Here is a 224,562-nt window from a genome sequence, read left to right on the forward strand (position 1 = left end):
TCGTCGCCAGCACCGAGTCCCAGGTGCCGTCGGCGGCGTAGCGGCGGTGGCGCTTCCACACGGTCTTCCAGGACCCGAAGTGCTCGGGCAGGTCGCGCCACGGGATGCCGGCGCGGTAGCGGTAGATGATGCCCTCGACCACGAGCCGGTGCTCCTTGAACGGGCGCCCCGCCCTGCCCGTGGAATCGGGCATGAACGGGGCAATCAGCTCCCACTGGGGATCGGTGAGGACGGTGTAACGGGAATTCACCCGTTAATCCTGCYAAACCGAACCGTCAGCGATTAGGAGACACGCCCTAGCGCCGCAGCACAGGGATCCGGCGGGCGAGCGGGCCGAGGAAATTATCCAGCTCCTCGGAGCGGATCAGCCGCAGCAAGACGATGTAGACCACGGCCATGACGGAACCGACGACGGCAATCGAGATGATGGCCGAACCAATGGAACTCCATGCGAATCCCCAGCTGTAGCCTCCCAGCAGCCACAGCACCCCGGCGCCCGCCATGCCCGAMAGGGCGGCCATCACACCGATCCTCACGTAGCTGTCGATCACCTGGGCGACTCCGTAGTCGCCGTAGCGGCGGACGACCAGGACGTGCGCAATCACCGCGGAGAGCACGTTGGTGCCACCGTAGATCAGGGCCACGGCCCGGGCGATCTCCGTCGCGGGCAGGACCTGCACCGCACCGAAGACCAGCACGACGCACAGCACGGCGATGACCGTCTGGATCAACATGGGCGTCTTGGTGTCCTCCTCGGCGAAGAAGACCCGGATCATGAAGAAGTGGATCGACTTGAACGGCAGCCCCAGCGTGGTGAGCAGCAGCAGCTGGCCGATGGCGGCGCCCTGCAGCATCGCGGTGGAGGAACTTCCGGCAAATAGCCGGCCCAGCGGCCCGGCCAGCACGATGAAGGCCACCGTGGCGAAGACGATCGGCACGGCGGTGGTGCGCAAACCGCGGGAGAGCAACGGTGCGATGTCCCCGCGGCGCTTCTCGTGGAAGGCCTTGGTGAACTCGTTGAAGAGCATCGTGGCCAGGGTGAGGGCAAAGATCGAGTGCGGCAGCACGGTGATCAGCTGGGAGGTGTTCAGCGCGTACTCGCCGGGAATGTCGGCGCCGCCGAAGGGCATGCCCTCACGGGCATTGGTGGCGGCCGAGACGAACTTGGAGTTCACCAGCGAGGCGATGTTGCCGACCATCATCGAGCCCAGGGTCCAGGCGGCAAGCTTGCCCACATGGCGCAGGCCCATGCCGCGCCAGGAAAAGTCCGGGCGCAGGTTCAGCCCGATGCGGCGCAACGGCATGAACAGGGCCAGGGCCTGGACGACGATGCCCAGGGTGGCTCCACCGGCCAGCAGGGCCGTCCGGGAGGTCGTCCAGCTGTCCAGCTGGTCATTCCCGCCGCCGTAGGCGCCAAAAAGGACAATGAACGTGCCGATGGTGAGGATCTGCACCAGGTTGTTGGCCACCGGGGACCACATGTAGGCGGTGAAGCGGTTGTGGGCGTTGAGCACCTGGCCGATGACCGCGTAGACACCGTAGAAGAAGATCTGCGGCAGGCACCAGTATGCGAACGTGGTTCCCATGGCAATCATGGGTTCGGTCCAGTTGAGGGTCAGGACCTTGATCAGCGGCCCGGCCATGGAAACGAGCAGCACCGTGGCCAGGCCCATCACCACGATGGTGAGGGTCACCAGCTTGGAGGTGTACGCCGATCCGCGGTCGGAGGCCTTCGAAGCCTTGATGAGCTGGGGGACCAGCACCACGTTGAAGATGCCGCCGGCCAGCAGCATGAAGATGATCGTCGGGATGACGTTCGCCTTCTCGAAGATGTCGGCCATCGTGGTGCTCGAGCCGATGGCAACGGCCAGCAGCGCGGTGCGGATGAATCCGAGAATGCGGGAAACCAAGGTGCCAGAGGCCATCAGGGCATAGGCCTTGGATTGGCGTTGGGCCTGGTTTCCGGCCGGTGCTTGCGGGATCTTGGGTGGCGTGCCGGGGCGCGCGGGGTGCTTAGATACCTGGGACATAGTTGGGGAGTACTTCACGCGCAAGATCGGCGATGCGCCGCTCATTGGGGAAGGACAGGCGTTTGCCGAGATCCAGCAGGGGAACCCAGGCCACGTCCACGGCCTCGTGGTCGGGGTCGTTTTCAATGGTCAGTTCGCCGCCCGTGGCACGCAACAGGAAATGGTGCACGGTCTTGTGGACGCGGTAGTTGGTGACGGTGAACCAGTAGTCGACCGAGCCCAGCGGTGCCAGGATGTCACCGGCGATTCCGGTTTCTTCCTCGATCTCGCGCACGGCGGCTTCCTCGTTGGTTTCCACGCCTTCGGGGTGTCCCTTGGGCAGGCACCATTCGAGCCGACCGCCGCGGTTGTACCGGGCAATGATGGCCACCGGCAGGCTGGGAAGTGACGTATCGATGACAACGCCGCCGGCCGAAACTTCCTCCACGGTGGGGAGCGGGTGGTGCCCGGGGCTCACCTGTGCCTGCGCATGCGCCATTGACGCAGTCAACGGCGTGCGCTTCGGGGCGCTGGGAACTGGATGGGCCATGGCAACCACTCTATCGGTTCCGCGGCGCTTCGTGGCTTGCCCCGCCCGGCCTCCGCGTGTTATTCGTGTCTTCGTTACGGGGCGGTGATGTCGGCGGCGTGTGGAAGCTAACGCCGAATTGAAGTGGCCGGGATCATGGCACTATCCAGAAAGTCTGGCACCCTTAAAGAACTATGCAGCAACTACCGTCCCCCCAGGTTCTCACCGAACTATTGCCCCCCGTCATCTTTGAACTGGGACAGCGATTCGTCGACTCCGGTTTTGAACTCTCCCTGGTGGGAGGCCCGGTGCGGGACCTCTTTCTCGGCAGGGTGTCCCCGGACCTGGACTTCACCACCAGCGCCTCTCCTGACGAAACCCTGGCCGTGGTGGCCGGGTGGGCGGATGCCACCTGGGAAGTGGGACGCGCCTTCGGCACCATCGCCTTGCGCAAGGACCAGCACACCATCGAGGTGACGACCTACCGGGCCGATGCGTACGACCCGTCCTCGCGCAAGCCCATCGTCGCCTTCGGGGACAAGCTCGAAGACGACTTGTACCGCCGCGACTTCACCATGAACGCCATGGCCCTGCGCCTGCCGAACCTGGAACTGGTGGACCCCTACAACGGGGCCGTCGACCTGGCCGCCGGCGAGGTGCGCACGCCCGGGGCACCCTCGATGTCCTTCTCCGACGACCCGCTGCGCATGATGCGTGCGGCACGTTTCGCCTCCCAGCTGGGAATCGACGTGGCCGCCGACGTCCGGGCTGCCATGGCGGAAATGGCCGAACGCATCAAGATCATCTCGGCCGAGCGGGTCAGGGATGAACTGGTCAAGCTCATCAACGGCGCCAACCCGCGCGCGGGCATCGACCTGCTGGTGGACACCGGCCTGGCCGACATCGTGCTCCCGGAGGTCTCCGCCCTGCGCCTTGAGATCGACGAGCACCACCGCCACAAGGACGTCTACCAGCACTCCCTGACGGTGCTCGAACAGGCCATGGAACTGGAAAGCGATGCCGACGGACCGGTTCCCGGACCCGACTTCGTGCTGCGCTTCGCGGCCCTCATGCATGACATCGGCAAGCCGGCCACCCGCAAGTTCGAGCCCAACGGGGCTGTCAGCTTCCGCCACCACGACGTGGTCGGCGCCAAGCAGGTCAAGGCGCGCATGCGCGCCCTGCGCTTCGACAACGACTCCATCAAGGCCGTCGCCCGGTTGGTCGAGCTGCACATGCGCTTCTACGGATACGGCGATGCCGGATGGAGCGATTCGGCGGTGCGCCGCTACGTCCACGACGCCGGGGACTTGCTGGAGCGCCTGCACCGGTTGACCCGTTCCGATGTCACCACCCGCAACCGCAAGAAGGCCGACCGGCTCAGCTTCGCCTACGACGATCTCGAGGCCCGCATCGTCGAGATCAGCGAGCAGGAGGAAATGGCGGCCGTGCGCCCGGACCTCAACGGGCAGCAGATCATGGAGCTGCTGGAAATCAAGCCCGGCCCGGTGGTGGGACGCGCCTACAACTTCCTGCTGGAACGCCGCCTGGACAACGGCCCGATCGACCGGGACGAAGCGGTAACCGTGCTTCGCGAGTGGTGGGCGCAGCAGCCGGAGTCAACCGAGCAGTAGTCCGAGCAGGATTTCGGGGCCTTGTTCCGGCGTGTCGTCAGCAACACGCCGAAACGGGGTCCTTTCTTTAAAGTTTTCCCAAATTGATGTGGCGTAATGGCGCATTGTTGTGTATCGTGGAACCTGTGATTGAGAAGTCTCAATGAGACATCGAGATCGAATAGACAATATTGGCGCCAGGATTTTCTGGCATGTTCTTCCAGAAAAGGAGGTGGGAATGATGATTAATTCAATGAATTTCGGCGGCTTCTATGTGCCCCGTCATGGCTTCGGCGGCTCTACCGCCCGAGCAACTTCCCCCGCCTCCGGAACGGCGCCCTGCTAGTACTTCCCTAGCTTTTCAAAGTTCCCGAGGCTGATGAGTCATTAATCGACCAAATCCTTGAGGAACTTTCGTCATGTCTACCCAGATCTCTTCGATCACCACCCAGGCTGCTCGCTCCGCCGAACTCATATTCGCCGGACCGGAAGCGTTGCACGCCCGCACCACTCGGCCGGCCGAACAAGCCGCCTTCCGCACCTCCAACAAGGTTGAGGGGAGGTAACCACCGTGGCTGCAAAAAACCGAAAGCCAAAGAACAAGGCTTGGCTTCAGACGCAGTTCAACCCGGACAACCGGGATCGTGAACTACGTAACCACCTTCCGATGGACATGGTCTTCCGCGTGCGGTGAGTGGATTAGGATCGGGCATCCACAGCCGATCCGGAATTCGACTCATTCACCGAACAGGAGCAAGACCCATGGAAACAACTGAAACCCACAGTGCAAAGCCCGCCGGCTTCACCGGCGGGCTTTGCCTCTTAAACGAACGTTTCGCTTGGCTCTGCCGAGTCTATGTCCGTGCCCGGGTCCAGCTGCGCGCGCCAGTGGCGCAGAAACGCCAGCCCCGCATGGTCGTGGATGACCTCGTTGCCCAGGCCAAGGTCTCCGGCCGTGAGCACAGGGTACGGTTTTCCTGACGGAATTCCGTCGCCCGGGCGTACATCCACGTGGCTGACCTCATGCCCGTGCGCGGCCAGCCAATCGGCCATGGCGTAGTCCGTGCGCGAATCGCCGACGGTGAACCACGCTGTGGGCACAATCCCGTCGGAGGCCAAGAGTTCCACGGTGCGCCTGGCACCGAGATCCTTGCCCAGTGCCACCGATTCGATGTCCGTGGAAATGATGGTTGGATCCACTCGGTATTCGATCCCGCTGTTGGCGCCCGGCAGGCGGAGCTCGAGGCGCTCAACACCAAGCCCCAGACGAGTCATCGCTTTGATGGCGGCCGCGTCAAAATCAGCCTGGACGCGTCGGTAGTCGGTGTTGTCGGCGTGGATGTGCTGCTCGACGGAGACCATGGCGCGCTTGGTCTCGTCAAAAAACATGTGCGAGCTGAAGGATGAAGCCACCAGCTCGCGAATCTCTTCCGAGTAATACCCCGGAACCGCCAGTTCGTGGTCAACATGAACCTCGTCCGCGCCTGTCGAGTCGAAGGTGAACCATGTGGCACCCTTCTCGCATATCGCGTGGATCTTCAACGTCGAGGGCATTCCCGCCGCGATCATGGGCTCCATCACCTGCTGCTTGATGAAATCATCTGATCGCCCCGTGTTGAAGACCACGGGAATTCCGGAGACTGCAAGATCCAGGAGCAGCGCAATGATTTCCGGGGCGACGTCGCGGGTCACTGGCGAGGCGATCGGGCCGTCGACATCGAGAAGCAAGGCAAATGGCGGTGTTGTGGGCATGTTGTTCATTCTCCCATCGCACCGTTGCGGAACGGAATCGCCGCAAGTCCACCGTCGGATGGCTGCCGGCACGGTCGAAAAAATAGTTATCCACAGATTCGGAAAACCTGTACGACGGGGCCAATGGAATTTCTAGGATGGGTCCATGATGACGGGAAAACGGACATATGCCGTGGCAATCGGGTTGTGTTGTGTTGGATTGGCGCTCGGTTCCTGCACCCAGGGACCGGACGCCGTGGATGCGGGAGCCGCCGAATCCGGCGTTGCTGCACCGCCGGCTCCTGGGCAGGATGCTGCGGTCGAACAGGCCGAACGCCGGATCATGATGGTCAAGCCCTCGTGGAGCGTGAAGATGAAGGTGCTGGACCGCCCTCGGGTGGTCAAGGGGGTAGCGGTAGTGCTCTCTGAAGGCACGAAGGGGCTCGAACTGACCGGGTTGAAGGGTGCCACCGGGAAGAAACTCTGGAGGGTGCCGGTGGATCCGGGGTGGGTGCCCAGTGGCGTGAACATGGGAGTGGAACTCAGCAAGACCGAAAAGGGCAGGAACGTGGCATTGTTCCTGCAAAAGTCGAAACCACGCGATGGCTGGGGCGGCGATGTCTGGACCAAGCCGGTTGCCGTGGATGTCGTTTCCGGAAAGGTGCTCTACCAGGGCCCCGCACAGCTGGTCAGGTCCAGGCCGGAGGCCTGTCCGGACGGCAAAGACATGTGCTATCTCTCCCTCAAGCCGGAGATCGATGACGAGCAGCGGATGCGTGTGGACCTCGACCGCGGAATCCAGCGGACGTTGACGCCCCAGCACAAGCTGGGGGATTCCATCTTCCCGATCTCCGGAGGGGAACTCTACGTCCACTACAGCGGGAACAAGAGCAACCTCATGCGGCTCAACGGAGACAAAAAACTGTGGGGCCTGTCGTTGGCCAAGGTGATGGGACCGGCCCACACACCTGGCCAGGGGTGGACTATGGACTATTCGGAAAAGCTCGGGGTCTTCGCAGGCTGGATCGGTCGCAATTACAAGGAAACCAAGGACAAAAAGGGCAACGTTGTTGCCCGGGAGTCGGACTTCAGGCAGGAAATGATGATCGGCCTCGACGCCAAGAGCGGCAAGACCTTGTGGAAGGCCAAGGGCGCCACTACCTTCTGTCTGCCTCCCATGGGCACAACACACACGGTGCTTGATGGCGGAAAATCCTTTCCCGTCAGGTGCGTATTCGATTCGGGCATATTGAAGGAGTCCAAAAAGACCACGAGCAGGCTGGAGAACGGAAAACTGCACCTTGAGGGCTACGACCCGAGCACCGGGAAAGTCATCTGGAAGACCAAAAGCTATGTGGTGGTCACCGACGTCGATGTTGCCCATGCCCCGGACGACGGCGGGGCGAGCCTGCTCCTGGCCAAGGAAAAGAAGCCCACACTGCTCGACACCCAGACGGGAGAGACCCGGATCGTCGCCCCGGGGGAACGCTTCCTCTGCACCGATGGGGCAAATTACTCCAAGCCACGGGACGGAACCGGAGGGACGCTGCTCTTCCCGTGCGGAGCGGACGGGAAGAAGGCCAAAGGCGTCAGTGCCGGCGCCATTGACGCCCAGGGTGGCGAAGGAAGCCATGTTGTTCTTGGTTTCGCCGACACGGTCTCCGGATATCGTGTGGAGGCACGCTCCGATTAGCCCCCCACGGCCCGCATTCGGGACGTTTGCAGCATTGCGGTGATAGCTTGAAGGGGAATCAAGGAAAACCAAAAACCTTGGTCTTCCTCATCCCCCGAATACCGGGAATCCAGATAGGGGACACACGATGACAGCGACGCCTGAAACCGACATGAGTGATCTAGCGATTGCCTCACGGGCCGTGCTCAAGCCCATTTCCGAAATCGCAGCGACGGCGGGTATCCCGGAGGACGCCCTCGAGGCCTACGGCCGGTACAAGGCCAAGGTTGACCCGGCACTCTTGACGGCACGCGGCGTGAAGCCAGGAAAAGTGGTCTTGGTCAGCGGCATTTCCCCAACCCCTGCCGGTGAAGGGAAGTCCACCATGGTGGTGGGCCTGGGGGATGCACTGGCCGCCACCGGGACCAAGACCATGATTGCCCTGCGCGAACCGTCCCTGGGACCGATCTTCGGTATGAAGGGCGGAGCCACAGGCGGAGGATATTCGCAGGTCCTGCCCATGGATGAAATCAACATGCATTTCACCGGGGACTTCCACGCGATCACCAGCGCGAACAACCTGTTGATGGCGCTGATCGACAACCACCTGCACCAAGGCAATGCACTGGGCATTGATCCTCGCCGCATCACGTTCAAGCGCGTCCTGGACATGAACGACCGCGCGTTGCGCAACATCGTCATCGGCCTTGGCGGCCCGACCGAAGGCGTCCCGCGGGAAACGGGTTTCGAGATCACCGTGGCCTCGGAGGTCATGGCGGTCTTCTGTCTGGCCAACGGCCTCGAGGACCTGCGCGCCCGGCTCGGCCGCATGACCATCGGGTACACCTACGGCAAGACCCCGGTCACGGTCGATGACTTGGGCGCCGCCGGCGCCATGGCCATGCTGCTCAAGGAAGCGATCAAACCCAACCTTGTCCAGACCATGGCCGGCACGCCCGCCTTCATCCACGGAGGCCCGTTCGCCAACATCGCCCACGGCTGCAACTCGGCCATAGCCACCAACACCGCCCGCTCGCTGGCCGACGTGGTGGTGACCGAGGCCGGCTTCGGCGCGGACCTCGGTGCCGAGAAGTTCATGGACATCAAGGCCCGCTATGCGGGCTGCAACCCCGACGCCGTCGTCTTGGTCGCCACCATCCGGGCACTGAAGATGCACGGGGGAGTGGCAAGGGACGGTCTCAAGGAGGAAAACGCCGAGGCCGTGCGCCTGGGCATGGCAAACCTCGCCCGGCATGCCTCGAACATCAAGAAATTCGGGATCCAACCGGTCATCGGCCTGAACAAGTTCACCGCCGACACCGACGGCGAACTCGCGGTTGTCACCGACTGGGCCGCCGCAAACGGCATCGAATGCGCCGTGGCCGATGTCTGGGGCCAAGGCGGTGCCGGGGCCGAGGAATTGGCCGCCGCGGTCCTGCGGGCCATTGAAGCACCGAGCAACTTCGCCCCGCTCTACGAATTGGATCAGCCTGTCGAAGACAAGATCCTGACCGTGGTCCGCGAGATCTACGGAGGAGACGGTGTCGAGTACTCGGCCGGGGCCAAGCGGATGCTTGAGCAAATCCATGCCAACGGTTGGGACAACCTTCCGGTGTGCATGGCCAAGACCCAATACTCGTTCTCCGACGACCCCACGCTCCTGGGGGCCCCCGAGGGGTTCACGCTGCAAGTCCGGGACCTCATCCCCAAGACCGGTGCCGGTTTCATCGTGGCGATCACCGGGGCGATCATGACCATGCCTGGCCTTCCCAAGATCCCGGCCGCCATGCACATGGATGTCGACGAAAACGGAAATGCAGTGGGCCTGTCATAGGGCACCTGCAGCGCAGCAACGGCGAGGTGCCCTGAAACCCGCAAGAGCAAGCTTAAATGCCGAAGCCACCACAGAGGTGGCGGCTTCGGCATGTGGCCCCCGGGATGCGGGGCGCGAAGTGCTTAGCGTTCGATGTCGCCGCGGATGAAGGCCTCGACCTTTTCCTTGGCGATGTCGTCGTTGAACTGCTCCGGCGGGGACTTCATGAAGTAGGACGACGCCGAGAGGATCGGTCCGCCGATGCCGCGGTCAAGGGCGATCTTGGCGGCGCGCACGGCATCGATGATGACGCCGGCGGAGTTCGGGGAATCCCACACCTCGAGCTTGTACTCCAGGGACACCGGGGCGTCGCCGAAGTTGCGGCCCTCAAGGCGCACGAACGCCCACTTGCGGTCATCGAGCCAGGCGACGTAGTCGGACGGGCCGATGTGCACGTCGTCCGCTTCCAGCTTGGCCGAGGTGTTGGAGGTGACGGCCTGGGTCTTGGAGATCTTCTTGGATTCCAGGCGGTCGCGCTCAAGCATGTTCTTGAAGTCCATGTTGCCGCCGACGTTCAGCTGGTAGGTGCGGTCCAGGACCACGCCGCGGTCCTCGAACAGCTTGGCCATCACGCGGTGGGTGATGGTGGCGCCGATCTGGGACTTGATGTCGTCGCCCACGATCGGGACACCCGCAGCGGTGAACTTGTCGGCCCAATCCTTGGTTCCGGCAATGAACACCGGCAGGGCGTTGACGAAGCCCACGCCGGCGTCGATGCATGCCTGGGCGTAGAACTTGGCCGCCGCGTCGGAACCGACAGGCAGGTAGCAAACCAGCACGTCGACCTTGGCGTCCTTCAGTGCCGCAACCATGTCCACCGGATCGGCGGAGGATTCGGTGATGGTCTCGCGGTAGTACTTGCCCAGGCCGTCAAGGGTGTGGCCGCGCTGCACGGTGATGCCCGTGGTGGCAACATCGGCGATCTTGATGGTGTTGTTCTCGGAAGCAAGGATGGCGTCGGCCAAATCCAGTCCGACCTTCTTCTCATCCACATCGAAGGCCGCAACGAACTGCACGTCGTTGACGTGGTACTTGCCGAACTGGACGTGCATCAGTCCGGGAACGGTGGCCTGCGGGTCCGCGTCACGGTAGTACTGGACACCCTGGACCAACGACGTGGCGCAGTTGCCCACGCCTACGATTGCAACCCGAATCGGATTTTCCGACAACTTGTCTCCTCAAAATCAAAAACTTCCAGGCAGGGGAAGACCCGCCGCCCGGCACACTTTCAATGCTAAGTGAGAAGCCGTGCCGGTTATTCCCCAACGGGTGCCGCGAGGGTGCGGGCGGGCCCCCGATCAGGTCCGGGAACCCCGTTCGCTCAGCCACCAACGCCGGATCCGCAACAGCACTGCCAGCGCCGGACGCGGCAAGGTGGTGCGGACCCGCTGCCGGAAAGCGACCTCCTTCACCATTGCCAATTGCGCATCTGACGTGGTCAATGTCTGGTTCGCGGCGCGCTGCGCGTAATGCGCCAGGGCCGAGGCGAACTCCGGGCCGCGACGGTGGAAGTAGTTCTCGCGCAACCACGCACGATTCGGGAAAGAAAAGTGCAACGAAGCCGCGTCATCTAGGGTTCCGAGCAGGCCCGAACCACGGAAAACCGAGTTGAGCATCGCATCATTGAGCCCGAAGTCGGTCAGCACCAACACCGGCAGCCCGCGGTCCACCGCCTCCAGGGCCGCGGTGGAAGAGACCGTCAGCAATGCCGACCCGGGAGCCAGCGAGTTCTCCATGGGACCGGTCACGAACTCCACATGCCCGTTCCCGACCTTCCCCGCGGCGACCAGCTCCTCCCACAGGCTGTCGTAGGGGTGGGCCTCGAGGTGGGTCTGGGGTTCGCCGGCCCGGGCACGGAGCTTGGCCACGACCCGCACCGCCGGGTTCAGCCTGGCCACCTGTTCCAGGGCCAACAGGATCTCCTCGCGCTCGGCCCGCTGCACCGGGACCTTGGCCTGGGCCGCGAACACCACGGTGTCGATGGGGATTGGCGCCGGCTGCGGGAACCCCGCGGTCTTCAGGAACGGCAGCTTGGAGACCAGCACGTCGGGGCGGTGTCCGGTTTCCGCCTCGGCCAGCTGCAGGAATTCGCGGGCCTCGGCATGGGAATGCACGATGAACGCATCTCCGCTGCGCCGGTAGGCCCAGCCCTTGGTGGTTGCCGGGTAGGCGACGCCGGGCAACGCCGAGATCAGTGCGGAGGGACGCACCGTGGTGGCCCTCGAGCGCAGGAGCTTGGTGAAGAGCTCGCTGACCACCGGTCCGGTGGCCGCGGCAAAGATGATGTGCGCATCCAGCGAGCGGTAGTCCAGGGCGGCGCGCGGCAGCACCGGGATATGCACGTCCTGGAAGCAGGTGCCCGCCGTGGCCGCGGCGACCTGCTCGGGCGTGGGGGCGATGGGGGTGCGCACCAGCACCACGCGGCGGTCCCAGTCCGGCCCCAGTGCATCCAGCGTGGTGCAGGCGAGCTTGAGGTAGGAATCCGAGTCGGCCACCGCAACGATGCTGGGCCTGGAAGCGGGTGTGTTCATGTGGGCAGCAGCTCCAGGGACGAGGATAGGTGGGAACGAAGTTCTTCCGTGGCGGCGGGCTTCCACCAGGCTCCGGGAACCTGCTTGCCGATGATCCGCACGCCCGATCCGCCCAGCAACAGCCGCAACGAGGGCAGTGCGGTGGAGGGCAGGGCACGGACCACCTGGCCGCGGCGCAGGGCGCGCAGCCGCATCTCGATGGGGATGGTGTGCTCGCGCACCGCGATCTTCTGGTGCGCGGCCAGCAGCTCGAGGAATTCCGGGGACTCGCGGCGATGGGGGAAATAGGCGACCGGCCCGTCCAAGGTCAGCGAATGCAGCCAGCGGAAGTACGGGTCCGGGTGGATCAGCCCGTCGGCGGCCATCGCGGAGCCGACCACCACGGTGGGTTCGGCGATCCGCTCGGCCACCGGCTGGGTGTTCAGCCACTCGAAGCGGTGCGATTCCAGGTGTCCGCCCAGGTCGCGGAACCTGCGCGCCACCTCCGGATCCACCGGCAGGGCGGTGAAGACCAGCAGCCGGCCGGCCCGCGCCAGGGCGCGCAGCCGGTACCAGCTGGCAACCCCCAGCGCGCGGCGCGCAGGGTTGGGATTGGAGCGCGGGCGCACCAGCGCCGTCGGTTCGCTCGCCACCAGCGCCCGGATCAGCCCGAGCGTGGCCAGCCCGTCGTCGATGACCACGATTTCCTGCACCGCGATGTGGCCCAGCAGGGCGCGCTGGACCCGGCCCGAGTACGCGTCCCCGGTCACCCAGCGCCGCGCGCCGGCCGATCCCGGGGCCGGGGGCACCTGCGTGGAGGGCGCGAACTCCACGCCCGCCGGGGCTTGGGCGATCAGCGTGGACAGCGTGGCATCCAGCGTCGTGGTGCCCCCGCGCGGGTGGATGCGGCTGGAAGTGCCCAGCAGCCCGGCCCCGTGCGCCTCGATGGCGGAGAGCAGCTGCAGCGGGGATTCGACCCAGACCTCGGCGTGGCCGAAGCGGGGCCGGGCCACGGCGGAATCCGCCCGGTACTCAACGTGAGGCACGGGAGGCTCCCTCCTGCAGCGTGCGTGCCAGGCGCTGCAGCGAGCGGGTCCCGACGCGCAGCGCGCGGCGCTGCAGCCGGCGGCCCCAGTGGCGGCGCCGCCGCGGGTGCGCCCAGTGCGGGGGAAGATCCAGTGCGGCCAGCCGGCGGCGCTTGAAGTGGGCGCCGAAACGCGAATAGTTCGCCTCCAGGAACGCCGCAGCCTCCTCGCGCAGCCCGGGCAGGTTCTCGTATTGCATGCAGTAGGCGACCGCGCGCAACAGGGGCGTGAGCTCGTCGTTCGGCCCCGCTTCGGCGGGCGTTCGGAGCTTCTGGACGAGCAGGGCATCGACGATCGAGACGGGGATGCGGTTGGAATTCTGGTAGGGGCTCAGTTCCTGCAGCAGCTCCCCGGTGCCCACGGCGATGACGGGGGTGCCGAGCATGTACTTGGCGCTCATCAGTGCCGTGGAGAAGCAGGAGATGACCACCAGCGGCTTCATGAGCGTGATGACGGTTTCGGCCAGCAGGTCGGTCTGAAGGATCCGGAACCTCAGGCCCAGGGATTCGGCGCGGGCCCGCAGCTGCAGCGCGGCCGTGGGCCCCGAGCTCGGGTGCGGCTTGAAAACCACTTCCGACGCCCCGGCCTCGCGGGCGGCCAGCAGCATGCCGTGGTGCAGCTCGAGTTCCGCGGCCGCGTCGAGGATGCCCAGCGAACCCAGGTACTGGCCCACCACCAGGGCGGCGCCGGGGGGCAGATCCAGCTCGGCGGGATCCAGGCCCGCTGCCAGTTCGGCAAAGACGGCGGCCAGCGACTCGAGGCCCAGGACCTTGCGTTGCACCGGGGCCTCGAGCAGCAGCATGGGCTCCAGGCCCGGGACCAGGTCGATGTGGATGGTCTCGCGCAGGCGCTGGAGCATCTGCATCGACTGCTTGTTGCGGGTGGGGCCGTAGGACATCAGTCCGTCCGAGTGCACCGAGATCGGGGCGTCGAAGAAGATCCGGGCCATTGCCTGGGCCGGGTTCACCTGGATGGATTCGAGCACCAGGGAAACCTGCTCCTCGCCGAGGTCCCAGCGGTGGCGCAACAGCTTCTCGAAGAGCGGAAGCTCCTCGTTCCGGGGGTTGAATTGCCCGGGGCGGCGCGGCCACAGCAGCTCGCCGAGGTCCACCACGTCGTCGAAGCGCGCGGCCAGGGCATCGAACCCCGGGTTCTCCCGCAGCGGGGTGGTGATTTCGGGCATCTGGCTGCCGTTGGCCAGCACCAGGACGCGGCGGTCGGCGTCCGGGAGCAGGCCCGCATCGACCATCGCTGCCAGCGAGACGACCTGGAAGTAGGCGGAAGCCTGGACAAGTTGGATCATTTGCTTTTCCCCTTGGCCGCGGCGGAGGCCAGCAGGCCGGTCAATGTCTTGCGGCGCTTGGCGTCGATTTGGGCCAACCCGTCATCCAGCAGCGGCGCGGGTATGGCTGCGAGCCGCTGCGCAATGCCCTCGCGCAGGGACTGGCGCAGGGCGGGAGGGAACTGGGCAGAGCGGCCCAGGTGGTGGCAGGAAATGGCGAGGAACTGGCGCAACGCCTTGGGCCCGTGGGCCTCGTGCGCCGGGTCGCCCAGCACCATGTCCAGGATCCCGGCGAAGGCGTCAAGGAAGTCCAGCTGGCGGTCGTCGAAGACCTGGGTGAGCGAGCCGGGCAGCCCGCGCCGGTAGAAGATCCCGTGGGCGTTGAGCACCGCGTAGCTTTTCGCCTTCAGGGCAAGCTCCCAGAGCCAGGGCCGGTCCTCACAGGTGCGCAGCTCCTCGTTGAAGCGCGGCGCGGCGGAGCTCAGCACCTCGGCGCGGTACATGCCCGCCCAGACCAGCGGGTAGTCGATCATGGTCGCGGTGTGGATGGGCGAGATGTCCTCGGCCGGGTCCAACACGACGTTTCGGTTCGCCTGCGGCGCCCGGTACAGGGTCCGGTTCCCGCCGGTCACCCGCACGTGGTCGCAGCGCACGTAGTCCACGTCCAGTTCCTCAAGCCCTTCGGCCAGCTGCGCCAGGTGTCTGGGGGCAAACCAGTCGTCGGGATCCAGGAACACCACGAATTCGCCGCTGGCGTTTTCCAGCCCGGTGTTGCGGGCGGCGGACACCCCGCGGTTGGCCGCGTGGGTGATGATCTTCAGGCCCGGGACACGTGCGCCGAACTCCGCGGCGATCGCCGCGGTGGCATCGGTGGAGGCGTCATCGACCACCAGGACTTCCAGGTCCCGTCCCTTCAGTTGTTGACGGGCCAGGGACGCCAGGGTGTCGCCAATGAAATCCTGCTGGTTCATCGCGGGGATGATGACGCTGATGCGCCCGGGGATGCGGGACACGGCGGGGGGAATCTCGGTGGTGGAAGGCATGGGGATCTCGGGATGGTCCTTAAGTCTGGGAAAGCCGGTCGGCGGCGCTTGGCCGCCCAATGCCGTTGGGGTGCCCGCCGGAAGGCGGACACCCCAACGGTCCTGATGCTATGCGGAAAGGCTGAGGATCAGGCGTCGACGCGGCGCAGGCGGGACAGCGGTGCCAGCTCGCCCGGGAAGACCTTCTTGACGCCGTCGCCCATGGCCTGCTCGAGGATGCGGATGTCGCGGATCAGTGCCTCGAAGCCCTTCGGCTCCAGCGAGGAGGCCTGGTCGGAGCCCCACATGGTGCGGTCAAGGGTGATGTGGCGCTCGACGGTGACGGCGCCCAGGGCGACGGCAGCCAGCGAGATCTGCAGGCCGCGCTCGTGGCCCGAGTAGCCGACCGGCACCTGGTAGCGCTCCTGCAGCGTGGTGATCATGCGCAGGTTGGCCTCTTCGGGAGGCAGCGGGTAGGTGGAGGTTGCGTGCATCATGACCAGCTTGTCGGTGCCGAGGGTTTCCACGGCCTTGTCGATCTGCTCGATCGTGGACATGCCGGTGGAGAGGATGATCGGCTTGCCGGTCTCGGCCAGGGCCTTGAGCAGCTCGAGGTCGGTGACCGAGGCGGAGGCGACCTTGTGGGTCACGGCGCCCTGCTCTTCCATGAATTCGACCGAGGGCACGTCCCACGGGGAGGCGAAGGCGTGCAGGCCCTGTGCGGCGGCGTAGCGGATCAGTTCCTTGTACTGGGCGGCATCGAACTCGACGCGGTAGCGGTAGTCCAGGTAGGTCATGTCGCCCCACGGGGTGGAGCGGATCTTGTCGCGCATGTCCATCGGCGTGGAGATGTCCGGGGTGCGCTTCTGGAACTTCACGGCGTTGGCGCCGGCCTTGGCGGAGACGTCGATGAGCTGCTTGGCGATCTCCATGTCGCCGTTGTGGTTGATGCCGATCTCGCCAATGACGTAGACCTGCTGGCCGGTTCCCAGGATCTGCTCGCCGATGGCGACGGGTGCGGTTTCGGTGGTGGTGATAGTCATGGGGGACTTGCCTTTCATCGTTTGCCGGACCGTTCGGGGATTGAATGGGTGAAGGTCTCGGTGAGGATTGGTGGAAAACTGTGGGGCCTAGTGGGCCAGGGATGGTTCCAGGGGCCCGGATGCCGGGGCGGAGGCCGCCACGGTGCTTGGGGTGGTGATGCCGGCCAGGATGAGGTCGGCCGCCTCGCGGACCGCGCCGTGGCCGCCGTTGGTGGAAAGCCGGTGCCGGGCCGCGGCGTGGACCGAATCGCGGGCGTCGGCCACGGTCAGCGGCCAGCCGACCTGGCTCATGGCGTCCAGGTCGTTCACGTCGTTGCCCAGGTAGGCGACGCGTGCCGGGTCCAGGCCGCGCTCGGCGATCCATTGGTTCAGCACGGTGGCCTTGTCCGTCACGGATTGGGCGACGTCCACGCCAAGCTTGGCGGCCCGGGCGGTGACCACGGGGTTGGTTTCGGTGGAAAGGATCAGCAGGTGGATTCCGGCCTTCTTCAGCAGGGAGATGCCCATGCCGTCGGAACGGGAGACGCGCACCGCTTCGGTGCCGTCCTGGCTGAGGTAGGCGGTGTCTTCGGTGTGGACGCCGTCGAAGTCGGTGACCAGTGCGTCCACGTCGATCCCTGCGGCGGGCGTGTTGCCTGACAGCCGCCAGCGGGCCAACTCCAGGTCCGCCTCGGTGTCGATGTCGATGCCGTGCTCCTCGGGAACCCGGGCCAGGGCCAGGGACCCGAAGAAGCGATGCTCCGCCTCCAGGAACCCGGCGGTGTCCATGACGTAGAACGCCCCGGTTTCGCGGAAGCGCGGCTCGCGGTCCTGCCGGCGCGGACGCCGGGCGGCGTCGTGGCCGCTGGCATGGGCAACACCGGTCTCGTCGCAGCTCCAGTGGAACCCGTGGTCCGGGACCACCGCGAAGCTCACGTCCGCCGCTCCGCTGGCGACCGTGGTGATGGCCCCCTGCAGGTCCGCCGGGTCGATGACCGGCGAGGTGCATTGGATGAAGACGGTGATTTGGGGGAGTACGTCCAGGGTGCCCAGGGCGTGCAACAACACCGATTCGCTGCTTGCGGTATCACCGGCGATATCTGCCGGGCGGTCGATGACTGTCGCACCGTGGGCCAGGGCCTCGGCCTTGATCTCCGGGTGGTCCGTGCTGACCACGACGTCGAGAACTGACGGCGTGGCAAACGCGGATTCAATGGCCCGTGCCAACAAGGTTTGGCCGCCGATCCTGCGCAGGTTTTTTAGCTTGATCCCTTTCGATCCTCCACGTGCCGGGATGATGACCAGGGTTTTTGCTTCACTGTTCGTGCTCACAACCAAAGACGCTATCGGCGCGAATCAACCAGTTGGCCGCATTCAGGTTAACGGCAGGCGACAACTGCAAGACCAATGGGTGCGGGGCTGTTGGGGCATGGACGTAGAGTGGCTCCATGGGTGGATGCGAGGACCGAATATCGCTGCGTGGCTTGGTGCTTTCCGATGCCGCCACCATGGCGCAATGGGCAGCGGACCCGGAGTTTTGCCGCGCCGCGGGATGGTCGACGGACCTGGAGCCGCGGGCCCACCTGGAATTCCAGCGCGGCATCGTGCTCGATCCCCCGGCCGACCTGGTGCGGCTCGGAGTCGAGTTTTCCGGAGGCCTGGTCGGCTACGTGGACCTGCACGGCATCGAGCCGCGGCGTCGCGAACTGGGGTTCTTGATCGGTGAACGCCGGCTGTGGTGCAGGGGACTGGGGCGCAGGGCCGCCGCCGCGGCCCTGGAGCACGGTTTTGTCCGGTTGGGCCTGGATGAAATCTGGGCCGAGGCACTGGAAGCGAATGCTGGTTCGCTGCGCATATTGCGCGGACTCGGCTTCAGGTCCACCGGCACGGGGTGCACGGAGGACTACCTGGGCGTTCCCGGCGTGTACCGACGTTTCGCGCTTTCCGCCGGGGACTGGGCCGCTGGGGACCGGGATCCCGCACTGTATCTATGATGGAAGGGCCCAAGTATCGTCGACAGCAAGGAACAACGTGAGCGACAAAGTGCTGGCAGACCCGCTGGCCTTGGAGAACCAGGTCTGTTTCGCCCTGTCGCTGGCCTCGCGCAGCGTGATTGCGGCCTACCGGCCGGTCCTTGAACCGTTGGGCCTGACCCACCCGCAGTACCTGGTCATGCTGACCCTGTGGGAACACGAGCCGCTGTCGATCAAGGAACTGAGCGCGCTGCTTCACCTGGACCCGGGAACGCTCTCGCCGCTGGTCAAGCGGATCGAGGCGCTGGGCTATGTGCAACGCAGCCGGAGCGCCACCGACGAGCGGATCCTGCAGGTCGTCCTGACCGAGAAGGGCAGGGCCGCGCGCGAGGTGGCCCTCGAGATCCCCAAGGAAATGATGCGGCGCCTGGACGTTGACGCCGAGGAGCTCAATGCGCTGCACGGAACCATGAAGAAGCTCATTGCTGCCGCCACGAGGTCCCAGCACTAGGTCGCTCGTTCGGTCGGGAGGAGCGCCTGGCCAATTAGTTGGTGCACCAATCGTTCGAATACAATTGAAGGTGACAGCCGCGCGTCCGCGGAGAATCCGCCACGCAGCAGCAGCGCGGATCCCCACAGAAAGAGACCGAACACCATGAGCGACAAGAGACTGCCCATCGTCAAGGACACCACCGGGCTGAGCCTCGTCTACCGCGCCCTGTGGCGCCTGCAGTTCGTGGGGTTCTTCTTCTTCGGCCCTGCCGAGCTTCCCCCGCACCGCGACCCGAAGGAAAAGCTGAAGCGCGAGCGCGCCCGGAAGGTACTTGCCGCGCACGAAGCTGCCGGAACCCAGGCACCCGACGAGGTCATCGCAACCGCCAACCGCTGATCCGCGGATTTCGCGCAACCCACAGCTCGACGCAGGGGAAACGCAACTTTGTGCATGCTTTGTTGAGCCTGCGCTGCACCGGCGGCAAAACCTCAAGAGTGGCCCGAAGGCCCTTGAGCCGCCTGCGGAAAGCTTGGCGCAAGTTTGCAAAAAAGATGCTCCCTTCCTTGCAGTTCAACCCGGAGAGTTGATCCTGCACCGGCCGCTGGGGCCGGCGCAGGACTCTTCGAGGATTGCACCATGAACAAGATGACCAAAGGCGCACTCGCAACCGGCCTCGGCGTGGCCCTGCTGCTTGGCGGAGGCGGAACACTCGCCGTCTGGAACACCACGGTTGAAGCCAACGCCGGGAAGATCGTCACCGGCGACCTGCAGCTGACAGCGGGCCAGGGGACTTGGAGCAACGCTTCCGGCCAGGCAATCGACCCTGCCACCTACAAGGTGGTCCCGGGAGACGAGCTGCGCTTCTCCCAGCCCGTCACCGTGAAGCTCACGGGTGACCAAATGCGTGCCTCCCTCACCGTTTCCGACAAGCTCGGTTCCACGGCCTCCTACCTGAGCGTGGCGAACCCGGTCCTCACCGATGGACACGGTGCCACCGTTCCCGCTGAACTGCTCCCGGCATCCAGCGGCGTCTACACCGCCTCGGTGCTCGTGACGTTCCCGGCATCGACCACCGGCACCACGGGCGCCGAGGCCACCAACGACCTGGGCAAGATCGGCTTCAAGCTGGAGCAGAAGGCCCCGACGAGCCCCACTCCCTAGGCAACGAGGCAGATCCGGAACGACGGGGCACCGCAAKGGGGACAAGAACCGTACTGAAAGCCGGGGCGCTTCTGGCCATCGCCGCCATCCTGGGCCTTGGCGCAGTGCAGGGCACGCTGGCCGCCTGGAATGCGGCGACCGCTTCGAAAGCCCAGACCGTCACCACCGCCCGGTTCTCCCTGTCCATCAAGGCGGCGGACGCCGCGGCGCAACAGCTGTCCGTCTCCGGGCAGGAAGTGTCGCTCCCCGGAGCCACCGGCCTGCTGCCCGGAACTTCCCGCACCACGGCCCTGACGCTGACCAACACGTCAGACGCGGGCAGCGGGTTGCTGGCGGCCACGGTGGAGGTCGGGAGCCCCAGGGCTTCCGGGGCCCTGGCGGCCTACCTCGGCACCGAGATCTACCGCGCCCAGGGCACCGATTGCTCGGTGGCCGCCGCACCAAGCCAGCTGAAGCTGGCCCAGGGCAAAAGTGCCGTGCTGTGCCTGCGCACCACGCTGGCCGGCAACGCGCCCGCAACGCTCGGGGGAGCGGGCGCGAAAATCACCTTTGTCCTGGGTTCCACCCAAGACCCCTGATCCACCCGGCCACGAATTCAATGAGGTTCCCCGCCATGACCCGGCATCCTTCGTCACCCCGATCTTCTTCCGCTTCCACGCCCCTGCGCCGGGCGGGAACCGCGGCCAGCTTCGTGCTGCTGGTGGCCGCGGCCCTGGCCGCGCTGGTGCTCGTCGTGGTTCCGCTGCTGACCGGATCCCAGACCTACTCCGTGCTGACCAGCTCCATGAAGCCGAACTACGGTCCCGGGACCCTGCTGGTCGTCAAGCCCGCACCCCATGAATCCCTGAAGGTGGGCGACGTGGTGACCTACCAGGTGGAATCCGGGCGCCCGGATGTCATCACCCACCGCATCGAGGCCATCGCCGCCGACCAGGACGGCCACCGGACGCTGGTGACCAAGGGAGACAACAACGACGTCGCCGACGAGTTGCCCGTCACCGAGGTGCAGGTCCGCGGAAAGCTGTCCTATGCCGTCCCCTATGCCGGGTTCGCGGCCAATTGGCTGGGCACCCAGGACCGCGGCGCGGCCGGCCGGATTGCCGCGGCGGGACTCATCGGGTACGGGGTGCTCACCATGATCCTCGGTCTGCGTGCCCGCCGGCGCGCGGCAACAAACAACGCCGCATCCCGCGGCCCAGACAAGGTTCCGGCATGAGGGCCGGGCGCGTGCCGGGCCTGCGCCCGGCGGCCATCGCCTTTGCGGCGGCGGTGGTCCTGGGGCTTGGTGCCACCGGTGCCCAGGCGTTGTGGTCGCTGGGGGGCACCGTCTCCACCGACGTCACGGCCGGCGCCTGGGCACCGCAGGGTGTCGTTGCCGCGACGGTGTCCTGCTCCCGCACGGACGGCAGCTCCCATTCGGACCTGACCCTTACCTGGGCCGCGGTGGATGCCTCCGGGTATTCGGTGAAAGCGGTCCGCAACGCGGTGGCCGTGGTCGAGACCACCTCGGCAACCACCGCCACGCTGCGCCTGCCACGCACCTCGCTTTCGGCCCGGGATGTGTTTGCCGTGAGCATCACGCCCAGCGCGTCCAGGCTTGAGGGCCCCGCGGCGCACATCGACGCCGTATTGACCCCTGCGGCACAGGGTGCAAGGGTCGAGTGCACGCCGGCCAAGTAGCCGGCCGCCAGCACCGGGCTACGCGCCGATGTAGGCGGCCAGGTGCTTTCCGGTCAGCGTGGAGCGATCCGCCACCAAATCCGCCGGGGTTCCCTCAAAGACGATGCTGCCGCCGTCGTGGCCGGCCCCCGGGCCCAGGTCGATGATCCAGTCCGCGTGGGCCATGACCGCCTGGTGGTGCTCGATCACGATGACCGACTTGCCCGCTTCGACCAAGCGGTCCAGCAGGCCCAGCAGCTGCTGGACGTCGGCCAGGTGCAGGCCCGTGGTCGGCTCGTCCAGGACGTAGGTCCCGCCCTTCTCGCCCATGTGCGTGGCCAGCTTCAGGCGCTGGCGCTCGCCGCCGGAGAGCGTGGTAAGTGGCTGCCCCAGGCTCAGGTAGCCCAGGCCCACCTCGACCAGCCGGGTGATGATCTTGTGCGCGGCCGGTAGCTTTGCCTCTCCTTGCGCGAAGAACTCCTGCGCCTGTGACGCCGACATCGCCAGCACCTCGGAGATGTCCTTGCCGCCCAGGTGGTACTCCAGCACCATCGAATCGAAGCGCTTGCCCTCGCACTCCTCGCAGGTGCTCGAGACCCCGGCCATCATGCCCAGGTCGGTGTAGATGACCCCGGCGCCGTTGCAGGTGGGGCAGGCGCCCTCGGAGTTCGCGCTGAACAGCGCCGGCTTCACGCCGTTGGCCTTCGCGAAGGCCTTGCGGATCGGCTCCAGCAACCCGGTGTAGGTGGCCGGGTTGGACCGCCGCGAGCCCTTGATCGCGCCCTGGTCCACCGTGATGACTCCCTCGCGGCCGGACACCGAGCCGCGGATCAGCGAGCTTTTGCCCGACCCGGCGACCCCGGTCAGCACCGTGAGCACGCCCAGCGGGATATCCACGTCCACGTTCTTGAGGTTGTTGGTGTTGGCCCCGCGGACCTCGAGCGCTTCGGACCAGGTGCGGACCGTTTCCTTCAGCGTCGCGCGGTCATCGAGGTGGCGCCCGGTGATGGTGTCCGAATCGCGCAGGCCGGCCACGGTGCCCTCGTACATCAGCTGTCCGCCGGCGGACCCGGCCTTCGGGCCCAGGTCCACCACGTGGTCGGCGATGGCGATGGCCTCGGGCTTGTGCTCGACGACCAGCACCGTGTTGCCCTTGTCGCGCAGGGCCAGAAGCAGCTCGTTCATCTTGTCGATGTCGTGCGGGTGCAGCCCGATGGTCGGCTCGTCAAAGACGTAGGTGACATCGGTCAGCGAGGAGCCCAGGTGGCGGATCATCTTGGTGCGCTGCGCCTCGCCGCCCGAGAGCGTGCCCGAGGGACGTTCCAGGGAGAGGTAGCCCAGCCCGATGTCCACGAAGGAATCCAGGGTGTCGCCGAGCGCCTCCAGCAGCGGGGCCACCGAGGGTTCGTTGAGCCCGCGCACCCACCCGGCCAGGTCGCTGATCTGCATGGCGCAGGCGTCCGCGATGGACTTGCCCTCGATCTTCGAGTTGCGGGCGTGCTCGGCCAGGCGCGTGCCGCCGCAGGCGGGGCAGGCGGTGAAGGTCACGGCGCGTTCCACGAAGGCGCGGATGTGCGGCTGCATGGCCTCGAGGTCCTTGGCCAAGTGCGACTTCTGCAGTTTCGGGATCACGCCCTCGTAGGTGAGGTTGATGCCCTCGACCTTGATCTTGGTCGGCTCCTTGTACAGCAGGTCGTGCAGCTCGTCCTTGGTGTACTTGGCCAGCTTCTTGTCCATGTCGAAGAACCCGGAACCGGAGAAGATGCGCCCGTACCAGCCGTCCATGGAGTATCCCGGGACGGTCAGGGCGCCCTCGGCCAGAGACTTGGTCTCGTCGAAGAGTGCGGCGAGGTTGAAGCCGTTGACCTGGCCGCGGCCCTCGCACTCGGGGCACATGCCGCCGGTGATGGAGAAGGAACGCCGTTCCTTGATCTTCTTCCCGCCCTTTTCGACGGTGACCGCGCCGGCCCCGGAGACCGAGGGGACGTTGAAGGAGTAGGCCTGCGGGGAACCGATGTGCGGTTGCGCCAGTCGGGAAAAGACGATGCGCAGCATCGCGTTGGCGTCGGTGACGGTGCCGACCGTGGAGCGCGGGTTGGCGCCCAGGCGTTCCTGGTCCACCAGGATCGCGGTGGTCAGCCCCTCGAGGGTGTCGACCTCGGGGCGGGCCAGGGTGGGCATGAAGCCCTGCACGAACGCGGAGTAGGTCTCGTTGATCATGCGCTGGGACTCGGCGGCGATGGTGCCGAAGACCAGCGAGGACTTCCCGGAGCCGGAGACCCCGGTGAACACCGTGAGGCGGCGCTTGGGGATCTCGACGCTGATGTCCTTGAGGTTGTTCACCCGTGCCCCGCGCACGCGGATCACCTCGTGGCTGTCCGCGGCGTGCACCGCTGCTGGCTTGTTGGCGGTCATCTCGCTGGTCATCGCTTTTCCCCTTAGTGCCGATTCCGCGTCGGCGGAACTCCCGTGCCTACACTATCGCCCCGGTGCCGGCTTGGGCTTCTTGAAAACTGCTGCACCGTACCGAATCCTGCCTGCAGCCGCTCAGCCGAGTTCCGGCAACCTGGAAAGCAATGCCCGGGCCGCCTCGGTCGGATCGTCGGCATCGGTGATCGCGCGCACCACCACGATGCGCGAGGCACCGGCGGCAACGACCTGCTCCACGTTGGGGAGGTCGATCCCGCCGATGGCGAACCACGGCTTGGCCGTGCCCAGGGACGCGGCGTGCTCGACCATTTCCAGGCCGACCGCGGCGCGCCCGGGCTTGGTCGGGGTGGCCCACAACGGGCCGACGCAGAAGTAGTCGGTGTTCGCATCGGCGGCCGCCGCGGTGATCTGCGCGGCATCGTGGCTCGAGAGCCCAACGATGGCCGAAGGGCCCACCAGGGACCTGGCGGCGCGCAGCGGCAGGTCCTTCTGCCCCACGTGGAACACCGGTGCACCGGAGAGCAGAGCCAAGTCCGCGCGGTCGTTCACCGACCACAGCTTGCCGGACTGCTCGGCCACCTCGCGCAGCACGCCGAGCAATTCCAGCTCTTGCGCGGCGTCCAGGGCCTTGTCGCGCAGCTGGATGACGTCCACCCCGCCGGCATAGGCTGCGCGCAGGAAATCGGCGAAATCCCCGCGTTCCGTGCGCGCATCGGTGCACAAATACAGGCGGGCGGAGGCGATGCCCGGAGCGGTCAAGACGGCTGCGGTGTCATCTGTGGCGGTGATGTGGCTCATATCCCCTACACTAGCTTCTGTACCGCGGGAGCCAGGAAAGCTGGCTGAGAGGGCGCCGATTGCGCCGACCGACAGACGCCGCCCGAACTCCGGGGGCGTGGAACCTGATCCGGCTCATACCGGCGTAGGGAAGGAGACCTCGATGTCGTGCACCGTGCCCGACCCCCTAAATGCACACGACTTGTCCACCGACGTGGCCGTCATCGGCGGTGGAATCATCGGCCTGGGCATCGCCCTTCAAGCCCAGCGTGCCGGGCATAGTGTCACGCTCATCGACCCGGCCCCCGGAACCGGGGCGACCTTCGCCGCGGCGGGCATGCTGGCGCCGGTCAGCGAGCTGCACTACCAGGAAGAAAACCTGCTCCCGCTGACCCTGGCCTCCGCGGCGCTCTGGCCCGGCTTCATCCAGGCACTGGCCGAAGACGGGTACCCGGAGACCGGGTTCCGCTCCACGCCCACGCTGGCCCTGGGCGCGGATGCCGCGGACCGCACGGCGCTTGCCGACCTGCGCGAGGCCCAAACTCGCCAGGGGCTCGACGTGGCGCCGCTGACCATCCGCGAGGCCCGGAAACGCGAACCGCTGCTCTCCCCGAACCTTGGCGCCGCCCACCTGATCGCCCATGACCACCAGGTCGACCCCCGGGCCGTGGCCGCCGCCATCGAGGCCCGGCTGGTCGCCGCCGGGGCGGAGGGCCAGGACCACACCGTGGTGCGTGCCCGGGCCACCGCCCTGCTGCACGAGGACCCGTTCGACACCCGGTCCCGGACCTGCGGGGTGCTGCTGGATGACGGGCGGGTTGTCCGCGCCCGTGAGGTCGTCGTCGCCAACGGAATGGGTGCCGCGGGCCTCGGCGGCCTGCCCGAGGGGCTGGTTCTGCAGCTGCGCCCGGTGCACGGGGACATCCTGCGGCTGCGCGTCCCCGCGCACCTGCAACCGCTGTGCACCGCCACGCTGCGCGGGATGGTCCGCGGGTTGCCGGTCTATGTGGTTCCGCGCAACGACGGCACCGTGGTCATCGGCGCCAGCTCCCGCGAGGACGGCTCGGCCGGCGTCAATGCCGGATCGGTGCACCAGCTGCTGCGCGACGCCCAGGTGCTGCTGCCCGCTGTCGCGGAACTCGAACTCATCGAAACCACCGCCCGCGCCCGCCCCGGAACCCCGGACAACGCGCCGCTGTTGGGCCGCGTCGCGGCAAGCGACGGAACAGAGGTGCCCGGGCTGGTCATCGCCACCGGGTTCTTCCGGCACGGCGTGCTGCTGACCCCCATAGCCGCCCTCATCACCACCCAATTGCTGGCAGGGGTGCGCGATCCCGCCTGGGACCGCTTCCGCCCCGACCGCTTCTCGCCCGCACTGCAACCCCAGGAGATTCCATGAGCACCATCCAACTCAACGGCGCCACCCACCCGCTGGCCGCCGGCACCACGCTGTCCCAGCTGGTCGCGACGGTCACCGGCCGCGAGCTGCTTCCCACCGGCAAGCCCGCTGACGGCGGCCGGCTCGGCGTTGCGGTCGCCCGCAACTCCGGGATCGTCCCGCGCAGCCAGTGGTCGGCCACGGCACTCGAACTCAATGACGACATCGAGATCGTCACCGCCGTCCAGGGCGGCTGAAACACCCCCGTATTTGACCCCGACGTTTGAGAAGGAATCGAAGCACCATGACCCAAACACTCACGCAAACCGACCCGCTGGTCATCGACGGCATCCCCCTGGGCTCCCGGCTCATCATGGGCACCGGAGGGGCACCGAGCCTGGACGGGCTGGGTGCCGCACTCGTGGCCTCCGGCACCGAGCTGACCACCGTCGCCATGCGCCGCTACAGCGCACCGGCCGCCGGCTCCACCGGAGGAACCAACCTCTTTGACCTGCTGATTGAAAACAACATCCGCGTGCTGCCCAACACCGCCGGCTGCTTCACCGCCCGCGAGGCGCTGATGACCGCCGAGCTGGGGCGCGAAGCCCTGGAAACCGACTGGGTCAAGCTCGAGGTGATCGCCGACGAGCACACGCTGCTGCCCGACGCAGTGGAACTCGTCGAGGCCACCGAGGCCCTTGTGGCACGCGGCTTTAAGGTCTTCGCCTACACCAACGACGACCCGGTGCTCGCGCTGCGCCTCGAGCAGCTCGGGGCCGCGGCCGTGATGCCGCTGGGAGCCCCGATCGGCACCGGGCTGGGGATCCTGAACCCGCACAACATCGAATTGATCGTCTCGCGGGCCTCGGTGCCGGTCATCCTGGACGCCGGGATCGGCACGGCCTCCGATGCCGCACTGGCCATGGAGCTGGGGTGCGACGCGGTGCTGCTTGCCTCGGCGGTGACCCGCGCCCAGGACCCGGTAGCCATGGCACAGGCCTTTAGACATGCGGTCATTGGTGGAAGACTGGCGGCACAAGCAGGGCGCATCCCGAGGCGCACCCACGCCTTGGCATCCTCCGCCATGGAGGGACGCCCGGATCTGTAAGAACCGGAACTCGAAGGAGCACATCATGCCCGCAAAAGACGTTCTGACCACGGAACAAGTCCATGCCAACCTCACCGCGCTGCCGCAGTGGCGCTACGGCCAAGGCGCGCTGCGCACCGCGCTGAAGTGCGAGTCCTCGGCCTCGGCGCTGGCATTGTTCGCCACCATCGGGGCCCTGGCGCAGGAAGCCAACCACCACCCGGACATCGACTGGCGCTACAACACGTTGTTCATCACGCTGACCTCGCACGACGCCGGCAGCAAGGTGACCGCACGCGACGCTGCGCTGGCCCGGTCGATTTCCGCCGAGGCGACCAGCGCGGGGGCCGACGCGAAGCCCGAGCTCCTGCACACCGTGGAAATCGCCATCGACACCGACGACGTGGATGCCATTTCGGAGTCCTGGCGCCTGGCCCTGGGCTACAAGCGGCAGGAAGACGGCAGCATCACCGATCCCTTCGGGCGCGGGCCGGGCCTCTGGTTCCAGAAAACCACCACGCCCAACGCCAACCGCTTGCACCTGGACATCACCGTGCCCTTCAGCGAAAGCGCGTCGATCCTCGACGGACTGGAAGCCACCGGGGCGAGCCTCGAGACCGGGGCGGCACCCAGGTTCGTGGTGGCCACCGATGCCCAGGGAAACCGCTTCTGCATCTGCACGGAAGAGGGCCGCGAGGTCGAATGATGGCTGCATAGCCGTTTCGGGCCAAGCTGGATATCCATTGATGCTCGCCAAATTGGTCATTGGCAACGATGGTCGATACTTTTCCGTGCCCAAATGAAAAATCATTTCACATCGTTAACAATGTCGAGCAAGGTAGGTCCCATTGACACAAGCTCTTGTCAAAAACAGCATTCTTCCGTTGCCGCCGTTGGTGGAACCGGGACCGGCGCTTTCCAGCGAGGAGCTTGAACGCTACTCCCGCCACGCCCTCATGCCCCAGATCGGGCTGGAGGGACAGCGCCGGTTGCGCAACTCCAAGGTGCTGGTCATCGGTGCCGGCGGCTTGGGATCGCCCGCATTGCTGTATCTGGCGGCCGCCGGCGTGGGAACGCTGGGCATCATCGACGACGACACGGTGGAACTGAGCAACCTCCAGCGGCAGGTGATCCACGGGGTGGCCGATATCGGCCGCACCAAGCTGGACTCGGCCCGCGACTCGATTGCCGAGCTCAACCCGGGTGTGGAGGTGGTTCTGCATCCGGTGCGCCTGGATTCCACCAACGCCCTGGAGATCTTCGCCGGCTATGACATGATCCTGGACGGTGCGGACAACTTCGCCACGCGCTACCTTGTCAACGACGCCGCGGCGCTGATGGGCAAACCCTATGTGTGGGGTTCGATCCTGCGCTTCGACGGACAGGTGAGCGTCTTTTGGGCCAAGCACGGGCCGAACTACCGCGACCTTTACCCGGAGCCGCCGGCCGCGGGCACGGTTCCGTCTTGCGCCGAGGGCGGGGTCTTCGGGATGCTATGCGCCTCGATCGGGGCGATGATGGTCACCGAGGCCGTCAAGCTGATCACCGGGGTCGGTGAAACATTGCTGGGCAGGCTTCTGGTTTTTGACGCGCTTTCTTCGCGCTGGCGCGAGCTGGGCATCGCCAAGGACCCGGAGGCGGAGCCGATCACCGAACTGGTCGACTACGAGATGTTCTGCGGGCTCGGCGCAAGTGAAGAAGAAGCTGTCGCGGACGATGCCCTGGTCTCCGTTGACGGCCTGGCCGAACGGCTGGGCAGACGGGAAGCGGGGGAGGAGGACTTCGTGCTGCTCGATGTGCGCGAGCCGGTCGAGTTCGAGATTGCGCGCATCGAAGGAGCCGTGTTGGTTCCGCTGGCCGGCATCAAGGACGGGACCGCGCTGGAGCTGATTCCGCGCGGCGTACCGCTGGTGGTGCACTGCAAGTCAGGCGTGCGTTCGGGACAGGCGCTCAAAGCCCTGGTCGCGGCCGGCTACACCGATGTGGCCCACCTGGATGGCGGGATCGATGCCTGGCTGAGGGCGGAAAGCCGGGTGCGGACCTAGGTTGGTTCAACCTCGGATCGCAGCATCGTAATGTGGTCGGTGATAATGCGCTGTTCGCCCTGCGTCCACCGCCTGGCCTGCATATCAAGCACGGCGCGTGCCTGGAGCTCGTCCATGCTCAGCAGCTTGGCCACCGCGGTGCGGGCCTCGTCCTGGGTTTGGGCTATTTCGATGGCGGAGAACACTTCTTCGCGCCGCTCGAAGGCCTGCACCATGGCTTCAAGTATGTGCAGCTCGGCGCGGGTCTTGTCGTGCGGGTCCGGTTCCATGTCGCCATCATGCCATGGACGTGGCGCACCCACTGGCCCCCTGGTGCCGCGCTGCGGGTGGCACCAAGGGAGCGTGGGGAAGGTCGGCTATCCGCGCGCGGCGCGGTTTAGGCCAGGGTGGCCGTGTCGATCACGAAGCGGTAGTGCACATCCGAGGCGAGCACCCGCTCGTAGGCCTTGTTGATGTCCTGGGCCGCGATGACCTCCACCTCGGCGGCGATCCGGTGCTCGGCGCAGAAGTCCAGCATCTCCTGGGTCTCGCGAATGCCGCCGATCATGGAGCCGGCAAACGAACGCCGGCCGGTGATCAGCGAAAACACGTTGACCGGCAGCGGCTCGGCCGGGGCACCGACGTTGACCAGGGTGCCGTCGAGACTCAGCAGCTGCAGGAAGGCACTGATGTCGATGCCTGCGCTGACGGTGTTGATGATCAGGTCGAAGGATCCGGCGAGCACCTCGAAGGTTTCGGGGTTTTCCGTGGCGAAGTAGTTCTGGGCACCGAGCTTCACGCCGTCTTCCTGCTTCTTGAGCGTCCGCGACAGCACGGTGACCTCGGCTCCCATGGCGTGGGCGATCTTCACCGCCATGTGCCCGAGCCCGCCGAGCCCGATGACCGCGACCTTCTTGCCCGGGCCCGCGCCCCAGTGGCGCAACGGCGAGTAGGTGGTGATGCCGGCGCACAGCAGTGGAGCGGCGACGTCGAGCTCGAGGGCCGCGGGGATGTTCACCACGAAGTCCTCGTTCACCACCACGGCCGTGGCGTAGCCGCCCTGGGTGATGGTGCCGTCGACGTCCGTGGCACCATAGGTGCCGGTGTTGCCCAACAGGCAGTACTGCTCCTCGCCGGCGCGGCAGTGGACGCACTCGCGGCAGGAGTTGACCATGCAGCCAACACCCACACGGTCGCCCACGGCGTGCCGGGTGACCGCGGCTCCGACCTCGGTGACGATCCCGGCGATCTCGTGGCCCGGAACCAGCGGGTACTGCTGCGGGCCCCATTCCCCGCGCACGGTATGGATGTCCGAGTGGCAGATCCCGGAGTACTTGACACCGATCAGCACATCGTGCTCCCCGACCTCGCGGCGGTCGATGCGGGTGGGGACGAGGTCTTCCGTCGCGGACGGTGCGGCGTAGGCGTTGACTTGAAGCATGGTTCTCCGTAGTGCGATAGGAAGTTTTTCACTGCGGGACGGATCCGGTGCGGGCCCGTGCGTACCTGCCGCGTGACGGCGATGGCGGCACGGTCCCATGTGGGCACCGCGTGGTGCGTCGAAACGTCCCAGTCAATCAAACCACCACGGGGACGGCCGAGGGAGGCCCTGTTGGTACACCTATCGGCGGGGCATCCCCGGATGCTCCCGTGATGCTGTCGTCGGGGCCGTCCGGAACAACGGCGCGGGGGAATCCACGCGATGCCGGCCCGGTTGGCGGGGCAGGGAATGGGGTGGTGAGACCCGAGGCAAGGTGATTGGACGCGCCCGGTCCGATGGTCTAGCGTCAAATTCATGTCGAAGGCCGAAGCTCCAACGAAAAACCAGAACCCGCTGCTCGTGCTGGGCAAGATCAGCGCAATCCTTGATTCATTCTCGCTTCGCCAGCCGGTCCTGACTCTCTCGGACATCCGGGAAAGCACCGGAATGCCCACCTCCACGGTGCAACGCCTGGTGGCGAACCTGGTCGGCCAGGGATTCCTGGATCGGGACGGCGACGCCTTCCGCATCGGCATGAAGATGGCCTACTGGGCCGCCCCGGCCACGCGCGGCAAGGAAATCCTTGACGTGATCAACCCGCTGCTGGCGGACCTTCGGGACACCACGGGAGAAACTGCCTGCCTCTTCCGCGCCGAGCAGCAGTACCGGGTGTGCGTGGGAATGGCCGAAACCAGGCATGCGCTGCGCCGCGAAATGCACCTCGGGAAGCTGGCGCCGCTTCATGCCGGATCCGCCGGGCGAGTGCTCCTGGCCTGGAACCCCGACCTGCTGGGCACGGTGCTGGATGCCCCGCTGGAGCACTTCACCGACGCGACCATCACCAGCACCGAGGATCTTCGCGACGCGATTTCCCGCACGCGCGCGGACGGCTTTGCGATCACCACCGGGGAACGGGAAAGCGGCGCCTCGGGCCTCTCGGCTCCGGTGTTCGATGCGGCGGCGGGGCTCGTCGCTGCGGTGACCATCAGCGGCCCGACGATGCGCATGCCCCGCTCCGTGTGCGAGGGGTGGATCGAGCCGCTGCTGGAGACCGCCGAGCGCATGACCCGGCTCATTGGCGGACGGTTCCCCGGGGAAACCGTGGCCTCGCGCAGCTAGCTGGCCGGCTGCCGCAGCGCGGCCTGGACCTGGACACCGGCCCTGTCCATGTCCGCCGGAGCCGAGGCCACCATCAAGTCGGCAAAGAAGTCCCGGGCCGCACCCAGGTCCTCGCCGAGCGATCCCACCACGGCAAAGACCGGCACGCGGGGTGCACGCGCAGCCACGCGCTGCAGGATCACCGAGATGATCTTTCCGCCCATGGTCTGTCCGTCGAGCCGGCCCTCGCCGACCACCACGGCGGTGGCCCGGGCCAGGTGCCGGTCGAAATCCACCGCGTCGAGCACGAACTCCGCTCCGGAGACGAGCTTGGCACCGTAATGCGACCACATGCCGCCGGAAAAACCGCCCGCGGCTCCGGTTCCGGGTGTCCCGGACGGGTCGCGGGGGAAGGAGCTCACCTGCTGCCTCAGTCTTTCGGCCAGCAGCTCCACGGTGGCCGGGTCCGCGCCCTTTTGCGGGCCGAAGATCCGTGCCGCATCCAGGAATAGCGTGGTGACATCCGAGAGCACGGTGATTTCCGCGCCGCGCAGGCCCCCGGACTCCTCGATGGCGCGCACCGCGCCGGTCCCGCCGTCGGTCGTGGCCGATCCACCGGCCGCCACCAGGATCTGCCGGGCGCCGCGGGCCACGGCCTCGGCGATCAGCTGGCCGGTGCCGTAGGTGTCGGCGGCGAAGGGATCGCGGTCCCCGGAATGGGGGACATGCAGCCCGGAGGCCTGCGCCAGCTCGACCACGGCGGTGGAACCTGCCAGGCCGAGGGTTGCGGTGACCGGTTCTCCCCAGGGGTTGCGAACCCGAACCCGGACCGGCACCGCGCCGAGTGCCGCGCACAGCGCGTTGAAGGTTCCCTCGCCGCCGTCGGCGACCGGGAGTTCCAGCGCCGTCCCGCCGGCACGCCGCACGCCGGCGGCGATGTGCCCGGCGACCTCGGCCGCGCTGAAGGTCCCCTTGAAGCTGTCCGGGACGATGAGCACGCTCATGCGTAGACCTCCGGGTTCACCGGGTGCGCGGGGACTTGCCCGGTGGCCATGGCGATGGCGTTCAGAGCGCTCAGCCGCGCCATTTCGGCGCGCACCGGCACCGTCGCGCTGCCCACGTGCGGCAGCAGCACGGTGTTGGGCAGCTGTGCCAGCCCTTCTGCCAGCTGCGGCTCGTTCTCGAACACGTCCAGCCCGGCGCCGGTGATCTGCCCCGTGGACAGAGCATGCACCAGCGCCTCCTCATCGACGATGGGACCGCGGGCAGTGTTGATGAGGATGGCCGTCCTCTTCATCCGTTCCAGCACGTCCGCGTCCACCAGGTGGTGCGTGCCGGCGTTCAGCGGAACATGCAGGGACAGGTAGTCGCTGGAGGCCACCAGCTGGGACCAGGGAACCTGGCGCACCTTGCCGGCGAACTCGCCCAGCTCTTCCTGGCTGACAACCCGGTCCCCGGGTGGGCGCGGGGCAAAGAGGATTTCCATGCCGAATCCCAGTGCCCGCCTGGCCGTGGCCCGGGCGATGCGCCCGAACCCGGCAAGGCCCAGCGTCTTGCCGGAGACGTCGGAGCCGAGCATCAACTCCGGTTCCCAGCCGGTGAAGCGTCCCTCGCGGACGAGCCTGTCCGCCTCGACGACGCGCCGCGCGGTGCCCAGGACCAGCAGCATGGCGATGTCGGCGGTGGCGTCGGTGAGCACCCCGGGGGTGTTGGCCACCGCGATCCCGTGCTTGGTGGCCGCGGCAACGTCGATGTTGTTGTAGCCGACCGCGTAGTTGGAGATGCCCTTGAGCCGGGCCCGGGCCAACAGCGGCGCATCGATCCTGTCGCGCAGCTGGGTGAGCACCACGTCATAGTCCCCGCTCGCGCACAGCGCATCGAGTTCGGAGTAGGTGGGCGGTGCATCCAGGACGGTCAGTTCCCCGGCCGAGGCCAGCATTGACGGCGCGGGCTCCGGCAGGGGCGTGGTGAGCAGGATCCGTGCCCCCACTACAGCGCACCCTCGCAGGCTGGGGCCCGGTCCGAGACGATGACCCACTCGAAGGCCGCGGCATTGGACCGCGCCCCCTGGGCCGACTTTGAGCGGTTGGGCTCGCCGAGCTCCTCCAGCAGGTCCTCGGAGAGTTCCACCAGCCCGGCGAAGGCCTGTGGATCTAGCCATTCGGGCCGGGTGGCGAAGAGGATGTCCTCGCTGGAGGTGTTGCCGCTGGCGCCGGGGGCAAATGGGCAGCCGCCCAGCCCGCCCAGGGCCCCATCCACCCCACCGGCTCCGGCGCCGATGGCGGCAAGGGTGTTGGCAACGCCCAGGCCCCAGGTGTCGTGGCCGTGGTAGACGATGCGCCGTGCCGGGGTCTCGTCGCGGACCCGTGAGATCAGGCTTGCCACCTGCGCGGGGACCGCCTGGCCCAGGGTGTCGCAGATGACGATGTCGCAGGTTCCCTCCGCGCGCGGGTCGTTGGCGATGTCCAGGACCCGCTGCTCGGGCACCTGTCCGTCGAAGGGGCAGGTGAAGGACGTGGCGATGCACAGCTGGATGCGGCCGTCCACGGCCCGCGCGTACTCGATGGCCTGCGGCAGGGCGGCGAGGCTGGCCTCGGTGCTGCGTCCGATGTTCGCCTGGTTGTGGGCGTCGGAGGCCGAGAGGCAGTACTGGAAGTTGCGGATGCCGGCCGCCGCTGCCTTGGCGACGTGTCCGGGGGTGGCGACCCAGATCCAGCACTTCTCCAGTTCCTCGGCGGTCAGCGCCGCGGCGACCTCAAGGGTGTTGGCCATGGGCGGAACCAGGTCCGCCCGTGCCATGGAGCCCAGCTCGATTTCCGGCACGCCCAGGCGGATCATTTCGCGCACGGTTTCCACTTTGCGTTCTGTGGACAGCAACTTGCCGGTCAGCTGCAGGCCGTCGCGCAGGGTCACGTCGCGCAGCACGGCGCGGGGTTCAAGGGTGTGGTTCATGCCGGGGTCCTCTCGGGGTTTGATGCGTTGGCGATTTCGTCTGCGTCCATGCCCAGGAGGCCGCCGAGCACCTCCTGGGTGTGTTCGCCGAGGTCCGGGCCTAGGGTGCGGATCGGCAGCGAGGTGCCGCCGATGACCGGGACGATGCCGGGGAACCCGACGCCCTCGATGATCTCCTCGCCCGTGGAGACGTCGAAGGACTGGATCATGTTGCGGGCGGTGTATTGCGGTTCGTTGACGATGTCCGCGGCGGTGTAGATGGGACCTGCCGGGACTCCGGCGGCGTCGAGCATCCGAAGCGCCTCGGCCGAGGGCAGCATCGCGGTCCACACTCCGATGGCCGCGTCGAGTTCGATGCGCCGTTCCCAGCGTTCGGCGTTGGACTGCAGGGTCGGGTCGTTGCCCAGGTCGGGGCGCCCGATGGTTTCCATGTAGCGGCGGAAGATCGCATCCCCGTTGCCGGCCACCACGATGCTGGCGCCGTCCTTGCAGACGTAGGCGTTGGACGGGGCGATGCCCTCCATCCGGCCGCCCACCCGGGTGCGCTTGTCGCCGTAGGCCCCGAGGTCGGGGATGAGGGATTCCATCATGGAAAACATGGCTTCGTGCAGGGCCACGTCGATGACGCGTTCGCCCAGCGGCACCGTCACCGCAGTGCCGCGGCGGGTCTCGCGCTGGAAGAGGGACATGACTGAGCCGAAGGCCGCATAGAGTCCCGCGATCGAGTCGCCGATCGAGACTCCGACGCGCACCGGGGCGCGGTCGGGATCCCCCACCAGGTTGCGGAATCCGCTGAAGGCCTCGGCGACCGCGGCGAATCCGGGGCGTTCGGAGAGCGGGCCGGTCTGGCCGAAGGCGGAGATCCGGGTGATCACCAGGTCGGGGTTCGCTTCGTTGAGGACCTCGGGGCCCAGGCCCCACTTCTCCAGGGTGCCGGGGCGGAAGTTCTCCAGCAGGATGTCGCACTGCTTGACCAGTTCCAGGACCGCCGCGCGCCCGGCGTCGCTGCGCAAATCCAGCACCACGGACTTCTTGTTGCGGTTGATCGTGCGGTACAGCATGGACACGCTGCCCTTTTTCAGCCGCCAGTTGCGCAGCTCGTCTCCGGTTCCGGGGCGCTCGACCTTGATGACCTCGGCGCCGAAGTCGGCCAGCAGGCGGCCGGCGGTCGGGGCTGCAATGTAGTTGCCGAGTTCCAGGACCCGGACTCCGGCCAGGGGGGCAATATCTTTTTCAGGCAATGGGTGGACTTCCTTGGGTGTTCGAAGGGGGAGTGCTAGATGAAGATGGACAGGACCAGGACCACGAGCATGGCCACGACCGAGGCAACGGAGACCCCGAAGGTGACGGTCTTCAGTGCGCCCCTGACCGATTGGCCCAGCAGCGACTGCAGCAGCCAGAAGGTGTTCGAGGTGACGTGGACCATGAACAGCGAGCCGGCGCCGGCGGCCAGGGCGATGAGCACCGGGTCGATTCCCAGGACCGGTGCGATCGGTGCGAGCAGGCCAGCGGCAGTGATGGCGGAGAGGGTCACGGATCCCACGGCGATGTGCAGGATGGCGGCGATTCCCCAGACCACCAGCAGCGGGGCCACGGCGCTCGCCGAAAAGAAACCACCCAGGATGTCGCCGAGCCCCGCGGCTGCGACGGTGGCAGCCAGCGAACCGCCCACACCGGTGAGCAGCAGGATCTGGCCGCTTTCCTTGAAGCCCGAGGCAATGGCGTTCTCGACGCTCTTTTGGCCGACGGTGTAGCGGCCAACCAGGGTGGTGCCGATCAGGCCGATTAGCAGCGCGACCACCGGGTTGCCCATCAATTGCAGCGCGGCGATTTCCGCACCGAGGATCTCCACCAGTGCGCCGCCGGCAATGAGGGCCAGCGAGAGAAGCAGGGGGGTGAAGAGCAGGAGCAGGGGGGCTTCGCGTTGCGTGTCTTCGGCCACGGCCACGGTGCCCGGGGTCTGCCGCGGCTCCGTGGCTTCGGGCCCGGAGCCGGCAGTCGTGGACGAAATCCCGTAGGCGCCGGGACCGTGGGGCTCGCTTGGCTGGGCCTGCGGGAAGTCCTCTTCCTCGAAGATGTGTTGCTCATCGCGGTCCGCTTTCCAGAATCCGCGCTTGAACAGGAACGTCATGATGGCAATGGAAATAATGATCGTAGGCACGACGACAAGGAACCCGAAGATCAGCATTTTTCCCAGGGGGACGCCGAGCAGGCCGGCCAGGGCCAGCGAGGCAACACCGGGAACCATGAAGACAATGCCGCACTCCAGCGCGATGGCCATGGCCGCAGCCATGCGGGCCGTGCCGAGCTTGCCGATTTTCGGCGCCATGCGCCGGGCCAACGGCGCGGAGATGACCAGCAGCACATCAAGGAAGATCGACTGCAGCGCGGTGCCGATGGCCAGGGCCATCGTGTAGGGAAGGGCCTTGGGGCCGAATACGCGAAGAAGGTGCTCGACCAGGCGTCTGATGGCACCCGTCTCATTCAGGATCGAGCCCATCAGCACACCGAAGGCGATCAGCAATCCGACCTCGACCATGATCTCGCCGAAGCCGCCGGTGATGGTCTCGATGGTCTTGGTGATGCCCAGTCCGGTCGACAGGCCCAGGTACAGGGAACCGAGAACCAGGGCGATGACTGGATTGACCTTGAATCTAACGATCAGCAGCACGGTGGCCAGGACGGCCACCGCAGTGTTGATCAGAATCGCAGTTTCTGACATGAGTTGTTCCGATCGTGAAGGAGGGAGGAATTTGCCTTGATGGTGAGCTGCACCACTTCGCTCAACTCATAGTATGGGTTGATGCTCACTATGTAAACAATCGACGTTGAATTGATCGCAGGACCTGACAAGGCGGCGACCGTCCTTGGGGGACACGCCGCCGCTGGGACCGGTGCCTCCAGCTGTTCGCGGACCCGGGCCCGTGCGTTGGCGTGCGCCGCGGGCCGCCGGCGGCAGACCAGGCTTCCTGGCCGCACCGGCACCCCAAATGCGTCACAGACAACCGTGGGGGGTGCCGTCTAGAATGTCTTAGGCGCCGGAACACCCACTGCACCAAGCCGGCGTCCCGGGGCAGGCATCCAAGGATGAATGCCGGCCCTTGCACAACCCCCTCCAGGAGATCCCCCTATGCAGCGCACCATGTTCAAGTCCAAGATCCACCGCGCCACGGTTACCCATGCGGACCTGCACTACGTCGGATCCATCACCATCGACGCGGACCTGCTCGACGCTGCGGACATCCTGCCCGGGGAACTGGTCTCGATCGTCGATGTCACCAACGGCGCCCGGCTGGAGACCTACACGATCGCCGGGGAACGCGGCTCGGGCGTCATCGGCATCAACGGCGCCGCCGCCCACCTGGTCAATGTCGGCGACCTGGTCATCATCATCACCTACGCCTCCATGACCAACGCCGAGGCCCGCGCATTCAAGCCCTCCGTGGTGCACGTGGATGAAAGCAACGCCATCCGCGCGCTGGGAACCGACCCCGCCGAGGCGCTCGCCGACGGCCTCCACACCCCGCCGTTCGCCATCTTCGCCGACGCCTAAAGGGCCCGGGTAGTTCCCCTGCCGTGAAAAGCGGCATGATGGAACCATGGAGAACAGCGCCACGCACCCCTGGACCAAGAACTACCAGCCGGGCGTCCCGGCCGAGATCGAGCTGCCCACCGAATCGCTGAGCGCGATGTTCGAGCGCTCCGTCGCCGAGGCCGGCGACAGTCCCGCCACCGAGTTCTTCGGCCGGCGCACCAGCTACCGGGAGCTCGGCGAGCAGGTGGAACGCGCCGCCGAGGGCCTGCGCCTGCTCGGGGTCCGCGCCGGGGACCGGGTCGCGCTGATCCTGCCCAACTGCCCGCAGCACGTCATCGCGTTCTACGCGGTGCTGCGCCTGGGCGCGGTGGTCGTGGAGCACAACCCGCTGTACACCTCCCGCGAACTGCGCCACCAATTCGAGGACCACCAGGCCCGCATCGTCATCGCCTGGGACAAGGCCGCCGATTCCGTGCGCCAGTTCCCGCAGGACATGCGCATCGACACCGTCATCTCGGTCAACCTGCTCGAGGCGTTCCCCGCCGTGAAGCGCCTGGCCCTGAACCTGCCGCTGAAGAAACTGCGCGCATCCAAGGCCGCACTGACCGCGGCGGCACCGGGGACCATGCCCTGGAAGGACCTGCTCAAGGCCGAGCGGCTCGATGCCGCGCATCCGCGCCCGGGCGTGGAAGACCTGGCGGTTATCCAGTACACCTCCGGAACCACGGGCAACCCCAAGGGCGCCATGCTCACCCACTTCAACCTGTATGCCAACGCCCTGCAGGGCGAGGCGTGGATGGCCGGGGCCCAGGAACGCAAGGAAATCCTCTACGCGATCCTGCCGATGTTCCACGCCTTCGGCATGACCCTCTACCTGACCTTCGGCGTGAAGAAGCAGGGCCTGCTGGTGCTTTTCCCGAAGTTCGACCCGGACCTGGTCCTGGCCGCGATGAAGAAGTCCCCGGCCACCGTGTACTGCGCCGTGCCGCCGATCTATGAGCGCACCGCCATGGCCGCGAAGGAAAAGGGCGTTTCGCTGCGCTCGGCCAAGTACTGCATCTCCGGGGCCATGAACCTGCCCGGTTCCGTGGTCGAGCTGTGGGAATCGGTCTCCGGCGGCCTGCTGGTCGAGGGCTACGGCATGACCGAATCCTCCCCGGTGGCCCTGGGCAACCCGTTCCACCCGACCCGGCGCACCGGCACCATCGGGGTGCCGTTCCCCTCCACCGACATGAAGGTCGTGGACCTGGATGACCCGGCGCTCGAGGTGGCCCAGGGGGAACCGGGCGAGCTGCTGCTCAAGGGCCCGCAGGTGTTCTCCGGGTACTGGAACAACCCGGAGGAAACCGCCAAGTCGCTCACCGCCGACGGCTGGCTGCGCACCGGGGACGTGGTGACTGTCGATGCCGACGGGTTCGCCACGATCGTGGACCGCGCCAAGGAACTGATCATCACCGGCGGCTTCAACGTCTCGCCCACCGAGGTCGAATCCGTGCTGCGCGCCCACCCGGATGTGAAGGATGCCGCGGTGTTCGGCAAGCCGCTGGATCGCGGCGGGGAAATGGTGGTGGGTGCCGTGGAGCTGGAGCCCGGCACGGAGCTGGACGAGGAGGTGCTGCGGGATCACTGCCGCACCCAGCTGGCCGGCTACAAGGTGCCCAAGCGGATCGTGGTCATCGACCAGATGCCGCGCTCGATGCTCGGCAAGATCCTGCGCAAGCAGGTCCGGGAGCAGGTCAATCCGGGCCTGTAGGACCCTGCGCGAAAGCCCCGGGACGGATGCGGTCGATGCCGCATCCGTCCCGGGGCTTCGTTTGTTTGAAGGCCTACCTGGTCGCGGTGCCGTCGGCGCCGATGGAGATTTCCACGACGTCGTCGTAGACGCGGCGTTCGGTCTTCACCAGGTTGTAGTCCGCATCCAGCACCGGGAAGAGATAGACCGGGCTGAGCTTGATCTGGGCACCCGAGCCCTGCCGCGCGATGTCGATCTGCAGGTGCCCGTAGTGCAGGCCGCCGTCAACCAGCTGCGGGGTTCCACTCTCGTCGGTGGCCCAGGTCTCGGGCTGGTTGGCCGCGGCGGACCACTTCGAATGGGTGTTGAAGCGCAGCGGCTCGTAGACGCCCTCGGCGTTCTTCACCTGCAGCTCGCCGCGCAGCCCGTCGGAGGCGACGCCCACGTCGTAGGAGTGGAAGCCCCGTCCGTCGCCGTCCTCGTCGACCCAGGAGCGCTCGAACATCTCGTCGTGGCCGGAGAGCACGGCGGCCACCCCGTGCTTCTCGAAGAGCGGGGAGTACGCGCGCATGGCCGTGCCGGACTGGTTGTCGGCGTGTTCGTGGTTCGGCGGGGTGCCGTGTACGCCCGAGGAGTACGCAGCGTGGTGGAACTGGACGATGACGATCTGTCCCTGCTCGCGGGCCTCGGCCAGCTGCGCCTCGGCCCACTTCCACTGCGCTCCGCCGACGGTCATATTCGGCAGGTCCGAATCCTTGGCGGTGGTTCCGGCAAAGACCTCGGTGTACGCCTTGTCGTAGTCGGCGTCGGTGAACTCTCCCTGGGTGTCGGTGGAGAGGTTCTGGGCTGTGAGGTTGGAATCGTCGCCGGAGAAGGGTTCCCCGGAGAGCGTCCCGGTCCTGGTGTTCTCGTCCGGTTCGCCGTTGGTCGAATCCAGGGTCAGCACCGTCACCGGCCCGTGGTCGGTGCGGTAGTAGGAGCCCTTGGCCGCCGGGTTGGCGGGGTCCCCGTCGTTGTCGAAGTAGGAGAGGTACTTGTTCCGCGAGATCACCGCGGGGGACTGGTCCTCCGGCGTGCCGTAGCCGCCGTTGAYCCCCGCATAGGTCTCCCAGTTCCCCAGCGCCGTCACCAGCGGGACGTTGGAGGCCAGGTCGCCGTGCTCGCCGGCGAAGTAGCCGAAGAACTCGTCCCAGGCCGGCTGGTATCCGGCGCCCTGGACCAGGTCGCCGGAGATGAGCATCAAATCCGGGTCGGCGGCCTCGATGGCCGCCATGTTTTCGCGCATCGCGGTGTCCTGGCTGAGCGGGTAGCGCAGCGTGAAGTCGCCGTAGCGGGTGGTGGAACCGAACTTCTGGGCCCAGGCCGAACCGGCTCCGGGGCGCTGCTCGGGATCTTCCGTGTACCCGTTGGCCGGGTTCAGTTCCCATTCGCGGTGCTCGACGCGGCCCATCGGTTCGGTCTCGGAGTCGGAGAACGCGATCAGCCGCAGGTCCTCCCAGGAATCGGCATCCGGCGCGGTGGTGAACGTGGCTTCGTGGAGTTTTCCGCCCTGGTTGACCGTGTAGTTGTAGTCCTTGCCGGCCTTCAGGTCCTTGACCGTGAGCGTGTGCTTGTAGTTGCTGTTGGCCTTGAGCCAGGAGCCTTTCACCAATCCGGCGATGGACTGGTCAAGTTCCTTCTGCGTGTATTCCATCAAGGGCAGGTACTCGGGAACGGAAACTAACTTGAGCTGGTTTCCGGATCCGCGGCCCTTGCCGTTTCCGATGCCCGGACCGGTGACGGTCAGCGTGCCCGGATCGGCGGTTTCACTGATCCAGCTGATGGTCATGGCGTCCGCCTTGGGATTCTGCAGGTAGGGCAGGATGCGGAAACCTGGTTGGGCGTCACGGGCGCCGATCATGGTGCTCGCCGGGGCGGGAGCGGCGCCGGCCGGTGCGGCCAACACCGGACCGGCCAAAACGGCAAGGGCCAAGGCGGCGGACAGGGACTTCTTCATGGCGTGCCTCACGGTGCGGTGGTTGGATGGCGCGGCCGGGGGAGAGCGGTGCGCGCATTTATCTTCCACGACCCGGGCCAACCTCCGGTGGCGTCCAGGTGTACGGAAGGCGACCGGGCATTGACCCTCGCGAAGTGCGCGATGGTTGCCCGCGGCGTCGCATACCCCCTTGCGGCCCGACACGCGCGGACATAGGTTTGGAGGAGTCATGGCCATTTTCTTGGGGGAGAAGCTTTGGATCACTATGAGTTCTTGGGGGTGGGGCGCTCCGCATCGCCCAATCAGATCAACGCGGCCGCAAGGTTGGCGATCTGGCGCAATCGAAGCGATGCCCGACTGACCGAGCGGATCATGGGCGCCTGGTACATCGTGGGGGACCCGGACAGGCGCTTCGATTACGACTTCTGGTTGCTGACCGGGCCGTCGCCGGGCGAGTCGTACCCGCCGGTCGAACGAGGTGTCGCCGCGTCGGACGTTGCCGAACCCCCTGTGCCTCCCGCGGCACCTGTGGCTGCTCCGCCGCGCCGGGTGACGGGTCCGTTGCCGCCCGAACGGGTGGCTGGCATTCCGGACCGGCAACTGCGCGAGGCCGAACCCGAGCCGCCGGCAACGCCCGGGCCCACGGGCACCGGGCCGGTCCCGCCGGGCGACGCACCGGCCGCAACGGCGCCGCGATTCGACCCGGAACGGCTGTCCTGGTGGGAAGAATCCTTGGGAGGGGAGGAGAAGATCGGGCCGGGCCACAACCTGCTGCGCGTGCTGGTCGTCCTGGGGCTCGTGGCCGGGGTGCTGGGATCGATGCTCATCCTGGTTGCGGCACCGGCTCCCATCGCGCTGGTGCCCATTGGGCTGTGCGCGGCCGGCCTGGTGCTGGTCAGCCGTTTCTGGCCATATGCAGCGACGCGGCGGTCGGTGGACCAACGCGTGTTTGGCGTGGGTGGCGGGGCGCTGTCCAACGGCCGGAGCCGGTTCAGGAAGGAAAACATCGCCAAGGGCGTGATTGGGGAGCGCCGCACCGCGCTGGCCCTTGAATCGCTGTTGCGCATCCCGGGAACCCGGATCTTCCACGGGCTCCGCTTTCCGGGCAGCAGCGTCGCCGACATCGACCATGCGGTGGTCAACGGGGACCGGGTGCTCTTCATCGATTCAAAGTTCTGGAAGCCGGGGGAGTACCGGTGGCTGGATGCCGACAAGCTTGGATACGTCCGTGGACGGCGCGTCGACCGGCGGGATATCCACATGGACCATGTGCAGCGCCATCCGCTGACGTCCAGCGCCGCGACAGAGGTCGGTTGCCACGTGCTGATCCACCCCAACGACGAGGGCGCGATAACGTTCACCGCCGGGGCACACATTTCCCCGACGGGAATACCGGCAACCGGAATCCAGGACGGGATCGAGATGATCGGACGCTGGCTGATGCAGGGACAAAAATGCGGGTTGGTCGACCGCTACGTGATGGCCCGGATGATCGCGCTGCTGAAGTAGTGGTTAAAGCGGTCAGGGGTGGATGCCGCAGTGCGGCATCCACCCCTGACCTGGCGGTTATTCGGCCGCAGAGTGCGTCAGGACCTGGACCTGGTCGGCAAAGGTGACGGACAGTTCCGACTCCCCGCCGGTGACGGTGGTGTCCTGGCTGCCCTCCACGTACGCCCACGGTCCGGAGGGGCACGAGCCCAGCTTCGGACCGTCGGACTCGGTCACGGAACTCGAGCCGTCCGCCAAACCGGTGAGCAGGAATCCGGTGACCTTGTCCTGCGGGTTGGTGCGGGCCTCGTAAAGCAACTCTCCGGTGGTGCCGGCCAGGACGACATGTTCGCGGTCCTGGAATTTCCCGTTCTTCGAGTTGAAGCACGACCACGTCGTGGTCGACGTGGTTTTCGCGTTCAGGGCGAATGACACGCCCTCGTGGTTGGCCTGCAGGTCGTGGTCGTTCCAGCCGAACGCGTCCTGCACGTCGCCCTTGCCGACGAATCCGACGCCGGTGGAAGGATCCACCGTCCAGACGGCCGATGCCGGGGCGGCGACAAACAAGGCCGCTGCTGCGAATCCGGACATGGCAAATAGAGCCATGGATTTCTTCATGGTATCCCCCAAGATTAAGTTATTTCCCCAATGATGCGGCCAAAATGGTCGCTGACGTGGACATTAGCAGATGGGTATGCGCCATGTAAATGGCACGGGCAATCCGCGGGGAAATCGCCCGGTTTGGAGGGCCTTGCCGGTGCAGACAGTGGTCCGGATCGCGGCTAGGCTGGGCCTCAAATACCGGAAATCCGGAGCACGGCACGCCGCACGAGTAGCAGGAGAACGGCCATGGCCTACACGCACAGCATCACCGTTTCGCTGGAGTGGGAGGAAGCAGTGGCCCGCACCAAGGAGGCCTTGGGACGACAGGGCTTCGGGGTGCTCACGGAGATTGACATGAGAGCCGTCCTGGCAACGGAGATCAGTCCGGAATCGGCCAACCGAATCGGCGACTACCTGATACTGGGTGCCTTCAACCCCCACCTGGCCAATCGCGGGCTGCTCACCGAACCCGAAATCGGGGTGTTGCTGCCGTGCAACGTGGTGGTTCGCCGGGCCGCGGACGCCACCGAAACAACGATAGAAACCATCGATGCGCAGGTCTTGGCGCGAGTCAGTGGAAACCCGGCAATACGGGAGGTCGCCTCCGACGCAGACACGCGGTTGAAGGCGGCGCTGGACCAGTTGCGCGACGCCTGAAAGCCCGCGACGGTGCCGATTGCGGCGGACCATTGAACGACGTCACGACAGCCGCCGCACCGAACATCTAGAGTTGCGGCACACAGGCCCCGGTGCCCAGAAGGGCAAGTCCCGCCCGGTCTCCATCGGCCAACGCCGTGGTTCCCACGTTGTCATCATGCATCAATTGGCCGGGGTCATCGATGTGGCCCAGCCCCACCACGTGCCCGAGCTCGTGGATGATGACCGCACGAAGAAGCGCGGGGCCCTGACGGTGCGCCAGCAACGGAGCCAGCGCGGGTGCATCGAGTTTCACCTGGCCGGCAACGTAGACATAGGGTTGCCCGGGGACGTGGGCGTAGGCGCTGCCTCCCAGTCCCGCCACGTCTCCGGCCAGGTCGGGGGTTTCCTCCGGGGTCGACCAGGCGATCAGGACTGGTGCCCAGCGCTTGCCGTAGCGCTCGGGCTGGTACTTTTTGCGTTGCTCGGTGGGGGCCTCGGTGGTGGAACCGTCGTAGATGAACCGCAACCCCGTGGCGGCGGAAATCTCGGCGACAGCCTGGTGGATGAGCGTCTCGCCGCCGACGGGGGAGCCTTCCGTGCGAATGACGTAGCGGACGGGCCGGCAGGGATCGTATGCGACGAAGTCCTGGCCGGGATCAGGGGAATCCTGCAGCCGGAACGACCCGGAGCCCGTGGCGGCCGGCGGTGTGCCCAACGGCTCGGTGGCCGCATCGACGCCGCGCGGGGGGACGTTGGAGCCGGGAACCGACGGTGCGAGTGCCGGCATGATGTGGCGCTCGAGGAGCACGGGGCTGTAGTAGAGCCCCACGAGCAGTGCGATGACCACGCCAAGGTTCCAGCTGCGCCGTGGACGTCGCAGGCGAGGACGCCTGAACGAGCTGCGGGCGGGTCTTTTCAGCGGAACGACGCTGGCATAGGGTTCCTGGCCGGCCGCCTCGTCAAGTGCCCATTGCGGAACCCGCCCGCTGGGCGAGCGCAGCGGCTGCCCGGCCCGGCTCCCGAATCCTGGTTCCTGTTTCCACGGTTTCTGCTGCGGCATTTTCCCCCCAAGGTTGGCGCCCGTGCGGGGCTCCCCAGCCCCTGCAACACCAAGCATAGGCGGAAGACGCAAACGGGGTGGGTGGGACCCATGGTCCCACCCACCCCGTTCCCCGAGGGCTACGCCGCGAGCGCTGCTTCCTGCCGTGCCGAAACCCGTAGGCCCGACCCGTCGGCGGTGACCGCAACGGTCCCGCCTTCGGCCAGCTCGTCGCTGACCAGCAGGTCCGCGATCCTGTCGTCAAGCTCGCGGGCGATCACCCGGCGCAGCGGCCTGGCGCCGAGCTCCGGCTCGTGGCCGGCCTCGGCGATCCAGCCGACTGCAGCCTCGTCGACTTCCAACCCGATGCCGTGTGCGGCGAGCCGGGCCTCGGTGCGGCGCAGCTGCAGCCGCACGATTTCCCGCAGCTGCTCGGCCTCCAGCTTGCGGAAGAGCACCGTCTCGTCGATCCGGTTCAGGAACTCCGGGCGCATGGTCTCGCGCAGCCGGCCCATCACCTTGGCACGCAGCTCGCGCTCGGACCCGGCCCCGGAATCGGAACCGAAGCCCAGCGGGGCGCCGCGGCTGGCCAGGAACTCCGAACCCAGGTTGGAGGTCATGACTATGACCGTGTTGCGGAAGTCCACGGTGCGGCCCTGCCCGTCGGTGAGCCGGCCGTCGTCGAGCACCTGCAGCAGCAGGTTGAACACGTCCGGGTGTGCCTTCTCCACCTCGTCCAGCAGCACCACCGAGTAGGGACGCCGGCGCACGCGCTCGGTCAGCTGCCCGGCCTCGTCGTAGCCGACGTACCCCGGAGGGGCGCCGACCAGGCGGGAGACCGTGTGGCGCTCGCCGAACTCGCTCATGTCGAACCTGACCATCGCCGACTCGTCGCCGAAGAGCGAGGCCGCCAGTGCCTTGGCCAGCTCGGTCTTGCCCACGCCGGTGGGGCCCAGGAACAGGAAGCTGCCCACCGGCTTGCCCTCGTCGCCCAGCCCGGTGCGGGAACGCCGCACCGCCTTGGCGACGGCCGCCACGGCATCATCCTGCCCGACGACCCGCTCGTGCAGCTCCTCCTCGAGCCGGGCCAGGCGTCCCTTCTCGTCCTCGGTGAGCCGTGCGGCGGGGATGCCTGTGGCGCGGGCGATGACCTCGGCGATCTGCGCCTCGTCGACCACCGCCGACGGGGCCTCCGCGGTGCCCTCCTGCGCCTCGGCCAGGCGGGTGCCCAGTTCCTCGGCCTCGTCGCGCAGCTTCGAGGCGTCCTCGTAGCGTTCCTCGGCGACCGCGCGGTCCTTGGCGGCGCCGAGTTCGGCGATCCGCGATGCCAGCGCCTCGGTGTCCACGCCGGCGGGGCGCTTCAGGCCCAGCCGGGCACCGGCCGTGTCGATCAGGTCGATGGCCTTGTCCGGCAGGAACCTGTCGGTCACGTAGCGGGCCGACATTTCCACCGCGGCGCGGATCGCCGCGTCGGTGTAGGTCACCTGGTGGTGTTGCGCGTAGCGGTCCTTGAGCCCGTGCAGGATCGCGACGGCGTCCTCGATCGAGGGCTCGCCGACGGTCACCGGCTGGAAGCGGCGCTCGAGGGCAGGGTCCTTCTCGACCTTGCGGTATTCGGCCAGCGTGGTGGCGCCGATCAGGTGCAGCTCGCCGCGGGCCAGCCGCGGCTTGAGGATGTTCCCGGCGTCCATGGAGCCCTCGCCGCCGCCACCTCCGGCGCCGACCACGGTGTGCAGTTCGTCGATGAAGACGATCACCTCGCCCTCCTGCGCCGCAATTTCGTCCAGGGTCTGGGTCAGGCGTTCCTCGAAGTCGCCGCGGTAGCGGGTGCCCGCGACCATGGCCGGAAGGTCGAGGGAGACCACGCGCTTGCCGGCCAGCTGGTCCGGGACCTCGCCGGCGACGATGGCGCGAGCCAGGCCCTCGACGACGGCGGTCTTGCCGACGCCGGCCTCGCCGATCAGCACCGGGTTGTTCTTGGTGCGGCGGGCCAGGATCTCAATGGCCTGCTCGATCTCCTTTTCGCGGCCAATCACCGGGTCCAGCCCGTCCTCGGCCGCCCGGGCGGTCAGGTCCATGCCGAACTTCTCCAGCATCGGGGTCTGGCCCTTGGCGGGAGCACCGGCCTCGGAGGGCTTGCCCGGTGTCGTGCCGGAGGGCTGCTGCTCGGTGCCCTCGGCAGCTGCCTGCAAGGACTGCGGGGTGACCCCGGCGGCGCCCAGCACCTGGCCGGCGGGGGACTCGGTGTTCAGCACGAAGGCCAGGAAGAGGTGTTCGGGATCGATGTAGGTGGAGCCGAAGGCGCGGGCCACCTGGTAGGCATCCAGCAGCGCACGCTGGGCGGATGGGGTCAGCGCGGGAGTGGAATCGGAGCGCTGCGGCCCGGATTCGGGCAGGCGCTGTTCGGCGTCTCGGGCAATCGCCGCAGCGTCCGCGCCCGAGCGGCGCAGGGCCTCACCAACGGGCTCGGTCTCGAGCATCACGCGCAGCAGGTGAAGCGCGTCGATGTCGCTGTGGCCGTGTTCGACGGCGAATTGCGCGGCACGGGTCAGCACCTCGTGCGTGTGGCGGCTGAGCAGCCGGGTGATGTCGACGGGGCGCCCGAAGCGGCTGGTGCGCTGGCCTTGCAGGTAGCGCGCCAGGAAGTCCTCGAAAGAGCCGTTTCCGGCGTCGGCCGGGCCAAAGAATGCTGGCATGTTTCCTCCTATGGATACTTGAGTGCCATTGACTCAAGTTAACGCGGATGCAAACAGGATATTCCCGGCTACCCTCCCCGGAGGGTTATGTTCGCCGAGGGCGAGATGTGCACCGGGGGCTCGCTGGACGCTTGCGATTTACAGCCTTGCCTTGGCGATAGGCTCAGAATATGAACTTCGCATTCCGTCAGGTTGATGTGTTCGGTGGGGACCCGTGTCTCGGTAACCCGGTTGCCGTGCTCCTGGACGAGGAGGGGCTCGACGATGAGATGCTACGCAGGTTCTCGGTTTGGTCGAATCTGTCGGAATGCACGTTCGTGTTGCCGCCCACGGTCCCCGGAGCGGACTATCGTGTGCGCATTTTTAGCCTGAATACCGAGTTGCCCTTTGCGGGGCATCCGACGCTTGGAACGGCGCGGGCCTGGCTGGATGCAGGCGGGATCCCGGCGACTCCGGATGTTGTTGTGCAGGAGTGCGGTGCAGGCCTGGTGCCCGTGCGCATCGATGGAGATCGGCTCGCTTTCGCCGCGCCGGAACGGCTGCGCTCCGGACCCGTTGCTCCAGGCATGCTCGCTGATTTGATCGGGATCCTCGGGATCGAACCCGAGCAGGTTGTGGATGCCGAGTGGCTCGACAACGGGCCTGGCTGGGTGGGGCTACTGCTCGATAGTGCACGCACCGTGCTCGATCTGCGCCCCGACGCGTCCGGGTATCCGGGCAGGTGGGACATCGGTGTGATCGGCCCCCACCGACCGGACTCGGAAGCGGTGTTCGAGGTGCGTGCGTTCTTCACCGAGGGGGAGGAACCGCTGCGCGAGGACCCGGTGACTGGAAGCCTCAACGCCTCGGTGGCCGAATGGCTCATCGCCACCGAGCGCGCCACCGCACCGTATCTTGCCGCGCAGGGAACGGCGATGGGGCGACAGGGGCGAATTTACATCAGTGGAGAGAATGGCAAGCTGTGGGTCGGGGGACGGGCCAAGGTCGTCCTGTCCGGGTCCGCGGACCTCGAGTAGGTCGCCACCGCTCCCCACGTGCGTCTAGGGCAGAGGGAATTCTTCGGCGGCTAGTGCGAGGTGGGTTGAGGCCCAGCACCGAACGACGGGGCGGGCTTCGCTGCGGACCCTTGGCAACAGACCGGCTGGAGGAGGGTGTTTTGGGGAAGGCCATGCTCCGCCCGTATGGGGGAGTGTTGCACGTCACGGAAGGTTCGGGAATCGCGGGGGCCGCCACGCGGTTGGCTCTCATTGACGTATCAAGCACAGCCCCCGAAACAGGAGACTCCCCATATGGCAACCACAGTCCTTACCCTCGTCGGTTCGTTGCGCAACGGCTCGACCAACCGCCAGCTCGCCGAAGCCACGGCCCTGAACGCCCCCGCCGGCGTCGAGGTCAACGTCTTCGCCGGCCTGGAGAACATCCCGTTCTACAACGAGGACCAGGACATCGAGGGCCAGGTTCCCGCCGCGGCACTTGAGTTGCGCGCCGCCGCAGGTGCGGCAGACGCCCTGCTGCTGGTCTCCCCGGAATACAACGGCACCATGCCCGCCGTCCTGAAGAACGCCATCGACTGGCTGTCGCGTCCCTTCGGCAACAGCGTCGCCAAGGACATGCCCGCAGCTGTCATCGGCACCGCCTTCGGCCAGTACGGCGGGGTCTGGGCCCAGGACGAGGCCCGCAAGGCACTGAACATCGCCGGCGCCAACGTCCTGGAGGACGTCAAGCTGTCGATCCCGAACTCGGTGGTCCGCTTCGCCGAACTGCACCCGAAGGACGACGCAGAGGTCGCCGGCCAGGTCGCAGCGGTGCTCGAGGGCATCCGCGCAGTGGCCGAAAGCAACTGATTTCCGATTTCCCGCGTTGACCCGCCAAGGGTCGATGCACCACCTGTGGCGGGCACCATTTCCCAAGGTGCCCGCCATGGCTGTCTTCGGCGCCGCTATTGCCCAAGACCAAGGCAAGTAACCGTGGGGCCGGTGCCCGGGCCGCTGGTTAGGATGAACCCCATGAACGATGTGATGATGCTGCGCTTCCTGGCCGCCCCGACGGACGTGTCCGAGGACGGCACCACCGTCCAGGCCGGGCGGGTGCTCGAATGGATCGACAAGGCCGGGTACGCCTGCGCCGTGGGCTACTCCGGCGGGTACTGCGTCACCGCCTACGTCGGGAACGTGCACTTCACCAGGCCCATCGAGAACGGCGACCTGATCGAGGTCACCGCCCGGATCGTGCACACCAGGCGCAGCAGCATGCAGGTGGTCGTCACGGTCGACGCCGCCGACGTGCGCGAACGGATCTTCAAGCCGGCCATGGACTGCATCCTGGTCTTCGTGGCGATGGACGAGAACCGCCGCGCCAAGGCCGTCCCGCCGTGGGAGCCGGCAGACGCCGAAGCCGCCCAGCTGGCCCAGGGGGCCACGGCCCGCGTTGCCGCGCGTGCCGAGATCCGCGACGCCATGCGGGCCCAGGAATACACGGAGGCGGGCACCGCGCCGCGGGAGCGGTTCCGCTTCCTGGCCTCGCCCGGCGACGTGAACTGGGGCGGGAACGCGCACGGCGGGATCGTCATGCGCTGGATCGACGAGGTCGCACGGGCCTGTGCCATGGGCTGGTGCGGCGCGGACGCGGTGGCCGTCTACTCCGGGGGCATCCACTTCACCAATCCCATCCACATCGGCGACATCGTCGAGCTCGAGGCCAGGCTGATCCACACCGGCCCGCACTCCATGCACATCGCCGTGCACGTGCGGGCGCGGGACCCGCGCGACGCCCAGTGGCGCGACACGACGCAGTGCATGACCATCTTCGTCACCCGCGATGGGTCCGGGCGGGCCTCCGAGGTGCGGCAGCTGGTGCCCGCCAACGAGGAGGACAGGCGCCTGGACGCCCATGCCGTGGACCTCATCCGGCGGCGCGCGGAGCTGAGCCCGCTGCGGTTCGCCACGGCGCGCGTCTACTGAAGGCACGGTTGCGGGACCGGTGCCCTGTCACTTGCGAACAGGCGGTTCCTCTTCCCGCGAACCGTTCCGGCGCGCGCCGAGGGTTGCGGCGGCGACGGTGTCCAGCCCGGGGAGTTCCGGGGCCCCGTCCCGGGCCACCCCGGTGAGCCAGCTGAACGCCAGCCCGTCGCCGGTGACCTCCAGGATGGCCAGGTTGTTGTCGAACCAGGGACCCTTGATGAGATTCCAGCCAAACGGCGGGCTTGGCACGTTCGCCCTGCGCGCCATCCAGGCCCCGAACGGAACCGCCGGCCCAAAGGCCAGGGCCGCGGCAAAGTAGCGCAGGAAACGGGGAAGCGGGTTGCGGATCGGCGAACAGACCGCCTGCAGGATCCTGCTGCCGCCCTCGCGTTCGACCTCGGAGACGTAGGAGAAGTGAACGTCTCCGGAGAGGAACGTGACCGTCTGCGGGGCCGGTCCGCGCTTGCCGTCGGCGACCTCGGTGGCGAGCCGGGCCACCTCCTGGAAACTGCGCTGGAACGCGGCCCAATGCTCAAGATCAAATGTCCGGCGCAACCGCTCGCCCAGCCATGCCCTGAGTCGCCGGTGGCTCCCGCTGGAGATTGCCTCGTCCCACGATTCCACGTGGTGCAGGCCCATGGGCAGCTGGAAGGGCAGCGAGGTGCCGATGAGCAGGTGGCGGAATCCGCCGCGCATGTGCTCGTCGAGCCAGTCAAGTTCCGCCGCATCGAGCAGGGCGCGCCGTTCGGGCTCGAGCTTGCGGGCTGCCCGGGAGTCCACCACGATTAGGCGCACCGCATCCCAGTCGCGGCAGTAGCTCCAGCGGTAGCTTTCCGGCACGGCATCGACGCGCTCGGCGAACTCGTCCAGGTCCGCGGTCAGGTCCAGCTCGCCGGGACCGGTGTGGGCCGCGATGCGCCGCCACAGCGGATCGGCCGCACGCAGGTCGGGGGAGAGGTTTCCGAGGTGCTGGTAGATCCAGTACGAGCCGAGCCCGGAAACGATGCGCTCGTGCCACCAGCTGGTCTTCTGCATCTTGTGTTTCCAGCTCAGCGAGGAGTTCCAGTCGTCGCGGATGTCGTGGTCGTCGAAGATCATGGCGCTGGGCAGGGTCGAGAGCAGCCACCGGTTGGCCKGGTCSGACCMGGCCAACCGGTACAGGTGGGCGTATTCCTCGAAGTCCTTCAGTTCGGCCCCGGGTGCCTCCTTGATGTTGCGGCGGCTGCGGATGAATTCCTGCATCTCGTCGCTGGTGGAGTCCGCATAGACCTGGTCGCCGAGGAAGAGCGCCACATCGGGCCAGCGGTCGTGCCCGGGTGCGGCCATGGCCAGGGCGTAGGCGCGCATGGCGTCGATCCCGTGGGTGCGATTGCCGGCTTCGTCGTGGGAAACACKGGTGCGGCAGGAGCCAAAGGCCAGCCGTGGTTCCTTGGCCGGGTCCAGGGTGGCGATCACCGGGTCGGGAAACCCGTCCGCAACGGGCCAGGCAAGGGTCCCGTCCAGGTGCACCGTGTAGGGGCGTACGCTGCCCGATTCCAGTCCCGAGACCTCGACCAGGGCGTAGTGGTGGCCATGCGCGGCAAAGGTTGTGGCCTGCCAGGCGTCCGCGCCGGAACGGACCTCGACGGTGCAGGCCGCGGCGGTCTCCACCCAAATGCTGGCGGAGGCTGCGTCAACGTGGCGGAGCATCGGGCCGAGCACCAGGCCCCGATCGGGCCGGGGGCCGGAGCCGGCCGGCGTGCTTCCAATGCTCATCATTCTCTCCTGATGGTGCCAGTCACCCCAGAATGGCACAACTGAATCGTTGGGGATAGACCAGATGGCGCGCCAACGCCGTTCGCCAAGTCGCGCGCAAAAGCAGTCCGGGCACCGGTACCGGGGCGGACGGCGCATAGCATGGGCTGATGATCCCCTCCGCATACCTGCAGTCCCGCCAGCGATTCATCGCCGCCGCCCCGCACGAGGTCTTCGAGCTGCTGGCGAATCCGGCGATGCACCCGGTCATCGACGGATCCGGAACGGTGCGGGCAACAAGCGGGCAGGCGCAAAGGCTCGCCCTCGGGAGTGAGTTCGGCATGCAGATGCGTCTGGGTGTGCCCTACCGGATCAGCAACACCGTGGTCGAATTCGAGCAGGACCGGCTGATTGCGTGGCGGCACTTCAGCGGGCACCGCTGGCGCTACGAACTGGAACCCGACGGGTCCGGGACAACGGTGCGCGAAACCTGGGATGCCAGCCGATTGCGGCACAAGTGGATGCTGCGGCTGCTGGGCTTCACCCGGACCACCGGGCCGAACATGGAAAGGACCCTGGAGCGGCTGGCCGCCCAGTTCCCCGAAGGCGAACGATAGGGCAGAGGCGGGTTCGTCCTCCCTGTCGCCATCGCGCCGCGGGTCCGGAGCCGGGGCTTTGGCCGCTTGACCTACTAGGCTGAAAACCATGAGCCAGCCACCGAACCAAGGTCCGCCGAAGCCGCGGCTTGCCCCGATGCGCATCACGGTTCCGAGCCGCAGCGACGCGTTCCTGCGCAAGTTCACCGAGGTCATTGGCGGCCCGCTGGGCAGGCACAGCAGCCCGGGGCGGATCAGTCCCGGCTTTTTCACCGTCGAACGCGTGCTGGTCATCCTTACAGTCATCGCCGCGCTGCTCGCGGTGGCCTCGAAGAACGCCTGCCGGCTCAACGGCTGGGGCGGAACCAACTCCTATGCCTGGGCCTGCTATTCGGACTGGACCGCGCTCTTCTACGCCCGCGGCTTCGCCGACAACGCCTTCTCGCCCTTCGCCTCCGGTGCCCAGTTCGAGTACCCGGTGCTGATGTCGGTCGTCGCCTCGCTGACCGCCGCGCTGATCCCGCAAGGCGAATTCAACCGGGCCCTGGCCTTCTTCGACCTGAACTTCTTCCTGGTGGCCGGGCTGTGGCTGCTGGTGGTCATAGCCACCGCGCGCACCGCCGGGCGCCGGCCCTGGGACGCGGCAATGGTGGCCCTGGCCCCGGGCCTCATCCTGGCCTCCACCATCAACTGGGACATGTGGGCCGTGGCCTTCCTGGCCCTGGCCATGCTGGCCTGGTCGCGGCAGGCAGTCTTCCTGGCCGGGGTGCTGATCGGCCTGGGCACCGCGATGAAGGTCTTCCCGCTGCTCTTCTTCGGGGCCGTGATCGTGCTGGCCATCCGCACCGGGCGCTACAAGCCGCTGGGGGTGTCCCTGGCCGGGGCCGCGATGTCCTGGCTGGCGGTGAACCTGCCGCTGGCGGTGGTGAACTTCGAGGCGTGGAGCCACTTCTTCTCCTTCACCGAGGACCGCGGGGCCGGACTGTCATCCTTCTGGCACATCTGGAACGTCACCGCCGGCGTGGTGCCGGGGATGCCGGCACTGGGCGCCGGAGCCATCAACGCCCTGGCCCTGGGGCTCTTTGTGGCCAGCTGCGCGGGGATCGCCTACCTGGGGCTGCGCGCGCCGGTGGCCCCGCGGCTGGGCCAGCTGGTGTTCCTGATCGTCGCCTCCTTCATCCTGTTCAACAAGGTCTACTCCCCGCAATTCGTGGTGTGGCTGATCCCGCTGGCGGCGCTGGCCTGGCCCAAGTGGAAGGACTTCCTCATCTGGCAGCTCTTCGAGGTGCTGCACTTCTGGGCCATCTGGATGTACCTGTACGCCACCACCGCCGACATCAAGGCCTCCAACACGTTCCCCACCTCCTTCTACGTCTTCGCCGTGCTGGGGCACATGATCGCCACCGGGTATCTGATGTACCGGGTGAGCCAGTCGATGTTCGACCCCGAGCTGGACCCGGTGCGCCGGGGGGGCCAGGAAGACCCGCAGGCCGGCGCATTCGCCGGGGCGGAAGACAGATTCGTGTTGGGAGCAAGACATGGCGCATGACGCCGCAGTGATCGGGGCCGGACCCAACGGGCTGGCCGCAGCCCTCACGTTGGCCCGCGCCGGGCTCTCGGTGCGGCTCATCGAACGCAACGCAACCGTCGGAGGGGCCGCGCGCACCCGGGAACTCGGCTACCCGGGAGCGATCCACGACCTGGGCTCGGCGGTGCACCCGATGGCGCTGCTCTCCCCGTTCTTCAGGCAGATCGGGCTGCGCGAGCACGTCGACTTCGTGGTCCCGGAAATCTCCTTTGCGCACCCGCTTCCCGACGGCCGGGCCGGCATCGCCTGGCGGGAGCTGGAGCGGACCGTTGCGGCACTGGGCATCGACGGGCCGGGCTACCGGCGGATCCTGGGGCCCGTTGTCGATCGCATGGAGGGGACCGCGGAGCTGTTGCTCAACCCGCTGCTGCGCATCCCGCGGCAGCTTGGTCCGCTGGCCGTCTTCGGGCTGCGCGCCGCGCAGCTCATGGTCCCCGGGCTGGGCACCGGCCAGATGGCCGCGGCGATGATCGCCGGCTGTGGTGCCCACACCGCCGGCGGCGGGCGCGGACCGGCGGCCACCGGAGCCGGGCTCTTCCTGGCCGCTGCGGCGCACTCCGGGGGGTGGCCGATCCCCGTGGGCGGATCGCAGGCGATCTCCGACGCGCTGGCGGGCATGCTCGTTGCGGCAGGGGGCAGCATCGAGCTGGACACCGAGGTCACCGACCTGGCCCAGATACCCGAAAAGACCGTCCTGTTCGACACCTCGCCGGAGGCCATGGCCTCCATCGCGGTCAATGCCCTGCCGCAGAAGTACAGGGACATCCTCACCGGCACGCGCCGGCCCCCGGGATCCTGCCTCGTCCACTACGTGCTCAACGCCCCGGTGCCGTGGCGCAATCCGGAGCTGGCCGATGCCGGCACCATCCACCTGGGCGGCACCGCCGCGCAGATCGGGCGGGAGGAGCGCCGGGTCCGCACCGACGTCTCGGCCGCGCCCTACGCGATCGTGTCCCAACCCAGCCGCTTCGATCCAAGCCGAGCCCCGGAAGGCAGGCACGTCCTCTGGGCCTATTGCCATGTGCCCAACGGAAGCCCGGCGGACCTGACCACCGTGATGAACCGCCAGCTGGAGGCCGTGGCCCCGGGGTTTACCGACACCATCGAATACAGCGAGGCGGTCACCGCGCCGGGGTTGGCCGCGCAGAACCCCAATCTGGTCGGCGGGGACCTCTCGGGTGGGGCAACCGACATGCGCGGCATGCTGGTTCGTCCCACGCTGTCCACCGATCCGTGGCGGACTCCGGCCAAAGGGATCTACCTGGCCTCCAGCTCGTCGCCGCCGGGGCCCTCGGTACACGGAATGTCCGGCCACTTGGCCGCGCAAAGCGCGCTGCGCCACGAGTTCGGGATTCGTTTCTAGTCGTCTAGATTCGCCGGGCGAAAGTATAGGAAAATTCCTATACGCACCTATACGTTGGCATACCTCTTTACAAGTAGCTGCCCGTCTGGGTCGATATGAGCCTTCCGGAGAACCCTGTCGCGGGCCTGACCTGAGCCAGCGGAACCTCAGGGCAGGGAGCCGCCCGCCCGGCTGCGGGATGCCTGGCGCAACGCGACCAGGGTTGCGGCCGTGGCCAAGACCGGGACCAGCAGGAAGGCCGCGGATCCGGCGCTGCGGGTGTTCACGATCCCGACGATGGCTACCCACCAACAAAGGATCGCGGTGAATCCGATGGTGAGGGTCAACGTCTCCCACAGACCGCGGCGCTCGACGGGAAAGAATCCTGAACTGTGCTTGTTCGACATTGCGGTCCTCCCGAGACTCAAATTGCTTCCTTCCCCAACCACACCACGGACCAACGCCTTTGGCCAGAGGTTCTGAATCCGTCAGTTTCCGTCTTTGTCCGGTACTTTGGCGCTCTGCTGACCGGGGTCAATTCTTTGACGATTCGGGGTTGAAACGTTGAGTGGGGTCGCCGACTCTAATCGGCATAATGCTGGCGCTCGATATAGGCGCTCATGCCTGGCACGGTAAATGCGACGCGTCCATGGTCCGGTGCAAATATGAGGCCCTTTCCAATTAGTTGAGCACGCGTTGGGCCCAAGTTTTGAACGGCCGTGCCAAGTCTCGTTGCCACGGATGAGCTGGAAGAACCGTCTTCACCATCTTGTGCCATGGCGGTCAGATATTGGCGTTCCCTCGGCGTCGCACGATCCCAACGGGATGGAAAGAAGCCAGAATCAAGCCGCTGTAGTCCAATTCGCGATGCAATTTCGGCATCAACGTCAGTGAAAGGAGAATCTTGGGCGGCCTCCCACATTGCGCTTCCGAATTCCTGGATGAAGTAGGGATACCGTCCAGAAACGTTGAGCAGTATTTCCAATGCCTCCGGGGAGTACTCCTGCCCAGCTCTTGCTGCCGGAATCTGGAAAGAGTCGATCGCCTCATTCTCTTCAAGCGTTCCAATGACCCGATAATCGAAGAGGCGCTCCGCGTAGCTTCGTGCTTCGGCCAACCGTGAAGGGAGATTGGGGAGCCCGGCACCAACGACATAGAAGGGCAATTCCTCCTGCCCGGCATGATGCTGCGCCGTAACCAAAGCTGACAACAGCTCATTGTCGAGGTCTTGCATCTCGTCAATAAAAATGACGAACCCCTTGCGTAGGGAACGCATCGCCCTTGCCAAGTCCTCGGTCAAGTCCCGCAAATCGATTTCGATTTGTCCGGTAGCAGCACGGGTAGGGTCGGCTTCCACTCCAAGTGAGATTCCCTGTGCTCCCATGCTGAGACTAAATGATGTCAAGGTGCCCAGCATCTGCTTGAACTTTTCCCCGACGTATGAAGATGTGGTGTATCTCCTGGCAGCAACTTGCAGTTCCCGCGCAAGGGTTTTGCGGGTGTCGATGGAACCAGCGACGCCGGGGCGGGCTTCAAGCTTTACCTCGAGCCATTCGTGATGCCGAGCCATCCCGCGGAGCTTGTTCAGGAGCACGGTTTTCCCCACGCCGCGGAGTCCGCCGAGTATCATCCCTCGTCCTTGGTATTGCAGCTTCGTCCGAGCAAGCAATAGGTCGAAGGCCTCGATTTCACCTTCCCTGCCAGCAAGGAATGGGGGTTGCAAGCCAGAGCCGGGACTGTATGGGTTGAGGGCAGGTTCCATGTTTAGGAGTGTATAGGTAAGTGTATGGAAATTCCTACACTTACCTACACATGTTTATATACCGTTAGATGCTCGACCGTACCCGCTTCCGAGTCACGGGATCAGGGAAGTCTGGACTCAACCATTTGGTGGAGTCGGCTCGCCGGTGCGCGGCGCTACGCTGGGTGATGTGACCATTCCCGCAGCACAGCCAGGCCGAGACGCCCCGCCTCCTCCACTCGARCCCCAAACGGGCTCGGCCGGCGAAATGGTGCTGCGCGTCTTGCGCGTGGGACTGCACGTTGGCTTCGCCGCACTGCTGGGCGTCGGACTCATCCGAGTGCTGCTCTCAGAATCGAGCCCGGCCCCGCGGATCACGGCAATCGCACTGACCGCTCTGCTTGCCGCCCTTTACCTGGCAGGGACCATCCAGGAGAAACGGCATTCCGCCGCCCGGGCGCAGAGCACCGTGCGCTGGGCCAAATGGTGGCTGGCCGGGGTCGTGGTGTTGTGGCTCGTACTGCTCTACCTGCACGCCGACTACTCCTGGCTGGCCTTCCCGCTCTTCTTCCTGCACCTGCACATCCTGGGCCAGCGCCACGCCCTAGTTGCTGTCGCGCTGCTTACCGCCGCGGTCGTCACCGCCGGCTGGTACCACTCCGGATCCCTGGCCCTTCCCCAGATCCTGGGACCGGTGGTCGGCGCGATCTTCGCCGTCATCATGGGCATGGCCTACCGTGCGCTGTACACCGAGGGCGTGAACCAGCGCCTGGCCCTGGACGAACTGCGCGCCACCCGTGCGGCGCTCGCCGAGGAACAGCACCGCGCCGGGACCTTGGCCGAGCGCACCCGCCTGGCCCGCGAAATCCACGACACCCTGGCCCAGGGGCTCTCGAGCATCGTGCTGGTCTCCCGCTCCGCCTCCGCGGCCCTGGCGGCAGGGGACTCCACGGCCGCGGCCGAACGGCTCGAGACAATCGGGGCGACGGCCTCCGAGAACCTGGCCGAGGCGCGCGACTTCGTCGCAGATTTGTCCTCGGCCGGCGACGGGGCCCGTTCCCTGTCCGGGCGGCTGCGCCGGCTCTGTGCCTCCGCCGAACGCACCGCCGTGGCCGCCGGCCATGGCTTCGACGTGGTTTTCCGGCAGGACGGCACCGCGACCTCGCTGCCGGCGGAGGTTTCGGCGGCGCTCTGGCGGGCGGCCCAGTCCGGGCTGGCCAACGTCGCCGCCCACGCCCACGCGTCCCGGGCCGTCATCAGCCTGGGCTACCTGCCCGACGCCGTCACCCTGGACATCTTTGACGACGGGGACGGCATGGACACCGGAGACATCCCGGCCAAGCCCCGCGCCGACGGCACCGGGTACGGTCTGGCAGGCCTGCGCGAGCGCCTGGGGCTGCTCGGTGGATCCCTGGAGATCGAATCCGCACCAGGGGAGGGGACGGTACTGGCCGTCCGCATCCCGCTCACCACCGCAGAAAGCAGTTTGTGATGCCCAACCTGAAAATCATGCTCGTCGATGACCACCCGGTGGTGCGAGCGGGCCTGCGCGCGGTGCTCACCGAACAGGGCGGGCTGTCGGTGCTGGCGGAGGCCGGCGACGGGGCAGCCGCCCTGGCCCAGCTCGAACGGCTCAAGACCCTGGGCCAGCACGTGGACGTGGTGCTGATGGACCTGCAGATGGACGGCATGGACGGGGTCACCGCCACCGCGAAGATCCGCGCCCAGGGCGGGCCGCCGGTGTTGATCCTGACCACCTACGACTCGGACGCGGACATCCGTGCGGCGCTGGATGCCGGGGCGGCCGGCTACCTGCTCAAGGATGCCCCGCTGCCCGACGTGCTGGCGGCGGTCGAGGCCGCGGCAGCCGGGGAACAGGTCCTCTCGGCGGACATTGCCGCGCGCATCACCCCCGAGGCACGTGCCAACTCCACCGACCTGAGCCCGCGCGAACTCGAGCTGCTGCAGCTGCTGGCTCGCGGGCAGAGCAACAAGGAGATCGCGGGCGAACTGTTCATCTCCCAGTCCACGGTCAAGACGCACCTGATCCACATCTACGACAAGCTCGGGGTGGACAACCGCACCGCGGCCATCGACAGGGCCCGGGGCAGCCGGCTGATCCGCTAACTAGCCGCGGCGGTCCTCGCGCGCAGCGCCTCCAGCATGAGCGGTTCCATCTTGTCCCGCAGATGGTGGTTTCCCGCCACCGAGGGATGCAGCCCGTCCGGTCCCACGAACCGGCCTAGGTCCTCGACGAGCCAGCCCTCGGCGATGGGATCAACGAATCGGGCCCCGGCTGCCTGTGCCGCCTGCTCGATCACGTCCCGCAGGGCCAGGCGCCGGGCCTCGGGGCGGGTGCTGTAGGCCGGCGGCCCGATCACCAGGAAGGTCGCGTTCGGGGCCTGCTGCCGGGCGGAGGCGTAGATTTCGGCGATGACCGGAGCCAGGTCCGCCGGGTCGTGTCGCAGGTCGTTGACCGAACCGAAGAACATCACGAGGTCGGCCTTCGGCGTCACCGCCTGTTCCACCTGCCACGCGAAGGTGGTGCCGGTGAGGCCGACGTTCAGGTAGCCGCTTCCGTTCTGTGCGATGTTGAGGATCTCCAGCGGAGGGGTGTCGTCCCGGTGCGAGGTGGCGATGAGTTGTGGCCAGGCGTTCGCGGGGCTGGTGCCGAATCCGGTGCTCAGCGAATCGCCAATGACCACCACGTTGCGCACGGCGTCCGGAACTCCCATGGTGCTGGTGGGGGACGGTTCGGCGGAACCGACCGCTTGGCAGCCGGTGAGGACCAACGCCGCAAACAGGGCCAGCAGGCCAAGGACCGCTGGCCCTTGCCTGTTCTTTCGGCGGGCCATGATCTTGTCCTTTTCCAGGCCGATGGGTTCCCAGGAACTTCCGCCCACGATGAACCACCTCAGCCCTATAGACAATATTCTTCCCGAGTCAAGGCCGCCGGGGAACCGACCGGCTCTTCGGGAGCCAGGGCGCAGTCGAGGATGCCGGACTCGGTGTTGTTCCAGGTGTGGAGCGTTCCGCGGGCTTCTTCGTTCCCGCAGGCCAAGGTGAACGGCAGTCTCGCCTCCTCGACGGCACGGTAGGTGACGATCCTGCCCTCTCCTTCGACGTCCTGGAAGGTCGTTTCCAGCGATTCAACGCCGGACAGGACTCCATCCACGGGAAAACCAATGTCCTCGCTGACCGTCCCGGTGAAACGTCCCAGGTCTTGGGAGCCTTCGTCTTCGAAGAAAATGAGCGGGCTGTAGGCTCCGTCCAGGAGTGTGGTGCCGGAGATCCCTCCCGGCCCCGTATCCACAGCCTTGACTGCGAAGACCTTCCAGCCTTCGACGAGTGCCTCTCCTGCCGTGACGACGGGATCCTGGCAGTCCTCCCAACCGGTGGGAATCGCGGAGGCCGACTGGATTGGCGCGGGGACCGAGGGGCTCGGGATCGGCACGGGTTCGGGTGCATCCAGCGGGACGCACCCGACAAGCAGCAGGGTTGCTGCCCCGAGCCAGGGGACGGCAAGGGCAGGCCTTGCCGCGCCGCGATCAGTTGCCTTCATCGATATCCCCCTGATGTTGCTCGTTGGCCCCAACCTATACCGCGGATGCGGTCGAACCCCGCAAGGTGCCTCAGTGCGCCGGCGGTGCGTTCCACGGACCGGGCTGCACCCACGGTCCGGGTACGGGGGGTGCCGGTGTGGCCACCGGCGGAACGGACCGGCGCTGGATGTTGCGCTTGTTCGCCAGCTTCACGATGACCAGGACGAACACCGAGGTGGTGATGATCGAGGCGATCAGGCTTGGCAGGTCGCTTTCGGTGGCGCTGACATCGACCAGCCCGATGGCGCCCAGGCCGAAGATGACGGAGTTGTTCACCACGTGCAGCGCGATGGCCGCTTCCAGCCCGCCGGTGCGCCAGGCCAGCCAGCCGGCTGCCAGGGCAAAGAAGCCCACATCCAGCTGCCCGTAGATGTCGTACATGTGTCCGGCCATGAACAGCGGGATGGGCAGGAGGATCGCGAAGGCGGGGTGGCGCAGCCAGCCGCCGATCAGCTGCATCAGGTATCCGCGGAACACGTACTCCTCGGCCGTGGCCTGGAACGGAACCAGGAGCAAGGTCAGGATCAGCATCATCCACATGTCCGGTGCGTTGAAGTCCGGTGCGATGCCGTGCCCGGCCATGGCATCCAGCGCAAAGGAGAGCCCGAAGCTCAATGCCAGGACCGCAAGGGCCACGGCCATGCACTGGCCCAGCCAACCCCAGCGCATGCGCCCGGTGACCGAGGTCAGCGAGCCGACCTTCTGCACGTTCATCATCCGGGTGGCCAACAGGATCACCGGAAGCATCACGACCAAGGTGGCCATGGAGAGTATGAAGACGGCCGGGTCGGACATGTCGAGGTTGGTCGTGCCCATGACGACCGCATCCATCGAGGCCTCCAGCTCCGGGTTGCCGAGCGCGACGAAAACGAAAACGATCCCCACCAGCAGCATGAGGCCCACGTACAGGCCCAGGGCGATGAGCCCCACCATGAGCAGCTTCCACCAGCGATAGGCGCCATAGGTGCGGGCCAGCCGGTGGTATTCCAGCGGTTCGGCCGGGACGGGTGCCGGGGCGGGGACCACCGGACCCCAGTAGGCGGGCTGGGCTCCGGGCTGCGGGCCGTGGGTCGGTGGCGGGTACGGCGGTGGAATCGTGTTCATGCCACCATTCTGTATCAGGCGGTGCCTTGTTTGCCTCGGCAATTCGGACGATCTTTGCGCTTCCGCCGGGGCAGGGCAACGTGGTCCTTTCGGCCGATGCCGGCACGTTGGTCCCGCCGGTAACGTTAAGCCAATGACCACAGTGAATGCAGCAACCGCCAAGGCATCGATGCCGCGCCGCATCCTTGCCCACTCGTGGCGGCTGGCCCTGGGGCTGCTGCTGGGGATCCTGGGGTTCGGGATGGTTTACGAGGGGTATTCCCCCGACAACCCCGCGGACCTGGACGCGGTGGGGCTCGTTGTCGGATTGGACATCCTCTGCGGGCTGGCGGCATTCGTGCTGTACCCGTTCCGGCACCGATTCCCCGTGCCTGTGGTGGCTGCCCTCGTGTTGCTTTCCATCCCCTCCGCAGTCGCCGCAGGCATCACCCTGATGGGAGTGGCGTCCCTGGCCACCCGGCGCAAGCCGTGGGAAATTGCCGGGATCTCGGTGCTGTTTATCGGGTCGATGCTGATCAGCGAACGCCTGGCCTCCACGGTGCTGATTCCCGTTGGCGAGGCCCTGGCCTGGTGGGAAACCACCATCACGGCCCTGGTCCTGCTCGCCGTCATGGTGCTCAGCGGCATGTACATCGGGGGACGGCGGCAATTGGCGGCCGCGCAGCGGGAGCAGCTGCACAGCGCCCAGCGGGAACGCGAAGCCCAGATCCACGCGGCCAAGGCGGACGAGCGCACCCGCATTGCCCGGGAGATGCATGACGTCTTGGCGCACCGGCTCTCGCTGGTTGCCCTGCATTCCGGTGCCCTCGAATACCGCAGCGACCTCACGCCGGAGGAAACCCGGCAAACGGCCGGCATCATCCGGGAGAATTCGCATCTGGCCCTGGGCGAGCTGCGCGAGGTGCTGGGCATGCTGCGCGACCCCAACACGCTGCGCGAGGACGAATCGGCCAGGCCGCAACCGACGCTGGAGCAGCTGGAGCAGATCCTGGCGGACAGCCGGGCCGCCGGCACCGCGGTCAACCTCGAGCTGGAGCCCGGAGCCCGGGAACGGCTGGATGCCCTGCCGCAGAGCACCGGACGCCACCTGTACCGGATCATCCAGGAAGTGCTGACCAACGCCCGCCGCCACGCGCCCCGGCAAGAGGTCAGGCTTCTGGTCGGCGGTGGCGGCGAGAGGCTGTTCCTGCGGGCAGCCAACAGGCTGGACGTCGGGCCGCGGGAAGCACCCGAGCCGGGGAGCCCTCCCAGTTCCGGCCTGGGCTTGACCGGCCTGGCCGAGCGGGTCCGGCTGGCCGGCGGGGAATTGCAGATCGAGCCGGAAGAACAAGGCGAATTCGTGTTGAAGGTGTGGCTGCCGTGGGGAACCTAGACGAAATGATCCGGATCGTGCTGGTCGATGACGAGAACCTGGTGCGCGCCGGGCTGCGCATGATCATCGAATCGGACCCGCGCATCGAGGTCGTGGGCGAATGCGCAGACGGCCGGGCGGCGGTGTCCATGGTGGCCTCGATGGCACCGGACCTGGTGCTGATGGACATCCGGATGCCGGTCATGGACGGGCTCTTGGCCAGCGAGGAGATCCTGCGGGCCGACCCGGGCCAAAAGATCCTGGTCCTGACCACGTTCAACACCGACGAGATGGTCCTGACCGCGCTGAAGATGGGTGCCAGCGGATTCCTGCTCAAGGACACCCCGCCGGCCGACCTCATGAACGCCATCAACCAGGTGGCCGCCGGGCGAACCATGCTCTCTGAATCGGTCACCAAGCAGCTGATCTCGGTGGCCGGTTCGCGCCCGGAGAGCTCGCGGCGCAACCTGGCCCTGGAGAAACTGGGCGTGCTCACCGGGCGGGAACGGGAGATTGCGGTGGCGATGGCCCGCGGCTACTCCAACCAGGAGATCGCGCAGCAGCTGTTCATCTCGCTGGCGACCGTGAAAACCCACATCGGCCGGGTGTTGGAGAAGCTGGGCATGGACAACCGCGTCCAGGTGGCGCTGTGCGTCTTCGAATCCGAGGTCCGCTAACGGCCTGCGGGCTGCGGGCCGGCCGCAGGCGTGCTCCCGGGGAGGCCTTCCTGAATCGAGGGGAGTCCGTAGTGGTCGGCGATCAGCTCCACGGTCCGGGACTGGGCGCGGCGTGAATGGCCGCCGACCACGAGCATCACCTCGTTGACGCCCGTCTGCCGGTGAAGCAGCTCCAGGCCCTGGGCCACGTCCGTGGCGGTGCCGTGCAGCGTGCGGTCGGTCCATTCGTCGAGGATTGCGCGCTCGTGCGTGTCTGCCGGGTAGGCCTCGACCTCGTCAGGGGGCAGCAGGGCAAAGGGCTTGCGCTGGAACATGCGCATCATTGCCATTGCCGAGGACGCCGACTGGCGGCGTGCCTCGGCCGGGTCGTTGTCGGCGATCGCGCCCACGCTGACCAGGCTGTACGGCTCGTCCAGCAGCTCCGAGGGCCTGAAGTTCTCTCGGTACAGCCGCATGGCCGTGGTGACGTCGGCGCTGCCGAACTGCAGGGCGAAGGCATAGGGGCGGCCGAGCTGGCCCGCCAGCTGCGCCGAGTACGGGGATGAACCCAGGATCCAGACCTCGGGATTCGTCTCGGGCCGGGGCACCCGGTTCTGCTCCGCGAGCCAGGGACCGGGCACGGCGTGGACGTCGTGGTACGGGTGCCCCTGCCCGAAGTCGTCGTTGATGAACCCGAGCAGTTCCAGCACCTGCTGGGGAAAGTCGTCGTTCGCGTTGTGGCGGCGGCGCAACGCCGCCGCGGTCTGCCCGTCGGTTCCCGGAGCGCGACCCAGGCCGAGGTCGATGCGTCCCGGGGCGAGCGACTCGAGCATGCCGAACTGTTCGGCGATCACCAGCGGTGCGTGGTTGGGCAACATCACGCCGCCGGCGCCGAGGCGGATGCGCTGCGTCTCGCCGGTCAGGCGCGCGACCATCAGCTGGGGAGAGGAGGTCACGGCACCGGGCATGGCGTGGTGTTCGGACATCCAGAAGCGCTCGAAGCCGCGCTTCTCGGCCAACTGCGCCAGCGTGATGATCTCCCCGAAGGTCTCCTGTGCCGTATGCCCCACTCCGGTGATGGCATTGTCGAGCACCGATAGGACGAAGGGCGCGTTGCCCAGGGGTCGTGACTGGATCATGGGTTCTCTCTCAATTCTCATGGAAAATATGTAACTTAAGCGTGACTCTCAGGTTAGCGTCTTATCACGGAAAAATACAACTGATACCATGAGATCTATGTCAAGGATCCCACTTCCCCCTGCCCCCGGCGCCGACGACCACCCGAGCCTCGCCCTGGTCAATAGCGCCGTGAGCCTTCCCGGCGGACACGTGGCGGACGATCTGGGCAGCCCGGCCGAAGCGACCGCGTGGCTCGTTGGGCAACGCCTGGTTCCGGCCGAAACCGCCCTGCTCGCCTATTGCCAGGACCAGCTCACGACGTTGCGCGGAAATTTGCGCACCCTCTTCACTGCCCGGGTGGTGGGCGACGCTCCCGCGCCGGAGGCAGTGGAGGCCGTGAACCGGGCGTTGGTGAAGGTGCCCAGCGCACTGCTGCTGCAGTTTGACGCCGGCAGCGGACTCCGCCGGGTCCCACGGCACCCGGTGACCCAGCTGGTCGAACACGCCATGGCCCAGATCGCGGAGGATGCGGCCGCCTTGCTGACCGGCGGCCAGGCCGAGCTGGTCGCGCAATGCGAGGCCGCGTCCTGCGACAGGTTCCTCCTGCGGACGCACGCCCGTCGATGCTGGTGCTCCACCCGCTGCGGCGACCGCGTGCGCGCGGCCCGGGCCTACGCCCGCAAGCTGGAACGGGCCCAGGCCGGCTGATTCCGGGCCCGCGGCATGCGGCGGTTTTACCGGAACTCCGGCACCCCCTAGGGGGAAACCCGTACGCCGAAAGAGTGACGGCCTCACCCCTGAAGATCATCCACTTGGGCGGCGACGCAACGAGAGATACTCCGTACCGTTGGAGACATGATCACAGCAGAGGCACTGACCAAGAACTACGGCACCAAGCGTGCGGTGGACGGCGTGAGCTTCACCGTCCAGCCGGGCAAAGTCACCGGCTTCCTTGGCCCGAACGGGGCCGGAAAATCCACCACCATGCGCATGGTCGTCGGGCTCGACCGGCCGTCTTTTGGCAACGTGACGGTCAATGGCCGCAGGTACGCCGAGCACGCAGCGCCGCTGCGCGAGGTCGGGGCCCTGCTGGAAGCCAAGTCCGTGCACAAGTCGCGCAGCGCCCGCACCCACCTTCGGGCCCTGGCGGCAACCCACTCGATCCCCAACACCCGCGTCGACGAGGTCATCGAACTCACCGGCCTGGGGGCTGTCGCTTCCAAGAAGGTCGGCGGCTTCTCGCTGGGCATGGGCCAGCGGTTGGGCATCGCGGTCGCCCTGCTGGGTGACCCGCAGACGCTGATCCTCGACGAGCCGGTCAACGGGCTGGATCCCGAGGGCGTCCTGTGGGTGCGCAACCTCGCCCGCCACCAGGCATCCCAGGGCAAGACGGTATTCATCTCCTCGCACCTGATGAGCGAGATGGCCCTGACCGCCGACCACCTGATCGTGATCGGACGCGGGCGCATCATTGCCGACGCCCCGATCGAGCAGATCATTGGCGGCAGCAACGTGCCGACCTGCAGGGTCAAGACGGACTCGGCCGAAGACCTGATGAACGCGCTGGCCGCCGAAAACGTGCACTTGACCCGGGTCGATGGCCAGACCATCCAGGTTGCCGGGCTTGATGGCCGGGCGATCGCGGCCCGCGCCCTCGACAGGCGGATCCTGCTCTACGAGTTGACGCCCGTGAAGCAGTCCCTCGAAGAGGCCTACATGGCGCTGACCCAGGACGAGGTCGAGTACCACTCCCACCTTGGCAACGAGCTTGCCGCCACGACCACCGGAAAGCAGGGCTAGCCATGAGTACCGCAACCATGAAACGACCACGTTCCGCCGCGCCCGGTGCCGCCGGAAGCGGAAAGCTCAGCTTCCCCGGAGTGCTGCGCGGCGAATTCATCAAGTTCTTCTCGCTTCCCTCCACCATGATCCTGATCCTGGCCACCGTCGTGGTGATGGTGGCATTCGCCGCACTGGGCGCATGGCTTATCGGCTGGTCCATGGGCATGGCCGCGGAGTCCCCGGAAATGGCCGCATCCATGGGGGACATGGGAGAGGTCACCGCGGCACTGCCTACCAGCGGACTGGCCTTCGCCCAGCTGATCATCGGGGCGCTGGCCGTGATGGTCATGAGCTCCGAGTTTGCCACGGGCGCAGCACGTTCAACCTTTGTCGCCGTCCCCACGCGCCAGCCCGTGTTCTGGGCCAAGACGCTGATGATCGGCATCGTTTCCGCGGTGGTGGCGACCGTGTCGATTCTGCTGTCCTTCGCCGTTGCCAAGCCCATCGCCGGGGCTTACGACCTGGAGTTGGTGTTCTCTTCCGAGGCGTTGCAGCGGGCCATGTGGGTCGGCGTGCTCTACGTGGTGATGGTGTCGCTGATCGGGATGGCGCTGGGGGCCCTGCTGCGCAACTCGGCCGGAGGCATCGTCGTGCTTGCGGCGCTGTTCTTCGTCCTCCCGCTGGCCATGGGCGGATTCAGTGCACTTGCCGATTGGCTGGCCAAGGCCATGCGCTTCCTGCCGGACCAGGCAGGTGCCGCACTGATGCAGCTCCAACTGGCTCCAGGTGGCCTGGAGCAATGGCAGAACGGGCTGGTGGTCGCCGCGTGGATCGTCATCCCGCTGGTCGCCGCGGCCGTGGTGCTGCAGCGCCGCGACATCTAGAATCCGCCGATTGGTCGCTAGGCTCAAGACATGAGTGAAAACACGGCGCCGGCCTCCGGGACCCCGGAGGCCAGCTTCGCCGAGATCTCGGCGCAGCGCATCGGGCCCCTGCGTGCCTACATGCGCCGGAACCCGGTGCTGGTCAATGCCTCCGTGGTGCTCCTCTACTTCCTGTTGACCATGACGAGCCTGGTCGAATCGGTGCTTTCGGAGCACTGGGCCACCGCCGGCCTGTTGACGATCACCGGGGCCTGGTTGTACTTCCGCCGCCGCTGGCCGATGTTCGTGCTGATCATGGTGGTGCTCTTCGACTCGGCCGCAACACTGCAGGATTCCTCGTACTTCGGCGGCAGCGCCGGGTTGTGGATCGCGCTGTATGCCGCCTCCACCAAATATGCCGCCAGGCGCATGTTCGCGCTGACCGCCCTGATCACCGCCCTGCAGGGACTGATCTTCGTGATCATCGGCCTGCCGGCGATGTTCACTGATTCCGCAGAGGACCAGGCCGCGCTGGCGGAAATCGGCGGACGGAACCTGATCATCACGCTCTCCCTGGCCTTCCTGCTGGGCACCAACGCCGCGGCCGTGGCGATCGGTGCGGCGGTGCGCAACCACCGCCTGCACGAGGCCGAGCTGGACAACTGGGCCAAGCGCGTCCAGACCCTGGCACGGGTGCGCGAACGCACCCGCATCGCCCGCGAGATGCACGACGTGGTCGCGCACTCGCTCTCGGTGATGATCGCTCTGTCCGACGGGGCGGCGGTGGTGCTCAAGCGCGATCCCGTCCGTGCCGGGGAGGTGCTGGCAGAGCTTTCCGGCACCGGGCGGCGCGCGCTGGGGGACATGCGCCGGGTCATCGGGGTCCTGCGCACCGGGGACGGGGCGCCGTTGGAGCCGCAACCGGCCCGGGGGTCGCTGGCGGAAATGCTCGCCGGGTTCAAGGTGGCGGGGCTGCCGCTGCGCTATTCCACCTCCGGACCGGCGCTGCCGGATGACGCCACCTTCCAACTGACCGTCCACCGCATCATCCAGGAATCGCTGACCAACGTGCTGCGCTACGGCCGCAACGTCACCGCGGTCGAGGTGTCCGTGGCCCGGGTGAACCGGGATGTCACGGTGCGCATCCACGACGACGGCACGCACCAGGAGGCACGCCGCGAACTGGTCGGATCGGCCCAGGGCATCCGCGGCATGAAGGAACGCGCCGCGCTCTTCGAGGGCACGCTGTACGCCGGGCCGGCCTCCGCCGGCGGCTGGAGCGTGCTGGCCAAGCTCAAGTTGCCGCACCCGACCCGCTGCCCCGAGGAAACGCCCGGGGGCCCGGGCACCCAAACCGCACCCAAGACCCAACACCAAGGATCGTGAGCAAAACCATGCCCGAAACCACCGACCAAACCACCGCGCGCATCGGGGTGCTGCTGGTCGACGACCAGCCGCTGCTGCGCATGGGATTCCGGCTCATCCTCGAGGGCGAGGATGACCTGGCGATCCTCGGTGAAGCCTCCGACGGGGCCGAGGGCGTGGCGCTTGCCGCCACGCTGAAGCCCGACGTGGTGCTCATGGACGTGCGCATGCCGGTCATGGATGGCATCGAGGCCACCGGACGCATCGTGCGCGAACACCCGGAGGCGAAGGTCATCATCCTGACCACCTTCGACCTGGACGAGTATGCCTTCGCCGGGCTGCAGGCCGGGGCCAGCGCCTTCCTGCTCAAGGACGTCGCTCCCGAGGAACTGGTCAACGCGGTGCGCCTGGTCGCCTCCGGCGATGCGGTGGTCGCCCCCCGGGTCACCGCCCGGTTGCTGGAAACCTACGTGCGCGCCGGCGGGGCCAACCGTCCCGCACCGGCCCCGGAACGCGACCCGCTGCTGGGGGACCTGACCCCGCGCGAGCTCGAGGTGCTCGGGGCCATGGCCGAGGGCCTGTCCAACGCGGAGATCGCGCACCGCTTCTTCCTCTCCGAGGCCACCGTGAAGACCCACGTGCGCCGGATCCTGACCAAGCTGCACCTGCGCGACCGCGTGCAGGCCGTGGTCTACGCGTACGAAACCGGGTTGGTCATCCCCAGCCAGGGGCTGGACTACTAAAGGACGCATGCCCATGAACTCCGAATTCCTGCGCAGCCCCTGGCTGCTGCTGGCCGTGGTGCTGGGGGTGCTCGGCGCCTTCCTGATCACGCTCTTCGCGCTGCCTGTCCCCGGTTGGGCTAGCATCGTGCTGGGGGTCGGCGCCCTCGTGGTGGCCCTGGTCCGCACCCGCTACTAGGGCCCGGAGCCGCGGCTCCACGTACGTTTTCCGGCACCGCACCGCCGGCGCCCCCGCCCGCAACCTACGTCAAGGGAACTCAATGTCCAGCGCAGCCATCGAGCACATCAACGACCTCTCCGCCTTTGTCGCGGCCTCGCCCTCGTCCTTCCACGCCGCCGCCGAGGCCGCCCGCCGGCTGGACTCGGCCGGGTTCACCGCCTTGAACGAGGCCGACGCCTGGGAGCCGGCCCCCGGGGGGCACTACGTCATCCGCGACGGGGCGATCATCGCCTGGGTGCAGCCCGCATCCGCCGGCGCGACCACCGGTTTCCACGTGCTGGGCTCGCACACCGATTCGCCCTCCTTCAAGCTCAAGCCCAAGCCCACCACCGGCGCCCACGGCTGGCTGCAGGCCGGGGTCGAGGTCTACGGCGGCCCGCTGCTGAACTCCTGGCTGGACCGCGAGCTGCTGCTCGCCGGGCGCCTGGTGCTGCGCGACGGCACGCAGGTGCTGGCGCGCACCGTCCCGATGCTGCGCTTCCCGCAGCTGGCCATCCACCTGGACCGCGCGGTGAACGAGGGGCTGGCCCTGGACAAGCAGCAGCACATGAACCCGGTGTGGGGGATCGGGGACCCCGCCGAATCCGACGTGCTGGCCGTGCTGGCCGCATCCGCCGGCGTGGACGCGGCCGACATCGGCGGCTACGACGTGGTGGTGGCCGACGCGCAGGAAGGGCAGGTGTTCGGCGGCGCGGGCGAGTTCTTCGCCTGCGGCCGGCTGGACAACCTCTCCTCGATGCACGCCTCGCTGGCCGCGCTGATCGAACACGCCGAAACCGGCGGCGGGGAGCACATCGCGGTGCTGGCCGCCTTCGACCACGAGGAAATCGGCTCGGCCTCCCGCTCCGGGGCCTGCGGCCCGCTGCTGCAGGACGTGCTCGAGCGCATCGGGCACACTCTGGGCGCCACGGGCGAGGACCGCAACCGCGCCTATGCCGACTCGTTCTGCCTCTCCGCGGACGCCGGGCACTCGGTGCACCCCAACTACCCCGGCCGCCACGACCCGGCCAACCGCCCGATGCTGGGTGCCGGGCCGCTGCTGAAGATCAATGCGAACCAGCGCTACGCCACCGACGCGGTGGGCGCGGCGCTCTTTGCCCGGCTTTGCGCACAGGCGGATGTCCCGTACCAGGAGTTCGTCTCCAACAACCAGATGCCGTGCGGTTCCACGATCGGCCCGCTGACCGCCACCCGCCTGGGCATCCGCACCGTGGACGTGGGCATCCCGCTGCTGTCGATGCACTCGGCCCGCGAGCTGTGCGGCGTGGAGGACCCGCTGCGCCTGGCCAAGATCTCCGCCGCGTTCTTCGCCGCCTGATCGGCGGCCGACGATGGGCGGGCAGATGGAGAACGGCGGGGCCGTGGCGGGACTGGGAACCAAGCCCGTCCTGGCGGGGGAAAAGGTCATCCTGCGCCCCTTCACCGAGGCGGACATCGCGGCCATGGGCCCGATCCTTGCCGATCCCGAGGTCTTGCGGCTGACCGGGTCGGTGCATTCGACCCGGGACGCCGAATCGGCGGACCCGGGCCTCGACGCCGCCACCAGAACCTGGTACGAGGGGCTCGCGGCGCGGCCCGACCGGCTTGACCTGGCGGTGGTGGATGCGGCCGGCGGGCACTGCGTGGGCGAGGTGGTGCTCAACGACCTGGATGCGGAAAACCGCTCGTGCGGCTTCCGGATCCTGCTGGGCCCCGCCGGCCGGAACAGGGGACTGGGCTCGGAGGCGACGGCGCTGCTGCTGGAGCACGCCTTCACCAATACGACCCTGCACCGCATTGCCCTGGAGGTCTACGACTTCAACCCGCGGGCCCGGCACGTCTACGAGCGCGCCGGGTTCACCTTCGAGGGCACGGCGCGGGCCGCGCTGCTCTTTGACGGGCGGTGGATCGACGCCCACGTGTTCTCCATCCTGGCCACCGACCCCCGCCCGGGCCCCGCCGCCCGTTCCTGAGCTCCGTGGCCTGCCGGCCACCGGCGCGTCACCCGATGTTCACCCGCCCGTGCTTTGCTCGCGGACATGATCGCCGAGCAAAGCACGCCACGCCGTTTCCTACCCGAGGTCCAATCCCTGCGCGCCGTCGCGGTGCTGCTGGTCCTCGCCTACCACCTGGAGCCCCGGCTGGTGCCCGGCGGGTTCATCGGGGTCGACGTGTTCTTCGCGATCTCCGGCTTCCTGATCACCGGGCACTTGCTGCGCGAGGTGCGCCGCACCGGACGCATTGACCTGCCCGGGTTCTGGGCGGCGCGGGTGCGGCGGATCCTGCCCGCCGCGTTCGCGGTGATCCTGGCGGTGCTGGCCGCCACGCTGGTGCTGCTGCCGGCAACGCAATGGAAATCCGTGGGCGCCGCGGCGCTGGCTTCCGCGTTCTCCGTGGAGAATTGGCTGCTTGCAGCAAGCTCGGTGGACTACCTGGCCGCCGAGGAGGCGCCCACCGCCCTGCAGCACTTCTGGTCCCTCGGCGTCGAGGAGCAGTTCTACCTCTTCTGGCCGCTGCTGGTGCTGCTGGCCGTGTGGCTCGCAAACAAGTGGGTGGCCGGCCGGGCGCACGGCACGGCGGGCCGGCGGGAAGCGGCCGCCGGGTTGCCGCGCACCGGTCTGCTGCTGGTCTTCGGTGCAGTCGTCGCGGCATCCCTGGCCTATTCGATGGTGCTGGTTGCCGCGGGGAACCAGGCGGCCTACTTCGACACCGGCGCCCGGGTCTGGGAACTCGCCGCAGGCGGGCTGCTGGCGCTTTTCCTCGCCCCGCCCGAGCCCGGGACCCAGCCACTGCGCGCCCGCTGGTTCGAGGGCCGCCGGGCCCGCACCGCGTTGGCCTGGGCCGGGTTCGGGACCATCGCGGTCGCGGCCTTCGGGTACGGGCCGGGCACCGCGTTCCCGGGGCTTTCCGCGGCCATGCCGGTGGCTGGAGCGCTTGCGGTGATCCTGGCGGGGGAGACCCGCGGCGCCCTGGCCCCGCAAAAACTCCTTGAGGCCCGGCCCGTGCAATGGGTCGGGGACATTTCCTATTCGTTGTACCTGTGGCATTGGCCGGTGCTCACCTTCTTCCTGTTCCTGGCCGGACGGGAGCCGGGCCCGGCCCAGAGCCTGGGGCTGCTGGTGCTCTCGTTGCTGCTCGCTGCGGCCTCCCACCGCTGGATCGAAACCCCGGTGCGAACCCTGGCCCCGCTTGCCGCCTCGAAATGGCGGGCGCTGGGTGCCGGCGCGGTCGCGGTCGCGGTGGTCGCCGCGCTGGCCCTGGCGCCCGGAACCCTGGCGCAGCGGGAGACCATCGCCGCCGAACGTGCCGCCGCCACGTTGCTGGCCGCCCCGCCTCCCGGCTTCGGCGCCGCGTCGATTGCCTCCGGCGCGCCGGCCTACCTCCAGGGCGTGAACCAGATCGTCCCGGTGCCAGCGGAAGCCGAGCGCGACCTGCCCGACCTGGGCGATTGCGTCCAGAAACCGCAGTCGCCCAGCACCCGCGAATGCACCAAGGGAGCGAAGGACGGCTCCCTGACCATTGCCCTGGTCGGCGACTCGCATGCCACGCACTGGTACCGGGCGCTGGAGGCCTCCGCCAAGCGCCACGGGTGGACGCTGTTGACCTACCTGAAGAACTCCTGCCCGTTCTCCGGCACCAAACGCGTCGCCGAGGCCAACGGCAGCATCTCCTGCAGCGGGGCAAACCAGGACACGCTGGAGCGCATCCTGGCACGCGGGGACGTGGACGCGGTGGTGACCAGCCACTGGGCCGGGTCCACGTTCGAAAGCGGTGCGGCCGAGGGCTTCGCCGACTACTGGGGGCAGCTCGAGGACGCCGGCATCAAGGTCTACCCGATCATCGACACCCCGCGCCCCGGGACCAGGACCTACGCGCGGGACTGCGTGGCGGAACACCCCACGGACCTGGTGTCCTGCGGGGCCCCGGAGACCAAGGCCTTCGAGGCCAACGACACCACCCGTGCCGCTGCAGCACGCGAACCACGCGTCGACGTGCTGGATTTCTCCGACCAGTTCTGCGCGGACGGATTCTGCCCGGCGGTGATCGGCAACGTGCTGGTGTATCGGGACAAGCACCATGTCTCGGACACCTACATCCGCACCCTTGCCCCGGTCTTTGACGCCCGACTGGGCGCGTTGCTGCGTGTTGATGGATTGGGCTGAGGGCCCGCGCGAAGGGCGTGATGCACCGCACCGGACACGGTCGGGAGAATCCCTGGTTTTCCGCTAGAATGGTTGAGGCTGTTTCTGCCGCGCCCGGCAATCGGGTTGCGGCGACAGCAAATGCAAAGAACCTCCTGTTGCGGAAATGCCGTGACCGTTTAGCCCAAAGGAGGTGGGTTCACATGCGTGCTTATGAATTGATGGTGCTGATCGACCCCGAGGTCGACGAGCGAACCGTTGAACCAACCCTCGGTAAGTTCCTGGACGTTGTCCGTAACGATGGTGGAACCATCGAGAACGTTGACATCTGGGGCCGTCGCCGCCTGGCCTACGACATTCAGAAGAAGAATGAGGCCATTTACGCGGTAGTTAACTTCACCGCCACCCCCGCTACTTCCGCAGAGCTTGACCGCCAGCTGGGCCTCAATGAGACCATCATGCGCACCAAGATCACCCGCCCGGAAGAGGCAAAGGTCGTTGCAGAGTAATTCTGCTCTTCGATCTTCGTAGAACAACACTTTAGGAGGCTCCAATGGCAGGCGAGACAGTCATTACGGTTATTGGTAATTTGACCGCTGACCCGGAACTGCGTTTCACCCCGTCAGGATCGGCCGTGGCGAACTTCACCATTGCATCGACCCCGCGAACCTTCGACCGCCAGACCAATGAATGGAAGGACGGCGACACGCTGTTCCTCCGTGCGTCGGTGTGGCGTGAGGCTGCCGAAAACGTCGCTGAGACGTTGACCAAGGGCATGCGCGTCATCGCCCAGGGCCGCCTCAAGTCGCGTTCCTACGAAACCAAGGAAGGCGAAAAGCGTAACGTCACCGAGCTCGAGGTCGATGAAATCGGCCCGTCGCTGCGTTACGCCTCCGCAAAGGTCACCCGTACCCAGCGCTCCGGCGGTGGCGGTGGTGGCTTTGGTGGTCAACAGCAGAACGCCGGCGCTAACGCCGGTGGATTCGGCGGCGGCAACCAAGGCGGCGGCGGTGGATTCGGCGGCGGCAACGCAGGCGGAAACACCGGTGGCGGCTGGAATGCACCCGCGGCCGATCCATGGGGAGCTCCTGCCGGAGGAAACAACGGCGGATGGGGCAACCCGGGTTCCGACGAACCACCTTTCTAAACAAATTTATTCACCATCCCGCAGAAAATTCTGCGGGCTCCACCTGATAAAGGAGCTCCACGATGGCTAAGGCTGAACTCCGTAAGCCCAAACCAAAGTCCAACCCCTTGAAGGCCGCTGACATCACTGTCATCGACTACAAGGACGTAGCATTGCTGCGCAAGTTCATTTCGGATCGCGGAAAGATCCGTGCCCGTCGCGTTACCGGCGTTTCCGTACAGGAACAGCGCAAGATCGCACAGGCCATCAAGAACGCGCGCGAAGTGGCATTGCTGCCTTACTCCGGCGCTGGCCGCGGCTAAGGAAGGTATACCAACATGGCAAAGCTCATTCTGACCCACGAAGTTACCGGCCTTGGTGCCGCAGGCGACGTCGTCGAGGTGAAGACCGGTTACGCACGTAACTACCTTCTCCCGCGCGCCTTCGCCATCACCTGGAGCAAGGGCGGTGAGAAGCAGGTTGAGTCGATCAAGGCCGCCCGTGCTGCTCGCGCCGTTGCTTCCCTGGAAGAAGCACAGGCACTTGCCGCTTCGATCTCGGCCAAGCCGGTCAAGCTGACCGTCAAGGCCGGCGCTACCGGTCGCCTCTTCGGCACCGTGAAGACCGAGGACATTGCCAAGGCTGTTGCAGCCGCTGGCTTGGGCTCGATCGACAAGCGCAACATCGAGATCAACGATCACATCAAGTCGACGGGTAACTACTCGGCGACCGTGCGTCTGCACACCGATGTCTCCGCGACCGTTGCACTGCAGGTTGTTGCCGCCAAGAAGTAATTTCTTGCGCATCCGCCGTCTTGGCTGACGGCAAACCACTGTGGACCCCGCCGTTGGCGGGGTCCACAGTGCTTTAAGGTCAGCCCCGGGCCCCAGTCCCCGCGGACCGGGCTGGCCGGGGTCTGGCGCATGGCCCCGGCGTCCCGTAGCTTTGCGGCAGGAAACCGCTGCCGACCGGTTCCGCAGTCCGACCCGGGCCACGGACCCTGCAGGCCGCTCCAACAGGAAGGCACGAGCATGAAACTGACACTGACCGAATTCGTGAGCTTGGACGGGGTCTGCCAGGGCCCCGGGGCTCCCGACGAAGACACCACCGACGGATTCACGCAGGGCGGATGGTTCGTCCCGCACATGGATGCGGGGTTCGTCGACCAGGCCGCGCAATGGCTGGCGCAGGCCGACGGGCTGCTGCTGGGCCGCCGCACCTACGAGGCCTTCGCACGGGACTGGCCGCAAATCACCGACCCGGACGACCCTTTCACCGCCCTGATGAATTCGCTGCCCAAGTACGTCGCTTCGCAGACGCTGGCCGAGGGAACCTGGAACCCGACGACGGTCCTCTCCGGCGACGTTGCCGCCCGGGTTGCGGAGCTCAAGGCACGGCCCGGCAGGGAACTGCAGATCCACGGCAGTGGCAGGCTCGCGGGATCGCTGCTCGCCGCGGGGCTGATCGACGAACTCCGGCTCGTGGTGGCTCCCGTCGTCCTGGGGCACGGCCGGAGGCTCTTCCCCGACGGCGGAGCGCCGGCGGGACTGCGGTTGGCCGACAGCAAGGCGACGGGAGGCGGTCTGGCCATCCTGGTCTATGAGAACTCCGGAATCCCGGACTATGCGACCTACACGGGTGCCTCGGACGTGGGCTGAACGGCCACCTGCCCCCAAGATCGCCCTCGGATGTCCGCATCGCGCCAGATGATCGCAGGATCTTCGATTCTTACGCTTCATGACCTCGTGTGTCGAAACAAACTTTGACGGAGTCGCAATATTTCTCCTAACGTTAGTGGTGAATCAAGAGCGTCAACGTTCAAGCCCTGGCTTGTTGGCCGGCAACCCTCTCACGGTGGTGGGGTGCTCCAGGTGATGATTCGGCCTACCGGAACCCCGGGGGCAAGTACCGCACACCTCGCTGTTCCATGCGTGCATTTCACGCAGCAGCGAAGGTGGGCCGAAGCCGAAGGATTGAGCACCATGACACTCACCTCTGACCTCACACCAGATACCCTGCGCAACGTCTTTGCCCAGCATCCATCCGGCATTGCCGCACTCTGCGCCATCGTCGACGGGCAGCCGCAGGGAATCGTGGCCTCGTCGTTCACGGTCGGCGTATCCATGGATCCGCCGCTGGTGATGTTCGCGGTCCAGAACACTTCGAAGACCTGGCCGCTGGTGCGCACCAGCGGGCGCATCGGCGTTTCGGTGCTCAGTGAAAAGAACGAGGGCGTCTGCCGACAGATCGCCTCCAAGTCCGGGGACCGCTTTGCCGGGCTTCGCCTGGATTCGACCGACGAGGGCGCACTGTTCCTGCATGACGCCACCCTGTGGCTCGACTGCTCGATCGAGCAGGAGATCCCGGCCGGCGATCATCACGTGGTGCTCCTGCGCGTGCACGGCCACCAGACGCACGACGAGACCAATCCTCCGTTGGTGTTCCACGGTTCGGCCTTCCGCCGCCTGGAGGCCCAGCAGCTGGTCTCCTGAAGGCCACCGAAACGCGAGGGCTCCCCGCCCGCCACCCCGAACCCATGATTCGGAGCGGTAGGCGGGGAGCCTTCTTCGTTGATGCGGTGTTCAGCCCTGCGGCTGGACATGGACCACGTCCATCATGTGCCGGTACCCGTCGCGGGCCAGCCGGGCCAGGACCTCGACATCGACATCGGCAAGCTTGTTTACGTACAGGCAGCCCGCTCCTCGCTTGTGCTTGCCGAGCTGAGCCAGGAGAGCCGGTGCCGTCGGTGCGTTGGTCAGCCCGTAGAGGGCCAAATTGGAGGAACGCGGTGAAAAGCCGATGGCGGCCGCATCTCCCTCTCGGCCGGACTCGTATTTGTAGTGATAGGTGCCGAAACCGACGATCGTCGGTCCCCACATGGTGGCGGTCCGGCCGCTGGCCTCTTCCATCATCTCCAGCAGGAGCTCGGCGTCAGCGCGCCGCGTCGGGTGTGGCACCGCCGCAATGAACTCGTGGGGATCAATGAGTGTCGGTGCGGTCTTGTTGGCGGCCATGCGGCCCAGTATGTCAGGGCTTGGTGATGTGCATCAATGCCCGTAATCCCCAGATCCGTGGCGAGCTCCGGCGTGTCTGTGGATAGCTTGTGGGTAACTCTGGAAACGGGGGTGGATTAACCGCGGAATCTCGGGGTTTTTGTATGTATAACCCACTTTTACGCCTGTGGAGGATGTGGATAACTAGTTTGTATCCACAGGTGTGGAATTGCATAAGCCCTAGTCAGAAGCCTGTAGTAATCAAATATCTTGTGTAATCCACAACGTTCTCCCCAGACTGTGCACACAACACGCCGCGAGGTTCACAGGTTATCCACACGCCTTGTGGATAACCGTGTTGGGTTTGGGGGAAAACAGGTCTATGGTGACAGTGTTCCCCACCTATTTCCACAGGTTCGTGGTGCCTTGCGGCACGTGTGAGCTTGGACCTAACGAATCGTCCGTGCTCCTTGAGACACTGGAAAGGTAATGAAGCGGAAAACCTGGGAACCCGCGCAGCTTGAAGGGAAAAGCCCGTGTCGCTAGCCAGCACCGAAACCAGCTCCGATTCACAAGGGTCGGACTATGGACGCACTCCACCACAGGACCTTGTAGCAGAGCAAAGCGTCTTGGGTGGCATGATGCTTTCCAAGGACGCCATCGCTGACTGCGTCGAGGTGTTGCGAGGCCTCGATTTCTATCGCCCGGCACACGAGGCAATCTACGAAGCCATCATCGACCTTTACGGCCGCGGGGAGCCCGCCGACGCCGTCACCGTCTCGGACCTGCTGACCAAGCGCGGCGAGATCACCCGCATTGGCGGCCCGGCCTACCTGCACACGCTCATCCAGTCGGTGCCCACCGCCGCCAACGCCGGCTTCTATGCCGAGATTGTCCGCGAACGCGCGGTCCTGCGCCGCCTGGTCGATGCCGGCACCAAGATCGTGCAGCTTGGCTACTCGCAGGACGGCGAGGTTGACGCCATCGTCAACGAGGCCCAGGCCGAGGTCTACAAGGTCGCCGAACGCCGCACCGCCGAAGACTACGTGCCGCTGCGCGACATCATCGAGGGCACCGTCGACGAGATCGAATCGGCCGGCAGCCGAGGCGAGGGCGTGATCGGTGTTCCCACCGGGATCTTTGAGCTCGACGAGCTGACCCAGGGCCTGCACGGCGGCCAGATGATCGTTATTGCTGCGCGCCCGGCCGTTGGCAAAAGTACGTTTGCATTGGATTTTGCCAGGTCAGCGTCCATTAAGAACAACATGACCTCCGTTTTCTTCTCCCTGGAAATGGGACGCAACGAAATCGCCATGCGCCTGCTGTCGGCCGAAGCGAGCATCGCGCTGCAGAACCTGCGCAAGGGCACGATCCAGGACGAAGAATGGTCGAAAATCGCCACCACGATGGGCAGGCTCAACGACGCCCCGCTGTTCATCGACGATTCGCCGAACATGTCGCTGATGGAAATCCGCGCCAAATGCCGCCGGCTCAAGCAGAAGCACGACCTCAAGCTCGTGGTGCTGGACTACCTGCAGCTGATGAGCTCCGGCAAGAAGGTGGAGTCGCGTCAGCAGGAAGTCTCCGAGTTCTCGCGTGCGCTGAAGCTGCTGGCCAAGGAACTCGACGTTCCGGTCATCGCCCTGTCGCAGCTGAACCGTGGTTCGGAGCAACGTACCGACAAGAAGCCGATGATCTCCGACCTTCGCGAGTCCGGATCGATTGAGCAGGATGCGGATATGGTCATCCTCTTGCACCGTGAAGACATCTACGACAAGGAATCGGCACGTGCCGGCGAGGCCGACGTGATCGTGGCCAAGCACCGTAACGGTCCGACCAAGACCATCGTTGTCGCGTTCCAGGGCCACTACTCGCGCTTCAACAACATGGCCCAGGACGGCATGGGCTAGTTCCCTTCGGGTCGTCGTGTTCGGGCGGTTGTGCTCCCCTCGCAGGGGGCACAACCGCCCAAACCATTTCCGGCACTTTCCGGGCAGGCGACAGGCGCGGGCCTCGGCGAACTCCTTGGGGGCCCTCAGCACCGGGAGACTCTGCTTCGTGACCATGGGGCCGAAGCGCAGCGCGCCGATCCGCAGGGTGTCGGTGGTCACCGCCGGTTCGCCCCGTGTGGTGGAGCCGCGCGCCAGCCCTTACGCTCGAGGTATGTCGAGCCAGCCGAGCGCATCCAGCAGCGGGTCCCCGGCGGGCCTGCTTGCCCCGGAATACCGTTGGGTCACCGCCGGGATGTTCGCGCTGGTCTTCCTGGTGGCGTTCGAGTCGCTGGCCGTCACCACCGTGATGCCGCTGGTCAGCAAGGAACTGGATGGTGCCGCGCTCTATGCCCTGGCCTTTGCCGCGCCCATGGCCAGCGGGGTGATCGGCATGGTGGCCGCGGGGAGCTACTCCGATCGCCACGGGCCCTCCGTCCCGCTGTACGCGTCCTCGGCGCTCTTCGTGCTCGGTCTGCTCGTGTGCGGCCTGGCCCCGGGCATGGAGGTACTGGTGGCCGGACGGCTGGTGCAGGGGCTCGGGGGTGGGGGCATCACCGTGGCCCTCTATGTGGTGGTGGCCCGGGTCTTTGTCCCGCGCCTGCACCCGCAGATCTTTGCGGCCTTCGCCGCCGCCTGGGTCGTTCCCTCGCTGATTGGTCCGTTCGCCGCCGGGCTCGTGGCGCAAACCATCGGTTGGCGCTGGGTGTTTCTCGGGGTCGTGGGCCTGGTGGTCCTGGCGATGGCCGGGGTCATGCCCTCGGTGCACGCGATGGGCGGTGGTGAGAATCCCGCGGCGGCCTTTAGCTGGAGGGCGCTGGGCTGGGCCGGGTTGGCGGCCGCAGCCGTGCTGGGCATGAACCTGCTGGCCCGGGTTCCGGCGCTGGGCCTGGTGCTCATGGGCATCTCGGTGCTGGTGGTGCTGGTTGCGGTGCGGCCGCTGCTGCCTCGTCGGACGCTGCTGGCCGGGCGCGGGCTGCCGGCCACGATCCTGGTGCGCGGCCTGGCCGCCGCAGCGTTCTTCGGCACCGAGGTCTATCTGCCCTATCTCCTGATGGACCGCTTCGGCTTGTCCCCGGCGGTAGCCGGCCTCTCCCTGACCGGCGGGGCCATCTGCTGGTCCATCGGCTCGGCCATCCAGGGCCGCATGGGGGAGTCGCTGGACAACGCCCGGGCCATGTCCATCGGCTCGGCCCTCGGCGTGGGCGCGATCTTGCTGGTGCTGGGAACCGCGGCGTTCCACCTGCCGGCGATCGTCGCGATCCTCGCGTGGGCCATGGGCGGGGGAGGCATGGGGCTGGTGTACCCGCGGCAGAACGTGCACATGATCGCGCTGTCCACCACCTCGAACCAGGGCTTCAACTCCTCGGCGCTGGCCGTGTCCGACTCGCTGGGCTCCGCGATGGCGTTGGCCGCCGGCGGGCTGGTCTTCGGCGCCTTTGGCGGCAACGACTCCTTCGTGGCGGTCTTCGTGTTCACCGCCGCCATCGGCGTGGCGCTGCTGGTGCTCACCCCGCGGGTGCGCAGCGGCACCGGGACTTCCGCCCGCTTGGAATCCATCGCTACGCTGGAGCCATGAGCACACACCCCCTGCCGAAGATCTCCGCGCCCGCCTCCCGCGCTCTGGCCGGCGCCGGGATCACGACCCTGGAACAGGCCGCCGCGTACGGCCAGGCCGCGCTGCTCCAACTCCATGGCTTCGGGCCCAGGGGCATCGGGATCCTGCGCGAGGCCCTGGCCGGGCTGGGGATGGAACTGGCGGACTGATCCGCGCTGCGGGCTATTCCTGCGGCAGGATCCGCAGGTGCGCGCTGGTGGGCTTCACCAGGTCGGCGTCGAACTCGTGGTGCTTGAGCAGCCAGGCCTTGATGTAGGGGCAGACGGCCACGATCTTGTGCCCCTGGGCCACGGTGTCCTGCAGCGCCTGGGCGGCCAGCTTGGAGGCCAGGCCCTGTCCGGCGTAGGACTCGTCGACGACGGTGTGGAAGAAGACCCGATCGATGCCGTCGGTGGTTTCCAGCTCGCGGTAGTGGGCCGCCCCGATGGTTTTCTCGTCGTCCAGCAGCGCGTAGCGCCGGCGTTCGGGACGGTGTTCGATGCGGATCTCGCTCATGTGTTGCTTCCTTGCTGGTTGGTGGTTTTCAGGGGGTTCCGAAGAGACGGCCGAAGAAGCCCTTGGGCTCGCTGCCTTCGGCGTCGATGAACACGGCACCGAACCCGTCATAGGTTCCTCCGTGTTTTTCGGTGACGGCGTGCACGCCGCGCAACGCCTGTTCCGCGCTCCAGACGTCCAGCGGCTGTTCCCGGTAGACGCGCAACAGGTACCGGGAATTGGCGTCCTGGCCACCGGAGCGGTCGACGTCCCAGCCGGAGCGCTCGAAGTGGTCCGCGGCCTCGGTGACCTCCCGCAGCGAGCGGAAGGAAACGAAGTGTTCCATCTCGCGCTTGGCATCGAGCTGGTCGCCCAGCGCGGCGCGTTCGGCCAGCGCCCGACGCAACTTGGCCAGTTCCTCCACCAATGACATGTGGGCCTCGCTCCTTACGTTGTCCTCTTTGGGCTGCCGGCGTGCTCCGGTGATCCGCTGCGTGGCCGGTTGCTTGTTCAGTCGCGGGGCCGCAGCCTGACCATGGGCAACACCGGTGCCGGCAGGGGAGCGGGCTCGCCCGCCGGGAAGTCCCCGAAGCGCTTGGAGGTGGTGTCCCCGGGTTCCGCGCCGATCTCCGCCTGCCACTGCCTGCGGTATTCGACGACTTCCTCGTGGGTGCGACCGACGAAGTTCCACCACATCAGGATCTGCTCGTTCAGCGGTTCCCCGCCAATGAGCAGGGCGCGCACGGGTTGGGCGCCGGCGCTCAACGTAATTTCCTGGGTGCCTGGCGGCAGGTAGGCCAGGTGGTCCACGGGCAGCTCGTCGACCCCGACGCTCAGCGTCCCGGAGTCCAGCAGCACCCCGTGCTCGTGGTGGGCCTTCACCCCCAGTCGGATGGAGGCGCCGGGTTGCAGCAGGATCTCGGCGCCCACCAGCTCGGTGTGCGTGGACACCGGGGAAAGGGAGTGCAGGTCCGTGCCGCGCGGATTCGGCACCGTCAGCGAGCCGAGGAACACGCTGACGCTGAACCCGTCACCGGACATCGGCTCGGGCCGGTAGTGGGCGAAGGTCGGCGGCATGTGCCGCGCGGAATCGGGCAGCGCGACCCACAGCTGGGCGCCGTGCAGCACCGTGGTGTCGGGGGTGGAGAACTCGGAGTGGCTGATCCCGCGGCCGGCGGTCATCAGGTTCAACTCGCCGGGACGCACCATGGCATGGAACCCGGCCGAATCCCGGTGCTCGATCTCCCCGGTGAACAGCCAGGACACGGTTTGCAGCCCGGTGTGCGGGTGGCGCGGGACGTTCATCCCTCCGGTGTCGCCCACCGGGTCGGGACCGTAGTGGTCAAGGAAGCACCACGCGCCGATGAGGCTGCGCTGTTTTTGCGGCAGCGTGCGGCGCACGTCCATGGCGCGCGGCCCGCCGAGCGGGACGTTGCGCGGAACCAACAGCTCGATCCCGGCATGGGTTTTGTCTGCTCCGCAAACCATCTCGTCAGGGGCGGTCTCGAGGTTACTCATATCCCCAGCGTAGTGCCGGGGCCGGTTTTAGGCATCCCCCGCACCGCGGTGGCGGGCGGGTACGGCGGGCGGGTAATCGGTGACGGGCACCGGGTGCCCCGGCGGCGCTACTCCACGGGCGAAGGATCCCGCCCGGCACGCAGCCAGCGCAGCAGGCAGGCGAGCATCAGCACCGTGGTGCCGGCCCAGGCCGCAGCGGCGACCCACGCCCCGACCTCGCCGACGCCCACCATCACCGCGACGGACTCGCCCCGGCCAAAGGCGATGGACGCGGCCGACATCATGCCCAGCGGGAAGACGATGGCCCACAGCCCGGTCTCATAGCGCATCGGGTAGCGGCGCATCCCGTGGCGCCAGATCCCGAAGACCACCAGCAGCGGGATCCACCACATGCCAAGCGCCCACAGCATGTAGCTGGCGCCGGCGACGAACACCGCGGTGCGCACCATCACCGGGAAGTCGGCGGGCATGGCCAGCACCTTCGCGCCGGCCAGCACCGTGATCGCGGTGGCTCCCATGAAGATCCAGTAGGTGGGGCTCAGGTTTTCCGGGCGGTTGGGCCGGGTCAGCAGCCGCAGGGTCACCAAGGTGCCCACCAGCAGGTAGAGCACCAGCCCGATGCCCCAGGCGGCGACGGCAGCGGCCCCGGCCAGCTCGTTGTTGCTGCTGCGGGCGATCACCGCCAGGGCGTTGGCCATGGACTGGGTGGCGACCACCCAGAGGAACCAGCTGCCGTTGGCGTCCTGCAGGATCGGGGTGGAGCGTTCGCGCAGCAGCATCGAAGACGGTATCCCGTAGTTCAACCCCACCCAGAACACCCCGGCCACGATGGCCAGGGCCACCGCCGCGGCGGGGGTCCCCGCCATGTCGAAACCCAGGCCCAGCACGTTGGCGCCGGCCACGATGGTGAAGAACCCGAAGGTCTTGGCCGGGTCGTTGAGGTCCTTGAGCAGGGAACCCGGGTGGGAGATTGCGCGCCAGGCCAGTCCCGCGCAGAGCAGTGCCCCGGCTGCCACCGCAATCCACAGCAGCACCGAGGCCAAGGCCTCGCGGCCCACCAGGGCCAGAGCGATGGACAGGATGCCGGTGGCCATGACGAAGGAGAACGCTGCCGGCGGGAAGTCCTTGATGGCCGCATCCAGCCGCCGGTGCGCGCGCCGCAGGTGCCCGTCCGGTGCGGCGGCGGGAGGTGGCGGGATCATCGGCGGCACGCGGGCTCCTTCAGGCAAGACACCCTGCCAGAGTATCGCGGGAGCCTGCCCCGAAGCGGCTATCCGCCGGCTACCGACTGCATGATCAACACGTCCTGCCCCTCGGAGACGGTCGAATCCAGGCCTTGGAGCCTGCGGATGTTGTCCGGACCGACGAAGATGTTCACGTAGCGGCGCACCTGGCCGCGTTCGTCGCGCACCCTCCGGGCAAAGAGCGGGTAGCGCTCGCCGAGCGCATCCAGGATCGAACCCACGGTCCCGTCCTCGGGCAGCGGGACCTGCAGGCTGCGCTGGCCCTCCAGCGTGGAGGCGAGCACCGAGGGCACCTCAACGGTAATGTCCGTCATTGCCCCGCACCGTTGACCTGGGCTGCCCGGACGCTGAGCACATCGGGCAGGCGCTGGGCCACCGTGACGAAGTGCGCGCCCTCGTCGTTGCTGGCGAAGACCTCTCCGCCACGGGTGCCGAAGTACACGCCCACGGTTTCGGGGTGCTCGTCCACCGCCGCGGCGTCGCGCAACACCGCGTTCCAGTCCGCATCCGGCAATCCGGCGTGTTGTTCGCTCCAGGTGTCCCCGGCATTCGTGGAGTGGTAGACCGAGAGCCGTCCGCCCACCGGATTGCGTTCCTCGGCTGCCTTCAGCGGGATGGTCCACACGGTGCCGCCCGTGCGGGGGTGTGACAGGAACACGAATCCGAAGTCGGCCGGCAGTCCATCGGCGATGCTGTTCCACTGGTCCCCGGCGTCGTCGGTGCGGTAGACCCCGCCGTGGTTTTGCGCATAGAGCCGGTCCGGGTCTTCGGCATCGGCGGTGATGTGGTGGACGCATTGGCCGAACTCCGGGAACGGCTCGGGGAAGAAATCTGCCTTGATGCCGTGGTTCCGTGGCTCCCAGGAGGTGCCGCCGTCGGTGCTGCGGTACACCCCGCCGGTGCTCATGGCCGCGTGGATGACGTTCTCGTCCGCCACGTTGGGCACGATGCTGTGCACCGCGGCCCCGCCGAAGCCGGCGCCCCATTCGCTGCGGTGCGGGTGGTCCCAGAGCCCTCGGTTGAGCTCGAAGTTCTCCCCGGAGTCGGTGGACTTGAAGACCGAGATCGGTTCGCATCCGGCCCACACCACCCCGGGGCGTTCGGCGGTGTCGGGGCGCAGGTGCCAGATCCGGGCCAGTGCGGTGTCGGTGTCGGCGGGGAACTTGATGGCGCCCTGCTCGGGTTCGGACCAGGTTGCGCCCTCGTCATCGCTATAGACGACGGTCGGTCCCCAGTGCCAGTCGTTGACCCCGGCCAGGATGCGGGTCCGGCCTTCCCGGGTGTCGATGGCGACGGAGGGGACCTCGAGGTTGGCGAAGTGGGGTCCGGTCAGATTCCAGTTTTCGCGGTCGGTGCTTTCGGCCAGCCAGAGGCCCTTCTTGGTGCCGATGGCCATGATGGTTCGTTGGTCGTTGTCCATGGCAAACAGTGCAACACCGCAGCGGGCTTGATTCAAGGGTTGTGGCGCACGGCTTTGCGCGAAATGACGCACTGTTGGTTTCACGGTGATTCGGTTCGGCCCGTCACGCAAGTGACACATTCGGTTCTATTTGACGGGCCCGAGCGTCATGGGCGGGCATCGGACTATGGAGGGGGCCGTCGATCGACGCCGGGAGAAAGGGCATTAGCGGGCGTGGGATCGCTGCGGTGGGTGAGGAAAATCGGCCATGTCGCATGTGCACTGGATTTCGGCTGATGTAAATTCCATCAATATTCCGCTGTGTGAAAACTAAATACTCCCTTGTGAAAGAATGTGATCCGGGTTACGTTGCTTGGAAGCTTCCCGCCGTGGGGATTCTTGAGGAATGGATGAAACCGTGAAAACAACGCCAGGTGCCACTGTGGCACGATCGGATGTTCGGCCCAAAAGGGCGCCGATCTACAAGTCGCTCTTTTTCCAGCTTGCACTTGCCGTTGTAGCAGGGGTGCTCATCGGGCACTTCTGGCCCACATTGGGTTCGGCCTTGCGGCCGCTTGGCGACGGCTTCATCATGCTGATCAAGATGATCATTGCCCCGCTGATCTTCCTGGTGATCGTCACCGGCATCGCCGCCGTCGGCGACGTCAAGGCCGTGGGCCGCGTCGGGGTCAAGGCGCTGATCTACTTCACCGGCGCAACGCTCTTCGCCCTGGTGTTCGGTCTGATCATCGGCAACATCGTCCAGCCGGGTGTCGGGCTCAACATCGACCCCGCCACCCTCGACGGCGGAGCCCTGGCGGAAAAGACCGGCGAGGCCAAGGACGCCGCCAGCTTCATCCTCGGCATCATCCCGGTCAGCGTCATCGGCGCCTTCGCCGACAACATCCTGCTCCAGGTCCTCTTCTTCTCCGTGTTCTTTGGCGCCGCCATCGTGGTCGTCGGCCAGGAACGCTGCGCACCGGTATTGAGCCTGTTCGAGATCATCCTCGAACTCATCTTCAAGATCATGAGCTGGATCATGCGGGTTGCCCCGTTGGGCGCACTGGGAGCCATGGGCTTCATCATCGGCCAGTACGGCATCGAAACCCTGGGCACCTACGCCAAGCTCATCGTCGCCTGCTACGTCGCCGCCCTGCTGTTCATCGGCATTCTGTTCATCATTGCCTGGGCCGTGGCACGAGTGCCGCTTTGGCAGTTCATCCGCTACACCCGCGAGGAATTCCTGCTGGCACTGGGCACGGCCTCGACCGAGGCGGTCATGCCCCGCATCATGACGAAGCTGACCAACGCCGGTTGCTCGCGTGCAACCACCGGCCTGGTTGTTCCCACCGGCTACTCCTTCAACCTCGACGGCGCGGCAATCTACCTCTCCATTTCGCTGCTCTTCCTGGCCCAGGCCTTCGGGCATGACCTGACCTTCGGCCAGCAGCTCGGCGCGCTCGGTGTCCTGCTGCTGACCTCCAAGGGCATGGCCGGGGTTCCCGGTTCGTCCTTCCTTGCCCTCTCGGCCACGGCCGCCGCGCTCGGGATCTTCCCGGTTGCCGGTGTCGCCCTGCTGCTTGGTGCCGACCGCATCATGGACTCCATGCGCGTGGCAGTGAACCTGCTGGGCAACTGCGTGGCAACTTTCGTGGTCGCCAAGTGGGAAGGCCAGTTCGACCGCGAGGCCATGGTCCGTGCCTTCGCCGGGGAAATCACAAACGAGGACAGCGCCATCATGCTTGGCGAAGAAGACGGATTCCGCGTCGAAGAAGAGCTGCGCCTGTCCGAGGGCGGGGAGCCGTCGCCGAAGTTCGCCGGCGGACCAACCCGTGGCTCGACCCCCAACATCCAGATGTCCCACGCGGAACGGCTGCTGGCGGCCAACGGGGCACCGGAACGCACGGAGTAACACCGACTCCTTGTGGCAAAAAGCTATCCATGCAGTGGACCGAGGCATTAGTGTCCGCTGCATGGATAGCTTTCTTAACGACGGCCCCGGCCTGGTTCTTGGCGCCTACTCCGCCACGGTGGATGGCAAGAACCTCACGGACTACACGGGCCTTTATGCCCCAGATGTCCATGTCTACGATGCGTGGGGAAAATTCGAATACGTGGGTGCCGAGGCCTGGCAGGCGATGGCGGCCGACTGGTACGGTTCCCTGGGCACCGAAACGGTCCGGTTGGACTTCGCCGATGTCCGGGTCCTTGCCGGCGAAAAGGTGGCGATGATTTCGACCGCGGCAACGTCTACCGCGTTCTCTGCCGACCGCGGCAAGCTGCGTTCGCTGACGAACAGGATGACCATGGGACTGGAGCTGCGGGGGTCGAGGTGGCTGATTGTCCACGAGCATTCGTCCCTGCCGATCGACATGGAAACCGGCCAGGGGGTCTTCAGGTCATAGACCCCCTGTCGCACGAGGCGACCTGTTGCGCGGGACAAGCACTGCCCGGCCCCCGGGGAGCCTTTTCCGGGGCCCTTGTCTTCGGGGTCTTGCGTTGTTTCCCCTGCAGCGTGGGTGCGGTGCGGTGGATGGGGGCGCCGGTATGGAAAGCTGGATCAATGATGCCGCAGAACCCGGACAATGCCCGACGGCGGTTTGCCACCGCAGCCATGGCCGGCGTCGCCGTCTACGTCCTGGTCGACGTGGTGCTCCAGTTCCTGCCCCCGCACTACAACGTGGTCAGTGAAGCCGAAAGCAACCTGGCGGTGGGTCCGTTCGGGTGGATCATGAACCTGAATTTCCTCGGCCGAGCCGTCACCACCCTGTGTGCCATCGTTGCCATCAACCGGATCGACCAAGTCTCCGGGCTTCGACGGGCCGGGGTGCTCCTGATGGCCGCCGGGGGCCTGTGCTCGGCGGCACTGGCCTTTTTCCCGACCGACGTAGATGCCGGGTCCGGCCTGCATGCGGTGACGACGGCGGGCACCGTGCATCTCTACGTGGCCGGCGCCGGATTCCTGGCCGCGCTGGCCGGCATTTTCGTGCTGACCCGCTGGATGCGCTCCGCCCCGGAGCTGGAGAAGGCCTACCCTGCGGCGTTGATTCTTGCGGCAGTTGCTGCCGTCGGGCTCGCATCCCTGGGACTGGCAGCAGCCGTTGGGCAGGATCTGCTGGGGCTTGCCGAGCGGGTCTGTCTCGCCGGAGTGCTCGGCTGGGTGCTGGTGGTGTGCGGGGCCATCAGGAGGTTGCCCCTTAGGACCTGGCCGGCACCCACGGTTCTTCCCGGAGGGGATCCCCTGTCTGCGGGGACGGTCGATCCCGGCCGGGGGATCTTCGGTTCCTAGGCCCCGCGCGGGCCGTACATGATCAACCCGACCCCGGCCAGGGCGATCGCAGCCCCTGCGATGTCCCAGCGGTCCGGTCGGAAACCGTCCAGGAGCACCGCCCAGAGCAGGGACCCGGCAATGAAGACCCCGCCGTAGGCCGCCAGGATGCGGCCGAAGTTGGCGTCGGGCTGCAGCGTGGCGACGATTCCATACAGCCCCAGGGCAATGGCCCCGCCGCCGATCCAGAGCCAGCCGCGGTGTTCGCGGATGCCTTGCCACACCAGCCAGGCGCCGCCGATTTCCAGCAAGGCGGCAACGCCGAAGAGCACAATTGATTTCAACACGGTCATGCCCGCAATCTTTTCATCTTCTTCCAAGGGGTGTTTGCCCCCCGGAAGGAGCACGCCATTCGGCTCGCGGCTCGAATCGGGGTAACCTCGTGCGCATGGATATGGGCGAACTGGTTATTGAACGTGAATTTTCCGCACCCCGGGGTGCGGTGTGGGCGGCATTTACCGAGCCGGAAATCCTGGCCGAATGGTTCGGCCCCGAAGGCTGGGGCGTGCACGTGGATACCGTGACCATCGAGCCGCGCGTGGGTGGCGTCCAGAAGTTCGTGATGCACCTGCTGGAGGACCCGACCAAGACCTCGCCGGTGCACGCGACGTTCACCGAGGTCCGTGAGCACGAGCTGCTGGTCGGGGAGGACGGGCCGCATGAGATGACCCTGAACCTGGTCATTGAAATGCGCGTCGAGTTCGCCGACTGCCCCACGGGGACCGCGCTGCGGATCACCCAGGGGCCGCTTCCGGCCGAGGTCCTGGAACTGGCACGTGCCGGCTGGGAATCCTCGTTCACCAAGCTGGACCGGCTGTTCGCCATGCACCTTTAGCAGGCACCGCTCCTAGCCGCGGCCGATGAACGGCATCCCGGCGGCGGTGATGGTGACCTGGTTGACGGAGACCTCGGCGGGTGCGGAGGCCATGAACTCGATGGCCGCAGCGGCCTGGTCCATGTCGAAGGTGGGCTCCACCTTCCGGCTGCCGTCGGCCTGCAGCGCGCCCGAAGCTGCACCGACATCCTTCATCATTTCCGATGCGGCGTTGCCGATGTCGATCTGCGAGCAGTTGATGCCGTAAGGGCGGCCATCCAGCTCAATGGACTTGGTCAGGCCGGAGATTGCATGTTTGGTCACCGCATATGCGACGGACGCCGGGCGGGGCACCTGGGCGCTGATTGATCCGTTGTTGATGATGCGCCCGCCGCCGGTTTCCTGCATGTGCCTGAACGCGGCCCCGGCGCAGTAGATGGCGCCGCTGAGGTTGACGGCACAGACCTCTTGCCACTGCTGCGCGGTGAGCTCGCCGATGGTTGCGGTCGGCCCAAAGACCCCGGCATTGTTGAAGAGCACACCGATCTTGCCAAAGCGTTCGATTCCCGCGTTGAAAAGCTGCTCGATGGCGGTCGGGTCAGTGATGTCGGTGGGCACCACGAGGGCATGGGGGTGCCCGGCTGCACTCTGCTCAAGCTGGAGCCCGCGGCGGCCGGCCAGGACGACATTCCATCCCGCATTGAGCATCCGCCCGGTGACGGCCTTGCCGATGCCGGAGCCGGCCCCGGTGACCAGGATGGTTCGAGGTGCGGGCGCGGCATGTTCCTGGGGTGCGGTCAAGGGGATCATCCTTTGGAAATAAAACTGTCATTTTGGGCGGTTGCGGGTAGGGATCTGCCCGGGGGAGGCCTTCGGTTCCCAGACTACCGAAGCCGTTGGTGACGTGGCTGGATCTTGGAACCCTGCCGCATTGGTGGCGGCTCTTCGATGAATCCCGGTGACATGCCAACGGTGGGATCCCGTGGCCGTGCCTGGAATCCCACCGTGGTGGTCATGGTGCCTGAAAGTCGTGTGTCGGCGCCCGAACGGATAGCTTCGGCGGGGTGGCCGGCGCTAACTGCGTGCGGCGCGGAAGCGGGACCAGAAACCGATGCGAGCCTTGGAACCGCGCGGACCGCGGCTCATATCGGGGTCGAGGCCGCCGATGGGGTGGAAAATTCCTGTGCCTAGTGCCGTAGAGGGCTCCGGAACGACGCGTGGGGTTTTCTCGCTGGTTGCTTCAACGATGGGCTGGGTGATTTTCATGCGTTCCTCCTCTGAATGGCGAGATTCCAAGATATGAAATCTTAATATTGCTTAGTGAAATTAAGTATGTAGGTGAATCGGCGGAAAGGCAAGGGTTCGACGTAACTTATTTCACACCGGATCGGCGCCGGTGCTGCAGGACGAGCCGAAAGTTTTTCGGCAGAGCCCTTGACGGACCGGCTGTGATGCGGGTTACATGGTGTGAGCACGAAGTTCCACCATCCAGAAACATCGAGTCGAATCCGGTTTCCAAAACCGGTTGTAAGGGTGTTCAGCCCTGGATGGTGCAAGCAACTCAAGCAGGATGAAAGAGCTGACCACCCCATGAACATTTCCCGTTTCAATGCACTCGACTCGAATGCCGCAACAGCAGTCCTTCAACCATGTGCCGACATCGTTCGCTGGGTTGAAGCCATTCTTGCTGCCCGTCCGTTTGCTTCGGTCAACGAACTCCTGGAAACCGCCGCAACTGCTGCATCCCCTTTCACCGAAGCGGAAATCGACGCGGCACTGGCCCACCACCCCCGCATCGGGGAACGTGCCGCCGGTTCCTCCGCGGAAGCGGCACTAAGCCGCGGCGAACAATCCGGGCTCGACATCGACGAGCAGGTTGCAGCAGACCTCCTGGCTGGAAACCGCGCCTACGAAGAACGGTTCTCCCGCGTCTTCCTCATCCGGGCCGCCGGACGCACCAGCGAAGGCATCCTTGCCGAACTGCACCGGCGACTCGGCAACGACCCCGCCGCCGAGGTGGCGGAAGTCGGCGAACAGCTGCGTGCCATCGCGCTGTTGCGTCTCACCTCGGCCTTCGACCCCGTCCCAGCGCGCTAGAAAGCGCCACTGGATCTTCTTCACTTCCACTCATCGAACCCCAAAGGAGTCTTTTGATGAGCGCCACCCAGACTGAACGCAGTCACATCACCACCCATGTACTGGACACCGGGACCGGGAGGCCTTCCTCCGGTGTCAAGGCCACGCTGGAAGCCAAGGCGGCATCCGGCTGGCAAGAAATCGGAACCGGGGTGACCGACCGCGACGGGCGGATCGCGAACCTCGGCCCGACACAGGTTGAAGCGGGACACTACCGGATCACTTTCGACACGGGTTCCTACTTTGGAAAGACGGGCACGGAAACCTTCTTTCCCGAGGTGGTGATCGGCTTCAGTATCACGGACACGGCCGATCACTACCACGTACCTCTTCTTATCAGCCCGTTTGCATTTTCCACGTACCGAGGGAGCTAAACACCATGACTACATTTGCATCCGACCCGGCGACCGGCACCACGACCGGCAACAAGATCGTCTTGGGCTCGAACCAATACGGCAAGGCCGAGGTCCGACTGGTCAAGATCACCCGCGACACCAAGCGCCACGAGATCGAGGACCTCAACGTCACCTCCCAGCTGCATGGGGACTTCCTTGCGGCCCACATCGACGGGGACAACGGCCACGTCGTGGCCACCGACACCCAGAAGAACACCGTCTACGCATTCGCCCGCGACGGCGTGGGCTCGCCCGAGGAATTCCTGGCCCGCCTGGGCAAGCACTTCACCAGCGAGTTCGACTGGGTCACCGGCGGCCGCTGGGCGGCCGAGCAGTACTTCTGGGACCGCATCCAGGACCACGACCATGCCTTCTCGCGCAACAAGTCCGAGATCCGCACCGCGGTGCTGGAAATCCGCGACGGCGAGACCTCGGTGCTGGCCGGCATCCGGGACCTCACGGTGCTGAAGTCCACGGCCAGCGAGTTCCGCGGCTTCCCGCGCGACAAGTACACGACGCTGCAGGAAACCGGCGACCGGATCCTGGCCACCGACGTGACCGCACGCTGGCGCTACAACAGCCAGGCCGCCGCCTCCGGCGGCGTCGACTTCAACGCTGTCTATGCCTCGGTGCGCGAGCTGCTGCTTGCGGGATTTGCCGCCACGCACTCCTACGCGTTGCAGCAGACGATGTTCGAGATGGGCAAGGCCGCGCTCGAAGCGCACCCGGAAATAGAGGAGATCAGGTTCTCGCTGCCCAACAAGCACCACTTCCTGGTTGACCTGTCTCCGTTCGGCCAGGACAACCCCAATGAGGTCTTCTTCGCGGCGGACCGCCCGTACGGCCTGATCGAGGCGACGATCACCCGCGAGGGTGTTCCCGCCAACCACACCATCTGGGAAAACACGCCCGGATTCTGCTAGCCGATGAGGTTTCGGGGGTGCCGGCGCTGCCACGCGGGCACCCCCGATTCATCGCAACCATCAAGGAGTTCAGACATGAAGGCTGCGCACGTCAAAAGTACTACACTCCGTCCCGAGGACGAGCGGTTGCCCCTGGGCAAAACCATCGCCTACGGGCTCCAACACGTACTGACCATGTACGGCGGAATCATCGCGCCGCCGTTGATCATCGGCGGGGCCGCCGGGCTCACCCCCGAGCAGATCGGCGTGCTGGTGGCCAGCTGCCTCTTTGTTGGCGGGCTGGCCACGATCCTGCAAACCGTCGGCATCCCGTTCTTCGGGGCCCAGCTCCCGCTGGTCCAGGGAACGTCCTTCGCCTCGGTCTCCACCATGGTGGCCATCGTCAACGGCGACGGCGGCCTGCAATCGGTCTTCGGCGCCGTGCTTGCCGCCTCGCTGATCGGCTTCCTTGTCGCTCCCTTCTTCGCCAAGATCGTGCGGTTCTTCCCGCCGGTGGTCACCGGCGTGGTGATCACGATGATCGGGCTTTCGCTGACTCCCGTGGCGGCAAACTGGGCCATGGGCGGCAACGCCAAGGCCGACGACTACGGTTCGCTGGCCAACATCGGTCTTGCCGGAATGACGATGCTCATCGTGCTGCTGCTCTCCAAGGTCGGCAAGGCCGCGATCTCGCGCCTGTCGATCCTGCTGGCCATGGTCATCGGCACCATCGTCGCCGTGTTCCTGGGCATGGCCGACTTCTCCGCGGTGCCCCACGGGTCGATCTTCGCCTTCCCGCAGCCCTTCGCCTTCGGCTGGCCGGTGTTCGAGGTCGGCGCGATCGTCTCGATGACCATCGTTGTCATCGTGATCCTCACCGAAACCACCGCCGACATCCTCGCGGTGGGCGAGATCGCCAAGACCCGCGTCGATTCCAAGCGCATTGCCGACGGCCTGCGCGCCGACATGGCCTCCAGCGTCCTGGCTCCGGTCTTCAACACCTTCACCCAGAGCGCGTTCGCACAAAACGTCGGACTGGTGGCCATCACCGGGGTCAAGTCCCGCTTCGTGGTCACCGCCGGCGGCGGCATCCTGGTGGTGCTGGGCCTGCTGCCGATCCTCGGCCGCGTGGTCGCGGCAATCCCCACCCCGGTGCTGGGCGGGGCGGGCATCGTGCTCTTCGGCACCGTTGCAGCCTCGGGCATCCGCACCCTGGCCAGCGTCAAGTACGAGAACAACCTGAACATGATCATCGTGGCAACCTCCATCGCCTTCGGAGCGCTGCCGATCGTGAAGACGGATTTCTACGACCAGTTCCCGACCTGGTTCGCCACCATCTTCCACTCGGGCATCAGCTCGGCGGCGGTCATGGCCGTGGCGCTGAACCTGTTGTTCAACGAGTTGAAGATCGGCACCCCGAAGCGGGACGGTTCGGCCTATGCCGCCGCGCCCCCGCGGATGCTCATTGCCGAGCAGATCCCGCGCATCGTCAAGGCCGAGGAAGTCCGCGGGCTGCTCGAGGGCGACCACTTCAAGTCCGGGCGGCTCATTGACGCGGCCGGCGAGGAAATCCCGGTCGTGGACGACGAAGAATTCAGGGGCATCGTGTCGGACTACCGCAAGAGGTGCGAGGAAGCCGGCGTGCCCTGTCCGGACGAGTCCGAGTTCGTTCGTTCGGGCCCGGCTTCGCCGCCGCACCACTGAGACGCGGGCACTGCCATCGCATTGAACTCCAAGGCGGTCCGGCCGGAGGCAGGGAACCAGGTTCCCCGCCTCCGGCCGGACCGCCTTGCCGTGCCGTTGCCGGCGCTAGCCCGTGGTGACGGCCAGGGCCGCGGAAAGCTGGGCCGTGGCCGCGCGCAGGTGCGGTATGGCCCGGGAGGTGAACTCGTCGGTGACGCGGGTGACGGGCCCGGAGACGGAGATGGCCATCGGCGTCGGCGCGCCCGGGACCGACATGCCCAGGCAGCGCACGCCCAGTTCCTGCTCTTCCTCGTCGATGGCGTATCCGCGGGCGCGGACCGCCTCGAGCTCGTCGAAGAGCTGGTGCATGGTTGTGATGGTCTTGGGCGTGTGGGCGGGCATGCCGGCCTGGTTGACCAGCCGCTGGACCCGGTCGTTGTCCAGCACCGCCAGGATGGCCTTGCCCACGCTCGTGCCGTGCAGCGAGGAGCGGCGTCCGACCTCGGTGATCATGCGCATTGCGTGCGGCGACTGGGCCTGGGAGATGTAGGTGACCATGTCGCCGTCGAGCACCGCGATGCTGGCCGATTCGCCCAGTTCGTTCACCAGGGTCTGGAGGATGGGCGTGGACAGGGCGCCCAGTTGGCGGTTGGCGACCTCGCCGAGGCGGATCAGCCGCGGGCCAAGGGCGTAGCGGCGGTTGTTCAGCTGGCGGACGTAGCCGATCCCGACCAGGGTGCGCAGCAGCCTGTGGATGGTGGGCAGCGGAAGCGGGGTGTCCACGGCAAGTTCGCTCAGTGCGGCCTCTCCGCCGGCCCGGCCAATGAGTTCGAGCAGCTCGAAGGCGCGCTCGACGGACTGGACGCCCGGTGTCGTCTTTGCTTCGGCCATGGAGGGGCTCCTGATGTCGGTGGTGCGCGGAAGGGGATTCCCGGTCCGGCGATCCCCCAAACGGGTGGGTTGTTAGGCCTTACGTTACCGGAGCCGGGGCCCACTTTTCCGCAATCCGGAAGTTTTCGCGGAAAATCTAGTGACGCAGTCCACAAGTAGGCTTGTAATTTCACTGCGTAGATAATAGTATCCACTATACGGAAACATTTACAGGAGGACGAAATGGCTGTTCCAAGCCCAGGCTACTCAGTGACGTTGCGTGTTGAAACGCCCGTCTCCATTACGGCGACCACCGAATTGGCTGCCGCGGTCGGCCGCGCGGGCGGCTCCATCACGGCACTGGACGTGGCCGAGTCCGGCCACGACACCATGGTCGTCGACGTCAGCTGCAACACCACCGACGCCGACCACGGGCAGATCGTCCGCGACTCGCTGAACGATCTAGAGGGCGTCACCGTCCGAAACATTTCCGACCGCACCTTCCTCATGCACCTGGGCGGCAAGCTCGAGGTCGTCCCGAAGGTCGCCCTGCGCAACCGCGACGACCTTTCCCGGGCGTACACCCCGGGTGTGGCCCGCGTGTGCATGGCCATCGCAGAGAACCCCGAGGATGCCCGCAACCTCACCATCAAGCGCAACACCATCGCCGTGGTCACCGACGGCTCGGCCGTCCTGGGCCTGGGCAACATCGGCCCGGCCGCTGCCCTTCCGGTCATGGAGGGCAAGGCAGCGCTGTTCAAGCAGTTCGCCAACGTCGACGCCTGGCCGGTCTGCCTGGACACCCAGGACACCGAAGAGATCATCATGATCGTCAAGGCCCTCGCCCCGGTCTACGGAGGGGTGAACCTCGAGGACATCGCGGCCCCGCGCTGCTTCGAGATCGAGGCCCGCCTGCGCGAGGAACTGGACATCCCGGTCTTCCACGACGACCAGCACGGCACCGCCATCGTCACCCTGGCCGCACTGACCAACGCGCTGCTGGTGGTCGGCAAGCAGATCGACAAGGTCCGCATCGTCGTCTCCGGCGTCGGCGCCGCCGGCAACGCCATCATCCAGCTGCTGGCCGCACGCGGCGCAAAGAACATCATTGCCGCAGGCCGCAACGGAGCGATCAGTGCCGCGGATGTCTCCGCCGACCCGCACCGCCAATGGCTCGCCGAGAACACCAACCCGGAGCAGTTCACCGGAACGCTCAAGGAAGCGGTTGTCGGAGCCGATGTCTTCATCGGGGTTTCGGCCCCGAACGTCCTGGACGAGGCCGACATCGCTGCCATGAAAAAGGACGCCATCGTCTTTGCCATGGCCAACCCTGACCCGGAAGTGGACCCCATCGCCGCCGGCCGCCACGCAGCAGTGGTTGCCACGGGCCGTTCCGACTTCCCGAACCAGATCAACAACGTGCTGGCATTCCCGGGCTTCTTCCGCGGCCTGCTCGATGCACGCGTCGCGGACATCACCGACGAAATGTTGTTGGCCGCAGCCGATGCCATTTCCGCCCGCGTAAGCCAAGATGAACTTAACCCGGGCTTCATCATTCCGTCCGTCTTCGACCCGCATGTGGCCGCAGACGTCGCCGAGGCCGTCGCCACCGCGGCCGCGAAAAACAAGTAGCAAGAAAGTCTGGTCCACCACCATGAGCATCACCCTGACCCACACCCCGGCCGTTGCCAAGGCCGATGAGATCCTTTCCCCCGAGGCCCTGGCGTTCGTGGAGAAGCTGCACGAAAAGTTCGCCTCCACCCGCGAGACGCTCCTCGAGGCGCGCACCGCCGCGCGCGCCGAGGTGGCAAAGACCGGAACCCTGGACTTCGACCCCGCCACCGCCGAAATCCGCAACGGCGACTGGAAGGTCGCGCCGGCACCGGCGGCCCTGCAGGACCGCCGCGTGGAAATCACCGGCCCGGCCACCCCGGCCAAGATGGCCATCAACGCGCTGAACTCCGGCGCCAAGGTCTGGCTCGCGGATCTCGAGGACGCCTCGACCCCGACCTGGCACAACGTCATCGATGCACTGGTGAACCTCACCGACGCCGCCGCCGGCACGCTGTCCTTCGAGGATGCGGGCAACGGCAAGTCCTACGCGCTGCGCACCGACGCGCCGCTGGCCACCGTCGTGGTCCGCCCGCGCGGCTGGCACCTGCCCGAGGCCAACGTGCTCATCAACGGCGCACCGGCCGTGGGCGCACTGGTCGACTTCGGCCTGCACTTCTTCCACAACGCGCGTGTGCTTGCGGAAAAGGGCCAGGGACCGTTCTACTACCTGCCGAAGATGGAGTCCCACCTCGAGTCCCGCCTGTGGAACGACGTGTTCTCCTTCGCCGAGGCCGAGCTGGGCATCGAACACGGCACGGTGCGCGCCACCATGCTCATCGAGACCATCACCGCCGCCTTCCAGATGGACGAGATGCTCTACGAGCTGCGCGACTACGCCTCGGGCCTGAACGCCGGGCGCTGGGACTACCTCTTCTCCATCATCAAGTACTTCCGCGAGGCCGGCGACGCATTCATCATGCCCGACCGCGCCGACGTGGCGATGACCGCCCCGATGATGCGCGCCTACACCGAACTGCTGGTCGCCACTTGCCACAAGCGCGGCGCCTTCGCGATGGGCGGCATGGCCGCGGTCATCCCGAACCGCCGCGAACCCGAGGTCACCGCCGCCGCCTTCGAGAAGGTCCGCGCGGACAAGACCCGCGAGGCCAACGACGGCTTCGACGGCTCCTGGGTCGCACACCCGGACCTGGTGGAAATCTGCGTCGAGGTCTTCGACTCCGTGCTGGGAGACAAGCCGAACCAGCTCGACCGCCAGCGTCCGGAGGTCAACGTGACCGCCGCACAGCTGCTCGACGTCGCCTCCGCACCGGGCTCGGTCACCGAGGCCGGGGTCAACACCAACCTCTACGTGGCCGTGGCCTACACCGCCGTGTGGCTCTCGGGCACCGGCGCGGTGGCCATCCACAACCTCATGGAGGATGCGGCAACCGCCGAGATCTCGCGTTCGCAGATCTGGCAGCAGATCCACAACAAGGTCGTCGCCGCGGACACCGGCAACACCATCACCGCCGAGCTGGTCGCCAAGGCCCTGGAGACCCAGGTCGCCAAGCTGCGTGCCGAGGTCAACGACGAGGAGGCCTTCAAGGCCTACTACGCACCGGCAGCCGATTTGATCGGCCGCCTGGTCTCCGGCCGCGACGAGGACTTCGAGGACTTCCTCACCCTGCCGGCCTACCGCCTGCTGAGCACCGAATTGGTGTCCAAGTGAGCATCCGGGGCGTGCTGAACGCCGCGGCCCTTGCCAAGGTCGAAAGCGACCTGGCGGCCACCGACGAGCTGCTCGAAAAGGGCTACCCGGGCGACTCCGGCGCGCGCCAGCCGATCCACACCGCCTACGTCCCGGCCGACCGCTTCACCCCCGAGCTGCCAGCAGCCTGGGGAGCGGCGGCGCTGGCCGCGGCCGGCGGCGTGTCCGGACTGGAAACCCTTGCCGGCAAGCTGGGGCTGTCGCAGCCCGGCGAGCTGGCAGCGCTGGTTGCCGCGAAGCTGGGCAGCGAACCCATCGAGGATTTGCGCCTGGACTTCGAGGACGGCTACGGGGACCGCGGCGACGAAGCCGAGGACGCCGCGGCGGTTGCCGCCGCCGAGCAGGTCGCCAAGGCCGTTGCCGCGGGCGTCGCCCCGCCGTTCATCGGGATCCGCTTCAAGTGCTTCGAGGCACCCACCCGGGGCCGCGGACTGCGCACCCTGGACCTCTTCGTTTCCACGCTGGCCCGCGCCGGCGACCTGCCGCAGGGCCTGGTGCTGACCCTTCCGAAGGTCACCACCATCGCCCAGGTGAAGGCCATGGTCTTTATCTGCGAGCAACTGGAGGCCGCCCACGGGCTGCCCGCTGGCCGCCTGCGCTTCGAGGTCCAGATGGAAACCCCGCAGCTGATCCTCGCGGCCGACGGCACCGTGCCCTCGGCCGCGCTGATCCACGCCGGGGCGGGTCGCGTTTCCTCGCTGCACTACGGCACCTACGACTACTCGGCCTCCCTGGGCATCGCCGCGGCCTACCAGTCCATGGAACACCCGGCAGCCGACTACGCCAAGAACGTCATGCAGGTGGCCATCGCCGGCACCGGCGTGCACATGTCCGACGGCTCGACCAACATCCTGCCCCTCGGCGACCCGGAACAGGTCCAGGCGGCCTGGGCGCTCCATGCCCGGCTGGTGCGCCGCCACCTGGAACGCGGGATCTACCAGGGCTGGGACCTGCACGAAAACCAGCTGGCCACCCGCTACCTGGCGACCTACGCCTTCTACCGCGAGGGCTTCGCCGCCGCCGCGGTCCGCCTGCGCAACTACGTGCACCGGATCGAATCGGCAATCATGGATGAACCGGCAACCGCCAAGGCGCTGGCCAACTTCATCCGCCGCGGGCTGGTCTGCGGCGCGCTGACCGCCGAGGAGATCACCTCGCAGGCCGAAATTTCACTGACCACCCTTGAAGCCATCGCGCTCGCGCGAGCAACACAGACGGAGGACTCGAATGCCTAAGACCCAGACTCGTGCGGATGCAAGCTACTACACGAACTACGGAGGGCACCCGCCGCAGACCGACCTGCTCAGTGACCGCGCCATCGTCACCGAGGCCTACACGGTCATCCCGCGCGGCGTGCTGCGCGACATCGTCACCTCGGTCTTCCCGGAGTGGACCGGAACCCGGGCCTGGGTCCTGAACCGCCCGGTCGCCGGCGGCGCCACGACCTTCGCCCAGTCCATCGTCGAGGTCAACCCCGGCGGCGGCTCGGAGAACCCGGAGCCGCAGGCCGAGGTCCAGTCCTTCATCTTCGTGGTCGCAGGTTCCCTGACCGTGACCATCAACGGCCAGACCCAGACCCTGGGGGAGGGCGGCTTCGCCTTCGCCCCGGCAGGTGCCAAGTGGTCGGCGCACAACAACGGCGTCGAGGTGGCCACCTTCCACTGGATCCGCAAGCGCTACGAGGTCCTGGCCGGAGTCGCCGCCCCGGGCCCGGTCTTCGGCAACGAGCGCGACATCGAGCCAGGAGCCATGCCGGAAACCGACGGCAAGTGGCGCACCACCCGGATGCTCGATCCCGAGGACGTGGCCTTCGACTTCGGCGTCAACATCGTCACCTTCGAGCCGGGCGCATCGATCCCGTTCGCCGAAACCCACGTCATGGAGCACGGCCTGTACGTGCTTGAGGGCAAGGCCGTCTACCGCCTGAACGCCGACTGGGTCGAGGTGGAGGCGGGCGACTACATGTCGCTGCGCGCCTTCTGCCCGCAGGCTTGCTACGCCGGCGGGCCGTCGAACTTCCGCTACCTGCTCTACAAGGACCAGAACCGCCAGATCGCCTTGTAAAATCGCAAAACGAAAGCCGGGTTCGGCGGATCCAATCTTCCTGGATCCGCCGAACCCGGCTTTTGCGTGCCTTGGCGCGGTCCGCGGCCTACCAGGCGGGCAGCACCGGCAGCGGGCCGTCGGCCTCGATGTAGCGCGCCTGGCCGCGCGCCAGCCATTCGATCAGGCCCTCGCGGTCGGACTTCACATGCAGGGCGCCGTCGCCGATCACCCATTCGTCGCCTTCCTCGGTCACCAAGGTCATGCCCGGGGCGTCCTTGGCCCGCATGGTGCGCACCGCCGCCTCGACTGCGTTGAGCTGCGAGTCCGGGTCGGCTTCCTCGATGGTCCATGCGGTGTCCAGGTCGTGGTGGTGGACGACGACCTCGGCGATGCGCAGCGCCACGATGGAGGTGGCGGGGATGACCTTGCCGTGCAGGTCCACTTCCTCGACGGCGAGTTCGCCGGTCAGCCGTTCGGACTGCTCGGCGAAGAATTCCGCGGCCGTGCGGACCTTCTCGACGAGCTCCGCGCGGGGCAGGGCCGCGAGCGCCGCGATTTCCTCGGCGCGGGCCTCGGGCGATGCGTAGAGCTGCTGCTCGTCCCCGGTGGTGGCCCAGTCGATGAGCTTGACCAGCGAGCGGCCGTTGGAGGCGAGGTGGGCGATGACATCTGCACGGCTCCAGCCTTCGCACAGCGAGGGGGCGGCCAATTCTTCGGCGGACAGGGTCTCGATGGTGGCCAGCAGCATGTTTGTTTCGCGGCCGAGGCGGGAGAGGTCCGAGTGCAGGCGGGCGGAGTTGATCATGTGGCCACCCTACCAACGGGCAGCCCGGCGCGGTTGCCGAAAACCAATACATATCGAACCGGTATCGACTCATATGCAGGGGGCTCCCGGAGGCAGCCGTCCTCCCGGGGCCCCGGGCGCGGGGCCCTTCGCCCCCTGTTTGTGTCGGCGGCGCGCGATAGGTTGGGGACATGACGGAGACGAACCCCGGGACACCAAGGCTGCAGCTCGATCCACCCGTGCCCGCCGACCGGGACGCGGTCTTCGCGATCGCCAGCGACCCGCGCACCTGGGCGCACATCCCGGGAGCGCGGAGCACCGATCCGGCACGGGTCGAGGCAACGCTGGAGATGTTTGGCACCGGCTGGCGGGAGCACGGTCTCTCGCATTGGGTCGTGCGCTTGGGGGAGGGCTGCGCCATACCGGGCCTGGAACCGGGCCGGGTGCTGGGCACCGGGGGAGTGCACCTCTTCGAGACGGAGGCCGGGGGAAGGGTCTGGAATCTCGGCTACCGGCTGGATCCGGCCTGCTGGGGCCACGGATTTGCCACCGAGCTTGCCCGCACGGCCGTGGCTTGCGCGGGGGAGAAGCTGGCTGAAGTGCCGGTCATCGCCCGGGTGCTCTCCACCAATCCCGCCTCCGCCCGGGTGGCGGCGAAAGCCGGGCTGGAACTTCAGTGGAGGGGGGAAGCCTCGGAGAAGACGCGGGCCGCGGTGGGGCGTGAGTCGGTGCAGCGACTCATTTTCGCCGACCGGGAGCTGGAACCCGGTGTTCTTGGATGGCTGGTCTCCCGCGGCTGCTTGCGTCGCTTCGCGGGAGACCGGCCGGGGGAGCTATTCGCCGTCGCGCACGCGCTTGGCGAAGTTCAACACGTGCTCCTGCAGCACGGCGATGCGCCGGTGCATTTCGGCCTCGCGATCAAAGCCGATGTACGGCAACGACTTCATCATGCGGACATTGGCGGAGCATTCGAAGTTGGCGCACACGAGCATGCCGATGGTGTTGCCGTCGCGACCGGCCTGACCGCCGGCCTTGGCGTTGAAGAACACCACGTCGTTGGGCAGGTCAACATCTTCGCACCACGAGCACTGGGCCCGGTTGCGGATCTTGCCCTCGGCCTTGCGGAACATGATGCCCACGGTTGCATCGCCCAGGGAGGCCACGACGTAGCCGACCAGCGGCAGTTTCGGATCCCGCCAACCCAGGAATTCCAGGTTGGCCCAGTCCAGGGAGCCGAAGTTTTCCGGGAGGGTGATGGCCTTGCGCTCGCGCAGCGAGGCGTTGATGAAGGAGGCGCGGATTTGTTGTTCGATGAGGGGGAGCATGGAGAAAAGGTCCTGACTGTCTTGCCGCCTCGTCGCCGCAGCGCGGGCGAGGGGGCACGTTCGGGGTGGGTTTACGTGATCCGCAGGTGCAGGGGCGCAGGAAGGCGCGCAAAACCTGCAGCGGATGCGGGCGCGCCACGGGGGCGCAAAAAATCACCGAAAGCGGACAGCCCTATCTCGAGCCGGCGAAAAAGACGCCGGCTACCCCCGAACGCCCGCGGGGCAGCTGGGTCGAGATCGTGATGGACATGGGAAAAAGTATACGCCCGCGCAACGGGTGCCCGTCGGCACGCGCTCAGTCGCGCAGCAGGCTCCGCAGCGGGGTCCAGCCGAGGGGAAACAGGCCGCGGATATCGGCGCGTTGCCGATCGGCCTCGGCGGACCAGCCCTGGGCGGCCCTCGCGCCGCGCTCGCCGACCGCTCCGCGGGCCACCCGGAAGCCGACGTCCTCCAGCACGGCGTCCGGTGCGCTGCCGCGGCGCACCGATGCCCGGCAGCTCCAGGCCTTGTCGTCCCACCCGCCGCCGCGCAGGCTTCGGTAGCCGCCGTAGCGGGCGGTATCCGCGTAGTCCCAGCACCATTCCCAGGCATTGCCGATCATGTCGAACAGGCCGAAATCGTTGGGCTGCTTGAGCCCGACCGCTTGCGGGCCATCGAGGCCGTCGGCCGAGGTCCAGGCGATGTCAGCCAGCGGCCCGTGCGTCGGGGTGCTCGTTCCGGCGCGGGCGCCAAACTCCCATTCGGCTTCCGTGGGGAGCCGGTAGCCCTCGGCCGCCACGTTCCAGGTGACGGTATCGGTGCCGAAGGCGTAGGCGGGCTCGAGCCCCGCCAGGCGGGAAGCGGCGTTGCACCAGCGCACCGCAGCAAACCAGGTCACCGGATGCACCGGAACGTTCGATCCCGGCCGGCCAATCGGGTCCGTCCCCTGGACTTGCGCCCATTGGTCGCCGGTGACATGGGTGTTGCCGAGTTCGAAGGGGCGCAAATGCACTTCGCGAACCGCCTCGGAACGCGCGTCGCGCATGCGAATGCTTCCGGACGGGATCGACGCCAGGGGAATCTCCACGATTCGATCATGCCCCGGGATACGGGGAAAGGGGTAGCGGTCGGTCGCAGATGACCTCACAGGGCGGGGGCGGGATGGTTCGAGCCCGCACGCCATCCAAGGGACGCCCCGCCGGGGGAAGTGGCGCGGCGGGACGCGATGCTGTAGACCGGAGGCATGTTCATCCGGCAACTCGAGTACATGGTCGCCCTCGCGCGCGAGCGACACTTCGTGCGTGCCGCCCAATCCTGCTCGGTCTCCCAGCCCGCCCTCTCGGAGGGGATCCGGAAGCTGGAAAAGGAACTGGATGTTCCCCTGATCCGCCGGGGCAACAAGTTCGAGGGTCTGACCGCCGAGGGCCAAGAGCTCGTCAGCTGGGCGCGCAGGATCCTCGCGGACCGGGACGCCATGAACGACGAGATCGCCGCCATGCGCACCGGGGTTTCCGGCCAGCTGCGCTTCGGCTCGATCCCGACCGCCTCGATCGCGGTGTCGCTGTTGAATGCGCCATTCTGCGATCTCCATCCCCGGGCCCGCGTCCAGGTGGTCTCCGACCTGACCTCCGGGGACGTCCTGGGCAGGCTGCGGTCCTTCGAGATCGATGCGGGCATCACCTACATCCAGGATCCGGTGCCGGAGGAATTCCGCGTGCTCCCGCTGTACCTGGAACGCCATGTGCTGCTGACCTCCAGGGGTGCCGTGACGACGTCCTCCGCGACCTGGGCCCAGGCGGCGACGCTGCCGCTGTGCCTGCTGGCCCCAAGCATGCAGGGCCGGCGACGCATCGACGAGGTCTTTGCGGAGGTGGGGGCCGTTCCAGCGCCCCGGCTCGAAACCGACTCCGTGGCCTCGCTCTTCGCGCACGTGCAGACGGGCTCGTGGTCGACGATCGTGCCCGCGGCCTGGCTGCATGTCTTCGGGATCCCGGCCAACCTGCAGGCCGTGCCGTTGGTTGAACCCCGGCGCCCGGTGCCTGTCGGGTTGGTGACCCTGGCCCGCGACCCCGCTCCGGTGTTGGTCCGCGCCTTGCTGTCCGTGGCGGAATCGACCGATCTCACGTTCCTGGAGCACCTCCCGGCCGAAAAACCACGATAGGCAGTGCCTATAGGGGCATCGTCATTGTCTCTTTGACGCTTATGACCGGTATCGCGCACAGTTGACCCCGGGGCACGGTGCCCCAAGGTGCGGGAGGCGCAATGGCAAGGATGGCGGGGCCACGGGCCACCGAACCAGGTGGCGGTGGTGGAGCCCTCGGCGCGCTGGGTTCCCGAGTGTTCTTCGCCATGGGCCCGGCACAGGGCGACCGGCTGGCCGCCTGGCGCGTGGCGCTGGGTGTTGCCGTCCCCTCGCTGGCCCTGCTGGCAACCGGCCGCCCGGACCTGGTCATCTACGCGGTATTCGGGGCCTTCGTCGGCATGTACGGCAGGAACGAGCCGCACCAGCTGCGCGTCATCCACCAGGGGCAGGCCGCGGTGCTGCTCGTGGGCGGGACCGTGATCGGCATCGGCCTGGCAGCGGCGCATATCGGGCCGTGGACTCTGGTGGCGCTCGAGGCGCTGGTCGCGGGCGTCGTCTCGATCGTTGCCGACAAATACAGGCTCAAGCCCGGCGGCCCCTTCTTCTGCATCTTCGCCCTGGGGGCCTGCGCCTCGGTTCCGCTCGCGGTCCCGTGGTGGTGCGCCACACTCATTTGCCTTGGTTCGGCACTGTTCGCCGTGCTCGTCGGGTTCGCCGGGTGGATGGGGTCGCGGAGCTGGGTGCCCGGCACCGTCCGCCCGGTCGAAGCGGCCATCTCGCCGGCGATCCTCGTCCACGCCCTGCGCTACGTCCTGGCCGTGGGCGGCGCCGGGGCCGCGGGGATACTCCTGGGCATAGGGCACCCCTACTGGGCGATGGCCGCCGGCGCGGTTCCGCTGGCCGCAGAGACCCTCGGGGCGCGCATCGTCCGCGGCATCCACCGCGTCGTGGGAACGTTGGCCGGGGTCGGGGTGACCGCACTGATCCTGCTGCCGCAGCCTCCCAACATGCTCCTGGGGCTGGCGGTGGTCGTGCTGCAGTTTCCCTCCGAGCTGTTCATGGCCCGACACTACGGGCTGGCGCTGGTCTTCTTTACGCCGCTGATCCTGGTGATGACGCACCTGGCCTCCCCGACGGATCCCGCCGTTCTGATGGCCGACCGGGCCGTGGAGACGGTGATCGGGGCCGCGGCCGGGGTGTTGGTGGCCCTGTGCATCCGCGAGCCGCGGGCGCTGCGCGCGGGCTGAGGCCGAGGGCTCGGGTACGGCAGAGCCGCAACAAAGGCAATGGCGTCCATTCCCGGGCGGGAATGAACGCCAATGCCTGGACTATTGGGCTGCTGGAGCTAGGAGAGCTCTACCTCGACGTTGGCCTTGGTGATCGGCCAGCCGGTGACGACCTTCGGCCGCGGGGTCGCGTAGGTGCGCACCTTGGAGGTGCTCAGGCCCAGGCGCACCAGCGACTCGGCGATGGTCACCGCGGCGCGCACGCCGTCGACGATCGGCACCCCGGTCGCCTCGGCGACCTTGGCCTCAAGCTCCGCCATGCCGCCGCAGCCGAGCACGATGACCTCGGCCTTGTCGATCTGAACCGCCTGGCGCGACTGCTCCACGATGGCGGCGACAGCGCGCTCGGGGTCGGATTCGAGCTCGAGCACGCCCAGCCCGCTGGCGCGGACCGAGGCGCAGCGGTCGGTGAGCCCGGCCAGCTTCAGCCGGTCCTCGATCAGCGGCACCGTGCGGTCCAGCGTGGTGACCACGGAGTACTTGTGGCCCAGGAACTGCGCGGTGGAGGCCGCGGCCTCGGTGATGTCCACGACCGGGACGTCGAGCAGTTCCTGCAGGCCCTCGCGGCCGTGTTCGCCGTAGCCGGCCTGGATGACCGCGTCGTACGGTTCGGTGTAGTTCACGACCTTGTCCATCACCGCGATCGCCGCAAGGTAGCTCTCGAAGTTTCCCTCGCAGGAATCCGCGCCGAAGTTGGGCGTCAGCTCGATGATTTCGGTGCCCGGGGAGGCCGCCGAGCGGGCCGAGTCGCCGATAGACCGGGTCATGGACGCGGTGGTGTTGACGTTGAGGACCAGAATGCGCATGGGGGAATGCTCCTGTGTAGCGGTGGATCTGAGGAAGGGGTTAGGTGCCCTAGTGGGTGGGGGCGACGGCGATGTGCTCGCCGCTGACATCCTCGTGTGCCTGGCCGCGCTTGGCAATGGCCAGGTAGACGACGGCACCGAGGCCGGAGCCGATGAACCAGGCGAAGGCCGAAACGGAATGCAGCGCCGGGTTGAAGGCCAGGACCAGGGCAGCGACGGCCGAGACGCCCAGGGCGAGGATGGCGCGGAAGTTCACGCCTCGGGTGAAGTAATACGCGCCCTCGGGATTGGCCCGGTACAGGTCCGGGATGTTGATCCGGGAGCGGCGCAGGATCCAGTAGTCGGCCATGATGATGCCGAACAGCGGGCCGAGCAGCGCGCCCAGGCCGCCGAGGAAGTAGGTGATGACCGCGGGGGAGTTGTACAGGTTCCACGGCAGGATCAGCAGTCCGATGACACCGGAGATGATGCCGGCGCGGCGGAAGTTCAGGTGCTTCGGGAAGAGGTTCGTCAGCGCGTAGATCGGGGCGACGAAGTTGGCCATCAGGTTCACGGCGATGGTCAGGATCAGCAGTGCGGCAGAGGCCGCCAGCAGCAGGAAGGTGTTCGGGATGGCCTCGACGACGTCCGAGGGGCTGTCGATGATGGTGCCGTCGATCTTGAACTGCGCACCGGTCAGGACCACGACGATCAGGCCGAAAAGGAGCATGTTCAGCGGGATTCCGAAGAAGTTGCCTCGCACGATCGAACCCTTGGACTTGGCGCTGCGGGTGAAGTCGCAGAAGTTCAGCACGAAGGTGGCGTAGATGGAGACCCAGAGGGCGCCGCCGCCGAGGATCCCGATCCACATGTCGGCACCGGTCTTGGTGTCGCCGGTGGACCAGGCGATCGAGCCGCCTGCCTGGATGAACATCCACACGGCCAGTGCGCCCATGGTGACAAGGATGACCGGCCCTGCGAAGGCCTCGTACTTGCGGATCATTTCCATGCCGTAGCTGACGATGACCAACTGCAGCGCCCACAGGGCCACGAAGCAGATCCATCCGAGGGTGGACAGCCCCAGGAAGAGGTTGTCGTTCAGGGTTGACGCCCCGGGGGCCACGGCGAGGACCATGACGACCAGGACGACGGAGGCCAGGTAGGTCTGGATGCCGAACCAGGCGATGGCGACGCCGCCACGGAGCAGTGCCGGAATCTGTGCCCCGCGGATGCCGAAGGCAATGCGGCTCATGACAGGGAACGGTACGCCGGTCTTCTCGCCCATGAATCCGGAGAAGTTCAGCAGGCCGAAGAGCAGCAGTGCGCCAAAGCCCAGGGCCAGCAGGATCTGCCAGCCACCCAGTCCGAGGGCGAAGAGCCCGATCGCAAACGCATAGTTGCCAAGCGAGTGGACGTCGTTGGCCCACAGCGTGAAGATGCTGTAGCTGGACCAGGTCCGGCCTGCCTTCGTGGTGGGAGCGAGGTCGCTGTTGTAGAGCGAGGCGCTAAGCCCATGGGGGTTCAGTTCGTGCAGTTCTGTCGACGGCACGCTTGGCACGGACGACGCTGTGCGCACATCTGGATGGGTCATGACTGGTCGTACCTTTCACCACAGGGGGTGTGACGGGGATTACTGCGTTGAACGATAATGGCACGGTTCCACGTAAAAGAAAAGAGTTTTCGTCTGGTGGAAACGCTCTGTAAGTGCCCGCGGCGGGGCAGTTGGGCGCTCCCGCCCATGTCGCATGCCGAAAGCTGTCGACAGTGCGGCGCCCGGAGGGGATTTCAGTGCGACGCACTTCTTGACAGTGACTCAGACCACTCGGTAGAGTTCTCGTCAAGCAATAAACATATTTCACAATATGGAAGTTGGAACCATGAAGGAGTCGAAGATGGCCTACACCGTCAACTGTTCAATCCTGCTCACCGAGCTGCCCCTCCTGGAGCGCGCCGCTGCGGCGAAGGCCGCCGGCTTTGACAGCGTTGAATTCTGGTGGCCCTTTGCCTCCGCGGTTCCCTCCGACTCCGAGGTCGATGCCTTCATCGCCTCGATCAAGGACGCGGGCGTCACGCTCGAAGGCCTGAACTTCTTCGCCGGCGACATGCCGGCCGGGGACCGCGGCCTGGTTTCCTGGGTGGGACGCGAATCCGAGTTCCTGGCCAACATCGATGTCGTCGCCGGCATCGGCGAAGCGACCGGCTGCAAGGGCTTCAACGCCCTGTATGGCAACCGCCAGCCGGGCCTCGACGGCCAGGCACAGGACAAGCTGGCCATCGAAAACCTTCTCGCAGCCGCCCAGGGCGTCGAGCGCATCGGCGGCACGGTGTTGCTTGAACCGATCTCCGGATCCGAGGCCTACCCGCTGAAGACCTCGGCCGACGCGTTCTTTGTCCTGGACAAGGTCCACGCCGCCGGCGCCTCCAACGTGAAGCTGCTCGCCGACTTCTACCACCTGGCCGTCAACGGCGACGACGTCGCTGCACTGATCGAGGGCCACGCCCACGAATTCGGCCACATCCAGATCGCCGACGATCCGGGACGCGGCGCGCCGGGCACCGGCACCCTCCCGCTGGGCGAATGGGTCACCCGTTCCCGCGACCTCGGCTACGCCGGCGGCGTCGCCCTGGAATACAAGGCCGCCCACGCGCAAGCTTTCAACTGGCTCATCCGCCAGTCCGCCTAACCCGCACCCCCTCCTTCCGGGCCTCCAGCGCCCAAGCCACCAGCACACAAGTTTTCAGGAGCACGGCATGTCGAACACGCAAAAAATCGCATTCATCGGCCTGGGCATCATGGGCCTGCCCATGGCCATCAACCTGGCCAAGGCAGGCTTCGAGGTCACCGGCTACAACCGCAGCCCGGAAAAGACCGCGGAACTGGTGGCCGCCGGCGGCAAGGGCGCGGGCTCCATCCCGGAGGCAGTGGCCGACGCCGACGTCGTCATCACCATGGTTCCGGATTCCGCGGACGTCGAAGCAGTGGTCACCGGCGAGGCTGGCGTCTTCGTGAACGCCAAGGCCGGCGCCCTGTGGATCGACAACTCCTCCATCCGCCCCGACGTCGCCGCCCGCCTGGCCGACGAGGCCCGCGCCGCCGGCATCCGCCCGCTGGACGCCCCGGTCTCAGGCGGCGAGGCCGGCGCGATCGGCGGTGTCCTGTCGATCATGGTCGGCGGCGAGCCGGCGGACTTCGCCGCCGCCGAGGCCGTCTTCAACGCCGTGGGCAAGACCATCGTGCTGGTCGGCCCGGCCGGATCCGGCCAGACCGTCAAGGCGGCCAACCAGCTGATCGTGGCGGCCAACATCCAGGCACTCTCCGAGGCCGTGGTCTTCCTCGAGGCCTACGGTGTCGACACCGACGCCGCCCTGGAGGTCCTCGGCGGCGGGCTTGCCGGCTCCAAGGTCCTGGACCAGAAGGGCCAGAAGATCCTTGACCGCTCCTTCGAGCCCGGCTTCCGCCTGGCCCTGCACCACAAGGACATGGGGATCGTGACCTCCGCGGCCCGCGAGGCCGGGGTCGTGCTTCCGCTCGGCGCACTCGTCGCCCAGCTCGTGGCCTCCACAGTGGCCAGCGGCGACGGCGCGCTTGACCACTCCGGGCTCTTCCGCGGCGTACAACGCCTCAGCGGGTCCGCAGACGTGCCGGCCGAACCAGTGGCCGCCAACTAGCCCCACGCACCGACGGCGCCGGACCGCTTCCCTGCAGGAAACGCGCCGCCCACACCACCCGGACCGCCGCGCGGCATCCGCCGCGCGCACAGGGGTCCACCCGAACTTCACACCCTTCCTGCCGCCAGGCCCTGCCGGCGACCGGAATTGATACAAGGAGCAGTACAACATGGCAACAATGCGCGTCGTTGATGCAATTGTCTTGATTTTGGAAAAGGAAGGCGCCACCGAGGCCTTCGGCCTGCCGGGAGCGGCAATCAACCCGCTGTACTCGGCCATGCAGCGCCGCGGCACCATCCGCCACACCCTGGCCCGCCACGTCGAGGGCGCCAGCCACATGGCCGACGGCTACTCCCGGGCCACCGGCAAGATCGGGTTGTGCCTGGGCACCTCCGGCCCGGCCGGCACCGACATGATCACCGGCCTCTACGCCGCGATCGCCGACTCGATCCCGATGCTCTGCATCACCGGACAGGCGCCGACCGACAAGCTGCACAAGGAAGACTTCCAGGCCGTGGACATCGAGTCCATCGCCAAGCCGGTCACCAAGTTCGCCGCCACCGTCCTGGAGCCGGGCCTGGTCCCGGGCTACTTCGCCAAGGCCTTCCAGATCATGCGCTCGGCACGCCCGGGCCCGGTCCTGCTGGATTTGCCGATCAACGTGCAGATGGCGAGCATCGAATTCGACATCGACGCCTACGAACCGCTGGTCCCGGACAAGCCGGCGGCCACCCGCGGCCAGGCCGAGAAGGTCCTGGACCTGCTGGTCGCCGCCAAGCACCCGATGATCATTGCCGGCGGCGGAGTCATCAACGCCAACGCCTCGGCAAAGCTCGTCGAGCTGGCCGAACTGCTGAACATCCCGGTCTCCCCGACCCTGATGGGCTGGGGCGCCATTCCCGATGACCACCGCCTGCAGTCGGGCATGGTCGGCATCCAGACCCACACCCGCTACGGCAACGTCTCCTTCCTGGCCTCCGACTTCGTGCTGGGCCTGGGCAACCGCTGGGCCAACCGCCACACCGGCGGGCTGGACACGTACCGCAAGGGCCGAACGTTCGTGCACATCGACATCGAGGGCACCCAGATCGGCCGGGTCTTCTCCCCGGACTTGGGGATCATCTCCGACGCCGGCGCCGCGATCGACCAGCTGCTGGCCGCCGCCCGCGACCGCAAGGCCGCCGGCACCCTGCCGGACTACTCGGCGTGGGCCGACGAATGCACCGAGCGCAAGGGCACGCTGCACCGCAAGACCAACTTCGAGAACGTGCCGATCAAACCGCAGCGCGTCTACCAGGAAATGAACGCAGCCTTCGGCAAGGACACCACCTACGTCTCGACCATCGGCCTGTCCCAGATCGCCGGTGCGCAGATGCTGCACGTCTACGGCCCGCGCCAGTGGATCAACGCCGGCCAGGCCGGCCCGCTGGGCTGGACCGGACCCGCGGCCCTGGGCGTGGTGCGCGGCAAGCCGAACTCCACCGTCGTCGCCCTCTCCGGCGACTACGACTTCCAGTTCATGATCGAGGAACTGGCCGTCGGCGCGCAGTTCAAGCTGCCCTACATCCACGTGGTGGTCAACAACTCCTACCTGGGCCTGATTCGCCAGTCCCAGCGCCCCTTCGAGATGGATTACCACGTCTCGCTGGGCTTCGAGAACATCAACTCCCCGGAAACCAACGGCTACGGCGTCGACCACGTCAAGGTCGCCGAGGGACTGGGCTGCAAGGCGGTTCGCGTGGAGGATCCCTCCAAGCTGGCCGAGGGCTTCGCCGAGGCCGGCCGCCTGGCCGCCGAGTTCCAGGTGCCCGTCGTCGTGGAGGTCATCCTGGAGCGTGTGACAAACATTGCCATGGGTGCTGAACTGGATGCAGTGAACGAGTTCGAGGACCTGGCCGACGCGGCAGCGGACGCGCCGACGGCATTAACTCCGTTGGCGGCATTCGAAGGCGCCCACGCCGGCGCATCCGCCTAGGCAAGCAGACAAAGGGAAGAAGCACGTAATGCTGATCGTTGTGGCACCGGACAAGTTCAAGGGAACTCTCACGGGCGCGGAAGTTGCCGCCTCGATCAGTGCCGGGGTGCGCCAGGCGCTGCCGCAGGCGCGCACCCTCACGGTGCCCGTCGCGGACGGCGGCGAGGGAACCCTCGCCGCCGCCCTGGAATGCGGCTTCGTGCAGCACCACGCGCAGGTCTCCGGCCCCACCGGGGAACCGGTCAGTGCGGCCTTCGGGCTGAAGGGGCACATCGCCATCGTGGAGATGGCCGAGGCCTCGGGCCTCGACCGCCTGCCCGGCGGGGTGAAGGATGCGATGGGCGCCAGCAGCCTGGGCACCGGCCAGCTGATCGCCGCGGCGCTGGACGCCGGGGCCACCGAGATCATCCTGGGCGTCGGCGGCAGCGCCTGCACGGACGGCGGGGCCGGCATGCTCCAGGGGCTGGGTGCGAGGCTGCTCGATGCCGCGGGCCACGAGGTGGCCCGCGGCGGCGGACCGCTGGGAACCGTGCACCGGGTCGATCTGTCAGGGCTCGATCCGCGGATCGCCGCCACCTCCTTCACGCTGGCGGCCGACGTGGAAAACCCGCTGACCGGGTCCAACGGCGCGGCCTTCGTATTCGCCCCGCAAAAGGGCGCAAGCGACGCCCATGTCATCGAGCTGGACGCGGCGCTGGGCCGCTTCGCGCAGGGCCTGGGTGCCGAACTCGGTGTGCAGCGCATCGCCGGCATCGCGGCGTCCCCGGGTGCCGGTGCCGCAGGAGGCGTCGGCTTCGCCGCGCTGGCGGTGCTGGATGCCACCCGACGCCGCGGCATCGACGTGGTGCTGGAACTGACCGGGCTGGAGACCGCGCTGGAGGGCGCGGCCGCCGTGTTCACCGGCGAGGGCAGCCTGGACACCCAGTCGCTGGAGGGCAAGACGCCGGTGGGAGTGGCCCAGCTGGCCGCCGCCCGCGGCATTCCCGTCTACGCCATATGTGGACGCAACCAACTTTCCACCGAGCAGGCAACATCCGCGGGCTTCACCGCGGTACGATCGCTGCTCGAGCTGGAACCAGATGTTGCCCGTTGCATGAGTGAGGGTGGATCTCTTGTGCAACGGGCGGCAACCCTCTTGGCCGAGGAATTCCTGGCCGCCCACGCGGCCAACACCTAGGGCCGGGCTACTCTTTCCCCAACCACCATTTTCCAATGCACGAGATGTAAGGATGCGATCATGGGCAACACCGAGCTCACCGAGGCAGGCACGCCGTCACCGGAAGCAAACACAGGCACCGACTTCGATCTGGTGATCCGCGGCGAGCAGATCGTCACCGGCGCCGGCACGGTCGCGCGCGAAATCGGGGTCCGCGACGGCAAGATCGTCGCCATCGAGCCCCTGGGCAACAACCTCGCCGGCGCCACGGTCATCGAGCTGTCCGCCGAGCAGGTCCTGATCCCGGGACTGGTCGACACCCACGTGCACATCAACGAGCCCGGCCGCACCGAGTGGGAGGGCTTCGAGTCCGCCACCAAGGCAGCCGCCGCCGGAGGCGTGACCACCGTGGTGGACATGCCGCTGAACTCCATCCCGCCGACCGTCAACGTCGAGGCACTGGAACTCAAGCAGGCAGCCGCACGGCCCAAGGCGTTCGTCGACGTCGGATTCTGGGGCGGTGCCATCCCGGGCAACAAGACCGATTTGCGCGAGCTGCACGACGCCGGCGTCTTCGGCTTCAAGTGCTTCCTGCTGCACTCGGGCGTCGAGGAATTCCCCTACCTCGAACCCGACGAGATGGAAGAGGACATGACCGAGATCGTGTCCTTCGACTCGATGATGCTGGTCCACGCCGAGGATTCGCGGGCCATCGACCGCGCCCCGAACGCCGAGGGCGACCACTACGACCGTTTCCTGGCCTCCCGCCCGCGCGGCGCCGAGAACGTCGCGGTGGCCGAGGTCATCGAGCGCGCCCGCTGGACCGGGGCCCGCGCCCACATCCTGCACCTGTCCTCCTCCGACGCCCTGCCGATGATCGAATCGGCCAAGCGCGACGGCGTGAAGCTGACCGTGGAGACCTGCCCGCACTACCTCACGCTGCTGGCCGAGGAAATCCCCAACGGCGCCACCGCCTTCAAGTGCTGCCCGCCGATCCGCGAGGCCTCCAACCGGGAACTGCTCTGGAAGGGCTTGGAAGACGGGATCATCGACTGCATCGTCTCGGACCACTCGCCCTCGACCATCGACCTGAAGGACGTCGAGAACGGCGACTTCGGCGTGGCCTGGGGCGGGGTTGCCTCGCTGCAGCTGGGCCTGGCACTGATCTGGACCGAGGCCAAGCGCCGCGGCATCAAGCTCGAGACCGTGCTGAACTGGATGTCCAAGCGCCCGGCGGAAATCGCCGGCCTGCACCACAAGGGCGCCATCGCGCTGGGCAACGACGCCGACTTCGCGTTCTTCGGGCCGGAGGACAGCTTCGTGGTCGACGTGGACAAGCTGCACCACAAGAACCCGATTTCCCCGTACCAGGGCAAGGTCCTGGCCGGCAAGGTCAGCCGCACCTTCGTGCGCGGCGTCGAGGTCGACTTCAAGACCCCGCACGGCAAGCTGATCCGCCGCGGCGAGGTCTAAACACCCGCCGCCACACCCTTCCGGGCCGCCCCGGCTTCCCCCGGTTTTTCCAACGCTCTCTTTGGTCAGTGAACATGTTGGAGGAACACGGTGGTGCCGAGGCGGCCCGGTCTTTTAACCCTGGACCGGTTTGTCGGTCGCTTTATCCAAGCGCTTTACTATATGCTTGTACGGCGCGGGCTCGTCCCGCGCATCGCACCACAACGAGGTGGTGCGCGACAATCTTGATCCCGCCGAAGTCGGGCTGCGGGCAGGAAGGGACGGCAATGAACTGGAAGCAGGCGAACTTCCTGGGCATGGGGCTCTCGGGGGTGTTGACGGCCCTCATCCTGGCCGTCCTGGTCTCCAACGGCGCCGGGGGACTGCACGAGTTCCGCCTGGTCAACACCCTGCTTCTGGTGGTGTTCAGCTTCGTGGTGCTCGCCGCGGTGTTCAGCGCGCTGGGGGCAAGGTTCCTCGGGTTTTCCTCCTGCCGCAATTGCATGCTTGCCGTGGGACTGGCCTGGGCGCTCTCGGTCCCCTTGTCGGCCTGGATCAACATGGGCGGGGCCACGGCGGAGGCCTTCGAGGTGTTCCCCGGCGACTGGGGCTGGGCACTGCTGCCCGCGCTGCTTTACGCCGGGTCCATCGCCGGACTGCAACTGGCCAACCGGCGCCGCGAAGCGGATGCCGCCTCGGCCCGGTGAGCCACGGTTCGATGTGCCTTCGGCCGCGAGTTTCTGCGGCTCAGCGGCTGGTGAAGCGGGTCCGGTAGGAGGTCGGCGTCGTGGCGTAGGCCGCGATGAAGTTCTGGCGGAACGTCACGGCGCTGCCGAAGCCACACGACTCGGCAATGCGGGCGATGCTCCAATTGGTGGTTTCGAGTAATTGGCGGGCGTCGTCGAGCCGGCGGCCCAGCACCCAGCGCGCCGGAGAAAGCCCGGTGACCTCCTTGAACCTGCGGGTGAAGTTGCGCTTGCTCATGGTGGCGTGCGCCGCAAGACTCTCCACCTCGAGGTCCTGGTCCAGGTTTGCCAGCGCCCATTGGATGGTCCTGCCCAGCGGCCCGTCCAAGTCGGGATCCGGCAGCGGGCGGGCAATGTATTGCGCCTGGTCCCCGTCCCGGTGGGGCGCAACGACGATTTGGCGCGCCACCGCCGCGGCGGCCGCCGAGCCCAGGTGCGTGCGCACGATGTGCAGGCAGGCGTCAAGGGCGGAAGCGGTGCCGGCCGAGGTGAGCACGTCGCCGTGGTCTATGTAGAGGGCGGAGTCGTTGAATTCCACGGCATGTGGCTTGGCAGCCACCGCCTTGGCGCCACCCCAATGTGTGACCGCCGTGCGGCCGTCGAGCACGCCGCTGCGCGCGACCGGGTAGGCGCCCAGGCACAGCCCCGCGATCGCGGCGCCGCGTCCGTGGGACTCGCGGACCAGTCTGATCAGGTCCCCGGACGGATCGGGTAGCTCCGAGAGCCAGGACGGAAACACCAAGAGGTCCGCATCGGCGGCAATCTCCGGACCGGAGACCTCGCCAATCAGGTAGCCCTCGGCGCTGCGCACCGGATGCCCCGATTCGCTAAAGACCTCGGTGGTCCAGTCATCGGCCAGGCCCAGCCGGGAGACCTCGCCAAAGACCAACAGCGGGGTCGCGAGGTGGAACATGGTGATTCCGTCAAAGGCATGGATGGCGATCTTCAGTTTGGCCCGTTTCCATCGAAGATGTGCAGATACGCCACTCACTGTACCCGAGGGCGCGATGCCATGCTGGGATGACCAACCAAACACCACGAATGGGAGCCCACCATGGCTGAACTGCGCCGCGCACTGGTCATCATCGACGTGCAGAACGACTACTTTGCCGAGGAAGGACCGCTCGCGATCCAGTACCCGGACCGCAACGAATCCCTGGCCAACATCACCCGGGCCATCGACCTGGCCGACGCGCAGGGCATGCCCATAGCCGTCGTCCAGCACCAGTACCCGGCCGGGGCACCGGTGTTCGCCGAGGGCTCCGAGGGCTGGAAGCTGCACCCGGAGATCGCCTCCCGCCGCAAGGACTCGTGGAAGCACCTGGTCAAGAGCTATGCCAGCGTCTTTGCCGGCACCGACTTCGAGGCTTGGCTGCGGGAAAACGACGTCGAGACCATCACCGTGGTCGGATACATGACCAACAACTGCGACCTGGCCACCGCGGCGGCCGCCGAGCCGCTGGGCTTCGGCGTGGAAATGCTCTCCGACGCCAGCGGCGCCATCCACCTGGCGAACGAGTCAGGCCAGGTCGGTGCGCAGCAGCTGCACGAGACGTTGATGGTGCTGCTGCACTCCAACTTCGCCACCGTCGCCACCACCGACGCCTGGGCGCAGTCCGTCGAGGGCGGAGCCGAACTGCCCAAGGGCGACCTGGGCTCCTCCGCGATGCAGGGACGAGCGGCATTCCAGCCCGTCGGCTGATGACGGCCGCTTCGTCGCACTGCGGCGAGTTGCCAAGAAAACCGTGGTGCGCAACGGGAACCAGGGCCGCAACCCGCGGTTTGCCGCGATAGGTCCTGACCCCGTTCCGCCGTCGGCGGTGCCCCTTACCGCCTGTGGCCAGGGGCACCACTGCTCCGGGGTGCGTTTACTCCGTCGGCGAGCCGGGGTTGCCGATCGGAAGCGTGCGCCACGCCCGCTTGGCCTTCCTCGGCGTCCAGTAATTGGAGGTCGTGATCCGGCGCTGGTCCAGGTCCCAGTGGGAAAGCAGGCGACGGATCTCCTGCGTGGCGGAACGCTCTCCCAACGCCAGGATCTCCACCTGGCCGTGGGCGGCCGGCAGGTCGCGCAGGGCATTGGCCAGCATGGCGCTGGTGGCGGAGGGCTCGCCCGAGCGGTGGACCCAATGCAGTGCCATGCCCGCGGGCCGGTCGATCTCGAACTCGTCCTGCGCGGAATCGACCTCCAAGATCACCTGGCCCACGGCGTTGCGCGGCAACATTTCCAGGGCCGCGGCGATGGCCGGGATGGCGGACTCGTCCCCGACATACAGGTGCTGCTCCGCCCCGGCATCCGGGCGGAACTTGCCCTTGGACTTCGAAAGCACCAGCAGGTCGCCCGATTTGGCCCCGGCCGCCCAGGAGCCACCGACGCCGTCGGTCCCGTGGACGAAGAAGTCGATTGCTATTTCACGGGCCGCCGGATCATGGCTGCGGATCGTGTATGAGCGGGAGACCGGCAGGTCCTCGCGGGCCAGGCGCCCGCGCAGTGAACGCATCTCATAGGGCGGGACCAATCCCAGGGCGGGGTTGGCGAAATGCACCTTGACGTGCTGGTCGGCCGCGCCGTTGGACTCGAAGTCGGCAAAACCCTCGCCGCCGGCAACAATGCGCACCATGCTTTGGCTCAGCCATTGGGTGCGCAGCACCTCGAGCACGATCTGCGAACCGCGCACCCGGGTGCGGACCGGCGCCGCGGTATCGGCAGGGGCTGGCCCGGCAACCGCAACCGCGTGCTGCGGTTCGGCGCCCGGCGCCGGCGGCAGCGGAGGCAGTGCACGGGGCCGTGCCTTGCGCAGCGCCTTGGTGGCCGCGGCGTAGGCGGCCCTGCCTCCGGCCTTCTCGGCGTCGCGCAATGTCGCGTCACGCAACGCCTTGGACAGCGTGATGCCGCCGTGCCGTGCCGCGCGCTTCAGCTTCTTCTTGGCTGCCTTCCGCCCGGCCCGCCGGCCAGCCTCAACTGCGGCCTCGAAGACCCGGGCGTGTTCGCGGGCCAGCGCCGGGGGCAGCTCGCCGGGATACACCGGGCGCTTGGGGTGTTTGTGGTGCGACATCTCGAGGGCTCCTCTCGACCGTGCGGGCATCTTGCGTATCCTCGAGTCTGGCCCGAGTGGCGCCCGGTTACAAGCGGACCGGCCCCGCAGTGCGGCCTCGGGTGACCGACCTGACCGGCTACCGGCGCTGGTTCATCCGCCCGAGCACCAGCGCGAGGGCCGGCCAGGCGCTGCGCCCGGCGCGGGTCCGGGCGAAAGCCCGCAGCCGCAGGTCCGGCTTGCGCAGCGGCAGGATGGCGATCCCTTCCTTCCGCGGGCGGTTTTCCGGAAGCAGCCCCACGCCGAGCCCGGCCAGGATCAGGTCCTCGACCAAGTCCAGGCTGTCGGCCTGGTGGCGCATGGCCGGGGCAAACCCGGCCATCGAGGACAGCAGTCGCAGCACCGTCTCGTCGGCGATGTTGCGCGAGTTCCCGATCCAGTCCCGGTCGCGGAAGGCGGAAAACACATCCGGCGCATCGGGCGCACCCGTGAAGCCTTCCGCATCGCTGCTGGGCACACCCAGGCCCCACGGCGTGCTCCACAAGTCCAGCGTTTCCACGCCGGGACCGGCCGAATCCGGGGCCAGGTTGTAGTCGTAGGTCAGGGCCAGGTCTACGTCGTCGGCGGCCAACAGCTTCAGCGCCTCGGCCGGTTCGTGCTCCAACACCACGATCCGCACCCGAGGATGATGCTCGGCCAGCTCCTTGATGATGGGCATCAGCGTGGTGCGGATCGCAGTCGCGAACCCCGCCACCCGCAGTGTGCCCGAGGGCTCGGCGGCGGGATCCAGGTCCAGCCTCGCCGCATCGATGGCGCCGAGGATGGTGTGCGCGTGCTCGGCCAGCCGTCGGCCGGCCGGGGTGAGCCGGACCCCGCGCCCGTCGGGTTCCAGCAACCGGGCTCCGGTTTCCCTCGAGAGCTGCGCGATCTGCTGGGAGACGGTCGAGGTGGTGGTTCCCAGAACGTCTGCGACGGCCCGCATCGAGCCCATGCGGGCAAGCTCGTAGAGGTATTGCAGGCGCCGGGTATCCATAATCTCCATTGTGCAGGAAACCTGGACGATATGTTGATGATTCTCGCGTGGACATGGATGACTTGCCTCGGCTCTACTGGGTCAATGACTTCAACACACGCATCCGCAGGCAAGACCGCCGGCGTTGGCTCCATGATGGCGTTTGCCGCGATGGGCTGCGTCCAGCTGGGCCTGGCGGCGTCGATCGGCCTGGCCGGGACCCTGGGCTCCGAGGGAGTCGCCTGGCTGCGCCTGGCTTGGGCCGCGGTGATCCTGGTGGCCATCGCCCGGCCCTGGAGGATGAAATTCACCCGTGCCACGCTGGGGATCTGTGCGCTGCTGGGCCTGGCCACCGCCGGCATGACGCTGGGCTTCATGAAGGCGGTGGAAACCATCGACCTGGGCACAGCGAGTGCCCTGGAATTCATGGGTCCGCTGGCCGTGGCCATCATCCAGGGCCGCGGCGCCGGGCGCTGGTGGGCGCTGGTCGCCGCCGCCGGAGTGCTCGGGCTGACCGAGCCCTGGCACGGTGCCGCGGATCCCGCCGGCGTGCTTTTTGCACTCGGCGGCGCGGTCTGCTGGGCCGTCTATGTCCTGCTCACCCAGCGCGCCGGGGACGCGGTAGACGGCCTCGGCGCCCTGGCCATTTCCATGCCCGTCGCGGCGGTGGCCGCAACGTTGGTGGTGGGCCCGGAGGTGATCGGGCGCATGGACGTGCAGGTGCTGGCCATAGGATTCGCGCTCGCGCTGCTGCTGCCGGTGATCCCGTTCAGCCTCGAACTGCTGGCGCTGCGCCGGCTGACCACCGCGGCGTTCGGCACGTTGATGTGCCTGGAGCCGGCCATCGCGATGGTCGTCGGGTTGCTGATCCTCCACCAGGTCCCGCGACCGGCCGCGATTCTTGGCATCCTGCTGGTCATCGTCGCGGGGATCGGTGCCACGCGCACCGGCCGTCGCGACCCGGCAAAGATCGCGCAACCGGCGGTTGCCGCGCAGTCCGTCCCGTAGACCACCCACGTCCGGAGTCGTGTGATGATCAACGCTTGAACGAGAGCCAACCTTGCGATGCGGGGAATTGCACGCGGCTCAACTTTCCATCAGTCGCGTTGAACCCCGTAATCCGTCAGTCAATGCCGCAGTTCGTGGAGTGACGGTTCGCATTTCTGTCGGACTGGCAAATCTGCCAGCGGCACTCTGTCTGGCACGCTCCCTGCATTTATTCGCAGTGGCCGGCCTGGCCCGGTTCAGTAGGCCGGTTCGGAGCCGTGGAGCGCCGCGGTGAGCAGTGCCGCCAGATCTTCCGCGGTGACGGTCCGGGGGTTGTTGGCCGGAATGGCCGGAAGAATGAGCGAAACAGCCTCGGGGATGTTTCCCGCCGCGAATCCGTAGTCCTTCAGCGCACGCGGCGCATCCAGCCGGGAGCGTAGTGCGTTGAGCCCACCAAGGGCGGTCGGGCTTCCAAATGCCGCTGCCATGCGGGCCTCTGCCCCGGGAGCCGCAGGCGCGTTGAAGGCCAGCACGTAGGGCAGCACCGTGGCATGGGTCTGGGCGTGGGGCATGTCGTAGGTTCCGCCGAGCACGTGGCAGATCTTGTGGTGCATCCCGGATCCGGCAGAGGCGAACGCCACCGCCGACAGGTACGCGCCGTAGAGGGCCTGTTCGCGTCCCTCGATGCCTGCGGGATCCGCCACAATTTCCGGCAGCCCGGCGGCAAGGGCCCGGATCCCCTCGGCGGCCAGCACCGCATTGATCGGGTCGGCGCGCGGCCCCCACATTGAGTCGATGCAGTGGGCCATGGCGTTCAAGCCCGAGGCCACCGACAAGCCGACCGGCAACGACGTAGTCAGCGCGGAGTCGTAGATGACGGTGGCCGGCAGCACGCGGGCATCGACACCCGTGGTCTTGCGTCCCGCCTCGGTCAGGCCCCAGACGTTGGTGGCCTCGGATCCGGCATAGGTGGTGGGTACGGCGACGATGGGCAGCGCGGTGTCCAGGGCGATGGCCTTGGCCAGGCCGACGGCCGACCCGCCACCGAGGCACACCAGCAGATCGATGCCGTTCTCCCGGGCGGCGGCGCGGGCCGTCTTCGCGCTGGCGATCGGCACGTGCTGGACGATGTCGGAATAGCGCAGCGCCACGGGGAGCCGTCGGGTCAGTTCGTCAACGGTGCCGGAATCGCGCCGCCCGGCGATCACCATCACCCGGGTGGCGTCGAACCTGGCAACCTCCGCCGCAAGGTGCTCGGCCGCCTTGCCGGTGCCGAAGAGGACCCGTTGGGGCAGGGTGTCGTGGCTGAAGATCATTCCCATGTTGGCAGTCCTTGGATTGTGGTCCCGTGCGGGGGACCGGAGACGTTGCCTGAAACGCTACCCGATAGGCAGGTGGTCCCTGTCGGCGGAACGAATTGTTCCGCCGACAGGGGCCACCTGTGAACCCCGGGGTTCTAGAGCGGGGAGTTGTTCAGCCGCGCCAGCAGGTCGGTGAAGCGGCGGACCTCGCCCGGTTCCCACTCCGCGAGCCGGTCATGGAGCACCCGGCGGGCGTCGGCCAGGTTCGCGTCGAAGCGTGCCCGTGCCTCAACGGTCATGGAGACCAGCAGGGCCCGCCCGTCGCTGGGATCCATGCTCCGGTCGACCAGCCCCAGGTGGTCGAGCTGCTTGATGGTCCGGCTCATCATGGCCTTGTCCACCTCCATCTCCTCGGCCAGGCACCCCTGCTGCCGGGGCCCCGAGCGGGAGAGGATGGTGAGCACCTTGAACCCCATGGGGGGCAGCTCCGGGTCGATGGCCGCGGCCCGGGCCCGGATGCTGTTGCGCGCGTTGACGAACATGGTCGCGAATTGCTTCTCGACCTCGTCGATCAGCGGAGCCATGACGGCGTCATCGGCCCTGGAGGGTTCCGCGACGGCGAAGGGATCGGCCACGGCGTCCATCTCAGCGGCGCGCCGAGGTGTTCTCGTCGTCCAGGCGCGGGGTCGCCGCGATGGCAGCCTCGCTGACCTCAACCAGGTTTGCCTCGGCGGCCTCGGCCTCCGCGCGCTGGTGGCGGGTCTGGGTGCCCAGCTCCAGGTTGGGCATGAAGGCCACGGCCAGGATGGTCAGGATGCTCAGCGGGGCCGCCACCATGAAGACGTAGGCCACGGCGTCGCCGTAGGAGGACTCGATGATGGAACGGACCGAATCGGGCAGGGCATGGACCGCGGGGATGTTCCCGGAGGCCAGCGAGGCCGCCAGGTCCTTGCCCTTGTCCCCGAGTGCGGCAATTGCGGCGCCCAGCTCGGCGCTCTTGGCGCCCATGAGGTCGGCGACCTTCGTGGCCATCAGTGCCCCAAGGACCGAGACGCCGATGGTGCCGCCCAGCGAGCGGAAGAACGCGATCCCGGAGGAAGCCACGCCGATCTCCGCCGGGGTGACGGCGTTCTGCACGATCAGCACCAGGTTCTGCATGACCATGCCCAGGCCGGCGCCGAGGACGAACATGTAGGTGGAGACCAGTACGAAGTTGGTGTCGTAGTGGATGGTGCCCAGCAGGTAGAGCCCTGCCAGCTGCAGCACCGAGCCGGTGACCATGATGGCCTTCCACTTGCCGTGCTTGGAGATCAGGGCTCCGGCGATGGTGGAGATGACCAGCAATCCGGCCATCATCGGGATGGTCATCAGCCCGGATTGGGTGGCGTTGGCGCCGCGGGCCAGCTGCATGTACTGGGCCAGGAAGACCGAGGTGCCGAACATCGACACGCCCACGGAGATCGAGGCGACCACCGAAAGGGTGAAGGTGTTGTTCTTGAACATGGTCAGCGGGATGATCGGCTCGGCGGCCTTGAATTCCACGATCACGAACGCGGCCAGCGCGGCAACGGCGCCGCCGACCATCCATGCGGTCGTGGCCGAGGCCCACTCGAAGTTCTTGCCGGCCATCGAAACCCAGATCAGCAGCGCCGAGACGCCGGCCGAAAGCAGCACGATGCCCGCGTAGTCGATGGACACCTTGCGCTTGGCCACCGCGGGCAGGTGAAGGGTCTTTTGGATCAGGATGATCGCGATGGCCGCGAAGGGCAGGGCGATGAAGAAGTTCCAGCGCCAGTTGATGGCGTCGGTGATGAATCCGCCGATCAGCGGTCCGCCCACGGTGCCAAGCGCCATGACGGCGCCGAAGAGGCCCATGTACTTGCCGCGCTCGCGCGGGGAGATGATGTCGGCCATGACGATTTGGGTCAGGGCTGTCAGTCCGCCTGCGCCCAGGCCCTGGAAGACGCGCATGGTGATGAGCATCGTGGTGTCCTGCGAGAACCCGGCGATGGCCGAGGCGACCACGAAGATCAGCAGCGAGAGCTGCAGCAGGAGCTTGCGGTTGGACAGGTCGGCCAGTTTGCCCCAGATCGGGGTGGAGATGGTGGTGGCCAGCAGGGTTGCGGTGACCACCCAGGTGTAGGAGGTCTGGTCGCCGGCCAGGTCGGAAATGATGACCGGGAGCGAGGTGGAGACGACGGTGCCGGCGAGGATCGAGACGAACATGCCCATGAGCAGGCCGGTCAGTGATTGCATCACCTGGCGGTGGGTCATGCCCGATTCGGACAACTGGGGCGCCGCCTTCGTGGCGCTGGGTGTCTGGGACAAAAGGGGACTCCAAAACAAGGGGGAAGATGGTTGATTGGTATCAACTATATTGAACTAGTTGCTGTTGCGCAACTAATTCCCCTGTGATCCGGGGCTCCTTGTCGGCGCTCGCCGGGCGCCGCGGGACGCGGAAGGAGCCGGGACGCCACTTGAACTGGTCCCGGCTCCTTCCGCCCGCAAGTGGCGGGCGCCGTGCTAGTTGCCGAACGCCGGGGGAGCGACGTCATGCGGTTCGAACGGCTCGGCCTCCGGCACGCGGTCCTTCGGCTCGGCCGGGACCGTGACGATGATCGCGGCGATCGCAATGACCACCATCAGCACGTTGAACAGCAGGCCGATGGCCCCGCCGAAGCGCAGCGCGACATTGTCCTGCCGGCCGATGAACAGGCCCCAGGACTGGATGAGTTCCGGGTTGACGGCCTGGCCGGCCACGTACAGGGCCGCGGAGATCGCCACCCCGATCGCGTTGCCCAGCGAGGAGGCCATCTTGTAGATGCCCGAGGCCGCGCCCACCTGGGCGTCCGGGACGTTGGAGAGCGCCGCGTCGGTGGACGGTGTCGCGTAGAAGCCCAGGCCCACCCCGAAGAGCGTGAAACCGATGACGGACAGCACGATGTACTGGTCGATGTACAAAAATGTCATCGAGCACATCAGGATGCCGACGCCGGTGATCATCGAGCCCCAGAGCATCGGCTTCTTCGGGCCGAAGCGCTGCAGCAGCTTCTCGCCCACCCGGATGGTGGCCAGGATCGCCACCAGGTAGCCCAGGGTGAGCAGGCCCGATTGCAGCGAGGACATCCCGGCCGCGACCTGCACCAGGCCCAGGGACACGATCAGCGTTCCGGCCGCGCCGTTGAGCAGGAAGTTGGACAGGGTGGCGCCGGTGAAGGTGCCGTTGGAGAACAGCTTCAGGTTCACGAACGCGCCGGCCCGGTGCGTCTCGATGTACAGGAAGACCAGCCCCGAGACCGCGGCCAGTGCGATCAGCCCCAGCCCGGCGAGGCTCAGCCAGCCCAAGGCCGGGCCCTGGGAGATGTAGATGTTGATCGAGACCAGCAGCACGATGAACGCGACCAGTCCGCCCCAGTCGAAGCCCTGCTCCACGGCGGCAGGATCACGCTCGGCCCGCGACTCGGGGGTGCCGCGCAGCAGCCACAGGGCGAGGATCGAAAGCACCACGGAGATCCAGAAGATCGAGCGCCAGCCCAGGAAGGTGGAAGCCATCAGCCCGCCGAAGAGCGAGCAGAAGCCGGAGCCGCCCCAGGAGCCGATCGACCAGAAGGACAGCGCGCGCTGCCGGGCCTTGCCCTCGTAGAAGGTCTTCACCAGCGCCATCGAGGAGGGCATGATGCAGGCCGCGGACAGGCCCTGGACCACGCGTCCGCCCAGCAGCATGGTGCTGGTCAGCCCGCCGAGGTTTTCCGGGGTCAGGGCGATCAGCAGCGAGCCGGCGATGGACAGCCAGATGCCGGCGTAGAGAATCTTGACCCGGCCGATCCGGTCGGCCAACCCGCCGGCGACAACGATGAAGATGCCGGAGAACAGCGAGGTGACCGACACCGCCAGGTTCGCCAGGGTCTCCTCCACGCCGAGCTGGCCGCGGATGCCGGGAATGACGTTGAGCAGGGTCTGGGCAAAGAGCCAGAAGTTGATGACCGCCAGGACGATGCCCAACAGCCACTTGTCGGTGGGCTTCCAGGCGGTGGTCGCCGGGGAGTGGGTTTCAGCGCTCATGGTGTTCCACGTTCCTTCTCTCAGTTCTTCTTGCCCAGGTAGGCCAGTGCGGCGATGACTTGGGTGCGGGTGGCGGTTTCGAGCGTGGGGTCGATGGCGGGGGCGAAGAAGGGGGAGTGGTTCGCGGGGATGTCGGAGGACACCGTCCCGCTTGCCACCGCCTTGCGGTAGGCCTCGGCCGGGACGCAGCCAACCGTCCAGTACGTGTAGGGGATGCCGAACGCGTCGGGGATGGTGCTGAAGTCCTCCGAGGCGGTGGCCGGGTCGGCGCGATGGACCTGACCGTCGGGGAAGTGTTCGGTGAAGGCCCGGGTGACGGTTTCGTTCACCTCGGCATCGTTGCTGGTGAGCGGGAACTGGTCGTAGTACTCGAACTCCGGCTCCTTCGGGGAACCGGCCGCGGCGCATTCCCCGCGCACGATCCGCTCGATGGAGGCCATCACGTGCTTGCGCAGCTCCGTGTCATAGGTGCGGATGTTCAGCCTCAGTTCGGCCCGGTCGGGGATGATGTTGGCGGTGGTCCCGGCGTTGGACGCACCGACCGTCACCACCGCGAACTGACCCGGCCGGGTCTCCCGGGACACGATGGTCTGCAGCTTCAACACGATCGAGGCGGCCAGCACCACCGGGTCCACCGAGTTGTGCGGCATGGAGCCGTGGGCGCCGCGGCCGTGGACGGTGATCTTCAGGCTGTCGCCGGCGGAGAGGATCGGCCCGGCGGTGGTGCCGATCATCCCGGCCTCCATGGGCATCACGTGCTGGGCCAGGGCGACGTCGGGACGCGGCAGCTTGTCGACAAGCCCGTCGGCGACCATGGCCCTGGCCCCCGCGGCGGTTTCCTCGGCCGGCTGGAAGAGCGCGATGTGCGTCCCGGACCAGGCGTCCCGGTGGTCGGCCAGCACCTTCGCGGCGCCCAGCAGGGTGGCCATGTGCATGTCGTGCCCGCAGGCATGCATGACGCCCGCGACGGTGGAGGAATACTCCAGCCCGGTGTCTTCCGTGACCGGAAGCGCGTCCATGTCGGCGCGGGCAAGGACCACAGGTCCGTCGCCGTTGGCCAGCACCCCGACCACGCCGGTGCCGCCGATCCGCTGGATCTCGTATCCCAGGGTGCCGAGTTCGGCCGCGATGCGTTCGGAGGTCTCGTGTTCCTGCAGGCCGAGCTCCGGATGGCGGTGGAAATGCCTGTACAGCTCGCGTTGCCACTCCAACTGCTTTTCCAGCGAGCTGAAAACAGCTTGATAGCTCATGCTTCGGCCTTCCGTCCCGGCCGCGAACGGACGTTGCCGGATGCTGGGTGCCTCGTCCGCGGATCCACAAGGCCAAATGTATTCCCGCCGGGAGCACGCTGTCCATGTCAGCGTGGTCTTTTCGCGAGACATTCACGGCAGCGAACGGCGTGCTCCGAGGGCGGCCAAGGTCTGGCCTGCCGGTTCCGGCGCGAAAATACCGCGGGCGGCATGTGGGGGCTCGCGCGCCTTGACAGTGTTTTGTGAGACGTGACATAGTCGGAACATGAACCTGTCAGACAGCCGGGCAGCCGGACCGCAGCCGATCGTGAGAGTCAGCGCGGCCGAGGCCGTCTTTACCTCCATCCGCGACGCCATCGAGTCCGGCGAACTGCCCGTCGGCAGCAAGTTGAGCGCCGAATCGGTGCTTGCCGCCCAATACGCGGTCAGCCGCTCGGTCATCCGCGAGGCCCTGCGCTCCTGCGCTGCACTCGGGCTCACCCAGACCCAAACCGGCAAGGGCACCTTCGTCATTGCCCCGCGCGCCGGCGGCGACCTGGTGCTCGGGGCCTTCTCCGCGCGCAGCCTCATGGAGGCACGCCCGCACATCGAGATCCCCGCGGCGCAATTCGCCGCCACCCGCGCCACCGCCGACCAGCTTCTCCAGCTGCGCGGCATCATCGAGGCCATGGAAGACGAGGACGACCCGGAAATGTGGGTCACGCTCGATGCCAGCTTCCATGCCACCATCGCCGCGGCCAGCGGCAACGGCGTCTTCGCCCGCGTGGTCAACGACATCCGCGACGCGATGGTCAACCAGTCCGAGACCATCAACCTCATCACCGGCCGCCAGCACCCCTCGCACGCCGAACACCGCGAGATCCTCGCGGCCATCGAAGCCGGCGACGGACCCGCGGCCGGGAAGGCCATGGCCGCACACCTGGCCGCCGTCGACGAAGCCCTGACCCTGATCCTTGGAGTGGGCAAACCGTGAACCTCGCCAATTTCCCCGGCCACGCTCCGCTCGCCGTGCAAACCCGCGGCCAGCTGGTGGAAAGCGTCCACTACGGCTCCCTGGCGGCCCTGGATCCACACGGCACCACCGTGCTCACCCGCGGGGAACCCGGAGCCCGGATCTACCCGCGTTCGGCCCTGAAGCCGCTCTTCGCCGTGGCCATGGTGCGCGCCGGGCTCGAGCTGCCCGCCGAGCAGCTCGCCCTGGCCGCCGCCAGCCACTCCGGCTCCGCCGACCACCAGGACCTCGCCGCCAAGATCCTCGCCGAGGCCGGGCTGGATCCCGCGGCGCTGCGCAACTCCACCGACCTGCCCTACGGGACCGCCGAACGCCACGCGTGGATCCACGCCGGCAACGGCCCCACCCAACTGGCCCAGAACTGCTCGGGCAAGCACGCCGCGATGCTGGCCGCTTGCGTGCTCAACGGCTGGGACACCGATACCTACCTGCACCACGACCACCCGCTGCCCACCCTCATCCGGGCGGTCGTCGCCGAACTCACCGGCGAGGACGTGACCATCACCAGCACCGACGGGTGCGGCACCGAGGTCTTCGCACTCTCCCTGACCGGCATGGCCAGGGCATTCTCCAGGCTGGTCACGGCCACCGGGGGCACCGCCGAACGCCGGGTCGCCGACGCCATGCGCGCGCACCCGCTGATGGTTGCCGGTATCGGGCGCGATGTCACGGCGCTCATGGAGGCCGTGCCCGGGCTGCTGGCCAAGGACGGGTTCGAGGGAATCCAGCTCATCGCCCTGCCCGACGGCTCCGCGGTGGCACTGAAGATCTCCGACGGGTCGGACCGGGCGCGCATGCCGGCCGCCGTCCCCGCCTTGCTGGCCCTGGGCGTGGCGCCCGGGCCGCTGGAACCCTTCAACAACCTCCCCGTGCTCGGCGGCGGCCACCCGGTCGGCACCCTGTCCGGGCTGCCCCTCAGCTAGCGCCGCTCCCGGGGCCGCAACACGGCCCCACCCACAACGCACCACCGCGCGCTGCCTTGTCGTGCCCAAAAACAGCCCTTCCAACGCAGCGCACCATCCATCGCCCACGCACCGCCCCAGCACAGGAGAACCTCCCGCCATGAACGAATCCACCGCCACCTTGCAGGCCACGGCCCCCCAGGGCACCCGCAGCGAACACGATTTGATCGGCGACCGGGACATTCCCGCGCACGTGTATTGGGGCGTGCACTCGCTGCGCGCCGTGGAAAACTTCCCGATCACCGGCCAGCCGCTGTCCACCAACACCAACCTGGTGGTGGCCCTGGCCATGGTCAAGCAGGCAGCAGCCCGGACCAACCTGGAACTGGGCCTGCTCGACGCGCCCCGCGCCGAGGCCATCATCGCCGCCTGCGCCGAAATCATCGGCGGCAAGCTGCACGACCAGTTCGTCGTCGACGTGATCCAGGGCGGCGCCGGGACCTCCTCGAACATGAACGCCAACGAGGTCATCGCCAACCGGGCGCTGGAGATCATGGGCCACGCCAAGGGCGAATACCAGTACCTGCACCCCAACGACCACGTGAACCTCAGCCAGTCCACCAACGACGTCTACCCCACCGCGGTGCGCGTGGCCACGATCTTCGCCGCGACCTCGCTGGTCGGTGCGATGGAGCACCTCGGCGCGGCCTTCGCCGCCAAGGCCGTCGAGTTCCGCACCGTGGTGAAGATGGGCCGGACCCAGCTGCAGGACGCCGTGCCGATGACCCTGGGGCAGGAGTTCAACTCCTATGCCGTGACCCTGGGCGAGGACCGCTTGCGGCTGGCCGAGGCCACCTTGCTGGTCCACGAGATCAACCTCGGTGCCACCGCCATCGGCACCGGGCTCAACGCCCCGGCCGGCTACTCGGCCCTGGCCTGCACCCACCTGGCGGAGATCTCCGGGCTGAAGCTGGAAACCGCGTTCGACCTGATCGAGGCCACCGCCGACGTCGGCGCCTTCGTGCACCTCTCCGGGGTGCTCAAGCGCGTGGCCGTCAAGCTCTCCAAAATCTGCAACGATTTGCGCCTGCTCTCCTCCGGCCCGCGCGCCGGCCTGGGCGAGATCGACCTGCCCGCGGTGCAGTCCGGCTCCTCGATCATGCCCGGCAAGGTCAACCCGGTGATCCCCGAGGTCGTGAACCAGGTGGCCTACGAGGTCATCGGCAACGACGTGACCATCACGATGGCCGCAGAGTCCGGGCAGCTGCAGCTCAACGCCTTCGAGCCGATCATCGTGCACAGCCTGACCAAGTCGATGCGCCACCTCGAGGCCGCCTGCACCACGCTGGCCGACAAGTGCATCGTCGGGATCACCGCGCACGAGGACAAGCTGCGGGCCCAGGTGGAAAACTCCATCGGCCTGGTCACCGCGCTGACCACCCAACTGGGCTACGCAGCCTCAACCAGGATCGCCATGGAGGCGCTGTCCACCGGACGCGGCGTGGCCGAACTGGTCCTGGAACACGGACTGCTCTCCGCTTCCGAACTGCGCGAACTCTTGCGCCCCGAGCGCCTGGCCAATCTCAGCGAATAGCTGTTCCCTCCGCCGGTTTCCGGGCACACCCGCCCGCAACCGGCGCCCCGCCCGCGGCCCACCCCCGCCGCGGCCTTCACGACCCGTTCCGCCATCACGCACCACCTTGCAAGCAAGCCCCCACGACATCCACTCCCCGAGAGGCCCACGCGCATGACACGTGAAAACCCCACACCCGGCCCCGCGCCGCGTTCCGGAAACACCCTGGCCGACGGCCGGCCGAAGTCGGCATTGACCGCCGAGGACGCCGGCATGCACAAGGGGCTGAAATCCCGCCAGATCCAGATGATCGCGATCGGCGGGGCCATCGGCACCGGCCTGTTCATGGGTGCCGGCGGCCGGCTGGCCGGCGCCGGCCCGGCATTGATGTTCAGCTATGCGGTCTGCGGGTTCTTCGCGTTCCTGATCCTGCGCGCGCTGGGCGAACTGGTCGTCCACCGCCCCTCCTCGGGTTCCTTCGTCTCCTACGCCCGCGAGTTCTTCGGCGAGAAGGCAGCCTTCGTCACCGGCTGGCTGTACTGGCTGAACTGGGCCATGACCGCGATCGTGGACATCACCGCGATCGCGCTGTACATGAACTTCTTCGCCAAGTACGTGCCGTGGATCGGCGCGGTCCCGCAGTGGACCTGGGCGTTGGCGGCGCTGCTGCTGGTGCTGGGGCTGAACCTGGTCTCGGTGAAGGTCTTCGGCGAGCTGGAGTTCTGGTTCGCGTTGATCAAGGTCGTCGCGCTGGTGGCGTTCCTGGCCGTGGGCGTCTACTTTGTCATCTTCGGGTCTCCGGTCCCCGGGCACGAGGTCGGCTTCTCGCTGATCGCGGACAACGGCGGGTTCTTCCCCAACGGCCTGCTTCCGGTGGTCGTGGTGATGCAGGGCGTGGTGTTCGCCTACGCCTCGATCGAGCTGATCGGCACCGCGGCCGGGGAGACCGAAAACCCGGAGAAGGTCATGCCCAAGGCCATCAACACCGTGATCATCCGCATCGCCGTGTTCTACGTCGGCTCCCTGGTGCTGCTCTCGCTGCTGCTGCCCTACAGTGCCTACAAGGCCGGCGAATCCCCGTTCGTGACGTTCTTCGGGTCCATCGGCGTCGCCGGCATGGACTCGATCATGAACCTGGTGGTGCTCACCGCGGCGATGTCCTCGTTGAACGCCGGGCTGTATTCCACCGGGCGCATCCTGCGTTCGATGGCTCTGGCCGGATCCGCGCCGCGCTTCGCCGCGCGGCTGAACAAGCGGGGCGTGCCCTACGGCGGCATCGCGCTGACCACCGTGGTCGCAGGCCTCGGAGTGGTGCTCAACGCGATCGTTCCGGCACAGGCCTTCGAGATCGTGCTGAACATGGCTGCGCTGGGCATCATCGCCTCCTGGGGCATGATCGTGCTCTGCCAGCTGGCGCTGTACCGCCTGTCCCGGCGCGGGGAAATGGCCCGGCCGGCCTTCCGCATGATCGGGGCGCCCTACACCGGGTACCTGACCCTGGCCTTCCTGGCCGCGGTCATCGTGTTGATGGCCTTCGACTCGCCGGTGGGCACCTGGACCGTGGCCTCGATCATCGTCATTGTCCCGGCGTTGATGATCGGTTGGTACGCCTCCCGCGGGCGCATCGCCGACATCGCCGCGGCACGCGATGCGGCCGACGAGCGCTACGAAGTCGCGCTTTCCGCCTCCGGGCCGGAGGCCTGAGCCACCCGGCACCCGGCGCCCGCACCCGCCCCCGCAAGCACCTTGCGGGGGTGCGGTTGTGTTGCGGCGACGGTGCCCGGCGGCGCCGCGGCAGCGGGCCGCCCGGGGTCCGGCGCCAAGCCGGTTACTTTCCCCCGCGCCTCTGCTACCCTCGCAGCATGAGGCACCCATCATGCGTTGCTTTGCCACCCCTCATCCACCCCGATCCAGCCTTCCGCAGAGGTGCGCCATCTGCCGGCGCGCCCCGCGGGTCCCGGCGATGAGCACCATCCAGGGCGGCGGCTGGGAAACCACCGCCCGTGCCCGCGGGCAGGCCGAAGACGCCGACCTGGGGCGATGGCTCTACACCCTGCAGCTGGAACGCGAGGAAGACCGCAAGTCGTTGGTCAACAACGCCGCAGGCCTGGTCGTCGGGCTGATTGTCGCCACCGCCAGCATCATGTTCCTGGTGCGCGCCCATCCCGCGGTGCCCGGATTGAAGCTGGGCGGGTTGGCACTGAGCGTCCTGGGGCTGGGGTTCGTGGCGGTGTGCGGCTACCGGATGCTCTTCCGGGACCGCGAGGGCATCCGCGGGATCCTGCTGGGCCACGTCTACGAGGCGGGCCTGGTCCTCGAACGCACCCGGGGCCCCAGCCACGTGGTGCCCCGGGACACCGGCATCCTGCGCCACGTCGCCTGGGACGCAGGCGGGGACGAACGCGCGCGCGACCAGCTGTGGATCACGCTGCCCGATGGCTCCGTGCGCGGCATCGAAACCTGGAGCGGGTTCGAATGCCGGCAGCTGGCGCAGCTGGCCACGCACTTCGGGATGCCGGACGAACCGGAACGCATCGCCCCGGTCCATCCCGCAGACATCCCCGAACTCCTGTAGCGGGGAGGCAGGGAAGCGGCTAGATGCCGAGTTCCTCGCGCAGACGGGCCACATGCCCGCCGGCGGCGACGTTGTACTCGGCCAGCGAGACCAGGCCGTCGCCGTCGACCACCACGGTGCTGCGCAGCGTGCCGGAGGACTTCTTGCCGTTGAACTCCTTTTCCCCGTACGAGCCGTAGGCGGTGGCCACCGCAAAATCGGGATCCGAAAGCAGCGGGAAGTTCAGCGATTCGGCAGCGGTGAACGAGGCCAGGGCCTCGCCCTGGTCCGGGGAGATGCCCAGGACCTCGTACCCGGCGCCCCGCAGCGAGTTCAGGTTGTCCCGGAAGTCGCAGGCCTCGGTGGTGCAGCCGGGGGTGGCCGCCTTGGGGTAGAAGTACACGACGACGTTCTTGCCCGCGTAGTCGCCCAGCGAGACCTGCCGGCCGGTGGCATCGGCCAAGGTGAATTGCGGTGCGCGCTGCCCAACGGCCAGCGGTGATGAAAGTTCAGACACAAGCGACTCCATTCGTTTCCACATCCTGATAATTCAATTTCATCCTATTGCTTGTGTGGCGGACCAACAAGGGGTGAACGAGGGTGAAAACCACGCATTGCACACCCGTCGGGGCACCGATCGGGCCCGCATACCGCGCGCGATGTACGCGGGGGGCAAAAAGTCAGTCTTAGGGAGGGTCAAACCGTGGGGCATCGAGGGTAGAGTGACCAATGCTTGGCTGAAAAATGCCGCGTTGCCGCCCTCGCGGGGCCACCAAACCATGGTGGATTCGTGCGGCTAAAAAATCATGAGGACACTGCCTGATGCTCTTAAAGCTCATACTTAGACATTCGAAACCCTACAAGTGGTGGATTGCCGCCGTGCTGTTCTTCCAGCTCGCCACCACCATCGCCACACTCTTCCTGCCCAGCCTCAACGCCCGCATCATCGACACCGGCGTGGTCAAGGGCGACACCGACTTCATCTGGCGCACCGGCGGCGTGATGCTTGCCGTCGCATTCGTCCAGGTGCTCACGGCCATCGCCGCCGTGTACTTCGGCGCGAAGACCGCCATGGCCATCGGCCGCGACCTGCGCCATTCCGTCTTTGACGCCGTCACCGGGTTCTCCGCGCAGGACGTGAACAAGTTCGGCGCCGCAACGCTGATCACCCGCGGCACCAACGACGTGCAGCAGGTGCAGATGCTGGTGCTGATGGGCCTGAACTTCATGGTTTCCGCCCCCATCATGTGCATCGGCGGCATCATCATGGCGCTGCGCGAGGACGTCGGCCTGTCCTGGCTGGTCTGGGTCTCCGTGCCCGTCCTGCTGGTGGTCGTCGGCGTCCTGGTCATCTTCCTGATGCCGCTCTTCCGCCAGATGCAGGACCGCATCGACGGGATCAACGGGGTGCTGCGCGAGCAGATCACCGGCATCCGCGTGGTGCGTGCCTTCGTGCGCGAACCCCACGAGACCGAGCGCTTCGAGGAAGCCAACGCCAAGCTCACCCGCGTGGGCGTGAAGGTCGGCAACCTCTTCGTGTTGATGTTCCCGCTGATCGGCATGATCCTGCACATCGCCACCGCCTCCGTGCTGTGGTTCGGCGGGCACCGCGTGGAGACGGGCGAAATGCAGGTCGGCGCGCTGACCGCCTTCCTGCAGTACCTGCTGCAGATCCTCATCGCGGTGATGATGGGAACCTTCATGGCCATGATGATTCCCCGTGCCATCGTCTGTGCCGAGCGCATCGACGAGGTCACCACCATGGCCCCGTCGCTCACCGACCAGCACGAGCACGTGACCGAGATGGACGCCCCCGGAACCATCGAGTTCCGCAACGTCACCTTCGGCTACCCCGGTGCCGAGGCGCCGGTTCTCAACAACATCTCCTTCACCGCCCGTCGCGGCGAAACCACCGCCATCGTCGGGTCAACCGGCTCGGGCAAGAGCACGCTGCTGAACCTGATCCCGCGGCTCTACGACGCGAGGGAAGGCCAGGTGCTGATGGGCGGGGCCCCTGTCACCAAGCTGACCCGCGCGCAGATTTCCGCCTCGGTGGCCACCGTCCCGCAGCGCCCCTACCTCTTCTCCGGAACCGTGGCCTCCAACCTGCGCTTCGGCGCGGAGCACGCCAGCAACGAGGAGCTGTGGGACGCCCTGCGCACCGCCCAGGCCGAGGACTTCGTCGCAGCACGCGAGGACGGCCTGAACGGGAAGATCTCCCAGGGCGGCACCAACGTCTCCGGAGGACAGCGTCAACGCCTGTGCATCGCCCGGGCCCTGGCCGCGAAACCCGAGGTCTACCTCTTTGACGATTCCTTCTCCGCCCTCGACGTGGCAACCGACGCGCACCTGCGGGCCGCGCTGAAGGAACCCACCAAGGATGCGGCCGTCATCATCGTCGCCCAACGCATCTCCACGATCACCTCGGCCGACCAGATCCTGGTCCTGGACCACGGCGAAATCGTGGCCCGCGGAACGCACGAGGAACTCCTGGAATCCTCGGAAACCTACCAGGAAATCGTGACCAGCCAGCTGGCAGTGGAGGAGGTGGCCTAAATGGCAAAACGTACCAAGAAGGAAACGACAGCGGTCGTGGAACCAACCGACGAGATCGACGAGTTCGACACGGCAGGGGCCTCCGACATGTTCGGGGACTCGATGCCGGTCCGCAAGGCCAAGCACTTCTGGCCCTCGGCCAAGCGCCTGGTGGGGCTGCTGGCCCCGCAAAAACTCGGCATGACCGTGGTCCTGCTGCTGGCGGCCGCCGGCGTGGTGCTTTCGGTGATCGCACCGAAGATCCTGGGCCAGGCCATGGACGTGATCTTCGCCGGAGCCATTGGCGGGAACATGCCCGCCAACGTCCCGGTGGAGCAGGTCGTTGAGGGGCTGCGCGCCTCCGGGCAGAACGACTTGGCCGAGATGATGTCCAAGATGAACCTCATCCCCGGCGTGGGCATCGACTTCCCGCTGCTGAGCCGCTATATCCTCATCGTGCTCTCCATGTACTTCGTGGCTTCGCTGTTCATGTGGGCCTCGGGCTGGTTGCTGAACCGCCTGGTCATGAAGGTCGTCTACGGCCTGCGCCGCGACGTGGAAACCAAGCTCAACCGGCTGCCGCTGAACTACTTCGACACCCGCCAGCGCGGGGACCTGCTTTCGCGGGTCACCAACGACGTGGACAACATCCAGAACGCGCTGCAGCAGGCGATCAGCCAGCTGGTGCAGTCGCTGCTGACGGTCATCGGCATCATCATCATGATGTTCATCATCTCCTGGCAGATGGCGCTGATTGCGCTCATCGCACTGCCGCTGTCCGCGGTCGCCGCGGGTGTCATCGGCTCGCGCGCCCAGGGATTGTTCACCGCGCAGTGGAAGAACACCGGCGCGCTGAACGGGCAGATCGAGGAGTCCTTCTCCGGCCACGACCTGATGAAGGTCTTCGGCCGCGAGCAGGACATGCTCGACCGCTTCCACGAGAAGAACGAGGAGCTCTACAAGGCATCCTTCGGCGCCCAGTTCGTCTCCGGCATGATCTTCCCGGTCATGAACTTCATCTCCTACCTGGCCTACGTCGGCATCGCCGTGGTCGGCGGGCTGCGCGTGGCCTCGGGGCAGATGTCCCTGGGCGACGCGACCGCGTTCATCCAGTACTCGCGCGAGTTCACCCAGCCGCTGGGGCAGATGGCCGGCATGGCCAACATGCTCCAGTCCGGCGTGGCCTCCGCGGAGCGCACCTTCGAGCTGCTGGATGCCGACGAGCAGGACGAGGACACCGTCACGGCGTCGCTTCCGGCGCGCACCGACGGCCACGTCGAGTTCGAGCACGTCACCTTCTCCTACTCGGAAGACAAGCCGCTCATCGAGGACCTGTCCTTCGAGGCGCACCCCGGGCACACCGTGGCCATCGTCGGACCCACCGGCGCAGGCAAGACCACGCTGGTGAACCTGGTCATGCGCTTCTACGAACTGAATTCCGGGCGCATCACCCTGGACGGGGTGGACGTGACCCAGATCAGCCGCGCCGACCTGCGCTCCAAGGTCGGCATGGTGCTGCAGGACGCGTGGCTCTTCGGCGGCTCCATCCTGGAGAACATCCGCTACGGGCGCCTGGAGGCCACGGACGAAGAGGTCATCGAGGCGGCCAAGGCCACCTTCGTGGACAGGTTCGTCCGCGCACTGCCCGAGGGCTACGAGACGGTCATCGACGAGGAAGGCACCAACGTGTCGGCCGGCGAGAAGCAGCTGATCACGATCGCCCGCGCGTTCGTGGCCAACCCGTCGCTGCTGATCCTGGACGAGGCGACCTCCTCGGTGGACACCCGCACCGAGCTGCTGGTGCAGAAGGCCATGGCGGCGCTGCGCAGCGACCGGACCAGCTTCGTGATCGCGCACCGGCTCTCCACCATCCGCGATGCCGACACCATCCTGGTGATGGAAGAGGGCAAGATCGTGGAACAGGGCAACCACGAGGTGCTGCTCGCGGCCCGCGGTGCGTACTACCGGCTCTACCAGTCGCAGTTCGCCGGCCCGGCCGAGAACGTCGACGCGGAAGCTGCCGGCGGCGGAGCCCCGGTGCTGACGGGCATTGAGCCCGGCGCGGCCGAGTCCCGGCTGGACGCCAACGGCTAGCACCCACTGGCTCGCTGGTGGCCCCGGGCGCGATGGATTCAACATCCATTGCACCTGGGGCCACCTACGTTTGGTCCGGGTTGCCGATTTCGGGCCCGTGCCCGGTCACACAATGATTGATCGGGCCTTGACCGCGGAACACCGCCCTTACTATCACTTTCAGCGACGAGATCAGTGCGCACGACCGATGGGCTAGGCTTGCGCGAGTGACAGTTTCAACCGGCTCCGCCCCGCAACAAACCCCGCGCAATGCCCCGTCCGTGAAGGCCCCGCAGGCCGCCGGGCGCGGATCGTCGATGGGGTTCCGGGCCGACATCCAAGGGCTGCGCGCGATCGCCGTGCTGATGGTGGTCATCCACCACCTGCGCCCCGGCGCACTCAGCGGCGGATTCATCGGCGTGGACATGTTCTTCGTGATTTCCGGGTACCTGATCACCGCGCACCTGTTCCGGGAAATGCGCGCCACCGGAACCATCAAGCTGGCAACGTTCTGGGCCAGGCGCATCCGCCGGCTGCTGCCGCTGGCCTTCACGGTGCTGCTGGCCAGCGCCGGGTTGGTGTATTTCTTCATCCCCGCCACCGAGCATGGCACGATGTTCAAGCACATTGCCGCTTCCGGGCTCTACGTGGAGAACTGGGCGCTGGTTCTGGACGCCACGGACTACTCCGCCGCCGGGCAGATGGCCACCGCGGTGCAGCACTACTGGTCGCTCTCGGTGGAGGAACAGTTCTACCTCGCCTGGCCGCTGCTGCTCTTGGGCGGCGCGTTCATCGCCGGGAGGCTGCTGCCCCGATTCGGGCCACGGGCCGGCATCGGCAGGCACACCTTCGCCGGGCCCGGCACCCGGCAGCTCTTCCTGGGCGTCATCGGCGCGATCATGGTGCTTTCCTTCGCCTACGGGCTCTGGGTCACCGCTGCCAGCCCGCAGGCGGCCTACTTCGACACCGCCGGGCGGGCTTGGCAATTCGCCGCCGGCGGCATCGTGGCGCTGCTCTGCGTGAACCGCGGGATCGGCGGTGCGCTTGGGTTCCTGCTCGGTTGGGGAGGCCTGGCCGCCCTGCTGGCCGGCGCGGTGCTGATCCCCACCGAGACCCGTTTCCCCGGCACCATGGCGCTGGTTCCGGTGCTCGGCACCGCCGCGGTGCTTGCGGCCAGCGGCACCGAAAGGCCCGGGCTGCGCATCTTCTCCCACTCCACCTGGCTTTCGATCCGGCCCGCGCGCTGGGTCGGGGACATCAGCTATGGCGCGTACCTGTGGCACTGGCCGCTGATCATCGTCGCGCCGTTTGTGCTGCACACCGAACCCAAGTGGTACCACGAGGCCGGCATCCTGGCGCTGACCCTGGCCCTGGCCTGGATCTGCCAGCTGCTCATCGAGGACCCGCTGCGCTTCGGGACGTGGCTGAAGCCGGTGCGCAACGCGTTCGTCTTCGCCCTGGCCGGGATGCTGGTGCTGGCCTCCCTGGCCTGGGCGGGAACCGCCGCCTCCGCGCAAAGTTCCAACCTGCCCCGGATGGATGTCAGTTCGAAGTGCTACGGCGCCGGAACCATGGAACACCCCAAGGACTGCCTGCCCGTGGCCTCGGACTTCGCCCCCTACCCTTCGGCGGTCGCGGTGTCCCAGCAGGTGCGTGCCCCCCTGTTCCCGGGTTGCGAGACCGACACGCTGCAGGTGGGCGAGTCCAGCTGCCGGCTGGGCAACACCGCCAACCCCACGCTGCGCGTGGCCGTGGTGGGGGACTCCCACGCCTCGGCCTGGCTGCCGGCCCTGGCGGTGATCGCCAAGGCGCGCGACTGGGAACTGGTCACGCACATCCGCTCCGGCTGCTCGCCCTCGGTTGCCGCGCTCAAGGGTGCGGAGAAGCTCAGCGGCGCGGCCGAACGCCTGTGCACCGAATCGGTGCGCGCGCTGGGACCGGGTCTCGCCGCGGATCCGGGCATCGACGCGGTCATCGTCGCCGCGCAGGGCAACAAGCGCAGCTGGATCTCCTCCCCGGGCTACGAGTTCAAGGATCCGGCCACCGAGGGCTTCACCAGACTCTGGAAGCAATGGACCGACGCCGGCAAGACCGTCGCGGTGATCGGCGAGGTGCCGCGGCTGGGCAACAAGAACGTGCCCACCTGCGTGGCCTCGAACCCCGGTGACCCGCTGGCCTGCTCGGTGACCCGCAAGCAGGGCCTGTCGATCCGGCACAACCTGCAAAGGGCGCTGGAAGCCGACTCGGCCCCGGCCGGCATCGTGCGCGCGGACCTGACCGATTCGATCTGCTCGGAGGAAACCTGCTTCGCCGTCATCGGCTCGCTGATCACCTACTACGACCAATCCCACCTCTCCCACGACTTCTCCGCCTCGCTGGCACCCCGGCTGGCCGGCGAACTGGAGAAGAACCCCGTCTTCGCCACCGGCAGGTAGGCACGGCGGGCGGCGGATGCCCCGGGGATGGGGCCACCGGACCCGGTGACGTCAAGCCGCCTGCCGGTGAGAAAGCCAACGTGCGCTTCGGCGGGAATCGTCCGCGCCGCCGCATAAGCTATTGCCCATGCCTGCATCCGTGAAAGCCCCCCGCCTGCCCGCCTTCAAGGAACCGGCCACCACCGGCTCGGGGGACCTGACGGGGCTGGATCTGGATGGCCGCGCCGAGTCCCTGCTCTTCGAATCCGACGATGCCGATGGGGTGGACCTGGAGGACGCGGTCTTCACCGAATGCATCTTCCGCGCGGTCTCCCTGCAGGGCGCACCCATGGCGCGGGTGACATTCGGGGACTGCCGCATCGAGGAGGTCAACGCCCCGGTGCTCGAGGCCCCGGACTCCGGCTGGTGGAACACCGCGGTCATCGGCGGGCGCATCGGATCGGCGGAACTCTACGGCTCCACCTTCCGCTCGGTGAAGTTCGAACGCGCCAAGCTCGGCTACCTGAACCTGCGCCGCGCGAAGATCAAGGACGTCGAATTCCGCGATGTTCACATCGACGAGCTCGACGCCGGGGGAGCGAACCTGGAGCGGGTCACCTTCATCGACTGCACCATCGACACCCTGGCGCTGAACGGCGCCAAGCTCAAGGACGTGGATTTGCGCGGCGCGCGGCTGCGCACGCTCTCGGGTATCTCCGCGCTCAAGGGCGCCACGGTCAGCTTCGAGCAGCTCATGGACCTGGCCCCGATCCTGGCAAACGAGCTGGGCCTGCGGGTCCAGTAGCTCCGCCGCGGGGCGGCGCACACGCCGGGGTGCCCAAGGTCGATAGGGTGGAAACCATGCACCAGCCGCCCGTCCCGTACCCATTCGCCCCGCCGCCGAAAAAGCGGCAACCGGTCTTCGACGCCGGACCCCTGCGGCGCGGGGACCTGGTGGTGGTGGGCATCTACCTGGCGCTGTTCGTCTTCGGCGCCGCCGGGCTGCTGGCCCTGGTCCCGGGGTTCATCGAGGCCTTCCAGGACCAGGAATCCGCGCTGTTCGGGGTGAACCTGATCATGTACGTGGTGGTGTTCACCGGCGCGATCATCATGGGCTTCGAGACACTGCGCAGCTCGTTTGCCACCTTCAAGTACCACCCGTGGGCCAAGGCCCTGATGGTGCCCGGCGGCTGGCTGGGGTCCCTGATCGTCAGCGCCGTCGTGCTGGTGTCAATGGGCAACCCGGTCAAAAGCGAAAACCAGCTGGCCCTGGAGGGCATGACGCGCGCGGTCCCGTTCATCACGATGTTCGTGGTCACCGCGATCCTGGGCCCGTTCGTGGAGGAATACATCTTCCGCCACCTGCTCATCGGCAAGCTCAGCCGCCGGCTCAACGTGTGGGTCTGCGTGGCGATCTCGGTGGTGCTTTTCACCGCGCTGCACTTCATCGGCTCCGGGTCCTTCGATGTGACCAGCGCGATTCCGTACACGACGCTGGGCATCATGATGTCGGTGGCCTACGTGCTCACCGGCAAGTCGTTGGCGTATTCCTACGTGCTGCACGTGTTCAACAACGCGGTGGCGCTGTCCCTGTCCTACACGCTGCTGCCGCTGATCCAGCAGTAGCCGCCCGGATCCACCCGGCTCCCCGGAGCCAGCCACTAAGAGGAACGGCAAGCGCACGTGAGCAACGACCCCGGCCGGGGTGGACCTTGGCACGGCCACATCCACGGCAGCGACGGCTACCGCCGCATGATCCTGGCGCTCTTCGCCGCCGGGGTCGCCACCTTCTCCCAGCTGTATTCGGTGCAGGGGGTGCTGCCGGAGCTGGCCCGGGACCTGGCGGTGTCCGAGGCCGACGCGGCGCTGGCGGTCTCCGCCGCGACCCTGGGCCTGGCCGCCTCGGTGCTCTTCTGGTCGCTGCTGGCCGACCGCATGGGCCGGTTGCGCACCATGACCATCGCGGTGCTCGCGGCCGTGGTGCTGGGCCTCGCGGTCCCGTTCTCCCCGGGCTTCGAGGTGCTGCTGGCGTTGCGCTTCATCGAGGGCCTGGCCCTGGGCGGGATCCCCGCGGTCGCCCTGGCCTACCTCTCCGAGGAGGTTTCGCCGCTGCATTCGGCCGTTGCCGCCGGCACCTACATCTCCGGCACCACCCTGGGCGGGCTGGCCGGGCGGCTGGTGGCCGGTCCGCTGAGCGAGTTCGTTTCCTGGCGCCTGGGCACCCTGGTGGTCTCGATCATGGCGGCGATCGCCGCCGGCGTGTTCATCGCGGTGGCGCCCAAGCCGCGCGGCTTCACCCCGGTGCCCTGGCGCAGCCCGAACCGCATACCCCTGTGGAAAAAGCTGTGGATGAACCTGCACAAGGGGCAGTTGCTGGTGCTCTACGCACAGGGGTTCCTGCTCATGGGAGGCTTCGTGGCCGTCTACAACTACCTGGGATTCCGGCTCGAGGCCGCCCCGTTCCTGATCCCCGCCTCGCTGGCCTCGCTGGTGTTCATCGCGTACCTCTCGGGCACGTGGTCCTCGAGGCAATCCGGTGCGATGGTGGCCCGCTTCGGGCGGCTGCCGGTGCTGCTGGCCTCCATCGGGTTGATGGCCGCCGGGCTGGCGGTGACGCTGGCCGACTACCTGCCCGCGATCATTGCCGGGCTGCTGGTGTTCACCGCAGGGTTCTTTGCCGCGCACTCGGTGGCCAGCGGGTGGATCCCGATGCTGGGTGTCGGGGGCCGGACGCAGGCCGCGAGCCTGTACAACCTGGCCTACTACTCCGGGTCCTCGATCTTTGGCTGGGCCATCGGGCTGGCGTTCAAGGCCGGGGACTGGCCGGGGCTGGTGGTCTCGGTGGTGTCCCTGCTGGTGCTGGCGGCGCTGCTGGCCCTGGGCGGGTTGCATCGGCACCCCTAGGCTTGCGGGGCAAGCTGGCCCGAGGACGGGTTTTCCCGGCGAGTCCGTGCAAATCGTGATGGCTCCGGCGGCGCCACCCGTTATGCTGAAGAAGTTCTCTGTATACCCATATTGAGAAGTAACAACGAAGAGATTGGAAGTGGACCACATGCGTGGAAGCAACCTTGTATGGACAATCGTAGGCGTTCTCGTCGCCGTTGCCTTGGTAATCTGGATCGCTTCTGCGATCTAGGGCATCGTCTCTGAGTAGTTAACGGCAAGCCCCGTCCGGCAATGGACGGGGCTTGCTGCATCCGGGGGAAAGCGCAGGGGCTGCCTCCGTCCTTCCGGGCAGGCCCCGGGGCACGATCGGTGCAGGGGGGCCGGGATTCGTGACGTGACGCCCGCGGCCGGCCGGGTTGCGCGCATCTAGAGCAGCTGGATGAGCTGGGCCTTGTAGGCCTCGAACGCGGCGACGCCCCGGGCGGTGACGCCGACATAGGTGGCGGGGCTTCGGCCCTCGAGGACCTTCTCCTGGGAGATGTATCCGGCGTCCTCCAGCTTGCGCAGGTGCGTCGAAAGGTTGCCCGCGGTCATCGTCAGGATTTCGCGCAGCTTGGGAAACGCCATGGATTCCTTCGGCCCCAGGGTGTTCAGCGCCGACATGACCCGCAACCGGGCATCCGCGTGGATGAGTGGATCCAACTCGGCCATGGCTACTTCGCCCCCGGGGAGGAAGCGCGGCGGCGAACCAGGGCAAGGATGCCGGCGGCGAGGAAGAGAATCGGGCCGCCGATGGCGAAGATCGAGATGAAGGCCTGCGCCCCGGCGATGAGGCCTGCGGCGTTGAGCACCGTGAAGCAGGCGCCCAGAAGGAACATCGGGCGGTCGCCGAAGATCGCGGCGCCGGCCATGTACATGATGCCCACCACGAGGATGGCCACGGAATTGATCAGCCAGCCGGTGACCAGCTGGTCCGTGCCGGCCAGAAGCCGGGAGATGGCGATGGAGAACAGCGCGACGACCAGGAATCCTCCCATCCAGCTCATCCCGTAGGCCATGCCGGCGAATTTGGAATCCCCGCGGATCTCGGAGCCGGACCGGATTCCGGCCACCGCGGTGCAGAGGACGGCCTGGTTCATCGATGTCAGGGCGGCAGGGGGTCGAGTGCCGGTTCCGGTGTGGCTGGCTGGTTCGTGTTCATGGTGCGTTCCCTTCGGTGGTGGCGGTGGACCGCGCGGCAAACCATGGTGCATCTGCAAATAGGTTGTAACGCAAACCTATTTGCGTCACGCCACATGGGAAAAATCCTTGGCACCCGTCCCGGACCGTGCCCCCGGTAGTCTGGAGTGGTGAAAGAAGCCGCCAAAAACCAGGTCACGGCCCCCGACTCCGCGCGTGGGCTGGGACGAACCATCCTGGCGCTGGCGGTTCCCGCGCTCGGCGCACTGATCGCCGAGCCGCTCTTCCTGCTGGCGGACATGGCCATCATCGGGCACCTGGGCATCAACGAGCTGGCCGGCGCCGGGCTGGGGACCACGGTCCTGCAGACCGCCGTGGGACTCATGGTGTTCCTGGCATACTCCACCACCCCCGCGGTGGCGCGGGCCATCGGTGCTGGAAACATGGGCAAGGCCATGGCCGCCGGGCGCGACGGGATCTGGCTTGCCGTCGGCCTGGGCGTGGTCCTGGCGCTGGCCGGGTTCTTCGGGGCCCCGACGCTGGCGGCCGCCATGGGCGCCGAGGGTGAGGTGCGCGGGTTCGCGGTGGACTACATCCAATATTCCACCTTCGGCATCCCCGCGATGCTGCTGGTGCTCGCCGCGACCGGGGTGCTGCGCGGCATGCAGGACACCAAGACCCCGCTGTACGTGGCCGGATTCGGCTTCGCCGCAAACATCGCACTGAACTTCGTCCTGGTCTACCCGCTGGGCATGTCCGTCGCCGGTGCCGCACTGGGCACCTCGATCGCGCAGTGGGGGATGGCCGCGGTCTATCTGTGGATGCTGGTCCCGCGGATACGCAAGGCCGGACAGTCGCTGGCGCCGCACGGGCGCGGGGTGCTGGGCACCGGGCAGGTCGGATCCTGGCTGATGCTGCGCACGCTGTCGCTGCGCCTGGCCCTGCTCGCCACGGTCTGGGTTGCCACCGGGCAGGGGGCGCTCACGCTCGCGGCGCACCAGCTGGTCTTCACCATCTTCACCTTCATGGCCTTCGCCCTGGATGCGCTGGCCATTGCCGCGCAGGCGCTCATCGGCAAGGAACTGGGCGCCGGGAACGCGGGGCGGACGAACCTGCTCACCAAGACCATGTGCCGGTGGGGCGTGTACTTCGGTCTGGCCACCGGCGCGGTGCTGGCTCTCATCGCCCCCTTTGTGGGTGCGCTGTTCACCTCGGATGACTCGGTGCGCCAGGCGACCATGGTCGGGGTCTGGATCCTCGCCGCGTCCCAGCCGGTGTGCGGGCTCGTCTTTGTGCTGGACGGCGTGCTCATCGGCGCCGGGGATGCACGCTACCTGGCGGTCGCCGGCATGATCAACCTGGCCGCCTACCTGCCGATGCTGTTTATCGTCACGCTCTTTGAGCACCCCGGGGTCTCCGCCGTCGCCTGGATCTGGGTGGCCTTCGGGCTCGGGTTCATGCTGGCCCGCGCCGCAACCCTTTCCTGGCGGGTGCGCAACGACAAGTGGATGCGCCTGGGCGCCTGATGCCCGCCCGCTGCCCAGCCACGGTGCCGGCACCTGATTCCAAGGGTGCGTCGCCCACCCACGACCCACAGAAAGCCGGACAAGTCCACATGAAACGTCGCCTGCCGCAGATCTCCGAACTCCGCTCGCTGATGAAGTTCGAACCCGTCACCCTGGACCGGCGGGCAGCCCGCCTGGCCAAGGCCGCCGACGTGTGGGACCTGCGCGCCATCGCCAAGCGGCGCACCCCCACCCCGGCCTTCGACTACGTGGATGGCGCCGCCCAGCGCGAACTGACAGCCCGCCGCGCCCGCGAGGTCTTCGACTCCATCGAGCTGCTCCCACGCATCCTGCACGGCACCGCGAGCGCGGATCTGTCCACCACCATTGCCGGGGCACCGTCCGCGCTGCCCTTCGGCATCGCCCCGACCGGGTTCACCCGGTTCATGCACGCCGAGGGCGAGACCGGAGCGGTGCGCGCCGCGGCCCGCGCGGGCATCCCGTTCTCCCTGTCCACCATGGGCACCCGCTCGCTGGAGGAGGTCGCGGCCGCGGCCCCGGAATCCCGCCGCTGGTTCCAGCTCTACCTGTGGAAGGACCGCGAGAAGTCCCGTGCACTGCTGCAGCGCGCAGCCGCCGCGGGCTACGACACCCTGCTGGTCACCGTCGACACCCCGGTGGCCGGCCAGCGGCTGCGCGATGCCCGCAACGGCATGGTCATCCCGCCGCGGCTGAACCTCAAGACCGTGCTGGACGCCTCATACCGCCCCGAATGGTGGTTCAACTTCCTGACAACGGACTCGCTGAAGTTCGCCTCGCTCTCCGACAGCGCCACCGACCTGCCCACGCTGATCAACTCGATGTTCGACCCGACGCTCTCCTTCGCGGACCTGGAGTGGATCCGCTCCATCTGGGAGGGAAAGCTCTTCGTCAAGGGCGTGCTCACGGCCGAGGACGCCCGCAAGTCGGTCGACGCCGGGGCCGACGGGCTGGTCGTCTCCAACCACGGCGGACGCCAGCTGGACCGTGCGCCGGTCTCCTTCGAGGCGCTGGCCGAGGTTCGCGCCGAGGTGGGTGCGGGGACCGAGATCATCCTGGACTCGGGCATCATGTCCGGCGCCGACATCGTCGCCTCGCTCTGCGCCGGGGCCGACTTCGTGCTCATCGGCCGGGCCTACCTCTACGGGCTGATGGCCGGCGGGGAAGCCGGCGTGGAACGGGTCATCGAGCTGCTGGCCAAGGAAATCGAGGTAAACATGCAGCTCATGGGCGCCGCGACCATTGCGGACCTGGGTCCGGAGCTGATCCGCTGGCGGTCCGGGCGCGAATAAGGCCCATGGCCCCGCGCCCGGTAGACTCGTAGGCGTGCCTGCAGTAAAGATCCCCGCAACCATTGCCGCCGAAGTAGCCGTCCCAGTCATGGGGCGCGCCGCGACGGCCGCCGGTTTTGCGCTCCTGTCCATCTTCTGGCCCGCCGCCACCAACCAGGTGCTGGCCTATGCGCTGGCCGCCTTCATGGTGCTCAGCTCGAAGTTCCTCTGGGACTACGCCAGTGCCCCAAGCGCGCAGAAGCCGGTGCGCGGCCTCTACGCGGTCGCCGCGGTGGCGATGATCATCGCGGCCCTGGTGATGGCCTTCCGGCCCGAGACGCTGGTGATCGCGATCGCCGCTGCCGCGGCCTGGATCATCGCCGGGGTGCTGGAAATCGYGGTCTTCATCCGGCACCGCGCCGACTTCGCCCCGTTCAAGGACCAGCTGGTCACCGGCTTCGTGTCGCTGGGCGCCGGGGCCGCGCTGCTGATGGGACTGGACCTCGACGCGCACGGACTGCTCGGCCTGGCCGGCGGCGGGGCCATCATCCTGGCGGTGTTTGAGCTGATTTCTGCCTTCGGCCTGCGCCATGCGGCCAAGGAACCCGAGACCGGGGTTTGGAGCTAGACTAGATGTTGAACCAAAAATCCGTAGGAGGGCCTTTCGTGGGCAACACCCCAGCCGAGCAGAAGAAATCTTGGCAGCAGAGTATCAAGGCACCCCTGTCGTTCTCCCTGGTCATGGCCATCATCGCCGGCGTCATTGCCACCATCTCGGCAACCGGCGGGTCCGACAACCCGTTGCGGATCGACATCGGGCTGGTCGCCTTCGGCGTCGCCTTTGTCGCCTGCCTGCTGGTCATCTCCGTGATGACCATGGCCGGCAAGGACAACCCCGAGGAAATGGGCACCGGATCGGGCGTCAACCGCTCGTCGTCCACGCCGGATGAAAAGCCGGACACCAAGAAGTAACTAGTCCTTTCACCGAAGCCGCCCTGGAAGAATCCGGGCGGCTTCGCTGCTTAACGGGCGGTTCGGTGAGTGTCGGGTGGGTGGCTTCAGTGCCCCGCCCCGGCCTGCGGGTACTACTTCGAAGGCAAGCTGCCGGCACTGGCTGCGGCATTCATCCCGGCACAGGGGCGGTAACCCGTCGAGCGGTGTGCCCAAGCCATGGCGGGGGACTGGTACGGCCAGTGGCCGTGCCGCCCGAGGGTGCGAGCCAGCTGGACGCCGGGGAACCTTTCTAACGCGCCGGCTCGGCGCCGTCGCGCCCGCCCCAGCGGTCCAAGAACTCTTCGTGTCCCAGCTCCTCCAGGTCGGAGCGGACCATCGCCACCAGTGACTCGGCCTCCTCGATGCTGCCGGCATTGATGCGCAGCACCTCGGCGTCGTTGTCGATGCGGTGGACCACGACGGCGGCGCCGACGGCGTCTGACCCGTCTCCGCCGAAGAATGCATCGACCAGGCCGGCCGCCCAGCGGGCCGCAGCGCGCACCGGGCCGTCGTTGGACTTCTCCAGGTCGACTTCGTACTCGTCAGCGGCGTGCTGTTGCGGTTGCGGGACTTCTTCGCTGTTCACGGGGACTCCTCCGATCGGCGGGACGAATGCACTTTCGCCCCATGGCTCCAGTGTATGTTCAAGCCCCGGGTTTTTGCTCGGATTTCCGTTGGCGGTATGCGCGGACGTGCTCGCGGTTGGCGCAGTTGCCGGTGTCGCAGTAGCGCTTGGAGCGGTTCCGGGACAGATCCAGCAGCACCGCCTCGCAGTCCGTGGCCGCGCAGACCCTCAGCCGGGACAATTCCCCTGAACGCAGCACGTCGACCAGCGCCATGGCGGCCTCGACCGCCATGCGTTCGCTCAGCGGCGCCTCCGGGGTGGTGGCGTGGATGTGGTATTCCCAGCCGTCGTGCTTGACCAGCTGCGGCAACGCCCGTGCGTTGCGCAGGATGTTGTTGACAGCGTCCACCGACTGCTCCTCGTCGGCCAGCCAGATGCAGTGCAGCTGGCTGCGCAGCTGGCGCACCGAACGCAACTCCGCCTCGTTGCGGGTGCGTGATCCGGTGAACCCCTGCTGGTCCAGGAAATGGTCGAGGTCCGCCCCGGTCAGCAGGTGGTCGTTTGAAGGGGTTGCCGAGTTGATGAGCGCCACGATGGTACCCAGGGCAACTTCTGTGTCAGGGGCAAATATCATTATGACTCCTGTGGGGACGCGTGTATTGACGGAGGAACCACTGTGGTCCTAATGTCATGAGCATACATTCTTTTGCTCCTGACAGTCGATTTGGGTCATAAGGCCACCTCGTTCGCCGGAGCAACCTCGTCCCAGGGAGCGTTTCGCCGTGCCAAGAGAAGAAATCCATACCCAGGTGGCACCTCCTGCACCGCTCCCGGTCTCCCCGACGCTGCGCAAGCCACGCCTGGGCGGGATCGGGGTCGCCCTGTTTTCCTCGGCGGTCTTCGGTGTATCGGGTTCGTTCGCAAAGGCGCTGCTCGAGGCCGGATGGAGCCCTGCCGCGGCGGTCACCCTGCGGATGGCCGGGGCCGCGCTGGTGCTGCTGCTTCCGACGCTCCTGGTCATGCGCGGCAAGTGGCCATTGGTGGCGACCAACTGGAAATCCATCCTGCTTTTTGGGCTCTTCGGCGTCGGAGCCTGCCAGTTCTTCTACTTCCTGGCCGTCGAGCGCCTTGACGTCGGGGTGGCGCTGCTGCTCGAATACCTGGCGCCGGTGTTGATCGTGCTCTTCCTCTGGGTGAAGTTCCGCAAGCGGCCCAAGGTCATGACGATCGGGGGCACGCTGCTTTCGCTGGCCGGGCTCGCATTGGTCCTGGACCTCACCGGGGACACCCGGGTGGATCCGATCGGGGTGCTGTGGGGATTGGGTGCGGCAGTGGGCCTGACCGTGTACTTCTTCGTCAGCGCCCGGGCGGACGGCGCGCTGCCACCGATCGTGCTGGCCACCGGCGGGCTGCTGGTCGGAGCGGCAACCATGGGCCTGTTGGCGCTGGTAGGCCTGCTGGAAATGAAGATGACCTTCGTGCCGGTGCGGTTGGCGCAATGGGAGACGCAGTGGTGGGTGGCCCTGGGTGGACTGGTCCTCATCTCCACCGTCATTTCCTATGTCACCGGGATCATGGCGGCCCGCGCCCTGGGCTCGAAGCTGGCGTCCTTCATCTCCCTGACCGAGGTGCTCTTTGCGGTGCTCTGGGCGTGGCTGCTGCTGGGCGAACTGCCCGCCGGGATCCAGCTGCTCGGCGGGATGTTGATCGTCGGGGGCGTGCTGCTGGTGCGTGCCGACGAACTGCGTAGCCCGTAGCGGACCGACGGACGCCTGGTCCCGGACAAGCCAAACGCCGGAGCCCTGCGCCTCCATGGCAGGAGGAGCGGGGATCCGGCGTCGTGCGGAGGGACGGGGACGAAGTCTACTTGCGGCCGAAGCGACGCAGGCGCAGCGAGTTGGCCACCACCAGCACCGAACTGGCGGCCATCGCGGCCCCGGCGATCATCGGGTTCAGGAACCCGAGTGCCGCGATCGGGATGCCGGCCGTGTTGTAGGCGAAGGCCCAGAACAGGTTCACCTTGATGGTGCCCAGGGTCTTGCGGGAAAGCTCGATGGACTGCGCCACCTGGGCCAGGTCGTTGCCCATGATGGTCAGGTCGGCCGCCTCGATGGCGACGTCGGTGCCCGATCCCATGGCGATGCCGAGGTCGGCCTGGGCCAGCGCCGGGGCGTCGTTCACGCCGTCGCCGACCATGGCGACCACCTGGCCGCGGGCCTGGAGCTCACGCACGGCCCGGGCCTTGCCGTCGGGGAACACGTCGGCGAAGACGTCCTCCCCGGCGATGCCGACCTGGGCTGCAACCAGCTTGGCGACCGCGGCGTTGTCGCCGGTGAGCAGCACCGGGCGCAGGCCCAGTTCCTTGAGCTTGGCTATGGCGGCGGCGGAGGATTCCTTGATGGTGTCGGTCAGGTTCACCAGTCCGGCGAAGGAGCCGTCGACGCCAACCATGATGGAGGTGGCTCCGGCCTGCTGCGCGGCGGCAAGGCCGGCGCGGTGCGCATCGGTGAGTTCGATGCCGTTTTCCTTCAACCAGCTTTCCCTGCCCGCGACAACAACTCGGGTGCCGACCGTGGCGCGCACGCCGCCGCCCGGTGCGGAATTGAATCCGCTGGTCTCTCGCAGCGAGTCCTTGGCGCGGGCCGCTGCGACGATCGCGTGGGCGATCGGGTGCTCCGAGCCGGACTCCGCCGCACCGGCCAGGGCCAGCAGCTCCGACTCGTCGAACCCGTCGACCGGGTCCAGCGAGGTGACGGCGAGGTTCCCCTCGGTGATGGTTCCGGTCTTGTCCAGCAGCACGGTGTCGATCTTGCGGGTGTCTTCCAGGACCTGGGGGCCGCGGATCAGGATGCCTAACTGGGCCCCGCGACCGGTTCCCACCAGCAGCCCGATCGGGGTGGCAAGGCCCAAGGCGCACGGGCAGGCGATGACCAGCACGGCGACGGCCGCGGTGAAGGCGGAGTTCACCTCACCGGTGAACACCAGCCAGAGGATGAAGGTGAGAAGCGCGATGACCAGCACGATCGGCACGAAGACGGCGGAAATGCGGTCGGCCAGCCGGGCTATGGGTGCCTTGCCGGTCTGCGCCTCGGACACCAGCCGGCCCATCTGGGCCAGGGTGGTGTCCGCCCCGACGCGGGTGGCTCGCACCAGCAGGGCCCCGGAGGTGTTGATGGTGGCACCGGTGACGGTGTCGTCCGGACCCACCTCGACGGGCACCGACTCGCCGGTGACCAGCGCGGTGTCGATGGCCGAGTGCCCGGTGACGACGAAGCCGTCGGTGGCGATCTTCTCCCCGGGCCTCACGACGAACTCGTCGCCGGGAACCAGCTCGGAGGCCGCGATCTTGGTTTCCACGCCGTTGCGCAGCACCGTGGCTTCCTTGGCGCCCAGGTCCAGCAGGGCCTTCAGCGCGTCGCCGGCACGAGACTTGGCGCGGGCCTCGAGCCAGCGGCCGAGCAGCAGGAACGTGGCCACGACGCCGGCGGTTTCGAAGTACAGCGCGTGATCGCTCATCGACATGCCGACGTGTGCCGTGATGTTCGGGTCGGCGATCAGCTGCCAGAGCGAGAAGAAGTAGGCCGCCAGGACGCCGATGGACACCAGGGTGTCCATCGTGGAGGCGAAGTGGCGGGCGTTGATCGCCGCGGCGCGGTGGAACGGCCAGGCGGACCAGAAGACCACCGGGGTTGCCAGGAACAGCGCGACCCAGCCCCAATGGGGGAATTGCGCCCCGGGAATCATGGAAATGATGAACAGCGGCACGGTGAAGATCGCGCCGATCACCAGGCGCTTTTTCAGCTCGTCCCCCGCGGTGTCCGGCGCGTGGTTGGTGCCCAGCTGCCTGCTCGGTTCGCCGGTGGACAGGGGGGAAGGCGCTTGGCCGGATCCACTATTCCCGGGGATCGCGGTGGCTGCCGCGGTGGCGTACTGGTCGACCTTGAGGCTTGCCTGGTAGCCGGCCGACTGGACCGTGGCGATGAGCTGTTCATCGCTGACGTTTTCGGGGACCGTGATGCGTGCCGATTCCAGCGGCAGGTTCACGAGGGCCTCGACGCCGTCGATCTTTCCAAGTTTTCGCTCAACCCGACCCACGCAAGATGCACACGTCATGCCCTGGATGTCCAGTTCGACGATGCGTTGGTTGGCGGGGAACGTGATGTCGTTGCTCATGATTCCATTTCTTTGCCCGGCCGCGGGGGACACCCGGACGCCCGTTGGGGAATCCCGTCCCCGTGGCGAGCGGGGAGATGCTTAGGCGCTTGCGGAGACGAGCGTGTAGCCGGCCTCCGTCACTGCGGCTTCGAGAACCGAGTTCTCGACGGGGGAATTGGTGGTGACGACGGCGGTGGAGGTTCCTCCGGCGGACAAGATGACTTCGACGTTGCTGACACCGGGAACCTCGTTGAGTTCCTCGTTGACGGAGGCGACGCAGTGGCCGCAGGTCATGCCGTCGATTTTCAGGGTGATGGTGCTCTGGCTCATGGCTTCCTCGGAGGGCTTGGTGGTGATGGTGAGGCCTTCGTTCGAGTTGCTTCCGCAGCCGCAGCCGCCGCAACCGCAGCTTGATTCGTTGCTCATGTGTTCTCCTGGTCGGGTTGTTGAAAAGTGGTGTGGGTACCTAGCGCAGCAGGCGGCCGATGGCCGTTGTCACTTCGCTGACCTTGTCGTCCACATAGGACCGGTCCCCGGTCTCGAGTGACTGGGCAGCGGCGTTGACCACGCAATGTGAAACGTGCTCCTCGACCAGCCCCAGGCTGACCTTGTGCAGGGCGGCATTGATGGCGGAGATCTGGGTGAGGATGTCGATGCAGTACTTTTCCTCGTCGACCATGCGGCTGACCCCGCGGACCTGGCCTTCGATGCGGCTGAGCCGCTTCAGCAGGGCTTCCTTGTTGGCCGTGTAGCCGTGGTCAACGTGGGAATCGGCAGGGACGACAATGTTTTCCATACTTCGAATAATACCCCCTAAGGGTATGTTGTCAAGTACCCCCATGGGGTATTCGATTTGTGGCGGGTTGATAGTTTTGGATCATGCAGATCAGCGAGAACCAGCCTTTTGTCCCTGTCATTCTGGGCGGTGACATCGGCGCCTACTCGTTGGCGCGGGAATTCCACGAGCAATACGACGTGCATTCGGTGGTTGTTCCCTCGGTGATGACCGGTATCACCGAGCATTCGCGCATCCTGCTCCCGCGGCCCTTCGCGCAGCAGGACGACCCGGGCGCATTTGCCGCCTTCGTCTCCGAACTGGGACGCGAATTCGGCGGTTCCAACGGCACCAAGCGGCCGCTGCTGCTGCTGGGCGCGGCGGACCAACACATCCGCTTCATCGCCACGCATGCCGACGAGCTCTCCGAATGGTTCACCATCCCGTACGTCGGCAACTCCGAACTGGACCGGGCCACGGAGAAGGACGCCTTCTACCAACTCTGCCGCGACCTGGGCGTGAGCTACCCGGCCACCGTGGTCCACGACTGTGCCGGGGGTTCCGTTGACGCCCCGGCGCTGGAGGCCGAGCTGGCAGCCGAGGGCGTGCCGTTCCCGGCCATCGTGAAGCCCTCGGACGGGGTCGCCTGGGGAGCCCTGGAATTCCCGGGCAAGAAGAAGGTCCACACTGTCGCCTCGCTGGCGGAGCTCACCAACCTGGTCGCCAAGGCCTCCGGAGCCGGGTACGCAGGCACCCTCGTCATCCAGGACCTGATCCCGGGCGATGACAGCGGCATGCACCTGGCCACGTTCTTCAGCGACAAGGCCGGACGGGTGCGTTTTGTCTCCTGCGGACGGGTCATTGTCGAGGAGCATGCTCCCGGCGCCCTGGGGAACTCGGCGGCCATCGTCGCCCAGCCAAACGATGTCGCGGTGGCCGAGGGGACCCGGCTGTTGGAGGAGCTCGGGTGGACCGGCTTCTCCATGTTCGACATGAAGCTGGACCCGCGCGACGGCGCATACAAGTTCTTCGAGCTGAATCCCCGCCTGGGCCGGAACCACTTCTATGTCACCGCGGCAGGACACAATGTCACGCGCTTCTACGTCGAGGAGTACCTGCGCGGCGGACTGGCCGGAGGCAGCGACCTGCAGGTGGCCAGCGAACGCCACCTCTACAACATCCTTCCGCTGCGCCTCCTGCGACGTTACGTGCCCGGTGACATGACGAGCGGGGTCGAGGAGCTGATTTCCTCAAAGCGATACAGCCATCCGCTGTACTACAAGAAGGAAACCAGCCCCCGGCGTTGGCTCTACATCCTGCTGAGCACCGTGAACCACTACCGCAAGTTCAAGCGCCACCACCCGGCAGCCTAGAGTTCCGAACCCGGCCCGGCGTAGAGTGAAGAAAAGCCCTCGGGGGGCGGTTCAAGGGAGGCAGCAATGGGTGACTACAAGTTGTACACGGATGCCGAGCGTGCGTCGTATCTTTCACCGGCCTGTGAGCGTTGTGGGCAACGCCGGCACGTCGTGTGGGAGGACCAAGGCGAGGCCGAAGCCCACTGGTCGCCGCGCGATGCCGGTTGCACCAACGAGGCCTGCACGGCCTGATCCGGGACGTTCCCGGAGGGCCACGCGGGCACAGGCACGAGGCGTGTCACCGGGCCATGCCCGGCGACACGCCTTTCGCATGCGGCTAGGCGCCCTGGACGGCCGACATGTCCATCCAGCCGACCTCCCATTCGTGCCCGTCGGGATCCAGGAAGGCTACGGAATACATCCCCGGGAACTCCTCCGCGGCCTCTCGATAGATGGTGCCGCCATGGGCGAGGGCGCGGCGCGCGTACTCATCGACCTCTTCGCGGGTCTCCCCGCTGATGGCGTTGAGCACCTCGCGCGGGCCCGCGCCGTAGGTGGGTGTGTCTCCGTTGCGCAGGAACGAAGAGTAGAACTCCTCGGTGAGCACCATGACCCAGATGGTCTCGGTGATCATCCAGGCGCTGGCGACCTCGTTGGAGAAATCGGTGTTCTTCTCGAAACCCAGCCCGGCGTAAAAAGTGTCCGAGATTGCCAGATCCTTGGTGGGAAGATTGACGAAAATCATGCGTGCCATCGGATCGTTCCTTTGTTGGTGTGCGATGGATGAGTCGGGAAATGATCCCGCACCCATGATCCGTGCCCGCCCGTTGCGGTGGCAATAGCCGGTGGAGAATTCCACCCGTCGGATCGCCCGGGGCGGTGCGGCCCTCCGGGACGGAGCTGCGGAAAATCGCTCGATTTCCCGTGGGGGTGTGCGAATCACACCGCTTTCTTGCGGTGTTGCGCCTTGGGCGGCCCTCGCCAATCCGCAGGGGTATTACTGGTATGGAATCTCCCCTAAACTAGGAGCTAAATCGTGAAGGGGGTCACATTGGGTGCCGTGCGGGCGCCCAGGTGGGGATTTCCTGACTCGTGGAAGGTAAAAGATGCCTCTGGTGACTCCGGCCTCGATGGCTTTGCAGCGCCGTGCGCTGGCTGCGCACGAGGCACTGGGGGCCGGTGTCCCGGACGAAACGGCATGGCAGCTCCGCGATGTGGTCCGCGAGTCCTGGTTGCGCTCGCTCGAATACAAGGACAGTGTCGAATCCAATGCCCACACGGTGCTTAGCGACGAGGCACTGCGCGATTTGCGAACCGCCTCGCCGCTGCGTCTGGTATTGCCGGTCTTTGACCGCCTGCTCCTGGAATCGACGCGGGACACCAACCTGATCCTTGCCATCGGCGATCCCAATGGGCGGTTGCTGTGGGTCAAGGGCGACAGTCAGGTATTGCGCGATGCGGAGTCCATGGCCTTTGTTCCCGGTGCGGACTGGTCCGAACGAGCCGTGGGGACTTCCGCACCGGGAACCGCACTGGTCACCGGCGGGGGAGTGCAGGTCGCCGGCGCCGAACATTTCGATCCCATCGCCCACCGGTGGAGTTGCACTGCGGTCCCCATCCATTCTCCGGACACCGGGGAGATGCTCGGGGTTGTTGACATCACCGGTGGCGCGGACGCCGTGGCGTCGCATTCATTGGCGCTCCTGAAGGCAGCCGTCGCGGCGGCCGAGTCGGAACTGCGCTGGCACCAGGAGCATGCCGATCCGGAACGCAAGACCTTCATCGTTCCCGCCTCCCGCAAGCCCAAGATGGCACCTGAACCGGAATCCATGCTGCATCTGACCTCCGGTGCCGGTGCCCAATTACGCCGCGGCAACGTCAGCATTGAACTATCCACGCGGCATGCGGAGCTGCTCGCGCTACTGAGCTGGTACCCGCGAGGCCTCAGCGGCGAGGAACTCGTCGAACTGCTGCACATCAATCCGGATGCGGCAGATGCGGGCACGCTTCGGGCCGAACTGGTGCGGTTGCGCAAGGTGCTTGCGGACTTCGACGAGTCGTTGGTCCCGCTCTCGCGCCCCTACAGGTTGGGAAACCTGCCGCGATGCGATGCCCGCGAGGTCCTCCGGGCAATCGAGAAGGGCGACCTGGACGCCGCCTTGTCGTATTACCAGGGTCCCATCCTGCCGCGTTCGCTGGCCCCCGGCATAGAAGAGATCCGTGACGAGGTGTTCGCGGCCCTCCGCCAGGCAATGCTGCAAGACGGAAGCGACACGCATCTGATTCGGTTCCTGGGATTGTCCGAGGCCCAAGACGACGAAGAGGTCCTTGGCACCACATTGCAGGTGTTGCCACCCCGCTCCCCGCACCGGGCCCTGGTGGTCGCGGCGCTTGAACGGATCGAATCCCGAGGTTAGTCGGTGAACATCGGCGGGGTGTAGCCGGCCGCTGCCCGGGCCAGGATCGGAATGCCGGCACCCCGAGTGCGGAGCCGGGTTCCGAGACCGAACCCGGTGCGGGCGGGGCCGGGGCGACGAGCAACCGGGCACCGGCAATCCGGCGGCGCGCCTCGGTCTCGGAGATGTGCCGGTGCGACTGCATCCAGGCCGTGGTGGTTCGGTGCGGGGCCATCCCCTGGCACATCGCCTCCACGGGAACCGGGGCGGTGCCGGCGGCCAGTTCCCGGGGATCGGCAGCCAGGGCATCGATCTCCGCAGCGGTCTCCGGGTCCAGCCGATTCACCCCGGCCGCGTCGGCGGCGAACGCGGTGAGCAGCTGCCCGAAGGCGACCGCCCGGTTTCCCTGCTCGTACAGCCCCAGCACCAAGGCGGCGGAGGCTGCATCCAGGTCCGCGGCCCCCAGCGCCAGCAGCGCGTCGGCCAGGTGGCGGATCGCGGTGTCGGTGGATGCGTGCCCCCTCGGGGTGCCGGTTGGCGCGGTGGTGGTCATGAACCCCAGTCTGCTCCGCCCGCGCCCGGCGCGCGGCCGGAAAAGCCCAATGTGCGGGGAGATGGACCCGAGGACTGAAAATTCCCTGCCGAAGCTTCAAGGAAGCGCGGAGAAAAGGGAGGTGCGCTCCGATCGGGTGGAGGGGTAGGCGGGTTGGCTGGGCGAATTGCCCCGGAAATCCGCGGGATCCCGCCCGCCAGGCAACGTTGCAGCCTCGCGTGCAACGTTGCCGCAACCTCGGTGTGAGTAGGCTCACATCAAGCAACAAGTTCACCACCCCACTCATCTCCAAGGAGTCGTCATGACGGTCTACGCCAACCCCAACACCGAAGGTTCACTCGTTCACTTCAAGTCCCGTTATGAGCACTACATCGGTGGCCAGTGGGTGGCCCCGGTCAAGGGCCAGTACTTCGAGAACATCACCCCGGTCACCGGCAAGGGCTTCTGCGAGGTCGGCCGCGGCACCGCCGAGGACATCGAAGCAGCACTGGATGCCGCGGAGGCCGCAGCCGGCCCGTGGGGCAAGACCAGCCCGGCCGAACGCGCGGTGATCCTGAACAAGATCGCCGACCGCATCGAGGAAAACCTGGAAATGCTCGCCGTCGCAGAGACCTGGGACAACGGCAAGGCGGTCCGCGAGACCATCAATGCCGACCTGCCGCTGGCCGTCGACCACTTCCGCTACTTCGCCGGAGCCATCCGCGCCCAGGAAGGCGGCCTCTCGCAGATCGACGAGAACACCACCGCGTACCACTTCCACGAGCCGCTCGGCGTGGTCGGCCAGATCATCCCCTGGAACTTCCCGATCCTCATGGCCGTGTGGAAGCTGGCCCCGGCGCTGGCCGCGGGCAACGCCATCGTCCTGAAGCCCGCCGAGCAGACCCCGGTCTCGATCCTGGTGCTCATGGAACTGATCGGCGACCTGATCCCGGCCGGCGTGCTGAACGTCGTCAACGGCTTCGGCGTCGAGGCCGGCAAGCCGCTGGCCTCCAACAAGCGCATCCGCAAGATCGCATTCACCGGCGAGACCACCACCGGCCGGCTGATCATGCAGTACGCCTCGGAGAACCTGATCCCGGTCACCCTGGAGCTGGGCGGCAAGTCCCCGAACATCTTCTTCGAGGACGTTGCAGCCAAGGACGACGCGTTCTACGACAAGGCCAAGGAGGGCTTCACGATGTTCGCGCTGAACCAGGGCGAGGTCTGCACCTGCCCCTCGCGCGCGCTGGTCCAGGAGTCCATCTACGACTCGTTCATGGCCGATGTCGTGGAGCGCACCAAGGCCATCAAGCAGGGCAACCCGCTGGACACCGAGACCATGATGGGTGCCCAGGCCTCCAACGACCAGCTGGAGAAGATCCTCTCCTACCTGGACATCGGCAAGGCCGAGGGTGCCAAGGTGCTCACCGGCGGCGGGCGTGCCGAGCTCGGCGGGGATTTGGAGGGCGGCTACTACGTGCAGCCGACCATCTTCGAGGGCCACAACAAGATGCGCATCTTCCAGGAGGAGATCTTCGGACCCGTCGTCTCGGTCGCGAAGTTCTCCGGCTACGACGACGCGATCGAGATCGCCAACGACACCCTCTACGGGCTGGGCTCGGGCGTGTGGAGCCGCAACGGCAACACCGCCTACCGCGCCGGCCGCGACATCCAGGCCGGACGCGTCTGGGTCAACCAGTACCACGCCTACCCGGCGCACTCCGCCTTCGGAGGCTACAAGTCCTCGGGCATCGGGCGCGAGAACCACAAGATGATGCTGGACCACTACCAGCAGACCAAGAACCTGCTGGTCTCCTACTCGGAGGACAAGCTCGGCTTCTTCTAAACCGGCAGTTGCCGGCGGGGCCGGAGGCGCAAGAGCCTTCGACCCCACCGGCCACCGCCTGCCGTTGCACCACCCCCGGCAGCCATCCCGTTCCGGCAAGCAGCACACCCCTTCCACCCTTCTTCGGTGGTGCGGGATCAGGGCCTGGCACCGCTTGGTGCATCCCCCTGTGCCCGCGCCACCGGCCAAAGCAAAGGAAACACCCCCCATGAGCACCATGCGCGCAGCCATCGTCGAGAATTTTGGCGACGAACTCACCATCGGAACCATCGCCATCCCCGAGCCCGGCCCCGGCCAGGCACTGGTGAAGGTCATTGCCTCCGGCGTCTGCCACACCGACCTGCACGCCGCCGAGGGCGACTGGCCCGTCAAGCCCAAGCTTCCGCTGGTCCCGGGCCACGAGGGCGTCGGCACGGTCGAGAAGATCGGCGAAGGGGTCACCGAAGTCAAGGTCGGGGACCTGGTCGGCAACGCCTGGCTGGCCAGCGCCTGCGGCAGCTGCGAATTCTGCCGCACCGGCTGGGAGACGCTGTGCGAGTCGCAGTCCAACGGCGGCTACTCGGTCGACGGTTCCTTCGGCGAGTACATGCTGGTCGATGCGAAGTTCGCCGCCCACATCCCGGAGGGTTCGGACCCGTTCGAGATCGCCCCGGTGCTCTGTGCCGGAGTCACCGTCTACAAGGGCCTGAAGCAGACCGAGGTGCGTCCCGGCCAATGGGTCGTGATCTCCGGCATCGGCGGGCTGGGGCACATCGCGGTGCAGTACGCGGTGGCCATGGGCATGCGAGTCGCCGCGGTCGACGTCGCCGAGGAGAAGCTGGCCCTGGCCCGCAGCCACGGCGCCGAGGTCACGGTCAACGCATTCGCCCAGGACCCGGCGGAGGCCATCCAGGCTGCCACCGGCGGCGCCCACGGGGTGCTCGTCACCGCGGTGCACCCGGCGGCATTTGGCCAGGCCATCGGAATGACCCGGCGCGGCGGAACCATCGTGTTCAACGGCCTGCCGCCGGGGGACTTCCCGGCACCGATCTTCGACATCGTGCTCAAGGGCCTGACCATCCGCGGCTCGATCGTGGGCACCCGGCAGGACATGGACGAGGCGTTGGAGTTCTACGCCCGCGGCCAGATCAAGCCGACCTTCCACACCCGCCCGCTCGAGGACGTCAACGCGGTCTTCGACGAGATGAAGCACGCGAAGATCGACGGCCGCGTGGTCATCGACTACGCGAAGTAGCACCGGCCCGTTCGGCCGGCGCCACGACGTCCCCGCCCCCGTGGAACAAGGGGCAGGGGAGCCGGTAAGACCGTTCCGCACCTCCCGCCCGGCGCCGTCAATCCAAGACGGCGCCGGGCGGCGGTGTCTGCCAGCGAAACCACGAAGCACGAGGAAGCAGGACCATGGAAGAGAACATCGTATCGGCGCCGCGGATCGCCGGCGAGGAATTTTCGCGCGTGGCGCTGGCACCCGAGGCGGCCGGGCTGCTGCGCAAGCTCTGGGGCCAATACGGCCCGCTGATGTTCCACCAATCCGGCGGCTGCTGCGACGGGTCCTCGCCCATGTGCTTCCCCGCCGGGGATTTCAAGACCGGGGACGCCGACGTGCTGCTGGGGACTTTCGCGCTGCCCGATGCCGACGGAGGTGCACTGGGGGAGCTGGATTTCTGGATGAGCCGCGAGCAATTCGAGTATTGGAAGCACACCAAGCTGACCATCGACGTGGTTCCCGGGCGAGGCTCGGGCTTCTCGGTGGAGGCGCCAGAAGGCAAGCGCTTCCTGATCCGCAGCGAGATCATTCAGTTGCCCACGGTTTAGCCGGTGTGGCGCCGCGGCCCGGGCTTGGAGCGACCGCCGTGCGGCATCGTCGGGTGGCCGGTCGCCGGAATCCCCTCGCCGGCGTGAGGGGCGACACAGGGGCGCGACGTAATATAACAAAATGGTAACGGTATTTCGGGCCCGTTTTCGGCCCCGCCGGGCACCGGTGCATCCTTAGTCGCGCGGGGGATCCCCCGGAGGGGCTGAGCGCTCCCCCAACGGGCCGATTCGTGTCAAATCCGACGGACCGGGGGTTGAATTCGCCTGGCATCTCGTTACGTTGGAGTGGATGGTTGAAGAAGTCGAAAACACATTGTCCGAGGCAACATTCCGCCAACCAGCAGTATCCGACGGCCAAACCCTGTGGCAGATGGCCACCGACAGCCAGGTGCTGGATGTGAACACGTCGTACGCGTACCTGCTCTGGTGCCGCGACTTCGCCAAGACCTCGCTCATCGCCGAGATCGACGGCACCCCGGCCGGTTTCGTCACCGGCTACCTGCGACCCGACGAGCCGGAAATCCTCATGGTCTGGCAGGTCGCCGTGGGTGCCGGCTTCCAGCAGCGCGGCCTGGCCGCGACCATGCTCGACGAACTCGCGGCACGCTGCTGCGTGCAGGGAGTCGAGACCACGGTCACCGAGGACAACGCGCCCTCCAACCGGCTGTTCACGCGCTTCGCCGAACGGCACGGGGCCGAGCTGACGCGCACCGCGTTGTTCACCCCCGAGCTGTACCCGGATGGCCACGACACCGAATACCTGTACCGGATCGGGCCGCTGGGCCCCGGCGCCGCCGCACGCGTACCCGAGCTGGCGGCCGCCGGCATCCGCTGACACCCACATTCACCCGCGCCGAAGCCTTTTCGGCACGCCAAAAAACAACATCCCCGCACCGCGGCAGGCTCCTTTCCGAAGGACGCGCCGCAGCTTTGTCATACCTATCGAAGGGAAAGACCATGAGCACCATTTTTGAAACCCTTGAGTCCGAGGTCCGCAGCTATTCGCGCAGCTGGCCCGCCGTGTTCACGCACGCCAGCGGCGCCACGCAAACCGCGGAGGACGGGACCGAATACCTCGATTTCTTCTCCGGCGCCGGCGCCCTGAACTACGGGCACAACAACCCCAAGCTGACCGCCCCGCTGCTGGACTACCTCGCCAGCGGCGCGGTCGTCCACTCGCTGGACATGATGACCCCCGCCAAGCGAGAGTTCCTGGAAACGTTCCAGGAACTGATCCTCAAGCCGCGCCACCTCGACTACAAGGTGATGTTCCCTGGCCCGACCGGCACCAACACCGTGGAGGCCGCGCTGAAGCTGGCCCGCAAGGTCACCGGCCGCCAACACATCCTCTCGTTCACCAACGCATTCCACGGGATGACCCTGGGTTCCCTGTCGGTGACCGGGAACTCGCTCAAGCGCAAGGGCGCCGGCATCCCGCTGACCAACAGCTCCAAGATCCCGTACGACGACTACTTCGACGGCGCCACCGCCGACTTCATGTGGCTCGAGCGGGTCCTGGAGGATTCCGGCTCCGGCGTGGACAAGCCGGCCGCCGTCATCGTCGAGACGGTGCAGGGCGAGGGCGGCCTGCGGGCGGCCCGCATCGACTGGCTGCGCGGCCTCGCGGCCCTGCTCAAGCGCCACGACATCCTGCTGATCGTCGACGACGTCCAAGCCGGCTGCGGCCGCACCGGCACCTTCTTCAGCTTCGAGGAAGCCGGCCTCGAGCCGGACATCGTGTGCCTGTCCAAGTCGATCTCCGGCTACGGCCTGCCGATGGCGCTGACCCTGTTCCGCCCGGAGCTGGACGTGTGGGAGCCGGGCGAGCACAACGGGACCTTCCGCGGGCACAACCCCGCCTTCGTCACCGCCACCGCGGCGCTGCGCACCTACTGGGCCAACGACGGGTTCCAGCAGCAGCTGGCCGGCACCATCGCCACCCTGCATCGCGGCCTGGAGGATATCGCCGGCACCGTCGAGGGCGCGGGCGTGCGCGGCCGCGGCCTGCTGGCCGGGATCATCTTCCCGGACCTGGCCACGGCCTCCAAGGCCGCCGCCGCGGCCTTTGCCAACGGGCTGCTGGTGGAGACCTCCGGCCCCGAGGACGAGGTCATCAAGATCATGCCGCCACTGACCGTCACCGACGAGGAACTGGACCGCGGCCTGCGGATCCTTGCCGAGGCGGTGCGCACCGCCGTCGGTTCGCCGGCGCTGGCCGCCGTGTAGCCGGCCCCCCACCCACCAAACCCGGCCGGCCACGGCCAACCACCACACCGAACCCATCCCCTGGAGGACACATGCTGGTTACCAACCTGAACGACCTGAACGACACCGACCGCGACATCAAGTCGGAGACCTGGCGCAGCCGCCGCATGGTGCTTGCGGGGGAGGGCGTCGGCTTCTCCTTCCACGACACCGTGATCTACGCCGGAACCACTTCGACGTTCCACTACGCCAACCACATCGAGGCCGTGTACTGCGTCCAGGGCGAGGGCACGCTGACCAATGAGGAAACCGGCGAGGTGCACGAGCTGCGCGACGGCACCATGTACCTGCTGGACGGCAACGAGAAGCACACCGTGCGGGCCACCACCGAGCTGCGCATGGCCTGCGTCTTCAACCCGCCGGTGACCGGCCGCGAAATCCACGACGAGAACGGCGTCTACCCGCTGGTCCTTGGGGAGACCGCAACGGTTTCCTGACCCCCCACGGGGACCGCCTGGAACTGCCCGCCTCTTTCCCAGGCAGGGCTTCCCGATGTGCCGGCCCCCAACGGGTCCGGCACATCGGTGTCTGCGCGGCACGGCGCAGCGAACCAAACAACCGAGGAGGAACGAACATTAGCCAGACACTTGTTCGGGTGCACGATGCCTACCCCACCCGAACAGGGAACGACTACACGGTGCTGGACCGCCCGGACCCGGTGGTCCGGGGAACCGCGGCCGACGGCCCGATCGACCAGGCGACCTTGCAGGGCTTCGAAGACACCGGCTACCTGGCCATCGAACAGCTGGTCAACGCCGATGAACTCGCATTGCTGCGCACCGAACTGGAGAGGATGTCACGGAACCCTGCGGTGCGGGCCGACGAGCGGACGATCATCGAGGCCAAGTCGCAGGAAGTGCGCTCGATCTTCGACGTGCACCGCACCAGCGAGGTCTTCAAGGCAATCGCCAACGACCCGCGCGTGGTGGAACGGGCCCGGCAGATCCTGGGCTCGGAGGTCTACACCCACCAGTCGAGGGTGAACTTCAAGCCCGGTTTCGAGGGCAAGGAATTCTCCTGGCACTCGGACTTCGAGACCTGGCACGCCGAGGACGGCATGCCGACCCCGAGGGCGGTGAGCATCTCGATCTCGCTGACGGACAACTATTCCATTAACGGGCCGCTGATGATCATGCCCGGATCGCACAAGAAGTACATCTCCTGCTGGGGCGAAACCCCGGAGGGCAACTACAAGAAGTCGCTGATCATGCAGGGCGCCGGCACCCCGGACAAGGACACGTTGACCCGATTCGCCGACGAATACGGGATCGACGTGCTCGAGGGCAAGGCCGGCGGGGCCGTGATGTTCGATTCGAATTGCATGCACGCCTCGAACGGCAACGTGAGCCCGTACCCGCGCTCGAACATCTTCATCGTGTTCAACAGCGTGGAGAACACCCTGGTGGAGCCGTTTGCTGCCGCGGCGCCGCGCCCCGACTACATCGGCGTGCGGGACTTCACCCCGGCCGGCTAACCCCGGCGTCCGGCCTCGGGCCGTTCCCAGGGCTCGATGTCCCCGGGAACGGCACCGAAGGCCGGGTGCAGGGCCGGCGGGTCGGCCGCAGCCAGCAGGGATTCGCGCTCCGGGTCGCGCACGGCGAGCTTGGTGCGCAGGTGCTCGCGTTCGTAACCGATTTGGCCGGTGGACACGGTGAGCATCTGCACCGGGCCGTCCGCCGGCGGGTGCAGGATGAGGGCGCGGTTGAAGTTGTATCCGCGCGCGTCGGCCTCCCGGGCCAGGCCCTCCAGGTAGTTCCCGACCGCCGCGAGCGGATCGGCCGTCGCGCGGAAACGTTGAAGCTGCGGGTGGTTCCGGTAGCCGGCGGTCTTCCCGTCCAGCACCTTCTGCGCCAACAGGGTCTCGCGCCAGCAGGCGAGCAGGCCCTTGGTGTCCAGGTACGTTGGGTGCAGGCTCCAGAGTCGCATCCGACCAGACTAGCGGCGCAGACGCTCCGGCGACCTGCGTACTTCATGTTCTGCGCGCTTTTCCCGCACTCTGGTGCAATGGGGTCATGAGCGAAAACACCCCCGCGGTCACTTCAGGACCCGTTGACATTGAATTGCAGTTGCGCTGGTCCGACGAGGACGCGCTGGGGCACGTGAACAACGCCCGCATCGTCACGCTGATGGAGGAGGCGCGGCTGCGCTGGACCCAACCGCGCGGCAAGGCCGGCCGCTTCCCCCACGGCACCGTCGTGGCCTCGCTGAAGCTGGACTACCTGCGCCCGCTGTACTACCAGCCGACGATGGTCATCCAATTGACGGTGGTGCGCATCGGCACCAAGTCGTTCACCCTGCGGCATGTGGGGATCCAGGACGGACAGGCGGTCTTTGACGGCACCACGGTGATGGTGCCGCTGGCCGAAGACAAGGTCTCCAGCCGTGCACTCAACGACCTCGAGCGTGCCTGGCTGGAAAGTGCATTGGCCGAGGCCGCCACGCCATGACCGCTTAGCCCAGGTGCCCGGCCATGCGCTGCTTCATGGCCGCGCTCGCATCGTTCAGGCCCACGATCTCCACATGCTTGCCGCCGGCCTCGTACTTGGCGGTGATCGCCTCGAGCGCCGCCAGCGTGGAAACGTCCCAGAGGTGCGAGGCGTGCATGTCGATGAGAACGTGTCCCGGGTCCAGGGCGTACTGGAACTGCGTGTAGAGGTCGTTGGACGAGGCAAAGAAGAGCTCGCCGTTGACCGTGTAGGTGGCCGTCTCGCCGGCGGCATCCAGGGTTCGGGTGACGGTGACGAAGTGCGCCACGCGGCGGGCGAACAGCACCATGGCGGTGAGCACTCCGGCACCCACGCCCACGGCCAGGTTGTTGGAGGACACCGTGGCCACCACGGTGATGAGCATGACCGAGGTTTCGCTCTTGGGCATGCGGCGCAGCGTGGAAGGCCGAATGGAATGCCAGTCGAAGGTAGCCCACGACACGAAGATCATGACCGCCACCAGCGCAACCATGGGTATCAATGCGACCACGTCGCCGAAGACCACCACCAGCAGCAGCAGGAAGACGCCGGCCAGGAACGTGGAGATCCGGGTCCGGGCCCCGGAGGCCTTCACGTTGATCATGGTCTGGCCGATCATGGCGCAGCCGCCCATTCCGCCGAAGAATCCGGTCACCAGGTTGGCCACGCCCTGGCCCCAAGCCTCGCGGGTCTTGTTGGACGCGGTGTCGGTGACGTCGTCGACCAGCTTGGCCGTCATCAGGGATTCGAGCAGGCCCACGAAGGCCACCGCGAGCGCGTACGGGGCAATGACTTTGAAGGTCTCAAGATTTAGCGGGATCTGCGGGAAGAAAAGCTGGGGAAGGCTCGAGGGCAGCTCGCCCTTGTCTCCCACCGTGGGCACGGTGACGGCGGCCAGTACGGTGATGAGCGTGAGGACCACGATCGCCACCAGCGGGGCCGGGACCTTCGTGGTGATCCGCGGCAGGCCAAAGACGATCAGCAGCGCCAGCCCCAGCAAGGGGTAGGCCAGCCACGGGACATTGATGAGTTCGGGCAGCTGGGCGATGAACACCAGGATGGCCAACGCATTCACGAACCCGACCATGACCTGGCGGGGGATGAAACGCATCAACTTGGCCACGCCCAGCACCGCCAGCAGGATCTGGAAAAGCCCGGCCAGCAGGATCGCCGCGACCAGGTACTGCACGCCGTGGCTGGCCACCAGCGGAGCGATGACCAGGGCCACTGCGCCGGTGGCAGCGGAGATCATGGCCGGGCGCCCGCCCACGATGGCGATGGTCACCGCCATGGTGAAGGCGGAGAAGAGCCCCACGCGCGGGTCGACCCCGGCGATGATCGAGAACGCGATCGCCTCGGGGATCAGCGCGAGCGCCACCACCAGTCCGCCCAGGACCTCGACGGCGAGCAGCCGCGGAGACCGCAGGGTGCGCAACACCGATTGGCGTTCGACCGGGGTCGGTGCGGTGCTCGTTGCGGCGGACAGGGAAGGCATGAAGGTTCCGTTCAGAAGTATTGCGGCAGGAGAAACCATGGAATCAGGCAGCTGTCGCTGGCCATGGGGAAAGTGGTCTCTATCCAATCCTATGGGAGTGGGCACCGCTCAGGGCCTTGATGGTGGCCAAAGCAACAAGGCACCGGCGACAGAGTTTGGGTAGTTCGCGCCGGAACCCGGAAGCGCCGAATGGCCTGTCACTGGGAAGAACGTACGGCAAATGTTATCCCCAAAGCCTGTGGATAACATTTGCCGGGCCGGAGGCCTTCGGGACTTGTGGGGGTTGAGCAGCGGACCCGCGGGCGGTCCGCACGAAGCGGTGTCCCGACTCGGAATCACTGTCGGATAAAGCGTGCGGGAACGGGGCTTAACCCGGGGCTTTGTCGCACGAGTCTGCGGAAGCCGAGACATTCCCTGGGCGTCCCGCCCCCAGAGGCCTGCAGAATGTGTCTACACCCTGCTGGTGCGCCCACCGATGCCCCTTGTCAGGTTCGTTCCCGGGTGCAGGCCGGAATCTTGTCGGTGCAGTCAGGACGCGGGGTCGAAACCCAGTGAATCCAACTTGTTGCGGACCCGCCCGCAGGCCACCTGGAACAGGGAAACCACCGTTGTGCCCTGCAGGTCCCCGGCGCGGAAGCTCGTCGCGCTCAGCGACAGCGCAAACGAGGCGCCATTGGCCAGCGTCCCCACGGAGGCACCGACGGCGGCCAGCTCGGGTTCGGTGCGGCCGATGCTCAGTGCATAGCCCCGGGATCGGACCTCGATGAGCTCATGCAGCAGGCCGGACAGCCCGCGGCATACAGGTCGTGTGCCCCGCGTTCCGAGGCCCGGTCGCGGTACAGCTGGGCCACGGCGGATTCGGGCAGCCTCGAGAGCGAGGCCCGGCCGGCGGAGGAGGTTAGGGGCGGGCAGGGTTGTTCTGCACAACAGGATCCTTTGCCAACTCCGTGCGGCCGGGACCCGGCCGCACGGATGAAATCCGGCTACACCAGCGCCGGGGCCTTCATGATGCCGGCGAAGAAGCCGGACAGTTCCGCGTGCGCGTCCAGCGGCAGCACGTGGGCCACGTACTGGTCGGGGCGCACCACCACGATCGCGCCGTGTTCGCGGTTCACGCCGCGTGCCTCGAAGATGTCGTTCGCCGCGTCGATGGTGAAGACCTTTTCGTAGTCGATGAGCCCCAGCGGCGCCTTGCGCGGTAGCAGGAACGCGGGGACCTGGCCGGGCTCCACGTCGCGGTGGTGCTGCTGGAGCACCGCGCGCACGTCGAAGACCGCGTCGTCGTCGGCCCCGTGCGGGGTGAAGGCGCGGACCGGGGAAGATGGGTCCTGCCCCAGGTAGGCGCAGAAGGCCGCAAGGTGCGACTCAGCTGCATCGGGCCGGGCTGCGTCGGCGAAGGCGTAGATCCGCCAGCGGCCGTCTGCCAGGGCCTGGTGGCCGAGTTCCAACGGCTTGGCATCCGCCAGGCGGATGACTGGGGAGGAATGGAAGCGCTCGCCGACCGGGAAGCCGGAGGCCAGGTGCTCGTGGGTGTCCTCGCCGGTGATCATGCTCGGGGCGTAGTCGGTGGCGAAGCCCGCGGTGAACCGCGCGCCCTGGGTGAAGATGCCCTGGCGTTCGGCGGCGTCCATGCCGCCGGCCTCCGGGTTGGCCGGATCCTTGGGCTTGGCGGCCATGGCGGTGGACCACTTCAGGTCGAAGTCGATCAGCTCCTGGGCAATCACCTGGCGCTCGGCGGAATAGGTGTCCAAAAGTGTCTCGGGGCTGCGGCCCTGCAGCACCGCTGCCAGCTTCCATCCCAGGTTGAAGCCGTCCTGCATGGAGACGTTCATGCCCTGGCCGGCCTTGGCGCTGTGCGTGTGGCAGGCGTCCCCGGCAATGAACACGCGTGGGGTCCGGGTGCCGCGGTCCTCGGGCAGCACGTCGTCAAAGCGATCGGCAATGCGCTGGCCCACTTCGTAGACGCTCCACCAGGCGATTTCCTTCACGTCGAGCGTGTAGGGGTGAAGGATCTTCTGTGCTGCCTCGATCACCGAGTCGGCGGTGAAGCGCCCGCGGGCCTCGCGGTCGCCCGGGTCGATGTCGCCGAGGTCCACGTAGAGGCGCACCAGGTAGCCGCCCTCGCGCGGGATCAGGAGGATGGACCCGCCGGAGGCCGACTGGATGGCCGCCTTCAGGCGGATGTCGGGGAAGTCGGTGACAGCCAGCATGTCCATGACGCCCCAGGCGTGGTTGCGGGCATCTCCCTGCAACTTGATGCCCAGCGAGCGGCGCACGTTCGAGCGGGCGCCCTCGCAGCCCACGGCGTACTTGGCCTGGACGGTGATCTCGTTGCCGGGTTCCTCCCCGGTGCGGCGCAGCGTCGCGGTGACCGGGTACTCGCCGGTCTCCGCGACCACCACGTCGATGAGTTCCAGCCCGTAGTCGGGGACCAGGCGGCTGGGGGAGTTGGCCATGTGCTCGAAGAGCATGTCCTGCATGCGGGCCTGGTTCACGATCACGTGGGGGTACTCGGAAAGTCCGTCGGCGACGTCCTGGATCCGCCCGGTGCGCCCGATTCCGCCGCCGGATTCGGGGCCCCAGAAGGTGGTCTCGTTGACCCAGTAGGCCTCGCGCATGAGGCGTTCGGCGAGTCCGAAGCCGTTGAACATTTCCACGGTGCGGCAGGCCACCCCGTCGGCGTGCCCCAGTTCGAGGGCCGCCTCGCGGCGTTCGACAACAAAGGTGGAGATGTCGGGGAACTCGGCCAGCTGAGCGGCCAGGACGGAACCGGCGGGGCCGGTGCCGGCGATGAGGACGTCGACCTGGGTGGGGAGGGTCCCCGGGGCGCGGCGTCCGGGAGCTGCGCGGCGGATATCCGGGTCGCCCGGGCGGTAGCCATCTTGGTAGAACTGCATGCTGCTCCTTGAATCTGCCGCGCACCCTGCGCCAGGCTGTGATCTGTTTCATCAACCGTAGGGCCGGCCGCTTCCCCGGAACCACAACATTCTGCACAGCAGAAAGCTGGAGCATGGTCGTCGACCAAAGGGACCGGTTCCACGGCGGGGGCATGGATGGTTGGTGCGCCGCGAATTACCAGACAATGGATGCTCCAGAACGGGACCAGCTTGAAGGGGCACCACCCGCGGAAAAGGGGTAGCTGTCCGCATCCGCATCGGCGACAGGTAACGCCAGGGCGGAAGACGTTCAGTCCCGCCGGGTTGTGGAAAAGCGGTCGCGGAAACTGGTCGGCGTTGTATCAAGCTGCCGGGCGAATGCCCGTCGGAGGGTTTCGTCGCTTCCGAATCCGCTCAATTGCGCCACCTGCGTCATCGAGCGGCCTTCCAGGATCAGGGCCCGGGCCGCGTCGACGCGAACCCGTTCGAGCCAGCGGGCCGGAGTCGTGGCGGCCTCTGCCCGAAACATCCGGTTCAGGTGGCGCACGCTCACCCCTGCGCTCGCCGCCATGGACGAGGCGGTATGTGCGCCGACGGGATCGGCCAGCACCGAGTCCATCAGCGTCCGCAACGGACCGTTCTGCGCCGGGGGTGTGCTCAACGCGGTCGAGAACTGGGTCTGGCCGCCGGGCCGGTGCATGAACATCACCAGCTCGCGAGCCGTTTCACGGGCGATTTCCACCCCGAGGTCCTCCTCGACCAGGCTCAGGGCAAGGTCGATGCCAGCGCTGATTCCCGCCGAGGTCAGGTAGCGACCGTCGCGCACATGGATGACATCGGGCTCGACCTTCACGCGGGGATGCCGGGTCGCCAGGGTGTGCGCGTGCCGCCAGTGGGTCGTCGCCCGGCGCCCATCGAGGTGCCCCAACTCCGCCAGGACGAACGCCCCGGTGCACACCGAGGCGACCCGTTGCGCGCCAGTGGCCAGCGAGTCGACGGACGACAGCAGCTCCTGGTTGATTCGGCCTTCCGGAAGCCGTGCCCCGCCGGCGACGAGCAGCGTGTCCACCGGCCCGGCATCGGCGGCGGCAAGTGTCTGACCGAGTTCCATCCCCGAGGAGGAAATGACCCGACCGCCCCGGGGCGAGACGAACGCGAGGTCATAGAACTCGCGCGCCGGATCGGCGAGGTTGAACACCTCTGCCGGCCCGCTGGCATCGAGCATGGTCATGCCGTCGAAGACCACGAGGCCCATCCTGATGGTCATGTCCGAAATCGAGGGAGACTGGGCAAAAAAGACATGTCCCCAGCCTAGCCCGTCAGGCCAGAATGGGAAGTGCACTATTCGCAGAACAGGCTACAGAAGGCGGCAAGCATCCATGACCGAGACCATTGCAGGCATCCGGATCCCAGACAGCAAGATGGCCCAGGATGCCACCGAGCTCCTGCGTGAGGTGGCCACCGAGCTCGTGTACAACCATTCCCGGCGCGTGTTTGTCTTTGGATCGCTGCGCGGCCAGACGCAGGGGCTCGACTACGACCCCGAGCTGCTGTACATCGGGGCGATGTTCCACGACCTCGGGCTCACGGACAAGTTCCGACGCACCGACCAGCGCTTCGAGATCGACGCCGCCGACGAGGCGCGCCGCTTCCTGGGCGACTACGGCATCACCGGCGAGGCGGCAGACAAGGTCTGGTCGGGCATCGCACTGCACACCACCCCGGAAGTCCCGCTGCACATGGCGCCGGAGATCGCGCTGGTCACCCGCGGCGTCGAACTCGACGTGCTGGGCATCGGCTACGACGCGATCACCGACGACCAGCGCAATGCCGTCGTGGGGGCGCACCCTCGCCCCGATTTCAAGAACCAGATCCTGGCCGCCTTCGCCAACGGCCTGAAGGGCCGCCCGGACACCACCTTCGGCAACGTGAAGGCCGATGTCTTGGCGCACTTCGTCCCGGGATTCAAGCGCGGCGACTTCGTGGAAGTCATCCAGGGATCAGCCTGGGCCGAGTAGGCCGGCAGGGCAGGCAAGCCGGTGCCACGCAGTGCTTGATGCGTGGCACCGGCTTTGCCGACCGGCGGATTCCGTGACAAGCACCCGGTCTGGAACAGGCCCTGGAGCACGTGCGCGACCGGGGGCTTTGAGTCTCGTAGGTGTCCAGTGCAGCCGCGTGCCGGTTTCCGAAGCGCGCCGGTGTCCGGCCCCATGCGAACATAGATTTTTTCTATGTGTGGTGCACGCCGCATCTATTGGACAATATAATGCGACCCTAGGCACACTTGGTGGTGATGGGTGCCATAGATCTCTTGGCTCCCGAAAGTCTTGACCTAAGGTTCCATACACTCCATGAAATCCACCCGCAATAAATGGATCGTTGCCCTGTGCTGGCTGACGGTCGTCTTCGAGGGCTTCGACATTGTCGCCCTCTCCGCTTCGATTCCCCAGCTGATCGATACCGCGTACGCGGGTATCACCGCACTTGACGCGACCTTCATCGCCACGATTTCGTTGGTCGGCGTCGGTGCCGGCGCCGTGCTGATCGGCCCGATCTCGGACCGCTACGGACGCCGCAACCCGCTGATGGCCTGCGTGCTGATCTTCTCGATCTTCACCATCCTGTTCCCGCTGATGCCCAACGTCGCCCTGCTGGCCGCGACGCGCATGATCGCGGGCCTCGGCATGGGCGCATGCATGCCCGTGGCCATCACCATGATGCAGGAAGCCGCTGCCTCCAACGCCCGTGCGCACTCCTCGACCATCACCATGACCGGCTACCACGTCGGCGCCGTGGCCGCCTCGCTCTTCGCGATCCTTGCCCATGCCGACTGGCACCTGCTCTTCTACATCGGTGGCGCGCTGGGCCTGGTGGTACTCCCGTTCATGTGGGCCAAGCTGCCTGAGACCCACGCCGTGGGCCTCAAGGACATTGGCACGAAGGCACCAAAATCCAGCATGGCGGCGCTGTTCACCGGAGGGCTTGCGCGCTCCACCATCGGCCTGTGGGTCGCTGCCTTCATGGGACTGCTACTGGTCTACGGGCTGAACACCTGGTTGCCGCAGCTGATGCGCGGCGCCGGGTACAACGTTGCGGATTCCCTGGTGCTACTGCTGATCCTCAACGTCGGTGCGATCGCCGGGCTGCTGCTCGGGGGACGCATTGCGGACAAGCGCGGCGTCAAGGGCACCACGATGTTCTGGTTCACGGCTGCCGCGGTGCTGCTGGCCCTGCTGAGCATCCGGATGGAAAGCCAGTTGCTGCTCAACGCCGTGGTCCTGGTGACCGGCTTCTTCGTCTTCTGTGCGCAGGTGCTGGTCTACGGATTCGTCGGATACATCTACCCCAAGCACGTGGTGGGCACCGGCATGGGCATGGTGGCGGGCGTGGGACGCCTGGGAGCCATCGCCGGGCCGGGCCTGACCGGCCTGCTGGTGGCCAGCGGCCACGCCTACCCGTGGGGCTTCTACCTCTTCGCCGGGGCGGCGTTGCTCGGCATGCTCGCCGTGGCCGCCATCCCCAAGCCGGCCGCGCAGAAGGATGCCGACGAGCCGGTGCTCGAAACCCAGTCGGCGTAGGGGCCTTGCCCCCGGGCGAGAAACGCCGCCGGGGAAAACGATCCGGATAGGCAATGGGGGCGCGGTTCCCGGGGATTCGCTGGTGCGAAACCCCGGGAACCGCGCCCCTTTTTCGTGCCCAGGACCCGGCGCCGGCTCAGGGTCCCGCCGGACCCAGCGCCGAAGGCATCTCGCGCAGGGCATCGCGCACCAGCTCGCGGAACCAGAGCACCGGCCCGCCCGCGGCGATCTTGTGGTCGGTGTAGAGGTCCACGGAGAAGGCGGGGCTGTCCACCGGAAGTTCGCGGTGGACCAGGGGCCACTGCCGGCAGAAGCGCTCGGCGATCTCCAGCGGGACCACCGAGGCCAGCGAGGATTCGAGCTGCACCGAGGGCAGCACGGAAAAATGGTGCACGCGCAATGCCGTGCGCAGCGAGATGCCGGATTCCCCCAGCCGTTCCTCGATCTGCCCGTGCCCGGCCGTGGGGTCGATGGTCACGAATCCCAGCGCGTCGAATTGCGCGTGCGTGAGCTTGCCCCGCTTCGGGGCCAAGGCGTGCGGCAGCAGGCAGACGTACCTGTCCTTGATCACGCCCTCGCGCCGCGCGCCGCCGCCGAGCACCAGAGAGGTCAGCACGGCGTCGACCTGGCCGTGGGCCAGCCAATGCGGGATGCGATCCACGGCCATGGGCACCGATTCGAGGTTGGCGGCCGGCGCCAGCGCTGCCAGGCGGGCCATGATCCGCGGCAGGAAGATGACCTCGCCGATGTCCGAGAGGCAGATGCGGAAGGTGCGCCGCGTGGTGGCCGGATCGAAGGCGGAGTTCGAATCCACCGCCGCGTCGATGTTGTCCACCGCGGAGCGGAAGACCTGGAAGAGTTCGTTGGCTCGGGCAGTGGGTTCGAGTCCGCCGGGACCGCGGACAAAGAGCGGGTCGCCCAGCTGGGTCCGGAGCCTGGCCAGGGTGTGCGAGACCGTCGGCTGGGTGAGCGAGAGTTCCTGTGCCGCCCGGGTGACGCTTCGGGCCTCGTAGATTTCCAGGAAGGTGCGCAGCAGATTCAGGTCCATGCTCATGCGCCCACTCTATCGAAGTGATCGATGACCGATTGCGCGTGGATTCGTTGGACCGATGCGTTGTCCTGGCATAGCGTGGAGGTGGGGCGGGTCACGCGCGGGGCGCACGGCAAGGGGGAGCGCCGCGCGCGATGATTCCACGCCCCGCCGGCCCGCGCCGGAATGCCGCATCCATGCCCACCAGATAAGGAACCACAAAGTGCCACTGCTTGAAGAATCACTCTGGAACTCGAAGATCAACGTCAATGGCTGGGTGGCCGGCGGTGCCGGCACCCAGGATGTCGTGGAGCCGGCCACCGGGAACGTGCTTGGCACACTGGGGGTGGCCTCCGCCGAGGACGTGCTGCGTGCCTCCGCCGCGGCCGCCAAGGCGCAGGTGTCCTGGGCGGCGAAAAAGCCCGAGGAGCGGGCAGCGGTGCTGCGCAAGGCGGGGCTGCTGTGGGAAGAGCATGCCGAGGAGGTCAACGGCTGGCTGGTGCGCGAGTCCGGCGGAATTCCCGCCAAGGCGGGGTTGGAGACACACACCGCGGCCAACGAATGCTACGAGGCCTCCGCCCTGCCTTCGATGCCCGCCGGGGACGTGCTGACCACCAACGAGGAACGCTGGTCCTTCGCCCGCCGCCGCCCCGTCGGTGTCGTCTCGGTGATCGCGCCATTCAACTTCCCGCTGATCCTGGCCATCCGCGCCGTCGCCCCGGCGCTGGCGCTGGGCAATGCGGTGCTGCTCAAGCCGGACCCGCGCACCTCTGTCTGCGCGGGGGTGTCGATCATGCGGATCTTCGAGGAGGCCGGGCTGCCCGAGGGCCTGCTGCACCTGCTTCCCGGCGGAGCGGAGGTCGGTGCCGCGGTGGTCGAGGCCCCCGAGGTGCGGGTCATCGCCTTCACCGGTTCCACGGCCGCCGGGCGCAAGATCGGCGAAAGCGCCGCACGGTTGCTCAAGCGAGCCCACCTCGAACTGGGCGGCAACAGCGCCATGATCGTGCTGCCCGGGGCTGACCTGGCCAAGGCCGCCTCGGCGGCGGCGTTTGGTTCGTTCATGCACCAGGGCCAGATCTGCATGGCCACCGGCCGGCACATCGTGCACCAGGACATCTACGAGGACTACGTGGCGGCCTTGGCCGAAAAGGCGAAGAACCTGCCGGTCGGCGACCCGAAGTCCGGAACCGTGGCGATCGGGCCGATCATCGACGGGCGGCAACTGGAGCGGATCGATTCCATGGTGCAGGCGGCGGTTGCGGGCGGCGCGCGGCTGGCGGCCGGCGGGACCCGCGGCGAAGGCTGGTTCTACCCGCCCACGGTCCTTGCGGACCTGGACCCGGAGCACGCTGCGTGGAAGGAAGAGATCTTCGGGCCCGTCGCCCCGGTGCGCAGCTTCTCCACTATCGACGAGGCGGTTGAGATGGCCAACGCATCGAGCTACGGGCTTTCGCTGTCCATCCTCGGGGACGTGGGCATGGCCATGAAGATCGCCGACAGGGTTGAATCCGGCAAGGTCCACATCAACGAGCAGACCGTCTCTGACGAGCCCAACTCGCCGTTCGGCGGGGTCAAGGATTCGGGCAACGGTGGGCGCATCGGCGGGGCCTCGGCCAACATGGAGGCGTTCACCGAGACGCAGTGGCTGACCATGCGTCCGGAGATCGCCCCCTACCCGTTCTAGGGCAGCGTCCCGGAAGGGGAGGCCCCGGCGGTTCAATGGAACCGCCGGGGCCTCCCGGTGGGCTGTTCGCCGGGATGGGCATGTGCCGATTGCCACCAGGAAATGCTTGAAGCATCAACTAATCTGGTTTAGACTGGTCCCATGACTACTGCAGCTGACCTCCCACCGGTGCTCTTCCTCTCCCATGGCGCGCCGCCGCTCGCCGACGACGCCACCTGGACCGCCGAGCTTGCGGCCTGGTCGGGAACCATGGAAAAGCCCAAGGACATCCTGATGGTCTCCGCGCACTGGGAGAACGCGCCGGTGTCGCTGAGCGCCACCCACCGCAAGCAGGAACTGGTCTACGACTTCTGGGGTTTCCCGCAGCACTACTACGACGTGCGCTACGACGCGCCGATGGCGCCGGAGCTGGCCGACGAGGTCGCCCGGCTGACCGGCAACCACGGCCACCACGTGGAGCGCGACGAGACCCGCGGCCTGGACCACGGCGCCTATGTGCCGCTGAAGGAAATGTTCCCCGGGGCCGACGTGCCGGTGGTGCAGATGTCGATGCCCACGCTGGACCCGCAGGGGCTCTTTGCCCTGGGCCAGTCGCTCGCCCCGCTGCGCGAGCGCGGGACCATGATCGTCGGCTCCGGCTTCACCACGCACAACCTGCGCTGGTTCAACCCGGCAGCAGGACCGGACACCACCCCGCCGACGGCCTCGAGCGAGTTCGACCACTGGGCCGAAGAAGCCATGGCCCGCGGGGACGTTGACTCGATCCTCGACTTCCTGCACAAGGCCCCGGCCGCGCGCGAGGCGCACCCGCGCTCCGAGCACTGGGCGCCGCTCTATGTCGCCCTGGGCGCGGCATATGCCTCGGGAGGCATCGAGGCCAAGAGCGCGATCGACGGCTTCTGGTTCGGGCTTTCCAAGCGCTCCTGGTCGCTGACCTAAACCACAGCCAGGAAAGTTCCCCGAAGCCGGGGCTCTGTGTGTAGATCGGTGGCGGTGCTACCGGCTTCAGAGCGAAGGAGTGCCAGTTTCGGATTGAGGCCTGCCGGTAGACTGGCAGCGAGGCAGAGCTCGTCTTGGTGAGAAAGAATCGTGGGAATGGCCAACGCAACCCCGCGTCGGGGAATCGACGCCGAAGGCAGGGTCGTGAAGGCCGCGGATTCCGTGACCTGGAGGTCGCTGGAGATTCTTGGGGCCTTCGACGAACGCCATACGCACTTGTCCTTGAGTGAGTTGTCCCGCCGAGCCGCGCTGCCCATCGCCACCGCACATCGGTTGTCGGCCGAATTGGTGCGATGGGGAGCGCTTGAGAGGTCCGGCAGCGACTTCGTCATTGGCCAGCGGCTCTGGCAGATCGCGACCCTGGCCCCCGTGCAGAAGGACATCGCCGAGATTGCGGCGCCGCACATGCAAGATGTCTTGTTCGTGACGCAAAACGTGGTCAACCTCTTTATTCTCGACGGGTCCTCGGTCCTGTTGTTGGACCGGATTTCCGGGACGCGAGCCGGGGCCCCGTTCCGACGGCCGGGATCGCACCTTGGCCTGCATGCAAGTGCCGCGGGCAAGGTGATGCTGGCCTATGAGGGAATGGAGCTGCTGCCGCGGATCGGCAAGCTGGAGGCTTTTACCCGGCACACCATCACGGACCGGTCCAGGCTGGCCGAAGAAGTGAAAGCCGTGCGCCAACAAGGCTTTGGTGTCTCCAACCAAGAAAGCGGCGAGGACAACTTCGGCTTGGCCGTCCCCGTCATCCTGCCCTCGGGAAAGATCGCGGCGGCCATCGGCGTGGTCTCCCAGAAGAACCCTCCGCCGGTCGGGACAGTGGTTCCGGTCCTCCGAATTGCAGCCCGTGGTATCGCCCGCAGTTTGGTTAGCCGCGAGCTTGCCTGAGCATTTGCCGTCTTTCCATTGGATGGAAGACGCTGCTTGGGCTGTGTTGCAGCGCACTTACGATCGTTGTTGTGGCCCGACGGAAAGATGATCGGGTCGGTAGCAATAAGGAGCGATGGACATGACGCCTCAAACTGGGCGGCTCGGTGCAGCCGTTGACACGGTAAAGCCGGTGGCTAGCGGAGCTGGGCTGTTGGACGTCGTTGTTGACGCGGCCGAGCACGTGGCTGACCAAGTGGTCTCACTGGTATTGCGGCGCATTGACGGCGAGAGCTTTCCCGAGTGGGCCCCAGGGGCCCACATCGACGTCCATCTCGGTGACGGACTCACACGCCAGTACTCCTTGTGCTCCGATCTAAACGACCGTGAAGTCCTGCGTATCGGGGTGCTGCGCGTTCCAGACTCCCGTGGCGGCTCGGAGGCCGTTCACGAAAAGTTGGTTGCCGGAACCCCGCTGACCATTTCGGCGCCGCGGAACAACTTCCCCATGATTGATTCGCGGAAGTACCTGTTCATCGCAGGGGGAATCGGCATCACGCCGATCATCCCGATGATTGAAGCGGCCGAAGCCGCGGGGAGGGAATGGCGCCTGGTCTACGGCGGCCGTTCCCGGCATTCCATGGCGTTTGCCCAATCGCTGGAAGACGCGTACGGGAGCACCAAGGTCAACCTCTATCCGGAGGACGAAGTCGGCCGCCTGGACCTGAACGCGATCCTGGGCATGCCGCGGGCCCACATGCTGGTCTATGCTTGCGGCCCCGGCGGCATGCTGGGCGCCATCGAGGACCTGTGCATGGGGTGGCCTCCAGGTGCACTGCACCTTGAGCGTTTCTCGGCCGACACCTTGGGAGCAGGTTCCGTTAGCGCTCCCTTCGAGGTCGAATTGGCCAAGGCCGGGCGCATCGTCACGGTGCAGACCAACGAGAGCATTCTCGACGCCGTCGAAAAGGTGGGTGTGCGCATTCTTTCATCGTGCCGTGCCGGCCTGTGTGGAACGTGCGAGACGAACATCCTCTCGGGAACGCCCGAACACCGCGACGCGGTGCTGACCGAAGCCGACAAGGACGCAAACGAAGTCATGCTGGTGTGCGTCTCGCGTGCCGCTGCCGGGTGCGACCGACTTGTGCTCGATCTTTAAAGACCAGGAGAGAAACTTCCATGACTACATCCACCAGCGAACCCATCGTCTTCACGGGCGACCCGTACAGTGAAGAGCACCTGCTCAACCCCTACCCGTTCCTTGCTTCCTTGCAAGAGGCCGGTTCCGTATCCTGGCTGGAATCGGAACAGACCTACGCCATCACGGGCTACGACGAGGTCTACGAAGTGCTGACGGACTTCGAGACGTTCGTGTCCTCCGGTGGGCTGGGGCCACGCGACATCCGCAAGGACGACGGCTGGCGCCCGCCAAGCATCCTGGAATCAGACCCGCCGATCCATACGCTGATGCGCCGCGCGCTGACCGGTGTCATCAACCCTGGAACGGTCCGTGCCTTGCGCAAGGACTTCACCGCACCGGCTGTTTCACTGGTTGAGGCGTTGGTGCAACGAAACACCTTCGACGCCATTACCGACCTCGCCGAAAAGTACCCGATCGAGGTTTTTCCGGATGCCGTCGGCATTCCGCAGGAAGGGCGCGAGCACCTGCTTCCCTACGGCAACATGGTGTTCAACGCGTTCGGTCCCGAAAACTACATCTACCACCAAGCCTTCGCTGAAGGCGATGAACACGCTCGCGTGGTCATGAACGCCTGCAAGCGCGAGTCTCTGACCGATTCTGGCTTCGGCGCGGGGATCTGGGCCAAGGTCGGCGAAGGATTGATCACGGAAGAGCAAGCCACGCTCTTGGTCCGTGCGCTGCTTTCGGCGGGTGTGGACACGACCATCTTCGGGATCGGAAACACGCTCTCGGTCTTGGCCCGCCATCCGGAAGCCTGGGAACGCCTTCGCAAGGAACCGTCGCTGGCCAAGTTCGCCATTGACGAGGCCCTGCGACTGGAATCGCCATTCCAGAAGTTCCACCGGACGACCACTGTCGATACGGAGTTGGGCGGGGTCGGCATTCCTGCCGGATCCAAGGTCCAGGTCTTCATCGGCGCGGCCAACCGCGACCCCAAGAAATGGGGAGCCGACGCGAACGAGTTCTCGCTGGAACGCACTTCTTCGGGCCACGTTGCGTTCGGCATGGGCCTGCACCAATGTGTGGGCCAGCCGATTGCGCGAATGGAAATGGAAATCGTCTTGCAGCAACTGCTGGAGAAGGTTGTATCGATCGAACTTGTCGGCGAGCCGAAACCGATTCTGCACAATGTCTTGCGCGGATTCGAGTCGATGCCCGTGCGCATCACCACCCAAAGATAGTCATCCGGCCGGGGGCCCAATGCCCCTATTACTTTTGGAGCAACGCTATGTCACTCGATGCTTTACCGCGCCCAAAAAACGCCAAGAGCGACCCTGCCACGTGGACCCCCGGGCGCCGCAAGCGATACGGTTGGCTGACCACCGCGGCACTCCTGGTCCTGATGATGGTCAGCTGGGCGGACAAGGCGATTCTGGGTATCGTGGCGGTTCCGTTGATGCACGACCTCCACATCACCCCGCAACAATTCGGGTTGCTCGGTTCCGCCGTGTTCATGCTCTTCGGGATCGCGCAGTTTGTCGCTGCTCCGATTGCCAACAGGGTCAAGTCCAAATGGATCTTGCTGACCTTGTGCCTGATTTGGTCGGTCGCGCAGGTGCCCATCTTCGTCTTTGCCTCGCTTCCTGCGCTGTGGGCCAGCCGCCTGGTCCTTGGAGCCGGGGAAGGTCCGCTGGCTCCGGTCATCATGCACTCGGTGTACAAGTGGTTCCCTGCCAAGCGGTCGGCCACTCCCGCGGCTGTCGCCTCGTCGGGAGTCACGCTGGGCATTGTCGCGTTCGCCCCAGTATTGGCGTGGGTCAATGCCGAGTTCGGGTGGAAATCCACTTTCGTGTTCTTGGCCATCGTCGGCGTCGTATGGTCGATCCTGTGGCTCTTTATCGGCAAGGAAGGACCCTACACTTCCGTCCAAGCCGAACTCGAGATCGAGGGGCAAGCAGTAAAAACGCTCGACACCGCCAAGGTCCAGGCGTCCGACGCGCCGGTGCGGTACATGCGGTCGTTCTTGACCCCGAGCTGGATCCTGGCCGTGTTGTGTTCATTCTTTGGCTATTGGACGTTTACCGTTGCCACCACGTGGCTTCCGGCCTACTACGAAAACGCCATGGGAATGTCCACGCAGCAGGCGGGTTCATTGATAGCCCTGCCGGCAATTTGGGGTTTCATCGCGACGATCGGCCTGAGCTGGCTGACCGAGGTGCTGGTCAACAAGGGGATCCCCACGCGAGTGTCGCGAGGCGTGGTGTTGGGAGGCGCCGCAACGTTTGGCGGCCTCATGGTCATCGTTGGAACACTGTCGAACATCGATGCCGTTTCCATCATTTGTTTCATGTTTGGCTTCGGCACGGCGCCCGCGCTTTTTGCCGTCACATACCTGGTTGCCTCGGAAATGACCACGATCCAGCAACGCGGAGCCGTTCTGCAAATCACCAATGCCTTCCTGACGACCGGGGGCTTGGTCGCGCCGATGTTCGTAGGATTCATGATTGGATCCGCGGCGGTGCCAAGCGCGGGCTACCTCAACGCCTTCGCTTACACGGGCGGCGCCTTGGCCCTGATCGGGGTGCTGTCGATGATTTTCATCAACCAGCAACGCGACAGGACGAAGCTGGGACTGGACCTCAAGCTCAAGGCCTGAGCTCGGCGCCCGTTCCCGCGATCTGAGATGGCTGCCCCGCACCACATGGTGAGGGGCAGCCAGCTGCATGTGGCGCGGGGCCGTTGCCGAGAAGTTGATGTTCCTCGTGGGGACAGTCGAGCGATCCACGGCCGTTCTGCTCTTGTCGTGCGGCGTTTCGGGGGCACGTGCCCTGAACCTGAGTATTCTACGTTTTGGGGACCACCCATTATCGTGCTTGGCGTCCAACGATATTGCCGTTGGGGGCAAGCATCTGCTTGGATGGGAGCCGCCTAGCCGCAACGAAGCCAACCGTGCCTGACGATGCCGATCTTCTCCCGCATGTTGTCAGCAGCGTCCAGCATCGATTCAAATGGAGTTGTGGATGATCCGGTCCAGGACCGTGTCGTCGTGGACGCCGAGGGGGCCGCGGGCGTCGGATCGCCTTAAGACTTCGACTGTGCCGGACACCGTCCAGCCGCAGCGGCGCGACATGTGCCCAAGCAATATGCTCAAGCGCTTTCCAGCAGCGGCCGCACCACCCCGGCAAGATCGAACCGGCCACGCTCTTCCAGGGACTTGCAACGCCCAACGGTTCGTCCCGGGCAATCGGTCCATTTCCGGCCCGGCCGGCTCGCGTCACGGGAACGGTCACCTGTCAATGGCCAAGTGGATCCCAACGATGGCATTCGTGGGTCGCATGGGGAATATTTACGCTATCCCGGGGTGGTCCCCACTCGCAATATTGCTGGCCCCTTGAAAGAACCCATAGATGGGTCAAACCATTGCCAGGCCATGGACATAGATCGTCGAGACCTGCAGCGGAGGGCTTTGGATATCGTGGTTCGGACATGGCAAGGCCTTCCGTCTTCGGGCGGCAGTCCGGAATTGGTTCCGGCTGGCCGCGGGTTCGATGACGGAAGGCCAAGGAGCGTTGCGAGAGAAGTTACATCCCGGAAACCATCGATTCCGGACGGGCAACCTTGTTCAAGGCAAACCGCTGCCCACTGGTGGCGACGGTAATCTTTCCGGAGTACGTCGCTTCGGCGCGGGACTTCCACTGCTCGGGGGTGGCAATGCCGGCCAAGTGGGAAAGCACCAGAGAACGGGCGCCAGAGCTCGCCGCGACGCGTCCTGCGCCCTCCGGTGAGGTGTGGGCGATCATCTGGTGGTTGATGAATGCTGGGCTGAAGTCCTGTGCCCTGTAGAAATCCAGGTTGACTGCCTCATGAACCAGGACATCGGTGTCCTGCGCCAGGATTGCCAGCGCCTCGGACTCGGCGGTGTCGCCGGAGAACGTGACCGAGCCGTATGCGGTGTCGAACCTGAAGGCCAGCGCCGGGAAGATCGGGGGGTGCTTCACTAGCACCGCGGTGACCTTGACCAGGTCGTCCTCGTACACGTCAAAGGGCACTATGCTGTCGGGGTGCGGCACCTCTATCTCGCGGGCACGGACGATCTCGCGCAGGTTTGGACGGGCTTCATCGGTGATGCGGATGTCGACATCGTAGGAATAGGCGTCGAGGCAATGTTGGACCATGCCCATGGTTCCCGACAGCTGTTTGCCGCGCGGGTGGCCGGGATCTTGCCCCGGACCCAGGATGTCGATGGGAGACGTAAAACCGTCCACCGGCGCGCCCCAATTCCACAGCAGGAACGCGGGAAGCTCGACCACGTGGTCGGAATGCAGGTGGGTGATGAAGCCGGCGCGGAAATTCTTGCCGCGCAGCCCCGCTTCGTGGGCCGCACGCGTTGCGCCCAATCCGAAATCAACCATGTAGAAGGAATCCTCCACCCGCAACGCGCTGGCAATCCCGTCTTCATGGCCGCGGATGGCCGGGCCGGCGGCGGTGCCGAGAGTGATGAGTTCAAAGGGAGTGTCCACGTTGTGGCTCCTTCTGCTGGGTCTGGTGCACATTGTCGCGCACATTGATGGTTCGTGTTTCGAGGTACTCGTCGAGTCCCCAGCGTCCGCGTTCCCGCCCGACGCCTGAGGCTTTCCAGCCGCCGAAAGGCGCATCGAGTTCCACGACGGTGTGCTGGTTGATCCACACCGTTCCGGTTTCCAACTGCGAGGCCAGCTCATGGGCGCGTTCTTCGTCGGGCGTCCAGAGCGAGGAACCCAAGCCGAATTCCTGGGCGTTGAGCATCCGGATCAAGGCATTTTCGTCGTCGAAGCCGACGATGGGCAGCGCATTTCCGAACTGTTCCTCGTCAACGATTCTCATCCCGTCGCTGGCGTTCGCAATAACGGTCGGGCTGAGGAAATATCCGGGCAGGTCCGTGCCGCGGTTGTTGCCATGGACAACCCGGGCACCGGAGGAGAGGGCCTGGTCGATCATGTCCTGGACGGTCGCGAGCTGGGAGGCGTTGTGCATGGGGCCCATGGTGGTGCCCTCGGCAACGCCGTGGCCCAGGCCGTGCTTGGCAACCTCGGCGCTGATGGCCTCGGTCAGTTCGGTTTCAAGGGAGCGTGGCGCATAGACGCGCTTGACGGCCATGCAGACCTGTCCGGCGTTGCGGAATGCGCTGGCGACAATGCCGCGCGCTGTGGCTGCGACATCGGCATCGGGCAAGACGATGGCCGGGTCGTTTCCTCCGAGCTCGAGGGTGACTCGTTTGACGCTTTGCAGCGACTGGGTGGCCACGGAGATGCCCACATCGGTGGAGCCCGTGAAAGAAATCTTGCGTACCCGGGGCAGCGTGCTCAATGCGACGTTGACCGCACGGTTTGAACTGGTGCGTGTCTGGACGACGTGAGGAGGCAGCACCTGGTTCACGAGTTCAACCAAGGCGATCGTTGAAAGCGGGGTGGTGGGTGCCGGTTTCGCGATGACAGTGCAACCCGCGGCCAGTGCCGGGGCGAGCTTGACCGCAAGCAGGGAAATGGGGAAGTTCCAGGGGGTAATGGTTCCCACCAATCCGACAGGACGGTGTTGGATGCTCAGGCGGCGATCGGCGCGGTCGGGCAGGTTCTCCGATTCCTCCCAGGCCAATTGCGCGTAGTAAGCGAAGACGTCCGCAGCCACCGCAAACTCCTGGGTGGCTTCTGCAAGCGGTTTGCCCTGCTCGCGGCTGAGGATTTCTCCAAGTTCACCGCGACGTTCGCGGATGAGGGCGGAAACCCGTTGCAGTGCCTCGCGGCGCATGGGAAGGTCGGACGCCCAAGCCTTGGCGGCGATAGAGGCGTGGGCGACCGCCTGCTCGACATCCGCCTGCGAATGCTGCGGGGCCACACCGATTTTCTCCAGGGTTGCCGGGTCGAAAATGTCATAGGTGCTTGCAGTCATTCGGGGTGGTCCTTTCGGAACAAATTCACGGTGATCTCTCCTGAAAGCATCCCCGATAGGATGCCGAAGTCTCGTCCACATTTCCATTGGTTGAAAATTTGGGACGGGGATGGGGTCTGCTGGCGTCACACTTGAGGTGGCGAGGAAGACGCCATTCTTGAATTGAACCGGGCTGCGCTGCCCGCACCGAACACGCCGAGGACGCCCACATGAATTTTGCCAGCAAGCCCATCGTCATCACCGGAGCAGCATCCGGCATTGGTGCTGCCACCGCGGCCCACCTGCGCCGACTGGGGGCATCACTCATCGGCGTGGACAGAAACGTCCCGGAAGCCTTCGAAGGGCCATTCATCCAAGGTGACCTGAGCACCTTCGAGGGGGTCGAAGCGATCGCCTCGGAAGTGGGCCGCCTGGCGCCCGAGGGAATCGGAGGACTGGCCAATATCGCGGGCGTTCCCGGCACGGCTCCCTGGCGTACGGTATTGGAGATCAACGTGTTTGCCGTGCGCGATCTCACCAGGGCACTCGTCACCCGGATGGAGCGCGGCTCCAGTGTCGTGAACCTGGCGTCGTCGGTGGCGTGGGAGTGGCGCGCCAATGCACAGGAGTTGGCCGTGTTCGCAATGGAACCGAACCGAGAAAAGGCCCTGGAAGCTGTTGCCGGGGCCATGGAAGCCGACGGGGAATCCTACCTCTTCTCGAAGCAATGCGTCATGCTGCTCTCCGGTGAACTKGCGGCCGAGAACTTGTCCGCGGGCGTCCGCGTGAACTCCGTCAGTCCCGGGCCCGTCCAGACCCCCATTCTTAACGATTTCAAGGCGGACCACGGCGCAGCCAAGGTTGAGGGTGCCGCGGCGCTGCTCGGACGTTTCGGCGAACCGGAGGACATTGCCGAAGTCATTGCGTTCCTCCTCTCGGAGCAATCACGGTGGGTCAATGGGACCGATGTCCGCGTAGACGGAGGCTTGACGGCTTACCGCATCAGCGCCGTCGCAAGCCGGGCCTAAAAGGTAGGCGCGGCTAGGGAGAACCGCTTCCCTTCGGGGCGTTACCGCTCATGAAGGTGCGGAGCGGGAAGGGCCGGGGCGGCTTTCGCCGCAGGCCGTGGCGCTGTCGGGGATGCAAACGCTCGTGGTCGCTGACCTAAGCGTTGCCCGGGCCCGGAAGCAGCCTCAGAGGTCGCGGCGCATGACCAGCCGCGGCATCCTGCTGGCCACCGCATCGGTGGTGCCGATGACGCGGAAGCCGGCCCGCTCGAACATCGCCCGCGTTCCGACGAACGCCATCGTGGTGTCCATCCTTCCGTCCGGATCCACCGGGTGGGCCTCGACGGCCGGCGCCCCGCGGGAGGCCGCGTAGGCGATGGCCCCCTCGAGCAGGTGCTTGGTGACGCCCTGCCTGCGGTGACCGCTGCGCACCACCACGCAGATGATGCTCCACACCGGAACCCCATCCACGGGCCGGATGAGCTTGGAGGCCGCCAGCAGCGGGATCTCGGCGCGCGGGCCGATGCTGCACCACCCGACGGGCTCGCCGTTGCGGTAGGCGATCACCCCTGGCGGATTCTCCCGCTCGCAAAGTTTGCGCATGGCGGTTTCGCGGTTGCCGCCGCCGAGCTCCTCGATCTCCTTGGCCCGCAGGCGGTGCGAGAGGCACCAGCAATGCTTGTCGCGCCCGGTCGGATTGACGATGGCGGCGAAGTCCTCGAAACGGTCAGGCGTGACCGGATGGGTTTCCCACTGGGTGTCTTGCGCGGTGGTGGACATGGAGTCAATTCTGCCCCGTGCACCCCGCGCCCGACCAGAGCCGCCCGGGCGCTTAACATGCCGTAAGAATGGAATGGGCGCGGCCTTCGCCCCGTTGAACCCTGCATGACTACCATCGGAATCATCGGAGCAGGACACATTGGATCGCAGATCGCACGCAAGGCCGTGCAGCTGGGATACGACGTGGTCATCGGCAACTCGCGGGGGCCGGAGACCCTCACGGAACTGGTGGCCGAACTGGGGTCGCGCGCACGCGCGGCCACCGCGGCACAGGCGGGGGCGGCGGCCGACTTCGCCGTCGTCACCATCCCGCTGAAAAACCACCAGGCGCTTCCCGCCGAAGCACTGGCGGGCAAGGTCGTGATCGACACGGTCAACTACTGCTGGGAGCGCGACGGCCACATCGACGCGCTGGACCGGGGCGAGACCACCACCTCGGGACTGGTCCAGGAACACCTGAAGGACTCGAAGGTCGCCAAGGGCTTCAATCACATCCTCGCGGCGGACATCACCACCACCGGCTCCCCGGCCGGTACCGGGAATCGCCGCGCCCTGGCCACGGCCAGCGACCACGACGACGCCGCGGCGCTGGTGGCCGGGTTGTACGACGAGTTCGGCTTCGACACCGTCAACATCGGCCCGCTGGCCGAAAGCTGGCGCGTGGAGCGCGACCGCCCCGCCTACGTGGTGCGGCAGAACGTGGCAGAGCTGGAGGCGAACCTGGCCAAGGCTCCCCGGAGGGTCTAGGTAGCGGGGGCCCGCTGCACCACCCCCGACGCCGCGATCGCGCGGGGAGAAGTCTTGGCATCAGCAGTCGCAAGCGCAGGAGAAAGTCCGACACGGCTGGGCCGTGCAGGGCTCTCGCTTAAGGCCCCGACGGGCGTGGTGGGCGGAGCGGTCTAGACACCGATCCTGTCGTTATCCAATTTCGGCGCCTGACCTCGGGCGGCCTTGCTGTGGCGCAGGTGCTGGATGCCGGTGACCGCCAGGGCGATTACCGGCAACCCGTACAGCACCATCGTGATGGGGCTGCTGACCAGGATCGACAGGTCGACTTCCGCGACCGTCAGCGCGCGGCACAATTCGGTTTCGGCCAGCGGGCCGAGGATCACGGCGATCAGCACCGGCGCCAGCGGGAACTTGTAGCGGCGCATCAAGAAGCCCAGCAGCCCGATGGCCAGCAGGATCCACAGGTTCATGATCGAGGAGCTGATCGCGTACACGCCGAGTACCGAGAGCGCCGTGATGTCCGCGTAGAGGTAGTGCCGGGGGATCAACAGGAGCTTGGCCCAGAGCACCGCGAACTGCATGTTCAGGACCAGCAGGATCACCAGGCCGATGAACAGCGAGGCGAGCAGGGTCCAGACCATCGGGCCGCTGCGTTCGAACAGGAGTGGGCCCGGCTGCATGCCGTACTGCTGGAAGGCGGCCAGCATGATCGCTGCGCTTTCCGGCCGACGTCGGCGTGGAAGCGGTGCCGTAGATCGACATGCCCTCGGTGTCGCCCAGGTCGCCGAGCATGTCCCTGGAGAAATCCGGGTTGTGCCCCTCACTGTCGGCTTGCGGGAACCGCCGGGTGCGCAGGATCTTGATCGTGTGGATTCCCGCCATGAGGAAGAGCAGCACGCAGACGATGGTGGGGAAGAACTGCGGCCCCGGAACGCTTTTGCCCATGACCGCGACGGCGCCGCGGCGCAGGACTCCATGCGCCGGCACATGGGCGAGGCGCGTAAGATCCGGCTGTCGCTTTTTGGCCGGATTGGCCTGCCCCACGGCTGAGTGGCCCGGATGGCTCGACGTTCGAAGCCGATGCCTTCGCCTTCGTCACCTGCTTCATCCCCTGACGGGGCTATCCACAACCAGGAGCGAACCTGCCACAGGCTGACGTTCTTCCCGCACATACTGGCAGCCCCGGGTGTGCAGCAAGAAGGGAATGCGGGCCATGTTCTGGTGGCGAAGAAATTGGTTGTATCTCACCGTTGGATCCAGTGGCGTTGTGGTTGGTGGGGTCATTGGGCGGCTCTTGCCTCCGTTCGTTCTGGACGACCCATTCTGGCGGTCCTTCTGGGTGAGTCCTGCCGTGGGAGGGATGGCGGCAGTGGTGGCTGCCGTCATCGCTTTTGGTGCCGCCAGGCAGTCGGCCAGTGCATCCAGCAGGGGAGCGCGGCGGCAGGAATGGTGGTACCGGGCCGAATGGGCGTTGAACTTGGCAGCCACCAAGGAAGATGCATCCCGTGATACGGGAATGCGGGTTCTTGAGGTGCTTCTTCAAGATGCGACGGAGACCGAGGCACAGATTATTGATGCGGTCATCAGCAGCTACTTTGTGCCACTGAGTGAGGCTGATGGTGGACTCGCGGACTGAATCATTGGACAATCGAATCAGCAGTAGAAGGAAAGGTGATCCCCATGAAGTCCAAATATGAAAAATCTGGTGGTTTTGATTTTTCGCGCCGGCTGCCATCGGGTTCAACCATTCGAGAGTTGATTGAACGCAGAGATACCCTGATGAAGTTGATCGAAGAGGGCAAGGCAGACCCGATCAGTGACTCCCAACGAGCTAGTGCCGCACGCATCCGCATGGCCTACGACAAGAAACGCGGCGTGAAAACGCAGCAGTGGATCGTGGACTTGGCAAAAAGCGCCTGACCGCAGCGCAGGCCACCCTTCATCCGAACATGAACTTTATGCCAAAACCTGGTTGGGGCTCCCCGCCGGCAAGGGTGCAGGCAACCTTTTGGCAGTCATCAAGGCTGGCTGCGGGCGTGGCTTCATTACAGGAGCTGGATCGTTTGGGGGTCAGATACGGCCGCCAGCTTACGCTTGCTCGAGCCCACCCTGGATGAATTGTCGTGGGGGAGGAGACTGCCGGTGCGCATGCGCGCCATGACACGGCAGCTGTCTTGAATTCCGCCCGCCCGCGACGAAACCATCCCCGGGAGAGCGCTTGATGGGCTCGCCCGGGGATGGTTTCGGTGTTGCGGCGCGACAGGCAATCGTTAGCTGGCCGACCAGCCGCCGTCCATCGCGTGGCTGGCGCCGGTCACCATGGCCGCTTCGTCGCCAGCCAGCCAGGCCACCAGCGAGGCGACTTCCTCCGGCTCGACCAGGCGCTTGATGGCGCTTTCGGTCAGCATGATCTTCGCCAGGACCTCGGCCTCGGGGATTCCGTGGACCCGGGCCTGGTCGGCCAACTGCTTTTCCACCAGCGGAGTCCGCACGTATCCGGGGTTGACGCAATTGCTGGTCACCCCGTGCCCGCCGCCCTCCAGCGCGGTGACCTTGGACAGCCCCTCGAGCCCGTGCTTGGCGGTGACATAGGCGGACTTGAACGCCGAGGCGCGCAACCCGTGCACCGAGGAGACGTTGACGATCCGCCCGAACCCCTGCGCGTACATCTGCGGCAACGCCGCACGGATGAGCAGGAACGGGACCTCCAGCATCAGGGTCATGATTCGGCGGAACGTGGCCGGATCGAAGTCCTGGATCGGGCTGATGTGCTGGATCCCGGCATTGTTGACCAGGATGTCCACCCCGTCGAGCGCCTCGGCCAGACGATCGTCGGTGACGGCCGACGGATCGAGCAGGTCGACCACCCAGCTGGAGCCGCCGACCTCGTTGGCCGCCGCCCGGGCACCGGCCGCGTCCCGATCGGCGACGACGACGTGGGCGCCGCGGGCGGCCAGCGTGCGCACCACGGCCAGGCCGATCCCGCTGGCCCCTCCGGTGACCAGCGCCCGCCGGCCGGCCAAGGGGTGAAGAGCCGGTTGGAGGGCTTGCGGGGTCATCCGTTCGGATTCCTGATGGGTCATGAATTTTCCCTTGTGTAGAGCGTATTGGTGCAATGTGCGGGCGTTTGCCGGCTCAGCGGCCGACCCGGGCCGTGTTCAGCCCGTGCTTGCGGGCGTCGGCGTCGTCGATGTCCTGCAGCGAGGCCCCGCGGGTTTCCTTCAGCGTGATGACCGCGACGGCAGTGATGGCACAGGCGACCGCCACGTAGATGGCCACCGGCAGCCACGAGCCGAAGTCCTGCAGCAACGCGGTCGCGATGATCGGCGCCATGGAACCGGCCACGATCGAGGTCACTTGGTAACCCAGCGAAACCCCGGAGTAGCGCATGCGGGTGGGGAACATTTCGGCCATGATGGCCGGCTGTCCCGCGTACATCAGCGCGTGGAAGCACAGGCCGATGGTGACCGCAACGATGATGATGACCGGGTTGCGGGTGTCGAACATCGGGAAGGCGAAGAACGCCCAGCTTGCCCCGAGCACCGCTCCGGCCAGGTAGACCGGCTTGCGGCCGAAGGCGTCGGAGAGCCGTCCGACCTGCGGGATCACCAGGAAGTGGATGACGTGGGCGACCAGCAGGGCCAGCAGCAGCTGGCTGGTGTCGTAGGCGTGCACGGTCTTCAGGTAGACGATCGTGAAGGACACGATGATGTAGTAGAGGATGTTCTCGGCAAAGCGCAGGCCCATGGCACCGAAGATGCCCTTGGGGTACTTGCGTACGACCTCCAGCACGCCGTAGCTGGCGGCCTTGTCGGCCTCCGCCTGGGCGCGGGCCTCGAGGAAGATCGGTGCCTCGGACACGTGGGTGCGGATGTAGTAGCCGATGATGACGATGAACGCGGAGACCCAGAAGGCCACCCGCCAGCCCCAGGACAGGAACTGGTCGGCGGGCAGGATCCAGCTCATGCCCAGCAGCACCAGGGTGGCCAGCAGGTTGCCCACCGGAACGGCGGCCTGCGGCCAGCTGGACCAGAAGCCGCGGGATTTGTTGGGGCTGTGCTCGGCCACCAGCAGGACGGCTCCGCCCCACTCGCCGCCCACGGCGAAGCCCTGGACGAAGCGCAGGATCACCAGCAGTGCCGGGGCCCAGTAGCCAATGGAGCTGAAGCCGGGCAGGCAGCCCATCAGGAACGTTGCCACGCCGACCATGACGATGGTGACCTGCAGCGTGTGCTTGCGGCCGAGCTTGTCGCCGATCTGGCCGAAGACGATGCCGCCCAGCGGGCGGGCGATGAAGCCCACCGCATAGGTCAGGAAGGCTGCGATGATGCCGTCCAGTTCCGTGTCGGCATTGGGGAAGAAGAACTTTCCGAAGACCAGCGAGGCGGCGGTGGCGTAGAGGAAGAATTCATACCATTCCACCACCGTGCCCACCATCGAGGCGGCCACCACCTTTTTCAGCCCGGACGTTGCCGTCTTCGGGACGTCGGTCAGCTTGCTGGTGCTCATCTTTGCACTCCTTATGCCATGCAGGTGTCGGCGTTGACACCGGCCTTGAGAGGGGGACTGTGTGCTGCCACACAGGGAAGCTCCACCCAGTATGGACACGAGCGCTAGTGTGCATCAATGACCAGTTGCGCAGTGATGGGGTGCACAATTGCAGATATGAACCTGAAGACTCCCGGATCCGCGGCCCCGAATCCCGACGACCTGCTGATCCTGCTCGCGGTGGCGCGCACCGGACGGTTCACGACGGCCGCCGAGACCCTGGGCCTGAACCACACCACCGTCTCGCGGCGGATCGCCGCATTGGAGAAGGGCCTCGGCGGCCGAACGCTGGCCCGCACCGTGGGCGGCTGGGAACTGACCGACCTGGGCCGGAAGGCCGTGCGGGCAGCCGAGGACGTGGAAACCGCGGTGGCCACCATCCACGAAGGCGAGGTGGAAACGGGCCGGATCACCGGGGTCGTGCGCATCTCCGCCACGGATGGCTTCAGCGCATTCATCATCGCGCCGGCGGTGGCGCAACTGCGCCGGAAACACCCGAACCTCAGCGTGGAGATCGTCAACGTGACCCGCCGGGCGCTGCAACACCGCTCCGGGTTGGACCTTGAGGTGGTGGTCGGCGAGCCCCAGGTGCACCGGGCAGAGGCGATCCGGCTCGGCGACTATACACTGGGAATGTACGCCTCGCGCCGCTACCTGGATGAATTCGGCACGCCCGCCGGCGTGAAGGAACTGAGCGCGCACGGGCTGGTGTACTTCGTCGATTCGATGCTGCAGGTCGACGACCTGGATGCCCCGCGGCGGCTGGTTCCCGGGATGCCGGATGCGCTGAGCTCCACCAATGTGTTCGTCCAGGTCGAGGCCACGCGCGCCGGAGCCGGAATCGGCTTCCTGCCCTGCTTCATGGCCGACCCCCACCCGGATTTGGTGCGGCTCCTGCCCGTGGACTTCGCCGAACGCCTGCCCTACTGGATGGTGCTGCGTCCCGACTCGCTGCGCCAGCCCGCGGTCGCCGCAGTGGCAGATGCGCTGCGTCGCCGGACGGTCGACGTCGAGGACGCGCTGCTGGGAATCGAACGGCTGGAGCACTGATCATGTCTAGGTAGTTTGTGCGTCGAGTTGAACCAGAACGTCTCTGATCCAGCATAGGAAATGCTGGTCTTAGCGTCGCTCAAGCGGCCAACGCGCGGGGTGGAAGCTGCTCACCGAAGGACACTTAGCATGTGATGGATAGCCGGAAACCGCCGACGCCGAAATCTTCCAGAGTTCAACAAATGCCATCCACAACGAAGCCCGCTATGGCCGCCAACATCCTGAGGTCCCGCTCACCAAGAAGAATCAGGGGCACCCTGATCTTGGGGAGCAGGCCGTGTTCTGCTGGCAAGAAGATTCGTTTCGGCTGCATACTTTGCCTGCGTCACCGCAAAACAAGCGGCCAAATCCTCCAAAGGAAGCATGGAGCGGCGAGAAGGGCAGAACCAAGCCGAACGGGTGTTAAACACGGTTTTGCGGAAGAAGGCATCCGCGCACAATATGTGAATCAGGGTTCTGGAAGTGCGTGTGTGGGATGCGACTAAAATCAAAGCCCAAATCATAAGTGCGCTAGAAAGCGAAAACTTCAGGTGATCCGATGGTACCGAGACCGAATGGCTCGAAGGCCGAACTACTCGAGCAGGCGCATGATTGGACGGGACGATAAATCCAATGCGTCGCACAGTTAAGAGATCGAAGACAATTTCGAGCAGCATCGGATCGTGTGAGACCACCGTACGGGATTTCTAACAGCCCAAAACCGTGGAACGCTCCCCAGCACTGCATATTTATGACAGCGCAACAGTCCTAAAGCCGCAGTTTCCGCTGGAGGAATCAGGCGTATTKGAAGTACGGGCAGCGACGCGATACCGGTTGCAATATGATTCGTGGCATAGGTACGACCCCCCGCGCATGACGCGTCCGGCCCCGACAGTGGGCCCCTTTGGATCATGTCGCGGTGAGTTCAGATAGTACTTGGGCAGAAACCAGTCGGCGCACCATTCCCATACGTTCCCTGCAACCTCGTAAAGCCCGTATCCATTGGGGGCAAAAGACCGAACCGGTGCCGTGCCCCTATGACCATCGTTAGCGGAATCCACCGTTGGAAAGGTTCCTTGCCAGATGTTGCAGAGATGTTGCCCGTGCGGTTCTAGGTCATTGCCCCATGCATAGCGTTTTTGGTCCAGTCCTCCGCGGGCCGCGTATTCCCATTCGGCTTCGGTGGGGAGGCGTCGCTTCGACCATTGGCAGTAGGCAAGAGCATCGTTGTGGGAGACATGAACCACTGGATGATCAGGTATTTCCTCCCAAGTGGATCCCGAGCCGGTGGGATTCATCCACTGGGCGCCGCGAACGTTCAACCACCACGGAGATCCCGCGATAGGGCCGACTATTTCATTTCGCGTTGCAGTAGCCAGGAGGTGGAACACCGCGGACGTGCCATAAATTTGAGCCTCGGTTCGATACCCGGTGTCGTTTACGAACACAGCGAACATTTTGTTCGTTACCGTGGTTGCATCGATCCGGTAGTGATCCAGCGAAATCTCATGGACAGGAACTTCACCGTCAGCCTCATATCCCTCGTTGAAGGCATCACCCATTTTGAAGTGACCTCCATTGACCTGGACATCGACATGCAGATTCTCTGACGAATCACGCTCCGCCGAAGGAATATGTGGATCAAAAGCCTTAACTGTTGTTCCAAGGCGTATTGGGGAACAGCAACTCTTTGCTTGTGTTTCCTTGGAAGCGTGCATAGGTGTGGGGTCCTTTTCAGATTGTCCATGCAGAGGGGGGCACGTCTGCCGACGTCGGGTTGTCTGGGAAGTTGCGTTGTTGCACCGCTTACCGGAAGGCAAGATCCCAAGCAGAATACGTTTCACACGAAACTATCCTCACGGAATTCCAAAGCGGTGCGTGGCGCTGCGTTCGCTGGTGGTCGGGCGGACTACCAGCGAACGCAGACTACCGGGATTCGCGGATCAGTTCGGCGCAGCGTTCGCCGATCATCATCACCGTGATGTTCGGGTTCACCGTCACCAGTGCCGGCATCACCGACGCATCGGCCACGCGCAGCCCCGTCACGCCCTTGACCCGCAGCTGCGGATCCAGCGGGGACATCTGGTCGGTTTCCGCGCCCATGCGCACCGACCCGGCCGGGTGGTACACGGTGTTGTGGGTGCGGGTGATGTAGTCGGCGATCTGCTCGTCGGACTGCACCTCCACCCCCGGATACAGCTCCGTCCCTGCCCATGCGGCCATGGCCGGCTGGGCGACGATCTCCCGGGCCTTGCGGATCCCGGCGACCATCACCTTCATGTCGTGGCCCTGCGCATCGGTGAAGTAGCGCGGGTCGACCCGCGGCTTGTCGCGGAAATCGCGGCTGCGCAACCGCACCGTGCCGCGGGACTTGGCCCGGGTCACGTTGGGGGTCAGGCAGAAGGCATTCTCCGAGGTCGGGTAGCCCTGGCGCAGGGTGTGCATGTCAAAGGGCACCGACCCGTAGTGCATCATCAGATCCGGGCGGTCCAGCCCCGCCACGGTGTGGGTGAAGATCCCGATCTCCCACCACTGGGTGGAATCTTCGACCATAGGCTGCTTGGCTTCCCACTGGATCACGCCCTCGGGGTGGTCCTGCAGGTTCGAGCCCACGCCCGGGGAGTCTGCCAGCACCTCGATGCCGTGCTCGGCCAGGTGGCCGGCCGGGCCGATGCCCGAGAGCATCAGCAGCTTGGGGGTGTCGATCGCACCGGCCGAGACGACGACCTCGCGGCGGGCCGAGTAGTGGATGGTGCGCCCGAAGGCACCCTCGACCACATCGACGCCGATGCAAGCTTTGGCCTCGTTGAAGCGCAGCTTGCTGGCCTGCAGCCCGGTGAGCAGCGTGAAGTTCTTCCGCTGCGCGATCGGGTGGATGTAGGAAACCGAGGAGGAGGACCTGGTTCCGTCTTCCAACCTGTTGATCTGGAAGAAATTCGCCCCGTTGAGCACCGTCTGATTGTTGTTGAACCTGGCCCGCGGGATCCCGGCCTGTTCGCAGGCATCGAGCACCGCGACACCGCAGGGGTCGTTCGGCGGCACGTTCATCAGCCTCACCGGGCCGGCATCCCCGTGGTGCGGGGCATCCGGGCCGGCGTTCTCGTTGGTTTCCAGCTGCTTGTAGAGCCGGAAGSCCATCTCGGCGTTCCAGCCGGTCGCCCCGTGCTCGGTCTCCCAGGCGTCCAGGTCCTGGGCCGGGGCCCAGAACGCGATGCAGGAGTTGTGGCTCGAACACCCGCCCATGACCTTGGCCCGGGAGTGGCGCATGAACGAGTTCCCGTTCTCCTGCTCCTCGATCGGGTAGTCCCAGTCGTAGCCGGATTCGAGCAGTTCCATCCAGCGGTCCAGCTGCAGCACCTCGGTGATGCCCCGGTCATCGGGGCCGGCCTCGATCAGCGCGACCGTGACGGACGGGTCCTCGGAGAGCCGGGCCGCGACCGCGGCTCCGGCGGAGCCGCCGCCCACGATGATGTAGTCGAATGCGGTGTCCGGGGTTGGTGCGTTCTCGRTGCCCACGTTCAGGTTCTCCATCCCTAGCTGTCCTTGTCCTGTGCCTGTGCCTGGTCCTCGAACCAGCCGGTGACCTGCGGGTCGAGGTTCTGGTAGATGTGCTTGGCTTCCTGGTACTCGGCCAGGCCCGTGGGRCCCAGCTCGCGGCCCACCCCGGATTGCCCGAAGCCGCCCCATTCGGCCTGCGGCAGGTASGGGTGGAAGTCGTTGATCCACACGGTGCCGTGGCGCAGCGCCCCGGCCACGCGCTGGGCCCGCCCGGCGTCCCGGGTCCAYACGGCCCCGGCCAGCCCGTAGTCGGTGTCGTTGCCGATGGCCACGGCCTGGGCCTCGGTGCGGAAGGTTTCCACCGTCAGCGTCGGGCCGAAGGCCTCCTCCCGGGCCACCGACATGGTCCCGGTGACCCGGTCCAGGATCGTGGGCAGGTAGAAGTGCCCGGATTCCAGGTCCTTGCCGTCCTGGTTGGTGGCTTTCCGGCCGCCGCAGCGCAGGCGTGCGCCCTCGGCGATGCCGGCCTGGACGTACGCGTCGACCTTGGCCAGGTGCGCGGCGGAGATCAGCGGGCCGGTCTCGGCGTTCTCGTCGAAGGGCCCACCCAGGCGGATCAGCCGGGCGCGGCGGACCAGCTCGTCGACAAAGGCCTCGGCGATGGATTCCTCCACCACCAGCCGGGCCCCGGCGGAACAGACCTGCCCGGAGTGCACGAAGGCGCCGTTCAGGGCATTGTCCACCGCGGCGTCGAAGTCGGCATCGGCGAAGATCACGTTGGGGTTCTTGCCGCCCAGTTCCAAGGCGACCTTTTTCACGGTGCCCGCCGCCGCGGCGGCGATGACCCGCCCGGTGGCCAGTCCCCCGGTGAAGGAGACCATGTCCACGTCGCGGTGCGCGGACAGGGCCGGGCCGACCGCGGACCCSGCSCCGGTSACCAGRTTCGCCACCCCGGCCGGCAGTCCCAGTTCCTGCAGCACGTCCATCATCARGATGGCSGTGGAGGGGGTCAGCTCGGCGGGCTTGAGGATGAAGGAGCAGCCGGCGGCCAGGGCCGGGGCGATCTTCCAGGCGGCCTGCAGCAGCGGGTAGTTCCACGGGGTGATCATGGAGACCACGCCGACCGGTTCGTAGACGATCCGCGAGACCACGTTGGCGTCCCCGGCGTCGACGACCCGACCCGGTTCCTGGCCGGAGAGCTTGCCGAAGTAGCTGAAGCTGTCGGCGATGTCCTGGATGTCCAGGCGTGCCTCGTACATGCGCTTGCCGGTGTCCAGTGCCTCGGCGCGGGCGAACTCCTCCTGGCGCTCCAGCAGCCGGGCGGCGACCCTCAGCAGGAAGTCCCCGCGCTGGGGGGCCGGGACCGAGGTCCACACCCCGGAGTCGAAGGAGGCGCGGGCCGCGGCGATGGCGCGTTCGGAGTCGGCGCCGGTTCCCTCGGAGACGGTGGCGACGTGCTCGCCGGTGCCCGGGCAGGTGATCTCCCGGGTCCGGCCCGTATCGGCGGACCGGAAGCGGCCGTCGATAAACAGGCTGGAACCGCTGTGTAGTAGTTGATTGGTATTCTGCGGAAGGCTCATGTGACCTCTTTCCATGTTGAAATCGCTTGTGCGATGTGTAGAAGGCTGACTCTGCCTGTCATCGAAACTTTGGGTCCTTGGAATCGACTGGGCTTATGGGTGTAAAGGGTAATTTCGGAAGGTCCAGTACGCGCTGCAGGAACGTGCCTGCGCGAGCGTCTGACACTGTGATCTACGGCCTGCACATGTCCGGGTTTCGCCATCCACTCCCTAGCGCGGGTGAATGACACCGAATCTGCGCCGTCGCCGGGTCAAACGGACAGATCGGAAATCGTGCCATATCCAAGAGCGTTCCAGAAGTCACCGCGGACGTACCGTTGCTCGGGCCGGGGTTCGAAGTCCCAGTGCTGTGCCCGCCCCTGCTGGAGAGCCTCGGCCACCAGCTGCCGTCTGGACTGGCTGGCCAAGACCCCGGATTCCAGCGCGGCAAGGTCGTATTGGGCTGCAAGGGTTTGGTGCAGCTCTGCGACCACATCCGCGTAAGCGTGATCCATGGCCCGGTTCTGCAATTCGTCCGGGTCCTCATCCAAATCGAACAACTGATCCGGATCGCCGGGGCAAACAACGAATTTGAACCGACCGCGAACCACTGTGATCTGAGGTCGATACGTGCCCTCGGCCAGATATTCAATCATGATGTCTCGGTCTTCGGGAGCGACAGTGCCCGAGAGCTCACGGCGGATGGATTCCAGAAGAGAGATGCCTGTGGCCTTTGCCTCTGGTGCCCCGGCCAATTCGACCAGCGTCGGCATTAAATCAAGAAGGCACACTGGATTCGCGAATCGCCCCTTGGGCACTAGGTTCTCCGCGCCATGCATGATCAGGGGGACCCGGGACGATTGCTCGTAGGGTGACATCTTGAACCACAGCCCCTTTTCCCCGAGCATGTCCCCATGGTCGCTGGTCACCAGGATCACGGTGTTGTCGGCCAGGCCCAGCTGCTTGAGCCGCTCGTGGATCCGACCGATGTGGTCATCAATGTAGCTGACCGCCGCGTAGTACGCTCGGCGGGCCCGGCGAACTTGGTCGATGCTTGGATCACGCTTATCGAACCCACTCATTGCTCGTAGCCGATGGGTGTGCGGATCCTGGGCAGCCGGCGGTATTGCTGGGTATTTGGGATCGGGGATCATCTCACCCTCGAAACGGTCCCAGTGCTCGCGCGGTGGTTCGTACGGATCGTGCGGGTGGATGAATGAGGCCACCATGAGGAAGGGCAGGTCCTCACCAGCGGCTTGATTTGCACGCACCCGGTCGTTCAGGTGACGCAGCGCACGGAACCCGACTTCTTCGTCAAAATCCTGCTGCACCGTCGCCTTCGAAACCCCGGCGTTGAATACAGCATCGGCATCGTGGTACCACTGCAGACGGCGGTCCAGCGGCAGGGTCCAGTCTGGCACCATGTCAAGGCCCGCAGGATAGACATCGGTCGTCAGCCGTTCTTCAAACCCGTGCTGCTGATCGGGGCCGATGAAGTGCATTCGGCCGATCAAAGCGGTGTGGTAACCGACTGCTCTCAGGCGATGCGCAAAAGTTGGCGAAGAAGCGGCAAAGTCATCACCGTTGTCGTAGCATTCGCTTTCGGAAGGTAGCCTGCCTTCCATCATCGATGCGCGAGACGGCGCGCACAACGGGGTATTGCAGTAGGCCCGTTCAAACACCGCGCCATTTTCGGCCAATGCGTCGATGTTCGGGGTCTTAGCGGCCTTGTCACCGTATGCACCCAGCGCTTGGGCCGCCATCTGGTCGGCTTGGATGACCACGATGTTAGGTCGTTTCTGAGTCATGATGGGTCCTTTCGATTAGGTTGAGTGGGAAATTGCAGTGCAGGGTTGCCGGCGAGGTTACGGACCGAGTCGTCCGCTTCCCTCGCAGCCACACGGCACTATCTGGCATAGGCCTGGCGGCCTGAGTGGTAACGGCCATCCGCATCAGAGGCCGCATGGTGAAGTGTGCATTCGCCAGCGAATGTACTTCTGGTGATAGCCCGCACAGGAGTTGCAGCAGATACGCCGCTCGTCGATATTTCCACCCTCTGAGGGGCTTGGAGCTCTCCCCGCACGGGCCGGTGCGGGAACCCCTTGGGGGTCATGATCGCAAGTGTTGAGGTTCTTGCTCCTCTAGCGGGGCAGGGGGCGGCTCAATAGTCGGTTCACTAGGATCTTCAAAGACCTGGTCACTCTTGGTCGATGGACTTTCGACAGACTCCGGGTCGTATCCGTCAGCCCATTCTCCGGTTTCGAAGTTGTATCCGACCGGTTCGCCGTCCTCGTTGGTGCGCTGATACCACTGGGTATAGGCCTCGTGTAATGAATCCACCTCGGCGCCGGCGCCACTTCCGTTCTTCGCTTTGCCAACTTTGAGGGCGAAGTCGTCACCGAAACGTTCGACACCGTCGGTTACCGCATTATTCAACGCACTTTGGGTATACCGGATACGCAGCGCCATGGGATCGGTGCGAAGTTCCCGGAACCACGCGATCAAGATCAGGATCAGTATCAGAGAGAACGGGACCGCCGTAATGATAACGAGTTGTTGCAGTCCGGTAAGCGCCATCGCGTCGCCGAGTAGCAACATGACGATAGCGATTCCACTCATCACGAGTCCCCAAAAGACGATCACCCCGCGGCGAGGATTTTGATCGCCCTGCGTGGTGAGCATGCCCATCACGACCGAAGCTGAGTCAGCGGCCGTGATGAAGAAGATCGCGAGCACCACCAGTACGACATACGGTAGCCATTCAACGTACGGCAAGTTTTCTATCAGTGCGAAGAGCACCTCGGGCGCAGCCATGTCCGCAGAGAACCCCGGCAGGTCCTGGCGGTACATCCAAATCGATGTGCCGCCCATGATTCCATAGGCAACGAAGATCAAGGACGAAGGAATCAGAATGGTGCCGAGAACGAATTGCCTGATACTTCGGCCACGCGAAATTCGAGCGATGAAGATGCCGACGAACGGCGACCACGAGATCCACCACGCCCAGTAATACACCGTCCATATCGACTGGAATTCTTGCGTCTCGGAACCCCATGAGAGGGACCTGCCCATTAGTTCGAACATGGAGCCGAGATACTCCATGATCGCCGAGGGCAACAGGTTCATGAGAAACAACGTGGGACCCAAGAAAAGGACGATCAACATCAAAGCAATCGTTAACAGGATGTTGATGCTGGACAGATACCGGATGCCGCGCGAAACGCCCGACACGGCCGAAACTACAAAACCAATCGTGAGGATGGCGATAATTACGACGAGTGTCGTGTTCGTGGCCTCACCGGTCCCGGACACAATGCTCACCCCGGTACCGATCTGCATTGCAGCGATGCCAAGGGCGGCAGCGGTGCCGAAGAGTGTGGCAACGATGGCGAAGACATCCACCAGCTTGCCAGCGATGCCTTCTGTGAGCCGCTGTCCGAAGAGAGCCCGAAAAATCGAGGAGATGAGCAGGGTGCGACCACGGCGGTATGCGGCGTAAGCCACTGCCCCGCCCACAAGCGCGTAGACCGCCCACGCGTGGAAGCCCCAATGGTAGTAGGTCTGTGCAAAGGCTCGATGCATAGCCTCGACGGACTCCGGCTGGCTGGTCAACGGCGGCGGAGAGATGAAATACGTGAGAGGTTCTGCAGGACCCCAGAAAAGTACCGCCACACCAAGACCGGCAGCAAAAAGCATTGCTGTCCAGGAGAAGGTGCTGAATTCGGGTTTCTCGTGGTCCTTGCCGAGCGGAATCTTCCCGTAGGGAGATAAAGCCATGCCGACCAATGCGATGAGCACAACGATGGCTACGGTGTTGAACATCCAGCCGAGGTTATTGGTGGACCAGTTAAAAGCCGTCTCGGCTACGGAAGCGACACTCGTAGGGGACCAAATGCCCCAGACAACGAACGCCGTCGTCAACGAACCGGCAATCGCGAAAACGAGCTTGTCTACCTTATAGCGCCGACGTTGCTCATCAATGGCGATGCCCGGAACCAGGACAGGGTGCCTGTTGTGTGGATAAGCAAGAAGTCTGCGATTCAGACGTCCGGGTCCCTTCCGCTGATTTGCGCGCTCGTTGTCGAGCAAGGTTTGATTCCGGCGTGAACTGCTCTGCTCTTGTTCGGGTTTACTGGGTTTGAACGTCATCGAAATGGGGTCCTCTCTGGGGCCTCGAATCGAAGCATTGCTAGAAGCAGCGGAGCCTCGAGTGCACAGCAAAATGAGCCCAGTTGGTGCAGGAAAGTTAGGAAGGGTTTAACGTAAGCTAAATCGCCGTAGCGAAAAACGCATGCCCAATACCTGACGCCGAGATGTCGGCATGGGTGGCACCCCGCAATTCAAGGGATGCGGGGAAGTAAACAGCAGGAATGGTTCGAACTACGTGAGGATCCAATATCGGCTGGATCAGCCGCCTGGACAGACCCGGTTCCTGCTTCAGGGGGCAACCGTTTACGGTTCGCCACCCCACCAGCCGATTGCTGCTGGCGACCACGAGTCATTTGCATATCCCACCGTAGGGAACGAGGGAAAGGACTTCGTCAGATTGCGGAGGACGGCTGAAGCCTCGACCCTAGAAGCATGGCCACGCGCACGGCGGCGGGATGCAGGTAGAGTGAGGTACGTCATACCATCGGACACTATCTGGTGTATCAATAGCTGTCAACGAGGAAGGACGGGTCGACTCACAAAACCCTCGGCGCGGCCGGATACGTCGCCTCAAAAGGAAAGCTCGATTTCCCCTCATCCTGCTTTGAGGGGTGGGGCCGCGGCGGCGTGCGTGAGCCGAGAGCCTGCTGTTGACGAGGATCTGACCCAAAAGCGAGGATGAACCCGAGCTCGTTGAGTGGTCCACACCCGGGGTGAAGCCCGGGCTCTTTTTCGGTCTCAGCCGAGCACGTTGACCGCAGACCCGCCGGCCCAGGCGGCGATGTCCTGTGCTGCTCCCGTGTAGAAGATCCTGAACTGGTCCTCGGTCACGTAGCCGAGGTGCGGGGTGGCAATCACCCCGGGCGTGCGCAGCAACCGGTGGCCCTCCGGAAGCGGCTCGACGTCGAACACGTCCATGGCCGCCAGCGACGGGGCTCCCGTGTCCAGGGCGAAAACCAGGGCGTCCGTATCCACGATGGCGCTGCGCGAGGTGTTGACCAGGATCGAGCCGGGCTGCATCAACGCAAGTTCTTCCTCTCCCACCGCACCGGTGGTGCGCTCGGAGAGCTTCAGGTGGATGGTGAGCACGTCGCTGCGGGAAAAGAGCCCCTCCTTGGACACCTGCTCGGCCCCGACCTCCGCGGCGCGTTCCGCCGTGAGGTTCTGGCTGTGGGCGATCACGTGCATCCTGAAGGCCTGCCCGATGCGTGCGACCTGGCTGCCCAGCTTGCCCAGGCCGTAGACCCCTAGTGTCTTGCCGGACAGCCCGGTGCCCAGGGTCTGCTGCCAGGGCTGGCCGGCGGCACGCGGCCGGTCGGTCGAGAACAGCTCCACATCCAGCCGGCGGGCGGCAGCCAGGATCAGCGCCCAGGTGTGTTCCACCGCGGCGGTCGCGCTGCCGGCGGTGCCGCACACCGTGATGCCCAACTCCCGCGCCGCATCCAGGTCGATGGAGGCGTTGCGCATGCCGGTGGTGACCAGCAGCCTGAGGTTTGGCAACTCGGCCAGGCGCGCGGCGGTGAACGGCGTGCGCTCGCGCATGGCCACCACCACCTCGAAGTCCCGCAGAGCAGCGGTGACGGCGTCATCCTCGTGTCCCAGGAACGCAGTGAAGAAAACGGTCTGCCCGGGCAGTGAATCCCAGTCCGCCAGGGAACGGGCAACGTCTTGGTAATCATCGAGGACGGCTATGCGCATGACCCCAGTCTAGGACCCGGCACGCCGGGTACGGTGGAAGCCAAGCAGCCATGTGACGGCTGGCCATACCTTTGAGAGAAAACGGTCATGGAATTGGTTGAGGCGTTGCTGGGAGGTCGGCGGGGCCGGCGGCTGCTGCTGGAGTTCGCGCTGGAATCCGAGGCGATCCTGCTCACGGGCCAAGCCGAGCATCCGCTGCACGGAGGGCTTTTCTACGCCTCCTACCGAGAGGACTTCGCACGAGGCGAAGCGGTGTCGTTGTTCGGGCCCGGCGCCGAGGAGGGCCGGAAAATCATCGTCACCGCCGAAGACGTGGCCGAGCTGCTCGCCGCCACCGGGCTGGTGCCCGTCACCGCGGCTTTGCTGCGCACGGTCCTGGCCCGGAGCGTCGATACCGCCCGCTACTGGCAGCCACCCGAGGGGGCCGACGTGATCGCGGCCTCGGCGCCGGTGCGCAAAGAACTGGTGCGGGTCGCCGGACACCTTGCCGCATCCGGGTCGGCCGTCTGGTGGATGCGTACGGCCACGACCGGAGAACAGTGGCGAGTCCAATGGGAGCAGGAAGACGCGCCGGATTGGTGGGCACCGAGCGGCGAACCTGCGGCAACGGTGCTGGACGCTTGGCATCAGGCGTTGGAGCAAGAGGAGCGGCGCGCGGGAATCGAACGTCCGGCCGACCCCGCGGCCAACTACGGAGGTGAGTGGTGGTCGATGCCGCCGGCAAAGCTGCTGCATTCCACCGGTACATTCGAGGACGGATCCCCGGTTGGGCTGTGGTGCGTGGAGGACGGTTTCGGGTGGGAGCGGGCCAAGACCCGTCGGGTGGAGGTGCCGGAAGCGGTGCGCATCTTCGAAATCACGCAGGCCGCCGACTGGGCGCAGCTGTGCCACGACCATCCGATGGAGGTCACGGCGCAGAAGCGCCACGACTGGTACCGCACCACCGGGCGGGTCGGGGCATGGGTCATGCCCGATTTCTCGCAGCTGGCCCGCGGCTACGACGGCGTGCACCTGACGGTCGCTGCGTATCTGGGGCTGGCCGGCGAAGCCATTGAAGTCGGCGCGGAACGGGCGAGCGTGATCGCCGGGTGGAACCCGGATGAGACCCATTGGTTCAGCGACGAGGTGGCGCTTCGGGGCGAAGAAACGGCGTGGGTGTGTGCGGATGCGAATTCCGGGGACGGTACATGGTCACGCGTTGCCGAATAGGCTTCCCGGGTGCCATCCGCCCGGACGAACGGCCTGCAGGGAATCCCCGGAGGAGGCCGTGCCGGCCGTTCGGAATCGGACAAGGGGCGTCAGCCATCCATGGTCCGGCGTTCCCAGCGCCGTTTGCGTCCGATGGTGCGGTTGACGCGCCAGGGTGACTTGCGGGCTTTGCCCTGCCCGCGCCACTGGTGCGGCTTGCACAGCGCGCACCCCCGATTTCGGCGGTGAGGCGAATGGGCCATGTGATGTTCCTTCCCGGGTCATGCCCCGCCCGGGTGGGCGGGGCTTCTTTCGGGAAGGCAACGGGGTTGGCATATTTGGAGCGTACTTGAGACGGGTAGACCTGTCGCCCCGCCTCCTGGTGCCCCTGTCCGGTCAGGCCCGCTGGGTGGCCAATGCACCGGCGGAGGCCCGAACGGCTTCACCCAGCGTCGTGGCGGGGCGGCCAAGCAGCGTGGCCAGGGCATTGCCTTCGACGAGCAGCTCGCCGCGGGCGATGCCGCGGTCGCTGTCGGCCAGGATCCTCGCAAAGTCTCCGGGAACGCCTGCACCCACGAGCAGGTGGGAGAAGTCCTCCTCCGGCAGGTCCTGGTAGGTCACCGCCTGGCCCGTGGCCGCGCTGACCTCGCGGGCCAGGTCCTCGAGGCTGAAGGATTCTTCTCCGCCCAGTTCGTAGACCATTCCCGCCTGGTCGTCAGCCAGCAGGACGGCGGCGGCGGCCTGTGCCAGGTCAGCCCGGGTGGCGCCGTTGAGCCGGCCTTCGCCCGCGCTGCCGAAGACGGTGCCGTGCTTCAGGTAGCCGTCCAATTGCTCGGTGTAGTTCTCCAGGTACCAGCCGTTGCGCAACAGCACGTGGGGGACCCCGGAATTGTGCAGGGCCCGCTCGGTGTCCTGGTGGTCGGCGGCCAGGGCCATGGTGTTGGTGTCGGTGTTGGGGATGCTGGTGTAGGCCAGCAGCGCCACGCCGGCGTCCTTCGCGGCCTCGATGACGTCGAGGTGCTGGGCCACGCGCGGGCCCGGCTCGCTGCCGGAAACCAGCAGCGCCTTGTCGACTCCGGTGAATGCCTCGCGCAGCGAAGCCGGGTCTGAATAATCCATGGAGCGGACCTGGACGCCGAGTCGGGCGAGTTCTGCCAACTTGGCCTGGTTCCGGCCCCCTGCCACGATCTGTTCCGCAGGCAAACCTCGCTCCAGGAGTGCTTCGACGACGAGGCGGCCGAGCTTGCCGGTGGCCCCGGTGATGAGGATGGTCATGGCGTTTCCTTTCGGGAAATATTGGCTGTCTTCCATCACAACCGTGCACCCGAGAAATTGCTTCCCAAAAGAGAGTACGCACTTTAAGGTAAGTTGGTTTCATGTCGGCAACCACCAGTCTCCAGCCACCCGCACTACCCGCATCCGTCATGGTCTTGCAGGCGGGGTGTCCGAGCCGGACGGTCCTTGACCACGTCACCAGCAAATGGGGCGTGCTCATTCTTGTGGCGCTGGCGCGCGGCCCGCAACGCTGGAGCGAGCTGCGCCGCCGCGCCGAGGGCATCAGTGAGAAGATGCTGGCCCAGACCCTGAAGACCCTTGAAGGGGATGGATTCGTCCATCGCGACGCCCAGCCGGTGATCCCGCCGCGCGTCGACTACAGCCTCACGGCCCTAGGCCAGGAATTGGTCCAGCGGCTGCTTCCCCTGGTCACCTGGATCGGTGAGCACGCCGATGGGATCGTCCAGACGCCGTCCACGCGTCCGTCCCGCCCGGACAAGGACCCGGGCGCGGCCTGAAAACACGCCGGGCCCCGGACAATTCAACCGAATCGTCGGGACCCGGGGTCTTGCCTTGAATCAGGTACCTACTTGGCGTCCTGCGCTTCGTATTCGGCCAGCACTGCCTTGCCGATCTTGAACGCGGTGTTGGCCGCGGGCACCGAGCAGTAGATGGCCGACTGCAGGAAGACTTCCTTGATTTCGTCGGCGGTCATGCCGTTGCGCAGGGCCGCGTGCACGTGCATTTCCAGCTCTTCCCAGTAGCCGCCGGCGATCAGTGCGGTCAGCGTGATGGCACTGCGCGTGGTGCGCGGCAGCCCGTCTCGGGTCCAGATGGTGCCCCAGGCGTAGCGGGTGATCATTTCCTGGAACTCGTCGGTGAAGTTGGTCGAGTTCGCGGTGGCCCGGGCGACGTGCTCGGTGCCCAGGACCTGCTTGCGGACCTCCAGACCGGCGTCGTAGCTGTCGCCGGGCAGGCGTGTGGATTCGGTCATGCGATTTTCTCCTGGGTGACGGAAGCAAAGAACTCGACCAACAGGGCGGCGGTGGCCTTCGGGTCCTCGGCCGGGGCCAGGTGCGCGACGGTGTCGATGGTGGCCGCCCGGGCGTTCGGGGCGTGCTCGGCGATGAACTGCGCATCGGCCGGCGGGCAGACCACGTCGTGGGCGCCGGCGATGGCCAGGATCGGATCCTTCATGCCCGGCAGTGCCTCGCGCAGGTCGAAGCCGGCCAGGGCGCCGCAGACGTGGGCGTAGGCGAAGCGGTCCGCGTCCTGCAGGTTGTGCAAGAGGTCGGTGGAGATGACAGGGTTGGCCTCGATGAAGCCCGGGGCGAACCAGCGCTCGGCCGATCCGGTGAGCACCACCGGGGTGCCGGCCTTGGCCACAAGTTCGGCGCGATCCCTCCAGCCCTCCGGGGTGCCGATCTTCGCAGCGGAGCAGATGACCGACAGCCCGGCAAAGGTGCCGGGGAAGTCGTTGGCCAGCTGCAGGGCGATGGCCCCGCCCACGGAAACGCCCGCGTAGAACAGCGGGGTCCCGGGGACGATCACGCCTTCGGTTTCCAGCGCCTCGAGCATCTTGATCACGCCGGAGGCCAGCTCGGCCATGGAGAATTCCTCGGTGGACGGAGCGGACTCGCCGTGGCCCGGCAGGTCCCAGGCCACCAGCTGGAAGTGCTCCTTGAGGTACGGCACGGCCGGTCCCCACAGGGCCAGCGAGCCGGTGCCCAGCGACGGGCCCAGCACCAGGGTGGGGAGGTCGGCTGCCGGATGCAGCAGGGTCGGGGTCAGTGCGGGAATGCTCATGCGTTCTTCCAATCGTTGAAGTCTTCGCGGATACGGTCAATGAAGTCGGTGGCCGAGCCCAGGTAGCCGGCCGGGTCCAGCAAGTCGTCGAGGAACAGCTGGTTGTCCATGTCCGAGGGCAGGACCTGTGAGAGCAGGGTGCGCAGCGGGGTTCCGGTGCGCAGGGACTCGAGGACCAGTTCCTGCACCTTTGCCTTGCCGCCGGCGACCAGCGGCGCGACGACGGTGGAGATCCGTTCGGAGACCAACAGGTCCCCGGACAGGGCCATATTCCGGGCCATGGCCTCGGGGTGCACGCCCAGGCCGGAGGCCAGGGTCGCGGCGTGGTGCGCGGCGCCACCGGCCAGCCGCAGCAGTTCGCGCAAGGCGGACCATTCGGCGTGCCAGCCGCCGTCGGGGCGTTCGTCCACCGCGGTGCCGGCGGCGGTGAACAGCGTGGCCACGTGGGCGGGTGCGGACAGCGCGGCGTTGCGCAGCAGCACCGAATGCACCGGGTTCTGCTTTTGCGGCATGGCCGAGGAACCGCCCTTGCCCGCCTCGCGGGGTTCGCTCAGCTCGCCGAACTCCGGGCGTGCGGCGGTGAGCACGTCGGCGCCGAAGGTGCCCGCGGCGGCGATGACCGAGCCCAGCGCGGACCCGAGCCCCAGTACCGGCTGGCGCATGGTGTGCCACGGTGCGATCGGTGCGGCCAGGGACAGTTCGGCGGCCAGCGCAGCGGTGAGCTCGTGGGCGCGTTGGGCCAGGCGGTGTTCGGACTTGTACGGCAGTGCCGAGCCCAGGCGCTGGTGCAGCGAGGCCAGGGTGCCGACCGCGCCTCCCCATTGCAGCGGCAGGGACGCGGCGGCGGCGTCGAGCTGGCGTCCGGCCGCGGTGAGGGCGGCGAGCCAGTTGGCGGCGCGCAGCCCGAAGACGGTGGGAAGGGCGTGCTGGGTCAGTGAGCGGGCCGCGCAGAGGGTGGCGGCGTGCTTCAGTGCGAGCTCCGAAAGCGCCGCGGCGGCGGCGAGCAGGTCGGTTCGCATGGCCGCGATGGAGCGGGACGCGAGGAGCATCAGGGCGCTGTCGATGATGTCCTGGCTGGTGGCGCCGCGGTGCAGGGCCAGCGCCGCGGTGGACGGGGCGCCTGCCTGGGCGAGCTGTTCGCGCATCATGCCCAGCAGCGGGATCAACGCGTTGGCGCCGTCGGGCCCGCGCTCGGCCAGTGCGCCCAGGTCGTAGAGCTCCACCCTGGCGATGGCGGTGACGGCATCGGCGTCCGCCTGGCTGCAGAGCCCGGCCTCGGCCTGGACCCTGGCCCAGGCGGCTTCAATGTCGAGCATGCCCTGGGCGAAGGCGGCATCCGAGGCGGCTTCGGCAACTGGTGTTGCCGCCCAGGCGGGGGTCAGCAATCCGTAATCGACCGGGTACATTCGCTGGTGCATCTCCTTGGGAGGGGGTGGGACCGGGTGGCTTCTGCGGTTCCGGGAATGCCCGGGAACCCCTGGGGGGTGAACCCCAAAGCCCCCGCGGTGCCGGAAGACGCACTTTCCATCATCCCGGTTCGGGGACGGAACGGCGAGTTCTGCGGCAGGCGGGGGCCAAAAGGTGTGCGCGTGTTACGACTCGCGCGGGTAGGACAGGAACACGGTTTCGCCCTCGCCCTGCAGCGAGATGTCGAAGCGCAGCGAACCGTCGGCCTCGCGGGTGGCGACCAGCGTCTTGCGCCCGGCCTCGTCCAGCGAGGCCAGCAGCGGGTCGTTGGCCAGCGCCGCGGTGTCCTCCGGCAGGTAGATGCGGGTGAACAGGCGGTTGAGCAGGCCGCGGGCGAAGACCGTGAGCATGATGAACGGTGCCTTGCCCTCCTCGGTGGCCCCGGGGTTCAGGGTCGTGAAGGTGTAGTGCCCGACGTTGTCCACCGCGGTGCGGCCCCAGCCGGTGAAGGTGTAGCCGTCGCGAACCAGCGAGCCGTCCTTCGAGACCACGTTGCCGTCCTCGTCGGCCTGCCAGATTTCCAGCAGCGCGTCGGGGATGGGGGTGCCGGCGCCGTCGGTGACCGTGCCGTGCAGGCGCACCGCGCCGGGGCGGGCCTGGTTGACCAGTTCGTTGTCCTTGTTGAAGGGCAGCGCATAGCCGTAGAACGGGCCGATGGTCTGACCCGGGGTGGCGGCCAACTTCAGCGCGGGTGCCTGGGTGTTTGATGCCTGTGCCATGTTAGTGATCTCCCTCTTCGTCTTCCATCCAGGTCCGGTTGCTGCCGGTGAGCACGATGTCCCAGTTGTAGCCGGTGGCCCATTCGTGGGACGTGATCGAGTGGTCGTAGGTGGCGACCAGGCGGTCGCGGGCTTCCTTGTCCGTGATCGCCTGGTAGATCGGGTCGAGGCTGAACAACGGGTCGCCCGGGAAGTACATCTGGGTGATCATCCGCTGGGTGAAGTCGGTGCCGAAGAGCGAGAAGTGGATGTGCGCCGGGCGCCAGGCGTTGTGGTGGTTCTTCCACGGGTAGGGAGCCGGCTTGATGGTGGTGAAGGAGTACTCGCCGTTGGGGCCGGTGATCGCGCGTCCCACGCCGGTGAAGTTCGGGTCGATCGGGGCCGGGTGCTGGTCGCGCTTGTGGATGTAGCGTCCGGCGGCGTTGGCCTGCCAGATTTCCACCAGCTGGCCGGCCACGGGGCGGCCGTCGCCGTCGAGCACGCGGCCGGCCACGACGATGCGCTCGCCGATCGGCTCGCCGTTGTGCTGGATGGTCAAGTCGGACTCCAGGGCATGCACATCGCGCTCGCCGAAGGCGGGGGAGTGCAGCTCGATGGTCTCGGGGTCCGCGTGGTGCAGGTTCTTGGTGGGGTGGCGCAGCAAGGAGGAACGGTAGGGTGCGAAGTCGATCCGCGGCTGCGTCTCGGCCTTGGCCCCGTCAACAACGGACTGGCGGTAGGCGGCGTGGATGTCGGTGATCTCGGCGGAGATGGCTTCCTGCGAGAGCGTCGTGGCTGCGGGATCCAGCACGTGCGAATCGGTGAAGGACTCGGTCGAGGTGGCTTCGGTGCTCACTGCGTGCTCCTTTCGGTGGGGGGAAATGCGGGAAATGGATGGAGGGAAGAAGGCTAGGAGTGGGGCCAGCCGGTGTAGGACTCGGCCAGGTATTGCTGTCCGAAGCGCGAGGAGGTCACGGTGTCGAGCTCGCCCAGGGCGCGCTTGGCCATGAACGGATCCGCGTCCACCGGGGTGTGCAGCATCGAGGTCATCCAGTAGGAGAAGTTCTGCGCCTTCCACACGCGCTTCAGCGCCAGGTCGGAATAGCCGTGCAGCAGCGCGTCGTTCCGGGTGGCGTAGAAGGAATCCAGCGCCTCGAAGAGCACCTTGACGTCGGCGAAGGCCAGGTTCAGGCCCTTGGCGCCGGTGGGCGGGACGGTGTGCCCGGCGTCCCCGATCAGGAACATCCGGCCGTGGGAAAGCGGTTCGCGCACGAAGGAGCGGAACTTCAGCACCGTCTTGTCGAAGATGTTTCCGGTCTTCAGCGTGAACCCGTCCGGCCCGTCGACGCGGCGCTGCAGCTCGGACCAGATGCGGTCCTCGCTCCAGGTGTTTACGTCCTCGTTGGGGTCGCACTGGAAGTACATGCGCTGGACGGTTTCGCTTCGCTGGGAGATCAGCGCGAAGCCGTGCGGGGAGTTGGCGTAGATGAGCTCGGGTGCGGACTTGGGGGCCTCGGTGAGGATGCCGAACCAGGCGAAGGGGTACTCGRTCTTGAAATCCTGGGTTCCGGGGACTGCGCGGCGGCAGAAGCTGCGCGAGCCGTCGGCGCCGACCAGGATGTCGCAGTGCACCTCGAAGACGTTGCCCTCGGCATCGGTGAAGTGGAACTTCGGGGTCTCGGTTTCCAGGTCGAAGACCGCGGTGACCTCGGCGGAGTAGCGCACGTCCCCGCCGTCGCGCGCCCGGGCCGCGGCGAGGTCGACGAAGACCTCGTTCTGCGCGTACAGCGTGACGGTGGCGTCGACCAGATCGGTGAAATCCAGCGGGTGGGATTCGCCGTTGAAGCGAAGGTCGATCCCCGCGTGCTCGTCCCCGTGCGTGAGCACCCGGCCCTCGACCCCGGTGTCGGTGAGCATCTTGACCGAGCCCGCCTCGAGGATGCCGGCGCGGTGGGTGTTGCGGATGGTCTCGTGGTCGCGGGATTCCACGACGAGGTTCTCGATGCCGGTCTTGGCTAATAGGTGCGAGAGCATCAGGCCGGCGGGGCCACCGCCGACGATGCCGACCTGGGTCTTGAGGATGGTGCGCTCTGTGGCCATGGGGCGATTGAGTCCTTTGGTGCGTCGGTGGCGGTTCCCCCTACCGGCGGCCGTGCGTCGTCGCGCGGGAAACCTGGGGAAGCCGAATGAATGTGATCCGTCTGCAAACAGTCTGTGGGCGCGGGCACACAAAGCACATGCCCCATCTCATTGAATGAGAATATGTGGAGTGAATTCGGGGAAGTTGCGCGGCTCCCGGGCACGGGCATRCCGACACAAATGATTCCTATGCGGCGATACCGCAAAAGAGCATCCGGATTGCCTCACGCACCCGCGCACGGCTCGCTTCGGTGCCGCCGTCGGGACGAACCACTGTTTGGTAGTAGGTAGCGCCGTTGATGAGGTCAAGGACGACCTCGAGGTCTACATCGACGCGGATTTCCCCCGTTTCCTTGCCGCGTTTCAGGATGGCCAGCGAGGATGCCCTGCGCCTGCTGACATGCCTTTCCCAGTAGGCCTGCTGCAGGGCCTTGTCCCGCAGGCCAAGGGCAAGGCGCTGGTCGATCAGGCGCTGGCCCCCCGCCAGGGATTCGATGTCCGCAAGGACATGGTCATAGGTCGCCACCAGGGATTCCAGGACGCTGTCGCGTTCAATGTGCGTGACAGCCCGGCGCTCGGCGTCGAGGGCCGCCACGACGACCGCCTGCCGGTTCTCCCAGCGACGGTAGATGGCGGCGCGGCTCGCGCCACTTCGAGCGACGAGTTCGGCGAGCGTGAAGTCATCCCCGACCGGTTTTTCGCGCAACAGGTCGACGGCGGCGCGCAATACCCGGTCGGCGATCTCGGTGTCGCGCGGGCGTCCCACGGGGCGGGTATCCGAGTGGGCCTGCCTACCGGATGCCGCGGAATCGTGCTTCAACGAGTCGCTCCCGCAGCTGGACCGTCGTTTCGGCGCGATGTCCCGCGCTGTGCAGGACGGCCACCAGGCCGCCGTCGCGCTCCAGGTCGGCGAGCATGGCGGCCATGCTGCCGGCATGCGCCCCGAGCATCGGGTGGCCCGCCGGCCGTTCCGGCATGCCGTTGACGGCCACCGCGCTGCGCATCGCCCCCMGCCGGGCCAGCACCGCCGGGACGTTGGCATGGGTGGCGGCGTAGTCGTCGATGATCGTCTCCGGGTGGGCACCGAGCACCGCGAGGATGGCGGCTGCCAGGACTCCGGTGCGGTCCTTGCCCGCGGCGCAGTGGAAGAGCACACCCCCGGGGGCGTCGGCGATCAGGGCCAGTGCCCGCACCAGCTGGGGAGCGCGGTCGCGGAACAACCGCGCGTACCAGGAGCCGACGTCCGCCGGGGTTCGGGTGGCGGCGGACAATGCCGCAAGCGCCTGCGGGTCCGCGGAATCGTCGGTGAGCGGCAGGTGATGCCGGAGCAGGATGGGTCCGTCCGCGGGGCCGCTGCCGCTGCGCTCGACCTCGCCGGCCGAGCGCAGGTCCAGGACGGTGCCCAGCCCGGACGCGGCGAGAGAAGCGATTTCGTCGGCAGGAGCGGATGCGATGTCATCGGCGCGCCACAGCATCGTCGGGCGCACCCGGCCACCGGCCACGGGCAGGTGGCCGAGGTCGCGCAGGTTTGCCAAGGGCGAAACAAGGGATGTGAGGGTCATTAGCTCAGCTTCTTTCTGACCATGGCGCTGGCCCGGTCGATGATGGTCACCAGGACCACGATGGAAATGATGATGGCAAACATGTGCCCGTAGTCGTAGAGCCGCATGGCGTTGGTCAGTTCCAGGCCGATGCCGCCTGCGCCGACCAGACCGAGCACCGTGGCGCCGCGGACGTTGCCTTCGAAGAGCAGCAAGGTGTAGCTCACCAGCAACGGCGAGGCCTGTGGCAGAACGCCGTAGCGGATCACCTGTCCGCGCGTGGCTCCGGAGGCGCGCAACGCCTGGAGCGGCGCCTCGGGCACCGATTCCATGGATTCGGCATACATCTTGCCGATCGAACCGATGGATCCCAGGATGATCGCGAGGATTCCGGCAAACGGGCCCAAGCCCACGGCCGAGACGAACATGAGCGCGAAGATCAAGTCGGGAATCGACCGCAGAACGTTAAGCACGCCCCGGGTGAGTGTGTAGAGCCAGGCGGGTGCGATATTCGAGGCCGCACCGAATGCCGCGAGCAGGGACAACAGCGCACCGATCAGCGTGCCGACGATGGCCATCTGCACGGTCTCGGCCAGGAGGTCCAGCACGACGTCCATCTTGTCGAAGGTCGGCGGCCACATCCGCACGAGGTAGTCGCCCATCTTCGGCAGACCTTCGGCGAGGCGTTGCAGGCTGAATCCGGATCCGGCCATGGACCACCAGACGGCGCCCGCGGCCACGGCCAGGGAGATGATTCCCGAGGCTCCGGGGGCCTGGAACGGGCGGGCGAGCCGCAACCGGTCCCTCTCGTCAAGGGCCGGGAGCCGGGCGGGCTTGGTGTCAGTGCTCTTCATCGTCTTCGCTTTCCTGCCCATAGATGTCGGTGACCATGTCCGGTGTCAGTGCCTCGACCGACCCGGTGTGCCGTACCTGCCCCGCCTCGAGGGCGACAAACCTGTCGGCGTAGCGGACTGCCAGATCCACGATGTGGAGGCTGACCACCACGGGTATGCCGTCCTCACGCGCAATGCGGCGCATGAGCCGCAGCACGGATCCAGCCAGCCGGGGGTCCAGCGACGCCACGGGTTCGTCGGCCAGGATGATGCGCGGCTCCTGCATGAGTGCCCGGGCAATGGCCACGCGCTGCTGCTGTCCGCCGGAGAGACTGTCCGCCCGCTGGCGGGCCTTGTCTGCCAATCCCACCCGGTCCAACAGCTCCAGGGCACGCTCCCGCTGCCGCCGCGGGAAGATTCCCAGGGCGTTGGCCGGGCCGGCATGGTGGAGCCCTCCGGTGAGTACGTTGGTCAGTGCGCTGAGCTGCGGGACCAGATTGAAATGCTGGAAGACGTAGCCGACCTTGGAGCGAAGCCGCCTCAACTCGACCCCGGTTGCGCCAATCACGTCCTGCCCGTCGATGGTTAGTTGCGTGGCGGTGCTCGGGGCCATGCCGGTGGCAGCCTTCATGAAGGTGGATTTTCCGGAGCCGGAGTGCCCCAGCAGGGCCACAATTTCACCGGGGCGAACGTCCATGGTGAAGCTCTCGAGGGCGGTGTATCCGTTGGGGTAGGTGACGCGGAGGTCCTTGGCGACAAGTATGGGGGGCGCCAGGTGGGTTCCGGCGCCGGAGGCTGTACGGGGGCCGGTATGCGATCCGGTCTGGTGCCCCGCGGGAGGAAGATTGAGGGTCACCGCATGTCCTCGAGGTCGACTCCGACGTTTTCGGCGACCTTGAGCAGCGGCTCGTAGGGCGTGATGCCGGGATTGAGGGTGTATTCGGTGGCGCCGCCGAGTGTGAGGATTTCGGGGTTGTTGGTCATCTTCTCCGGCAGCGTGTCCAGCAGCTGTTGACGGGTTTCGGCCGGGAGATCCGGGCTGACCACGATGCCGATGCCGACCGGAATGGGGTCGGTCTCCCCGATCAGCTTCAGGTCGCTCTTCTTCAGGGCCCCGGATTCGATGATCCGCTCGGCGATGGATGAGCAGGCGACGTCGACGGAACCGTTGACCATGGCCAGCAGCGCGGAATCATGGCCGCCGGCAAAGGCGGATTCGTAGTCCTCACCGTCAACCAAGCCGTTGTCGGCCAGCAGGGACTTTGGCATGAAGTATCCGGTGGTGGAGCCCGGGTCCACGAAGGAGACGGTCTTCCCTGCGACGTCCGCTATGGATTCGATGCCGCTGCCCGGCTTGGCGTAGCAGTAGGAGGCAGGTTGGTGGCGTCCTTGTTCCAGACGATGAGCGGATCCACGGAGCCGTTCTTGACGGCCAGGGCGGTGGAGAAGGGACTCATGACCGCGACGTCGACGTGCCCCTGGCGGACTGCCTCGACAACCCCCAGGTAGTCGGCCGGCATTTCCCGGGTGACGTCCTTGCCGGTCGCCTCGGCGATGAAACCTTGGATGACCTTGGCCTCGGAAAGGATGTCCGGGTCGTCGGTTCCCGGAGGCATGGCAAAGACCAGGGTGTTGTCCGCTGGGGCTGCATCGGCGGTGGCCGTGGTGCTGCCGCAGGCGGAAAGCGCAAAGGTGCCCGCTGCGAGTATTGCTGCAACGGAGGCGAAACGTTGGGCGCGTTGGGTGGAAGTCAAGGGAAGGGCCTTTCTTGAATGCGAGTGGGGGGATGCGGCAGGCCTGCGTGATGCTGGGGCCCGGTTCGCTGGCGGCGGGGAACGTTGCCGGTACTAACGAGAATGGCAGTCCGAAATTGCCGAGAATTACGAGACCGGAAGACTCGAAATGACGCGGAGCTGAACATCAGACGATGAGGAGGCCAGGAGTGGCGTGGAATTCGGGCATTCGAATGCCGAGTGGGGCCGGCCAGGGCCAACCGCAGGGCTTGGTCTCATGGATTCGGGGTAAAGCGGTATCGCGATCCAGGGCGATGGTGGGATCGCTTTCCTTCGCGCCGGCCGTGATCCACGGCCCGTGGATCAGGTGCCGTAGATGGTGACAGCTGTGGCCTTGACGACAAACCAGGCCCTGGCGCCGGGGACAAGCCCGAGGTCGGCCAGGGCCGCCGGGGTGATGTCGGCCGCCAGGTCGCCGGCCCGCACGCGGACCGCGTCCCCGTGGGGTTCCAAATCGGTGATGGTGGCGCGAAGCAGGTTCCGCGGGCTGCCGTGCGGCGGATCCAGGTACACCGAGACCGCCGAGGGGCGGAAGGCCGCCGCCGCCGGGACGCCCGGCGACACAGACCCCTCGGGGGTTCCGGAGACCAGTCCGTACCGGGTGTCGATCCCCTCGGTGCGGGCGGTGCCGGTGAGCAGGTTCAGCCCGGAGAGCCCGGCGGCAAAGCGGGAACGCGGCCTGTTGAGCACCTCGCGGGTGGCCCCGGCCTCGGTGATGCGCCCATCCTCCATGACGATGACCTTTTCGGCGAGCATCAGGGCATCGAGCACGTCGTGGGTGATGATGATGGCGCTGCGGCCGGCCAGCACGTGCTTCAGAAGCCGGCGCATCAGGGGCGCGGCATGGATGTCCAGCGCGGCCATGGGCTCATCGAGCAGCAACAGGTCCGGACCGGCAGCCAGCGCCCGGGCCACGGCGACCCGCTGCGCCTGGCCCCCGGACAATTCCCCGGGGCGCCGGGATTCCAGTGCCCCGGTGTCGGTGGAGGCGAGCCATTGGCGCGCAACGCTTCTGGCCTCGGCCACGGGGGTGCCGGTGCTGCGCGGGCCGAAGGCCACGTTTTCCAGGACGCTCAGGTGCGGAAAGAGCAGGGGCTCCTGTGCCAGCAGCGCGGTGCCCCGGTCGTGCGGCGCCACCCAGGTGGACCGGGGGGAATCGAGGTCGAAGAGGGTGCGCTCGCCGATCGTCGCGCTGCCCGAGTCCGGGCGCAGCAGCCCGGCAATGATGGACAGCAACGTGGATTTGCCCGCCCCGTTGGGGCCCAGCACCGCCAGGGTCTCGCCCGGGGCCAGTTCCACGGCAACCTCGAAGTTCCGGGATTTCAGCGTGGCCTCAAACCGGAACCCCACCTAGCTCGCCCCCGCCATGGACTGGCGCCCGCGCGGCGAGCGGTAGGACAGGGCCACGACGATGACGGCGACGGCAACCAGGACCAGGGACAGTGCCACCGCGGCATCCGCGTCGGTCTCGCGCTGCAGGTAGATCTCCAGCGGCAGGGTCCGGGTGACGCCCTGCAGGGAGCCGGCGAACGTGAGGGTCGCCCCGAATTCCCCGAGGCTGCGGGCAAAGGAAAGCACCGCTCCGGAGGCCAGTCCGGGAAGCACCAGCGGCAGGGTCACGCGGCGCAGCACCGTGGTGGGACGCGCCCCCAGCGTTGCCGCGACAGCCTCGTACCTGCCGCCCGCGGTGCGCAGCGCGCCCTCGAGGCTGACCACCAGGAAGGGCAGGGCGACGAAGGTCTGGGCCAGGATGACTGCGGTGGTGGAAAACGCGATCTGGATCCCGGCCAGCTCCAGGGACCGGCCCAGCAGGCCCTGGCGTCCGAAGGTGTAAAGCAACGCGATGCCGCCGACCACCGGCGGCAGCACCAGGGGCAGCAGCACGAAGGCGCGCAGCACCCGTTGACCCGGGAAGTTCCCACGCGCCAACACCAGGGCCAGCGGGATGCCGAGGATGATGCACAGGGCGGTGCTGGCCGTCGAGGTGCGCAGGCTCAGGCCCAGCGCACTCAGCGAGGCTTCCGAGGTGATCAGCGGAATGAACTCGGGCCAGTTGACCTTGGCCACCATGCCGAGCAGTGGGAGCATGACAAACAGCGCGCCCACGACCGCCAGGGCAAAGATCCAGGGCGGGATGGCGGTATATCCTGACCCGCTGCGTCTGGACATCCGGCGCACCTACGGTGTTCCGAAGCCGGCGGAGGAAAGGACCATGCTGCCCCGGGGGCCGGTGACCGAGGCGATGAAGGCATCCGCCAGTTCCTGGTTGGGACTGGTGGCCACGGTGGCGATCGGGTAGGTGTTCACTGCCGCATCGGATTCGGGGAAATCGATGCCCTTGGCCTTGTCACCGGCAGCCAAGACGTCGGTGACGTAGACCAGCCCCGCGTCGGCCTCACCGCTGGTCACCTTGCCCAGCACGTCGGTAACGGAGGATTCCTCGCTGACCGGGGCGAGCGTCACTCCGGCGGATTCTTCGACGGCCTTGGTCGCGGCGCCGCACGGGACCTGGGGTGCGCAGATGACCAGTTTGAGGCCGGGTCTGGCCAGATCGCCAAGGGAAACGATCGAGGCGGGGTTGGACGGGGGAACCACGATTTGAAGGGTATTGGTGGCGAAATCGACGGGCGTGCCGGCAACCAGGCCAGCGTCCTGCAGCTTGGACATGTTCTTGGTGTCGGCCGAGGCGAAGACATCGGCCGGGGCGCCGGCGGTGATCTGGGTGACTAGGTCCGAGGATCCGGCGAAACTCAGGTGGACGGTGGTGCCGGGATGGCTGGCCTCGAAGTCGTCGGCCAGCTGCGTGAACGTGGATTTCAAGGAGGCCGCGGCAAATACCGTGATGCTTCCGGTGGGCCCGGTGCCGGGGGAGTTGGGCGAGGCGTCGCTTGCGGCGCCCTGGGCGCATCCGGCAAGCGAGGCGATGAGTGCCCCGGCCGTGACGAGTGTGGCCATGCTTTTGCCCAGGAAACTCATGTCGCGGTCTTTCCCTGCGGGGATTCGATGATGACGGTGGTCGCCTTGACCACGGCGGTGGCAATGGACCCCGGCTTGAGGCCCAGTTCCCGGGCGGCCTCGCTGCTCATCAGCGAGACCACGCGGAACGGCCCGCATTGCAGCTCGACCTGCGCCATGACGGTATCCATGGTGATGTCGGTGACCAGTCCGACGAATCGGTTGCGTGCGGAGGAACCGATCTGCGAGGGGTCATCGGGCAGGTGGGCCTGGTTCCGGGCGAGGTGGGCCAGCTCGAGCCCGTCGACGGCCAGCCGGCCCGAGGTGTCCTTGTGCGGAGTGAGGTTTCCGTTCTCGGTCCAGCGGCGAATGGTGTCGTCGCTGACCCCGAGAAAGCGGGCTGCTTCGGAGACGCGAATTTTCGGCATATTCCCATGGTGTCTCATTTGCGGCGGTAATGGAGTCTAAAGCACGCAAATTCGGAAAAAAGCCCGCTTGGCAGGCGCCCGTCTCGATCAGTCGCGAAACGCGATCCGCGACAGCAGGTCGCGCAGGGTCTCTTGTTCCGCCTTGCTCAGCTTCGCCATGGCTACGGCCTCGCCCTCGGCGGTGGCTTTGCGCGCCTTGGAGTAAAGCTGCTCGCCGGACCTCGTGCCGGTGATGACCTTGGAGCGGCGGTCGTTGGGGTCGGCGGTTCGCTCCACTAGGCCCCGGCCTTCCAGCTGGTCGACCAGTGGCACGATCTGGCTCGGATCCAGCGAGAGGAATTCGGCCAGTTCCCGCTGCGTGGGTGCCTGTCCGCTGCAGGCCAGCGAGAGCACCGAGTAGGAGCGGACCTTGAGGTCAAGTGGCTCGAGGAGCTTGTTGGCGCGTGCCGATCCCAATGAGCGGGTGCGGGCGGTGAGGAACTCGATTTCCCCCGCCAGTTCGCTGGACAGGAATCGGTCAATGGTGTTCATGGTGGTGCCCGGCTTGGTTGCCATGGTGCTGCCCCTCGAGA

211 protein-coding genes, 3 pseudogenes and 1 riboswitch are annotated in these 224,562 nt (G+C 66.7%); of the genes and pseudogenes, 115 read left to right on the forward strand and 99 right to left on the reverse strand.

Going from position 1 to position 224,562, the window contains the following annotated elements:
- The 3 genes from BLJ79_RS05045 to BLJ79_RS05055 all read right to left on the reverse strand — a co-directional run.
- A partial coding sequence (locus BLJ79_RS05045; protein WP_286135279.1) for a transposase occupies positions 1 to 193 on the reverse strand: 193 nt, incomplete at its 3' end.
- 103 nt (positions 194 to 296) lie between these two features.
- The gene (gene murJ / locus BLJ79_RS05050; protein ID WP_286135266.1) at positions 297 to 2,030 is read right to left on the reverse strand and encodes a murein biosynthesis integral membrane protein MurJ; all 1,734 of its coding nucleotides are present in this window, start codon (positions 2,028 to 2,030) and stop codon (positions 297 to 299) included.
- A complete protein-coding gene (locus BLJ79_RS05055) occupies positions 2,014 to 2,559 on the reverse strand; it encodes an NUDIX hydrolase (protein WP_175475393.1) in 546 nt (181 codons plus the stop codon). Before BLJ79_RS05055 ends, murJ begins: the two co-directional genes overlap by 17 nt.
- Before the next feature lie 173 nt (positions 2,560 to 2,732).
- Between BLJ79_RS05055 and BLJ79_RS05060 the strand changes: the two genes are divergently transcribed.
- The gene (locus tag BLJ79_RS05060; RefSeq protein ID WP_071213620.1) at positions 2,733 to 4,172 is read left to right on the forward strand and encodes a CCA tRNA nucleotidyltransferase; all 1,440 of its coding nucleotides are present in this window, start codon (positions 2,733 to 2,735) and stop codon (positions 4,170 to 4,172) included.
- A 398-nt stretch (positions 4,173 to 4,570) separates the two neighbouring features.
- Positions 4,571 to 4,717, forward strand: coding sequence for a hypothetical protein (locus BLJ79_RS23285; protein ID WP_175475394.1), 147 nt, complete (start codon positions 4,571 to 4,573; stop codon positions 4,715 to 4,717).
- 256 nt (positions 4,718 to 4,973) lie between these two features.
- Here BLJ79_RS23285 and BLJ79_RS05065 read toward each other — a convergent pair whose 3' ends face one another.
- Complete coding sequence (locus BLJ79_RS05065; protein WP_286135267.1) at positions 4,974 to 5,903, reverse strand: Cof-type HAD-IIB family hydrolase; 930 nt, start codon at positions 5,901 to 5,903, stop codon at positions 4,974 to 4,976.
- Positions 5,904 to 6,048: 145 nt separating this feature from the next.
- Here BLJ79_RS05065 and BLJ79_RS05070 point away from each other — a divergent pair, with 145 nt between their 5' ends.
- Positions 6,049 to 7,575, forward strand: a complete 1,527-nt coding sequence (locus BLJ79_RS05070) for a hypothetical protein (RefSeq protein ID WP_139194734.1) — start codon at positions 6,049 to 6,051, stop codon at positions 7,573 to 7,575.
- Between the two features lie 127 nt (positions 7,576 to 7,702).
- Positions 7,703 to 9,388: a formate--tetrahydrofolate ligase gene (locus BLJ79_RS05075; RefSeq protein ID WP_071213623.1), complete on the forward strand. Its 1,686-nt coding sequence runs from the start codon at positions 7,703 to 7,705 to the stop codon at positions 9,386 to 9,388.
- A 122-nt stretch (positions 9,389 to 9,510) separates the two neighbouring features.
- On the opposite strand, the gene BLJ79_RS05080 is transcribed toward BLJ79_RS05075, so the two are convergent.
- From BLJ79_RS05080 to BLJ79_RS05110, 7 genes are all read right to left on the reverse strand, one after another.
- Positions 9,511 to 10,596, reverse strand: coding sequence for an inositol-3-phosphate synthase (locus BLJ79_RS05080; protein ID WP_071213624.1), 1,086 nt, complete (start codon positions 10,594 to 10,596; stop codon positions 9,511 to 9,513).
- Between the two features lie 129 nt (positions 10,597 to 10,725).
- On the reverse strand, positions 10,726 to 11,958 hold the full coding sequence (locus BLJ79_RS05085) for a DUF6716 putative glycosyltransferase (RefSeq protein WP_071213625.1): 1,233 nt from the start codon (positions 11,956 to 11,958) through the stop codon (positions 10,726 to 10,728).
- Positions 11,955 to 12,983 carry a hypothetical protein gene (locus tag BLJ79_RS05090; RefSeq protein ID WP_071213626.1) on the reverse strand — a complete coding sequence of 343 codons (1,029 nt, stop codon included), beginning with the start codon at positions 12,981 to 12,983 and terminating at the stop codon, positions 11,955 to 11,957. The genes BLJ79_RS05085 and BLJ79_RS05090 overlap by 4 nt, the downstream gene beginning before the upstream one ends.
- A complete protein-coding gene (locus tag BLJ79_RS05095) occupies positions 12,970 to 14,325 on the reverse strand; it encodes a polysialyltransferase family glycosyltransferase (protein ID WP_071213627.1) in 1,356 nt (451 codons plus the stop codon). The genes BLJ79_RS05090 and BLJ79_RS05095 overlap by 14 nt, the downstream gene beginning before the upstream one ends.
- A complete protein-coding gene (locus BLJ79_RS05100) occupies positions 14,322 to 15,347 on the reverse strand; it encodes a glycosyltransferase family 2 protein (RefSeq protein ID WP_083411017.1) in 1,026 nt (341 codons plus the stop codon). Before BLJ79_RS05100 ends, BLJ79_RS05095 begins: the two co-directional genes overlap by 4 nt.
- A gap of 128 nt (positions 15,348 to 15,475) precedes the next feature.
- A complete protein-coding gene (locus tag BLJ79_RS05105) occupies positions 15,476 to 16,369 on the reverse strand; it encodes an N-acetylneuraminate synthase family protein (protein ID WP_071213628.1) in 894 nt (297 codons plus the stop codon).
- Between the two features lie 87 nt (positions 16,370 to 16,456).
- Complete coding sequence (locus BLJ79_RS05110; RefSeq protein ID WP_286135268.1) at positions 16,457 to 17,680, reverse strand: acylneuraminate cytidylyltransferase; 1,224 nt, start codon at positions 17,678 to 17,680, stop codon at positions 16,457 to 16,459.
- A gap of 116 nt (positions 17,681 to 17,796) precedes the next feature.
- Between BLJ79_RS05110 and BLJ79_RS05115 the strand changes: the two genes are divergently transcribed.
- From BLJ79_RS05115 to BLJ79_RS05145, 7 genes are all read left to right on the forward strand, one after another.
- Positions 17,797 to 18,342, forward strand: a complete 546-nt coding sequence (locus BLJ79_RS05115) for a GNAT family N-acetyltransferase (protein WP_083411018.1) — start codon at positions 17,797 to 17,799, stop codon at positions 18,340 to 18,342.
- 37 nt (positions 18,343 to 18,379) lie between these two features.
- Positions 18,380 to 18,832, forward strand: coding sequence for a MarR family winged helix-turn-helix transcriptional regulator (locus tag BLJ79_RS05120; RefSeq protein ID WP_071213630.1), 453 nt, complete (start codon positions 18,380 to 18,382; stop codon positions 18,830 to 18,832).
- 144 nt (positions 18,833 to 18,976) lie between these two features.
- Entirely contained in the window at positions 18,977 to 19,210 is a 234-nt protein-coding gene (locus BLJ79_RS05125) for a hypothetical protein (protein WP_071213631.1), read from the forward strand.
- Between the two features lie 240 nt (positions 19,211 to 19,450).
- On the forward strand, positions 19,451 to 19,975 hold the full coding sequence (locus BLJ79_RS05130) for an alternate-type signal peptide domain-containing protein (protein WP_071213632.1): 525 nt from the start codon (positions 19,451 to 19,453) through the stop codon (positions 19,973 to 19,975).
- Positions 19,976 to 20,079: 104 nt separating this feature from the next.
- Positions 20,080 to 20,553, forward strand: a complete 474-nt coding sequence (locus BLJ79_RS05135) for a hypothetical protein (RefSeq protein WP_071213633.1) — start codon at positions 20,080 to 20,082, stop codon at positions 20,551 to 20,553.
- A gap of 35 nt (positions 20,554 to 20,588) precedes the next feature.
- A complete protein-coding gene (locus tag BLJ79_RS05140; RefSeq protein ID WP_071213634.1) occupies positions 20,589 to 21,191 on the forward strand; it encodes a signal peptidase I in 603 nt (200 codons plus the stop codon).
- Entirely contained in the window at positions 21,188 to 21,655 is a 468-nt protein-coding gene (locus BLJ79_RS05145) for a hypothetical protein (RefSeq protein WP_071213635.1), read from the forward strand. Before BLJ79_RS05140 ends, BLJ79_RS05145 begins: the two co-directional genes overlap by 4 nt.
- An 18-nt stretch (positions 21,656 to 21,673) precedes the next feature.
- On the opposite strand, the gene BLJ79_RS05150 is transcribed toward BLJ79_RS05145, so the two are convergent.
- Positions 21,674 to 24,061 carry an ATP-binding cassette domain-containing protein gene (locus BLJ79_RS05150; RefSeq protein WP_071213636.1) on the reverse strand — a complete coding sequence of 796 codons (2,388 nt, stop codon included), beginning with the start codon at positions 24,059 to 24,061 and terminating at the stop codon, positions 21,674 to 21,676.
- Between the two features lie 120 nt (positions 24,062 to 24,181).
- On the reverse strand, positions 24,182 to 24,862 hold the full coding sequence (thiE, locus tag BLJ79_RS05155; protein WP_175475395.1) for a thiamine phosphate synthase: 681 nt from the start codon (positions 24,860 to 24,862) through the stop codon (positions 24,182 to 24,184).
- A gap of 142 nt (positions 24,863 to 25,004) precedes the next feature.
- Between thiE and thiO the strand changes: the two genes are divergently transcribed.
- From thiO to moeB, 5 genes are all read left to right on the forward strand, one after another.
- On the forward strand, positions 25,005 to 26,240 hold the full coding sequence (gene thiO / locus BLJ79_RS05160) for a glycine oxidase ThiO (RefSeq protein WP_071213847.1): 1,236 nt from the start codon (positions 25,005 to 25,007) through the stop codon (positions 26,238 to 26,240).
- Positions 26,237 to 26,476, forward strand: coding sequence for a sulfur carrier protein ThiS (gene thiS, locus BLJ79_RS05165; protein ID WP_071213637.1), 240 nt, complete (start codon positions 26,237 to 26,239; stop codon positions 26,474 to 26,476). The genes thiO and thiS overlap by 4 nt, the downstream gene beginning before the upstream one ends.
- A 47-nt stretch (positions 26,477 to 26,523) precedes the next feature.
- Positions 26,524 to 27,327 (forward strand): thiazole synthase, encoded by an 804-nt coding sequence (locus tag BLJ79_RS05170; protein ID WP_071213638.1) that lies wholly within the window; start codon positions 26,524 to 26,526, stop codon positions 27,325 to 27,327.
- A gap of 25 nt (positions 27,328 to 27,352) precedes the next feature.
- Complete coding sequence (locus BLJ79_RS05175) at positions 27,353 to 28,012, forward strand: 4a-hydroxytetrahydrobiopterin dehydratase (protein ID WP_071213639.1); 660 nt, start codon at positions 27,353 to 27,355, stop codon at positions 28,010 to 28,012.
- A gap of 142 nt (positions 28,013 to 28,154) precedes the next feature.
- A complete protein-coding gene (gene moeB / locus BLJ79_RS05180; RefSeq protein ID WP_071213640.1) occupies positions 28,155 to 29,351 on the forward strand; it encodes a molybdopterin-synthase adenylyltransferase MoeB in 1,197 nt (398 codons plus the stop codon).
- On the opposite strand, the gene BLJ79_RS05185 is transcribed toward moeB, so the two are convergent.
- Together BLJ79_RS05185 and BLJ79_RS05190 are read right to left on the reverse strand one after the other, a co-directional pair.
- Entirely contained in the window at positions 29,348 to 29,620 is a 273-nt protein-coding gene (locus BLJ79_RS05185; RefSeq protein ID WP_071213641.1) for a hypothetical protein, read from the reverse strand. The two genes, moeB and BLJ79_RS05185, sit on opposite strands and share 4 nt — an antisense overlap.
- 107 nt (positions 29,621 to 29,727) lie before the next feature.
- A complete protein-coding gene (locus tag BLJ79_RS05190; protein WP_071213642.1) occupies positions 29,728 to 30,771 on the reverse strand; it encodes an NAD(P)-dependent alcohol dehydrogenase in 1,044 nt (347 codons plus the stop codon).
- A gap of 354 nt (positions 30,772 to 31,125) precedes the next feature.
- Here BLJ79_RS05190 and BLJ79_RS05195 point away from each other — a divergent pair, with 354 nt between their 5' ends.
- Entirely contained in the window at positions 31,126 to 31,929 is an 804-nt protein-coding gene (locus BLJ79_RS05195; RefSeq protein WP_071213643.1) for an IclR family transcriptional regulator, read from the forward strand.
- Here BLJ79_RS05195 and BLJ79_RS05200 read toward each other — a convergent pair.
- Genes BLJ79_RS05200 through BLJ79_RS05220 form a run of 5 tightly spaced genes read right to left on the reverse strand, consistent with a single transcriptional unit; the run spans position 31,926 to position 37,582 of the window.
- On the reverse strand, positions 31,926 to 32,912 hold the full coding sequence (locus tag BLJ79_RS05200; RefSeq protein WP_071213644.1) for a glycerate kinase family protein: 987 nt from the start codon (positions 32,910 to 32,912) through the stop codon (positions 31,926 to 31,928). The two genes, BLJ79_RS05195 and BLJ79_RS05200, sit on opposite strands and share 4 nt — an antisense overlap.
- Positions 32,909 to 33,898 (reverse strand): 2-hydroxyacid dehydrogenase, encoded by a 990-nt coding sequence (locus BLJ79_RS05205; protein WP_083411019.1) that lies wholly within the window; start codon positions 33,896 to 33,898, stop codon positions 32,909 to 32,911. The genes BLJ79_RS05200 and BLJ79_RS05205 overlap by 4 nt, the downstream gene beginning before the upstream one ends.
- Positions 33,898 to 34,860 (reverse strand): hydroxymethylglutaryl-CoA lyase-like TIM-barrel protein, encoded by a 963-nt coding sequence (locus BLJ79_RS05210; protein ID WP_071213646.1) that lies wholly within the window; start codon positions 34,858 to 34,860, stop codon positions 33,898 to 33,900. The genes BLJ79_RS05205 and BLJ79_RS05210 overlap by 1 nt, the downstream gene beginning before the upstream one ends.
- Positions 34,857 to 36,101, reverse strand: a complete 1,245-nt coding sequence (locus tag BLJ79_RS05215; protein ID WP_071213647.1) for a CaiB/BaiF CoA transferase family protein — start codon at positions 36,099 to 36,101, stop codon at positions 34,857 to 34,859. Before BLJ79_RS05215 ends, BLJ79_RS05210 begins: the two co-directional genes overlap by 4 nt.
- A 35-nt stretch (positions 36,102 to 36,136) precedes the next feature.
- Positions 36,137 to 37,582, reverse strand: a complete 1,446-nt coding sequence (locus BLJ79_RS05220; RefSeq protein ID WP_071213648.1) for a GntP family permease — start codon at positions 37,580 to 37,582, stop codon at positions 36,137 to 36,139.
- A 408-nt stretch (positions 37,583 to 37,990) separates the two neighbouring features.
- On the opposite strand from BLJ79_RS05220, the gene panD reads away from it, so the two are divergent.
- Positions 37,991 to 38,413, forward strand: coding sequence for an aspartate 1-decarboxylase (gene panD, locus BLJ79_RS05225; RefSeq protein ID WP_071213649.1), 423 nt, complete (start codon positions 37,991 to 37,993; stop codon positions 38,411 to 38,413).
- Positions 38,414 to 38,459: 46 nt separating this feature from the next.
- Positions 38,460 to 40,148 (forward strand): long-chain-fatty-acid--CoA ligase, encoded by a 1,689-nt coding sequence (locus BLJ79_RS05230; RefSeq protein ID WP_071213650.1) that lies wholly within the window; start codon positions 38,460 to 38,462, stop codon positions 40,146 to 40,148.
- A 73-nt stretch (positions 40,149 to 40,221) separates the two neighbouring features.
- Here the strand turns inward: BLJ79_RS05230 and BLJ79_RS05235 are convergent, their stop codons facing one another.
- Positions 40,222 to 42,123: a metallophosphoesterase family protein gene (locus BLJ79_RS05235; RefSeq protein ID WP_071213651.1), complete on the reverse strand. Its 1,902-nt coding sequence runs from the start codon at positions 42,121 to 42,123 to the stop codon at positions 40,222 to 40,224.
- A 258-nt stretch (positions 42,124 to 42,381) separates the two neighbouring features.
- Here BLJ79_RS05235 and BLJ79_RS05240 point away from each other — a divergent pair, with 258 nt between their 5' ends.
- Positions 42,382 to 43,611 (forward strand): nuclease-related domain-containing protein, encoded by a 1,230-nt coding sequence (locus BLJ79_RS05240; protein WP_139194735.1) that lies wholly within the window; start codon positions 42,382 to 42,384, stop codon positions 43,609 to 43,611.
- A 57-nt stretch (positions 43,612 to 43,668) separates the two neighbouring features.
- Here BLJ79_RS05240 and BLJ79_RS05245 read toward each other — a convergent pair whose 3' ends face one another.
- Positions 43,669 to 44,196 (reverse strand): hypothetical protein, encoded by a 528-nt coding sequence (locus tag BLJ79_RS05245; protein ID WP_139194736.1) that lies wholly within the window; start codon positions 44,194 to 44,196, stop codon positions 43,669 to 43,671.
- A gap of 243 nt (positions 44,197 to 44,439) precedes the next feature.
- Here BLJ79_RS05245 and BLJ79_RS05250 point away from each other — a divergent pair, with 243 nt between their 5' ends.
- On the forward strand, positions 44,440 to 44,850 hold the full coding sequence (locus BLJ79_RS05250; RefSeq protein WP_071213654.1) for a DUF302 domain-containing protein: 411 nt from the start codon (positions 44,440 to 44,442) through the stop codon (positions 44,848 to 44,850).
- Between the two features lie 67 nt (positions 44,851 to 44,917).
- On the opposite strand, the gene BLJ79_RS05255 is transcribed toward BLJ79_RS05250, so the two are convergent.
- Positions 44,918 to 45,892: a matrixin family metalloprotease gene (locus BLJ79_RS05255; protein WP_139194737.1), complete on the reverse strand. Its 975-nt coding sequence runs from the start codon at positions 45,890 to 45,892 to the stop codon at positions 44,918 to 44,920.
- Between the two features lie 119 nt (positions 45,893 to 46,011).
- Positions 46,012 to 48,567, reverse strand: a complete 2,556-nt coding sequence (locus tag BLJ79_RS05260; protein ID WP_071213655.1) for an ATP-dependent Clp protease ATP-binding subunit — start codon at positions 48,565 to 48,567, stop codon at positions 46,012 to 46,014.
- 170 nt (positions 48,568 to 48,737) lie between these two features.
- Here BLJ79_RS05260 and BLJ79_RS05265 point away from each other — a divergent pair, with 170 nt between their 5' ends.
- The 3 genes from BLJ79_RS05265 to BLJ79_RS05275 all read left to right on the forward strand — a co-directional run bounded on the left by BLJ79_RS05265 (position 48,738) and on the right by BLJ79_RS05275 (position 51,527).
- Positions 48,738 to 49,583, forward strand: coding sequence for a PhzF family phenazine biosynthesis protein (locus tag BLJ79_RS05265; RefSeq protein WP_071213656.1), 846 nt, complete (start codon positions 48,738 to 48,740; stop codon positions 49,581 to 49,583).
- A gap of 273 nt (positions 49,584 to 49,856) precedes the next feature.
- Entirely contained in the window at positions 49,857 to 50,411 is a 555-nt protein-coding gene (locus BLJ79_RS05270) for an NAD(P)H-dependent oxidoreductase (RefSeq protein ID WP_071213657.1), read from the forward strand.
- Positions 50,412 to 50,573: 162 nt separating this feature from the next.
- The gene (locus BLJ79_RS05275; protein ID WP_071213658.1) at positions 50,574 to 51,527 is read left to right on the forward strand and encodes an acyl-CoA thioesterase; all 954 of its coding nucleotides are present in this window, start codon (positions 50,574 to 50,576) and stop codon (positions 51,525 to 51,527) included.
- A gap of 27 nt (positions 51,528 to 51,554) precedes the next feature.
- On the opposite strand, the gene BLJ79_RS05280 is transcribed toward BLJ79_RS05275, so the two are convergent.
- On the reverse strand, positions 51,555 to 53,282 hold the full coding sequence (locus tag BLJ79_RS05280) for an alkaline phosphatase D family protein (protein WP_071213659.1): 1,728 nt from the start codon (positions 53,280 to 53,282) through the stop codon (positions 51,555 to 51,557).
- 149 nt (positions 53,283 to 53,431) lie between these two features.
- Between BLJ79_RS05280 and BLJ79_RS05285 the strand changes: the two genes are divergently transcribed.
- The 3 genes from BLJ79_RS05285 to BLJ79_RS05295 all read left to right on the forward strand — a co-directional run bounded on the left by BLJ79_RS05285 (position 53,432) and on the right by BLJ79_RS05295 (position 56,808).
- Entirely contained in the window at positions 53,432 to 53,878 is a 447-nt protein-coding gene (locus BLJ79_RS05285; RefSeq protein ID WP_071213660.1) for an SRPBCC family protein, read from the forward strand.
- An 88-nt stretch (positions 53,879 to 53,966) separates the two neighbouring features.
- Complete coding sequence (locus BLJ79_RS05290; RefSeq protein WP_071213661.1) at positions 53,967 to 55,406, forward strand: glycosyltransferase family 87 protein; 1,440 nt, start codon at positions 53,967 to 53,969, stop codon at positions 55,404 to 55,406.
- Positions 55,396 to 56,808, forward strand: a complete 1,413-nt coding sequence (locus BLJ79_RS05295) for a phytoene desaturase family protein (protein ID WP_071213662.1) — start codon at positions 55,396 to 55,398, stop codon at positions 56,806 to 56,808. The genes BLJ79_RS05290 and BLJ79_RS05295 overlap by 11 nt, the downstream gene beginning before the upstream one ends.
- Before the next feature lie 146 nt (positions 56,809 to 56,954).
- On the opposite strand, the gene BLJ79_RS05300 is transcribed toward BLJ79_RS05295, so the two are convergent.
- Positions 56,955 to 57,194 (reverse strand): hypothetical protein, encoded by a 240-nt coding sequence (locus BLJ79_RS05300; RefSeq protein ID WP_071213663.1) that lies wholly within the window; start codon positions 57,192 to 57,194, stop codon positions 56,955 to 56,957.
- A 176-nt stretch (positions 57,195 to 57,370) separates the two neighbouring features.
- The gene (locus BLJ79_RS05305) at positions 57,371 to 58,549 is read right to left on the reverse strand and encodes an ATP-binding protein (RefSeq protein WP_071213664.1); all 1,179 of its coding nucleotides are present in this window, start codon (positions 58,547 to 58,549) and stop codon (positions 57,371 to 57,373) included.
- Positions 58,550 to 58,796: 247 nt separating this feature from the next.
- Between BLJ79_RS05305 and BLJ79_RS05310 the strand changes: the two genes are divergently transcribed.
- Together BLJ79_RS05310 and BLJ79_RS05315 are read left to right on the forward strand one after the other, a co-directional pair.
- Entirely contained in the window at positions 58,797 to 60,020 is a 1,224-nt protein-coding gene (locus tag BLJ79_RS05310) for a sensor histidine kinase (protein ID WP_071213665.1), read from the forward strand.
- Complete coding sequence (locus BLJ79_RS05315; protein ID WP_071213666.1) at positions 60,020 to 60,655, forward strand: response regulator; 636 nt, start codon at positions 60,020 to 60,022, stop codon at positions 60,653 to 60,655. The genes BLJ79_RS05310 and BLJ79_RS05315 overlap by 1 nt, the downstream gene beginning before the upstream one ends.
- Here BLJ79_RS05315 and BLJ79_RS05320 read toward each other — a convergent pair.
- From BLJ79_RS05320 to BLJ79_RS05330, 3 genes are all read right to left on the reverse strand, one after another.
- Positions 60,652 to 61,431 carry an SGNH/GDSL hydrolase family protein gene (locus BLJ79_RS05320; protein WP_071213667.1) on the reverse strand — a complete coding sequence of 260 codons (780 nt, stop codon included), beginning with the start codon at positions 61,429 to 61,431 and terminating at the stop codon, positions 60,652 to 60,654. The genes BLJ79_RS05315 and BLJ79_RS05320 overlap by 4 nt on opposite strands.
- 17 nt (positions 61,432 to 61,448) lie before the next feature.
- Positions 61,449 to 62,090 (reverse strand): hypothetical protein, encoded by a 642-nt coding sequence (locus BLJ79_RS05325; protein WP_071213668.1) that lies wholly within the window; start codon positions 62,088 to 62,090, stop codon positions 61,449 to 61,451.
- A 70-nt stretch (positions 62,091 to 62,160) separates the two neighbouring features.
- Complete coding sequence (locus BLJ79_RS05330; RefSeq protein ID WP_071213669.1) at positions 62,161 to 63,234, reverse strand: CPBP family intramembrane glutamic endopeptidase; 1,074 nt, start codon at positions 63,232 to 63,234, stop codon at positions 62,161 to 62,163.
- A gap of 133 nt (positions 63,235 to 63,367) precedes the next feature.
- Between BLJ79_RS05330 and BLJ79_RS05335 the strand changes: the two genes are divergently transcribed.
- Positions 63,368 to 64,606 carry a sensor histidine kinase gene (locus BLJ79_RS05335; protein ID WP_175475396.1) on the forward strand — a complete coding sequence of 413 codons (1,239 nt, stop codon included), beginning with the start codon at positions 63,368 to 63,370 and terminating at the stop codon, positions 64,604 to 64,606.
- Positions 64,594 to 65,262: a response regulator gene (locus BLJ79_RS05340; protein WP_139194738.1), complete on the forward strand. Its 669-nt coding sequence runs from the start codon at positions 64,594 to 64,596 to the stop codon at positions 65,260 to 65,262. Before BLJ79_RS05335 ends, BLJ79_RS05340 begins: the two co-directional genes overlap by 13 nt.
- Here BLJ79_RS05340 and BLJ79_RS05345 read toward each other — a convergent pair.
- On the reverse strand, positions 65,259 to 66,380 hold the full coding sequence (locus BLJ79_RS05345) for an LLM class flavin-dependent oxidoreductase (RefSeq protein ID WP_071213672.1): 1,122 nt from the start codon (positions 66,378 to 66,380) through the stop codon (positions 65,259 to 65,261). The genes BLJ79_RS05340 and BLJ79_RS05345 overlap by 4 nt on opposite strands.
- A 97-nt stretch (positions 66,381 to 66,477) precedes the next feature.
- On the opposite strand from BLJ79_RS05345, the gene BLJ79_RS05350 reads away from it, so the two are divergent.
- From BLJ79_RS05350 to BLJ79_RS05415, 15 genes are all read left to right on the forward strand, one after another.
- Positions 66,478 to 67,068 carry a CGNR zinc finger domain-containing protein gene (locus BLJ79_RS05350; protein WP_071213673.1) on the forward strand — a complete coding sequence of 197 codons (591 nt, stop codon included), beginning with the start codon at positions 66,478 to 66,480 and terminating at the stop codon, positions 67,066 to 67,068.
- A 147-nt stretch (positions 67,069 to 67,215) separates the two neighbouring features.
- Positions 67,216 to 68,160 carry an ABC transporter ATP-binding protein gene (locus BLJ79_RS05355; protein ID WP_071213674.1) on the forward strand — a complete coding sequence of 315 codons (945 nt, stop codon included), beginning with the start codon at positions 67,216 to 67,218 and terminating at the stop codon, positions 68,158 to 68,160.
- A 2-nt stretch (positions 68,161 to 68,162) separates the two neighbouring features.
- Complete coding sequence (locus tag BLJ79_RS05360) at positions 68,163 to 69,026, forward strand: ABC transporter permease (RefSeq protein ID WP_071213675.1); 864 nt, start codon at positions 68,163 to 68,165, stop codon at positions 69,024 to 69,026.
- A 30-nt stretch (positions 69,027 to 69,056) separates the two neighbouring features.
- The gene (locus tag BLJ79_RS05365) at positions 69,057 to 70,391 is read left to right on the forward strand and encodes a sensor histidine kinase (protein ID WP_071213676.1); all 1,335 of its coding nucleotides are present in this window, start codon (positions 69,057 to 69,059) and stop codon (positions 70,389 to 70,391) included.
- 8 nt (positions 70,392 to 70,399) lie between these two features.
- A complete protein-coding gene (locus BLJ79_RS05370) occupies positions 70,400 to 71,113 on the forward strand; it encodes a response regulator (RefSeq protein WP_071213849.1) in 714 nt (237 codons plus the stop codon).
- 13 nt (positions 71,114 to 71,126) lie between these two features.
- Positions 71,127 to 71,291: a hypothetical protein gene (locus tag BLJ79_RS23290; RefSeq protein WP_175475397.1), complete on the forward strand. Its 165-nt coding sequence runs from the start codon at positions 71,127 to 71,129 to the stop codon at positions 71,289 to 71,291.
- A gap of 82 nt (positions 71,292 to 71,373) precedes the next feature.
- A complete protein-coding gene (locus tag BLJ79_RS05375) occupies positions 71,374 to 72,651 on the forward strand; it encodes a M18 family aminopeptidase (RefSeq protein WP_071213677.1) in 1,278 nt (425 codons plus the stop codon).
- 13 nt (positions 72,652 to 72,664) lie between these two features.
- Positions 72,665 to 73,285, forward strand: a complete 621-nt coding sequence (locus BLJ79_RS05380; RefSeq protein WP_083411021.1) for a GNAT family N-acetyltransferase — start codon at positions 72,665 to 72,667, stop codon at positions 73,283 to 73,285.
- Positions 73,286 to 73,351: 66 nt separating this feature from the next.
- The gene (locus BLJ79_RS05385) at positions 73,352 to 75,475 is read left to right on the forward strand and encodes an acyltransferase family protein (RefSeq protein WP_071213678.1); all 2,124 of its coding nucleotides are present in this window, start codon (positions 73,352 to 73,354) and stop codon (positions 75,473 to 75,475) included.
- 182 nt (positions 75,476 to 75,657) lie between these two features.
- On the forward strand, positions 75,658 to 75,963 hold the full coding sequence (gene rpsF / locus BLJ79_RS05390; protein ID WP_071213679.1) for a 30S ribosomal protein S6: 306 nt from the start codon (positions 75,658 to 75,660) through the stop codon (positions 75,961 to 75,963).
- A 44-nt stretch (positions 75,964 to 76,007) separates the two neighbouring features.
- A complete protein-coding gene (locus BLJ79_RS05395) occupies positions 76,008 to 76,601 on the forward strand; it encodes a single-stranded DNA-binding protein (RefSeq protein WP_071213680.1) in 594 nt (197 codons plus the stop codon).
- A 62-nt stretch (positions 76,602 to 76,663) separates the two neighbouring features.
- Positions 76,664 to 76,903 (forward strand): 30S ribosomal protein S18, encoded by a 240-nt coding sequence (gene rpsR, locus BLJ79_RS05400; RefSeq protein ID WP_007269381.1) that lies wholly within the window; start codon positions 76,664 to 76,666, stop codon positions 76,901 to 76,903.
- Positions 76,904 to 76,918: 15 nt separating this feature from the next.
- Positions 76,919 to 77,374 carry a 50S ribosomal protein L9 gene (rplI, locus tag BLJ79_RS05405; RefSeq protein ID WP_071213681.1) on the forward strand — a complete coding sequence of 152 codons (456 nt, stop codon included), beginning with the start codon at positions 76,919 to 76,921 and terminating at the stop codon, positions 77,372 to 77,374.
- 237 nt (positions 77,375 to 77,611) lie between these two features.
- Positions 77,612 to 78,238, forward strand: a complete 627-nt coding sequence (locus BLJ79_RS05410; RefSeq protein ID WP_071213682.1) for a dihydrofolate reductase family protein — start codon at positions 77,612 to 77,614, stop codon at positions 78,236 to 78,238.
- Between the two features lie 142 nt (positions 78,239 to 78,380).
- A riboswitch (SAM riboswitch) is annotated at positions 78,381 to 78,494 on the forward strand.
- 68 nt (positions 78,495 to 78,562) lie between these two features.
- The gene (locus tag BLJ79_RS05415; RefSeq protein ID WP_071213683.1) at positions 78,563 to 79,072 is read left to right on the forward strand and encodes a flavin reductase family protein; all 510 of its coding nucleotides are present in this window, start codon (positions 78,563 to 78,565) and stop codon (positions 79,070 to 79,072) included.
- Between the two features lie 90 nt (positions 79,073 to 79,162).
- Here the strand turns inward: BLJ79_RS05415 and BLJ79_RS05420 are convergent, their stop codons facing one another.
- Positions 79,163 to 79,594 carry a DUF1801 domain-containing protein gene (locus BLJ79_RS05420; RefSeq protein WP_071213684.1) on the reverse strand — a complete coding sequence of 144 codons (432 nt, stop codon included), beginning with the start codon at positions 79,592 to 79,594 and terminating at the stop codon, positions 79,163 to 79,165.
- Positions 79,595 to 80,109: 515 nt separating this feature from the next.
- Between BLJ79_RS05420 and dnaB the strand changes: the two genes are divergently transcribed.
- The 3 genes from dnaB to BLJ79_RS05435 all read left to right on the forward strand — a co-directional run bounded on the left by dnaB (position 80,110) and on the right by BLJ79_RS05435 (position 83,328).
- Entirely contained in the window at positions 80,110 to 81,483 is a 1,374-nt protein-coding gene (gene dnaB, locus BLJ79_RS05425; RefSeq protein WP_071213685.1) for a replicative DNA helicase, read from the forward strand.
- A 253-nt stretch (positions 81,484 to 81,736) separates the two neighbouring features.
- A complete protein-coding gene (locus tag BLJ79_RS05430; RefSeq protein WP_071213686.1) occupies positions 81,737 to 83,140 on the forward strand; it encodes an MFS transporter in 1,404 nt (467 codons plus the stop codon).
- On the forward strand, positions 83,137 to 83,328 hold the full coding sequence (locus tag BLJ79_RS05435) for a helix-hairpin-helix domain-containing protein (RefSeq protein ID WP_071213687.1): 192 nt from the start codon (positions 83,137 to 83,139) through the stop codon (positions 83,326 to 83,328). The genes BLJ79_RS05430 and BLJ79_RS05435 overlap by 4 nt, the downstream gene beginning before the upstream one ends.
- Positions 83,329 to 83,341: 13 nt before the next feature.
- Here the strand turns inward: BLJ79_RS05435 and BLJ79_RS05440 are convergent, their stop codons facing one another.
- From BLJ79_RS05440 to BLJ79_RS05465, 6 genes are all read right to left on the reverse strand, one after another.
- Complete coding sequence (locus BLJ79_RS05440) at positions 83,342 to 83,674, reverse strand: GNAT family N-acetyltransferase (protein WP_071213688.1); 333 nt, start codon at positions 83,672 to 83,674, stop codon at positions 83,342 to 83,344.
- Positions 83,675 to 83,702: 28 nt separating this feature from the next.
- Positions 83,703 to 84,086, reverse strand: a complete 384-nt coding sequence (locus BLJ79_RS05445; RefSeq protein ID WP_071213689.1) for a ribonuclease E inhibitor RraB — start codon at positions 84,084 to 84,086, stop codon at positions 83,703 to 83,705.
- A 77-nt stretch (positions 84,087 to 84,163) separates the two neighbouring features.
- The gene (locus BLJ79_RS05450; RefSeq protein WP_071213690.1) at positions 84,164 to 85,171 is read right to left on the reverse strand and encodes a pirin family protein; all 1,008 of its coding nucleotides are present in this window, start codon (positions 85,169 to 85,171) and stop codon (positions 84,164 to 84,166) included.
- A gap of 107 nt (positions 85,172 to 85,278) precedes the next feature.
- Positions 85,279 to 86,373 carry a tellurite resistance/C4-dicarboxylate transporter family protein gene (locus BLJ79_RS05455; RefSeq protein ID WP_083411023.1) on the reverse strand — a complete coding sequence of 365 codons (1,095 nt, stop codon included), beginning with the start codon at positions 86,371 to 86,373 and terminating at the stop codon, positions 85,279 to 85,281.
- A 68-nt stretch (positions 86,374 to 86,441) separates the two neighbouring features.
- A complete protein-coding gene (locus BLJ79_RS05460; RefSeq protein ID WP_071213691.1) occupies positions 86,442 to 86,729 on the reverse strand; it encodes a MoaD/ThiS family protein in 288 nt (95 codons plus the stop codon).
- Positions 86,726 to 87,835, reverse strand: a complete 1,110-nt coding sequence (locus tag BLJ79_RS05465) for a WD40/YVTN/BNR-like repeat-containing protein (RefSeq protein ID WP_071213692.1) — start codon at positions 87,833 to 87,835, stop codon at positions 86,726 to 86,728. The genes BLJ79_RS05460 and BLJ79_RS05465 overlap by 4 nt, the downstream gene beginning before the upstream one ends.
- Before the next feature lie 421 nt (positions 87,836 to 88,256).
- Here BLJ79_RS05465 and BLJ79_RS05470 point away from each other — a divergent pair, with 421 nt between their 5' ends.
- The 3 genes from BLJ79_RS05470 (at position 88,257) to BLJ79_RS05480 (ending at position 91,103) form a co-directional block, all read left to right on the forward strand.
- Positions 88,257 to 89,726 carry a cation:dicarboxylate symporter family transporter gene (locus tag BLJ79_RS05470; protein ID WP_498685595.1) on the forward strand — a complete coding sequence of 490 codons (1,470 nt, stop codon included), beginning with the start codon at positions 88,257 to 88,259 and terminating at the stop codon, positions 89,724 to 89,726.
- A gap of 61 nt (positions 89,727 to 89,787) precedes the next feature.
- Complete coding sequence (locus BLJ79_RS05475) at positions 89,788 to 90,219, forward strand: YybH family protein (protein WP_071213694.1); 432 nt, start codon at positions 89,788 to 89,790, stop codon at positions 90,217 to 90,219.
- 158 nt (positions 90,220 to 90,377) lie between these two features.
- Positions 90,378 to 91,103: a DUF998 domain-containing protein gene (locus BLJ79_RS05480; protein WP_071213695.1), complete on the forward strand. Its 726-nt coding sequence runs from the start codon at positions 90,378 to 90,380 to the stop codon at positions 91,101 to 91,103.
- Here BLJ79_RS05480 and BLJ79_RS05485 read toward each other — a convergent pair.
- On the reverse strand, positions 91,100 to 91,435 hold the full coding sequence (locus BLJ79_RS05485) for a YnfA family protein (protein ID WP_071213696.1): 336 nt from the start codon (positions 91,433 to 91,435) through the stop codon (positions 91,100 to 91,102). The two genes, BLJ79_RS05480 and BLJ79_RS05485, sit on opposite strands and share 4 nt — an antisense overlap.
- A gap of 101 nt (positions 91,436 to 91,536) precedes the next feature.
- Between BLJ79_RS05485 and BLJ79_RS05490 the strand changes: the two genes are divergently transcribed.
- The gene (locus tag BLJ79_RS05490; RefSeq protein ID WP_175475398.1) at positions 91,537 to 91,977 is read left to right on the forward strand and encodes an SRPBCC family protein; all 441 of its coding nucleotides are present in this window, start codon (positions 91,537 to 91,539) and stop codon (positions 91,975 to 91,977) included.
- A 12-nt stretch (positions 91,978 to 91,989) separates the two neighbouring features.
- Here BLJ79_RS05490 and BLJ79_RS05495 read toward each other — a convergent pair whose 3' ends face one another.
- Positions 91,990 to 92,757, reverse strand: a complete 768-nt coding sequence (locus tag BLJ79_RS05495) for an SDR family oxidoreductase (RefSeq protein WP_353615467.1) — start codon at positions 92,755 to 92,757, stop codon at positions 91,990 to 91,992.
- A gap of 273 nt (positions 92,758 to 93,030) precedes the next feature.
- Entirely contained in the window at positions 93,031 to 93,222 is a 192-nt protein-coding gene (locus BLJ79_RS22760) for a hypothetical protein (RefSeq protein ID WP_139194741.1), read from the reverse strand.
- Positions 93,223 to 93,546: 324 nt separating this feature from the next.
- Between BLJ79_RS22760 and uraD the strand changes: the two genes are divergently transcribed.
- From uraD to BLJ79_RS05515, 4 genes are all read left to right on the forward strand, one after another.
- The gene (uraD, locus tag BLJ79_RS05500; protein ID WP_071213699.1) at positions 93,547 to 94,053 is read left to right on the forward strand and encodes a 2-oxo-4-hydroxy-4-carboxy-5-ureidoimidazoline decarboxylase; all 507 of its coding nucleotides are present in this window, start codon (positions 93,547 to 93,549) and stop codon (positions 94,051 to 94,053) included.
- Between the two features lie 56 nt (positions 94,054 to 94,109).
- Entirely contained in the window at positions 94,110 to 94,466 is a 357-nt protein-coding gene (uraH, locus tag BLJ79_RS05505; protein ID WP_071213700.1) for a hydroxyisourate hydrolase, read from the forward strand.
- 5 nt (positions 94,467 to 94,471) lie between these two features.
- The gene (pucL, locus tag BLJ79_RS05510; protein ID WP_071213701.1) at positions 94,472 to 95,410 is read left to right on the forward strand and encodes a factor-independent urate hydroxylase; all 939 of its coding nucleotides are present in this window, start codon (positions 94,472 to 94,474) and stop codon (positions 95,408 to 95,410) included.
- Between the two features lie 75 nt (positions 95,411 to 95,485).
- On the forward strand, positions 95,486 to 97,093 hold the full coding sequence (locus tag BLJ79_RS05515) for a nucleobase:cation symporter-2 family protein (RefSeq protein ID WP_071213702.1): 1,608 nt from the start codon (positions 95,486 to 95,488) through the stop codon (positions 97,091 to 97,093).
- 105 nt (positions 97,094 to 97,198) lie between these two features.
- Here the strand turns inward: BLJ79_RS05515 and BLJ79_RS05520 are convergent, their stop codons facing one another.
- A complete protein-coding gene (locus BLJ79_RS05520) occupies positions 97,199 to 97,963 on the reverse strand; it encodes an IclR family transcriptional regulator (protein WP_071213703.1) in 765 nt (254 codons plus the stop codon).
- Between the two features lie 222 nt (positions 97,964 to 98,185).
- Here BLJ79_RS05520 and BLJ79_RS05525 point away from each other — a divergent pair, with 222 nt between their 5' ends.
- Genes BLJ79_RS05525 through BLJ79_RS05540 form a run of 4 tightly spaced genes read left to right on the forward strand, consistent with a single transcriptional unit; the run spans position 98,186 to position 103,328 of the window.
- A complete protein-coding gene (locus BLJ79_RS05525) occupies positions 98,186 to 99,574 on the forward strand; it encodes an NAD-dependent malic enzyme (RefSeq protein ID WP_071213704.1) in 1,389 nt (462 codons plus the stop codon).
- A 22-nt stretch (positions 99,575 to 99,596) separates the two neighbouring features.
- The gene (gene aceB, locus BLJ79_RS05530) at positions 99,597 to 101,225 is read left to right on the forward strand and encodes a malate synthase A (protein ID WP_071213705.1); all 1,629 of its coding nucleotides are present in this window, start codon (positions 99,597 to 99,599) and stop codon (positions 101,223 to 101,225) included.
- Complete coding sequence (locus BLJ79_RS05535) at positions 101,222 to 102,499, forward strand: DUF6986 family protein (protein WP_071213706.1); 1,278 nt, start codon at positions 101,222 to 101,224, stop codon at positions 102,497 to 102,499. The genes aceB and BLJ79_RS05535 overlap by 4 nt, the downstream gene beginning before the upstream one ends.
- Positions 102,492 to 103,328, forward strand: a complete 837-nt coding sequence (locus tag BLJ79_RS05540; protein WP_071213707.1) for a bifunctional allantoicase/(S)-ureidoglycine aminohydrolase — start codon at positions 102,492 to 102,494, stop codon at positions 103,326 to 103,328. Before BLJ79_RS05535 ends, BLJ79_RS05540 begins: the two co-directional genes overlap by 8 nt.
- Before the next feature lie 88 nt (positions 103,329 to 103,416).
- Here BLJ79_RS05540 and BLJ79_RS05545 read toward each other — a convergent pair whose 3' ends face one another.
- Positions 103,417 to 104,115, reverse strand: a complete 699-nt coding sequence (locus BLJ79_RS05545; RefSeq protein WP_071213708.1) for a maleylpyruvate isomerase family mycothiol-dependent enzyme — start codon at positions 104,113 to 104,115, stop codon at positions 103,417 to 103,419.
- 170 nt (positions 104,116 to 104,285) lie between these two features.
- On the opposite strand from BLJ79_RS05545, the pseudogene BLJ79_RS23900 reads away from it, so the two are divergent.
- Positions 104,286 to 104,750: pseudogene (locus tag BLJ79_RS23900) on the forward strand (GNAT family N-acetyltransferase); the annotation flags it as partial.
- 177 nt (positions 104,751 to 104,927) lie between these two features.
- On the opposite strand, the gene BLJ79_RS05550 reads toward BLJ79_RS23900, so the two are convergent.
- Together BLJ79_RS05550 and BLJ79_RS05555 are read right to left on the reverse strand one after the other, a co-directional pair.
- Positions 104,928 to 105,419, reverse strand: coding sequence for an FBP domain-containing protein (locus BLJ79_RS05550; protein ID WP_071213709.1), 492 nt, complete (start codon positions 105,417 to 105,419; stop codon positions 104,928 to 104,930).
- Between the two features lie 295 nt (positions 105,420 to 105,714).
- On the reverse strand, positions 105,715 to 106,488 hold the full coding sequence (locus BLJ79_RS05555; RefSeq protein ID WP_286135280.1) for a formylglycine-generating enzyme family protein: 774 nt from the start codon (positions 106,486 to 106,488) through the stop codon (positions 105,715 to 105,717).
- 153 nt (positions 106,489 to 106,641) lie between these two features.
- Here BLJ79_RS05555 and BLJ79_RS05560 point away from each other — a divergent pair, with 153 nt between their 5' ends.
- Both BLJ79_RS05560 and BLJ79_RS05565 read left to right on the forward strand, forming a co-directional pair.
- Positions 106,642 to 107,559, forward strand: coding sequence for a LysR family transcriptional regulator (locus BLJ79_RS05560; RefSeq protein WP_071213710.1), 918 nt, complete (start codon positions 106,642 to 106,644; stop codon positions 107,557 to 107,559).
- Positions 107,560 to 107,660: 101 nt separating this feature from the next.
- Positions 107,661 to 108,728: an FUSC family protein gene (locus BLJ79_RS05565; protein ID WP_286135270.1), complete on the forward strand. Its 1,068-nt coding sequence runs from the start codon at positions 107,661 to 107,663 to the stop codon at positions 108,726 to 108,728.
- Positions 108,729 to 108,826: 98 nt separating this feature from the next.
- Here BLJ79_RS05565 and BLJ79_RS05570 read toward each other — a convergent pair whose 3' ends face one another.
- Both BLJ79_RS05570 and BLJ79_RS05575 read right to left on the reverse strand, forming a co-directional pair.
- Complete coding sequence (locus BLJ79_RS05570; RefSeq protein WP_071213711.1) at positions 108,827 to 109,573, reverse strand: aspartate/glutamate racemase family protein; 747 nt, start codon at positions 109,571 to 109,573, stop codon at positions 108,827 to 108,829.
- A 49-nt stretch (positions 109,574 to 109,622) separates the two neighbouring features.
- On the reverse strand, positions 109,623 to 111,143 hold the full coding sequence (locus tag BLJ79_RS05575) for an NCS1 family nucleobase:cation symporter-1 (protein WP_083411026.1): 1,521 nt from the start codon (positions 111,141 to 111,143) through the stop codon (positions 109,623 to 109,625).
- Positions 111,144 to 111,444: 301 nt separating this feature from the next.
- On the opposite strand from BLJ79_RS05575, the gene BLJ79_RS05580 reads away from it, so the two are divergent.
- From BLJ79_RS05580 to BLJ79_RS05605, 6 genes are all read left to right on the forward strand, one after another.
- On the forward strand, positions 111,445 to 112,236 hold the full coding sequence (locus tag BLJ79_RS05580) for a hydroxypyruvate isomerase family protein (protein WP_071213855.1): 792 nt from the start codon (positions 111,445 to 111,447) through the stop codon (positions 112,234 to 112,236).
- A 67-nt stretch (positions 112,237 to 112,303) separates the two neighbouring features.
- Positions 112,304 to 113,221, forward strand: a complete 918-nt coding sequence (locus tag BLJ79_RS05585) for a 2-hydroxy-3-oxopropionate reductase (protein WP_071213712.1) — start codon at positions 112,304 to 112,306, stop codon at positions 113,219 to 113,221.
- A gap of 169 nt (positions 113,222 to 113,390) precedes the next feature.
- Complete coding sequence (gcl, locus tag BLJ79_RS05590; RefSeq protein WP_071213713.1) at positions 113,391 to 115,196, forward strand: glyoxylate carboligase; 1,806 nt, start codon at positions 113,391 to 113,393, stop codon at positions 115,194 to 115,196.
- A gap of 28 nt (positions 115,197 to 115,224) precedes the next feature.
- A complete protein-coding gene (locus BLJ79_RS05595; protein ID WP_071213714.1) occupies positions 115,225 to 116,373 on the forward strand; it encodes a glycerate kinase in 1,149 nt (382 codons plus the stop codon).
- Positions 116,374 to 116,433: 60 nt separating this feature from the next.
- The gene (gene allB / locus BLJ79_RS05600; RefSeq protein ID WP_071213715.1) at positions 116,434 to 117,825 is read left to right on the forward strand and encodes an allantoinase AllB; all 1,392 of its coding nucleotides are present in this window, start codon (positions 116,434 to 116,436) and stop codon (positions 117,823 to 117,825) included.
- Positions 117,826 to 118,091: 266 nt separating this feature from the next.
- A complete protein-coding gene (locus BLJ79_RS05605) occupies positions 118,092 to 118,511 on the forward strand; it encodes a hypothetical protein (protein WP_071213716.1) in 420 nt (139 codons plus the stop codon).
- Positions 118,512 to 118,551: 40 nt separating this feature from the next.
- Here BLJ79_RS05605 and BLJ79_RS05610 read toward each other — a convergent pair whose 3' ends face one another.
- Positions 118,552 to 119,541, reverse strand: coding sequence for a GlxA family transcriptional regulator (locus tag BLJ79_RS05610; protein WP_286135271.1), 990 nt, complete (start codon positions 119,539 to 119,541; stop codon positions 118,552 to 118,554).
- A gap of 63 nt (positions 119,542 to 119,604) precedes the next feature.
- Here BLJ79_RS05610 and BLJ79_RS05615 point away from each other — a divergent pair, with 63 nt between their 5' ends.
- A complete protein-coding gene (locus tag BLJ79_RS05615) occupies positions 119,605 to 120,252 on the forward strand; it encodes an isochorismatase family protein (RefSeq protein ID WP_071213717.1) in 648 nt (215 codons plus the stop codon).
- Positions 120,253 to 120,418: 166 nt separating this feature from the next.
- Here the strand turns inward: BLJ79_RS05615 and BLJ79_RS05620 are convergent, their stop codons facing one another.
- Both BLJ79_RS05620 and BLJ79_RS05625 read right to left on the reverse strand, forming a co-directional pair.
- Entirely contained in the window at positions 120,419 to 121,603 is a 1,185-nt protein-coding gene (locus tag BLJ79_RS05620) for a siderophore-interacting protein (RefSeq protein WP_175475399.1), read from the reverse strand.
- Between the two features lie 118 nt (positions 121,604 to 121,721).
- Positions 121,722 to 122,624, reverse strand: coding sequence for a LysR family transcriptional regulator (locus BLJ79_RS05625; RefSeq protein ID WP_217641800.1), 903 nt, complete (start codon positions 122,622 to 122,624; stop codon positions 121,722 to 121,724).
- Between the two features lie 75 nt (positions 122,625 to 122,699).
- Here BLJ79_RS05625 and BLJ79_RS05630 point away from each other — a divergent pair, with 75 nt between their 5' ends.
- Positions 122,700 to 123,602, forward strand: coding sequence for an EamA family transporter (locus BLJ79_RS05630; protein ID WP_071213719.1), 903 nt, complete (start codon positions 122,700 to 122,702; stop codon positions 123,600 to 123,602).
- 236 nt (positions 123,603 to 123,838) lie between these two features.
- Here the strand turns inward: BLJ79_RS05630 and BLJ79_RS05635 are convergent, their stop codons facing one another.
- The 5 genes from BLJ79_RS05635 to BLJ79_RS05655 form a co-directional block, all read right to left on the reverse strand.
- Entirely contained in the window at positions 123,839 to 124,903 is a 1,065-nt protein-coding gene (locus BLJ79_RS05635) for a maleylacetate reductase (protein WP_071213720.1), read from the reverse strand.
- 134 nt (positions 124,904 to 125,037) lie between these two features.
- The gene (locus BLJ79_RS05640) at positions 125,038 to 125,517 is read right to left on the reverse strand and encodes a MarR family winged helix-turn-helix transcriptional regulator (protein WP_175475400.1); all 480 of its coding nucleotides are present in this window, start codon (positions 125,515 to 125,517) and stop codon (positions 125,038 to 125,040) included.
- 10 nt (positions 125,518 to 125,527) lie between these two features.
- Complete coding sequence (locus BLJ79_RS05645) at positions 125,528 to 127,156, reverse strand: MDR family MFS transporter (RefSeq protein ID WP_071213858.1); 1,629 nt, start codon at positions 127,154 to 127,156, stop codon at positions 125,528 to 125,530.
- 249 nt (positions 127,157 to 127,405) lie between these two features.
- Complete coding sequence (locus BLJ79_RS05650; RefSeq protein WP_071213722.1) at positions 127,406 to 128,944, reverse strand: MFS transporter; 1,539 nt, start codon at positions 128,942 to 128,944, stop codon at positions 127,406 to 127,408.
- Positions 128,945 to 128,964: 20 nt separating this feature from the next.
- Positions 128,965 to 130,194: a M20 family metallopeptidase gene (locus BLJ79_RS05655; RefSeq protein ID WP_071213723.1), complete on the reverse strand. Its 1,230-nt coding sequence runs from the start codon at positions 130,192 to 130,194 to the stop codon at positions 128,965 to 128,967.
- A 265-nt stretch (positions 130,195 to 130,459) separates the two neighbouring features.
- Here BLJ79_RS05655 and BLJ79_RS05660 point away from each other — a divergent pair, with 265 nt between their 5' ends.
- From BLJ79_RS05660 to BLJ79_RS05680, 5 genes are all read left to right on the forward strand, one after another.
- A complete protein-coding gene (locus tag BLJ79_RS05660; RefSeq protein ID WP_071213724.1) occupies positions 130,460 to 131,167 on the forward strand; it encodes a FadR/GntR family transcriptional regulator in 708 nt (235 codons plus the stop codon).
- A complete protein-coding gene (locus BLJ79_RS05665; RefSeq protein ID WP_071213725.1) occupies positions 131,164 to 132,129 on the forward strand; it encodes an asparaginase in 966 nt (321 codons plus the stop codon). Before BLJ79_RS05660 ends, BLJ79_RS05665 begins: the two co-directional genes overlap by 4 nt.
- A 139-nt stretch (positions 132,130 to 132,268) precedes the next feature.
- Positions 132,269 to 133,702, forward strand: a complete 1,434-nt coding sequence (locus BLJ79_RS05670; RefSeq protein ID WP_071213726.1) for an aspartate ammonia-lyase — start codon at positions 132,269 to 132,271, stop codon at positions 133,700 to 133,702.
- A 153-nt stretch (positions 133,703 to 133,855) separates the two neighbouring features.
- Positions 133,856 to 135,385, forward strand: a complete 1,530-nt coding sequence (locus tag BLJ79_RS05675) for an amino acid permease (protein ID WP_083411028.1) — start codon at positions 133,856 to 133,858, stop codon at positions 135,383 to 135,385.
- A 259-nt stretch (positions 135,386 to 135,644) separates the two neighbouring features.
- Complete coding sequence (locus BLJ79_RS05680) at positions 135,645 to 136,256, forward strand: hypothetical protein (protein WP_071213727.1); 612 nt, start codon at positions 135,645 to 135,647, stop codon at positions 136,254 to 136,256.
- A gap of 19 nt (positions 136,257 to 136,275) precedes the next feature.
- Here BLJ79_RS05680 and bcp read toward each other — a convergent pair whose 3' ends face one another.
- Positions 136,276 to 136,764: a thioredoxin-dependent thiol peroxidase gene (bcp, locus tag BLJ79_RS05685; protein WP_071213728.1), complete on the reverse strand. Its 489-nt coding sequence runs from the start codon at positions 136,762 to 136,764 to the stop codon at positions 136,276 to 136,278.
- Between the two features lie 293 nt (positions 136,765 to 137,057).
- Between bcp and BLJ79_RS05690 the strand changes: the two genes are divergently transcribed.
- From BLJ79_RS05690 to BLJ79_RS05715, 6 genes are all read left to right on the forward strand, one after another.
- A complete protein-coding gene (locus BLJ79_RS05690; RefSeq protein ID WP_071213729.1) occupies positions 137,058 to 138,791 on the forward strand; it encodes an ABC transporter ATP-binding protein in 1,734 nt (577 codons plus the stop codon).
- Positions 138,792 to 140,864, forward strand: coding sequence for an ABC transporter ATP-binding protein (locus BLJ79_RS05695; RefSeq protein ID WP_071213730.1), 2,073 nt, complete (start codon positions 138,792 to 138,794; stop codon positions 140,862 to 140,864).
- Positions 140,865 to 141,070: 206 nt separating this feature from the next.
- Positions 141,071 to 143,278 (forward strand): acyltransferase family protein, encoded by a 2,208-nt coding sequence (locus BLJ79_RS05700; RefSeq protein ID WP_071213731.1) that lies wholly within the window; start codon positions 141,071 to 141,073, stop codon positions 143,276 to 143,278.
- A 139-nt stretch (positions 143,279 to 143,417) separates the two neighbouring features.
- Positions 143,418 to 144,062, forward strand: coding sequence for a pentapeptide repeat-containing protein (locus BLJ79_RS05705; protein ID WP_175475401.1), 645 nt, complete (start codon positions 143,418 to 143,420; stop codon positions 144,060 to 144,062).
- 56 nt (positions 144,063 to 144,118) lie between these two features.
- A complete protein-coding gene (locus BLJ79_RS05710; protein WP_071213733.1) occupies positions 144,119 to 144,883 on the forward strand; it encodes a CPBP family intramembrane glutamic endopeptidase in 765 nt (254 codons plus the stop codon).
- Between the two features lie 57 nt (positions 144,884 to 144,940).
- Positions 144,941 to 146,161, forward strand: a complete 1,221-nt coding sequence (locus tag BLJ79_RS05715; RefSeq protein WP_071213734.1) for an MFS transporter — start codon at positions 144,941 to 144,943, stop codon at positions 146,159 to 146,161.
- A 408-nt stretch (positions 146,162 to 146,569) separates the two neighbouring features.
- On the opposite strand, the gene BLJ79_RS05720 is transcribed toward BLJ79_RS05715, so the two are convergent.
- Positions 146,570 to 146,854 (reverse strand): transcriptional regulator, encoded by a 285-nt coding sequence (locus BLJ79_RS05720; RefSeq protein WP_071213735.1) that lies wholly within the window; start codon positions 146,852 to 146,854, stop codon positions 146,570 to 146,572.
- Positions 146,855 to 146,856: 2 nt separating this feature from the next.
- Positions 146,857 to 147,282, reverse strand: coding sequence for a hypothetical protein (locus tag BLJ79_RS05725; protein WP_071213736.1), 426 nt, complete (start codon positions 147,280 to 147,282; stop codon positions 146,857 to 146,859).
- Positions 147,283 to 147,492: 210 nt separating this feature from the next.
- Between BLJ79_RS05725 and BLJ79_RS05730 the strand changes: the two genes are divergently transcribed.
- The 4 genes from BLJ79_RS05730 (at position 147,493) to BLJ79_RS05745 (ending at position 151,109) form a co-directional block, all read left to right on the forward strand.
- Positions 147,493 to 148,848 carry an MATE family efflux transporter gene (locus BLJ79_RS05730; protein ID WP_083411029.1) on the forward strand — a complete coding sequence of 452 codons (1,356 nt, stop codon included), beginning with the start codon at positions 147,493 to 147,495 and terminating at the stop codon, positions 148,846 to 148,848.
- A gap of 89 nt (positions 148,849 to 148,937) precedes the next feature.
- On the forward strand, positions 148,938 to 150,158 hold the full coding sequence (locus tag BLJ79_RS05735) for an alpha-hydroxy acid oxidase (RefSeq protein WP_071213737.1): 1,221 nt from the start codon (positions 148,938 to 148,940) through the stop codon (positions 150,156 to 150,158).
- 34 nt (positions 150,159 to 150,192) lie between these two features.
- On the forward strand, positions 150,193 to 150,765 hold the full coding sequence (locus tag BLJ79_RS05740) for a DUF308 domain-containing protein (RefSeq protein WP_139194742.1): 573 nt from the start codon (positions 150,193 to 150,195) through the stop codon (positions 150,763 to 150,765).
- Between the two features lie 38 nt (positions 150,766 to 150,803).
- On the forward strand, positions 150,804 to 151,109 hold the full coding sequence (locus BLJ79_RS05745; protein ID WP_071213739.1) for a hypothetical protein: 306 nt from the start codon (positions 150,804 to 150,806) through the stop codon (positions 151,107 to 151,109).
- A 271-nt stretch (positions 151,110 to 151,380) separates the two neighbouring features.
- Here BLJ79_RS05745 and BLJ79_RS05750 read toward each other — a convergent pair whose 3' ends face one another.
- Together BLJ79_RS05750 and BLJ79_RS05755 are read right to left on the reverse strand one after the other, a co-directional pair.
- Positions 151,381 to 151,716 carry a hypothetical protein gene (locus tag BLJ79_RS05750; protein WP_071213740.1) on the reverse strand — a complete coding sequence of 112 codons (336 nt, stop codon included), beginning with the start codon at positions 151,714 to 151,716 and terminating at the stop codon, positions 151,381 to 151,383.
- A 58-nt stretch (positions 151,717 to 151,774) separates the two neighbouring features.
- Positions 151,775 to 152,329, reverse strand: a complete 555-nt coding sequence (locus BLJ79_RS05755) for a CGNR zinc finger domain-containing protein (RefSeq protein ID WP_071213741.1) — start codon at positions 152,327 to 152,329, stop codon at positions 151,775 to 151,777.
- 148 nt (positions 152,330 to 152,477) lie between these two features.
- On the opposite strand from BLJ79_RS05755, the gene BLJ79_RS05760 reads away from it, so the two are divergent.
- On the forward strand, positions 152,478 to 153,452 hold the full coding sequence (locus tag BLJ79_RS05760; RefSeq protein WP_071213742.1) for an EamA family transporter: 975 nt from the start codon (positions 152,478 to 152,480) through the stop codon (positions 153,450 to 153,452).
- A 106-nt stretch (positions 153,453 to 153,558) separates the two neighbouring features.
- Here BLJ79_RS05760 and BLJ79_RS05765 read toward each other — a convergent pair whose 3' ends face one another.
- From BLJ79_RS05765 to BLJ79_RS05775, 3 genes are all read right to left on the reverse strand, one after another.
- Positions 153,559 to 155,868, reverse strand: a complete 2,310-nt coding sequence (locus tag BLJ79_RS05765; RefSeq protein WP_071213743.1) for a heavy metal translocating P-type ATPase — start codon at positions 155,866 to 155,868, stop codon at positions 153,559 to 153,561.
- A gap of 81 nt (positions 155,869 to 155,949) precedes the next feature.
- Positions 155,950 to 156,276, reverse strand: coding sequence for a heavy-metal-associated domain-containing protein (locus BLJ79_RS05770; protein ID WP_175475402.1), 327 nt, complete (start codon positions 156,274 to 156,276; stop codon positions 155,950 to 155,952).
- A gap of 40 nt (positions 156,277 to 156,316) precedes the next feature.
- Positions 156,317 to 156,646, reverse strand: a complete 330-nt coding sequence (locus tag BLJ79_RS05775) for a metal-sensitive transcriptional regulator (protein WP_071213744.1) — start codon at positions 156,644 to 156,646, stop codon at positions 156,317 to 156,319.
- Between the two features lie 83 nt (positions 156,647 to 156,729).
- Between BLJ79_RS05775 and BLJ79_RS05780 the strand changes: the two genes are divergently transcribed.
- On the forward strand, positions 156,730 to 157,998 hold the full coding sequence (locus BLJ79_RS05780) for a carboxylate--amine ligase (RefSeq protein WP_071213745.1): 1,269 nt from the start codon (positions 156,730 to 156,732) through the stop codon (positions 157,996 to 157,998).
- A gap of 66 nt (positions 157,999 to 158,064) precedes the next feature.
- Positions 158,065 to 158,232, forward strand: a complete 168-nt coding sequence (locus tag BLJ79_RS23295) for a hypothetical protein (RefSeq protein ID WP_175475403.1) — start codon at positions 158,065 to 158,067, stop codon at positions 158,230 to 158,232.
- An 85-nt stretch (positions 158,233 to 158,317) separates the two neighbouring features.
- Here the strand turns inward: BLJ79_RS23295 and BLJ79_RS05785 are convergent, their stop codons facing one another.
- Entirely contained in the window at positions 158,318 to 158,734 is a 417-nt protein-coding gene (locus BLJ79_RS05785; protein ID WP_071213746.1) for a VOC family protein, read from the reverse strand.
- A gap of 352 nt (positions 158,735 to 159,086) precedes the next feature.
- Here BLJ79_RS05785 and BLJ79_RS05790 point away from each other — a divergent pair, with 352 nt between their 5' ends.
- The 8 genes from BLJ79_RS05790 (at position 159,087) to thpD (ending at position 168,305) form a co-directional block, all read left to right on the forward strand.
- Complete coding sequence (locus BLJ79_RS05790) at positions 159,087 to 160,397, forward strand: helix-turn-helix domain-containing protein (protein ID WP_071213747.1); 1,311 nt, start codon at positions 159,087 to 159,089, stop codon at positions 160,395 to 160,397.
- Between the two features lie 833 nt (positions 160,398 to 161,230).
- Positions 161,231 to 162,754 (forward strand): aldehyde dehydrogenase, encoded by a 1,524-nt coding sequence (gene adh, locus BLJ79_RS05800; protein ID WP_071213749.1) that lies wholly within the window; start codon positions 161,231 to 161,233, stop codon positions 162,752 to 162,754.
- A gap of 208 nt (positions 162,755 to 162,962) precedes the next feature.
- Complete coding sequence (gene adhP / locus BLJ79_RS05805; protein WP_071213750.1) at positions 162,963 to 163,988, forward strand: alcohol dehydrogenase AdhP; 1,026 nt, start codon at positions 162,963 to 162,965, stop codon at positions 163,986 to 163,988.
- Between the two features lie 164 nt (positions 163,989 to 164,152).
- Positions 164,153 to 164,566: a DUF779 domain-containing protein gene (locus BLJ79_RS05810; RefSeq protein ID WP_071213751.1), complete on the forward strand. Its 414-nt coding sequence runs from the start codon at positions 164,153 to 164,155 to the stop codon at positions 164,564 to 164,566.
- 313 nt (positions 164,567 to 164,879) lie between these two features.
- Positions 164,880 to 165,401, forward strand: coding sequence for a diaminobutyrate acetyltransferase (gene ectA / locus BLJ79_RS05815; protein WP_286135273.1), 522 nt, complete (start codon positions 164,880 to 164,882; stop codon positions 165,399 to 165,401).
- A 122-nt stretch (positions 165,402 to 165,523) separates the two neighbouring features.
- Positions 165,524 to 166,792, forward strand: a complete 1,269-nt coding sequence (gene ectB, locus BLJ79_RS05820; RefSeq protein ID WP_071213753.1) for a diaminobutyrate--2-oxoglutarate transaminase — start codon at positions 165,524 to 165,526, stop codon at positions 166,790 to 166,792.
- 71 nt (positions 166,793 to 166,863) lie between these two features.
- Positions 166,864 to 167,268: an ectoine synthase gene (locus BLJ79_RS05825; RefSeq protein ID WP_071213754.1), complete on the forward strand. Its 405-nt coding sequence runs from the start codon at positions 166,864 to 166,866 to the stop codon at positions 167,266 to 167,268.
- Positions 167,269 to 167,426: 158 nt separating this feature from the next.
- Positions 167,427 to 168,305, forward strand: coding sequence for an ectoine hydroxylase (gene thpD / locus BLJ79_RS05830; RefSeq protein WP_286135274.1), 879 nt, complete (start codon positions 167,427 to 167,429; stop codon positions 168,303 to 168,305).
- Here thpD and BLJ79_RS05835 read toward each other — a convergent pair.
- Positions 168,302 to 168,757 (reverse strand): pyrimidine dimer DNA glycosylase/endonuclease V, encoded by a 456-nt coding sequence (locus BLJ79_RS05835; protein ID WP_071213756.1) that lies wholly within the window; start codon positions 168,755 to 168,757, stop codon positions 168,302 to 168,304. The two genes, thpD and BLJ79_RS05835, sit on opposite strands and share 4 nt — an antisense overlap.
- An 86-nt stretch (positions 168,758 to 168,843) precedes the next feature.
- Here BLJ79_RS05835 and BLJ79_RS05840 point away from each other — a divergent pair, with 86 nt between their 5' ends.
- Positions 168,844 to 169,278, forward strand: coding sequence for an acyl-CoA thioesterase (locus BLJ79_RS05840; protein ID WP_071213757.1), 435 nt, complete (start codon positions 168,844 to 168,846; stop codon positions 169,276 to 169,278).
- A gap of 4 nt (positions 169,279 to 169,282) precedes the next feature.
- Here BLJ79_RS05840 and BLJ79_RS05845 read toward each other — a convergent pair whose 3' ends face one another.
- The 4 genes from BLJ79_RS05845 to BLJ79_RS05855 all read right to left on the reverse strand — a co-directional run bounded on the left by BLJ79_RS05845 (position 169,283) and on the right by BLJ79_RS05855 (position 174,934).
- Positions 169,283 to 170,791, reverse strand: coding sequence for a SulP family inorganic anion transporter (locus tag BLJ79_RS05845; protein WP_071213758.1), 1,509 nt, complete (start codon positions 170,789 to 170,791; stop codon positions 169,283 to 169,285).
- A gap of 528 nt (positions 170,792 to 171,319) precedes the next feature.
- Positions 171,320 to 171,718, reverse strand: coding sequence for an IclR family transcriptional regulator (locus tag BLJ79_RS22770; protein ID WP_139194743.1), 399 nt, complete (start codon positions 171,716 to 171,718; stop codon positions 171,320 to 171,322).
- 56 nt (positions 171,719 to 171,774) lie between these two features.
- Positions 171,775 to 173,688, reverse strand: a complete 1,914-nt coding sequence (locus tag BLJ79_RS05850) for an FAD-binding monooxygenase (protein ID WP_071213759.1) — start codon at positions 173,686 to 173,688, stop codon at positions 171,775 to 171,777.
- Positions 173,689 to 173,977: 289 nt separating this feature from the next.
- Positions 173,978 to 174,934, reverse strand: a complete 957-nt coding sequence (locus tag BLJ79_RS05855) for a GlxA family transcriptional regulator (protein ID WP_071213760.1) — start codon at positions 174,932 to 174,934, stop codon at positions 173,978 to 173,980.
- Between the two features lie 112 nt (positions 174,935 to 175,046).
- Between BLJ79_RS05855 and BLJ79_RS05860 the strand changes: the two genes are divergently transcribed.
- On the forward strand, positions 175,047 to 175,685 hold the full coding sequence (locus BLJ79_RS05860) for an HD domain-containing protein (RefSeq protein ID WP_071213761.1): 639 nt from the start codon (positions 175,047 to 175,049) through the stop codon (positions 175,683 to 175,685).
- A gap of 333 nt (positions 175,686 to 176,018) precedes the next feature.
- Positions 176,019 to 177,245: an MFS transporter gene (locus BLJ79_RS05865; RefSeq protein WP_071213762.1), complete on the forward strand. Its 1,227-nt coding sequence runs from the start codon at positions 176,019 to 176,021 to the stop codon at positions 177,243 to 177,245.
- Positions 177,246 to 177,381: 136 nt separating this feature from the next.
- Here the strand turns inward: BLJ79_RS05865 and BLJ79_RS05870 are convergent, their stop codons facing one another.
- Positions 177,382 to 178,299 (reverse strand): LysR family transcriptional regulator, encoded by a 918-nt coding sequence (locus BLJ79_RS05870; protein WP_071213763.1) that lies wholly within the window; start codon positions 178,297 to 178,299, stop codon positions 177,382 to 177,384.
- A gap of 199 nt (positions 178,300 to 178,498) precedes the next feature.
- Here BLJ79_RS05870 and BLJ79_RS05875 point away from each other — a divergent pair, with 199 nt between their 5' ends.
- From BLJ79_RS05875 to BLJ79_RS05900, 6 genes are all read left to right on the forward strand, one after another.
- Entirely contained in the window at positions 178,499 to 179,959 is a 1,461-nt protein-coding gene (locus BLJ79_RS05875; protein WP_071213764.1) for an aldehyde dehydrogenase family protein, read from the forward strand.
- A 141-nt stretch (positions 179,960 to 180,100) separates the two neighbouring features.
- On the forward strand, positions 180,101 to 180,898 hold the full coding sequence (locus BLJ79_RS05880; protein WP_071213765.1) for a dioxygenase family protein: 798 nt from the start codon (positions 180,101 to 180,103) through the stop codon (positions 180,896 to 180,898).
- A 156-nt stretch (positions 180,899 to 181,054) separates the two neighbouring features.
- Entirely contained in the window at positions 181,055 to 181,846 is a 792-nt protein-coding gene (locus tag BLJ79_RS05885; RefSeq protein WP_071213766.1) for an IclR family transcriptional regulator, read from the forward strand.
- Positions 181,847 to 181,967: 121 nt separating this feature from the next.
- On the forward strand, positions 181,968 to 182,984 hold the full coding sequence (locus BLJ79_RS05890; RefSeq protein WP_083411045.1) for a PDR/VanB family oxidoreductase: 1,017 nt from the start codon (positions 181,968 to 181,970) through the stop codon (positions 182,982 to 182,984).
- A 20-nt stretch (positions 182,985 to 183,004) separates the two neighbouring features.
- On the forward strand, positions 183,005 to 184,207 hold the full coding sequence (locus BLJ79_RS05895) for a cytochrome P450 (protein WP_071213767.1): 1,203 nt from the start codon (positions 183,005 to 183,007) through the stop codon (positions 184,205 to 184,207).
- Positions 184,208 to 184,254: 47 nt separating this feature from the next.
- Positions 184,255 to 185,622: an MFS transporter gene (locus tag BLJ79_RS05900; protein ID WP_071213768.1), complete on the forward strand. Its 1,368-nt coding sequence runs from the start codon at positions 184,255 to 184,257 to the stop codon at positions 185,620 to 185,622.
- 925 nt (positions 185,623 to 186,547) lie between these two features.
- Here the strand turns inward: BLJ79_RS05900 and BLJ79_RS05905 are convergent.
- On the reverse strand, positions 186,548 to 187,486 hold the full coding sequence (locus BLJ79_RS05905; RefSeq protein ID WP_286135275.1) for an MBL fold metallo-hydrolase: 939 nt from the start codon (positions 187,484 to 187,486) through the stop codon (positions 186,548 to 186,550).
- A complete protein-coding gene (locus tag BLJ79_RS05910) occupies positions 187,470 to 188,891 on the reverse strand; it encodes an aldehyde dehydrogenase family protein (protein WP_071213770.1) in 1,422 nt (473 codons plus the stop codon). The genes BLJ79_RS05905 and BLJ79_RS05910 overlap by 17 nt, the downstream gene beginning before the upstream one ends.
- A 209-nt stretch (positions 188,892 to 189,100) precedes the next feature.
- On the opposite strand from BLJ79_RS05910, the gene BLJ79_RS05915 reads away from it, so the two are divergent.
- On the forward strand, positions 189,101 to 189,898 hold the full coding sequence (locus BLJ79_RS05915) for an SDR family oxidoreductase (RefSeq protein ID WP_071213771.1): 798 nt from the start codon (positions 189,101 to 189,103) through the stop codon (positions 189,896 to 189,898).
- A 165-nt stretch (positions 189,899 to 190,063) separates the two neighbouring features.
- Here BLJ79_RS05915 and BLJ79_RS05920 read toward each other — a convergent pair whose 3' ends face one another.
- Positions 190,064 to 190,657, reverse strand: coding sequence for a GNAT family N-acetyltransferase (locus BLJ79_RS05920; RefSeq protein WP_071213772.1), 594 nt, complete (start codon positions 190,655 to 190,657; stop codon positions 190,064 to 190,066).
- Between the two features lie 96 nt (positions 190,658 to 190,753).
- Between BLJ79_RS05920 and BLJ79_RS05925 the strand changes: the two are divergent.
- A pseudogene (locus BLJ79_RS05925) lies at positions 190,754 to 191,404 on the forward strand (NADPH-dependent F420 reductase); the annotation flags it as partial.
- 152 nt (positions 191,405 to 191,556) lie between these two features.
- Here the strand turns inward: BLJ79_RS05925 and BLJ79_RS23680 are convergent.
- Complete coding sequence (locus BLJ79_RS23680; RefSeq protein WP_071213774.1) at positions 191,557 to 192,093, reverse strand: tripartite tricarboxylate transporter permease; 537 nt, start codon at positions 192,091 to 192,093, stop codon at positions 191,557 to 191,559.
- Between BLJ79_RS23680 and BLJ79_RS23905 the strand changes: the two genes are divergently transcribed.
- From BLJ79_RS23905 to BLJ79_RS22790, 3 genes are all read left to right on the forward strand, one after another.
- Complete coding sequence (locus BLJ79_RS23905; RefSeq protein ID WP_139194744.1) at positions 192,092 to 192,436, forward strand: hypothetical protein; 345 nt, start codon at positions 192,092 to 192,094, stop codon at positions 192,434 to 192,436. The genes BLJ79_RS23680 and BLJ79_RS23905 overlap by 2 nt on opposite strands.
- 322 nt (positions 192,437 to 192,758) lie before the next feature.
- Positions 192,759 to 193,022: a hypothetical protein gene (locus BLJ79_RS22785; RefSeq protein ID WP_139194745.1), complete on the forward strand. Its 264-nt coding sequence runs from the start codon at positions 192,759 to 192,761 to the stop codon at positions 193,020 to 193,022.
- A 44-nt stretch (positions 193,023 to 193,066) separates the two neighbouring features.
- The gene (locus BLJ79_RS22790; protein WP_139194746.1) at positions 193,067 to 193,306 is read left to right on the forward strand and encodes a hypothetical protein; all 240 of its coding nucleotides are present in this window, start codon (positions 193,067 to 193,069) and stop codon (positions 193,304 to 193,306) included.
- 350 nt (positions 193,307 to 193,656) lie between these two features.
- Here the strand turns inward: BLJ79_RS22790 and BLJ79_RS05945 are convergent, their stop codons facing one another.
- Positions 193,657 to 194,469 carry a 3-hydroxybutyrate dehydrogenase gene (locus BLJ79_RS05945; protein ID WP_286135276.1) on the reverse strand — a complete coding sequence of 271 codons (813 nt, stop codon included), beginning with the start codon at positions 194,467 to 194,469 and terminating at the stop codon, positions 193,657 to 193,659.
- Positions 194,470 to 194,521: 52 nt separating this feature from the next.
- Positions 194,522 to 195,895, reverse strand: coding sequence for an MFS transporter (locus BLJ79_RS05950; protein WP_071213777.1), 1,374 nt, complete (start codon positions 195,893 to 195,895; stop codon positions 194,522 to 194,524).
- Positions 195,896 to 196,051: 156 nt separating this feature from the next.
- Here BLJ79_RS05950 and BLJ79_RS05955 point away from each other — a divergent pair, with 156 nt between their 5' ends.
- The gene (locus tag BLJ79_RS05955; protein WP_286135277.1) at positions 196,052 to 196,984 is read left to right on the forward strand and encodes a LysR family transcriptional regulator; all 933 of its coding nucleotides are present in this window, start codon (positions 196,052 to 196,054) and stop codon (positions 196,982 to 196,984) included.
- Positions 196,985 to 197,712: 728 nt separating this feature from the next.
- Here the strand turns inward: BLJ79_RS05955 and BLJ79_RS22285 are convergent.
- From BLJ79_RS22285 to BLJ79_RS05980, 6 genes are all read right to left on the reverse strand, one after another.
- The gene (locus BLJ79_RS22285) at positions 197,713 to 198,681 is read right to left on the reverse strand and encodes a formylglycine-generating enzyme family protein (RefSeq protein ID WP_083411032.1); all 969 of its coding nucleotides are present in this window, start codon (positions 198,679 to 198,681) and stop codon (positions 197,713 to 197,715) included.
- A gap of 208 nt (positions 198,682 to 198,889) precedes the next feature.
- On the reverse strand, positions 198,890 to 200,494 hold the full coding sequence (locus BLJ79_RS05960) for a GMC family oxidoreductase (protein ID WP_071213779.1): 1,605 nt from the start codon (positions 200,492 to 200,494) through the stop codon (positions 198,890 to 198,892).
- Between the two features lie 2 nt (positions 200,495 to 200,496).
- The gene (locus BLJ79_RS05965) at positions 200,497 to 202,041 is read right to left on the reverse strand and encodes an aldehyde dehydrogenase family protein (protein WP_071213780.1); all 1,545 of its coding nucleotides are present in this window, start codon (positions 202,039 to 202,041) and stop codon (positions 200,497 to 200,499) included.
- 251 nt (positions 202,042 to 202,292) lie between these two features.
- Positions 202,293 to 203,828, reverse strand: coding sequence for a choline-sulfatase (betC, locus tag BLJ79_RS05970; protein ID WP_071213781.1), 1,536 nt, complete (start codon positions 203,826 to 203,828; stop codon positions 202,293 to 202,295).
- A 301-nt stretch (positions 203,829 to 204,129) separates the two neighbouring features.
- Positions 204,130 to 206,169, reverse strand: coding sequence for a BCCT family transporter (locus tag BLJ79_RS05975; RefSeq protein ID WP_071213782.1), 2,040 nt, complete (start codon positions 206,167 to 206,169; stop codon positions 204,130 to 204,132).
- Between the two features lie 738 nt (positions 206,170 to 206,907).
- Positions 206,908 to 207,867, reverse strand: coding sequence for a D-2-hydroxyacid dehydrogenase family protein (locus tag BLJ79_RS05980; RefSeq protein WP_071213783.1), 960 nt, complete (start codon positions 207,865 to 207,867; stop codon positions 206,908 to 206,910).
- An 87-nt stretch (positions 207,868 to 207,954) separates the two neighbouring features.
- Between BLJ79_RS05980 and BLJ79_RS05985 the strand changes: the two genes are divergently transcribed.
- Complete coding sequence (locus tag BLJ79_RS05985) at positions 207,955 to 209,076, forward strand: hypothetical protein (RefSeq protein WP_139194747.1); 1,122 nt, start codon at positions 207,955 to 207,957, stop codon at positions 209,074 to 209,076.
- A gap of 375 nt (positions 209,077 to 209,451) precedes the next feature.
- Here BLJ79_RS05985 and BLJ79_RS05990 read toward each other — a convergent pair whose 3' ends face one another.
- Positions 209,452 to 210,330, reverse strand: a complete 879-nt coding sequence (locus BLJ79_RS05990; RefSeq protein ID WP_071213784.1) for an SDR family oxidoreductase — start codon at positions 210,328 to 210,330, stop codon at positions 209,452 to 209,454.
- A gap of 101 nt (positions 210,331 to 210,431) precedes the next feature.
- On the opposite strand from BLJ79_RS05990, the gene BLJ79_RS05995 reads away from it, so the two are divergent.
- Positions 210,432 to 210,848 carry a winged helix-turn-helix transcriptional regulator gene (locus BLJ79_RS05995; protein WP_071213785.1) on the forward strand — a complete coding sequence of 139 codons (417 nt, stop codon included), beginning with the start codon at positions 210,432 to 210,434 and terminating at the stop codon, positions 210,846 to 210,848.
- 68 nt (positions 210,849 to 210,916) lie between these two features.
- Here the strand turns inward: BLJ79_RS05995 and pcaC are convergent, their stop codons facing one another.
- The 16 genes and pseudogenes from pcaC to BLJ79_RS06080 form a co-directional block, all read right to left on the reverse strand.
- On the reverse strand, positions 210,917 to 211,324 hold the full coding sequence (gene pcaC, locus BLJ79_RS06000; RefSeq protein ID WP_071213786.1) for a 4-carboxymuconolactone decarboxylase: 408 nt from the start codon (positions 211,322 to 211,324) through the stop codon (positions 210,917 to 210,919).
- Positions 211,321 to 212,136, reverse strand: a complete 816-nt coding sequence (locus BLJ79_RS06005) for an alpha/beta fold hydrolase (RefSeq protein WP_071213787.1) — start codon at positions 212,134 to 212,136, stop codon at positions 211,321 to 211,323. Before BLJ79_RS06005 ends, pcaC begins: the two co-directional genes overlap by 4 nt.
- Complete coding sequence (locus BLJ79_RS06010) at positions 212,133 to 213,542, reverse strand: lyase family protein (protein ID WP_071213788.1); 1,410 nt, start codon at positions 213,540 to 213,542, stop codon at positions 212,133 to 212,135. The genes BLJ79_RS06005 and BLJ79_RS06010 overlap by 4 nt, the downstream gene beginning before the upstream one ends.
- Positions 213,543 to 213,728: 186 nt before the next feature.
- The gene (pcaG, locus tag BLJ79_RS06015) at positions 213,729 to 214,322 is read right to left on the reverse strand and encodes a protocatechuate 3,4-dioxygenase subunit alpha (protein WP_071213789.1); all 594 of its coding nucleotides are present in this window, start codon (positions 214,320 to 214,322) and stop codon (positions 213,729 to 213,731) included.
- A 1-nt stretch (position 214,323) separates the two neighbouring features.
- A complete protein-coding gene (pcaH, locus tag BLJ79_RS06020; protein ID WP_071213790.1) occupies positions 214,324 to 215,157 on the reverse strand; it encodes a protocatechuate 3,4-dioxygenase subunit beta in 834 nt (277 codons plus the stop codon).
- A gap of 53 nt (positions 215,158 to 215,210) precedes the next feature.
- Positions 215,211 to 216,401 carry a 4-hydroxybenzoate 3-monooxygenase gene (locus tag BLJ79_RS06025; RefSeq protein WP_071213791.1) on the reverse strand — a complete coding sequence of 397 codons (1,191 nt, stop codon included), beginning with the start codon at positions 216,399 to 216,401 and terminating at the stop codon, positions 215,211 to 215,213.
- A gap of 226 nt (positions 216,402 to 216,627) precedes the next feature.
- Positions 216,628 to 217,206 (reverse strand): TetR-like C-terminal domain-containing protein, encoded by a 579-nt coding sequence (locus BLJ79_RS06030; protein ID WP_175475404.1) that lies wholly within the window; start codon positions 217,204 to 217,206, stop codon positions 216,628 to 216,630.
- A 25-nt stretch (positions 217,207 to 217,231) separates the two neighbouring features.
- Positions 217,232 to 218,002, reverse strand: coding sequence for a tyrosine-protein phosphatase (locus BLJ79_RS06035; protein WP_071213793.1), 771 nt, complete (start codon positions 218,000 to 218,002; stop codon positions 217,232 to 217,234).
- Positions 218,002 to 218,835 carry a phosphonate ABC transporter, permease protein PhnE gene (gene phnE / locus BLJ79_RS06040; RefSeq protein WP_071213794.1) on the reverse strand — a complete coding sequence of 278 codons (834 nt, stop codon included), beginning with the start codon at positions 218,833 to 218,835 and terminating at the stop codon, positions 218,002 to 218,004. Before phnE ends, BLJ79_RS06035 begins: the two co-directional genes overlap by 1 nt.
- Positions 218,822 to 219,670, reverse strand: a complete 849-nt coding sequence (phnC, locus tag BLJ79_RS06045) for a phosphonate ABC transporter ATP-binding protein (protein ID WP_217641803.1) — start codon at positions 219,668 to 219,670, stop codon at positions 218,822 to 218,824. Before phnC ends, phnE begins: the two co-directional genes overlap by 14 nt.
- Positions 219,667 to 220,430 (reverse strand): annotated as a pseudogene (gene phnD, locus BLJ79_RS23910) (phosphate/phosphite/phosphonate ABC transporter substrate-binding protein). Before phnD ends, phnC begins: the two are co-directional and overlap by 4 nt.
- 480 nt (positions 220,431 to 220,910) lie before the next feature.
- On the reverse strand, positions 220,911 to 221,957 hold the full coding sequence (locus BLJ79_RS06060; RefSeq protein WP_071213797.1) for a sulfate/molybdate ABC transporter ATP-binding protein: 1,047 nt from the start codon (positions 221,955 to 221,957) through the stop codon (positions 220,911 to 220,913).
- Positions 221,958 to 222,776 (reverse strand): ABC transporter permease, encoded by an 819-nt coding sequence (locus BLJ79_RS06065; RefSeq protein WP_071213798.1) that lies wholly within the window; start codon positions 222,774 to 222,776, stop codon positions 221,958 to 221,960.
- A 9-nt stretch (positions 222,777 to 222,785) separates the two neighbouring features.
- Positions 222,786 to 223,583, reverse strand: coding sequence for a molybdate ABC transporter substrate-binding protein (modA, locus tag BLJ79_RS06070; RefSeq protein WP_071213799.1), 798 nt, complete (start codon positions 223,581 to 223,583; stop codon positions 222,786 to 222,788).
- Complete coding sequence (locus tag BLJ79_RS06075) at positions 223,580 to 223,990, reverse strand: TOBE domain-containing protein (RefSeq protein ID WP_071213800.1); 411 nt, start codon at positions 223,988 to 223,990, stop codon at positions 223,580 to 223,582. Before BLJ79_RS06075 ends, modA begins: the two co-directional genes overlap by 4 nt.
- A gap of 87 nt (positions 223,991 to 224,077) precedes the next feature.
- Positions 224,078 to 224,545, reverse strand: a complete 468-nt coding sequence (locus tag BLJ79_RS06080; RefSeq protein ID WP_071213801.1) for a MarR family winged helix-turn-helix transcriptional regulator — start codon at positions 224,543 to 224,545, stop codon at positions 224,078 to 224,080.
- Positions 224,546 to 224,562 lie beyond the last annotated feature (17 nt).

It is taken from the genome of Arthrobacter sp. UCD-GKA, assembly GCF_001863355.1.
In the GTDB taxonomy this organism is placed as follows: Bacteria; Actinomycetota; Actinomycetes; order Actinomycetales; family Micrococcaceae; genus Paeniglutamicibacter.

What these genes read in the sequence shown, in the direction of transcription:
- BLJ79_RS05055 (WP_175475393.1), bottom strand. Translation starts at nt 2,559, where the DNA reads ATGGCCCATCCAGTTCCCAGCGCCCCGAAGCGCACGCCGTTGACTGCG.
- BLJ79_RS05060 (WP_071213620.1), top strand. Translation starts at nt 2,733, where the DNA reads ATGCAGCAACTACCGTCCCCCCAGGTTCTCACCGAACTATTGCCCCCC.
- BLJ79_RS23285 (WP_175475394.1), top strand. Translation starts at nt 4,571, where the DNA reads ATGTCTACCCAGATCTCTTCGATCACCACCCAGGCTGCTCGCTCCGCC.
- BLJ79_RS05065 (WP_286135267.1), bottom strand. Translation starts at nt 5,903, where the DNA reads ATGCCCACAACACCGCCATTTGCCTTGCTTCTCGATGTCGACGGCCCG.
- BLJ79_RS05070 (WP_139194734.1), top strand. Translation starts at nt 6,049, where the DNA reads ATGATGACGGGAAAACGGACATATGCCGTGGCAATCGGGTTGTGTTGT.
- BLJ79_RS05075 (WP_071213623.1), top strand. Translation starts at nt 7,703, where the DNA reads ATGACAGCGACGCCTGAAACCGACATGAGTGATCTAGCGATTGCCTCA.
- BLJ79_RS05085 (WP_071213625.1), bottom strand. Translation starts at nt 11,958, where the DNA reads ATGAACACACCCGCTTCCAGGCCCAGCATCGTTGCGGTGGCCGACTCG.
- BLJ79_RS05095 (WP_071213627.1), bottom strand. Translation starts at nt 14,325, where the DNA reads ATGATCCAACTTGTCCAGGCTTCCGCCTACTTCCAGGTCGTCTCGCTG.
- BLJ79_RS05100 (WP_083411017.1), bottom strand. Translation starts at nt 15,347, where the DNA reads ATGCCTTCCACCACCGAGATTCCCCCCGCCGTGTCCCGCATCCCCGGG.
- BLJ79_RS05105 (WP_071213628.1), bottom strand. Translation starts at nt 16,369, where the DNA reads ATGACTATCACCACCACCGAAACCGCACCCGTCGCCATCGGCGAGCAG.
- BLJ79_RS05115 (WP_083411018.1), top strand. Translation starts at nt 17,797, where the DNA reads ATGGGTGGATGCGAGGACCGAATATCGCTGCGTGGCTTGGTGCTTTCC.
- BLJ79_RS05125 (WP_071213631.1), top strand. Translation starts at nt 18,977, where the DNA reads ATGAGCGACAAGAGACTGCCCATCGTCAAGGACACCACCGGGCTGAGC.
- BLJ79_RS05130 (WP_071213632.1), top strand. Translation starts at nt 19,451, where the DNA reads ATGAACAAGATGACCAAAGGCGCACTCGCAACCGGCCTCGGCGTGGCC.
- BLJ79_RS05140 (WP_071213634.1), top strand. Translation starts at nt 20,589, where the DNA reads ATGACCCGGCATCCTTCGTCACCCCGATCTTCTTCCGCTTCCACGCCC.
- BLJ79_RS05145 (WP_071213635.1), top strand. Translation starts at nt 21,188, where the DNA reads ATGAGGGCCGGGCGCGTGCCGGGCCTGCGCCCGGCGGCCATCGCCTTT.
- BLJ79_RS05150 (WP_071213636.1), bottom strand. Translation starts at nt 24,061, where the DNA reads ATGACCAGCGAGATGACCGCCAACAAGCCAGCAGCGGTGCACGCCGCG.
- thiE (WP_175475395.1), bottom strand. Translation starts at nt 24,862, where the DNA reads ATGAGCCACATCACCGCCACAGATGACACCGCAGCCGTCTTGACCGCT.
- thiO (WP_071213847.1), top strand. Translation starts at nt 25,005, where the DNA reads ATGTCGTGCACCGTGCCCGACCCCCTAAATGCACACGACTTGTCCACC.
- thiS (WP_071213637.1), top strand. Translation starts at nt 26,237, where the DNA reads ATGAGCACCATCCAACTCAACGGCGCCACCCACCCGCTGGCCGCCGGC.
- BLJ79_RS05170 (WP_071213638.1), top strand. Translation starts at nt 26,524, where the DNA reads ATGACCCAAACACTCACGCAAACCGACCCGCTGGTCATCGACGGCATC.
- BLJ79_RS05175 (WP_071213639.1), top strand. Translation starts at nt 27,353, where the DNA reads ATGCCCGCAAAAGACGTTCTGACCACGGAACAAGTCCATGCCAACCTC.
- BLJ79_RS05185 (WP_071213641.1), bottom strand. Translation starts at nt 29,620, where the DNA reads ATGGAACCGGACCCGCACGACAAGACCCGCGCCGAGCTGCACATACTT.
- BLJ79_RS05190 (WP_071213642.1), bottom strand. Translation starts at nt 30,771, where the DNA reads ATGCTTCAAGTCAACGCCTACGCCGCACCGTCCGCGACGGAAGACCTC.
- BLJ79_RS05195 (WP_071213643.1), top strand. Translation starts at nt 31,126, where the DNA reads ATGTCGAAGGCCGAAGCTCCAACGAAAAACCAGAACCCGCTGCTCGTG.
- BLJ79_RS05200 (WP_071213644.1), bottom strand. Translation starts at nt 32,912, where the DNA reads ATGAGCGTGCTCATCGTCCCGGACAGCTTCAAGGGGACCTTCAGCGCG.
- BLJ79_RS05210 (WP_071213646.1), bottom strand. Translation starts at nt 34,860, where the DNA reads ATGAACCACACCCTTGAACCCCGCGCCGTGCTGCGCGACGTGACCCTG.
- BLJ79_RS05220 (WP_071213648.1), bottom strand. Translation starts at nt 37,582, where the DNA reads ATGTCAGAAACTGCGATTCTGATCAACACTGCGGTGGCCGTCCTGGCC.
- panD (WP_071213649.1), top strand. Translation starts at nt 37,991, where the DNA reads ATGCAGCGCACCATGTTCAAGTCCAAGATCCACCGCGCCACGGTTACC.
- BLJ79_RS05230 (WP_071213650.1), top strand. Translation starts at nt 38,460, where the DNA reads ATGGAGAACAGCGCCACGCACCCCTGGACCAAGAACTACCAGCCGGGC.
- BLJ79_RS05245 (WP_139194736.1), bottom strand. Translation starts at nt 44,196, where the DNA reads ATGGCTCTATTTGCCATGTCCGGATTCGCAGCAGCGGCCTTGTTTGTC.
- BLJ79_RS05250 (WP_071213654.1), top strand. Translation starts at nt 44,440, where the DNA reads ATGGCCTACACGCACAGCATCACCGTTTCGCTGGAGTGGGAGGAAGCA.
- BLJ79_RS05255 (WP_139194737.1), bottom strand. Translation starts at nt 45,892, where the DNA reads ATGCCGCAGCAGAAACCGTGGAAACAGGAACCAGGATTCGGGAGCCGG.
- BLJ79_RS05260 (WP_071213655.1), bottom strand. Translation starts at nt 48,567, where the DNA reads ATGCCAGCATTCTTTGGCCCGGCCGACGCCGGAAACGGCTCTTTCGAG.
- BLJ79_RS05265 (WP_071213656.1), top strand. Translation starts at nt 48,738, where the DNA reads ATGAACTTCGCATTCCGTCAGGTTGATGTGTTCGGTGGGGACCCGTGT.
- BLJ79_RS05270 (WP_071213657.1), top strand. Translation starts at nt 49,857, where the DNA reads ATGGCAACCACAGTCCTTACCCTCGTCGGTTCGTTGCGCAACGGCTCG.
- BLJ79_RS05275 (WP_071213658.1), top strand. Translation starts at nt 50,574, where the DNA reads ATGAACGATGTGATGATGCTGCGCTTCCTGGCCGCCCCGACGGACGTG.
- BLJ79_RS05285 (WP_071213660.1), top strand. Translation starts at nt 53,432, where the DNA reads ATGATCCCCTCCGCATACCTGCAGTCCCGCCAGCGATTCATCGCCGCC.
- BLJ79_RS05290 (WP_071213661.1), top strand. Translation starts at nt 53,967, where the DNA reads ATGAGCCAGCCACCGAACCAAGGTCCGCCGAAGCCGCGGCTTGCCCCG.
- BLJ79_RS05295 (WP_071213662.1), top strand. Translation starts at nt 55,396, where the DNA reads ATGGCGCATGACGCCGCAGTGATCGGGGCCGGACCCAACGGGCTGGCC.
- BLJ79_RS05300 (WP_071213663.1), bottom strand. Translation starts at nt 57,194, where the DNA reads ATGTCGAACAAGCACAGTTCAGGATTCTTTCCCGTCGAGCGCCGCGGT.
- BLJ79_RS05305 (WP_071213664.1), bottom strand. Translation starts at nt 58,549, where the DNA reads ATGGAACCTGCCCTCAACCCATACAGTCCCGGCTCTGGCTTGCAACCC.
- BLJ79_RS05310 (WP_071213665.1), top strand. Translation starts at nt 58,797, where the DNA reads ATGGTGCTGCGCGTCTTGCGCGTGGGACTGCACGTTGGCTTCGCCGCA.
- BLJ79_RS05315 (WP_071213666.1), top strand. Translation starts at nt 60,020, where the DNA reads ATGCCCAACCTGAAAATCATGCTCGTCGATGACCACCCGGTGGTGCGA.
- BLJ79_RS05325 (WP_071213668.1), bottom strand. Translation starts at nt 62,090, where the DNA reads ATGAAGGCAACTGATCGCGGCGCGGCAAGGCCTGCCCTTGCCGTCCCC.
- BLJ79_RS05330 (WP_071213669.1), bottom strand. Translation starts at nt 63,234, where the DNA reads ATGAACACGATTCCACCGCCGTACCCGCCACCGACCCACGGCCCGCAG.
- BLJ79_RS05335 (WP_175475396.1), top strand. Translation starts at nt 63,368, where the DNA reads ATGACCACAGTGAATGCAGCAACCGCCAAGGCATCGATGCCGCGCCGC.
- BLJ79_RS05345 (WP_071213672.1), bottom strand. Translation starts at nt 66,380, where the DNA reads ATGATCCAGTCACGACCCCTGGGCAACGCGCCCTTCGTCCTATCGGTG.
- BLJ79_RS05350 (WP_071213673.1), top strand. Translation starts at nt 66,478, where the DNA reads ATGTCAAGGATCCCACTTCCCCCTGCCCCCGGCGCCGACGACCACCCG.
- BLJ79_RS05355 (WP_071213674.1), top strand. Translation starts at nt 67,216, where the DNA reads ATGATCACAGCAGAGGCACTGACCAAGAACTACGGCACCAAGCGTGCG.
- BLJ79_RS05360 (WP_071213675.1), top strand. Translation starts at nt 68,163, where the DNA reads ATGAGTACCGCAACCATGAAACGACCACGTTCCGCCGCGCCCGGTGCC.
- BLJ79_RS05365 (WP_071213676.1), top strand. Translation starts at nt 69,057, where the DNA reads ATGAGTGAAAACACGGCGCCGGCCTCCGGGACCCCGGAGGCCAGCTTC.
- BLJ79_RS05370 (WP_071213849.1), top strand. Translation starts at nt 70,400, where the DNA reads ATGCCCGAAACCACCGACCAAACCACCGCGCGCATCGGGGTGCTGCTG.
- BLJ79_RS23290 (WP_175475397.1), top strand. Translation starts at nt 71,127, where the DNA reads ATGAACTCCGAATTCCTGCGCAGCCCCTGGCTGCTGCTGGCCGTGGTG.
- BLJ79_RS05375 (WP_071213677.1), top strand. Translation starts at nt 71,374, where the DNA reads ATGTCCAGCGCAGCCATCGAGCACATCAACGACCTCTCCGCCTTTGTC.
- BLJ79_RS05380 (WP_083411021.1), top strand. Translation starts at nt 72,665, where the DNA reads ATGGGCGGGCAGATGGAGAACGGCGGGGCCGTGGCGGGACTGGGAACC.
- BLJ79_RS05385 (WP_071213678.1), top strand. Translation starts at nt 73,352, where the DNA reads ATGATCGCCGAGCAAAGCACGCCACGCCGTTTCCTACCCGAGGTCCAA.
- rpsF (WP_071213679.1), top strand. Translation starts at nt 75,658, where the DNA reads ATGCGTGCTTATGAATTGATGGTGCTGATCGACCCCGAGGTCGACGAG.
- BLJ79_RS05395 (WP_071213680.1), top strand. Translation starts at nt 76,008, where the DNA reads ATGGCAGGCGAGACAGTCATTACGGTTATTGGTAATTTGACCGCTGAC.
- rpsR (WP_007269381.1), top strand. Translation starts at nt 76,664, where the DNA reads ATGGCTAAGGCTGAACTCCGTAAGCCCAAACCAAAGTCCAACCCCTTG.
- rplI (WP_071213681.1), top strand. Translation starts at nt 76,919, where the DNA reads ATGGCAAAGCTCATTCTGACCCACGAAGTTACCGGCCTTGGTGCCGCA.
- BLJ79_RS05410 (WP_071213682.1), top strand. Translation starts at nt 77,612, where the DNA reads ATGAAACTGACACTGACCGAATTCGTGAGCTTGGACGGGGTCTGCCAG.
- BLJ79_RS05415 (WP_071213683.1), top strand. Translation starts at nt 78,563, where the DNA reads ATGACACTCACCTCTGACCTCACACCAGATACCCTGCGCAACGTCTTT.
- BLJ79_RS05420 (WP_071213684.1), bottom strand. Translation starts at nt 79,594, where the DNA reads ATGGCCGCCAACAAGACCGCACCGACACTCATTGATCCCCACGAGTTC.
- BLJ79_RS05430 (WP_071213686.1), top strand. Translation starts at nt 81,737, where the DNA reads ATGTCGAGCCAGCCGAGCGCATCCAGCAGCGGGTCCCCGGCGGGCCTG.
- BLJ79_RS05435 (WP_071213687.1), top strand. Translation starts at nt 83,137, where the DNA reads ATGAGCACACACCCCCTGCCGAAGATCTCCGCGCCCGCCTCCCGCGCT.
- BLJ79_RS05440 (WP_071213688.1), bottom strand. Translation starts at nt 83,674, where the DNA reads ATGAGCGAGATCCGCATCGAACACCGTCCCGAACGCCGGCGCTACGCG.
- BLJ79_RS05445 (WP_071213689.1), bottom strand. Translation starts at nt 84,086, where the DNA reads ATGTCATTGGTGGAGGAACTGGCCAAGTTGCGTCGGGCGCTGGCCGAA.
- BLJ79_RS05450 (WP_071213690.1), bottom strand. Translation starts at nt 85,171, where the DNA reads ATGAGTAACCTCGAGACCGCCCCTGACGAGATGGTTTGCGGAGCAGAC.
- BLJ79_RS05455 (WP_083411023.1), bottom strand. Translation starts at nt 86,373, where the DNA reads ATGATCCCGCCACCTCCCGCCGCCGCACCGGACGGGCACCTGCGGCGC.
- BLJ79_RS05460 (WP_071213691.1), bottom strand. Translation starts at nt 86,729, where the DNA reads ATGACGGACATTACCGTTGAGGTGCCCTCGGTGCTCGCCTCCACGCTG.
- BLJ79_RS05465 (WP_071213692.1), bottom strand. Translation starts at nt 87,835, where the DNA reads ATGGACAACGACCAACGAACCATCATGGCCATCGGCACCAAGAAGGGC.
- BLJ79_RS05475 (WP_071213694.1), top strand. Translation starts at nt 89,788, where the DNA reads ATGGATAGCTTTCTTAACGACGGCCCCGGCCTGGTTCTTGGCGCCTAC.
- BLJ79_RS05480 (WP_071213695.1), top strand. Translation starts at nt 90,378, where the DNA reads ATGATGCCGCAGAACCCGGACAATGCCCGACGGCGGTTTGCCACCGCA.
- BLJ79_RS05485 (WP_071213696.1), bottom strand. Translation starts at nt 91,435, where the DNA reads ATGACCGTGTTGAAATCAATTGTGCTCTTCGGCGTTGCCGCCTTGCTG.
- BLJ79_RS05490 (WP_175475398.1), top strand. Translation starts at nt 91,537, where the DNA reads ATGGGCGAACTGGTTATTGAACGTGAATTTTCCGCACCCCGGGGTGCG.
- BLJ79_RS22760 (WP_139194741.1), bottom strand. Translation starts at nt 93,222, where the DNA reads ATGAAAATCACCCAGCCCATCGTTGAAGCAACCAGCGAGAAAACCCCA.
- uraD (WP_071213699.1), top strand. Translation starts at nt 93,547, where the DNA reads ATGAACATTTCCCGTTTCAATGCACTCGACTCGAATGCCGCAACAGCA.
- uraH (WP_071213700.1), top strand. Translation starts at nt 94,110, where the DNA reads ATGAGCGCCACCCAGACTGAACGCAGTCACATCACCACCCATGTACTG.
- pucL (WP_071213701.1), top strand. Translation starts at nt 94,472, where the DNA reads ATGACTACATTTGCATCCGACCCGGCGACCGGCACCACGACCGGCAAC.
- BLJ79_RS05515 (WP_071213702.1), top strand. Translation starts at nt 95,486, where the DNA reads ATGAAGGCTGCGCACGTCAAAAGTACTACACTCCGTCCCGAGGACGAG.
- BLJ79_RS05520 (WP_071213703.1), bottom strand. Translation starts at nt 97,963, where the DNA reads ATGGCCGAAGCAAAGACGACACCGGGCGTCCAGTCCGTCGAGCGCGCC.
- BLJ79_RS05525 (WP_071213704.1), top strand. Translation starts at nt 98,186, where the DNA reads ATGGCTGTTCCAAGCCCAGGCTACTCAGTGACGTTGCGTGTTGAAACG.
- aceB (WP_071213705.1), top strand. Translation starts at nt 99,597, where the DNA reads ATGAGCATCACCCTGACCCACACCCCGGCCGTTGCCAAGGCCGATGAG.
- BLJ79_RS05540 (WP_071213707.1), top strand. Translation starts at nt 102,492, where the DNA reads ATGCCTAAGACCCAGACTCGTGCGGATGCAAGCTACTACACGAACTAC.
- BLJ79_RS05545 (WP_071213708.1), bottom strand. Translation starts at nt 104,115, where the DNA reads ATGATCAACTCCGCCCGCCTGCACTCGGACCTCTCCCGCCTCGGCCGC.
- BLJ79_RS05550 (WP_071213709.1), bottom strand. Translation starts at nt 105,419, where the DNA reads ATGCTCCCCCTCATCGAACAACAAATCCGCGCCTCCTTCATCAACGCC.
- BLJ79_RS05560 (WP_071213710.1), top strand. Translation starts at nt 106,642, where the DNA reads ATGTTCATCCGGCAACTCGAGTACATGGTCGCCCTCGCGCGCGAGCGA.
- BLJ79_RS05565 (WP_286135270.1), top strand. Translation starts at nt 107,661, where the DNA reads ATGGCAAGGATGGCGGGGCCACGGGCCACCGAACCAGGTGGCGGTGGT.
- BLJ79_RS05570 (WP_071213711.1), bottom strand. Translation starts at nt 109,573, where the DNA reads ATGCGCATTCTGGTCCTCAACGTCAACACCACCGCGTCCATGACCCGG.
- BLJ79_RS05575 (WP_083411026.1), bottom strand. Translation starts at nt 111,143, where the DNA reads ATGACCCATCCAGATGTGCGCACAGCGTCGTCCGTGCCAAGCGTGCCG.
- BLJ79_RS05580 (WP_071213855.1), top strand. Translation starts at nt 111,445, where the DNA reads ATGGCCTACACCGTCAACTGTTCAATCCTGCTCACCGAGCTGCCCCTC.
- BLJ79_RS05585 (WP_071213712.1), top strand. Translation starts at nt 112,304, where the DNA reads ATGTCGAACACGCAAAAAATCGCATTCATCGGCCTGGGCATCATGGGC.
- gcl (WP_071213713.1), top strand. Translation starts at nt 113,391, where the DNA reads ATGGCAACAATGCGCGTCGTTGATGCAATTGTCTTGATTTTGGAAAAG.
- BLJ79_RS05595 (WP_071213714.1), top strand. Translation starts at nt 115,225, where the DNA reads ATGCTGATCGTTGTGGCACCGGACAAGTTCAAGGGAACTCTCACGGGC.
- allB (WP_071213715.1), top strand. Translation starts at nt 116,434, where the DNA reads ATGGGCAACACCGAGCTCACCGAGGCAGGCACGCCGTCACCGGAAGCA.
- BLJ79_RS05605 (WP_071213716.1), top strand. Translation starts at nt 118,092, where the DNA reads ATGAACTGGAAGCAGGCGAACTTCCTGGGCATGGGGCTCTCGGGGGTG.
- BLJ79_RS05615 (WP_071213717.1), top strand. Translation starts at nt 119,605, where the DNA reads ATGGCTGAACTGCGCCGCGCACTGGTCATCATCGACGTGCAGAACGAC.
- BLJ79_RS05620 (WP_175475399.1), bottom strand. Translation starts at nt 121,603, where the DNA reads ATGTCGCACCACAAACACCCCAAGCGCCCGGTGTATCCCGGCGAGCTG.
- BLJ79_RS05625 (WP_217641800.1), bottom strand. Translation starts at nt 122,624, where the DNA reads ATGGAGATTATGGATACCCGGCGCCTGCAATACCTCTACGAGCTTGCC.
- BLJ79_RS05630 (WP_071213719.1), top strand. Translation starts at nt 122,700, where the DNA reads ATGACTTCAACACACGCATCCGCAGGCAAGACCGCCGGCGTTGGCTCC.
- BLJ79_RS05635 (WP_071213720.1), bottom strand. Translation starts at nt 124,903, where the DNA reads ATGGGAATGATCTTCAGCCACGACACCCTGCCCCAACGGGTCCTCTTC.
- BLJ79_RS05645 (WP_071213858.1), bottom strand. Translation starts at nt 127,156, where the DNA reads ATGACCCACCGCCAGGTGATGCAATCACTGACCGGCCTGCTCATGGGC.
- BLJ79_RS05650 (WP_071213722.1), bottom strand. Translation starts at nt 128,944, where the DNA reads ATGAGCGCTGAAACCCACTCCCCGGCGACCACCGCCTGGAAGCCCACC.
- BLJ79_RS05655 (WP_071213723.1), bottom strand. Translation starts at nt 130,194, where the DNA reads ATGAGCTATCAAGCTGTTTTCAGCTCGCTGGAAAAGCAGTTGGAGTGG.
- BLJ79_RS05660 (WP_071213724.1), top strand. Translation starts at nt 130,460, where the DNA reads ATGAACCTGTCAGACAGCCGGGCAGCCGGACCGCAGCCGATCGTGAGA.
- BLJ79_RS05670 (WP_071213726.1), top strand. Translation starts at nt 132,269, where the DNA reads ATGAACGAATCCACCGCCACCTTGCAGGCCACGGCCCCCCAGGGCACC.
- BLJ79_RS05675 (WP_083411028.1), top strand. Translation starts at nt 133,856, where the DNA reads ATGACACGTGAAAACCCCACACCCGGCCCCGCGCCGCGTTCCGGAAAC.
- BLJ79_RS05680 (WP_071213727.1), top strand. Translation starts at nt 135,645, where the DNA reads ATGAGCACCATCCAGGGCGGCGGCTGGGAAACCACCGCCCGTGCCCGC.
- bcp (WP_071213728.1), bottom strand. Translation starts at nt 136,764, where the DNA reads ATGGAGTCGCTTGTGTCTGAACTTTCATCACCGCTGGCCGTTGGGCAG.
- BLJ79_RS05690 (WP_071213729.1), top strand. Translation starts at nt 137,058, where the DNA reads ATGCTCTTAAAGCTCATACTTAGACATTCGAAACCCTACAAGTGGTGG.
- BLJ79_RS05695 (WP_071213730.1), top strand. Translation starts at nt 138,792, where the DNA reads ATGGCAAAACGTACCAAGAAGGAAACGACAGCGGTCGTGGAACCAACC.
- BLJ79_RS05710 (WP_071213733.1), top strand. Translation starts at nt 144,119, where the DNA reads ATGCACCAGCCGCCCGTCCCGTACCCATTCGCCCCGCCGCCGAAAAAG.
- BLJ79_RS05720 (WP_071213735.1), bottom strand. Translation starts at nt 146,854, where the DNA reads ATGGCCGAGTTGGATCCACTCATCCACGCGGATGCCCGGTTGCGGGTC.
- BLJ79_RS05725 (WP_071213736.1), bottom strand. Translation starts at nt 147,282, where the DNA reads ATGAACCAGGCCGTCCTCTGCACCGCGGTGGCCGGAATCCGGTCCGGC.
- BLJ79_RS05735 (WP_071213737.1), top strand. Translation starts at nt 148,938, where the DNA reads ATGAAACGTCGCCTGCCGCAGATCTCCGAACTCCGCTCGCTGATGAAG.
- BLJ79_RS05755 (WP_071213741.1), bottom strand. Translation starts at nt 152,329, where the DNA reads ATGATATTTGCCCCTGACACAGAAGTTGCCCTGGGTACCATCGTGGCG.
- BLJ79_RS05765 (WP_071213743.1), bottom strand. Translation starts at nt 155,868, where the DNA reads ATGAGCAACGACATCACGTTCCCCGCCAACCAACGCATCGTCGAACTG.
- BLJ79_RS05770 (WP_175475402.1), bottom strand. Translation starts at nt 156,276, where the DNA reads ATGAGCAACGAATCAAGCTGCGGTTGCGGCGGCTGCGGCTGCGGAAGC.
- BLJ79_RS05775 (WP_071213744.1), bottom strand. Translation starts at nt 156,646, where the DNA reads ATGGAAAACATTGTCGTCCCTGCCGATTCCCACGTTGACCACGGCTAC.
- BLJ79_RS05780 (WP_071213745.1), top strand. Translation starts at nt 156,730, where the DNA reads ATGCAGATCAGCGAGAACCAGCCTTTTGTCCCTGTCATTCTGGGCGGT.
- BLJ79_RS23295 (WP_175475403.1), top strand. Translation starts at nt 158,065, where the DNA reads ATGGGTGACTACAAGTTGTACACGGATGCCGAGCGTGCGTCGTATCTT.
- BLJ79_RS05785 (WP_071213746.1), bottom strand. Translation starts at nt 158,734, where the DNA reads ATGGCACGCATGATTTTCGTCAATCTTCCCACCAAGGATCTGGCAATC.
- BLJ79_RS05790 (WP_071213747.1), top strand. Translation starts at nt 159,087, where the DNA reads ATGCCTCTGGTGACTCCGGCCTCGATGGCTTTGCAGCGCCGTGCGCTG.
- adh (WP_071213749.1), top strand. Translation starts at nt 161,231, where the DNA reads ATGACGGTCTACGCCAACCCCAACACCGAAGGTTCACTCGTTCACTTC.
- adhP (WP_071213750.1), top strand. Translation starts at nt 162,963, where the DNA reads ATGAGCACCATGCGCGCAGCCATCGTCGAGAATTTTGGCGACGAACTC.
- BLJ79_RS05810 (WP_071213751.1), top strand. Translation starts at nt 164,153, where the DNA reads ATGGAAGAGAACATCGTATCGGCGCCGCGGATCGCCGGCGAGGAATTT.
- ectB (WP_071213753.1), top strand. Translation starts at nt 165,524, where the DNA reads ATGAGCACCATTTTTGAAACCCTTGAGTCCGAGGTCCGCAGCTATTCG.
- BLJ79_RS05825 (WP_071213754.1), top strand. Translation starts at nt 166,864, where the DNA reads ATGCTGGTTACCAACCTGAACGACCTGAACGACACCGACCGCGACATC.
- BLJ79_RS05835 (WP_071213756.1), bottom strand. Translation starts at nt 168,757, where the DNA reads ATGCGACTCTGGAGCCTGCACCCAACGTACCTGGACACCAAGGGCCTG.
- BLJ79_RS05840 (WP_071213757.1), top strand. Translation starts at nt 168,844, where the DNA reads ATGAGCGAAAACACCCCCGCGGTCACTTCAGGACCCGTTGACATTGAA.
- BLJ79_RS05845 (WP_071213758.1), bottom strand. Translation starts at nt 170,791, where the DNA reads ATGCCTTCCCTGTCCGCCGCAACGAGCACCGCACCGACCCCGGTCGAA.
- BLJ79_RS05850 (WP_071213759.1), bottom strand. Translation starts at nt 173,688, where the DNA reads ATGCAGTTCTACCAAGATGGCTACCGCCCGGGCGACCCGGATATCCGC.
- BLJ79_RS05855 (WP_071213760.1), bottom strand. Translation starts at nt 174,934, where the DNA reads ATGACCATCAGGATGGGCCTCGTGGTCTTCGACGGCATGACCATGCTC.
- BLJ79_RS05860 (WP_071213761.1), top strand. Translation starts at nt 175,047, where the DNA reads ATGACCGAGACCATTGCAGGCATCCGGATCCCAGACAGCAAGATGGCC.
- BLJ79_RS05865 (WP_071213762.1), top strand. Translation starts at nt 176,019, where the DNA reads ATGAAATCCACCCGCAATAAATGGATCGTTGCCCTGTGCTGGCTGACG.
- BLJ79_RS05870 (WP_071213763.1), bottom strand. Translation starts at nt 178,299, where the DNA reads ATGAGCATGGACCTGAATCTGCTGCGCACCTTCCTGGAAATCTACGAG.
- BLJ79_RS05880 (WP_071213765.1), top strand. Translation starts at nt 180,101, where the DNA reads ATGACTACTGCAGCTGACCTCCCACCGGTGCTCTTCCTCTCCCATGGC.
- BLJ79_RS05885 (WP_071213766.1), top strand. Translation starts at nt 181,055, where the DNA reads ATGGCCAACGCAACCCCGCGTCGGGGAATCGACGCCGAAGGCAGGGTC.
- BLJ79_RS05890 (WP_083411045.1), top strand. Translation starts at nt 181,968, where the DNA reads ATGACGCCTCAAACTGGGCGGCTCGGTGCAGCCGTTGACACGGTAAAG.
- BLJ79_RS05895 (WP_071213767.1), top strand. Translation starts at nt 183,005, where the DNA reads ATGACTACATCCACCAGCGAACCCATCGTCTTCACGGGCGACCCGTAC.
- BLJ79_RS05900 (WP_071213768.1), top strand. Translation starts at nt 184,255, where the DNA reads ATGTCACTCGATGCTTTACCGCGCCCAAAAAACGCCAAGAGCGACCCT.
- BLJ79_RS05910 (WP_071213770.1), bottom strand. Translation starts at nt 188,891, where the DNA reads ATGACTGCAAGCACCTATGACATTTTCGACCCGGCAACCCTGGAGAAA.
- BLJ79_RS05920 (WP_071213772.1), bottom strand. Translation starts at nt 190,657, where the DNA reads ATGTCCACCACCGCGCAAGACACCCAGTGGGAAACCCATCCGGTCACG.
- BLJ79_RS23905 (WP_139194744.1), top strand. Translation starts at nt 192,092, where the DNA reads ATGATCGCTGCGCTTTCCGGCCGACGTCGGCGTGGAAGCGGTGCCGTA.
- BLJ79_RS23680 (WP_071213774.1), bottom strand. Translation starts at nt 192,093, where the DNA reads ATGCTGGCCGCCTTCCAGCAGTACGGCATGCAGCCGGGCCCACTCCTG.
- BLJ79_RS22790 (WP_139194746.1), top strand. Translation starts at nt 193,067, where the DNA reads ATGAAGTCCAAATATGAAAAATCTGGTGGTTTTGATTTTTCGCGCCGG.
- BLJ79_RS05945 (WP_286135276.1), bottom strand. Translation starts at nt 194,469, where the DNA reads ATGACCCATCAGGAATCCGAACGGATGACCCCGCAAGCCCTCCAACCG.
- BLJ79_RS05950 (WP_071213777.1), bottom strand. Translation starts at nt 195,895, where the DNA reads ATGAGCACCAGCAAGCTGACCGACGTCCCGAAGACGGCAACGTCCGGG.
- BLJ79_RS05955 (WP_286135277.1), top strand. Translation starts at nt 196,052, where the DNA reads ATGAACCTGAAGACTCCCGGATCCGCGGCCCCGAATCCCGACGACCTG.
- betC (WP_071213781.1), bottom strand. Translation starts at nt 203,828, where the DNA reads ATGACTCAGAAACGACCTAACATCGTGGTCATCCAAGCCGACCAGATG.
- BLJ79_RS05975 (WP_071213782.1), bottom strand. Translation starts at nt 206,169, where the DNA reads ATGACGTTCAAACCCAGTAAACCCGAACAAGAGCAGAGCAGTTCACGC.
- BLJ79_RS05980 (WP_071213783.1), bottom strand. Translation starts at nt 207,867, where the DNA reads ATGCGCATAGCCGTCCTCGATGATTACCAAGACGTTGCCCGTTCCCTG.
- BLJ79_RS05985 (WP_139194747.1), top strand. Translation starts at nt 207,955, where the DNA reads ATGGAATTGGTTGAGGCGTTGCTGGGAGGTCGGCGGGGCCGGCGGCTG.
- BLJ79_RS05990 (WP_071213784.1), bottom strand. Translation starts at nt 210,330, where the DNA reads ATGACCATCCTCATCACCGGGGCCACCGGCAAGCTCGGCCGCCTCGTC.
- BLJ79_RS05995 (WP_071213785.1), top strand. Translation starts at nt 210,432, where the DNA reads ATGTCGGCAACCACCAGTCTCCAGCCACCCGCACTACCCGCATCCGTC.
- pcaC (WP_071213786.1), bottom strand. Translation starts at nt 211,324, where the DNA reads ATGACCGAATCCACACGCCTGCCCGGCGACAGCTACGACGCCGGTCTG.
- BLJ79_RS06005 (WP_071213787.1), bottom strand. Translation starts at nt 212,136, where the DNA reads ATGAGCATTCCCGCACTGACCCCGACCCTGCTGCATCCGGCAGCCGAC.
- BLJ79_RS06010 (WP_071213788.1), bottom strand. Translation starts at nt 213,542, where the DNA reads ATGTACCCGGTCGATTACGGATTGCTGACCCCCGCCTGGGCGGCAACA.
- pcaG (WP_071213789.1), bottom strand. Translation starts at nt 214,322, where the DNA reads ATGGCACAGGCATCAAACACCCAGGCACCCGCGCTGAAGTTGGCCGCC.
- phnE (WP_071213794.1), bottom strand. Translation starts at nt 218,835, where the DNA reads ATGAAGAGCACTGACACCAAGCCCGCCCGGCTCCCGGCCCTTGACGAG.
- BLJ79_RS06065 (WP_071213798.1), bottom strand. Translation starts at nt 222,776, where the DNA reads ATGTCCAGACGCAGCGGGTCAGGATATACCGCCATCCCGCCCTGGATC.
- modA (WP_071213799.1), bottom strand. Translation starts at nt 223,583, where the DNA reads ATGAGTTTCCTGGGCAAAAGCATGGCCACACTCGTCACGGCCGGGGCA.
- BLJ79_RS06075 (WP_071213800.1), bottom strand. Translation starts at nt 223,990, where the DNA reads ATGCCGAAAATTCGCGTCTCCGAAGCAGCCCGCTTTCTCGGGGTCAGC.
- BLJ79_RS06080 (WP_071213801.1), bottom strand. Translation starts at nt 224,545, where the DNA reads ATGGCAACCAAGCCGGGCACCACCATGAACACCATTGACCGATTCCTG.